Raw genomic sequence first — 170,794 nt, 5'->3', positions numbered from 1 at the left:
TACTTCACCCCACCCCGGGCTTCTCCCCGTCTATTCGGCCCCAAACCCCAGTCAACACCCCTACTTTAGGGGCTAATTTCATTCGTGGGTGGGGTACGCCCCCCGCCCCCTGCCGCTTGGGCCCGCCCGCGATTCGGAAGTGGTTCTCGCGGTGCGTGATCAGCGGAGGGCTGCGGCCTTTCGGGCTAGACGCTTCGTGGCGGATTTCGCTGCGGCTTGCGCTTCGGTCGGCTTGTCGGCTACCGGCTTGGTGGCCTTCTTCGCCGGAGCCTTCTTGGCAGGAGCCTTGGTAGCGGATGCCTTCTTCGCAGGTGACTTCTTCGCGGCCGCAGGGGCGCCCGCTTGTTCCAGCGCATCCCGGAGGAACTGCCCGGTGTAGCTTTCGGCTACGGCGACAACGTCTTCCGGAGTGCCCTGGGCTACGACCATGCCGCCGCCGGAGCCACCTTCGGGGCCCATGTCGATGACCCAGTCGGCGGTTTTGATGACGTCGAGGTTGTGTTCGATGACGATAACCGTGTTGCCCTTGTCGACGAGGCCGTTGATGACCTTGAGGAGCTTGCGGATGTCTTCGAAGTGCAGGCCGGTGGTCGGTTCGTCGAGGATGTAGACGGTGCGGCCGGTGGAGCGTTTCTGGAGTTCGGCGGAGAGTTTGACGCGCTGGGCTTCACCGCCGGACAACGTGGGTGCGCTCTGACCGAGCCGCACGTACCCGAGCCCGACGTCCACCAGCGTCTTCAGGTAGCGGTGGATCGAGCTGATCGGCTCGAAGAACTCGGCGCCCTCCTCGATGGACATGTCGAGGACCTCGGCGATGGTTTTGCCCTTGTAGTGCACCTCGAGGGTTTCCCGGTTGTAGCGGGCACCGTGGCAGACCTCGCACGGGACGTACACGTCCGGCAGGAAGTTCATTTCGATCTTGAGCGTGCCGTCACCGGAGCACGCCTCGCAGCGACCGCCCTTGACGTTGAACGAGAATCGGCCCGGCTGATAGCCGCGCACCTTCGCCTCGGTGGTCGACGCGAACAGGGTGCGAATCTTGTCGAACACACCGGTGTAGGTGGCCGGGTTCGAGCGCGGAGTGCGGCCGATCGGCGACTGATCCACCTGAACGAGCTTGTCCAGGTCGTCGAGCCCCTTGATCCTGGTGTGCCTGCCCGGCACCTGCCGCGCGCCGTTGAGCTTGTTCGCCAGCACGGTCGCCAGGATGTCGTTGACCAGCGTCGACTTGCCGGAGCCGGAGACGCCGGTGACCGCGGTGAGCACGCCGAGCGGGAAGTCGACGTCGATGCCGCGCAGGTTGTGCTCGGTCGCGCCGACCACGGTGAGCAGCCGCTTCTTGTTGATCGGACGCCGAACCAGCGGCAGCTCGATCCGCTCCCGGCCGGAAAGGTAAGCGCCGGTGAGTGATTCGGGCTCGGTGAGCAGCTCCTGGTACGGACCGCTGTGCACCACCCGGCCACCGTGCTCGCCGGCCAGCGGGCCGATGTCCACCACCCAGTCCGAGGCGCGGATGGTGTCCTCGTCGTGTTCGACGACGATCAGCGTGTTGCCGAGATTGCGCAGCCGGGTGAGCGTTTCGATGAGCCGCCGGTTGTCCCGCTGATGCAGGCCGATGGACGGTTCGTCGAGCACATACAGCACACCGACCAGCCCGGAACCGATCTGGGTGGCGAGCCGAATACGCTGCGCCTCACCGCCGGACAGCGTCGCGGCGGCCCGCCCGAGCGACAGGTATTCCAGGCCGACGTCGAGCAGGAACCCGAGCCGCGCCTGCACCTCCTTGAGCACCTGCCCGGCGATCGCCGCCTCGCGCTCCCCCAGCGTCAACGAGTTCAGGAACTTCGAGCACTCCCCGATGGACAGATCGCTGACCTCGGCGATGGACTTGTTGTCGCCGCCGGCGCTGATGGTGACCGCGAGGATCTCCGGACGCAGCCGGGCGCCGTTGCAGACCGGGCACGGCACGTCGCGCATGTACCCGTCGTAGTGCTCCTTCATCTGCTCGGACTCGGTGCTCTCCATGCGCCGCTGCAGGAACGGCATCACGCCCTCGAAATCGGCGTAGTACGAACGCTTCCGGCCGTACCGGTTGGTGTAGGAGACGTGCACCTGGTCGGAACTGCCCTCGAGCACGGCCTTGCGCGCCTTGAGCGGCAGGTCTTCCCACGGGGTCTTCATCGAGAAGCCGACGGCCTCGGCGAGCCCGGACAGCAGCCTGGTGAAGTACTCCGCGGTCTGCCCGCGCGACCACGGCGCGATGGCGCCGTCGTTCAGGCTGAGCGCCGGGTCGGGCACCACCAGGTCCGGATCGACCTCCTTGCGAATGCCGAGACCGGAGCAGTCCGGGCAGGCGCCGTAGGGCGAGTTGAACGAGAACGACCGGGGTTCCAGGTCTTCGATGTCGAGCGGGTGCCCGTTCGGGCAGGCCAACCGCTCGGAGAAGCGGCGCTCCCGATCGTGCGCGTGCTCGTCGCGGTCGACGAAGTCGAGCACCACGATGCCGTCGGCCAACCGCAGCGCGGTCTCGATCGAATCGGTGAGGCGCTGTTTGGAATTCGTTTTGACGGCCAGGCGGTCGACGACCACCTCGACGTCGTGCTTCTCCTGCTTCTTCAGCTTCGGCGGGTCGGTCAGCGGATACACCACGCCGTCGACCCGGACCCGGGAGTAGCCCTGGCTGTGCAATTGGTCGAAGAGATCGACGAATTCGCCCTTGCGGGTGCGCACCACCGGCGCGAGCACCTGGAACTTGATGCCCTCCTCCATGGCGAGCACCTGGTCGACGATCTGCTGCGGGGTCTGCTTCTCGATCAGCTCGCCACATACCGGGCAGTGCGGCGTGCCGGCCCGCGCGTACAGCAGGCGCAGGTAGTCGTACACCTCGGTGATGGTGCCGACGGTCGAGCGCGGGTTGCGGTTGGTCGACTTCTGGTCGATCGACACCGCGGGCGAGAGCCCCTCGATGAAGTCGACGTCGGGCTTGTCCATCTGCCCGAGGAACTGCCGCGCGTACGCCGACAGCGACTCCACGTATCGCCGCTGTCCCTCGGCGAAGATCGTGTCGAACGCCAGACTCGACTTGCCGGAGCCCGACAGTCCGGTGAACACGATGAGACTGTCGCGGGGCAGGTCGAGGTCGACCCCCTTCAGGTTGTGCTCCCGAGCTCCGCGCACAGTGAGGCGTTCCGCCACCAGGTGAGTCCCTTCTCGATCGTGTTCGGATGAACCGACAAACGGGTCCAGACGTATCCGGCCGTCATGCTAAACACACCCACCGACAAGTTTGGCTCGTCCGGGGCGTACCAGCTACAACAGCGCTCGCATCGGCGATATTGCGGTGCGTTCGACGCTAGGTCCGCCGCAGATCACCGGACAGACCGCGGACCTGCCAGCCCGCCGCGTCCACCGTGACCGACAGCACGTCCGAGCCGACGCGCAACCCGCCGACCCGCAACGGCAGGTAGCGAGCGGGGACCACCGGCGCGACCGACAGCACCCCCTCCGGAACACTCGGTTCCAGTCTCAACAGCGTACGCAAAAACAGCAACGGCGCGGCAGCGGCCCACGCCTGCGGCGAACAGGACGTCGGATAGGGCACCGGGATGTCGAATTCGGCGCGATCGAAACCGCAGAAGAGTTCGGGCAACCGGTAGCCGAAGCGGGTCGAGGCGTCAAGCACGGCCGCGACCACCTGATTCGCATGCTCGGTGAACCCGTAGCGCATCAGGCCCGCGGCGCAGATCGCGTTGTCGTGCGGCCAGACCGAGCCGTTGTGATAACTGACCGGGTTGTATGCGCCCATTGACGTGGCCAGCGTGCGGATCCCCCAGCCGCTGAACATCTCCGGCGAGAGCAAGTGGCCGGCGACCCGCTCGGCCTTGTCGTCATCGACGATCCCGGTCCACAGGCAGTGCCCGATATTCGAGGTGAGCGCGTCGATCGGGCGCTTGTCCCGGTCCAGGCCGATCGCGAACCAGCCCCGATCCGGCAGCCAGAATGCCTCGTTGAAGGCGGTTTTCAACTGCGCGGCCTTGGCGCGCCAGCGTTCGGCGGCCGCGTGATCGCCGGTGCCCGCGGCGAGTGTGGCGCGTGCGACATACGCCGCGTACGTGTAGCCCTGCACTTCGGCCAGGGCGATCGGCGCTTCGGGCAGCGTGCCGTCGGCGAAGTTGACCCCGTCCCAGGAGTCCTTCCAGCCCTGATTCGCCAGGCCGTGCTCGGCTGCGCACTGATATTCGACGAAACCGTCGCCGTCCAGATCGCCGTAGCGTTCGATCCACTCCAGCGCGCGATCCGCATGCGGCAGCAGCTCGTCGCGGATCCGCGCATCCAATCCCCAGCGATACAACTCGCCGAGCAACATCACGAACAACGGAGTCGCGTCGGCGGTGCCGTAATACGCGGTGCCGCCGCCGAGCAACAGTGTCGCCGCACGCCCGAACCGCACCTCGTGCGGAATCCGCCCCGGCTGTTCTTCGGTCGCCGCATGCACTTTCGTCCCCTGCAGATCGGCCAGACTCTGCAACGTGCCGACCGCCAACCTGCGGTCCAGCGGCAACACCATCCACGAGGTGAGCAGCGAGTCGCGGCCGAACAGCGCCATGAACCAGGGCGCACCCGCGGCCACCACGGCACGCTCCGGATGGTCTGGATCGAAGATGCGCAACGCACCGAGATCGGTGAGCGTGCGTTGCAACACCGACGCGAGGGTTTCGTCCTCGGTGTGCACGGTCGGCGAGTTCGCATACCACTCGCGCAGTCGTTGCGCGGGCGCGCTGCGGTTCACCGGTACGCCACAGGGATAGCGCGGCGGCGCGGGATCGGCGTCGAGCGCGGGCAGGTACTCGATGCACGCGGACCATTCACCACGTCCGGGAAGTGTTACCTCCCAGCACAATTCGCGATCGGTCGCGCTGGCCCCGCTACCGCTGACGGTCACCGCGACACCGAGCTCGGCACGGCTGATCTGAATGGCACCATCGATCGCACGCGCCGCAGTGATCACCTCGTGGTCATGACCGATGCGCCCCTCTTTGACCTCGAAGAGATCAGCGAAATCGGCGTCGAGTTCCAACCGGATCGCACACTCCAACGGCGCACCGGAAAGGTTGCGCACCACCAGATCCTCGCGCATGCCGTCCCCGACGTGCCTGCCGATGATCACCAGCGCGGTGCTGTCCGCAGTGCCCGCCCGCGGCACGGTCCGGGCCAGCAACGTCGCACTGTACGGTTCGTCGTAGCGCACAGTGAGCGGCTCCGGCTCCTTGCCGTCGACGGTCAATCGCCAATGCGACAACACCCTGGTATCGCGAACGAACAAGCCCGCCGCGCGATTCGGACTGATCGCACCGCTGACCTCGCTGATGCAGAAGGTCGAGCCCTCGACCAAGGTGACCCCGGCATTGATCGCCGTCGGCGCCTCCGTGTCCGAGCCGTCGCCCCATGGATGGGTCACCACGCAGCCCCGAGGGCGCTCGGCAAACTCACGCCACCGTGGTGGGCGCCATGACCCGGGTCGTCCGGTCGGCGAGAATGCGGCGATACAGCCGCTCGTGATCGCGCGCCATCCGCAGCCTGCCGAACCGCTGCTCCGCCGCCGCACGGCAATCGCGTCGATCGATGGTGTGCACCTGATCGAGCGCATCCACCATCTCGTCGACGTCGCGGCACAGGAATCCGGTCTTGCCGTGCTCGACGATCTCCGGTGCCGCGCCGTTGGGGAACGCGAGAACCGGTGTGCCGCAAGCCAATGCCTCGGCCATCACGAGCCCGAACGGTTCCGGCCACTCGATCGGATTGATCAACGCGTCGGCGTGGCGCACCAGCTCGACCCGGCGCGCGGTGGCTTCCTCACGCGGCTCGGGATCGTCGGGGCCCATCAGTGGACGCACCCGCTCAGTGTAGTAGCGCTGTTCCTCCGGTTCGCGCATCTTGGTGATCATGAGCAGCTTGCGCCGGGCCAGCCTGGCGATCTGCACCGCGCGGTGCACGCCCTTCGTCTCGTTCATCCGGCCGACGAATATCAGGTAACCGCCGCTGCCAGGGCCGAATCGGTGCGCGTCGAGGTCGATGCCGTGAGGGATCACCTCGGCGATCGGCACGCTGCCCGCCATCCGGCGTTGCGCCTCGGAGATCGCGACGATGCTGGCGTGGCGCGCCATCGAACGGAAGAGTTCCTGACGCATCTCGGTGAACGGCCCGTGATTGGTGACGACGACCGGTGGCCCGTCCTGGATGGCGCCGACGAACGGGCCGAGCGAGGTGTGGTCGTGAATGATGTCGACGTCGGCCAGCGTCTCGTACGCCGCGAGCACGTGCATCAGCTCGGCCTCACCGACGCCGATCTGCACGGTCGGATGCTCGTACAGCGAATACCGGCGCACCGGGCAGGTGGACTCGCCCACCGTGAACAGGTGCACGTCGTGGCCGAGCAGGTCGAGACCGACGGAGAGATTGCCGACCACCGCTTCGGTGCCGCCGTAGGCGGGCGGTGGGACCGGGACCCATGGCGGAACGATCTGCCCGATTCTCATGGACGCCTACGTTCTTCGCCGTCACGCCCTTCCGCCGCAGGCCCCCAGTCTGCGCCGCAGCCGCCGCAGCGCAACAGGACATCGGGTAGTTCGTCGAAGAGGTCGGATCCGCAGCCCGGACAGGCGCGCGGCGATCCGAAGATCGCGCTGAAATCTAGTGTCGCTGAATATGTCATCGCTCGAGTTCCCATATACATATGAGCCTTATGGCTCCGCTGCCCAGGGCCCCTCTGGTTGACTTCATTGCGAGCTTACCCGGAACCTCGTTATCTAATCGTGGCTTTCGGGAGCAGCTTTCGTCCGGTAGACGACGACAGGGAGGCCGACGTGCTCGAGGTATTTCTGGTCGACGATCACGAAATTGTCCGGCGCGGTCTGATCGATCTGCTGGAGGGTGATCCTGAGCTGACCGTGATCGGCGAGGCGGGTGACGTGGCGCAGGCGATGGCCCGAATTCCCATCCTGCGCCCCGATGTCGCGGTGCTCGACGTCCGGCTGCCCGACGGCAACGGCATCGAGCTGTGCCGCGACCTGCTCGCCGAGGTGGAGGGGTTGCGCTGCCTGATCCTCACCTCCTACACCGACGAGCAGGCGATGCTCGACGCCATCCTGGCCGGGGCGAGCGGATACGTCGTGAAGAACATCAAGGGCATGGAGCTGGCCGCCGCGATCAAGGCGGTCGGCGCGGGCCGTTCGCTGCTGGACAACCGGGCGGCCGCCGCGTTGCGGGCCCGGCTGCGCGACGGCGCGCCCGACGACGACGGCCCGCTGGCCGGGCTCACCGAGCAGGAGCGCAAGCTGCTCGCGCTGCTCGGCGAGGGACTCACCAACCGGCAGATCGCGGCGCGAATGTTCTTGGCGGAGAAGACGGTGAAGAACTACGTGTCGAGGCTGCTTGCCAAGCTCGGCATGGAGCGGCGCACCCAGGCGGCGGTGCTGGCCAGCAAGCTCGGCGAGCGCTGACGCGCGACATGACCGACGCCGTGCCGCACACCTTGTTCGACACGTTGCGTGCCGTAGTCGACACCGCGACCCGCATCGCCGTCGACAACGCGCGACTCTATGAATGGGCCCGCACTAGTCAGGCGTGGATCGCGGCGAACCGGGATATCGCCACCGAGTTCCTGGCGGGCACCGAGCCGGATCGGGTGCTCGCGCAGGTGGTCGAGCACGCGCGCGGTTTGACCCGGTCGGAGCAGGCGATCCTGGCGGTGGTCGAGCCCGGCATTCCACCCGAGGAGGCCACGGAACTCGTTGTGGCGCAATGGTCGAGGTCGGCCGCGCCGGCCGAGGGACAGCACGTGCGACTCGTCGACACCGTCGCGGGCAAGGCCTTCGCCGAGCGCGCGACCGTGCATCTGGCCGACGCGCGAGGCGTCGATCTCGGCGCCCCGCTCGAGTCGGCGGGACCCGCGCTGATCCTGCCGTTGCAGACGGCGGGGATCGTGCTCGGCGTGCTGATCGTGGTGCGCGCGCCCGACGCCGAGCCGTACTCCGACGAACTCGGCGCGCTGGCCGCGGCGTTCACCGATCAGGCCGCACTGGCCATGCAGCTGGCCGAGGCGCAGCGCCGGGCACGCGAACTCGATGTGCTCGCCGATCGCGACCGGATCGCGCGCGACCTGCACGACCACGTCATCCAGCGGGTCTTCGCGGTCGGCCTCGGCCTGCAGGGCATGGCCGCGCGGGTGGACGATCCGCAAGTCCAGCAACGACTTTCGGACGAGATCGATCGACTGCAGGAGATCGTGCACGAGATCAGGACGACGATCTTCGATCTGCACGGCGGCGCGGGCGCCTCGCTGCGCCGACGCCTGGAGGACGCGGTCCAGCAGCAGACCGCGGCGACCCCGATCCGGGCGCGGCTGCGCGTCGACGGGCCGCTGTCGGTGGTCGGGCCCGCGCTGGCCGATCACGCGGAAGCCGTTGTGCGCGAATCGGTCAGCAATGCGGTGCGGCATTCCGGCGGGGACGCGGTGACGATCGAGATCACCGTGGCCGACGAGTTGACCATCGTGGTGCAGGACAACGGGTCAGGCGTGCCGGACGACGTAATCGCCAGCGGCCTGGCCAATCTCGCGCAGCGGGCGGCCGAATCGGAGGGCCGATGCGGCATCGAGCGCGCCGCGTCCGGTGGGACGCGGGTGCACTGGTCGGTCCCGCTGAGCTGAGGTCGGTTACGCCGGTTCGACCATGCTGAGATCACCGTCGTAGCGGCGGTACAGCAGCCGGCCGCGGCCACCGGCCGGGTCGGTGAAGAACAGGAACGGCAGGCCGTCCCGGCACAGCACGTGCGCGGCCTGTTCCTCATCGAGGACGGGCGCCGGTGCCGAATCCACTGTCAGTGGAAGCAAATTCACCGTCGGCGGGCAGCTCACCGCCGCGTCCTGACGGAACAGCCGGACGCCGAGCGGATCACCCCAGGCGACCACGGCCTCGGTGCCGGACTCGCCGTCGGTGAACAGGTACGCGTCGTAGTCCATCGCGTCCATCACCGCCGTCGCCTCGGCCGGCGTACCGGTGAGCAGCTCGCATTTCTTGCGCCGCACGATCGGGCGCGGCTCGGTGACCTGGGCCAGCGGCGGTCGGGCCGGATCGGGCCAGTCCCGGGACCGGGTCGTTTGGAGCCGGGCCAGCTGCCGGTCGAGCCGTTCGGCGGCGAAGGTCACCGCGAACCCGCCCGGCCCGGTCACCTGCACCCGGGTGGCGATCTCGCGACACCGAATGTTGGCCTGTACCACCGTCGCTTCGCCCGCATCGGTGGGCGCGGTGACGCGCACCCTGGTCGCCGCGTCGAGGTGGTGGCGGCGGAGCACCCGGCCGATCGCCCGGACCGCCCTCGTCACGTCCACATCCGGCACCGCACCGAAGGTGGTGACGGCTAGATCGAGATCACTTGCGGTGAGCCAGTGTTGTGGTGACGAAGAATGCAACAGCCCCGACGACTTCATGTGACACGCCCTGCCTTCGATATTCAGATCCCGTAGCCCCATGTCACCATCGCAATGCGGTGGCGAACAGGGCCGAAAGTCCCCGAAGGTCGAACTAGACTGGGACAAGGCGCAGTTCGCGCGCCCACCACAAGGGGAAGCCGATATGACCGACGATCACGGCAACGACCCCTATTCCGTGCGCGACACCCTGTCGCAACTGCGCCTGCGCGAATTGCTCAGCGAGGTCAAGGAACGCGTCGAGCTCATTCTCGATTCCCGGGACCGAATGGACGGTTTGGTCGAGGCGATGCTGGCCGTCACCTCCGGCCTCGACCTGGACGACACCCTGCGCACCATCGTGCGCACCGCGATCAACCTGGTCGACGCCCGCTACGGCGCGCTCGCCGTGCGCGGCCACGACCAGCAGGTGGTGCAGTTCATCGACGAGGGCTTCGATGACGAAACCCGCACTGCCATCGGACGATTACCCGAGGGCCACGGCGTGCTCGGCGTGGTGTTCCACCAGTCGAAACCGCTCCGGCTCGACGAACTCACCAATCACCCTGCCTCCGTTGGACTTCCACCACATCACCCGCCGATGCACACCTTCCTCGGGGTGCCGGTGCGGATCCGCGGCGAGGTGTTCGGCAGCCTCTACCTGACCGAAAAGGCGGGCGGGCAACCGTTCACCGACGATGACGACGTACTGGTGCAGGCGCTCGCCGCCGCGGCGGGCATCGCGGTGGACAACGCCAGACTCTACGAATCGGCGCGCACCAGGCAGGCGTGGATCGCGGCGACCCGCGACATCGCCACCGAACTGCTGGCGGGCAACCAGTCCGCCAGCGTGCTCGCGCACGTGGTCGAGCACGCGCGCACGCTGACCGGCTCGCACCAGTCGTTTCTGACCGGGCCCGACGAAGACGGCGAGCCGACCGCGCTCGCGGTCACCACCTGGTGTGGGCCCGGCGAAGGCTACGAGGGCAAGGCGGTGCACACCGAGGGGACGGCGCTCGGCGAGGCGTTCACCCGCCGCACCCCGCTGCGCTTCGACGACGCGGGCGCGGTCAACCTCGGCCTCGCGCTCCCCGACGCGGGACCGCTGCTGATCCTGCCGCTGTGCACGCCGGACACCACGCTCGGCGTGCTGACCACGGTGCGCGAGGTCGGCGCGGCGCCGTATTCCGACGAGCTGGTCGAGCTGACCGCCGCGTTCACCGACCAGGCGGCGCTGGCCATGCAGCTGGCCGACGCGCAGCAGCGGATGCGCGACATCGACATCATCGCCGATCGCGATCGGATCGCCAGGGACCTGCACGACCACGTCATCCAGCGGTTGTTCGCCGTCGGCATCACGCTGCAGGGCGCGGTCGCCAAGGCCACCGTTCCCGAAGTGCGGCAACGCCTTTCCACGGTGGTCAACGACCTGCAGGAGGTGGTGCAGGAGATCAGGACCTCGATCTTCGACCTGCACGGCGGCAACGGTAATCCGCTGCAGCAGCGGATCGAGCACGCGATCCGCCAGCAGACCGCCGAATCCGCACTGCGGTCGACCTTTTCGGTGTCAGGTCCACTGTCGGTGCTGGAGGCCGAGCTGGCCGATCACGCGGAAGCCGTTGTGCGCGAAGCGGTCAGCAATGCGGTCCGGCATTCCGGGGCGGACACCGTCGCGGTGCAGATCAGCGTCGACGACGATCTGACGATCGTGGTGACCGACAACGGCTGGGGCATCCCGAATCACGTGGTGCGCAGCGGACTACGCAATCTGGAGCAGCGCGCGGAGAAGGCGGACGGGCACTTCGTCATCGGGACGGCCGGGAACACGACCGAAGCGGGCGAAGCGATGCCGGGCACCCGGTTGTGCTGGTCGGTGCCGCTGCCGTGAGGACGGATGCGGCGAACCTCCTGGCCCGAGCGGCGACGTCGAGTGGTTCGCTCGCTGCCACCGCAGCGGTCGACTTCCTGCCGAACAGGCCAGGTCACCGTGCGTGGGTGGCCACGATGACGGCACCGATCCCGGCCAACGTCATATGATCTTGATAATGCCGCTTGTCCGGGTCGGCTCCGCGCTCCTGCACAACGCTTCACCAGAACCGTGGTCAGCGAGACAATTCCTGGACACCGGTTCTGTAATGATCACCAGACACTGTCCGATCAAGCACCTGAACTGTGATCGAGGCAATAGCGTCGAGACTGTAGTCGCGTGCACGTCGATACGAGAATAATCCCATGCTCCACTGGCCGGAATCGGGTCGATGATCGGGGGTTAGAGGTGAGCGAGGACAAGGCAGCCGCCGCGATCGAAGCGGCCGAGCAGCTAGCTGAGCGCTACCGTTCTCTGGTCGAGCACACGTCCGACGCCATCTGCGTGCACGAGCGCGGCATCGTCGTCTACGTCAACCCCGCCACCGTCCGGCTGCTGGCCGCCGACAGCGTCGACGACGTGGTCGGCAAACCACTCACCCAGTTCGTCCATCCGAACTCCGTGCCCGCGATGCTGGCCGGGATCAGCGTGCTGACCACCAACGGGGCCGCCACCGAGCCGACCGAGATCACACTGGTCCGGGCCAACGGCGTACAGATGCCCGCGGAGATCGTGTCGGTACTCACCCCCTGGCACGACCACCTCGCCTACCAGGTCGTCATCCACGATCTCACCGCCCAGCGGCAGGCCGAGGCCGCGCAGCAGCGGGCCGAACAGCACTTCACCACGGTTGTCTCGCAGTTGGAGGAGGGCGTGGTGGTAATCGATCCGGAGGGCCGCATCGAGTCGGCCAATCCGGCGGCCATGCACATCTTCGGCAGCGACGACGAGCTCATCGGCAAAACGATCCAGTCGCTGCCGGTCACGCTGCTAGACGCGAACGCGCAGCCACTCGCACCCACGCGCCACCCGATCGCCCGCACACTGGCCACCGGCGAGACCATCACCGGCTATGTCTTCGGCGTCGACCGGGCCGACGGGCAGCGGCGCTGGCTGTCCGGCAGCAGCAGGTTGCTCAATCCCGGCGATCGGCGCTCGTCCGCGGTGTCCTCGTTCGCCGACATCACCGAGTTCCGGGCCAGCAGGCGGCAATTGGAGTACCAGGCCACGCACGACTCGCTGACCGGGCTGGCGAATCGCTCGCTGATCCTGTCCCAGCTGGCCGGCGCGCTGGCCACCAGCGAGAACCTGCCGGTGTCGACGGTGCTGTTCATCGACCTGGACGGGTTCAAGGCGATCAACGACACGCTCGGGCACGCCATCGGCGACACGGTGCTGCAGATCGTCGCGCAGCGCTTGCAGCGCGCGCTGCGCAGCGACGATCTCGTCGGCAGGCTCGGCGGCGACGAATTCCTGGTGCTGCTGTCCGGCGGCACCCGGCGGGTGGACATCGACGCGCTGGTGGCCCGGCTGCGCTCGACGATGGCCGAGCCGATCATCGCGCGCGGGCACCGGATCGAGGTGAACGCCTCGATCGGCGTCACCCCGCTCAACGTCAACGACCGCCGCACCCCCGAGGCCGTGTTGCACGACGCTGACCTGGCGATGTACCGGGCCAAGCCGTCCGGGCACCGCGAGAGTGCGGCTGGCTTAGGACGCAGACCGAACAGCACACACGCGTCCTGACGGGTCTCCGATCGATGATTCTCGAAGAACTTCGCGGGTCGGCGGAATACCCGCGGTGCCCGAAGCTGTTACACCACTTCTATGACATGTCCCCGGTCGCCGGGTCGGCAACCGTCGCGCACAACGCCGCGTGGTTGACGACGCGACACCGGATACACCTGCGGTTACGGCGACCCCGCCGCAATCGCAGTAGACTCGACAACCTTGTTTTCCGAACGTTCGCGTGCGTATTGCCATGCGTGTGTACCGTTCGCTCGGCTCATCGCGGTGAAGGAGTTCAGTTTGCCCGACCTCACTCAGGACCGTGCCGCTCGTGACGGCGCGCCCGAGCTGACCCGCGAGACCGAACAGGAACAGAAGTACCTGTCGGTGCTGTACGACCGGCTCGACGAGATGCGCGACTACGCCCGCAACCGCTTGCGCACCGTGCTGCTGGAATCCGGTGGCACGCCGCAGGCTCGCAGCGAACGCGAGTCGTTCAGCCAGCTCTATAACGAGGACCTCGCCAAATACGATGCGGCAGAACACGGTCTATGTTTCGGCCGGATCGATCTGGCCGACGAATACCGCTACATCGGCAGGCTCGGCATCCTCGACGAGAAGGACGATTACGAGACGCTGCTGCTGGACTGGCGCGCGCCGATGGCCCGCCCGTTCTACCTCGCCACCACCGCGGCACCGGACGGCGTGACCCGGCGCAGGCACATCCGCTCGCGCAACCGCAATGTCACCGCCATCAACGACGAATACCTCGATCTGGATGCCGCACGCCAGGCCGGCGCGACCGACGACGACGGCGGGGTGGGTGCCGAGAGCGCGCTGCTGGCCGCGTTGAACGCCGCACGCACCGGCCACATGAACGACATCGTCGAGACCATCCAGCACGAGCAGGACGCGATCATCCGCTCGGAGCACAAGAGCGTGCTGGTGGTGCAGGGCGGGCCGGGCACCGGCAAGACGGCCGTCGCGCTGCATCGCGCCGCCTACCTGCTTTACACCTTCCGCCAGCAGCTGGCGAAGAGTGGCGTGCTGATCATCGGGCCGAACGCCACCTTCCTCGACTACATCGGCCAGGTGCTCCCCTCGCTCGGCGAGACCGGCGTGCTGCTGTCCACCATCGGCGACCTGTATCCGGGTGTGAAGGCGACCCGCGAGGACTCGTTGCGGGCGGGCGAGATCAAGGGCTCGCTCGACATCCTCGAGGTGCTCAAGCAGGCGGTGCGGGACCGGCAGGAGGTGCCCGCCGAACCGGTCCGGCTCAGCTTCGACGGCTATCAGGTGACCCTGGATCGCAAGATCGCCACCCGGGCGCGTGGCCGGGCCCGTTCCTCGCGGCGCCCGCACAACTTGGCCAAGCCGATCTTCACCAGCGCGGTCATCGACGCGCTCACCGAGCAGCTCGCCGAGACGATGGGCTCGGATCTATCCGGCGGCCCAAGCTTGCTCAGCCGCACCGATATTGCCGAGATCCGCGACGAGATGCGGGCGGACCAGGAGATCCAGCAGGCCATCGGCAAGCTGTGGCCGCTGCTGTCCCCGCAGGACGTGCTCGCCGATCTGCTCGCCGACCCCAAGCGGCTCGACCGCGTCGCAGGCACCCTGTCGGCCGCGGATCGCGCGGAACTGGTGCGGCCGGACAACGGCGAGTTCAGCGCCGCCGACGCCCCGCTGCTCGATGAGCTGGCCGAACTGCTCGGCGTGGACGACACCGAGGAACGCGAACGCTCCCGGCGCCGCTGGCGGGCCCAGCTGGCCGAGGCGCAGGACGCGCTGGACATCCTGACCGGTTCCGCCCCACAGGATCTCGAAGACGAGCTCGACCCGGAAATCCTGATGGCCTACGACCTGATCGACGCGAGCCAGCTCGCCGAACGCCAGAACGTGCGCACCAGCCAGACCACCGCCGAGCGCGCCGCGGGCGACCGCACCTGGACCTACGGGCACGTCATCGTGGACGAGGCGCAGGAACTGTCGGAGATGGCGTGGCGAATGGTGATGCGGCGCATCCCGAATCGCTGGATCACCGTGGTCGGCGATGTCGCGCAGACCGGCGACCCGGCGGGCGCGTCGTCCTGGCAGCGCGTGCTGGAACCGTATGTGGCCAAACGGTGGAAGCTCACCGAGCTGACCGTGAACTACCGCACCCCGGCCGAGATCATGGACGTGGCCGCGGATGTACTCGCCGCGATCGATCCGTCCGCGTCCGCACCACGCTCGGTGCGCGACAGCGGCAACCCGCCGCGCGGATATCGGGTCACCGCAAGCGAAATCCGCGACCAGGTGGCGAAACTGGTCGCCGAGGAAACCGGGCCGGGCACCACCGCGGTGATCGCGCCACACACGCTGGTCGAGGAGTTGGCCGAACTGGCCGACGAATCGGTGCGCGTACTGACCGTGCACGACGTGAAGGGCCTGGAGTTCGACGCCGTGTATCTGGTCGAACCCCAAGCGATCCTGAACGAATCGCCCCGCGGCCTCAACGACCTGTATGTCGCCCTGACCCGCGCGACCCAGCGCCTAGGCGTAGTCCACAGCGACGACCTGCCCGACGTACTGACCGCACTGGCCTAACCGAAGGCCCCCTTCAGTCGGCTACACAGACCAAAGGCACCCTTCGGTCGAGACGTTCACTCGACTGAAGGGCGCCTTTGGTCTGTCTGGCGTGCCGAAGGGGGCCTTCGGTTGGTGGGATGGCTAGCGGACGGTGTGCACGATCAGGACGTCCGAGCGGGACTTGCGGGCGACGTCCGAGGGGACGGAGCCGAGCAGGCGGCCGGTGAGGGTGTTGAGCCCGCGGTTGCCGACGACGAGCAGGTCGGCGTCGACGTCCTTGGTTAGTGTGAGCAGCGACTCGACCGGTTCGCCGACTACGGCGCGTTCGACGATGTTCTTCGCGCCCGCGGCGACGGCCTTGTCCCGCGCGGTGCGCAGGATCTCGTTGGTGGGGGCGGACCCGCGCACCTGGTAGGCCTCTTCCTTGAGCACGTCCGCGGCGGCGGCCACGTCGCGATCGTCGGTCGGGTAGTAAGCACACGCGATGACCAGGGTCGCGTCGGACACTCCAGCCAGCGCGGCGGCCTTCTCGACGGCGACGTACGACGAGTCCGAGCCATCAGTACCGACAACAATGGTCCGGTAGGCGGTCATTCTCTCCTCCAACTGTGCGGGTGTCAGGGTGCCTACGTCCGGGCGCATACCAAGACGTGCCCCGGCGCAGCGACTTGGGTCGACCCTAGCGGCAAACAGACCGGAAATATCAGAAATCGCAGCACATCACATTGCCGGTGTCCTGGCATTGGCGCCACATGTTCGCCAGGAAATGCGGGAAGGGCATGAGCAACCTGGGCAGACACAATTGCCGCGCCGTCAAACTGTGATCAAGCACAATGATGATGAACGGTCTTGTCCCCCTGGGATATTCGTCACATACCAGCAGGGATCGAACAGACATCGGCCCGCCGCGGCGCGCAAATCACGCACCGGGACGGGCCGCTGGAGCCTGGGACTACCGTGCCACTACGGCCACTGTTGGTAGTTCGCCCAGAATAAGCCGAGAATCGCTCCGATGATGTCCATGCCTTCCTCTCCCTGCAGTAAAAAGGACGCGCAATATTAGCGCGGCACGCGGGGTCAGAGGTCGAAAAGCGGTCCGGTGATGGTCAATCCGAGGTCGTCGACGTGAGCGAAGAACGCGAACAGCATCAACGCGGCGCCGGCCAGCGCCAGGTTCTTGTTGAAGTTGACCATTTCGCCCTGTTTGGCCTGCGCATCCGTTTCCTTCCAGAACGGGTGCATCAGTAGAGCGGTCACCACCAGCAGGGCCGCGAGCAGCACCGACCCGAGATCGGCCCACACCCCGAGCAACACGCTCAGCCCGCCGAGACCGAACAGGGCTCCCGAACCGAGCACCGACAGCTTCGCCATCGGCACACCCTTGCTCGCCGTATAGCCCGTCATCGCTTCGGTCTGCATGAAGTGCCCGAGCGCGGAGCTCAGGAACAACACCGAGAACAACACCCGTCCGATCAACACCACGACATCCATGTCCAGCTCCTTTTTTGGCTGACAGTAGGTAGTGCAACATTCAACTAAGCAACCCGGGAGCTATCTCCCCGGCCGTGGTCGAATGGTCGAATACGGTCGGCCCAGCAACTACATCCTGGTCGATATGACCTTTGCGGTGACCTCGTTGCGCGAGCGTAGCGAATTCTTGGCGTATTCCAGTGGAGCCATTCCGACTTCCGCAGTGAACTCGCGCGAGAAGTGCGCCTGATCGAAGTATCCCAGTTCCGCGGCCAATGTGGCGAGATCTTCGGTGCGACCGCGGGCGAGTAGTTCGGCGCCGTCCTGCAGGCGGTACCGGCGCAGCACCCATTTCGGTCCCGCGCCGACGTAACGGCGGAACATGCGCTGCAAGGTGCGGGTGGGAATATCGAATCGGTCGGTGATCTGGTCGACCCTGGTCAGGTCCTGGTCCGTGGCCATCGCGCCGATGATGCGCAGCACCAGGTCATAGGTCGGATCGTCGGCGACGGGGCGGGCGGTGAGGAAGTCCTCGACGATGGCGCGGCGTTGCTCGTCGGTGGGGGCGGAGAGGACACGGTCGGCCAGGCCGTGGGCGTCGGGCATGACGTCGGTCAGTTCGACGACGGTGTCGCGGAAGGAGCCGACATCCAGTCCGGTGAAGGCGCCGAAGCCGCCCGCGCGGAAACGCAGGCCGAATACTTCACCCTGGTCGCTGAGTTCGCGGATGAACTTGGTGGTGCACACGCCGGTGACGAAACCGCCTGTGCGGCTTGCGGATCGCTCGAAGGTGACGTTCACGCTCGGGTACGAGAGCACCTCGGCCTGGTACGGCGGTCTGCCGCGCAGGTCCCAGCGCACCGACCAGTACCACTCGACGAACCGGTCTACCGCCGGACCCGCGGGCAGCCGGGCCAGCGTGCGGTACTTGGCCTGTTCGTCGGGATGCAGGATGCCGGTGGTGTCCGCGGGGGCCACCGGATTCCGTGGCGGCGGTGCGGAATCAGTGCTGCCGGACATGGTTTCGCTCCCGCCGGGCACCGTGTCGCGTTCTTACAAGACCAACAGCACGCGTCCGACCAGGATTGATGTCATGACCAACACCGTGAATCCCATTGCCGAGGGCTACCACTCCATCACCTGTTTCCTCGCGGTCAGCGACGGCAACAAGGCCATCGACTTCTACTCCGCCGTCTTCGGCGCCGAGGTGATCGCCCGCAACGACCTGCCCGATGGCCAGCCCGCACATGCCGAGCTGAAGATCGGCGACTCCACCTTGCAGCTGGGCATGCCGATCCCGGACAACAACGTGCTCGCGCCGAACGGCGAGTGGGTGCACACCTCGATCGTGCACTACTGCCCCGACGTCGACGACGTCATCAAGCGCGCCGTCGAAAACGGTGCCCGCAGCGCCGAAGAACCCCAAACCTTCGTCACCGGCGACCGTTTCGCCGTGATCATCGATCCCTTCGGCCACCGCTGGGCCGTGATGACCAAGGTCGAGGACGTCTCCCGCGAGGAAGCCGAACGCCGCGTAAACGAATGGATGGCCACCCAGAGCTGACGCCCGAAAACCCCGAACAGCCGCACCCCTTGCCGCGCCAAACACGTTGTGTCGCACGGCAAGTCGGGGTGCGGAACCCAAGAGATGGCGCAGAAGCACAACACTCATCCGGCTAGCACTCCCACCCGTTCCGCCCCGCCGCCGACGAGCCCCAGAAGCCGCGCACGAACGCGCGCCCGCGACTCGCACCACCGGCGAGCACCCGAGGCTCACTCCCGCACCCTCTACTGCACAGGACACGGCGTGTCCCACAGCAAGTCTGGGTGCAGATCCCGAGAGAAGGTGCGCGGATCCAGCAGACATACAACTAGAGCCCACACCTGCCCCGGCCCGGCCACTGGCAGGAGCCCCGAAGCCGCACGCAACCACAGATCCGCGCCTCGCATCACCACCCGACCCGCACCCCGGGCCCACACCCGCACCCTCTACCGCACCGGACACGGCGTGTCCCACAGCAAGTCTGAGTGCAGATCCCGAGACAGAGTGCGCGGATCCAGCAGACATACAACTAGAGCCCACACCTGCCCCGGCCCAGCCGCCGACGGGAACCCAGAAGCCGCACGCAAACACAAGTCCGCGCCTCGCACCACCACCCGGCCCGACTCCCGCACCCTCTATCGCACCGGACACGGCGTGTCCCACGGCAAGTCTGGGTGCAGATCCCGAGACAGAGTGCGCGGATCCAGTAGACATACAGCTACAGCTCGCACCTGTCCCAGCCCGGCCACTGACAAGAATCCAGAAGCCGCGCGCAAACACAGATCCGCGCCCCGCACCACCACCCGACCCGCACACCGAGCCCACACCCGCACCCCCTACTACACCGGACACGGCGTGTCCCACAGCGAGTCTGGGTGCAGATCCCGAGAGAAGGTGCGGCAGCACAACAGGCATACGGCTAGTGCTCCCGCCCGTTCCGAACGGCCGCTGATGGCGGCTAATGCTCAACACGCCACTGCTCCCGCACACCGATTTGCCTCAGACATGGTGTCTCACAAGGCAAGTCAGTGTGCGGGAACGTAACGATGGTGCGGGAGTACAAGATCTACACGGTCCGTTCCCTCGCCCAGCTCCCGCGAACAGTCCGTCCCCTCCGGGCGCCGGAGCGGCCGCACCTGCTCCGCTCAACTTAATCCGGCGGCGTCCATGCCGCGCAGTTCCTTCTTGAGATCGGCGATCTCGTCGCGCAGTCGGCCTGCGAGCTCGAACTGGAGCTCGCGGGCCGCGTTCATCATCTGCGCGGTGAGTTCCTTGACCAGGTCGGCGAGTTCGGCGCGCGGCATCGACTTGATGTCGCGGCCCTCGTAGACGCCCGCGCTCACCGCGCGGCCCGGCTCGCCCTGGGCGCGGCGGCCGCGGCTGGAGTTACGGCCGGAGCCGCCGACCGCGACCTCGGTGTCGTCGGCTTCCAGATACACCTGGTCGAGGATGTCGGCGATCTTCTTGCGCAACGGTTGTGGGTCGATGCCCTTCTCCGTGTTGTAGGCGACCTGCTTGGCCCGGCGGCGATCGGTCTCGTCGATGGCGTGCCGCATCGAGTCGGTGATCTTGTCGGCGTACATGTGCACCTCGCCGGACACGTTGCGCGCCGCGCGGCCGATGGTCTGGATCAGGCTGGTGCTGCTGCGCAGGAAGCCTTCCTTGTCCGCGTCGAGGATCGCGACCAGCGACACCTCGGGCAGGTCGAGACCCTCGCGCAGCAGGTTGATGCCGACCAGCACGTCGTACTCGCCGAGTCGCAACTGCCGCAACAGTTCCACGCGACGCAGCGTGTCGATCTCCGAGTGCAGATACCGCACCCGCACACCAAGCCCGAGCAGATAGTCGGTGAGATCCTCCGACATCTTCTTGGTCAGCGTGGTGACCAGCACCCGCTCGTCCTTCTCGGTGCGCTGCCGGATCTCGTGCACCAGATCGTCGATCTGGCCCTTGGTCGGCTTGACCACCACCTTCGGATCGACCAGGCCGGTCGGGCGAATGACCTGCTCGACCACCTCGCCGCCGACCTGTCCCAGTTCGTAGGGACCCGGCGTGGCCGACAGATACACCGCCTGACCGATCCGGTCGGCGAACTCCTCCCAGGTGAGCGGCCGGTTGTCCACCGCGGACGGCAGCCGGAACCCGAATTCGACCAGGTTGCGCTTGCGCGACATGTCGCCCTCGTACATGCCGCCGATCTGCGGCACCGTCACGTGCGACTCGTCGATGACGAGCAGGAAGTCGTCGGGGAAGTAGTCGAGCAGCGTCGCGGGCGCCGACCCGGCCGGGCGGCCGTCGATGTGCCGCGAGTAGTTCTCGATGCCGGAGCAGAACCCGACCTGGCGGATCATCTCCAGGTCGTACTGGGTCCGCATGCGCAGCCGCTGCGCCTCGAGCAGCTTGCCCTGTCGTTCCAGTTCCGCCAGCCGCACTTCCAGTTCGGCCTCGATGTCGCGCACCGCGCGCTCCATCCGGTCCGGGCCCGCCACATAGTGGGTGGCCGGGAAGATGCGCAGCATGTCCACCTGGCGAACCACATCGCCGGTGAGCGGGTGCAGGTAATACAGCGCCTCGATCTCGTCGCCGAAGAACTCGATGCGGATCGCGAGTTCCTCGTAGGACGGGATGATCTCGACGGTGTCGCCGCGCACCCGGAACGAGCCACGGGTGAACGCCATGTCGTTGCGGGTGTACTGCACGTCGACCAGCAGCCGCAGCAGCGCGTCGCGGTCGACCTCGCCGCCGACCTCGAGCTGCACCGACCGATCGAGGTAGGACTGCGGGGTGCCGAGGCCGTAGATGCACGACACCGACGCGACCACCACCACATCGCGCCGGGACAGCAGGCTCGACGTGGCCGAGTGCCGCAGCCGCTCGACGTCGTCGTTGATCGAGCTGTCCTTCTCGATGTAGGTGTCGGTCTGCGCGATGTACGCCTCGGGTTGGTAGTAGTCGTAGTACGAGACGAAGTATTCGACGGCGTTGTTCGGCAGCATCTCGCGCAGCTCGTTGGCCAGCTGCGCGGCGAGGGTCTTGTTCGGCGCCATCACCAGCGTGGGGCGCTGCAGCCGCTCGATGAGCCAGGCGGTGGTGGCCGACTTGCCGGTGCCGGTGGCGCCGAGCAGCACCACGTCGCGCTCCCCCGCCTTGATCCGGCGTTCCAGCTCCTCGATGGCGGCCGGCTGGTCACCGGCGGGCACGTGCTCGCTGACCACCTGGAAGCGCGCGTCACTGCGCTCGATCGCGCCGACGGGCCGATGCTCGGAGTGCGCCAGCGGGGTCTCGCCCGCGACCCTCTCCTCGTAGCCTTCCGTCGGAATCTCGGTTGCGAATGCCATGCTCACCAGCCTAAGCCCAGCCACCGACAGATTTCAGCGGTCGCACGGGCGGTGGCTGCCGCGGACCCCGGGACGTGGGCCTCGGCCGGGTGTCGCCCGCCGGGCCCCGGTGATAAAACCGCCGTCGGCCCTCCCCCATTCCCGGGACGGATAAACCTGTGACGAGTAAGTTTTACCGGAGCAATACCAGGCTTTACCGGGACAATACCGTTTCACTCTCAGGCACCGTTATGTGTCCGAAATGTCCCATGCGCCAACACATTTCGTAGCCAAAAACATATCGCGTCAATCCGCCCGATCACCATTTCCCGGGTGTACTCTGGCTTGGTTGTTCGGACAACAAAGTTCGGATGTGGCGAAGGACTAGAGCCATGAGAGGTCTGATTCCATTGCTCAATACCGTGCCGACCACCGGCTTCACTGGAAGTATCGCCCGACACATCCGTGCGGCGGTACCAGGCCTCAACAACAACGCCGCCGCCCCGCCGAACACCGCGTTACCGCCCGGCCATCCCCCGCACCGGCCGCACGTCGAGTTCTTCAACCTCGCCGAGCACACCAGCACCGACAGCAAGGGCTTCGTCCGCCAGGTCGAGCGCTACCACCACGAACCGTGGGGCGTATATATGGCACGCATCGTGCCCGTCCCGCACCATCACTACCTGGAGTCCTGGCTGCTGCCCGAGCTCTCGCTGCGGGTCACGTGCGCCCGCCGGAACCCGGCGCACCACGTGGACCACGACTTCCACTTGGATATCGGCGAGTTCACCCAGGTCGCGCCGAAACGCTGGAAGGCCGTCGACCACTACCTCGACATCGAGGTACACCGCGGCCATCACGTCGAACTGCTCGGCGTCGACGACCTACTGGCCGCCCACGCGGCCGGATTGGTGGACACCGCGCAGGCGCATCGGGCGTTCGAGTGCGCGACCGCGGCCCTGGACGGACTCGCCGCCAACGACCACTGTGTCGAGGACTGGCTCGCCACCCAGGGCATCACGCTCACCTGGATGTAACCGCGAGGCCACTCGACTCCGACGTCGTGGCGGTAGATTCTGAATGCATGACCCAGGCACCATCCGTCGACGTGCATCGGCCCAAGGTCGAGTACTTCGACCTCGCGGACCTGACGAACACGGATCCGAAAGGATTCGTGCGGCCGGTCGAGCAGTACCACGTGGAGCCGTGGGGCCTGTACATGGCGCGAACCTCCGACCATGAACAGTTCCACTACATCGAATCGTGGCTACTGCCCGACTTGGCGCTGCGCGCCTCCGTCTTCCACTACCACCCCGAGCACCAGCGGGACCAGGACTTCTACCTCGACCTCGGCGAGTTCGGTCAGGTAGCGCCCGAACGGTGGAAGTCGGTGGACCACTACCTGGACATCATCGTGCGCACCGGGCGCGGCACCGACCTGCTCGACGTCGACGAGTTGCTCGCCGCGCACGCGGCCGGCCTGCTCACCGCCGTTCAGGCCCAGGCCGCCATCGAGACCGCGACCAGCACTATTGACGGCATCGCCGCCAACGACTACCGCCTCGAAAGCTGGCTCGAAAAGCGCGGCATCACGCTCACCTGGAAGTAGCGGACGGCTGGGCAGGGCAAAGCTGTTGCGCTGCTAGCGATCCCGCCAAGCGAGCATGCGGGGATAGGCGGCAGTGAACCAAGGTTCCTTGACATCCAGGTACGCGACCGTAGCCTCCGCGCCGGTCAACCCGGTCGCCTTCGCCTCCGCCGCGCGCTTCACCTCGAGATATTCGGCACGTGCACCGGCGTCGGCGCGCAGCCAGTCACGGAACAGCAGCGCGTACTCCTGCCCCGGCGAACCCGCCACGCGCACATGGACATTGGCGAGTCGGCCGGGGTCGGCGTTCTGGTGGTAGCGCTTGGTCCACAGCGCGACGTCCGTGCCCGCCGGATCCTGTGGTGTCGGTCGCGGGCAGTCCTCGGTGACCTCCGGCCGAACCGGAAAACCCGCTGCGCCCAACGCATCTCGCAGTCCGTCGGCGACGGCCAGGTCGGCGACGGTGATCTGCAGATCGAGCACATCCTTGGCCGGAAGATCCGGCACCGCAGTCGATCCGATGTGATCGATCCGCGATGCGGACGCGCCGCACGCCACCCACAGCCGGGCGATGAGCCGCTGCGCTTGCACGGCCCATTCCGGGTTCGCGGGTACTACCCGTATCTCCTTCCGGCGCGCGGGCGTCCCGGTGCGCAGGTTGTGCTCGAACGGCACCAGCCGCTCCTGCCACAACTGCCGCACCACACCCTCGATTGCTCCAGGCTCCCCACTGTTGTCTAGCAACACATCGGCAACCGCGCGCCGCTGCTCGTCGGTGGCCTGCGCGGCAATTCGGGCCCGCGCATCGGCTTCGGCAACGCCACGGAATTCGACAAGCCGGCGCAGCCGAATTTCCGCATCGACATCGACGACAATTACCAAGTTCATCAATGGCGCGAGACCATTCTCGACCAGCAATGGAATATCTTGCACGACAATGGCATCGCCCGGCGCCGCGGCAATGAGTTCGGCGGTGCGTTTACCGACCAACGGGTGCGTAATGGAATTCAAGGTCGCCCGGGATTCGTCATCGGCAAAGGCCTTGGCCGCCAAGGCCGGTCGATCCAGACTGCCGTCGGCCGCCAGGATCTCGGTGCCGAACGCCGCGACGAGCGCCGCGAGGCCCTCGGTACCTGGCGCGACGACCTCCCTGGCGATCACGTCGGAATCGACGATCACCGCACCGAGGTCGGCGAGGATCCGCGCGACGGTGGACTTGCCCGCTCCCATGCCTCCGGTGAGGCCGATCCGCAACATTCGACCAGTCTCGCATCCCGCGCCCAACGGCGGGCTCGCCGCCCACCGCCCCATGGACGGGTGCTGCAAGGACCGACGTTCGACTACGGCGGCACAATCAGCCCGATTACCCATCCGGGCCGCGGTTTCCACCTGCCGCCGCCGTAATTGCCCGATCCGTGACGAGCCCGAGACCAATTCGCAACAATTCCGGCCGGACCGGGTAGATCGGCGACAACTTTCCGACACGCCGGGGCAATTACTTGCGCAAAATACTCTGCGTGGCACTTTCGTTCCGCTAATCTTCGCCCTGGCGATCGGAGCGCCAGCACCAGCAAGCAAAGGAACACCATTGGGCACCAGAATGAACCAGACGGCTCGCCACCGCCTGGGCATGGCGGGCGGCGTGCATTGCATCCACATCCCCGCTGTCGCGGCCGCATTGGCCGAACACCGTCGTACATGGTTCACCGCACTGCTCAGCCCGGCCCGACATAGCTTCGCGGCCATGCGAAAACGCTCCGTCGTCCCGTCCGTCCGGTGGGTGCCCGCCACCGCGAGCTGACCGCAGACTTCGCGAACTGGTTCGAGAAGTGGCCCAGCCCCCGCCAGGGCTGGGCCACTCTCATGCCCGAATCAACCCGCTCGGCTTGCGCCGGGTTCCGGGTTGTTGTGTCGGCATCGAGTTCGGCGGCACCGGATAGGGAATCCCGGTTGTCGCCGTACCCAACGCGATATTCGGGCCGCATTGGGCGACCGCGGCGTCCATTTTCGGTTTCGGATCGGGCAGCACCGGTTTCGCGATATTCGGTGCCGAGCCGAAATCGAAGGTGGAGGTCATATCGCCGGTGACGCCGCGTCGCCACGCGGTCACATTCGGCACCTCCACTCCGAACCTGGTTTCCAGCAGTCGCAGCTGTGAGGTGTGGTCGAAGGTCTCCGAGGCGACGAGCCCGCCCCGGGTGTACGGCGAAATCACCAGTGCCGGAACGCGATAGCCCAAACCGATCGGACCGGCGATGCCCTTCGCGGCGGACACGCGGTCCAGCGGCACGGTGAGAAACTCGCCCGGCGTACCCGGCGGCGGGGTCGGCGGGGTGACGTGGTCGAAGAAGCCGCCGTTCTCGTCGTAGCTGATGATCAGCGCGGTTTTCTCCCACACCTTCGGATTCGAGGTGAGGATGTCGAGCAACTGCACGATGCCGAACGCGCCGAATGCCGCTGGCAGCGCGGGATGTTCGCAGTTCAGCAGCGACGGGATCACCCAGGAGACGGCGGGCAGCGTGTCATTGGCGACGTCGGCTTGAAAGTCGTTGGGGTACACCGGCGCCAGGCCGCGGCGCGCCAATTCCGAGTTCGGGTCCGATGATTGGGTGAAGCAGCCGAGCATGCCGTCGAGGATCACCGAGGACAGCGGGCCGACGTCGCGGTTGTTGTACACCTTCCAGCTGACGCCTGCCTCGGACAGGTTCTCCGGGTACGTGCGCCAGCTGTACACGTGCTGCGGAATCAGTTTGGGGGTCTCCACCAGCGGACCGCCCGCGAGTCCGTCCGGGTCGATGGTTCCGCTGATCCAGTACAGCCGGTTCGGGTCAGTCGGGCCGAGCACCGAGCAGTGGTAGTTGTCGCACAGCGTGAAGGCGTCGGCGAGCGCGGTGTGGATCGGAATGTCTTCGGGCAGGTAGTAACCCATCGCCGCGGGCGCGTTGGCCGGGCCGACGCTGGCGATCGACATCGGCATCCACTGGTCGTTGCGGCCGCCGTTCCATGAGCGGTGCATGCCTTCCCAGGAGTGGTCCGGGTCGTTGATGCATTCGCCGTCGAGCGAGGCGCCGCGGGTGGTGTCGAGGCGGAACGGATTCACAAAGCCGTCCGGGCCGGGGCCCGCACCGGGAGTCCAGCCGTACTGCCGCCACGCCGTCGACGGGTCATCGAACCCGCGGACGCCGGACAGGGTGCCGAAATAGTGGTCGAAGGAGCGGTTTTCCTGCATCAGCAACACGAAGTGCTCGATATCGCCGAGTCCGCCCATCCCGGCGGGGTCGGCGGCGTAGGCCCGTTCGATGATCGGGTTGGCCCACGAGGCCAACGCGCCCACCGCACCGGCCGCAGCCGCCTTCGCTAGGAATTGTCTGCGATTGAGCCCACTGAATGGCCCCGCTGCGCACATATCTTCGGCCGACCTTTCCGCCAGGGCTGTCGAGCAGAGTTTCGCGATCCGCGCCGACCATACCCGACGTGCTGCGACGCCGCAGAGAAAGATCGTTTAGGCGAGCCGGGAAGTGAGCAGAACCACGGTGCGGGTTGGCGATTCCTGGATGATAGCTCGGTAGCTGCCCGAAACATCATACCGTTCTGAGTGTTTCACCCGTTTTGCCCGCTTTCACCCGATCGATGACACGGATTCCCGCGTGGGCGTGGCGAAGTCGGCGGCACCGCGCCGAAACCTGCGCCACACCAGCAATGCGGTGGCACCGAAACCGAGGCACAGCCCGAGCCAGATGCCCGGCGCGCGCCAGCCGAGGCCGAAACCGAAGAGCGCCATGGCCGGTATACCGATCGCGAAATAGCCGATCAGCGTGCTCTGCAGCCCGGCCTTGGTATTTCCGATGCCGCGCAGCAGTCCGATGGACAGGTTTTGCGAGCCCTTGCAGTACTGCTGGACGATCGCGAACCACAGCAGGGTCGAGGCAGCGGCGACGACGGCGGTGTCGTCCTGGTGTGCGCCGAGGAACGGCGTGAGAACGACACCGGGGAACAGCACGTAGCCGAGGCCGACCACGGTCATGAAGGCGAACCCGATGACGAAGGTGCGGCGGGCGATGTCCGCCACCGCATTCCGGTCGCCCTGCCCGATCGTGCGGCTCACCAGGATCGAAGAGCCTTGGGACAGACCGATATTGACCTGGTAGACGATGTAGGCCAGCTGGTTGACGATATTGCTCGCAGCCAGTGCGACCGGACCGAAGCTGCCCATCAGCACTGCGGCGACGGACGTGATCGCCGCTTCCGCACCGTAGGTCAACGAGATCGGGACGCCCATCCGGACGATTCGCGTGATGGTTGCCCGGTCCGCCTGCCACGCCCGCAGCGACAGCAGATCGCCGAGGAGCGGGTCGCGGGTGACGGTGCGCAGATAGAGACCGAACGTCCACAGTTGAACGAGGGAGGTGGACAGGCCGATTCCGGCCAGGCCGAGTTTCGGGATGCCGAGCCAGCCGAAGACGAACAGCGCGTTCAGGAGCGCGTTGACACCGATCGACAGCAGCGTCACGCGTAACAGTGAGCCCGCCCGGCGGAGGCCGACGGCGAACTGCCGCAACACGTTCAACCACAGCATCGGAATCAGGCCGGGCGCGAGCGTCCAGATGATCGGGCGAGCCAGGTCGAGCACAGCGGGGTCCTGGCCGAGCCAACGCAGTGCGTAGCCGAGGCCGATCAGGATCAGCGCGCCCGCTGCGGAGGTCACCGTGGCGACGAATGCCGCCGCCCGGACCAATCCACGGATCTCGGCGCGGGCCTGCCCATCGATATCGGCACGGCCGGTGCGTTTTTCGCTGCTCCCCACCGCCTCGGCGATCATGTTCCCGACCCCGGTGATCATGCCGACGCACATGGTGCGCAGCTGGTTGTACAGCAGCAGCGCGAGGCCGCCCGCCGCGACGGACGCGACGCCGAGCAGTCCCATCATCGCCAGATCGACGGTGGTCAGTGCTACTTGGGCGAGCTGCAGGCCGGCGATCGGGGCGGCCAGTGCGACGATGGCTCGATACGGTCGAAAGTTCACCGGACCTACGCTCCCGCCCGCTCGACGCCGTATGCCGCCAGCCGTACCGATTCGTCGTAAGCGCGGCAGAGCCTGATGATTCGCTGCCGCGCGGCACGGTCGTAGAGGCCGCGTTCGTGTAGCCAGTCGTCGTCGTACACAGTGTCGAGGTACTTCTCCCCCGCGTCGCACACCAGCACGATCACCGTGCTGCCCGCGGGCAGATGCACGAGGCGGCGCAGTGCCACGTGTATTGCGGCGCCGCCGGTTCCGCCGACCAGGATGCCGGTGCGGCGGGCGACCACTCGCGCGGTGGCGAACGCGTCGACGTCGCGGACTCGGCAGTTCTCGTCGATGGCGTCGTATTTCACGTTGCCGCCCACCGGGAATCCGGCGGGGCTGCCCGCGCCGGTCTGCCAGTAGCCGCCGCCCGCGCCGCCGAAGATGATGGAGCCGGTGGGCTCGACACCGAGCGCGTAGACCCGGGAGCCCAGCCTGCGCAGCTCTTCGACTGTGCCGCAGAGGGATCCGCCGGTACCGACGGCGCCGACGAGGTAGTCGATATCGGTGTTGAGGTCGGCGAGGAGTTCGCGGGCGAGGTCGCGGTAGCCCGCGTTGTTGTGCGGGTTGTTGTGCTGGTCGGGGCGATAGGCGCCGGTCTGTGCGGCGATCTCGGCGGCGATGCGCCTGCGTTCGACGGTGCTCGGTCCGCCGCTGGTGCCGCTGTCTACCGAAACCAGTTGGGCGCCCATTGCTTTCATGGCGCGGAGCTTGTCTTTCGCGGCGTGGTCGTCGACCACTGCGGTGAATGTGTAGCCGCGTTCCAGGGCCATCAGTGCGAGTCCGGTGCCGGTGTTGCCGGAGGTGGGTTCGACGATGTGGCCGCCGGGGCGCAGTTCGCCGCTGCGTTCGGCCTGCAGCACCATCTCGCGTGCCATCCGGACTTTCGCGGAGCCGGTCGGGTTGAACTGCTCCAGCTTCAACAGCAAGCGGGTGCCGGTGCCGGTGCGGATGAGTTCGAGAAGCGGAGTGGAGCCGATGAGTTCGGAGGCCGAGCGGACGACGTTTTCGCTGCGCAGAGGCAGCTGAGTGGTGGCCGGTAATGGCAGCACGGCATGCGCGTTCATTTGTCCAAGCGCCACTGGAACCGGCCCTCCTGCGGTGTGATGACTACCTTCGGCGGCAGCGGGAGTTGGTGGAATTCGCTTTCGTTCTTGTCCATCTGATAGCCCGCCGTATTCGGATACAGCAGCAGGTCGCCGTGGCGGGGGCGTTGCGGCAGCGGCACTTTGCGCCAGGTGAGCACGTCGTATTCCATGCAGCTGGCACCGCCGACGCAGGTGGCGATCGGTTCCGCCGCCGGATCGGGGTTGCGGGGCAGCAGGATCGGGTCCGGTAGGAATTCGCTGCCCTTCCATTGTTCGGACACGCTCATGCTCAGTCCGTGCACGGTGGTGATGCCGTAGTCGGCGTTCTGCTTATAGCCGAGGACCGGGAACACTGTGCAGCCCGCATCGATCAGGAGTGCGCGACCGGGCTCGATGAAAAGCTGAATGTCGTTGTCACGGAGGTGCTTTGCCAGCGTGTGCCCCTCGAATACGGTCGTGAGGATGGCGTCCAGCATGTCGGCACCGGTCGGGTCCTGTGCGTACGGATAGAACCTCTCGAACCGTTTTCCGGCGTGGAACCATTCGTCGCGCCGGTGCGTGATGAAGGCGTTCCAGTCGTCGTCGCCGAGGTAACGGCAAGCGAAACCGCCACCTATCGAGAGTGTGGTGAGCGGCAGACCTTGCGCTTTCGCCCTGGCGCACAACCGGATCAGGTCGAAGGCGAGCTCAGCCCGCGGTGCGACCGCGTAGCCATCCAGGTGGAACGAGAACCCGATCAACTCGACGTGGGGGCGCAGTCGCGCGCACAACGCGATGGCGGTGTCGAGATCTGTTGCCGACAAGCCGAATCGGCTGTGTGGCGCGTTCGGCGGCAACGTCCGCAACAGGATGCGCACCGGCCCGGCAGTTCGTGCGATCTCCGCGATCCGATCCAGTTCATCGAGCGCGTCGATGGCGACCACACAACCGTGCCTGGCGGCAAGCCGCAGCAGCCCATCGGTTTTCGCCGCACCGGTCACCCCGATATCGCGGCCGCGGATGCCGTGCGCCAGCGCATGCACCAGTTCGGGTTCACTCGCGACATCCACGGCACCATCGAGATCGGCGATCATCGGCAGCCAGCAGCCTGCCTTGTTGGCCTTCTTGCCGTAGTAGACCTGGCCGCGCACGCCGTGTCCGGCAAGGGTTTGCTGGAAGGAGCGCAGGTTGTCGGCGAACTGCTCCGGGTAGAGGACGTGGAACGGGCCGCCGACCGCGTGGTGAATGTCGAAGAGCAACTGCCGATCCGCGCGCAGGCGCCGCTGCCAGTCCTGTTCCACCGCGGGCAGCGCGGGCAGATCGACCAGCGAGGCGTTCAGGACCACAGTTCCACCCGCTGTCCGCGTCCCGCCGCCACCGCGCGGGTGGCCAGCGCGTGGGCGACCGGGATGTCGGTGATGATCATGCCGCTGGCGAACGCGAACACCCGATCGGTGTCGCTGGACCGTCCTATCGCCTTTCCGGCCACGATGTCCGGCAGTTCCGCGTCGATGACCAGCCCGTCCGGTCCCGCCAGCCGGCTGCCCGTGACGCCGAGTTGCCCGGCGCTGGTAGCGATCGCGTAGTCGGCCGCGCGCAGGGCACCGCTCTCGACCCCCTTGCTGGCCACCGAGATCAGCAGTCCGCCCAGCGGTAGCCATTCGGTGCGCACCTTGGGATGCGCGGCCCGTCCGGAGGCGACGACAACGACGTCGGACTCGGCGACCGCCGACGGCACATCGTCGACGAGCTCGATGTCCCGCTCCGGAAACCAGCGGCGCATGGCGGCAAGGCTTTCGGCGATGCCGTCGGGATGTGTCCCGAACAGCCGCAGCTTCTCCAGACCCGGCAGGGCGGTCAGCAAGTACGGCAACGTGTTTCGGCCCTGGATGCCCGTGCCGATCATGAGCGCTGTGGTAGCCCCCTCGCGGGCACAGTGTTTCGCGATGATGGCGGTGGTCGCCGGCGTGCGGGCGGCGCCGACCCGCTGGCAGTCCATGAACGCGAACGGGAGACCGGTGGTGTCGTCGTACAGGCTGATCGTCGTGTAGTACTTGTCCGCGCTCGCGCTGCCCTGCCGATAGGACGTCTTGAAACCGAGGTGCTCCAGCGAACTGTCGTAGCCGAGCATCGAATACGACACCGCGTCGCGCTCGGTCTTCGGGATCGGCATCATCAGCTTCACCGGGCAGCGGGAATCGCCGCGCGCGAACGCCAGATATCCGTCCTCGACCAGATCGATCACCTCGGCGGGCGGCAGGTCGATATCGGCCAGGTCGGTGCGAGTGAGAATGTGCAGTGGGTTACTCATAGGACTCCGATGTGCGAATCGAGAGGACGCCCGGCCGGTGGTGCCGCGGCGGGAGAAGGGTTGCCGCCCAGGTGCACAACGCGATCCGTGCACACGGCGAGCAGAGCGAGGTCGTGACTGATGAACAGCACTCCGACACCGGTGGCGGCCAGGCCGGTCACCGTGCGTGCCACGGTCGCGGTGGTGGCCGGGTCGAGCATCGAAGTCATCTCGTCACACAGCAGGTAGTCGGGCTTGGACGCGAGGACGCGGGCGACCGCCGCCCGCTGTAATTGGCCGTCGGAGACCTGCGCCGGGTATCGATCGAGCAGATCCGCTGTCATGCCGACGGATTCGACGACGGTGTCCCAGTCCACCGGCCCGCGGGCCAGTTCGGCGATGGATTGACGCAGCGGCAGGCGCGGATCGCACGAGCGGCGAGGCGACTGGAACAGCATCGCGATCCGGCCGGTCCGCCGCCGTGGTAACGGCGCACCGTCGCAGGTGACGCGACCGCTGTCCGGCCGCCGCAGGCCCGAGAGGACATGCGCGAGAGTGGTTTTACCGGTGCCGGAGGGTCCCGCCAGCCCGACCACCTCACCGTGCCCGATCTCGATGGACACGTCGGTGAGTACCCGACGCCCACCCAATAGGGCGGAGACATTGTGTGCAGCAAGCGATCGTTGAGTCATGGTGTGCCATATCGGAAGTCGTCGGGCAGGTTGACCAGCTCCGGTGTACGGAAGGGCAGGGGCGACAACCCGTTCTCCGGCAATGCCGCGAGCAGATCCTTGGTGTACCGCTCCTCCGGATTGTCGAGAACTGTTTCAGCGCTGCCCGACTCGACGATCCGGGACGCGTACATCACCGAGACATCGGTGCATATCGCGGACTCCCGCAATGCGGTGAGATCGTGCGTGACCAGCAGGACATGGCCGCCACCGGCGGCGAAGTCGCCGAGCAACCCCAGGATCGCCGCCGCCCGCTCGGCGTCGAGGGCCGAGGTCGGTTCGTCGGCGATGATGAGCGCGGGATCCCCCGCCAGCGCGAAGGCCATGGCCGCGCGCTGCGCCATACCGCCGGAGAGCTCATGCGGATACTGTTGCAGCACAGCGGCTTCCAGTCCGACGCGAGTGACCAGGTCGACCGGATCGTGTGCGGTGCCGAGATACCGGATCGTCTCGGTCAACTGCGACCCGATCCGCCGCACCGGCGTGAAGTACGTCATCGCCGACGGCGGCACCCATGCCACGGTATGGCCGCGTGACCGCCAGATTTCCTGGGTGGTCAGGATCCGATCGTCGAGCTCCAGCGCTACCGCACCGGTCATGCGCGCTCGCTTCGGTAGCAGCCCGGTGATCGTCGCGGCCAACATCGACTTGCCGGAACCGGATTCGCCGATCAATCCATGCACCGTCCCGCGCCGCACCACCAGGTCCGCGGCGGTTACCGCATGCACTGAACGGCCAGGCGCCAGCGGAATACGCACCGTGACCTGACGGAGAGTTAGCGTCATAGCGAAACCTCCTGTCGGACTGCCGATTCAGCGGCCGGGGCGCGGCTGTACGCGTTCATGCGGCAACCTCCTGCGGCACTTGGACTTTCTGCTGCCAGTGCCTGCCGAGCAGCGACACCGCAAGCGTGACGAGCACCAGCACTCCGGCCGGGAAGATCAGCAACCACCAGTCCCCCAACAGGATCGACGCCTGCGCGTCGGACAGCAGCGTGCCCAGCGACGCACGCTGCGGCGGCAGCCCGACACCGAGGAACGACAACGTCGACTCGTGCCAGATCGCGTGCGGGATCAGCAGCACCACGCCGATCAGCGCCTGCCCCATCGCGACCGGAACGAAATGCCGCCGGACGATCCGCCATCGCGGCAGGCCACGCAGCTGGGCCGCCTGCACGAATTCGGCGTGCCGCAGCGCGAGTACCTCGCTGCGCACTACACGGGCGATGGAGGTCCAGTGGGTGAGCACCAGCGAGAGCACGATGACGAGCACCGACCCGCGATACATGGCCACGATCAGCAGCGTGAGCAGCAGGCTCGGCAGCGAATTCACCGCATCGACCAGCCGCATCGCGATCCGGTCCCACCAGCCGCCGAACGCTCCGGCGCTCACGCCGACCAGCACGCCGAGAATCGCCGAACCCACCGCTGTGGTCGCCGCGATCAACAACGAGATCCGCATGCCCTGCGCCACCCGCACGAACACATCGCGCCCGGCATTGTCGGTGCCGAACGGGAATTCGAGGCTCGGCGGCCGCCTGCTGATCGAGAAGTCCACCAGCACGTCGTCCACCGGCCGCAGCAGCGGCACCAGCCCGGCATACAGCACTGCGACCACCAGTACGCCGACCGCGAACACCAGCACCGGCCGCGCCCTACCCATCGGCGTCGATCTGCGGATCGATCAGCACGGCGGCAGCGTCGGCGGTCAGATTACCGAGCAGCACCACGGCGGTGATCAGCACCGTGAGGATGGCCAGCAGCGGAAAGTCCACGCCGCGTGCGGCGGTCACCGTCGCCGACCCCAATCCCGGCCAGCTGAAGATGGTTTCGACCACGGTGGCACCGACCACGAGTTCCGGCAGCCTGGCACCGCACAGCGCCAGGAACGGCACGATCGCGACCGGCAGCACGTGCCGAAAAGCGATGACCCGCCACGGCAATCCGCGCACCCTGGCGCCTTTGACCGCGTCGCTGTCGAGAGTGCGGGCCACCGTCTCGCGCAGGCCGAGCACGAGCCACGGCAACTGCGTGACGCCGAGCAGCACGGCGGGCAACACGAGGTGCCTGGCCGTCGAACCGGCGGTGACGCCGCCGCCCGGATCGGTCAATCCCGCAGCGGGGAACCAACGCAGCGTCAACGCGAAGAGCAGTACCGCGCCGAGCGCCAGCACGAACGGTGGAATCGCCTGCAGCACAACCGCGGCCGCGCTGATCGTCCGATCGATGAGCCCGCCGCGCCGCAGCCCGGCCCACGCGCCGAGTATCGCCGCGAGCACCAAGGCCACCACACCGCCGAGCACGCCGAGCAGCAAGCTCCACGGCAGCCGCTCGGCCAGCACCTGCGCGACCGGCTGGCGGTACGACCGTGATTCACCCAGCTCACCGCGCGCCAGATCACCGGCCCACGACCACCAGGCCTCGAACCAGTTGCGCTCCAACCCGAGTCGCTCCCGCAGCGCCGCCCGCTGCACCTCGGTGAATCCGTCACCGTGCGCACCCAGGTACTCGTCGAGCGGGTCGAACGGGCTGGCTGCGGCGAGCGCGAACACCGCGAGCGAGACCAGTCCGGCGAGCGGGACGGCCACGGCGAGGCGCCGGGCGATCAGCCTGCTTGCTCTGCCACCCATCAGCGGGTCCAGCGGGCGAGCCCGTACCACGGCCCCCACGCGACGCCGTGCGAGTGCGGTTCGAGCGCGGTCGGGGTGATCCGCCAGCCGTTGTCGCGCAACACATAGACGTGGTTCGTGGTGACCAGCGCCAGCATCGCGGGGTCACGGTGATATTCGGCCTGGACTTGGCGGTACAGCTCGGTCCGCCGCTGCGGATTCGCTTCCCCGCGTGCGGCATCCAGCAGTTGGTCGATCTTCGGGTTCACGTAATCCGAGGCGTTGTCCCACTTGGATCCGACGCCGGGTGCGGCATAGCGGGAGTGGAGTTTGGTGTAGAGCTGGCTGTCCACGGTGTACGGCTGGCCGCCACCGCCGAGCAGGAACGCCGTGTGCGCCAGATAGTCCGGCGTCATCCGCTGCTTGTCCACGGCCACCGGGGTGATCTCGATGCCCACCTTCTTCGCATCGGAGACCACCGCCATCGTCAGGTCGCGGCGCAGTACTTCCGTTGGGTAGTAGGCGATCTCGAAGGTTGCCCGGTGCCCGTCGCGCTCGCGGATACCGTCCGCGCCGATGCGCCAGCCCGCGCTGTCGAGCACTCGCGCGGCCTCAGCCCGGTCATAGCCGAAATCCTGTGCCGGATCGTAGGTCTCGCCGTACACCTGACCGACCAGGGTGGACATGGGGGCACCGTGACCGCCCAGAATATGGTCGACCATCCCTTGCCGGTCGACAGCGAAGTTCAACGCCTTACGGACCGCCGGGTCGCCCGCCACCGGGTTGCCGGACGGCAAAGTGATTGCGCGCCAGTCATTCGCCACCGCGGGGACGACCCGGTAACCGTCCTTGGCCGCCGCCTGCGCCAACTCCGGCGGCAGCACCGTCCCGTCGGCACCGTCACGCAGCTGACTCGCTCTCGCGTTGTCGTCGTCGGCGCGGCGAATGACGAACTTGCGCACTCGCGCTCGTTCACCCCAGTAGTCGTCACGCGCGGTGAGCACCACCTGATCCGGCCGGGATTCGGTGAGGACATACGGCCCGGTCCCGATCGGATGCCGATTGAGCTCGGCCCGGTCGGCCGGCCCCGGTCGCGCGAACGCCTCCGCCGGGGCGATCGCCAGGAACAATCGATGATCGAAATCGGCGTACGCGCCGGTCAATTCGAACTCGACGGTGTTCGGCCCCGTCTGCCTGGTAGTACGCAAGAAGTCGTAATCCGCGGCGATCGGAGCGGCGAAGGCCGGATCGATCAGCGAGTTATAGGTCGCCACAACATCTTCCGGGCCGAACGTCGTTCCGTCCGAAAAGGTCACGCCGGTCCGGGTATTCACCCGCCACCGCGACAGATCCCCGTCCACCGGCTCGGGCGGCCCTGCCGCGAGCACCGGAACGGCGGCCGGTATCCGCTCAGTTACTCCCTCTTCCACCCGATAGAGGCTCTCGAAGATCTTCGACTCCCCGTTCTTCCCCGGCCCGAGCAGCGGGCTGAAGTCGCCGAGTTCCTCGGTATCGATCACCACGAACTGCTCGGAATCCCCTGAGGTCTGCCCCGGCGCCGAACACGCCGTCAACCCGACGACGAATGCCGTTGCCGCAGCGCACATCCCGATCCGAAATAAAGCCATGCCAGCATCGTAGACTACTGGTAATGATTTTCATTAGCATTATCAGTGAAATCGGACACATGCACCGAGCCGGGCACGACATACCCGCCGACGAGGCGGATGCCGAGCCAATGGCTAACCTCGAGCTAATCTCCTGGCTGTGCCGATCAAGGAACGCTTGGTGCCGAAGTGGAAGCCGCTGCTGTGGCTCACCGCCATCGCCGTGTCGCTGCTGCTCGCCGCGGGCACCGTGTACTCCTGGACGCACGCGGGCAGCAGGCACGCTCCGGTCGCGGAGGTCGGCGCCACGGTGTCCAACTACGCCGAGGCGGAAGCGATTGTGACGCCGCATCTTCCGCAAGATCAGGTGGTCCCCCGGTTGTCCACCGGGGTGCTGATGAACTCGCTGCAGTTCGTCAACGCGCACAACATCAAAGCCACCGGGCATATCTGGCAACACATACCCGCCGACTTTCCGGCGGATATCGAGCTCGGCGTCCAGCTACTCGAGGCGGAGGACCCGCACTGCCCGAAGAAAGTCTTCGAGTATCCGCTCGGCGCATGGCGCGTGGTCGTCTGGTCGTTCTCGACGGTCATCCGGCAACAGTTCAACTACGAGGACTATCCGCTGGACCACCAGGACATCTGGCTGCGGATGCGCCCGGTCGACATGATCCACCAGGTCCAGCTGGTGCCCTCGTTCGAATCGTTTCCGCCGTGGGACGCGCACGCGCTCAACGGCCTGGATCCCGGGCTGGTGTTCGGCGACTGGGAGCCCGATTACACGGTGTGGAGCCTGAATCACCAGGCGTACAGCATGCTGGCCCATCCCGGTCTGGCCAATACCGACGAGCTGTATTTCAATGTCGGCGTCAGCCGCGGACTACTCGGACCACTGCTAGGGCGGATCGTTCCGGTGCTACTGCTCGCCGTGCTGATGTTCCTGTCGCTGTTCGTGATCACCACCGATCCCGACCGGCGACCGATTTCCGGCTTCACCGCCTTCGCGATCATCACCTTTTCGGTATCCACCGTGCTCGTGGTCGCGGTCAACGACAATGCGGCGAGGTCGGAGATCGGCGCCTCGGGCATCTCCTATATCGAGTACTGGTATTTCACGCTGTATGTGATGACACTGCTCGTCGCGCTCAACGCCACGATGCTGTTGCACGGCGCCTTCAGCAAGGTCGTCACCTGGCGAGACAACCTGGGGCCGAAGATCCTGTTCTGGCCGTTGTTCACCGGCATCATGTTCGCGGCGACCGTGGGCTATCTCGGGCTGTGAGCTAGGACCGGACGACCAGCAACCACACAGGCAACAGCAGTAGCGCCACCAGCGAGGTCTTGGCGACGACCGACGCGGCGAGGTCCACGTCGGTGTCGTAGCGCTGGGCGAAGATGAACAGGTTCTGCGGCGCGGGCATGGCGGCGATCAGCACCAGATAGGTCAGCCAGGTGCCGTGAATACCGAAGAGGTACTTGCAGATCAGCAGCGCGAGCAGTGGGAAAGCCAGGCATTTGAAGGCGATCAGCGCGTATTCGTCGCGCAGCGCGCCGCGCAACCGCAGGCCCGTTCCGCCGAGGTGCAGGCCGAGGGCGAACAGCGCAACGGGTGCGGCGGCGTTGCCTGCGAACGACAGCGCGTCCAGCAGCCAGCGCGGCACCGGCACCTCGGCGGCGTTCGCGGCGATCCCGAGATAGCAGGCCACGACGATCGGCGTCGCCAGTGCCGCGAGCACCCCGCGCAGTACGGCCCGGCGCCTTGGCTTGTCCGTATCATCTTGTGCGGCACCGAATTCCATCACCGCGATGACCACGACGGTGAGCACACAGACCTGCAGCAGAATGACCGGGAAGATCGGCGCGACATCACCGAACAGCAGCACGAACACTGGAATCGCGAAGTAGGTCGTATTGACCTGCACGCCGGCCATGATCCGCAGCGCGACGCCTCGTGCGTCGGCCCCGGTCACCCGCCGCGACCAGAACCCGACGGCCACCATGCCGAGCAGCGCGGTCACCAGATATGCGGCGATGGCCCGCGGATCGAACAGCCGCCCCAGATCGCTCGAGTAGAGCGAGCCGACCAGATAGCACGGGATCGCGAACAGAAAGGCGAACTCGGAGAACGCCTTCGACACCTCGGCTCCGATGATCTTGCGCCGCGCGAAGACCACTCCCGCACCGAACACCAGCGCCACCGGAGCCAGCTTCCCGGCGGTCGCAACTAGATCACTCACTGACTACAACCCGAGCGAACGGACCAGGTCCAGCATCTCGGTGTGGAAAAGCTTTGCCGGGTCGCGGGATTGGGGTACCAGGTGGCCGTACACCTCGAGCGCGATCAGGCCGTGCATGCGGCCCCACATGCGCAACGCGAGGCCGAGGGCGGCGGGTGACAGGTCGGGAAAATCCGCTCGGACGTGCTCGACAAGACCTGGGTCGAATTCGGACCATGTTGTGTCACTGATGGTTTGGCGCTCTTCCGCGTGCGGCCACGCAGCGGCGGTCAAGCCGACGAGGCCGGTGCAGGCGCGCAATTCGGCGGCCATGGCGGGACCGCCCGGCGGTGGTTGGTAGCCGGGTACCGGGTCGCCGTAGATGAGCCGGAACTCGGCGGGGTGGGCGATTGCCCAGTCGCGCACGGCCTCACCCCAGGCCACGATCCGCCCGGCCGGGTCCTCGGCGGGCACCGCGTCGCGCGCCGCCTCGACCCGGTCGACCAGGGCGGTGTAGACGTCGGAGATCAATGTGGTGATCAGGTCGTCGCGGGTGGCGTAGTAGCCGTAGATGGCGCCTGCGGTCATGCCCATGTCGCGGGCGATGGCGCGCAAGGAGATCGCATCGGGACCGCCCTCGGCCAGCAACCGCAGCGCAATGGCTTTGATTTCACCGGATGCCTGCTCGCGCATGCGCTCTCTGCGACTCTTCACGACCTCCACCACGGTTGACACTCTACAGCGTTTGGCTACTATCTACCGTGCTGTTACTGAACGGCGTGTAGTAAATGAACAGTGCATAGGGAGTGGATCGTGGATATCGGGATTTTCGGCGCAACGGGCGTCATCGGCAGTCGTGCGGTCGCCGAGGCAATACAGCGTGGACATCGGGTGACCGCGTTCACCCGTGATGCGGCTCGGTTCCCCGCTGAGCAGGGGAAGGTGGCCTGGCGGGTCGCCGATTGGCTCGATGCCGACAGCATCGCGGCCGCGATCGCCGGTCTCGATGTGGTGATCAGCGCGGTCAATGCCGGGCACGGTATCGCCGACACCATCGCCAACGCAGGCGATTTCGTTGTCGGGGCAGAGGCGATGGTCGGTGCGCTCGAGCAGCAGCCGCGGGTTCGGGTGATCACTGTCGGCGGCGCGGGCAGTCTGGAGATCGCGCCCGGGCGGCAACTGGTCGATACCGGTGCGGCGTTCATCCGCACACTGACCGAGGATCTCGAGGTGCCTGCCGAGTACATCGAAGTGGTGCGGGCGCTGCGGTCGGCCTTGAATGTCTATCGGCTGTCCAACCGCAAGTGGACCTACCTCAGTCCATCGTCGGGCCGGGTCAACCCCGGTGCGCGCACAGGCTGCTTCCGCGTGGGCGGCGATCAGCTGCTCCTCGGTGGGGACGATATCTCCGCCGAAGATCTCGCCGTCGCCTTGCTCGACGAGGTGGAGCAGCCGCGCTTCATCCAGCGCCGCTTCACCGTCGGCTACTGAAACCTGTCGTACCCCTCTGCCACAATAGATACCAGGTCGGACGTCGATCGAGTTGTTGCCCAACGTAATTGGCAACTCGACCGAGGAGGCGCAATGCCTGACGTTCCAGCTTCGATGCCCGGCCCGCGTGACCCGATGTGCATCGACGTCGACCAGTTGGTTGAGCTGGCGGCTGAGATCGAACGGCATCGGCACCTGCTGCGATCCGCCGCCGAGGGATACCGGTGGCGGGTCGCCCAGCGGGTGGAATACCTCGACCCGCCGGACCGAGACATGCGCCTCGCGCATGCGGAACGGCTGATCGAGGCCTTGATGATCGACCCGGTCCGGCACAACACCCTGGATCTCGACGCCTACCGCGCAGTCCGCGACGGTGCACCGATCGAGTTCGATACCGAACGCAGAACCTTCGTCCTGCGCATGCCGGGCCGAGACCCGCTACCGATCCGCCCCGGCCTGCCCGAACATCGCCTCGGCGTAATCGCCCGCCTCGCCGGCCTCGGCCTTCGCCTGGAACAAATCCAGGTCGTCGCCCTCACCACAACCCAAGGCACAGCCCCACCCAAGCCCCCAACAACCACCCCCCAGGTAAACCTCGGAACAACCAAGCCCTCCCGCCGCCTCGGCCAATCCGCCATCAGAATCGGAACCGCCACCCCGAGACCCGACTTCGGCGCTTACTACTAGCACCGCGTCCGATCTGCACCGCCCCCGTCGCCTTGACGGTTGTCAAGCTCGCGCCGAGGTAGACGGAAAGCTCAGCGGGGCAATCGATCCCGCCCCAGCTGCACACCTTCCGACATCCACTAGCGCGTCGGCTCGGCAAGTCCCGGTGCAGGTAGCAGAAGACGCGCAGCCAACACCACGCCCAGCAATCCGTGCAGAGCACTAACCCCGCAACTGAGGCGAATACATCATGGGCACGGGCGGGGATCCTTCCATCCAGTGATGAGGAATCCTCGTAACCCGGCGGACTAAAACCCGGGACGGCCCAAAGCGGCCAGAAAGCCGGGGCGGTTCAGGTAGCCCAACCGCAGCCACACGCCTACCAACACCCGCACGCATGTCACCACGGCAAGCCACGGTGCGGAAGATCAGAAGCACCGCGGCCCACCCAACTGGCGCACACCCCCAGCCCGCCACGCCACGCACGGCCACGCCGCACGGAACGAGGCGAGTCATATGGACGCTAAACGATCTTGAGAAGCAACCATATGACTCGCCTCGATGCGCAATCCCCAGGCTGCGGCACGCATCGTTACCCCTGGCTGTTGCGTGCCGCAAGCACCCGGCGGCAAGCCTTGACTTGCCGCACCTGGAATGGGCGTGTCAGCGCGGCAAGTTCACGGTGCTGGTCTATCAGAAGGGGCCGAACACCTTGCGGCAGTAACCCTCCGCCACAACCGCACGCCTTCTGACATACGCACGCGTGTCAGCGCAGCAAGTCGGAGTGCGCGAAATCAGAAGGCGTGCGACTCGGCGTGGCGATATTGTGCGCTGACCGCTGGCGGCTTCAGCCAGATACCTTGCTTCAGTAGCCCCACTGCCGCAGACCCACACCTTTGACATCCGCACGCACGTCTGACATCCGCACACCGGTCGGTCCGGCAAGTCGGAGTGCGCGAAATCAGAAGGCGTGCAGCCGATACCGCCGCCAGCGATCCCGAGCACACTAGCTCCGCAGCCGCACGCCTACCCCCTCGCACCCTGGCCAACACCTTGCGACGACGCAGCCCACAGCCGCCGCCGCAAGACCTACCGACACCCCCGCGCGTGTCGGCACGGCAGGTCGCGGTGGGGAGATCAGGAGTTGCGTGACCTACCCAACGGAAACACACCCGCAACCACCGCAGCCCGCCACCCCCGCACGGCCACACCGCACGGATCGACGCGAGTCATATGGTCGCCAACCGATCTCGTACAGCAACCATATGACTCACTTGATCTCGAAAACCACTGCGGCACCGTCCAATCAGCGGCCTACGCTGAACCCCTCCCCCTTTGTCTGACCCGACCACCCGGTATAGGAGGTGAGCGGGCTACACAAGCGGTGAGCGGCCTCCAACGCGCCACGCGGGCAGCAGAATCCGCACCTTAACTCGGGATCGGCACTGGGTATAGGGCCCTATTTCGAGTGCCGATCCCGAGACAGAGTGCAGATCTTGGGCATGCCAGGGTCGGGGTGCACCTGGCGGGGTTGATTGCGCCTGAAACCGGCGCCGGCCGACCCGCCCTTGTCCAAAGCGCTTGTTACGCAACCACAAGCAGATGACCACCTCCAGAACGCGACATCACGCACCTGACGCACAGCTAAAGTCGGGTACCCCACCTGACGCGCCCAGCACTACTCACAAGAAGACATGGGATCAGGTCTTCAGCTCACTGCCCGGCCGCATGCGTTGGTTGCCGCACCTGGAATTGCGAGGGGGTGAGGCGGCGAGTCAGTGTGGTCTATCGGAAGGTGTGCGGCTGATGGGGCGGCCATCGGTGCTGACCGCTAGCGACCCTCGGCGCAGCAGCACACTGCCGCAGGCGCGTGCTTTTGACATTCGCACGCGTGTCGGTTCGGGGAGTCGGGGTGCGGGAAATCAGAAGGTGTGCGGGTTAGGTGGATATCTGACAGTCCCTTGCTAACTTTCCCTCTGTATTCGTATGCTGGGCGGCAGCGACTGATAGTGACTGTCAGGTAGCGAACCTTGGAGGGGCCATGGCGCGATCCATCATTCTCGAGCGGCCGGGGCCGCCTCACCGTGACGTGCGCTGGGGCGCGGCTGGGCGGTGGGGGGTGGCGATGGCCAGGCATCGCAAGGTTGTGCTGGGGGTTTGGCTGCTGTTGGTCGTGATGGGTGGGGCGGCGTATCCGGCGTTGCATGCGCGACTTGGGACGCCGGATTATTCCGTGCCCGGCTCCGATTCTGTTGCGGTGGATCACCTTGTCGCGGAGCACTTTTCACAGTTCGGCATCGAACAGGATCTGATCGTCTTTCACTCGGGCAGTGGCACTGTCGATACGCCGGCGTATCGCGCGACGATCGATCGGACCATCGGCATTGCCAAGCAGACTGCGGGTATCGCCGGGGCGATCGGGCCGTTCGACGGCAATGCCGCTCAGATATCCGCCGATCGGCACACCGCGTTCGGCATCGTCGGCGTGGACGGTGATATTTCGGAACGAGTGCGGGTCGTGCAGGGATTGCGGACGGCCATCGAGACCGGGGGCGGTGGCGATACGCAAGTGATGCTGACCGGGTATGCGCCGATCCAGGCCGAGATGATGCAGATCGAGACGAGCGATCTGCAGCGCGCCGAAACGCTCGGTATCCCGGTGGCGACGGTGCTGCTGGTGTTGGCGCTCGGTGCGGTGACCGCCGCGCTGCTGCCGATCACCGTGACCGCGGCGGGCATTGCGATAGCGGTCGGCGCGCTGTTCGGCCTGACCACCTTCCTCGCCTTCGACTCCCTGGTGCTTTCGGTGGCGACGATGATCGCCACGGGTACCGCGATCGACTACGCGATGTTCATCGTCAGCCGGTTCAACGAGGAGTTGACCCGCCGTGGCGTCCGAAACCGCCGGGACAGCAACGCTATTCAGCAGGCCGTCGGCGCGGCGATGGACACGACCGGACGGACGGTCCTCGCGTCCGGGCTCATCGTGATGATCTCGCTGTGCTCGCTGGCCGTTGTCGGGTTGCCGATGTTGAACGGGATCGCGATCGGCGTGGTGACCGCGGTGATCGCGACGATGACCGGCGCGTTCACCCTGCTACCCGCGCTGCTCGCAACGCTAGGCCCGGCGGTGAATCGCGGCGCCCTGCCCGCCCGGATGCGGCCCGCGGAGGTTCGATCGACGACGGGCTCGAGCGCGTGGGCGCGGTGGGCACACACGGTGATGGCGCGGCCCGTGCTGTTCGGCGTGGTCGGCGTCGCGCTCCTGCTCGTAGCGGCGGCCCCGCTGACGGGCCTGCGTTACGGCGTCGATGTCGGGACCGAAGCCCTCACCGACCGCCCGTCCGGGCAGGCGATCGCCCTGGTCGAACGGAACTTCACCCCCGGCCTGCTCGCCCCGATCGAGGTGGTCGCGACCGGCGCGGACGGGTCGCCGTTGACCAGTGACGCACGCGCGGAGGCCGACCGGTTCCTCGGCCAACTCTCGCACGACGACCGGATCGCGACCGTGCTGCCGCAGTACGCGGACGGCCGGATGTTCGCGGCTGTCGTCCCCCGCGCGGCCTTCGGCTCGACCGCCGGCACCGACCTGGTCACCGATCTGCGTTCCCGCGCAGCAGCACTCGGCAACGCGGAGGTCAAGATCGGCGGCACGACGGCGCTGTTCGTCGATGTGTCCCAACGGATTACCGGCCGATTCCCGTGGGTGATCGCCTTGGTACTGGCGGTCTCGCTCGCCTTCCTGATTGTCGCGTTCCGCAGTATCGTGCTGGCGCTCAAGGCAATTCTGCTGAACCTGCTGGCCACCGGTGCGGCACTGGGCATTACGGTCGCGGTGTTCCAGCACGGCCTCGGCGAATCCGCGCTCGGGTTCCACAGCACCGGATTTCTCCAGATCTATCTGCCGATGCTGGTTTTCGCAGTACTGTTCGGGCTTTCGATGGATTACGAGGTGTTCCTCATCCGCCGAATGAAGGAGCACTGGGACACCCACCACGACAACGCCGCAGCGGTCGCCGACGGACTTCAGCGCACAGCCAGGCCGATCACCGCGGCGGCCGCGATCATGGTCGCCGTTTTCGCCAGCTTCGTGACCGCGAATGTGTTGGAGCTCAAGCAGATCGGCTTCGCGCTGGCCGTCGCGATCGCGATCGACGCGGTGCTGGTCCGGCTAGTGCTGGTGCCCGCGTTCATGCGGCTGTTCGGCCGCTGGAACTGGTGGCTACCGAAGCTGCGGGCAAACCGCGTGACTAGCGGAACATGATCTCGATCTGATCGATGATCGATCCGATGGCCTCGGTGTAGACATCTTTCAGCCGTCCAGCGAAATCCCGTCCGGCCCAATGGTCCAGCGCTGCCACGCAACCCCAGACCGCAGTGGCCGCCGCCATCCGTACCCGTAAATCGTTGGCGTCGAAGCCGGTTCGCGCGGCGAACAGCGTCCGGAACTGGTCCTCCAGGTCACGCATCTGCTTGGTCTGGCCGACCTTGATCTCCGGGACCGCTGCCGTGTACTGCAGCCGCTGGCGGATCCGGTGCTCGGACTCCTCTGTCAGCAGCGATTCGGTCAACAGCGGCAGCAGCATTCGCGCGACGGCGATCAGGTCCGCGGGTTCGACGGTGGCTTCCCCACCCGCGGTGCGGATCGCGTCGAGGATCTTCGGGTCCGCCTCGTCGTAGAGGACGAGCATCTCCTTGGTGCCGAAGTACCGATAGACCGAGCTCGGCGAAACTCCGGCCTCGGCGGCGACCCGTTCGATCGTCACGTTGCGGTACCCGTGCGTGTCGAAGAGATCCAGCGCGACCCGCTGAATCCGGCTCATCGCCTCGATCTTCCTGCGCTCCCAGGAAGTGGACGGAAGCTCTACCGCGGCATCGGACATCACCGTTCAGAATACCGGGAGCCCACTCCGGTATCGGCCAACTCGGCCCCGAAATGGGCGAAGGCCCCGGTCCAGTGGACCGGGGCCTTCATCACACGTACCTATCAGGCGTTGCCGGAGAGCTTCTCCCGCAGAGCCGCCAGCTGCGCGTCGCTGGCCAGCGAACCGCCGGCCGACTCGGACGAGCTGGAGGACGAGGAAGAGGACGCTGCCTGCGAACCACTCTCGGAGGAGTAGTTCGACGAGCCGCCACCGTTCGCGGCCTCGGCCGCGGCGTCGGCCGCCATCTTCTCCATCTGAGCGGTGTGCATCTTGTGGCGACGCTCGGCCTCGGCGTACCGGCCTTCCCACTCTTCGCGCTGCTTGTCGAAGCCCTCGAGCCACTCGTTGGTGTCGGGATCGAAGCCCTCGGGGAAGATGTAGTTGCCCTGGTCGTCGTAGCTGTCGGCCATGCCGTACTTCGACGGGTCGAACTCGGCGTGGTAGTCCTCGTTCGCCTGCTTCAGCGACAGCGAGATCCGGCGACGCTCGAGGTCGATGTCGATGACCTTGACCATCGCGTCGTCGCCGACGGCGACAACCTGGTCCGGGACCTCCACGTGGCGCTCGGCCAGCTCGGAGATGTGCACGAGGCCCTCGATGCCCTCTTCGACGCGCACGAACGCACCGAACGGAACCAGCTTGGTGACCTTGCCGGGCACGATCTGGCCGATCGCGTGGGTCCGGGCGAACTGACGCCACGGGTCTTCCTGAGTCGCCTTGAGCGACAGCGAAACCCGCTCGCGATCCAGGTCGACGTCGAGCACCTCGACGGTGACCTCGGTGCCGACCTCGACAACCTCGGACGGGTGGTCGATGTGCTTCCAGGACAGCTCGGAGACGTGCACCAGGCCGTCGACGCCACCAAGGTCCACGAAGGCACCGAAGTTGACGATCGAGGAGACCACACCCTTGCGGACCTGGCCCTTCTGCAGCTGGTGCAGGAACTCGCTGCGGACCTCGGACTGGGTCTGCTCGAGCCAGGCGCGGCGGGACAGGACCACGTTGTTGCGGTTCTTGTCCAGCTCGATGATCTTGGCCTCGATCTCCTTGCCGACGTACGGCTGGAGGTCGCGGACACGACGCATCTCGACGAGCGAGGCAGGCAGGAAGCCGCGGAGACCGATGTCGAGGATCAGGCCGCCCTTGACGACCTCGATGACGGTGCCCTTGACGGCCTCGTCCTTCTCCTTGAGCTCCTCGATCGTGCCCCACGCGCGCTCGTACTGAGCCCGCTTCTTCGACAGGATCAGGCGGCCTTCCTTGTCCTCCTTGGTGAGAACAAGAGCCTCGACCTCATCACCCACGGAAACGACCTCATTCGGGTCGACATCGTGCTTGATGGAGAGTTCGCGGGAAGGGATGACGCCTTCGGTCTTGTAACCGATGTCGAGCAGGACCTCGTCGCGGTCGACCTTGACGATGGTTCCTTCGACGATGTCGCCGTCATTGAAGTACTTGATCGTGGCGTCGATGGCGGCGAGGAAATCCTCGGCGGAGCCGATGTCATTGACGGCTACCTGCGGCGAGGTGACGGTGGTGGGCATATGTCGGTTTGCTCCGGACGGATTGTGGTCGGTTGCGGACATTGGAACTTTCGGTACGCTGGCGAATTCACCGCGGTGGTGTGAAGACGGACACTAGGAACGTACCGCACGTAACGCACGTGAAACTCAGCACGGGTGGTTGACTCCGGTACGGCTGTACCTAAGGCACTCGCGCGTTCAGCGTACGCGACCTTGGTCCAGCCGGGCAAACCGGTCCGGCCGCCACGCCGGGATACGCTGGCGGCGTGTCGGAAGATCGCCATGCAGAGGCAAACACACTGCTCGGAACCGCGGGTACCGCGCGCACCCGGATCGGCTCCGCCGCTAGTCAGCAAGCCAGCCGCCGCTGGTGGGATGCCGACGCGGGCCAGTACCACGAGACGCACGCCGATTTCCTCGGCGTCGATTCCCCAGACGGCGAATTCGTCTGGTGCCCGGAGGGGCTGCACGAGGGCGATATGCGATTCCTCGGCGAGGTCGCCGGTAAGCGAATCCTGGAGATCGGCTGCGGATCGGCGCCGTGCGCGCGCTGGCTGGCCGGGCAGGGCGCGCATCCGGTCGGGCTCGATCTGTCGATGGGGATGCTGGAACGTGGCCGGGCCGCGATGGAACGCGGCGGGCCGCAGGTGCCGCTGATCCAAGCGGGCGCGGAGACCCTGCCCTTCGTCGGCGAATCGTTCGACCTGGCCTGCTCGGCGTTCGGCGCGATCCCGTTCGTCGCCGATTCCGAACAGGTGATGCGCGAGGTCGCCCGCGTGCTGCGGCCCGGTGGGCGCTGGGTGTTCTCGGTGAACCATCCGATGCGCTGGATCTTTCCCGACGATCCCGGTCCGGCTGGGCTCACTGCCGCTATCCCTTACTTCGACCGCACTCCGTATGTAGAGGTCGACGCTGATGGTGAGCCGACTTACGTCGAGCATCACCGCACGATCGGCGACCGGGTACGCGAGATCGTCGCGGCCGGGCTGCTGGTGGTAGACATCGTGGAACCCGACTGGCCGGAATGGCTCGACCGCGAATGGGGCCAGTGGAGCCCGTTACGCGGCGAAATCTTCCCCGGTACTGCCATCTTCGTCACCGAGAAACCGGCTTAGACGGCCCCGCGCACTGTCTCGCCCGCCGCGCACGAAACAGCCGACAATTCCATACGCAGCAGGACAACTCGTGCGCGGCGGACTGCGGCCAGGCGGTACGGGTGCGAGCGATCGTTGGTCAGGCCCGCAGCGGGCCCGCGAACGGGGGCAGGGCGGCGAAGCCGGGGGCCAGCTGGGCTGTGGGGACGGTGCGGGCGACCCAGCGGCGGGCTCGGGTGAGCGGGTGGTCGGGGAATTGCTCGTCCCAGCGCATGTCGTCGGCGGTGTTGTAGGGCAGGCGGCCACCGAGGCCCGGCGCGTAGGGGTGCGGCGGGAACATGTTTTCGTAGCCGATCTGCGACATCAGGACGGCTTCGCGGACGCCGGTGGTGCCGGTCTCCGGGCAGAGGATCTGGAATACCGCACTGCAGCGATCCTTCGGCACGATGATCGAGGCGACGAAGGCCAGGCCGCTCGGCTGGTTCGGCAGCGGAAACTTCTCCATCCGCAGCAGTGCGGGCTCCCGGTCGACCCAGATGACGAAAGCCTCGATCAGGCAACCGGATTCGGCGGACCGCTCCGCCAGCCCACGCCGCAGCACGTCCACCTCTGTCAGCGGCGCGGGCAAGTCCGGAACCAGGTCGAAGTACGTCATCGTGACAATGTCCCCAGTACTCGGATCACGCCACGAGTTGCTGTCGATCGCCTGAAGCCCACTGGTATCGAACGAAATTGGCACGCCCCCACGGTAGCCGCCCACCCATCGGCATGGTCCGCACCGTCGAACAACGACCGAAGGCGACCTCCAGCCCGTCTGAACGGATGAAGGTCGCCTTCGGTCGGTTATTTCGGTTTGCGGCCCGCCTGTTCGAGGGCGAGGCGGAGGGCGTATTCGATTTGGGCGTTGATGCTGCGCAGGTCGTCGGCCGCCCACTTGGCGATGGCCTCGTGGACGGCCGGGTCGAGCCGTAGCAGCAGCTTCTTGCGCTCGGCCATGGCGTCGGCGCTCAGTTGTAGAGGGAGCCGGTGTTCACGACGGGCTGGATGGCTCGGTCGCCGCAGAGGACAACCAGCAGGTTCGACACCATGGTGGCGCGGCGCTCCTCGTCCAGCTCCACCACGCCCTGCTCGGTGAGCTTGTCGAGCGCGAGGCCGACCATGCCGACCGCGCCCTCGACGATCTGGGTGCGGGCGGCGACCACCTGGGCGGCCTGCTGGCGGACCAGCATGGCCTGGGCGATCTCCGGCGCGTAGGCGAGGTGGGTGATGCGGGCTTCGAGCACCTCGATGCCCGCGAGCAGGGTGCGGTCGCGCAGCTCGACGGTGAGTTCCTCGGCTACCTCGGCGCCGTCGCGCAGGCTGGTGCGGCTGTCGTCGTGCGAATCGTAGGGGTGCGTGGTGGCGAGGTGGCGGACCGCGGCCTCGGACTGGGTCTGCACGTACTCCTCGTAGTCGTCGACGGCGAACGCGGCCTTGAAGCTGTCGACCACTTTGTAGACCACCACGGCGGCGATCTCGACCGGGTTGCCGTCGGCGTCGTTGACCTTCAGCTTCTGCGTCTCGAAGTTACGCACGCGCAACGAGATTCGCTTGCGGTCGGTCAACGGCAGCACCGAGAAGAAGCCGGGCTCGCTCACCGAACCGACGTAGCGGCCGAAGAACTGGACGACCTGCGCCTCGTTCGGGTTCACCACGATGAGGCCGGTCGCCGCGAGCAGCAGCACGAACACGAGGAAGCTCGCGACGATCGCGCCGATCAGCGCGGGCACGTTGTGGTGCTGGGCCATCGCGACGTACCCGAGCGCGGCGGCCCCGCCGAAGACGAGGGTGAGCACCAGCCACGCCACCAGCACCAAGAAGCCGTTGACGTGTAATGCGGGCCGAAGCTTCATGACATCCTCCAGGTATCAAAGTGATATCACGAAGATAGCAGACGACTGGCGTCGGTGGCACTAGCGAAAACCCCGGGAATCTCACACGGAGGTTCCCGGGGTGGCGAATCAGTTGGCGGGGCGGATGTTGCGGTTGAAGCGGAACATGTTGTGCGGGTCGTACTTCGCCTTCAGGTCCGCGAGGCGCTGGTAGGTGTAGCCGGAGTAGCCCGCCTGGGTTTGGGCCTCGTCCGCGTCGGCACCGGCGCCGTAGAGGAAGTTGAGGCTGTGGCCGACGGTCCACGGCGCAAGTGCGGTGCGGATCTTTTCCTTGGCCGCGGTCTCGTCGTCGGGGTCGGTGATGATGCGGACGATGTAGGCGGCGTCGCGATGGTTGACGACGGTCTCACTCGGGTTGCTCAGCGCGCCCCCGAGATGACGGATGTCGATGACCGCCCCGGCACCGGAGTCCGGGCCCGCGGCGGACAGCAAGGCGGACAACGCATCTCCGTTGAGCTCGCGGAGCAGCGCGTTGGTGGCGGCGTAGGCGTGCGGGTGGTCGGGGTCGCTGTGGATGGTGTGCGATTCGGTGTAGGGCATGGTGCGCAGGTCGTCCTTCAGCCGCTCGCCCACCGCGCGCAGCGGGGCGACCAGCCGCTCCCCCTCCTCGGCGGGACCGTTGAAGGCGATGCGGAACGAGGCGACGTAGCGGCCGCGCAGCGGGGCGGGGACCTGCGGGATGTCGGGGAAGGCCAGCATGGCGACGGTAGAGGTCAGTTCGTCGGGAACCGTTGCGGTCCACTGCTTCCAGACGTCGAGGGCCTGCTCGACCAGCGGGGTGTCGAACATGAGCTGGCCGCCGTAGACCTCGGTGACAGGCAGCAGGCCCAGCTCGATCGCGGTGACCACGCCGAAGTTGCCGCCGCTGCCGAGGACCGCACCGAACAGTTCGTCGCCGGGGACCAGCCTGCGCACCCGGCCGTCCGCGGTGACCAGTTCGATGGCGCGGACATGGTCCGCGGCGTAGCCGAATTCCCTTGCCAGCAGACCAATTCCGCCGCCGAGCAGGTAGCCCACCACGCCGACCGACGGTGACGAACCGTTCAGTGGCGCGAGTCCGTGCGCCGCGGCCGCCTCGACCAGTGCACCGGCGCGCACTCCCGCGCCGATCCGTGCGGAGCGATTCGCCGGGTCGATCTCGAGGGTGGTCATCCGGCGGGTGCTGATCAGCACTCCCCCGTCGGCCGCGACCGACAGCCCGTGGCCGGTCGCCTGCACCGCGACGGGAAGACCGTGCCGCGCAGCGTATTCCACCGCGGCGCGGACATCCTCGGCGTGCACGGCGCCGACGACGAGCGCGGGCCGGTGGGTGTAGGCGGTTTGGAAGCCGGCGATCTCCTCGTCGTATCCGGCGTCACCCGGGCGGAAGACCGGGCCGGTGAAGGTGTCTGCCATGTGCTCTGCGTTGTTTCCCATGCGTTCGACGATGCCCGCCGCCGAATGATAAGTACAACAGATAGATCATATAGAAGCTAGAATTATCAGTTATGGAACTGCGTCAGCTCCGCTACTTCGTCACTGTGGTGGAGGAAGCGAATTTCACCCGCGCCGCGGCCCGCCTGCACCTGGCTCAGCCCGGGCTCAGCGCGCAGATCCGCCAGCTGGAACGCGAACTCGGCCAGCAACTCCTCGACCGTGGTCGCACGGTGACACCGACCGAGATCGGGACGGCGGTGCTGAAGCACGCCCGCGCCGCGCTCGCCGCAACCGAACGCATCAACGAGACGGTGGACGAATTCGCCGGTCTGCTGCGCGGTCACGTACGCGTCGGCCTGATCTCCGGCGCCGCGACCGAGGAACTCAACGTCGCCGCCGTCCTGGCCGACTTCCACGACGACCACCCCGAGGTCGGCATCAGCCTCACCGAGGACACCTCGGAACGCATGCTCGCCGCGCTCGGCCGGGGCGAGCTGGATGTCGCGCTGATCGGAATGACCGGCGCGTCAATGGATTCCACCATCGGGGTGGATGTGGTGCTGGAAACCTCGATCGTCGCCGCGGTAGCCGCCGACGATCGGACACACGGCGAGGACATCCCACTCAACGACCTACGCGATCACCCACTGATCTGCCTGCCGCGCGGCACCGGCATCCGCGGCGTCTTCGAACGCTCCTGCGCGGCAGCGGGATTCGAGCCGAACGTCGCCTTCGAGGCCGCCGCTCCCCCGCTGCTGCTGCAACTGGCCGCCCGCGGGCTCGGCATCGCGGTCGTACCGGGGCTAACCCCCGCGGAGGCAACAGCTTTCGGCGTCCGCACCATCCGCATCACCGAACCCGAACTACGTGGCCGACTGGCCCTGGTGTGGCGCACCGACCGCCCAGCAGGCCCCGCTGCCAAAGTGCTACTGGGCCAACTACGTATCGCGCTCGGCGGCAAAGGGACGCGAACCACCGCGCGCCACCGGGCGTGAACCCGCCAGGCGGCTCGACCGAGTGGTCGGCCGCGCCCCGATCCACACGTCCGGGGATAGGTCCATTGCGCGTCCACGACGGCGGCCGAGGCCAAGAGCGGCCGCTGCAATCGGCACCATTCGCGGCCGCCTCGGAAACCATCCGCAGAAGAGCCCGGATCCGGAACAGCCCCAGCCAGTCTCGGAACGCTGAGTGAGACGCACAGAGCGCCCATACGCCTCACAAGGGGCTGAACACCCTGTGAACCGTATGGACGCTCTGTGAGACGTATAGAACCCCGGAAGGGGGCGTCTAGAGGAGGCGGGACAGGAACGCTTGGGTGCGTTCGTGTTTGGGGTTGGCCAAGAGCTCGCGGGGGGCGCCCGCTTCGACGATGACGCCGCCGTCCATGAAGACCAGTTTGTCGGCCACCTCGCGGGCGAAACCCATTTCGTGCGTGACCACGACCATGGTCATGCCGGACTGGGCCAGTTCGCGCATGACCTGGAGCACCTCGCCGACCAGTTCCGGGTCCAGCGCGGAGGTCGGCTCGTCGAACAGCATCAGCTTCGGGTCCATGGCGAGCGCACGGGCGATGGCCACCCGCTGCTGCTGGCCGCCGGACAGCTGCGCCGGATAGGCATTCGCCTTCTCCGCCAAGCCGACTCGGTCGAGCAGTTCCTTCGCCTTGGCCAGCGCTTCGGCCTTGGGCACCTTCTTGACCTGGGTCGGCGCCTCGATCACGTTCTCCAGCACCGTGCGATGCGGGAACAGATTGAAATGCTGGAACACCATGCCGATTTCGCGGCGCTGCCGGGCGGCTTCCCGCGGATGCAGCTCGTAGAGTTTGCCGTTCTTCTCCTCGTAGCCGACGAGTTCGCCGTCCACGTAGAGCCGACCCGCGTTCACCTCTTCGAGATGGTTGATGCAGCGCAGGAAGGTGGATTTGCCCGAGCCGGAGGGCCCGATCACACACAACACCTCGCCGCGGCCGATCTCCAGCGAGACGCCCTTGAGCACCTGCAGCGCGCCGAAGTTCTTGCATACTCGGTCGGCGAGAATCATCGGCCGGGCGTCTTTGACTGTGTCCGTACTCATTTCGCCCTCACGATCGTCTGGGCGTCGGCAAGATCCTGCAGCTGCTTGCCGGTCAACTGCCGGGACAGGCCGCGTGAGTAGTAGCGCTCCAGGTAGAACTGCCCGACCATCAGCACGCTGGTGACGATGAGGTACCAGGTCGCCGCGACCAGCAGCAGCGGGACCGGCTGGAAGTTGACGCCGTAGATATCGCGGGCCCGGCCGAAGAGGTCGGTGCTCAGCGGCAGCGCGGTGACCAGCGAGGTGGTCTTCAGCATGCCGATGAGCTCGTTGCCGGTCGGCGGGATGATCACCCGCATCGCCTGGGGCAGCACCGTCCGGCGCATGGTCATGCTCCAGGACATGCCGAGCGCGGTCGACGCCTCGCGCTGACCTTCACCGACGGAATTGATTCCGGCACGGACGATTTCGGCCATGTACGCGGCCTCGTTCAGGCCGAGACCGATCACCGCGAACAGGAACGCCGCCTGCAGGCTCTGCACATCCAGATCGATGAAATGCGGTCCCCACGGGATGCCGAGCACGATGTGCTTGTACAGCGACGGGAACAAGCCCCAGAACACCAACTGCACGAAAACCGGTGTGCCACGGAAGATCCAGAGATACACCCAGGACGCGGCGCGCAGCACCGGGTTCGGCGACAACCGCATGACCGCGAGCAACGTGCCGAGCGAGACGGCGATCGCCATGGCGAGCACGGTCAGTTCGAGCGTGACCACCACACCGTTGAGGATCCTGGTGTCGAACAGGTACTTACCGTAGGTGTTCCACTTGTAGGCCTCGTTCGTCGCCGCGCCGTAGACGAAGAGTCCGACGAGCACCAGGATGACCGCGGCGGCGATCCACCGGCCGGGCCTGCGCAGCGGCACCGCTTTGATCGGTTCCGGCTCCTGGGATGGGTCTGCCGCACCGGGCCCGGGGTCGCCGGGCGCCGGCATGGTTTCGTTCGACGTCATCGATCAGCTCGCGGCGCCGTTGATGACCGACTTGGTGATCGCGCCTTCCTCGACGCCCCAGGCCTTCGCGATTTCCAGGTACTTACCGTTGTCGATCAGGCTCTGCACGGCCTTCTGCAGCACCGCCGCCAGCGGCGAGCTCTTCGGCACGGCCCAGCCGTACGGCGCGGAATCGAAAGCGGCACCGGCCTTTTCGATCTTGCCGTCGCTCTGCTTGATCGCGTACGCGGTCACCGGGGAGTCGGCCGACATCGCGTCGACCTGGCCGAGCACCAGGGCGTTGGTCGCGGCGCTCTGCTCATCGAAGGCCTTGATGTCGATGGCGGGCTTGCCTTCGGCGACGCACTTCGCGCTCTTGGCGGGCACCTCGTCGGTGTGCTCCACGGTGGTGGCCTGCACGGCGACCTTCTTGCCGCAGGCGTTGTCCGGGTCGACCGGCTTGCCCTTCTGCTGCGCCCACTGGATACCGGCGCTGAAGTAGGTGGTGAAGTCGACCTGCTGCTCGCGTTCCTTGGAGTCGGTGATCGAGGACATACCGACGTCGTAGGTGCCGGCCTGGATGGTCGGGATGATCTTCTCGAACGCGGACTCGAGGTACTCGGCCTTGACGCCGAGGGTGGCGGCGACGGCATCCATCAGGTCGACGTCGAAGCCGACGATCTTGCCGCTCGGATCCTTGTACTCGTTGGGCTGGTAGGGGATGTTCACGCCGACGATCAGCTTGCCGGACTGCTTGATCTTGTCGGGGAGCTGCGCGGCGATGGAATCGACCTTCTCGATTCCCCCCACCTTCTGCACCGCTGGTCCGGAGTCTTCGGAATTACTACAGCCCGCCAGGGCAAGTGCGCCTACGGCGAGTACGCACACCGCCTGCAGGGCGCGCCTGCCAAGAACCGATCGAACAGACACAGCAGCCCTCCACATTTCGGATTCAAGAAACCCGGGTGTCACCACCCGTTGGCAATCTAAGCGACCGAGACGCTTCGTGCTGGACAGTAACGGAAGTTTCATCCGTTCCTTGCTGAACACTCCGGGCTACCACACTCTGACTACCGGCGGTGGACCCTAGCACAAACTTGTTCGGTGAACTCGCTGGTCGACGCCAGTCCGCCCAGGTCCGCAGTGGCGATGCCCGCTTCGAACGTGGCCGCGACGGCCCGTTCGACCCGCTCAGCGGCGTGCCGCAGTGTGCTTTCGCTATCGCGAGTCCCCAACCAACGCAACAGCATTGCCGCGGACAGTTGCAGCGCGGCGGGGTTGGCGCGGTTGTGCCCGGCGATCGTCGGCGCCGCGCCGTGCACGGCCTGTGCCATGGCGTGGGTGGCCGAGCAGTTGAGCGAGGCGGCCAGACCGAGCGAGCCGCTCAGCTCGCCGGCGAGATCGGAGAGGATGTCGCCGAAGAGGTTCTCGGTCACCAGGACGTCGTAGTCGGCGGCGGCGCGGACGAGGTGCGCGGCCGTCGCGTCGACGTGTTCGTCGGTGACCTCGACGCCGGGATACGCGTGGGCAATTTCATAGCAGACGTCGCGGAACAGGCCCATCGTCATCGGCAGCACGTTGGCCTTGTGCACGATGGTCAGCCGCTTGCGCCGGGACGAGGCGAGCCGGAAGGCCTCGTGCGCGATCCGCTCGCAGGCCTGCCTGGTCACCACGCCGACCATCATGGCGACGTCCTCGGTCGGCCGGAACTCCCCCGACCCGGCGAACATGTTGCGGTCGGCATAGAAGCCTTCACTGTTCTCCCGGACGATCACCAGGTCGATCTCGGGTGCCATCGCCCGGACACCGGCGAACGCACGAGCCGGGCGGATGTTGGCGTACAGGCCGAACCGCTTGCGAATGGCACCGCCCGGCGCGACCGCGGTGCGGTGTTCGGCCGGGTAGGAGGCGTTGTCGTGCGGGCCGAGGATCCAGGCGTCGACGCTGTCCAGCGCGGTCAGGGTCTGTTCGGGCAGCGGGTCGCCGTGTTCCTCGATGGCGCGATGGCCCATGAGCAGCGGCACCCATTCGATCGGCGCGGCACCCGCAGCCGAGACCGCCTCGTCGACGACCTGCCGGGTGGCACGCACCACTTCCGGGCCGATGCCGTCGCCGTCGATCAGCCCGAGGCGCAGCGCCGGTCCGGTCGCCGCGCTCACGACAGTTCTCCGGTCGCTGTTCCTATGGGTCGTTCGCCACGCTCGGTCACGGCATCATCCTCGCGCCGAGCTCGGCCTGACGGCGAACCGACCCACCGTCGGCTCGGCAACCGCTATTTTCTGGAGATCGCGCGGTTGGTCGAATTTCGGGTGTCAGGCGGCCGCTGCCGGGGAAGAACCCTACTGAGGACAACTCAGCGGAAGCGACAACAACCGAGCCGGTCGACTGCCGCGGGTAAGCAGCATCCGTGCGCCGCCCATTTTGTCCGTGGAAGATATAGGCAACTGTCGGCGTTGTAGCTGGCACACCGAATACGAGAGGACGTCATGGCCACCCAGACGCTGACCCAGCAGAATTTTGATGAGGTAGTCACCGGAAACGACGTGGTACTCGTCGATTTCTGGGCTGAGTGGTGCGGCCCGTGCAAGAGCTTCGCGCCGACCTTCGAGGCCTCTTCGGAGAAGCACGCCGATGTCGTGCACGCCAAGGTCGACACCGAATCCGAGCAGGGGCTCGCGGCCGCCGCCAACATCCGCTCCATCCCGACCATCATGGCCTTCCGCGAGGGTGTGCTGGTGTTCGCGCAGCCGGGCGCGCTGCCGCCCGCCGCGCTGGAGGACCTGGTCACCCAGGTGAAGGAGCTGGACATGGACGAGGTGCGCAAGCAGCTCGCCGAGCAGCAGGCCGGCGCCGAGCAGTAAGCACGCCGAACCACAAAGGGCCGTCCCCCTCAGCTGAGCGGGACGGCCCTCTTGCGTGGGTCAGCCACCGAGCTTGTTGACTCCGGCAATCATCGCGCGAACCGTCGATTCGGCGCTGTCGTCGGCCAGTGCGGCACCCCAGCCGCGCCTGCCGTTGCATTCACACTGCACGAAGGTCGCGGTACCTTCGCCGGTGCGGCGCTGGTGGAACTGCAGGATCTCGACGTGATAGCCCTCCTCATAGAGGGCCGAGGTCATTGCCGCGACGAGGCTGCCGGAGGCGACCACCGTGCGCAGATGGTCGGTGAACTCCAGCGTGACCGCGAAATCCGCGCTGCGGCTACCTGCGGGCGACCATTCGCCGAGCTTGATCGGCCCGGTGTGCTCGCAGTAGCGGTGGTGGAATTGCGCCGGGGTGAGGTCGGCGCTTTCGTGGCGCAGGCCCTTGGGCGCGGCGGCATGGAACGTGTGGGTATCGAGCGTGAGGATTGTCATTTGAAAGTAGGTCTTCCCGAGGAATGTCGTGGCTCAGTTGACAGAGGGGACCAGCACTAACAAGTCGTTCAGCCCGCAGCGAGGGGGCCGGTCCGAATCAGACCCCGCTACGGCGGGTTACTACGAGGAGAATTCGCCGGGGCGCCACCATCGCGGTAAGCGGAATTAGCGCGGCGCTGTCGCGGTCTGCGACTGTGAGCGCTGCGCTGTGGCGGTCGGCGGGATTCGGCACGCGCTTGAGGATAGGGACATCTCGGCGCAATAGCAACCATATTTGATGCCCGATTTGTCTACTGGCCGGTAGCGTTCGCGCAGCTCAGGGGCGCTGGGCGGCGGTTCGGCCGATCACGGCGGTGCCGTGCGGCACATGTTCAGCCGCGTGTCATGCAGCAGACATGTCGGGAGCACGTGTCGGGGCGGCGTGTCGATCGGAGGGCTGCGGTGAAATGCCGAGATCCGGGCCCGTGGACCCGGATCTCGTGGCGTGTTCGGCGGATCAGTCGGCGAGGACCTCGTTCAGCTTGCCGGTGGCAACATCGAAGATGAACCCGCGAATCGAGTCCTTGTGCGGCACGAACGGGCTGGCGACGATGCGGGCAATCGATTGGCGCACATCGGTTTCCAGATCGGAGAACGCTTCGGCGGCCCATTCCGGCTTGATGCCGACGTCCTGCTGGATCGCGGCCTTGAAGTCGTCGTCGGTGAAAGTGAGCATGCCGCAATCGGTGTGGTGGATCAGGATGATCTCGCGGGTCCCGAGCAGCCGCTGACTGATCGCGAGCGACCGGATCTCGTCGGCCGTGATCACACCGCCCGCATTGCGGATGACGTGCGACTCCCCCTCGCTGATGCCAAGCGCGCCATAGACATTCAGCCGGGCATCCATGCACGCGACCACCGCGACATGCTTGGCCGGCGGCAACGGCAGCGGCCCGGTGAAGGTGCTCGCGTAGGTAGCGTTGTTCTGCAGGTACTCATCGGTCACAGTCATTGGGTGGTCCCCTGCGGTCGGTATGCGTGGATACGTATGCGCTTATGTGTGGCGTGGCTCACCATAGGCTCGCCTGGCCGCACCCGAACCGGTCCTACTCACCGTGATTCGTTTACTGGCGTGGTGAGAGCGACACATGCTCACCTCACATAGCAACGCGCGGCTCCGTCGGTACGCTCCAGCCGTGCAAGAACATTCGGGGCGGCAGCGCCGGGGCCGCGACCATGCGGTTCGGATCATGCTGGGGCTCTTCGGCATTGGCATGGCAATCGGGGCCTACTTTCCGATCAGCGAGGGCACCGGAACCGCTGCTCGTGCGCTTGGCCTATCGGGATATCCAGGCACATTCGTCGTCGAAAGTTGCCAGCCGAGTAGGGATCGCAACGGCCGCCAACCGGCTCTGTGCGACGGGATATTCATTCCCGCTGACGAACGACACGCCTCGATCACGCTGTCGCGACAAGGCGGACCGCACGCGCCCGGTACCCGAATCGCGGTCAGCGGGAACTCCGACGCCATCAATGCCGTTGGGCTCGGAACCGCCTTTTCGGGTTTGGCACTCGCCACCATCTTCGGTGGATTCGGGGTGTTCATGGCGAGCGGTTGCCTTCTCGTACTGATGGGCCTGCTCCCCGACCGGGTGACCAGCCGGGCAGCGCGTGCACTGATATATGTCGGCTGCGGTCTCGTAGCTGTGGGGCTCGCCTTCGTCATCCTCGCGATCTGCTTGCCGTGATCGCACCCGCGACACCCGAGATATGTTGCTGGACAAGTGATCACGAGGAAATGGTGTCGTTGGCCTCTCGACCGATGCCTGCATCAGTTCCCCATGATCGCTTGTCCAGCGGCCGGGTGCTGGACCAGCGGACGGTGTAGCTGGTTTCGATCGGCCTGATCAGTCGACGCGGATGACGATGGCGGTGGCGTTGTCGTTGCCGCCCGCTCGGTCGCAGGTGGTCAGCAGGTTGGTGACGACCGATTGCGGGGGCTCGTCGCGAAGGAGGAGGGTGCGGAGGTCGTCGTAGCTGACCTGCTCGGATACTCCATCGGAGCACAGTAGGTAGCGGTCGCCTGGGCGCATCGTCACGCTGAGTACGTCGGGTTCGACTGCGCCGAGGCCGATGTATCGGGTCAGGTGATAGCGCGCCGACGCGGCCTGCGCGGAATCGAAGGGGTACCAACCGTTTACGGCTCCGAGCCAGGCCATCGTGTGGTCCGTCGTCAGCAGTTCGAGCAGTCCGCCGCGCAACCGGTACACGCGCGAGTCACCGATCTGAACGAGCCAGTAGCCCTGCGGCGTCGCCAGCATGGCGGTCAGCGTGCATCCGGCCAAACTCCGCGATTCCCGGCCGATTTGACCTACTCGGGTGTCCGCCGCGGCCACTGCGGCACGGAAGGTGTCCGGTCCAGGTGCGGAGTCTCGCGTGAGGTAGCCGACGAAGATATCGACCGCGGTGCGTCCGGCGGCGGCGCTGCCCGGGCCATCGCCCATACCGTCGGCCACCACCGCCAGCAGGGGTTGTTCGCGTAGGTAGGTGACATCGAAATTCGCCGAATAGCGTCTGCCGATGTCACTACCCACAGCGGCCTCGATTGCGGGGCTTCGCACCCGCGAATTCTGACATACCTGGCCCGCGCCGGCCTTTTTCGGAGAACAGCCGAACGCGGGCACCGGTGGCTACGACCCGTTCGCAGTTACGGCATCAAGGCTTTGCTGCCCGGTGGCCGAGTTCAGCGTCGGCAGGTAGCCGCGGGCGTAACCGTCCGCGTCGGGGTGATAGGACTCGACCGGGTCGGCGATGTTCAGTTGGTTGATCCACGGATCGCCGCCACAGATTCCGTGTCCGGCGAAGCGGGGGGTCGGGTTCGCGAAGGTGAATCCGGCGGACTGAGCGCGGGTTCCGGTGACTCGGTTGAGTTCGTCGGCGCCGTGGTTGAGGGAGTCGCGTTTGTGCAGGCTGAAGCTGAACGGACAGGTGTCACGTTCGAAGAGCCGCGGATAACCGAGGACGACGACCTTGGCCTTGGGCGCCTTGGCCTTGATCTCTTGGTAGAGACCGTCGAGACGGCCGGGCAAGGTGCGGTTGGCGAAAGTGATGCCCTTGTTTACTGCTGCGTCGCAAGCGGCGTCACTGGCCGGGAATACGCAGGAGCGCAGGATGTCGGAAAAACCGGCGTCGTTGCCGCCGGCGGAGATCGTGACCAGGCCGGTCCGGTCGTTCAGCGTATTCAGTTGGCTGGAACGCACGTCCTGGGTGGTGGCGCCGCTGCAGGCTTTGAAGGAGAAGACGCCCACGGCATGGGATTTCGCCCATAGTGCGGGGTAGCCGGCGTCGCTGCGGAGGCAGTCGCCACTGTCGGACCGGTAGTCGCCGGTGCCGACGCCCGAGGAATAGGAGTCGCCGAGCGCGACATAGTCGATGGGCGCTGGGGTGGGTGCGGCAAGGGCGGCGGTGGCGGGCAGCAAAGCGGTCACGAGTGCGGCGAAGGTCGCCTGCAATGCACGGGCGCGGATCATTTTTTGCTCCAGGGAGAGGGAACAGCAGCGGCGCGAAGGTGTGGAAAACACTGCCGTTTACCAGAAATGGCTACGTGCAGTGGCGAGAAGCATCAGGGGGCAAGGCAACGATACGAACTGTTCGACTGCACAACCAAAGCCGTTGTTCCCCAACGTTTGACATGCGGCAATAGGCAACTGGGGAGTTGTCTGGTCAGCCCAGCGACGCGCTCGCCGCCCGCAGCTCGTCCAGGGCCGCCAGGGCATACCCGGCGAGCTCGTCGTCGGCGTCTCCTTCGGACCATTCGGCGTATCCCCGTTTGAAGGCGAGCAGGCCCAGTTCGCTCGCCAACGCCGCGGTCGGATCGGGCACGCCGCGCGCGATGAGAGCGGAGGTCATGGCGGCCGCGAGGCTGACGCTCTTGAGGGCGTCACGCTCCTGAAGCTCGACGCTGGAGGCGATCGCCGCCTTCAAGCGCGGGGCGAGCTCGCGACTCGTCGGTCCCATCGCGCTCGCGGCGCGTTCGAGACCGGCAGCGACCGCCTCGAGCGGGGTGGCATCAGCGGGGGCCTCGGCGATTCCCTCGGCCAGCAGCTGACTCAATGTCACCTGCCCGGCGACCAGCAGCTCGCGCTTATCCGGAAAGTGCCGGAAGAAGGTGCTTTTGGTGACTCCGGCGCGTTCGGCGATCTGCGCGACCGTGGTGGCGTCGTAGCCCTGCTCGGTGAACAGATCGACAGCAGCCACGACGAGGCGTTCACGCGCCCCTGGTTCCCATCGAGCCATGCGCCCATCATATGTGACGGGACTTTTATCCCGTCACCCTGTTACAGTGATGGGACAAGAGTCGCATCACTTGAGGGAGAGTTCCATGCGTGTTTTTGTCACCGGTGGCACCGGACTGATCGGATCCGCCGTCGTCGCCGAGCTGCTCGGCAACGGACACACCGTTCTTACGCTCGCCCGCTCCGACACCTCGGCGCTGGCCGCCGAAGCCGCCGGCGCCGAGCCACTCCGCGGCGCGCTCGCCGACCTGGACGTTCTTCGCGCGGGCGTTGCGCAGGCGGACGGGGTGATCCACTTGGCCTTCACCAACGACTTCAGCAGTCCCGAGGCGCTGGCGCATGCGGTCGCCGAGGAAACTGCCGCGCTCACGACCCTCGGTGCGGAACTCGTCGGCAGCGACCGCCCCTTCGTCACCGTCTCGGGCACACCGTGGGTGCCGGGCCGCACCTCCACCGAGGCCGACCCGCCATCGACCGACGGGCCGGTCGGTGGTCGCAGTCGCGCAGTGCTGGCGATGCTCGACCTGGCCTCGCGCGGAGTCCGCAGCACGGCCGTACGCCTGCCGCGCACCGTACACAACGAGGGCGCAGGCGGATTCGCCGGTTTGCTGACCAACATCGCACGCCAGACCGGAGTCTCCGGCTACCCGGGCGACGGCACACAGCGCTGGCCCGCCGTGCACGCACTCGATGCGGCCGTTCTCTTCCGACTTGCCTTGGAACAGGCCGAAGCCGGCACGTCCTGGCACGCCGTTGCCGACGAGGGCGACCCGGTACGTGACATCGCCGCGGTCATCGGCCGACGGCTGAACCTGCCGGTCGAGCCGGTGCCGACGGAAACCTACGGCCCCATCGGCCCGATCTTCGCCACCGACCAGCCCGCCTCCAGCACCCACACCCGGCAGGCGCTCGGCTGGGAACCGAAGCACCCCAGCCTCCTCGAGGACCTGGAGAACATCCAGCCCTGACTGATTCGGACCGCTGAGATAAGGAAGCCCGGACCGCGTTCCTCAAGGTGGATAAGCGCCGATCTCGGCGGTCCAATCGTTCGCTGCGGTCGACACGGATTCGGTACGTTCGAACGACGTTGGCGGCCAACCGATCAGCGGAGGGCCGCTCGGTCAGGTTTTCAGGGCGCGCTCCAGGCCGGCGGCGACGTGGTCCAACGGGTCGACGGTGCCTTCGGTCCGGCACAGTATGAGCGCGCCCTCTAGGCCGGCGATCAACAGGGTTGCCAGATTTGTGGCGTCGGGTTCGTGGATTCCGTTGCGTCGCAGGCATTCCTGGAAAGGGTGTTGCCATCGGCGGAATACGTCACGTGCGGCGGTGAGTAGGGCAGGGTCTTCCGGTCCCGCGCCGAGGGCGATGGCGGCGATCGGGCAGCCGGGCGGGTAGCCGCCCCCGGTCATGACCATCTTCGCGCCGGCCATGATCGCGCGCATCGCCGAGACCGGGTCCAGGTCCGCGCACACCGCTTCGATGGCCGGGCCGACGGCGGCGTCGGTGAGGGCGAGGACTTCCTCGCCGAGTTCGGTCTTGCCGCGCGGGAAGTGGTGATAAATGACGCCGCGATGGGTCCCGGCCTTCTCGACGATCTCGCGGAAGCCCGTCGCGGCGTAGCCCTGACCGCGGAACAGCAGCGCGGCCTGTCGGATCATCCGCATTCGCGTATCGCGTGCCATCGCACCTCCCCGGGCTCGTCCTTGACTAAGACAGTAGTCCTAGAACATACTCACATCCACTTCTAGGACACCTGACCTAGACATGCGGGGCGTCCACCGCCCGTACCCGACCTACAGGAGGTCCCGCGCCATGCTCTTCGACGCCTTTCGCTCCCTGGCCCTGCGTTACGTCACCGCAGTCCTCGAAACACCATTGCAGTTCTTCGTTTTCCTGGCCGGAGCTTGGTTCACCGCCAACGGAGTGATCGCCTTCGGCATCTACCCCGATATGGCCTTCGGCGGCGATATGCACTCGTGCACCATCCAGTTCCTGGGATTCATCCCCGTCACCGTGAACGGCTGGCACGCCCTCTTTCACCTGCTCACCGGGCTGGCCGGGCTCGTCCTCGCGCCCGTATACGCCCGCGCGATCGCCTATGCCTGGGCCTGCGGACCGTTCTATTTGCTCATCGCGGCGCTCGGATTCACCGGCGGCGACCACGTCCTGCACCTGATGGCGGTCGACACCTTCGGCAATATCGTGCACACCGTCGAAGGCACCATCCTGCTCACCGCCGCGGGACTGGCCGCGTTCACCGCACGCGCCACCACTCCCGCTGCCGCCCAACATAATTGAACGACACACGTTTGGGTCCGCCGAATTGTCGTGTGACCGGCTAGAAATCCGGTTGCGACAGCGCGCATGGCCGCATGACACTGAGGCCATGGATGAGGCGAAGGTGACGGTCCCGGTTCGACCGCGCCCCGATGGTGGCAGCGGTAGTAGTGACCCGGCCATCGATCGTCTCTTTCGCGATGGCCGGTTGGTGTCGATGCCCTCGGTGAAGTCCCGGCGTCGTGCGTTGCGGGAGATGCTGCTCAGCCACATTGCCCGCACTCGTTTCGAGCCGGCTGTTTTCTACACCGAGGGACAGGTCAACGAGCGTCTCGCGGAAATCTTCGATGATTACGTCGCATTACGCCGCTATCTGGTCGTGTCCGGCCGCCTCGATCGCACCCGCGATGGTGCCCGCTATTGGCTACCCGGTGCCGAGCAGCCATAGGTCGTGCGTCAGCTGAGTGCTGAATCAGCAAGGCGCCATGGTGGATTGCGTCGGTTGTCCCCGCCATGGAACAGGCACAGTCGATGCCCGTCGGGATCGCGAAGCCGCGCCTCCCGCCACAACCATGACTGGTCGCTGGGCGCGCTGTCGAACGCGATGCCCGCGTCCATCAACCGCGTGCATTGATCGTCGAGGTCATCCGTCTCGAAGTACACGGTCACTTGCTCGTCGTCCGAGACCGACCGGACCAGATCGACCGAGAACGTACTGCCACCGTCTGGGCATTCGAACCGCAGGTAGTGGTCGGTCTTGACGATCAGTCTCAGTCCCAGTAGCAGATAGAACCGCTCGGACCGAGCGAGGTCGGTGCTACCCACGGTCACCTGATTAAGCCGCATCCACTCACTATGCAACCTCGAGCGCGGTCGAGGTCAATCCTGCTACCTGCCCGTGCTGCTCCGGTCCTATCGCCCGAGGCGAATCGGCCAGTGCGGCAAGCCATTCGTGGGCGAGCACCGGCAAGCAGGTCAGCGCGGCTTCCGCCACGGCGGGATCGACACGTAGGTCGCGGCGCGCAACGCCCACTCCACCGGCCCGTACTGATAGCGCCGCAGCCACCAGCTGCTCAGCCATAGTTGCGCGGCGAAAGTCAGCAGTGCGAGCGCCGCCATCGTCGTCGGCGGTACCTGGTCGGCCAGGCCGAGACCGTAACCGGAGTAGAGAGCCATCAGCACCACCGACTGCGCGATGTAGTTCGTCGCCGCCATTCGTCCTGCGGGAGCGAGCCATTCGAGGTAGCGCCGCAGATGCGGCGCGTGGGCAGCCAGCAGCATGATGGCGGCGACGTAGGCGAACGTCAGCAGCGGGTTGATCAGCGCCTGGAGTTCCGGCCAGATCTCGGGCGCGGCAATCCATCGCATGGTGTCGGCGAAGGTGACCGCTGAAATCGGCAGGCCGACAACCAGACCGATCCGCAGTGTTCGAGGCGCCCACTTGTATAGCGTGTCGGGCCGGTGCAGCAATCCGCGCTTTCCCGCGGCCATGCCGATCAGGAGCAACCCGAGGCTCGGCAGGCCCTGCCCGAGCCAGGTCAACAGCATGAACTTCGGCCCCACCGTCACCTGGGCGTGCAGGGTGTCGGTGAAGTTGTGGGTGAAATCCTCGTGCAGGCTCTGGAAATCGAGAAAGTCCCAGACTTGATCGAAGGCGGTATCCATGCCGGGCATCAGCACTGATGCCGCATAGAGCACAGTGCCGGTGATCAGAGCGGTGCGCGGGCGCAGGTTCCGGCACCCGATCAGGATCAGGCCGAGGACCGCGTACAGCGTGAGAATGTCACCGAGCCAGAGCAGCGACACGTGCGCGAACCCGATCACCAGCAAGGCCGCGCACCGTCGCAACAGCCGGCCGCGCGCCGAGACCCCGGCCTGTTGTGCCGCCGCGATCTGCAGGGTGAACGAGTACCCGAAAAGAAACGCGAACAGCAGGTAGAACCGCCCGGAGAACAGGGCGTCGAGCATCGCGGGTACCCAATGACCGCTGTCGCGCGAGAACTCCACGTAGTCGCGGGCGTTACCGAATTCCCAGAGCTGGGTCGCGACGAAAACATTGACGAGCAGAATGCCGAACAATGCGAATCCGCGCAGGATATCGACCTCGGCGATGCGTGTCGCCGGGGCTGCCGCGATAGGCGGCACGGAATCGGGTGAAACGGGCATCCGGAGACCGTATGTCAAGGTACGGCGTTCCGACGAACTCGACCTCCGTGATCATCTCGGCAGCAGGAGGCGATGCTGGTGCGCCGTGCAGCGAGGTTTCCGAACCGACTGTGCGCTCGTTCAGGCGGTGTCAACGGTCCGAGCGCGGGCGGGTGAGGGTGAACTTGTCGATCACCGTGAGCTCACTCGTGGGGCCGGTCAGGGCATAGTAGGTTCCGTTGATCTTGGTCTGGCCGCCGGGTTCGCCGGGGTCGACGTCGAAGGAACAGAAGCCGTATGGATGCTGCGCATCCTTGACCGCCGACCACGGCGCGTCCTCGGTGACGTAGACCGGCGTCTTCTTACCGGTCGCCGGATCGACAGCGCCGACGGCGGTGATCACCCGGCATTGCGTTCCCGGGAAGAACAGCCCGTTCGACGGCACCGAGGTGCCACCACCGCCGATCACCACATGGACGGTGCCCTTGGTGGTGTCGATGACATCGGTGCGAGTATCCGCGGGCTTCGGGGTCAGCGTGTCGGTGCCGAGCACACCGCGCACGGGATGCGAACGCTCGTAATGGTGTTCGTGCCCGCACAGCACCAGATCGACCTGGTACTTGTCGAACAATGGCAGCCAATCCTCGCGGATGGCGCGGTCGGCGCCGTTGAACTTGTCGGCGGAGGAGATCGCGGTCTGATGCATGAAGACGATCACCCAGTCGATGCCGCGATCGGCGCGCGCCTTGGCCAATTCGGCCTCCAGCCACTGCTTCTGGGCGCCGCCGGAGTATCCGCGGACGTAACTGTTGCCCGCATCCTGATAGCAGATGTCATCGTTGGCGACCGCGATGATCCGGACGCCGCCGACGGTGAACGAGTACCAGAGGCCGCGCGCGAGTTGTTCGGCGCCCGCGTCCGGCACCGTGAAATAGGTCTGAAACGCCGCATAGCCGATCGGTCCGTTGCCGAGTTCGTTCTCGTGGTTGCCGGGTGCGGGCATCCACGGCCGATACCGCGCGGACCGACTGTTGTTGGCCCACCAGTCATTCCAGGTACGGACCCGGTCGGTCGCGAGATTCGCATAGCAGAGGTCGCCGTTGACGAGGTTGAACAACGGCGCGACCCGCTCGATACCGGAGGTCACATCGCCGGCGAACGGTGAGCCGAGGTTGTCGTTGACATACTTACCACCATCGAGTTTGCCGAGCGTCGGGGTGCCTTGATCGCCGAAGCTGGTGAACCGGAACGCGGCTCGACCCGAAGGCGCGGTGCGAATGGTGCCGAGTTCCGGGGGCGCGCCGTCGTGGCCCGCCGCGTAGACGTAGTCGGTGTCCGGGGCGAGGCCGCTCAGTCGCGCGTGGTGCGCCTGAATTTCGGTGCCGGACTTGGCATCCCGGTAGGTTCTGGTCTCCGCGTCGACGACCTTGCCGAAACCGCTTGCGGCCGTACCGTATCGAACCACCGGCTTGGCCACCGACGCGCTGGTGTGCCAGGTGACGACCACTTCCCGGGCCGCGTCGGCGCCGAATTGCAGATGCAGGCCCGCGACATTCGGGGCAGCCAGCTTATCCGCGGTCTCTAGCAATTCGGCCGTGCGCGGCCACAGTGCCGCCGCGCTGTCGGAGTCCGAGCTAGCGCGCAGGGCAGCGGTCCCCCCGGCGCCCACCGCGATTCCGGCGACGGCCGCGCCCGCGGATGCCCCGAACAACCATCGCCTGCTCACGCCACCCGGTGCTGGTGTCGCGGTGCTGTCCGGACCTGCGTCCTCGGTGCCTTCGTGGTTGGCCATGAGTACTGGCTTACCGGACATTTGATCCTGAATTGCCACCGACAGGCTAATTCGAGATGAACGCCGCCACCGGATGAACCACCCTGTGGTGAAAAGGGATTGAGGCCCCCGCTCCGCCAGCACCCCGTCAGCGCTGGAATGACCGTCGGTAGAGCATCGGAGTGGTGCCGACCGCACGGGTGAAATGGTGCCGGAGGTTGCCCGCGGTGCCCATGCCGCAGAGTTGACTGATGCGGTCTACCGGCAGATCCGTGGTTTCGAGGAGTTGGCGGGCGCGGGCGAGGCGTTCGGTGTGCAGCCAGCGCAGCGGCGTCGTGCCGGTGGCTTCGGCGAAGCGGCGGGCCAAGGTGCGGGTACTGAGCCCGGCGGTGCGGGCCAGTTGCGCGACGGTGAGTTGTTGATCGAGATTCTTGCTGGCCCATTGCAATACCGGTCCGAGTCCATCGGCGTCGGATCGGGGCATCGGCTTCTCGATGTATTGCGCCTGACCGCCTGCGCGGTGGGCTTGGACCACCATCCGGCGCGCCACCTGATTGGCGACGTCCGCGCCGAGATCGGTGCGGATGAGATGCAAGCACAGGTCGATACCGGCGCTGACGCCCGCGCTGGTCAGCACGTCGCCTTCGTCGACATAGAGCACCGCCGGATCGAGCCGGACGTTCGGATACCGGGTCTCCATGAGTTCGGCATAGCGCCAATGGGTGGTAGCCCGCCGCCCGTTCAGCAGCCCCGCCGCGGCCAAGGCGAACGCGCCGGTGCACAACGAGACGATCCGGGCGCCACGCGCGTGCGCGGCCAAGATGGCGGCTGTCAATCGCGGATCCACGGTGTCTGCGGATACGTCCTCGGGGTCGAGCCCGGGCACGATCACGGTGTCCGCGCCGTCGAGCGCGTGCAGGTCGTGCGGGGTGTCCAGGACGAAGCCGTGGGCGATCCGCGTCTTGCCGGGATCGGCGGCGCACATTCGCAGCTCGTACCACGGATCGGCGATATCGCGCCGATCGATGCCGAATACCTGTGTGGCAATGGCCAGCTCGAACATCGGCATGCCGTCGATGACGGCGACTGCGACGACTCCCGGGGTATCCATGACCCCCAGCCTACTGGCAGAATTTTCGTCAAGTTAGTCATTTCTGCCACTCGTCGGCGACCGTTCTCCCGACGAGGCTGAATCTTGTGACTACGACTGATGTTTCGCGTCTGCCCCGGCTGCGCCACGAAACGGCGTTCGGCCTGGCCGCGGCGGTGATCGGGTTGTGCCTGGCGGCCTCCGCCATGCCCTCGCCGCTCTACAAGCTCTACGCGGCGACCTGGCAGCTGGACACCTCGACAGTGACGCTGATCTACGCCACCTATTGCTTCGGCGTCTTGACGACCCTGCTGGTGGTCGGCCGCATCTCCGACAGTGTCGGCCGTCGCCCCGTCATCGCGGCCGGGCTGGCCGGCCTGCTCGCGTCGATGGTGTTGTACGGCTGCGCGTCCGACGTGATCTGGCTCTTCCTCGCCCGCGCTGTACAAGGGTTGTCGACCGGGGTCGCCATCAGCGCGGCCGGCGCGGCGTTGCTGGAGTTGTATCGAGGCGACAATCCTGCCAAAACCGGTCTGTACAACGTCGTCGCGAGCGCGCTCGGGGTCGGATCAGGTGGCATGGCCGGGTCACTGCTGGTGCAATACGTGCCCCATCCGCTGGTAACGCCTTATGTTCTGTTGGCGGTGTTGGTGACGCTCCTGCTGCTCGGTACCGCACTGATGCCGGAAACAGTGGTGTCGCGCACCGGATTCCGGATCACCGCGCCCGGTGTGCCGCGTACGATCCTCGCACCGTTCGTGCTGGCGGGTCTGGCGATCGCGTGCGCGTGGTCGATCGTCGGCCTGTTCCTCGGCCTGGTCGGGGCGATCGTCCCGGCCCTGCTGCATACCAGCAGTTACCTGCCCGCCGGTGGTTCCATCATGGCGATGGGGTGCGCCGGCGCGCTGGCCTCGGTGTTCACCCAGAAGACGGCACCAACGACGCAGATCGCCCGTGGTATGGCGATCCTGTCGGCAGGCATCCTCGGGCTGGCTGGGTCGGTGACCGGCGACGGGACCGCCGTGGGATTCCTGGTCGCCAGCGTCGTCATCGGATTCGGCATGGGCAGTGGGATGTTCGGTTCCTTGCGCACGATCGGCGCCGCGGCCCCGCCGGACAAACGAGCCCAGGTGATGTCGGCGTTCTACCTCATCGCCTACGCGGCCATCTCCCTTCCGGCCATCGGTGCCGGTTACACGGCTCGCCGCCTCGGCGCAGCGCCCACCATTCAGATCTTCGGCGCGGGCATCATCGTCGTCTCGCTGGCGACCATGACCCTGGCCCGCACCCGGCACCGCGCAGCGGGAAGCTCCACCGCCACAGCACAATTGGTTTCCTCGCGGACATAGATCACGACTGGCCGAGCGGTCATTCCGCACCGCGCCGCAGGCGGCCAGTGCTGCCGCTATGGGCAGTCCGCCTCCAGCACGGATAACCCGAGTGAGTCGCTGTTCGCATTCTGCGAGGACGCGCCATCTCCAGTCATCCAGCAAACCTTGTTGCTTCAGCCAGATGGAGACACAACCGACTGGGTCCGCATCAAGCATCACCATGTCGGATGTCGGGGTGGCAGAGGCGCCGACGATTGGTGACGACACCTAGGCGTGACTCATTGCCTGCTTGCTGCTTTGTCGACCGTGAAGTCGCGGACCAGCAGCAAGAACGGAATCGCGGTGGCGATACCGACGGAAAAGGTCAGCACGAACGAGATGGCCCACCAACGCATGATGCCGAGCCGTCGCGCCTCGGAGAAGGCCCATACGTGGAAGCCGAGCACCACGAAGGCGAGGTCGACCATAGCGAATCGGCCCGGCACCGTTTTGTAGATGTCGCCGACGAAGAAATCCAGCGCCGACTTCGGCCCGTTGCGCCGTACGTACGGCAGCGCGATCGAGTTCTGCGTGATGAACGCGGCTACGAGCGTCGCGATGAGCGTGGGCCGTCGCCAGGATGAATCCGCGATGCCTTCGGACATGGGCAGTCTCCTAAGGTCGTGACGTGAGGTCGGCGGGTCGCCTTGGAGACGGGCCCGGCAACCGAAGTCTCAGGGGTAACCGAGACTTATCGTTACACACAATTGGTTGCGTTCAGGACAACCACATTGATGCGATACCGAATGAGCGGCATCGGTCCGAACTCGCGGGTCGCGGCATTGCCCACGTTCGTGAGCAGGCACGAAGCAGGCATCGCCGACGACGGTGAACGAGGCTTAAGGAAGTCCGCATATACCTGCGGACTCCCTTCGGACTCGGCCTGACTCGAACATGCGGCTACCCTCTCCGAACTACGGGCGCATTCATCCGGTGGCCAGTGCGCCTTAGGCGAGGACAGCGGAGAACTTAACTCCCGAATCGAGCCGCGTGCAACGACATATCCTCGCTGACCACTCCGCTTGTTTGCCGGCCGGTTCACTCGGCGCCGTTGCGCCACGAGCCGAAGCGGGCAACGGTCGCAAATCCGATCCTGTCGACGCGCGCGTGGGAAGGCATTCGGGCGACGGGACGTGAACCGAAAGCCTCGCGCCGACCGAAAACCCCACCCCTGCAACGGAAGTCCCGCTCATGACCCGCTACTACGGCTGCTCCCGTTGGCGGGCCTGTGGGTGGGTTTGTGGCGATGCGGGTGGTCACGGATGAGGAGTTGGCGCGGCACCGATGAGTTCTGTCGACACGGCCGGTCATATCCAGCAACGAACTACGGAAGGGCGATCCAATGAGCGAACTGAACGCAGCACACGCGCGGCGAGCGATCGTCGAACACACCCGAGGCCTAGCGGAATCGGCCGCCGCGGCCGGGGCGGACACCGCCGTGCCGACGGCCCCGAAGTGGACCATCACCGACCTGGTCCAGCATGTGGGCCAGACTCAGCACTGGGTCGCGGAGATCATCGAGCGGCGCATTACCGACCCTGCACAGCTGCCGATGGAGATGGCCGAACCCCCTGCCGGCCCCAGCGAGTGGCAGGCGTGGCTGGCGGAGTCGGCGCAGCGGGTTTCGAATGCGTGTTCCGATGACGCGCTGGACGCGCCGGTGTTCAACCCCGCCGGGGACGCGTGGTCCGGGGCGCGATTCTGGATTGCCAGCCTGCTGAACGAGGCGGTCGTCCATGGCTTCGATGCTGCCGCTGCGGCGAACCGACCTGTCGAGATCGACGCCGATATCGCGGCCGCGCTCATCAGTAACCACTTCGCGATGCTCACCTCCCCCAACTGGGCGATGCAACGATCCGAATCCGCCGATGCCATTCGAGGCACCGGACAGACCCTGCAGTGGCGAGCCACCGACCTCGCCGGCGACACGGGCGCTTGGTTCATCGAACGGCGCCCTGACGGGCCGGCGTGGCAGCGCGGAACCCAGCCCGCCGATGTAACGGTGAGCGGCCCGGCACAATCACTGCTGCTGGCCTTGACCCGGCGTATCCCGCTCACCGACGGCAACGCCACCGACATCAGCGTCGACGGCGACACCCGCCTCGCTCAGCACTGGCTCGACAACACCGCCCATGTCAGCGGCTGACCCGTTGCCCTGAGGTTCACGCTCGGCCGGGGTCGCTGCCGACGAGACCGACGTTCGGCCCGGCCACTCCGCCGTCGACACGCTAATCGGCAGCACCAGATGGTTCAGAGTCGTTGGTAGCCAACCGATCTCGGCATTCTCGCCAGCATCCGCCGACCGGTCCGACCGCCGGTACCGCTCACTGCGAATCGGTCACTGTCGACTGATTACGCTGCGCGCCGACCGAGCCAGCGCGCAGCATCCTCGAAGTTAGTGGGCGGCGTTGTCCCAGCTGCGGCCGGTGCCGACGGAGACGTCCAAGGGGACGGACAGGTGGATGGCGGCGGCCATTTGTTCCTTGGCGAGGGCCTCGAGGGTGTCCTTCTCGCCCTCCGCCACCTCGAACAGCAATTCGTCGTGGATTTGCAGGAGCATCCGGGAGCGCAGGCCTGCTTCTTGGATTGCCTTGTGCACGTTGATCATTGCCACCTTGATGATGTCGGCGGCGGTGCCCTGGATGGGGGCGTTCAGGGCCATGCGTTCGGCGGCTTCGCGGCGTTGGCGGTTGCTGGAGTCGAGGTCGGGGAGGTAGCGGCGGCGGCCGAAGAGGGTGGAGGTGTAGCCGACCTTGCGGGCCTCTTCGACTACCTCGTAGAGGTAGTCGCGGATGCCGCCGAAGCGGTCGAAGTAGACGTCCATTTGTTCTTTGGCTTCGGTGGTGCTGATCTTCAGCTGTGCGGCAAGACCATACGAGCTGAGACCGTAGGCGAGGCCATAGGACATGGCCTTGATGCGGCGGCGCAGTTCGGGGGTCACCTCGGCGATCGGGATGTCGAAGGCCTTGGACGCCACGAAGGTGTGCAGGTCTTCGCCGGAGTTGAAGGCCTCGATCAGGGCTTCGTCCTCGGAAAGGTGCGCCATGATGCGCATTTCGATCTGGCTGTAGTCGGCGGTCATCAGCGACTGGTAGCCGGCGCCGACGACGAAGGTGTCGCGGATCTGCCTGCCGGTGTCGGTGCGGATCGGGATGTTCTGCAGGTTCGGCTCGGTGGACGAGAGGCGGCCGGTGGCGGCGATGGTCTGGTTGAACGTGGTGTGGATGCGACCGTCGTCGGCGACGCACTTCAGCAGGCCGTCGACGGTGACCTTGAGCCGGGTCGCGTCGCGGTGCTCGAGCAGATGCTGCAGGAACGGGTGCTCGGTCTTCTCGAACAGTGACTCGAGCGCGTCGGCGTCGGTGGTGTAGCCGGTCTTGGTGCGCTTGGTCTTCGGCATGTCGAGCTCGTCGAACAGCACCACCTGCAGCTGCTTGGGCGAGCCGAGGTTGATCTGCTTGCCGATCACCTCGTAGGCGGCGTTGGCGGCCTCGGACACCTTGTCGGCGAACTGACGCTGCAGCGTCTCCAATTGGTCGGTGTCGACCGCGATGCCCGCGTCCTCCAGGTTGGCGAGCACGCTGAGCAGCGGCAGCTCCATGTCCTCCAGCAGCGGCACGGATTCGATCTGCTGGAGTTCGGTGTCGAGCGCGTCGGCGAGGTCGGCGACGGCCCTGGCGCGCAGCATTTCGGTCTGCGCGAGCTCGGCGTCGACGGTGTCCTCGTCGTCGAGCAGCGACAGCTGCGTGGTCTCGTCGGTCTCGGCGCGCAGCTCGCGGCGCAGGTAGCGCAGCGAGAGGTCGTCGAGGTTGAAACTGCGCTGGCCGGGGCGGACCAGGTACGCGGCCAGTGCGGTGTCGCTGGTGAGACCGCCGAGGGTCCAGCCGCGGCCGCGCAGCGCGTGCATGGCGGCCTTCGCCTCGTGCAGCGCCTTCGGCACGGCCGGGTCGGCGAGCCAAGCGCCAAGGGCCGCTTCGTCTTCCGGAGTCAGGATGGCGACGTCGATGTAGCCGCTCTCGCCGTCGGCGGCCGCGATGGCGAGCGCGCGCACGTCACCGTTGCCGGGGGTTCCGGCGCCGACAACCGAGACACCCTGCCGGACACCGGCTTTCGCGTGCTCGGCGAGCCAGTCGGCGACCGCGCCGACCTCGAGCGCGCCGCCGCTGATCTCGAAGCCCGCCTCGGCCTCGGGCTCCTTCGGGGCCAGCGTCTCGAACAGCCGGTCGCGCAGCACGCGGAATTCCAGGTCGTCGAAGAGCTGATGGATCTTGTTGCGGTCCCACGGCGCCTGCGCCAGCTGGTCGGGTGTGTAGGGCAGCGGCACGTCGCGGATCATCTCGGTGAGCTGACGGTTGAGCACCACACTGCTCAGGTTGGCGCGCAGTGCGTCGCCGACCTTGCCCTTCACCTCGTCCACCTTGTCGACGAGGCTGTTCAGGTCGCCGTATTCGCGGATCCACTTGGCCGCGGTCTTCTCCCCCACGCCGGGGATGCCGGGCAGGTTGTCGCTCGGGTCGCCGCGCAGCGCCGCGTAATCCGGGTACTGGGCCGGGGTGAGGCCGTACTTGGCGAACACCTCGTCGGGGGTGAACCTGGTGAGGTCAGAGACGCCCTTCTTCGGGTACAGCAGCGTCACGTTCTCGTCGACCAACTGAATGGCGTCGCGGTCGCCGGAGACGATCAGCACCCGGAAGCCCTGCGCCTCGGCCTGCGTGGTCAAGGTGGCGATGAGGTCGTCGGCCTCGAAGCCGTCGATCGCCATCACCGGGATGCCCATCGCGCCGAGCACGTCCTTGGTGAGTTCGACCTGCCCGCGGAACTCGTCCGGCGTCTGCGAACGGTTCGCCTTGTACTCCGGGTACGCCTCGGTGCGGAAGGTCTTCCTCGACACGTCGAACGCGGTCGCGATGTGCGTCGGCTTCTCGTCGCGCAGCAGGTTGATCAGCATCGCGGTGAATCCGTACACCGCGTTGGTGGTCTGCCCCGTCACCGTCTTGAAGTTCTCCGCCGGTAGCGCGAAGAACGCGCGATAGGCAATCGAATGCCCGTCCAACAACAGCAGAGTCGGCCGGTCACCCGACGCGGTATCGCCGGAGCCGGACGCGGTAGCAGGACGCTGAGCAGTCGTGGGTGAACTCACGCCCCAGAGTCTAGGGACCAGCACCGACAAGGTGATACGCCGACACCCGTGCGCAGTGCATCGAGTCCCGTCCACCTCGCCGAGTGACCCAGGTAACACCCACCCCGGACGGACCCGGCTGCCAGCGACCCCGAGGTACTGGCCCCGGCCTGAAAAATGATGCGAGGCAGCACCATACCCGCTGACATAATCGAAGGATGTCGACCAACCGTCGTCGGCGCCTCATTGTCGCTGCTCCCGAGAACACGGGTGCGGACTACGAGAGTCCACGACCCCACCTCGAACGTTTCTGGACCGACGCGAGTGGGGTGACTTGGCGTCGACGAGGGGAGGGCCAGCTCCCCATGGCCCGGGCACGTCGCCTGCTGCGCAGGTCCGAGACGATCGTCTACCACGTGTACATCGGACCGGCACACAAGGTTGTCGGCAAAGACCGAGACGACCTCGTGCAGCAGCTCGAGGAATTCTGGGCAGGCCGGGCCCAACCCATGGCCGACTTCTTCCTCAACGAGTTCCGCGACTCCGACCACCGCGTCCTCATCATGATCGTGGAGCACTGCTGAACCGAATCCCCTTGTCCGACAACCCCGCCGCTCGCTGCCCGCCCCTGCCCGACGCACCGGCGACCGACAACAAATCAGACCCGATGGTCTTCTTCCACCTGTGGAACCGCCGCGACGAGTACACCGACCCGATCCTCCTCGCGATCCGCCATGGCGCAGACCCGTTCGCGGCGTCCTTCGCTTTCACCCCCGAGGGCATCCGACGCCGCCCGACCGAGGACGAATCCTGAGGCGGGCGGCTGACCGGATCACAGCAAAGAGGCGACGAGTTCGCGGAGGACGGGGAGGCTGACCGAGCCGGAGCCGAGGACGGTGTCGTGGAAGGGTTTGATGTCGAAGGCGGTGCCGAGGCGTTCGGTGGCGGTGAGGCGTTGGCGGCGGATTTCGAGTTGGCCGATTTTGTAGGCGACGGCTTGGCCGGGCATGCCGATGTAGCGGTCTACCTCGGTGGTGATTTCGGCGATGCCTGCGGGGGCGTTGGCGACCATGAAGTCGATGGCCTGTTGCCTGGTCCAGCCTTTCGCGTGCAGGCCGGTGTCGACGACCAGGCGGCAGGAACGCAGCGAATCGCCGGCGAGCATGCCGAGACGGCCCAAATCGTCCTCGTACAAGCCCATTTCGTCGGCGAGCCGCTCGGTGTAGAGCGCCCAGCCCTCGACGAACGCGGTGTTCGCGTAGGACTGGCGCTGGAAGCGGGGCAGGTGGTCGAGCTCGTTGGCGATGGTGAGCTGCAGGTGGTGACCGGGGACGGCTTCGTGGAAGGCCACCGCGGCCGTCTCGAACCGGCCGCGACCGGTGGGATGGTAGGTGTTGACGAAGTAGGTGCCGGGCCGGGAACCGTCCGCGGCGGGCGGAAAGTAGTACGCCGCAGGCGCATCCGCGGCGAGGAAGTCCGGCATCGGGACGATGTCGCACGCTTCCTTGGGCAGCCTGCCGAACCAGTTGCCCATCTCGGCGTTCGCCGAGGTGAGTGCGTGGCGCGCGTCGAACATGATCTGCTCGCCGTCGACGTAACACAGCGCCGGATCGTCGCGCAGCCTGGCGAAGATCTCGCCGAGCTCGGCGGTGCCGAACAGCCGCTCGCCGATCGTCGCGTACTCCTCGCGCAGCGCCGCCAGCTCGGTCAGCCCGAGCTCGTGGATCTCGTCGGCACCGAGGTCGGGCAGGGTGGTGTGGTAGCGCAGCTGGCGGCGGTAGATGTCCTCGCCGTCCGCGCCGAGCCAGCACAGGCCGGGTTTGTCGTCGGGGCGGCTCGCGGGCAGCAGTTCGTCGAACAGCACCTCGCGATAGCTCTGGAACGCCGGGCGGATGATATCCCTTGCCACGTCGGTCAATTCGGCCCGCCAGTTGGTTTCGCCGTCCCAGTCCGGCGGACCGGCGATGGTGACGAACGGGTCCGCCGACAGCTCCGAGGCCAGGTATCCGTCGAGCTGGTTCAGCGATCGTTCCAGGGTAATCCGTGCGGGCGCGCGGCCAGCGGCGAGCCCGTCTCGGAACCGCACGACAGCCTGCCCGAGCATGTCACCGAACTGCCGATACCGCAGCACCAGCGCCCGCGCGTTCCCCGGCGTCGGCGCGTTGGTCTGCGGTGCCATCGTCAGCGCGTAGGCGTGCACGCCCTCCATCTGGTCGGAGGCCATTTCCAGCGGCCGCCACTCCAGCCGGTCGATCGCGCCGGACAATTCGATGCGCAGCAGGCTGCGGGTGACTCGATCGGTCGAGTCGAGCCCGGCGGCGTCGAGCGCGTCGACCTGACGCAACAGGTCACGCCAGGTCGACAGCAAACGCTCCTCGGCCGCGACGGACAGGTCCTCGATGCGGTCATCGAACCGGCGGTCGCCGAGCAAGGTCGCGTCGCTCGGTTTCGCCTCCAGGAAGGTGTCCCAGTACCGCTCGGCCAGACCTGTCAGCTCATCATGACCATTCATGGTCACGATCATGCCTCGAGGACCGCCTTGCGGCACTGGGGTTTACCCCGTGACTATCCGACGCCGAGGTACGCCGACTTCACCGACGGATCGGTGAGCAGTTCCCGGCCGGAGCCGGTCTTGGTGACCTCGCCGGTCTCCATGATGTAGGCGCGATCGCTGCGCGAGAGCGCCTGCTGCGCGTTCTGCTCGACGAGCAGCACCGTGGTGCCCTGCTGGTTGATCTCCGAGATGATCCGGAAGATCTGCTGAATGATCATGGGCGCCAAGCCCATCGACGGCTCATCCAGCAACAGCAGGCGCGGCCGCGCCATCAGTGCCCGGCCGATGGCGAGCATCTGCTGCTCGCCGCCGGACAGCGTGCCGCCAACCTGCTTGCGCCGCTCCGACATTCGCGGGAACAACTCGAACACCCAGTCGAGCGTCTTGCTGTATTCCGCCTTCTGCTTGAACGGCCTTCCGTAGCAACCCATGTCGAGGTTTTCCTGCACCGTCATGCCGGGGAAGACACCTCGGCCTTCCGGTGCCTGGATCAGGCCCTCACCCACTCGCTCGTGTGCCTTCATGTGGGTGATGTCGCGGCCCTCGAACATGATTCGACCGCGGGTCAGCGGCAGCAGGCCCGACAACGCCCGCATGGTGGTGGTCTTGCCCGCGCCGTTCGCGCCGAGCAGTGTCACCAGCTCGCCCGCCGCCACCTGCAGCGAAATCCCGTGCAGTGCTTGGATTCTGCCGTAGTTGACGACCATGTCGGTCACCTCGAGCAGCGCGTCGGAACTGCCCTTGGTCACCTCGGCGGTCCGCTGTTCCGGTTCTCTGTGCGATGCCATCGCTGCTCCTACCCGTCCGTCCCGTGCGCGCTTGCCGTCCCCGACTCGGTGCCGTCATCGGGCACACCGAGATAGGCGGCGATCACCGCGGGGTCCTCCCGGATGTCGGCGGGCAGCCCGTCCGCGATCTTGCGGCCGAACTCCAGCACCACGATCCGGTCGGTCACACCCATCACCAGGCGCATGTCGTGCTCGATCAGCAGCACGGTGAACCCGTCGTCGCGGATCTTGCGGATCAGATCCATCAGCGCCGACTTCTCGCTCGGATTGAACCCGGCGGCGGGCTCGTCCAGGCAGAGCAGTTTCGGCTCGGTGGCCAGCGCCCTGGCGATCTCCAGCCTGCGCTGATCGCCGTAGGACAGGTTGCGCGCCTTCTCCACCGCTTTCGGTGCGATACCGACGAATTCGAGCAACGCCATGCCCCGCTCGATCGCGTCGTGTTCCTCGCGCCGGTGCCGGGTGGTGCGGAAGATGGCGCCCGGCACCGAGGTCTTGTGCCTGGCGTCGGTGCCGACCACCACGTTCTCCAGCGCCGTCATCTCGCCGAAAAGCCGGATGTTCTGGAAGGTGCGCGCGATGCCGAGCCTGGTGATGGCATTGCGCTTGGTCTTCGTCAGCGGTGCGCCGTCGAAGTACACCGTGCCCGACGAGGGTCGGTAGACGCCGGTGATCGCGTTGAAGCAGGTGGTTTTTCCGGCACCGTTGGGTCCGATGAGGCCGAGGATCTCGCCGCGGCGGATCTCGAAACTCACCGCGTCCAACGCGGTCAGGCCGCCGAATTTCACGGTCAGGTCCTCGGTGCGCAACAGGGGCGCACCGACGGCCGTTTCGATCTCCCGGCTGGAGGCGACGACCTCCGCCACCGTCTCCGCGTTGGCCAGGTCCGGAATAACCGCGGTCAGGTCGACCACGCCGGCACTGGGCACCGCTTCTGGTTCGGCCGCGTACCCCGCGGACATGTCCTCGTTGTCGAACAGCGCGCCACCGGCGCCCGGCCCGGTCATCGGGTCGCCCCGATCGCGCCGTCGCCGAACGGTTTACGCACCGCTTGGTACACCTGACGCCCGTAGGCGAGCAGCTTCTGCCGGACCGGGAACAGGCCCTGCGGTTTGAAGATCATGACCACCATCAGCGTGATACCGAAGAACAGATACTTGTAGTCGCCGAGCGATTGCGCGCCGGGTTCGTGGAACTTCAGCACATTGCCGAGCAGGATGAACAGGACCACGATCGCCACGATCGACCCGGCCAGATAACCCAGCCGGATCGGCCGCTCCTGATCACGAGCCCACCTGCGCCACACCACGATCAACGCGACGATGACGGCGATGGAGACGACGATCAGCACCCAGCCGACCGCGGTCTGCCCGACCGCCTGCACCGAGAGCAACCGGTTCGGCAGGTACACGATGATGAACGCGCCGACGATCACGCCGAGCTTGTTGCCCTGCCCGCCGATGACCACCGCGCACAGGAACAGCATCGAGTTGATGATGTTGAACCCGGTCGGGTTGATGAACTGCACCTGCCCCGCGTACAGCGCGCCGGAGAGCCCGCCGACCGCGGCGCCGATCATGAACGCCCACAGCTTGAACTTGAACGTCGGCACGCCCATGATCTCGGCCGCGTCCTCGTCCTCGCGGATGGCGACCCAGGCCCGGCCGACCCGGCTGCGCTCCAGGTTGCCGACGATCAGCAGGACGATGATCACCAGGATCATGCCGACCCAGAACCACCAGGTGCCCGCGTTGGCCTTGTCGAAGATGTTGGAGGTCTCCGAGTTTCCGACGTTGCCGGAGGAGAACACGCCGTTCTGCTTGTGCTCGGACTCGCCGAGGTGCGGGTAGGCGATGCCGGACAGGCCGAGGCTGCCGTTGGTCACGTCGCCGAGGTTGTCGGCAAGCAGCCGGACGATCTCACCGAAGCCGAGCGTCACGATGGCCAGGTAGTCGCCGCGCAACCGCAGCGTCGGGGTACCGAGGATCAGACCGGAGACCGCGGTGACCGCCGCCGCCAAGGGCAGGCAGGCCAGCCAGGCCCAGTCCTCGCTCAGCCAGCCGCCGGCCGTCTGATTCCACGGACTGTTCGGACTGGTGAGCAGGCCGACAGTGTACGCACCGACGGCATAGAAGCCGACGTAGCCGAGGTCGAGCAGACCCGCCTGTCCGACAACGACATTCAGGCCGACCGCGAGCAGCGCGTACATGGCGAACTGCGCCATCACACCGCCGAAGCTGGTGCCTGGCGTGTCGAGGAACGGCGGCGGGAACAACGGAAGCAACGCCAGCACGATGATGGCCGGCACGCCGACGGCCCACTGGGCCGGGCGGGACAGCCCGCCCCACCAAGAGCGCAGACTGTCACCGACGCCGTGCATCGGCCGCTCCGGCTTGGTCGGCGGGGTAACGGTTTTCGTGTCACTCATGCTCGTGCCTTCCCGAGGCTCTCACCGAGAATGCCGGTCGGGCGGATCATCAGGACCAGCACCAGCACCACGAACGCGACCACGTCACGCCATTCGGTGCCGAACAGGATCTGGCCGTAGTTCTCCGCCAGCCCGAGCAGCAGGCCGCCGAGCAACGCGCCACGCAGGTTACCGATGCCGCCGAGCACCGCGGCGCTGAACGCCTTGATGCCGAGGATGAACCCGCCCGAGTAGATGATCCCGTTCGGGATCTTGAGCGCGTACAGCAGCGCGGCCGCACCGGCGAGCACGCCGCCGATGAGGAAGGTGAGCATGATGATCCGCTCCCGCGAGACACCCATCAGCGTCGCGGTATCGGGATCCTGCGCGACGGCCCGGATGCCGCGGCCGAACTTGGTCTGGTTGATCACCAACTCGGTGGCGATCGCGAGAATGACTGCGGCGCCGATGATCACGAGCGTCACGTTGGTGATGTCCGCGCCGCCGAAGCTGAACTGCTTGGTCGGTTCCACCAGCATGATCGGCTTCTGGGCGTTGGTGCCGCCCAGGCTCGGCCAGATCTTCGGCAGCACGAAGTGCACTACCTCCTGGATCACGAACGAGGCGCCGATCGCGGTGATGAGAAAGATCAAGGGTTTGGCGCCGCGTCTGCGCAGCGGCCGATAGGCCACGCGCTCCAATCCGACCGCGGCGGCGCCGGACACCGCCATGCCGAAGATCATCGCCAACGCCAGATAGGTAATGGTGAGCACGATGCCCTGGGAGTAGACATCACCGCTGGGCGAGAACCCGAGCAACATCAGCCCGACATACTGGCCGAACAAGCCGAGCATGAAGATTTCCGAATGGGCAAAATTGATCAGCCGCAAAACGCCGTAGACCAGTGTGTAGCCCACAGCAACCAGCGCGTAGATCGCACCGTAGGACAATCCGTCGACGGTCAGTCGCCAGAAATCGTGGATCACACCTTCATAGTTGAAGTCGATTGATCCGCCGGCGAGTTGTACAGCGCCGGTTAATGCCGTTGAAGTCATTTCGCTAATTCGCCCTCATCGATTCGCCCTCATAGATTCGCCCGAACGACACAGCAGCACGTACTGGGATTCGCGCGAACCCCGGTACGTGCTGCGCGATCTCGTCGTGTGAGTTACTTGACCGTGTAGATCCAGATCAACGCGTTGCTCAGCTCGCCGTTCGGGTTCCACTTGTACTGACGCGCCAGGCCGGCACCGTCGTAGGACTTCACGAACTCGAGCAGGTCCGGACGGGTGACCTTGCCGCCGTCGATGCCCTTGGACAGGATCGTGGCCAGGTCGTAGGCCTCCACCGAGTACACGCCGGACGCCTGGCCGTTGAAGGCCTGGTAGTCCTTGGCGAACTTCTCCGGGGCGGGACCACAGGGGCAGGTCAGCATCGCACCCTTGGCCGCGCTGCCCGCCTGGGACAGGAACTGCGGGTCGTTGACGCCGTCGGGGCCGATGAAGACACCCTTGAAGCCACCGGACTTCAGCTGCTGCGCCAGCGGCGCGCCCTCGGCGTAGTAGCCGGCGTAGAAGACGGCGTCGGCGTTGGCCGAGGCGATCTTGGTGACCGTCGCGGAGAAGTCCTTGTCACCGGTCTTGATGCTGGACGAGCAGGCGGCGTCGGCCGCGGCGCCGAGACCCTCGGTGATGCTCTTGGCCAAGCCGGTGCCGTAGTCGCTGTTGTCCTGGACAACGCAGACCTTCTTGTAGCCCGAGGTGCCGGTCAGGTACTTCGCGACCGACGGACCCTGCACATCATCGTTGGCGAGACCGCGGAAGAAGGTGGTCCAGCCGTTCTGGGTGAGCGTGGCGTTGGTGGCCGAAGAGGTCACCGAGACCAGGCCCGCGTCGCTGAGGATCTTGCCGGTCGCCTTGGTCTCACCGGAGAACGCCGGGCCGACCAGGCCGATGATCGACTTGTCGTTGACGACCTGCGGGATGACCTGGGTGGCCTTCTGCGGGTCGCCCTCGGTGTCGAACGACTTCAGTTCGATCTTGCAGCCCGCGTTGGCCTTGTTGTGCTGGTCGAGCGCGAGCTTGACACCCATCTGGATGTTGATCCCGAGCGCGGCGTTCGGGCCCGTCAACGCGCCGGCGAAGGCGATCGCGGTACCGGCCGGGCAGGTCCCCTTGCCGTCACCGGCGGGATCGGCGGCCTTGGCCGGGTCGGTCTTCGAGACCTCTTTGCCGTTGATGTCTACCTGCGCCACCGGGACGATGGCCAGCCCGGCCGCGCCGCTGGTACCGGACGAGTCCGTACCGGTGCTGGTCGATTTGTCGCTACATCCGGTCAGCACCAGCGCGGCGGCAGCGCCGATAGCCAAAACACCTCGCGTCGTACGACTGTGCCATGTCGAACTAAGCACGTTTCACCTCTAAGTCCTGTGCTCCCCCGGGTCACCGAGGAGGCCGACCACGTCAGCCCGGTCAGAACTTAGCGTTCATACGTTAGTTCCGCATCACATTCGGATCATGAACGCGACATCGTGTCGAATTTTTGCTCACGATTGCGTTTCGCGCGCGTAAAATCCACGTCTAATGAGCCCAGACGGACGCAGACCTTCATCGCGCCGTGCCCCGCCACCGCGAAGGTTGCGGTCCGCTCAGCGGACCCCGCCCCTCACTTGGGAGCCAAGTTCTCCAACACGACCTCGGCGACCGCCTTCATCGTAGTCCGGCGGTCCATCGCGGTCCGCTGAATCCACTTGAAAGCCTGCGGCTCGGAAAGCCCCTGCGTCTGCATCAGCACGCCCTTGGCCCGCTCCACCAGCTTGCGCGTCTCCAGCCGGTCGGACAGGTTCGCGACCTCGCCCTCCAGCGCCGTGATCTCATGGAAACGGCTGGCCGCCAGCTCGATCGCGGGCACCAGATCCGACTTGGTGAACGGCTTCACCAGATACGCCATCGCACCGGCATCACGCGCCCGCTCGACCAGGTCACGCTGGCTGAACGCGGTCAAAATCACCACCGGCGCAACACGTTTCGACGCGATCTCGGCCGCCGCATCGATACCGTCCCGGCGCGGCATCTTCACATCCATGATGACCAGATCCGGGCGATGCTCCACCGCCAGATCCACCGCCTGCTGGCCGTCACCGGCCTCACCGACCACCAGATAACCCTCTTCGGTCAGCATCTCGACCAGGTCCATGCGGATGAGCGCCTCATCCTCCGCGACGACAACCCGCTTCGCCCCCGCGTCGCGCTTAGTGCTTGCGCCCCCTGCTGCTGTACTCATAGGTAGACCCCTCTGGTTCAGATGCCTGTCCCGACACGCGGCAGTGTGGACGTTGGTCCAACAAGCCGACCATCGACCTCACCACCGCGCTATCGAGTGATGTAAAGAGTACCTTTCACTTCGGCATAGAACGCATATACCCAGGGCAAACCGTCCGCGCGCGGGTCGCCGACCAACCGGTTAGGTACCAGCCCCACCCACCCGCTATCATTTCCTCCCGGTGCGCCGGGTTGGCGGAACTGGCAGACGCGACGGTCTCAAAAACCGTTGTCCGAAAGGACGTGTGGGTTCGAGTCCCACACTCGGCACTCGACGATGGGCGATCCCTGTTCGCGGAAGGCGCGAACTGGGGTCGTCTCGTCATTTCATCTGGGGGTGCAACCCCCAGACCCCGCTCGGCGGGGCTTCGCCCCCCGAACCCCCCTTGTTGTGGTTGCGTGCGTTGGTGGGTCATGGTCAATCGCATGCCCAGGTCGTCGTTGCTCGAGGGGGACGACCATTCCGGGCGGCTCGGGGTGTTCGTGTTGGGGCGCGAACGTTGTATTGGTAAGGGCACTCTCTCTATATCGAGAGTGTGCGGTTGGCTTGAGGGGTGTGCGCTTCCTTCGTGTCCGAGTGTTCGGGTGGGCAGTCGACTTGCTTGTGTCGCTGGGCATCTCGTGGACACAGCTCGTGGACGCAGATCGTCTCTTGATCCCATGACAACTTTGTTTTTCGCTCGAATCACGTCTTCTCGTGCCGAATCGAGTAATATCGAGTCGTCACGTAAGTGACGCTGGGCGGTGGGACGCCGCTTGTGACGACGCCCCACCTGGTGGGTAGAGCTAGCCTCTCAACCAGCGGACCAGCAGGAGCGCCCCGGCGACTACAGCAGCTGTTGCAAGCAAAATGCCGTAGTCGACCGGGGCTTTGCTCTTTGCCCGGCGATGTTTCGCCATTCCCCACCACCTCCCTCCTGGGCGCGGTGTCTGGACCTTGTCCACCGCCCCTCGGTTGGAGGTGTCAATACCTTATGTCAGAGGACCGACGGGAACTGTTGGAACACAGTCGATTTCGAAAAATAGGGCCATTGCCGATTGGAACGTTCAAACAGGATGTATCCCATTGGTGAGTATCTCGTGGTCTCGGATCGTCGCTCGATCCTGTGACGAAGCTCGATTTGATTCGAATCAAGTCTTCCCGCGCGAAATCGAGTATTATCGAGTCGTCACGCAAGTGATGCTGGGCGGTGGGACGCCGTTGTCGCGACGCCCCACCTGGTGGGTCTCCTAGCCCCTCAACCAGCGGACTAGCACGAGCACCCCGGCGACTACAGCAGCTGTAGCAAGCAAGATGCCGTAGTCGACCGGGGCTTTGCCCTTTGCCTGGCGATGTTTCGCCATTCCCCACCACCTCCTTCCTGGGCGCGATGTGTGGACTAGGTCCATCGCCCCTCGGCTGGAGGTGTCAATACCTTATGTCAGACCACCGACGAAAACTTTTGGAATTCAGTCGATTACGAAAAAACGGCCATTGTCTATTGGAACGTTCCAAAACAGCTTCTATCCCCGCACTACCGCGTACTAAGTGCGCACCCCGGCCATAAGCCGAACACCTCGTATAGAGGGCGTGCAGGTGACACAAACGGTGCTCACACCCCTTGTGCCGAGCAAAGAACCATCGCCGCCTACCACGCGCGGCTCGGCGAGCCCCTCCTTCCGCACCCAATTCGTCACCCCGCGCACTTCTTGTGCTGGTGCGCACGAAATTGCTGACGATTTTGTGCGCGGCACGAGAACCAGTGCGCGGCGGGACACACCTGCCGCCTTGATCGCAACGGACGACCTCAACTTCGCACAGCCGCTTGATACTTCGCACAGCTCGTCGGTTCTCCGCATACCTGTCAGTGACTCGACAGGTATGCGGAGGAAGAACTGGTGCGTGAACGCAAACGACGAACAGCTCCACCACTAACCAATCTCGAGACGCATCCACAACCCGATGACCACCTCGGGAACGCGACACCACGCACCTGTCATGCGCCTAAAGCCGAGTACCCCACACGACGCGCCCAGCACCACCACACCGTCACCCGGACGGCGTACCCGTACTGAGCCAGCTCGACTTCGGATCGACGTGCCGGCGAACGGCACGCACCACCAGGGAAACCCATCGAACTGTTCGGCCACCGGCCTCGTATTCACGCGTAGGGTGAGCAGATAGAACGCCCAAATCAGCGGAGGTTGCGATGCGGGTGAGTAGGACCACGGTGGATCTGGACGGGTATCCGGATCTTGTCGTCATCTATCTCGGGATGCGGGTGCGTAAGCCGCGCGGCATGCTGCGGCTGCTCGGGCTGGGACCGAAACTGTATAGCTCACATCAGGATCGGCCGGATGGGCTGCTGTCGCACGAGGATGTGATCTGGTCGCTGTTTCCGCCGCACTGGGGGGCTCGGCAGTACTGGCGGGATCTGGACAGCCTGGAGGCGTGGACTCGGTCGGCGCCGCATCGGGACTGGTGGCAGAAGTTCCTGCAGGACTCGGGCGGGACGGGGTTCTGGCATGAGGCGTACTTCCTGCGGGGTGGCATCGACGCGATGTACGACGACATGGACGCCTCGACGGGGATGGCGCGGTTCGCGCCGGTGATCGCCTCGCGCGGGCGGATGTTCTCCACCAGGGGCCGGGTGCAGGACCAGCCGTCGAAGGTTGCGCCGGTGGTGGACGAAAAGACTTACTACAGTGGCGAACTCGACTAGGTACCCAATCATCCTATGATCTGCTGTACGGTCCTATCACAACGCAATCACAACATTGCGTTTCGATGATCCCGGTGCAGGGTAAGTGCAGAGGGACACAGTCGAACATGATCAACCACCAATGCGACGCACGCCTCATGTGCGCCGCTATTCGTGTACGGCACCTGACCTGTAGATGAAATATTGGTCTAGACCGTGGGTTTCGGAGGTTTTCGGACATCGGCAGCGTTATCGAACGTTTACCGTATTCCTATGCACGTCCTGTTCGTCTGCAACGGCAATGTTTGCCGTTCGGTGATTGCCGAGCGCCTCACCCGCGCGCTCGCGATCGAACACGGCCTGCCTAACCTCACCGCGGAGAGCGCTGGCACCCGTGCCCTGGTCGGCTTTCCGGCCGAACCGCTGGCCGCGCAGGCCATCGAAGGCCTGGGCGCGGACGCGAGCGGATTCAAGGCGCGGCGGCTCAAGGACGAGATGGTCGACAACGCCGATCTGGTGCTGACCATGACCCAGCAGCTCCGCGACACGGTGAGCGAGATGGGCTTCGGCGTCGCGGCCCGCACCTTCACCCTGCTGGAAGCGCACCGGATCGCGCATGTGACCGGCGCCCGCTCGATCGCCGAACTGCACCGGGCCCGCAACGACCTGTCGATCGTCGGCCGGGAGAACATCACCGACCCGGTCGGGCTGTCCGAGCAGGCGTACTGCGAGGTGGGCGACCGGATCGCCGAGGCGTTGGTGCCGCTGCTGCTCGCGCTGGCCCCGCACGAGCAGAGCAGACCGGTCGCGGACGAGCGCCCCGGCCTGGTTATCGAGCCCGGCGAGGCGGCTCCGCCGCTGGCTTCTTTCCTCGCGGCGCACCGCATCAGGTAGTCTTCCGACTCACCGAATATCACTCTCCCGACACAGCAATGCAAAGCTGCTATGTCCATTTCCCGGCCGGACGTATTACACTCCCGCGGACACCAACTTCCACCGTTGCTGGTTCGACACACGACAGGAATCGACATGCCGAAACGCATTTCGGATGTTTCGCTCCATGTGTATGTGACACCGGAAACCCTCGAGCGAGTCGTCGAGACCGTACGCGAGGTTGTGGACGATTACCTGCAGGACCGCGAGGTGTTCGCCTGGCGCTTCACGCTACCGGTGGACACCGACGAGCCGACCCACGTGACGCTCGAAACCCAGTGGCGGATGGAGCATCCGGGCGACGAGCCGGGTGAGCGCGGCACCTACGAGATCGCGCTGAGCCTGGTCGGCGCGCCCGCCGAACTGACCGACGCCGACATGGCCGGGCTGGAACAGCAACTGCTGCACGGGATCTACGGTGCCGCGAGCACCGAACCCGGCCAGCACATTCCGTTCTCGATCCGCGCCAAGCAGCGCGCCGACCTGGATCTCGACATCGAGCGCGAACGGATCTGACGCCGGAAACGACTGCGCCGCACCGGCTTCCCAGCGGATCGGGAAGCGGATGCGGCGAAGTTCAGCGGATGACTAGACCTCCTGCGCGGGCGACTTGCCCCGCGCCGGGAAGTGCCGGATCAGCCCCTCCTGCACGGTGGTGGCCAGCAGCTCGCCCGCGCGGGAGAAGAAACGACCGGTGGCCAGGCCACGCGAGCCCGATGCCACCGGGGATTCGGTGGCGTAGAGCGCCCACTCGTCGAACCGGAACGGCCGGTGGAACCAGATCGAATGATTCACCGTCGCCGCCACGATCCGGTCGAGCCCCCAGGACAACCCGTGCGTGGTGATGATCGAATCCAGCACCGTGGTGTCGGACGAATAACCCAGCGTCGCGACATGCAGCAGCGGATCGTCGGGCAGCCGCCCGTCCGTGCGCATCCACACCCGATTGTGGTTGAGCCGCTCCCCCGTCGCCTTCATGATCCAGGCCGGGTCGTTGGTGTAGCGCATGTCGATCGGGTGCGGCGCCTTGATGAACATCGCCAGCTTGTCTTCCAAGCCGACGAAGCTCTCCTCGATGCGCGGCAGCGTGTCCGGGTCGGGCACGTCGGGCAGCGGGTGCCCGTGCTCGAGCCCCTTGTTCCAGTCCTGGAACGCCGCGAGCATCACGAACAGCTCTTGATCGTCCTGGAGGGCGGTGACGGTGCGGTTGGCGAACGCTCTGCCGTCGCGATGCCGGTCTACCCGGTACTCGATCGGCTTCTTCGTATCGCCGCCGCGCACGAAATGCGCGTTGATCGCGTGCACCGGACGGTCACCGACCGTGCGGCCCGCCGCGATGATCGCCTGCGCGACGAGCTGGCCGCCGAATGTGCGGCTCCACACCTTCTCCGGATGCTGACCGACGAACACATCCTCGTCCATCTGCTCCAGATCGAGCAGACCGAGTAAAACGTCCAGATCAGACTTCCCGGCCGCCGACGAATCGACGACCGACCCTCCAAGGGAGCTGTTCACTATTAATGATCCTCCTCACCGATGCGATGCACGTGGATCAGGTTGGTGGAACCGACCGTACCCGGCGGGGAGCCGGCCACGATTACCACGAGGTCACCCTTTTGGTATCGCTCCATGGACAGCAGTGCTACATCGACCTGGTGGATCATAGCGTCGGTGGTGTCCACCATCGGCACGATGAACGTCTCGGTACCCCAGGTCAGCGCGAGCTGGCTGCGCACCTCCGGCAGCGGGGTGAACGCCAGCAGCGGCAGCGGGGTGTGCAGCCGGGCCAGGCGACGCACCGTGTCACCGGACTGGGTGAACGCGACCAGTGCCTTCGCGTTGAGCCGCTCGCCGATGTCGCGGGCGGCGTAGGAGATGACGCCGCGCTTGGTGCGCGGCACGTGGGTCAGCGGGGGCACCCTGGTGGATTCGGTCTCCACCGCGTGCACGATGCGCGCCATGGTGCGCACCGTCTCGATCGGCCACGCGCCGACCGAGGTCTCGCCGGAGAGCATCACCGCGTCGGCGCCGTCGAGCACCGCGTTCGCGACGTCGGAGGCCTCGGCCCTGGTGGGGCGCGAGTTCTCGATCATCGACTCCAGCATCTGGGTCGCCACGATCACCGGCTTGGCGTTCTCGCGCGCCATCTGGATGGCCCGCTTCTGCACGAGCGGCACCTGCTCCAGCGGCAGCTCGACGCCGAGGTCGCCGCGGGCCACCATGACCGCGTCGAACGCGAGCACGATGGCTTCCAGGTTGTCGATCGCCTCCGGCTTCTCCAGCTTGGCGATCACCGGCACCCGGCGGCCGACCCGGTCCATGATGTCGTGCACCAGCTCCACATCGGCCGGGGACCGCACGAACGACAGCGCGATGAAGTCGACACCGAGCTTCAGCGCGAATTCCAGGTCCTCGATGTCCTTTTCGGACAGCGCGGGCACCGAGACATCCATGCCCGGCAGCGAAACACCCTTGTTGTTGGAGACCGGTCCACCCTCGGTGACCCGGCAGACGACGTCGTTGCCGTCTACCCGGATCACGGTGAGCCCGACCTTGCCGTCATCGACGAGCAGTCGATCGCCCGCCTTCGCGTCCTGCGCGAGTTCCTTGTATGTGGTCGAAACACGGTCGTGGGTTCCGTCGACCTCGTCGACGGTGATCCTGACTTCTTCACCCGTCGCCCAGACGGTCTTGCCCTCGATGAATCGGCCGAGCCTGATCTTCGGTCCCTGGAGGTCGGCGAGAATGCCGACCGCTCTGCCGAGGTGATCGGAGGCCGCCCGTACCTTCTTGTAATTATCAGCGTGATCCGCGTGTTCGCCGTGACTGAAGTTCAGTCGAGCCACGTCCATGCCGCTCTCGACGAGTTCGCGGATACGGTCCTCGGAGGCAGTAGCCGGGCCGAGCGTGCACACAATCTTCGTCCGTCGCATCACGGGTAGAGCCTAGTCCCGACCAGTGCCCGGGGCCGCCTGTGCCCCAGGTGAAAGCTGAGTGAAAAAAACGTTCGCGACTTGGTGAAACCTACAAGCGTTACGGATGGCGCAACATCCCAGGCCAACGCGATGTATTTGAAACATGACCCGGAAATGTTACTCGCTGGTAGAAATTCGCGAGGCCGAATCGATGGAATTGGACGGGTCGGCGCAGGGTTGCTGGGTCACGAATCGAGGGTGATTTCGCGGTAGCTGTAGCCGCGGTCGGGGAGGGTGCCGGTGCGGGTGTAGTGGACGAGGAGGAGGTCGACTTCGGCCGGTGTGAAGACCTCGTTCGGGTGGACGTGTTGGAGGTGGCCGTCGAAGGTGATCGGGATGTCTTCGGTCGATGGGTGGTGCGGCGAGGCATCCGCGGGGTCGGGCGCGAGGGGTTCATCGATCGGACCGGGTTGTAGGACAGCGCTGTTCGCCGAGTCGTGAGCGGTGGGCGGTGCCAGCGACGGTTCCGAGTAAAAGATCGGGGCCACCTCGGTCATCGGTGGCGGCGCGATCGTGGGCTCCGATTGCCTGATCTCGGCCGCCTCGGTAATCGGGAGAGGCGCGGTCGTGGGTTCCGGATGCCCGCGTGCGATCGTCGGGTCCGAATGCCTGATCTCGGCGGCTTCGGTCACGGGGAGAGGCGCGGTTGTGGGCTCCGGATACTCGAGGGCGGTCGTCGGCTCCGAGTAAACGATCTCGGCGGACTTGATCTCCGGGAAATCCGCGACACTCGCCAACTCGACCGCCTGGACGTTGATCGAGTCCACCGTCCGGTCCATAGAAACCCGCAGTGCCCGAATCTCCTCCCCCAGCACACCGAGTCGCCGCATCGACTCGGTCAGACTCTCCGCCGGCGACGTAGCGTGACGACCGATGACGAACACTCGGTAATCGTCGCCATCCCATTTTCGCCATTCGACCAGGTATCGCCCGCCCGAACCGGCGGCCTGCACGAATTCCTCGGTCCCGGTGGCCTCGTCGCCTGCCAGCTCGGCCCACGTCCGCCCCGGCGGCAGCGGCGACAGGACGAGCACGGCGAAACCCGCGTCGACGTCGAACTCCTGCAACACCTTTGCGAACTCGCCGTCGGCGACCGTCGCCAGCACCGGCCGCAGCTGGTCGTACTCGACGGTCAGCACGTGCGTCTGCGCGCCGAAATCGGTGAGCACATCCGGCGAATCGAGTTCCCGCAGTACATATTCCACACTCGGGACGGTTCCGGTGCGGTAGTAGGCACAGAACAACTCGGCGGCCGCGTCCACATCGAACACCTCGTCGGCGCGAGCCGTCACCGCATGACCGAGCCCGAACCGCACGGTGCGCGACGACGAGTCGGGCGCGACTCGACGCGCGATCCGATACCGATGCGGCACCCCATCGACGGTGTGCCGCAACTCGACAACCACCTCGTCCAGCGGTCCCACCGCGAGCAGGCATTCGCCACGCGCGGCAACCCGATCGACCTCCCACAGACTTTCCGGCGGACGCGCCGTCCACCAGAGCCGCAGGAACCACTGCCCGAACAACGCGCGATAACTCAACCACCCGCGGAAGTAGTCCGCGGCGAGCGACTCGCCGGCCGCGACAGCCACCGGTAGCGCGTTGTCCCGCACCGGCATTCGACAGCGATGTGGCGCACTGGCTTCGAGCACATACCAGCCGTCCACCGCAGCCCCTTCCGATCCGGACAACCTAGCGCCGGGTCGAGCGGCCGCCAAGCCGGGAAAAGGAGGGGCGCGTCAGGTGGCCACGTGCCGCGCGAGCCGCGTCTCCAGCCTGGTCTGGCCGAAGCCGAGGATCAGGCAGATGACCCAGTAGTAGATCGCCGCGACGCCGTACAGCGCGAAGAAATCGAAAGTCGGCGCGGCCGCCAGCTGAGCGACCCGCAGCAGTTCGGTCACCAGGATGGTGGAGGCCAGCGACGTGTCCTTCACCAACGAGATCAACGTGTTCGACAACGGCGGCACCGCGATGCGCGACGCCTGCGGCAGGATGATCAGCCGCATCATCTGCGGATACGTCAGACCCAACGCCTGCGAGGCCTCCCACTGCCCCTTCGCGACGCTGAGAATGGACGCGCGCACGATCTCCGCGGCGTAGCCACCGACATTGAGGCTGAACGCGATCACCGCCGCCGGGAACGGATCGATCACCAACCCGAACTGCGGCAGCGCGTAGAACACGATGAACAGCTGCACCAGCAGCGGCGTGCCGCGGATGATCGAGATGTAGAACCGGGCGGCCGCCGACAGCGGCCACACCGGTGACATCCTGGCCAGCGCGACGAACAACGCGATCGCCAGGCCGATGACGAAGCTGACCGCGGTGAGCGGGATGGTCATCTTGAGGGTGGCCTGCAGCATCGGCCACAGGTTGTGCCAGATCAGTTCCCTGGTAGCGGGGTCCATGGAGGGCGTCGGCTACTTGCTGACGTCGGTGCCGAAGTATTTGTCCGAGATCTTGGCCAGCGTGCCGTCGGCGCGCAGTTCGGTGAGCGCCTTGTCCACGTCCTTGATCAGCGCGTCGTCCTTGCGGGCGGCGAAGGCCTGCTGGCTGGTCTCGCCGGTCTTGCCGGAGACCTTCACGCCCGTGTCGCCGGTCTTCTTGGTGTACTCGGCGACGGCGAGGGTGTCGTTGACGGTGGCGTCGACGCGGCCGTTCTTCAACAGCTGGATGGCCTGCACGAAGCCTTCCACCGCCTCGACCTTCGCGCCCGCATTGGTGGCGACCTTGCCCCAGTTGCTGGTGGCGGACTGGGCGCAAGTCTTGCCCTTCAGGTCGGCCAGGGTGCTGATGCCGTTGTTGTCGGCGCGGGTGACGATCACGCCGTCGGAGGTGGTGTACGGGGCGGACAGCGCGTACTTGCCCTTGCGCTCGTCGTTGATGGTCACCTGGTTGGCCACCAGGTCGAAGCGCTTGGACTCGAGTCCGGCGAAGATGGCGTCCCACGGGGTCTGCACGAATTCGACCTTCTTGCCGAGCTTGTCGCCGATCGCCTGGATCACCTCGACGTCGTAGCCGGTGATCTTGCCGTCGGCGCCCTGGAAGCTGAACGGGGAGTAGGTGCCTTCGGTGCCGACCTTCAACACATTCGGATCGCTGCTGCTACCGCAGGCAGTGAGCCCGGTGGCGGCGACGATGGCGAGCATGGCGGCGGCGAACAGCTTGCGACGCACGGGTTCCCTCTCTTCGGTACGCGGACATCCCACGCACAACACGCAAATCCGGCTCATGCTACGCCGGGACTCATCCGAAGGACCCTATATCGATCATGGTGCGCGCAAGGGTTGCACTCGCCGAATCCGACGACGAGTCGCGAGCCGCTGCCCCATTTCTCGGGCCCCTGACCTGCCGCGACCGCGCCGGGCAGGCACCGCCGGATCGTCGATGCCGTCCCTCTTCGACCGTGGTTCGGTCACGCTGCCCGCTGCCACCTCCGCCACGGGGTCACTCGATATCGCCGAGCGTCCGGCGCACGTCGCGGTGGCAGCGATGCCAAGTCATATAGCCGGCACTGTCAAGAATCTGAAATGGACGGAACCGATCCGGAGATCGATGCGTCAATAACCAGCGACAGACAAATCCGGCAACTCATGAGGTTATTTCGACATGCCACGAAAGGAGCTCAGCTGACTGATTAGAGATATGCCGACCAGAAAATCCGAGTCGGGGAGCTGTCACTCCCCGACCCGAGATCTGCGCATGCACGCAATAAGTCACATACCAACCAACGATTGGATTTCTCGATGATCATCAGTAGGTCCGTAGCGACCAGCGCAATCATACTCACCGCCTTGGCCGGCGCGAGCACCACCGCACCGGCGTTCGCGGCCGCACCACCGACTTCGGCCGCGGCGATTCGAACCGTCACCGATTCGATCGAATCCGGCTCCGTCAAGGTCAATGCCGACCTCTCGGCTCTCGACTTCACCCGGATGACGCAGACTGCGGCAAACGGTGAACTCCGCGTCACGATCCCGGTGGCGACCGGCGGCACGCCGTTCAGCAACCTGCAGCTCGTGGTGAACCGCGACAACGAGGTCACCGACTACAGCGAGGTTCATGTCACCGAGTACACGCCCGACGCCGGACACGTTACGACGTGGTCGAAGGATCAGGTCGTACTCGACCAGGACTTCACCGCCGCGACGGATCGGGCGATCAAACGCGGCATCGGCGATGCGGTCCGGGAGCTGAACTCATGCCTTTCCGGCGCCGGAATTCCCGCATGGCTGCTCACCGCGGTAATGACGGCCTGCAGATTCGCTATCGGCCCGGGTCTGGCCGCCTGCCTCATCGGGGGTGGCATCGGCGAAGCTACCGCCGCTTACTGCCAAGGTCGCGCACTCTCCAAGCTCTGACCTTCCCCCATCCCTAACAGATAAAAGCACGATAGAAAGATAGTCAACAATGAGCGTAATTCGCAAAACCATCTCCATTGCCATCCCGGTTGCCGCCGCTGCCATGCTCTTCGCCCCGGCGGCGAATGCGGAAACACAGCCCAGTGAAACTCGGGTCAATCACCAGATCACTCGAGTATCCGCGTATACCGCCGGGCTTCCCATGGCTCCGCTCAAAAAGGGAAGAGTAGATGATGCCATCCGCTGCCTGGAACAGAACGGAGTCCCGAAAGCAATCGCCTCGGCGGCGGCGGGCGCCTGCCTTGTCTACCCCTTGCCCGCGAAGGTGATCCCTTGCTTCATCGCATTCGGCATTGCCAGCGGAATGGCTGACCGCTGCGGCGGATAGTGCCGGTCTGACGGCTCCGGTCCCACCGGGCCGGACATAACGCCGGCCCCGCTTGCCAACAAGCGGGGCCGGTCAGGTGTTGTCGCTCGGCTACACCGTCAATCGCGCAGGGGGCGGCCGTCGCTGTCGGGGACCTTGCCGGTCAGCATCAAGATGCCGTCGATCACGCCCCAGATCCAGCCGAGGGTGAAGCAGGTTACCGCGCTGACGATGAGCTGTGCGACGCCCAGGCCGGTGTGGCCGGTGTAGAAGCGGCCGACGCCGAAGCTGCCGAGGAAGATCTGCAGCAGGCCCGCCACGAGCTTCTGCTTGTCGGAGAACGGGGCACCGAACTGGTCACGGCCCCACGGCGCTTCCGGATCGTTCGGGTTGTAGCCCTGCGGGCCGAACCCACCGGCCGGTGGGTAGCCGCCCGGCTGCTGGCCGTACGGGTTGGGCTGGCCGTACTGCGGCTGGGCGTACGGGTCGGCGGGCGGCTGCTGGGCGTAGGGCTGCGAGTCGTACTGCGGCAGCGCCGAGGTGTCCTGCGGCTTGTTCAGATCCGGCCCCGTACCGGGCGGACCGTACTGCGGTCCGCCGAATCCTGGGTTGTTCTGCTGGTAGGGGTCGGTCACCAATGTCCTCCTCATTCGTGCTGGGCACCCTCTGCCCGGCATTGATCGATCTGCCGAGCGGGGAAGATGCTCGCGACGATCACGAGTCATTGTGGTCGGACCAGTGTGATTTGTCGCCCCGTAATGCTCGGCTCTCCCCCGGGTTATCGCAGGCGATACGCCATCGTTATCGGCGAGGGGAAATTCGGAGCAAACCGGTGGGCGTACGGCGGTGCCGCCGCGTAATGGGCGGCGGCACCGTCGTATTCAGGACTTGTCGGAATCCGTGGCTTTCTTCGCTGCGGTCTTCACCGTGGCGGTGTCCTCGGCGGTGGCGGTGTCGGCGTCCGTGCTGGTTGCCGGTTCCTCGGCAGTCGCCTCGATTACTTCGGTCGACTCGTCTGTCTCGAGTTTGTCCGTAGCTGTCGCGCCGTCGGTCTCGTCGGCCGAATCCTTTTCCAGCGCAACCTTGTCCGAGGCCAGCGCCGCCTCGGACGCGGCGGCCGCCGCACGCAACTTGCCGAACTGCCACGGCCACGGCCGACGTTCCGTCGACGGTTGCAACTGTTCGGCGGTTTCCCTGCCCTTGGTCGCGAACACGAAATAGGCGATGGCCGCGAGGAATACGACCGCCGAGGTGAACGAGTTGATCCGAATGCCCGCGATCTTGGTCGCCTCGTCGTCACGCATCAACTCGACGAAGAACCGGCCGAAGCTGTAACCCGCGACGTAGAGCGCGAACAGGCGCCCGTGCCCGATCTGGTAGCGCTTGTCCAGCTGCACGAGCAGCACCACGATCAGCACGTTCCAGATCAGCTCGTACAGGAACGTCGGGTGCACGACCTTGTCGACGACGCCATTGGAGACGCCGTTCATCGCGTCCGGCTTCAGGTTGTCGTTGTAGCGGAAGTAGATCTCCAGGCCCCAGGGAAGGTCGGTCTTGCGGCCGTACAGCTCCTGGTTGAAGTAGTTGCCGAGGCGGCCGATGGCCTGGGCCAGCAGGATCGGCGGGGCGATCGCATCACCCAATGCGGGCAACGGGATTCGATACACCCGGCAGCCGATCCAGGCGCCGACGCCACCGAGCGCCACCGCGCCCCAGATGCCGAGGCCGCCGTTCCAGATCTCCAGCGCGGCCTTGGGGTCGCCGTCGGGGCCGAAGTACTTCTGCCAGTCGGTGGCGACGTGATAGAGCCGGCCACCGACCAGACCGAACGGCACCGCGAACATCGCGACGTCCAGGATCGCGCCCTGCTGTCCGCCGCGGTCGCGCCAGCGCCGTTCGCCCCACCAGATGGCGACGACGATGCCGATGATGATGCACAGCGCGTAGGCCCGCAGCGGGAATGGGCCGATGTGCCACACGCCCTGCGGGGGGCTGGGTATGTACGCCAGGACTCGTAAGGTCACGGGGCCACCGTAGCGGAGAAGCTCAGCGACACTGGAACCACCGCACCGGCACAGTCGTCCCCAGACCCGGGGAGCGGTCGAGCGGGCTAGGAGGCGACGGTCGCCGAACGCACACCCTCGGCCAGTTCGGCGGTCAGCGCGCGGACCGCGTCGAGGCTCTCACCGGCGGCGCTCACCAGCGCCGAACCCACGATGACTCCGTCTGCGTAGGAAGCGATTTCGGCCGCCTGCGCGCCCGAGCGAACGCCGAGACCGACGCCGATCGGGATGTCGGAATGCGCCCGGATCCGCGCGCACAATGCGGGCGCCGCGGAGGACACCACATCGCGGGCGCCGGTGACGCCCATGGTCGAGGCCGCGTACACGAAGCCGCGCGACGCCTCCAGGGTCTTCACCAGACGCTCCTCGGTGGAGGACGGCGCGACCAGGAAGATGCGGTCCAGGTTGTGCGTGGACGAGGCGACGAACCAGTCGTCGGCCTCTTCCGGAATGAGGTTCGGCGTGATGATGCCCGCGCCACCGGCGCCGGCCAGGTCACGCGCGAAACGGTCGACGCCGTACGCCAGCACCGGGTTCCAGTAGCTCATCACCACGGCCTGTCCACCCGCCGAGGTGATCGCCTCGACGACGGAGAACACGTCGCGGACCCGCACGCCGCCGCGCAACGCCTGATCGGCGGCGGCCTGGATGGTCGGGCCGTCCATCACCGGATCGGAGTAGGCGACGCCGACTTCGATGATGTCGCAACCGGATTCGACCATGGCGCGGACGACCTCGATGGAACCGGCCAGATCCGGGTAGCCCGCGGGCAGGTAGCCGATGAGCGCCGCACGGCCTTCACCGCGCGTCGCGGCAAAGGTATTGGCAAGACGAGACTGTTGACTCACGACTGCGCCTCGCTGACGCTCGGCTCCGTCGACGCCATAGACGCTGTATCCATGGTTCGCTCGCTGCGCTCCCTCACGACTGCACCGCCCCCTCATCGAACAGCCCGAACCAGCGCGCCGCCGTATCCATGTCCTTGTCGCCGCGGCCGGACAGATTCACCAGGATGACCGCGCCGGGCCCGAGTTCCTTGCCCAATTGCAGCGCGCCAGCGACCGCGTGCGCGGACTCGATCGCGGGGATGATGCCCTCGCGACGGCTGAGCAACAGCAGCGCGTCCATCGCCTCGGTGTCGGTGATCGGCAGGTACTCCGCGCGACCGATGTCCTTGAGCAGCGCGTGCTCCGGGCCGACGCCCGGGTAGTCCAGACCGGCCGAGATGGAGTGCGACTCGATGGTCTGGCCGTCCTCGTCCTGCAGCAGGTACGAGTAGGCGCCCTGGAACGCACCCGGCGTGCCACCGGTGAAAGTGGCCGCGTGCCTGCCGGTTTCGACGCCGTCGCCGGCCGCCTCGTAGCCGATCAGGCGGACGTCGGGATCGTCGAGGAAGGCGTGGAAGATGCCGATGGCGTTGGAGCCGCCGCCCACGCAGGCGACGACCGCGTCGGGCAGCTTGCCGGTGGATTCCTGTACCTGCACGCGGGCTTCCAGCCCGATGACGCGCTGGAAGTCGCGCACCAGCATGGGGAACGGGTGCGGGCCCGCGGCGGTGCCGAAGCAGTAGTAGGTGTCGTCGGCGTTGCTGACCCAGTCGCGCAGGGCCTCGTTGATCGCGTCCTTGAGCGTCTGCGAGCCGGTGGTCACCGAGATGACCTCGGCGCCGAGCAGCCGCATCCTGGCCACGTTCAAGGCCTGCCGCGCGGTGTCGACGGCGCCCATGTAGATGACGCAGTCGAGGCCGAGCAGCGCGCAGGCGGTCGCGGTGGCGACGCCGTGCTGGCCCGCGCCGGTCTCCGCGATGATGCGGGTCTTGCCCATCCGCTTGGCGAGCAGGGCCTGGCCGAGCACATTGTTGATCTTGTGAGAACCGGTGTGGTTCAGGTCTTCTCGCTTGAGCAGGATGCGCGCGCCGCCCGCATGCTCGGCGAGCCGCGTGCATTCGAACACCGGCGACGGGCGCCCGGTGTAGTCGCGCTGCAGCCGGTCGAGCTCGTTGAGGAAGTCCGGGTCGAGCCGGGCCTTCTCGTAGACCGCGGTGACGTCTTCGATGACCGCCATCAGCGCCTCGGGCACGTGCCTGCCGCCGTAGACGCCGAAGTGGCCGCCGGTGTCGGGCTCGTGCTTGCTGCGGTGCGCGACGCCGTCGCTGGCCTTGGGTAGTTCGGTCACTCCGGTCACCGGCCCCGCCGCGCCGGCTTCGGGCAGGACGGGTGGGTGCCCGCGGTCACCAGCTCGGACACGGCGGCGCGCGGATCACCGCTGGTCACCAGGCCCTCGCCGACGAGGACGGCGTCCGCCCCGGCACCGGCGTAGGCCAGCAGGTCGGCAGTGCCGCGGATGCCGGATTCGGCGATCCGGATGACCTCGGTGGGCAGGCCGGGCGCGATCCGGGCGAACACGTCCCGGTCCACTTCCAGGGTCTTGAGGTTGCGGGCGTTCACGCCGATCACCGAGGCGCCTGCCTCGAGCGCGCGGTCGGCCTCCTCCTCGGTGTGCACCTCGACGAGCGCGGTCATGCCGAGCGATTCGGTGCGGTCGATGAGCGAGGACAGCACGTCCTGCTCCAGCGCCGCGACGATCAGCAGGATCACGTCGGCGCCGTGCGCGCGGGCCTCGTGGATCTGATACGGCCCGACGACGAAGTCCTTGCGCAGGATCGGGATGCTCACGGTGGCGCGGACCGCGTCCAGGTCTTCCAACGACCCGTGGAAGCGGCGGCCTTCGGTCAGCACGCTGATGATGCGCGCGCCGCCATCCTCGTACGACTTGGCCAGGCTGGCCGGGTCGGGGATGTCGGCGAGTTCGCCCTTGGAGGGACTGGCCCGCTTCACCTCGGCGATCACGCCGATGCCGTCTTCGAGGAGGGCCGCGCGTGCGTCGAGCGGGCTGTTGGCCGCCGCGGCGGCCGCTTTGATCGCCTGGAAATCGAGGAGGGCTTCCCGCGCGGCGACATCCGCGCGGACCCCGTCGAGAATCGAGTCGAGTACCGTCATCTGGCTCGAATCCTTTCTGGGGAGACGGACTTGCTGCCTGAGAATCTCCCCAGGCGCTGTCTCACCGATGCTGACAAAGAATAAATGGGCGTACCGGGCGCGTTTGCGCCGGGGCATGTTGTGGACCAGGCAACCAGTCCGTGCGCAAGGTGGGTACCGCCACAGTCGCCGTGCGCGAATCGCTCAGCGGACAGGTCCGCCCGGCCGGCCTGCGTCCGGATCGTCGGGTCGCCCACCGGAGTTCACCGCGTCCTCGGTGGGGTCGGTGCCCGCGTCCAGCGCGTCCCACAGCACGCGTTCGGACAGCTGGGTGCTGCCCGGTTCGGCGGCGTCGTCGCGCTGCTTGGTCACCTGCTCGGTGGCGGCGGCGCGGCGGACCACCGGGTTGTCGTATTTGCCGGACAGTCGCGCGGTGTCCTGTGGCATCCGGGCGAGCAATCCGCCCGCCGCGAACGCCGCCAGCGCGCCGAGCAGGGCGAGTACGGCTGGGAGTACCGAGGTGGTCGCCTCGCCGACCTGCGCCCGGGCGGGGAGCTCGGCCAGCTTTGCGGCGCGTTCGGCGATCTTGCCGGAGTTGGTGAGCAAGGCGAAGGCCGGTACCGCGGCTACGGCGGCGACCAGGGCGAGGACCACGCCGAGGACGCGGCGTAGCCAGCCCCTGGTGGCCAGCACGGCCGCGATCGAGGCGAGCAGCACCAGGGCCAGCGGGGTGAGCGCGCCGAACCAGACGCCGCCGTTGAGGTGGTCGGTGCGTGGTTCGGTGAGGCCGTCGGTGGAGGTGACCGTCACCCAGGTCATCCGCGAGGAGCCCCACAGCGCGGCGGCCGCGACGGCGAGCAGGACGAGCGCGCCGATCGGGGATTTGCGCCGCGCGGGTTCGACCGTCTCGGCACCCGCGGTTTCCGGGGTGACGAGGTCGGGATCGGGTGTCGCCCCGGCACTTTCACCGCTGGCGTGGTCGTCGCGGTGAACGCTGGAATCGAGGGCCGACGTTTCGGTCGGCCGTCCCGAATCGGCCCCTGGGATGGCGGGGTCGCCGTCGCTGGGCCCCGCCGTCATGCGTCGCCGCCGTTCGTCGCGCCGTACGCGCGCACCGTCTTCGCCGCCGCGATCGCCTTGAGCACCGCCATCGCCTTGTTGCGGGCCTCGACGTCCTCGTATTCGGCGACCGAATCGGCGACGATGCCCGCGCCCGCCTGGACGTAGGCGGTGCCCTCTTTCAGAAGCGCGGTGCGGATCGCGATCGCGGTGTCCGCGTCACCGGCGAAGTCGAGGTAACCGACGACGCCGCCGTAGACGCCGCGGCGGGTCGGCTCGAGCTCTTCGATGAGTTCCATCGCGCGCACCTTCGGCGCACCGGACAGCGTGCCCGCCGGGAAGCAGGCGCGCACCGCGTCGAACGCGATCTTGCCTTCCGCGAGGCGGCCCGACACCGTGGAGACCAGGTGCATCACGTGGCTGTAGCGCTCGATGTGCCGGTACTCGGTGACCCGGACGGTGCCCGGCTGGCAGACCCGGCCGAGGTCGTTGCGGCCGAGGTCGACGAGCATCAGGTGCTCGGCGTTTTCCTTCTCGTCGGCGAGCAGGCCCTTCTCCAGCAGCAGGTCGTCCTCCTCGGTGGCGCCGCGCCAGCGGGTGCCCGCGATCGGATGTGTCGTCGCGACACCGTCTTTCACGGTGACCAGCGCTTCCGGGCTGGAGCCGACGATGGAGAACGCGGTGCCGCCGTCGCCGTCCGGGATGTGCAGCAGGTACATGTACGGGCTCGGGTTCGACGCGCGCAACATCCGGTACAGGTCCAGCGGCGCGCCGTCGTAGTCCATTTCGAAACGCTGCGAGAGCACCACCTGGAACGCCTCGCCCGCCTCGATCTCCTTGACCAGGCGGCGCACGCCGACTCCGAATTCCTCGGTAGTGCGGCGGCGGCGGAATTCCGGCTCGGGCCGATCGAAAACCGACACCGTGGACGGTGCGGGGGCGGCCAGCGCCTCGGTCATCCGGTCCAGCCGGGCGACCGCGTCGTCATAGGCCTCGTCGACCCGGTCGGCGGTGCCGTTCCAGTTGACGGCGTTGGCGATCAGCGTGATCGCGCCCTCGTGATGGTCGAACGCGGCGAGATCGGTGGCCAGCAGCAGCACCATCTCGGGCAGTCGCAGATCGTCGAGTGCCAGGTTCGGCAGCCGTTCGATCCGGCGCACCGCGTCGTAGCCGAGGTAGCCGACCATGCCGCTGGTGAGCGGCGGCAGGCCGGGCAGTCGCTCGGTCTGCAGCAGTTCGAGGGTTTCGCGCAGCGCCTGCAGCGGATCGCCGCCGGAGGGCGCGTCGACCGGGATGTTGCCGAGCCACGCCGCCTCGCCGTCGACCACGGTCAACGCCGACGGGCTGCCCGCGCCGATGAACGACCAGCGCGACCACGATCGTCCGTTCTCCGCCGACTCGAACAGGAACGTTCCCGCTCGGTCGTCGGCCAGCTTGCGGTACGCGGAGAGCGGAGTTTCGGAGTCCGCCAACACCTTTCGGGTCACCGGGACAACTCGATGTTCCGCGGCCAGCTGGTGGAACTGTGCACGGGTCGTGGTGGTGGGAGTCGACGCGCCTTGCATGAGCCCATCCTCCCAGGTCCGTCCGACACCTTCCCGGGCGCACCCCGAAGGGATCCGCGGGGTCGATGACGCACCCCCTCCAATTCACACCAGTCACAAACACGACCGCCCGGTTCTCATCCCCCAGGAAGCGCTGTGACGGGCGTCTCTATGCTCGCTCCGTTCCATCTCGCACGCGGTATCCATGATCGAGAGGAGACAACTGATGTACCCCTCGCAACCGGAGGGCAGGCATGCCGCCCCGGGCGGTGCGCCGAGCCAGCCCCCACGGATGGTCGGTCTGCAGTCGAAGCCAGGCCAACAGGGTGCCCCGAACGCACTAGCCACCTTCGTCACCTACGCGAAGGCCCTCGAATCCCTGGACAAGAACCACTTCCCGGACGAATACGCCACGCACGCCGACCGGATCAAGGAACTCAAGCCGTTCCTGCGCGCGCACGGCATTCTCGACGTCATGCAGATCAAGAACCCCGAAGTCGCGGCACTGATCGGCATATAGGACGTAGCCGCGTCGCCGGCAGGCAGGCCGCAGACGGCCGGCAGGCAGGCGGTTGGCCATTGAGCCCGAACGGACCGGTACCGGGTGCGACATGTGCCCGGTACTGTCCCTTTCTATGCAGACAGGACAGCTCGCCCCCCAGTTCGAGCTCCCCGATCAAACCGGCACGCCCCGTTCGCTCGACGCGTTGCTCGCGGACGGTCCACTGGTCCTCTTCTTCTATCCCGCCGCCAACACCCCGGTGTGCACCGCGGAGGCCTGCCATTTCCGTGACGTGGCAGGCGACTTCGCCGCGCTCGGCGCCTCGTGCGCCGGCATCAGCGCCGACGGCGTCGACACCCAGGCCGGTTTCGCCGACAAGCAGGGGCTCGGTTATCCGCTGCTGTCCGACCCCGATGGCACGGTCGCCGCGCAGTTCGGCGTCAAGCGCGGGCTGCTCGGCAAGCTGGCGCCGGTCAAGCGGCAGACCTTCGTCATCGATCAGGACCGCACCGTCCGCAAGATCATCACCGGCGAGTTGCGCGCCAACGTGCACGCTGACGAGGCGCTGAAGTTCCTGCGCGAGCGCGCGCAGTAGTTCCCGGCGCGTCCCGGGCGACACTCGGGACGGTCGTACCGGAAACGCCGGAGCGATCACCACGTTTCCGCCGCTCACCCGGCTTACGCTGGGCTCATGACTGCGACCGACGGACAGCTGGAGCAGAAATCGACCGGGATCGCCTGGAAGACCTGGGTGATCGGCGGGCTCGCGGTGCTCGCCGTGCTGTTCATCGCCTACTTCATCCTGTCCGCGTTCATCCCACGCTGGTGGGCGCAGCGAATCGCGGAGATGGTCAACGGCAGCTTCGCCAAGGGCATCGGCTGGGGTCTGGTCTTCGGCGGCGTGTGCACGGTGATCCCGCTGTTCCTGCTGTTGTTTGCGCTGCGGGTGTGGCGGCGCCGGGGCGGCCGGTTCATGGCGGGCGCGGCCGTGGTGATCGCCGTGCTCGTCGCGATCCCCAATCTGATGACGCTGACCATCGTGCTCGGCGGCAGCAACGCCGCCCATGCGGGACAACGGATTCTCGATGTCGACGCGCCCGCCTTCCGCGGCGCCACGATGGCCGGTGCGATCGCCGCCGCCGCGATCTGGCTCGCGGCGCTGGCGTTGATCATCGCGCGCTGGTGGCGGCGCAGGCATCCGAAGCGGCAAACCACCCAGCCGACCACCGCCGATCCGGCCATGACCCGCCCGGACGGTTTGTGAGTGAACTCACGCTACTCAGCATCTGCATGACGGGCGAGCGAAGTCGTGGCAAACTCAAAGCCACGGGTGACTGTGAACATGCTTTTCAATAATCGGTAGGCTTCCTAACAAAACCACGTCACTTGGCTTGAAAGAAGGCACACAGTGACGAAGTGGCTCGACCCCGTAGAACAACGAGCTTGGCGCGCGATTGTCGCGTTGATGACCCGCCTACCAGGCGCTTTGGATACCCAGCTACAGCGCGAATCCGGAGTCACCCATTTCGAGTATTGGGTTTTAACCTTGCTTTCCGAGGAACCGGGCCATCGACTGCAGATGAGTGACCTCGCCCACAAGGCAAATGCATCGCTATCACGACTTTCGCACGTCGTGTCGAAGCTGGAGCGGATGGGCTGGGCCGAGCGCTCGGCTACCGCCGGGCGCCGCGGCGTGCAGGCGGTACTGACAGACGACGGCTACCACAAGGTGATCGAGGCGGCGCCCGGTTATCTGGATGCGGTGCGTCGCTTGGTATTCGACGGTTTGGAGCCGGAGCAGACGGCGCAACTGGCCGAGCTGAGCGAGCTGCTCGCCGACCATCTCACCGATGCGCTGAGCCGAGCCGGTGGGACAGATCAGGAAGATCGGCCCGCGAACTCCTAGCTCAGGCCGGATCGGCCAGCAGCACATCGGCGTCGAAACAGGTGTGCGTCCCCGTGTGGCACGCCGCGCCCTCTTGATCGACCACCAGCAGGATGGTGTCGCCGTCACAGTCGAGCCGGACCTCGTGCACGTACTGGGTGTGGCCGGAGGTCTCCCCCTTCACCCAATACTGCTGACGCGAACGCGAAAAGTAGGTCGCCTTGCGCGTTTCCAACGTGCGGGCCAGCGCCTCGTCGTCCATCCACGCGACCATCAGCACGTCGCCGGTGCCGCGTTCCTGCGCGACGGCGGCGACCAGACCGGCGTCGTTGCGCTTGAGCCTGGTGGCGATGGCGGGATCGAGAGTCATAGCACCGTTATAACAGTCAGACATGGGCGCGACGCAGGGCGGCCACGGTGTCGTCGTCGGATTCGTCGAGCGCGACGGTGAGCGTGTCGCGGTAGGTGTCGCCGGCCGCGCGGTGCCGTTCGCGACCCTTGTCGGTGATCACCGTGTAGACGCCGCGCCGATCATCGGGACACAGGTCGCGGTAGGCCAGTCCGGCGGCGTCGAGCCGGCCGACCAGCCTGGTCACCGAGCTCTGGTTCAGACCGAGTCGCGCGGACAGATCCTGCATCCGCAGCTCGCCGTCCGGCGCCTCGGCCAGGAAGCCCAGCGCCCGGAATTCCGAGAGCCCGAGGCCGTACCCGCGCTGTACCGCCGCCGCCAATTTGCCCTCTACCTGGGCGTGCAGGGCGATCAACCGGTTCCACATCTGCTCGTCGTGCTCGCTGTTTGACACCACTTATTTGTACATGCATACTTCTCATCACGCAAGGTAGTTGCATATACATACAACTAAAGGAGCTGTTCCTCATGGCCTGGATCTACCTGATGATCGCGGCGGTTTTCGAAGTGGTCTTCGCGCTCGCGACCAATGCCACGCACGGATTCACCGTGCTCGGCCCGTCCCTGCTCACCGCCGCGGCCGCGGCGGGCGGCATCTTCTTCCTCAGCCTGGCGCTACGCACCCTCGACGTCGGGGTGGGCTACACGGTCTGGACCGGCATCGGCTCGGTCGGCACCGTCACCCTCGGCACGGTGATCTTCCACGAGACGCTCAACGTCTGGAAGGTGCTCGCGTTCGTGCTGATCATCGGCGGCGTGCTCGGACTCAAGCTCGCCGACACCCTCGCGACCCGCGCGGCCACGCCGGTTGCCGCCTGATCCCCCACTTCACCACCCGTACAGGAGTTTTCGTCATGGCCTGGTTCTTCCTCGGCATCGCCATCGTCTTCGAGATCGCGTTCGCACTCGGCACCAACGCGACCAACGGCTTCACCAAACTCTGGCCGTCGGTCTTCACCCTGCTCGCCGCGGCGGGCGGCATCTTCACCCTGAGCCTGGCCCTGCGCACGCTGGATGTCGGTGTCGGATACACCATTTGGACCGGTGTCGGCGCCATCGGCACCGTCATCCTCGGCGCCCTCGTCTACCACGAGAAGATCACCCTGCCCAAGGTCGCGTCCTTCGCCGCGATCATCGCGGGCGCGGTACTACTGAAGGTGGCCTCGGGAGCCTGAAACGCCCTCGCTCCAGCGCACTTTCACGCGCGAACGACCCGCTCGGCAGACTGGCCGAACGGGTCGTTCGCGTATTGCTATGCGGTGCGGTTCAGTTCGCCGAGCAGTTGCCAGGTGCGCTGTTCGTCGGCAGGGGTGGTCAGGTCGGTCAGGGCGAAGACGACGTCGGTGGCGCCTGCCTCGAAGTACTCGGCAACGCGGTCGGCGATGGTCTGCTCGTCGCCGATGACGACGAGGTCGGCAGCACGAGATGCGCCGGACAGCTCGATGATTCGCTGATAGGACGGAATGTCGTTGTAGAACGCGGTCGACTCCTCGGCCGCCGCACGAGCCCGCTCGACATCGGCGGTGACGACCCCGGGAACCATGGCGACGATGCGCGGCACAGGTCGGCCCGCTCGCTCAGCGGCCTTGGTGATCGGTGCGACGACCTGCTCGGCCAGCGCCTTCGGGCCCACCAGGAAAGGCAGTGTGCCGTCGGCGAATTCGCCGGTGACCCGCAGCGCCTGCGGTCCCATCGCGGCGACCAGCACCGGCACGGCCGGCTTCGCACCCGCCACCGCGGCGGGGAGCGGCGCTACCGCGGTGAGCGTCTCGCCATGGAAATCGACTGTGCCGGTGTCGAGTACGGTGCGCAGCGCGGTCAAGAACTCGCGCAGCCGGGCGATCGGCCGGTCGAAGGTGACGCCGAACACCGGCTCGGTGAACGCCTGCGTGCCGAGAGCAAGACCGAGCGTGAACCTGCCGTGCGTCGCCGCCTGCGCAGTCTGCGCCTGACTGGCGATCAGCAGCGGATGTCGCGCCGAGATCGGCACCGCCGAGGTACCCACCTCCAACTCGGGCACCTCCCGCCCGACCAGCGCGGACAACACGATGCTGTCATGGCTGAAGGTATGACCGAACCACAGCGAACTAAGCCCCGCCGCCGCGACTTGCTTACCAGCGGCGACAGCGGCATCCACCGCATTGTCGGTCACGTCGAGCGTGAACGGGGACAGCGCAACACCGATGCTCATCCCCAAACCAACACGACCCCACGCAAACAAGATTCCCCCACGGCGGATTCCCGCTGCCCACCAACCACCCCGCCCCACCACGCCGCGCACATCCCCACCCGCCGCGCACGAAATCGTCGGCAAACCCATGCGCAGCGCGCAAACCCATGCGCAGCGCGCAAAACCACGCGCAGCACGCAAAACTGCGCGCGGTAGACCACGAAGAACGCAGCGTGACGATCCCCGCGCACCGCCAGCGCCGCGCACACAATCTCGCGCCGCGCACGAAATCGTTGGCAAACTCGTACGCAGCGGGCGAAGTTGGGCGCGGCGAGCGAAAATGTACGCGGCGGGGCACGAGGTGCGCAGCGCGGCGAGGCTGCGTACCTTCCGAGGCCGCGCGCGTATTCTCGCGCTGCGTGGGAAATCGTCGGCGAAGTTGGGCGCGGCGGGCGAAGTTGGGCGCGGCGCGTAGGGGTGGTGGGGTTAGCGGACGATGATGTGTTCGGCGCGCATGGAGTTTTTTACCTGGCCGATGGTGAGGTCGCCGAAGTGGAAGACGCTGGCGGCCAGGACTGCGTCGGCGCCTGCTTGGACGGCGGGGGCGAAGTGTTCGACGCGGCCCGCGCCGCCGCTGGCGATGACGGGGACGGAGACCGCGGCACGGACGGCGCGAATCATCGGGAGGTCGAAGCCTGCCTTGGTGCCGTCGGCGTCCATCGAGTTGAGCAGGATCTCGCCGACGCCCAATTCGGCTCCGCGCGTTGCCCATTCGATGGCGTCGAGGCCGGTGCCGCGTTTGCCGCCGTGGGTGGTGACCTCCCAGCCGGAGGGGGTGGCGGGCTGTCCGGCGGGCACCGTGCGCGCGTCGACGGACAGCACGATGCACTGTGAGCCGAACCGCTCCGACATCTCGCGCAGCACCTCGGGCCGGGCGATGGCGGCGGTGTTGACCGAGACCTTGTCGGCGCCGGCCCGCAGCAGCCGGTCGACGTCCTCGACGGTGCGTACGCCGCCGCCGACGGTGAGCGGAATGAAGATCTGCTCGGCGGTGCGGGTGACCACGTCGATCATGGTGCCGCGGTCGCCGGTGGAGGCGGTGACGTCGAGGAAGGTCAGCTCGTCGGCGCCCTGCGCGTCGTAGGTCGCGGCCAGCTCGACGGGATCGCCTGCGTCACGCAGGTTTTCGAAGTTCACGCCCTTGACCACCCGGCCCGCGTCGACGTCCAGACACGGAATCACGCGTACCGCCAACGTCATTGCCTCACCCTTCATCGGCCACCGTGCAGATCATTTCGAGCAGCTCCTCGTGCACGCCGGGCGCGGCGGCCAGCACCGAGCCCGAGGTGATGGTCCACGGCGCGCCGGCCAGGTCGGTGACCACGCCACCCGCGGCGCGGATCAGGGCGACGCCCGCGGCGTTGTCCCACGGATGATGGCCGAACACGATGGCCCCGCCGAGCACGCCGGACGCGGTGAACGCCAGGTCGATGCCGGTGGAGCCGTGCATCCGCACCCGGGAGGAGAGCCGACTGAGCGGTCCGAGTAGATCGAAGCGGAACTGCCCCGGGATCCGCCCTCGCGCATCGACATTGAACGCGCCGAACCCGATCATCGCCTCGGCCAGCTTCCCGTGCGGCAACGGTGGCAGCGGTTGGCCGTTCAACAGGACCGGGCCGCCTTCGATCGCGGCGTAGCGCTGCCCGAGCAGCGGCAGCCAGGTCAGTCCGAGCACCGGCTCACCGTCGTGCACCAGCGCGAGCAGCATGCCCGAAAGTGCGTGTCCGGACGAGTAATTGAAGGTGCCGTCGATCGGATCGAGCACCCACGCGGTGCCGGAGACGAGCTGCGGTCCGCCGAATTCCTCGCCGTGCACCTTGATTCCGGTGCGCCGCTCCAGCTGGGCGGAGATGGTGCGTTCCAGCTCCAGGTCGAGTTCGGTGGCGAAGTCGTTGCGGCCCTTGGTGACCGCGCTCGGGGCGCCGACCCCCTCGATGAAGCGTGAGGTGACCGAGTCCAGGATCTCGCGGGCGACAGCGAGCAGTGCCGATAGGTCCGGGCTCATCTCACCGCGGCCAGCGCCTCGGGCAGCGTGAACCGGCCCGCGTAGAGCGCCTTGCCGACGATCGAACCCTCGACACCGTCGGGTACCAGTTCGGCGATCGCGACCAGGTCGGCGATGGTGGAGACGCCACCCGAGGCGATGACCGGCGCGTCGGTGGCGTTGCTCACCTCGCGGAGCAGGTCCAGGTTCGGGCCGGTCAGCGTGCCGTCCTTGGTGACGTCGGTGACCACGTAGCGGGAGCAGCCGTCGCGTTCCAGGCGCTCCAGGACCTCCCAGAGGTCGCCGCCGTCGCTGACCCAGCCGCGACCGCGCAGCCGGTATTCGCCGTCGATGATCCGCACGTCCAGGCCGACCGCGACCCGCTCGCCGTACTTGGCGATGGCCTTGGCGCACCACACCGGATCCTCCAGCGCGGCGGTGCCGAGGTTCACCCGGGCGCAACCGGTGGCCAGTGCGGCCGCCAGGGTGTCGTCGTCGCGGATGCCGCCGGACAGCTCCACCTTGACGTCGAGTTCGCCGACAACCCCGGCCAGCAGTTCACGATTCGAGCCGCGCCCGAACGCCGCGTCGAGATCGACCAGATGCACCCACTCCGCACCCGCGCGCTGCCATTCCAGGGCGGCGTCGCGCGGCGAGCCGTAGTTGGTTTCGCTACCGGCCTCCCCTTGCACGAGGCGCACAGCCTCTCCATTGGCAACGTCGACGGCGGGTAGCAGCACAAGACTCACGCAACCACCCTAATAGTTCCGTATCGCCGCCCAGTCTCCGGCCTGCGCATATAGGAGCTGCATCACCGATCGAGTATGCGGGTCAGCAGTCGGACGAGCTCAGCGCGTTCCGCAGGATTGAGACCGGCGAGCAGTTCGTCCTGCGCACCGGCCAGCCGCTCGTCGAGTTCGGCGAGATGCGCCGTGCCCGCGTCGGTGATGGTGACGATTTTGCGCCTGCGATCGCCTTCGTCCGGGCTGCGTTCGACGAAGCCTCGGTCGGCCAGCTCGTTGACAGTGGCGACGATGTCGCTGCGGTCGATGCGCGTTCGTCTACCCAGGTCGGCCTGGCTGATCGAGCCGAACTCGCCGAGTGCGGCGAGCAGCGCGTAGTGGTAGCGCCGGGAACCGGTGGCGTTCAGCGCGCGCTCGGTGGCCCGGTTGGCGACGAGGGCAACTTGATTGACCAGCCGGGTGGGCAGCGCCCGCAGCCTGGCGGGAGCACCCTCGTGCGAGATCTCCATGGCAGCAATCTAACTCTTGTTGGTCGCACCCACAATATGTTAACGTTGGTGTCACCAACGTTGGACTAGCCAACATTTAAAATGAAAAGGCAACACCATGAGCGCACTGCCCCTGACCCTGACCGCAGACAGCACCCAACGGCAGCTGCGAGAGTTGTTGGACCGCAACGAGATCACCGCATTGGTCGACCGACTCGGCCGCGCCCTGGACGAAGGCCGCTTCGACGACCTCCAGGCCCTCTACACGCCCGACGCGACCGCGAAAACCCCCGGCGGCAAGGCCGAGGGACGCGCCGCACTGACCGCCCAGGCGCGCCGGAATCACTCCGCCGACAAGCGAATTCAGCACTTCATCGGCAACGTGATGATCGACCTGGACAACGACAAGGCCGAGGTCAGAGCGAACCTGATCGCCACTTTCGCCCCGGCCACCGGAACCATTTCCGAACCGCAATACACCCTCGGCGAGATCTACCGATTCGACGCGGTCCGCACGCAGGCGGGCTGGCAACTGTCCCGCGTCGAGACCACCCCGCTCTGGTCCACCGGCACCCGCCCCTGACGTTCAGGGCAGCGTGGCAAGCACTCGGCGGCGGTAGCAGACCAGCGCGGTCAGCGCCGCCGCCACGATCCGGACCCCTCCCCGATCTGGAATTCCATTGCGGCGCGCTCGATCTCGGCGAAGGCGTGCTTGTCACGATCGTCGAACAGGTCCCCCGGGCGCCCCCCGCTCCCGGGGAATCGCCGGTAGTGTCTCGCCTCGGCGACCACTCCGTTCGCCGCTTCCGTACTCTCCCTAGGGATCTCGTATGTCGCGCTCGACCCTCGCTGCCGTGCTCCTGCTTTCGGCCGCCACCTGCACCGCGGTGCTCGCCACCGCGCAGACCGCCGCGGCTGCCCCGCCCGAGGAGGCGCGGCTGGCCGGATGCGATTTCGGCACCATCGCGGGGACCTACGATTACGCGAATTTCGGCGAGCACGCGGGCAAGATGCTCGACATCACCACCGGCGCGTTCCGGGCGGAGTTCGAGGACGCCCGGCCGGCCATTCAGGCGAACGCCGCCGCGAGTCACGTCCACGCGACGGTCGATTCGGTGGATTGCCGGATCGTTTCCGGTGACGAGGCGCGCGCGGACGTGACCGTCGACGTGGTGCGCACGACGACCAGCGACGAGACCGGCGGCATGCCGAAGACCATCAAGATGTCGCTGCTGTGCACCGTCGAGAACGTGAACGGCCGCTGGCTGGTCAACCGGGCCGAAACCAAGTAGGCCCGTTCGGGTTACAGCGCCTGCACCCAGTTGAGCAGTAGCTGAGCCCCGGCGTCGCCGGACTTCTCCGGGTGGAACTGGGTGGCCGACAGCGCCCCGTTCTCCACCGCGGCGAGGAACGGCACGCCGTGCTCGGCCCAGGTCAGCTTTGGGGTCGCGAAATGCTCACCGGGCGGAAGATCCCACGTCTGGGCGGCATAGGAGTGCACGAAATAGAAGCGGGTGTCCTTGTCCATGCCCGCGAACAGCACGCTGTCACTCGGCGCGGACACGGTGTTCCACCCCATGTGCGGCAGCACCGGCGCGGACAAACGTTCCACCACGCCAGGCCATTCCGCGCAGCCGTCGGTCTCCACGCCGAATTCCACACCGCGCTCGAACAGGATCTGCATGCCGACGCAGATGCCGAGCACCGGACGGCCACCGGCCAGCCGCTGGCCGATCATCCGCTCGCCCCGCACCTTTCGCAGTCCGGCCATGCAGGCGGCGTAGGCGCCGACACCGGGCACCACGAGGCCGTCGGCGGCCAGCGCGATCGCCGGATCGGCGGTCACCTCGACCTTCGCGCCCGCCCGCACCAGCGCGCGCTCGGCCGAATGCAGATTGCCCGAGCCGTAATCGAGCAGGGCAACAGATTTCAGAGTCACAAGGTCCCCTTCGTAGAGGGAACACCCTGCACCCGCGGATCCAGCTCGACCGCGGCACGCAAAGCCCGTGCCACCGCCTTGAATTCGGCCTCGGTGACGTGGTGCTGGTCGCGGCCGTACAGCACGCGCACGTGCAGCGCGATGCGGGCGTTCAACGCGATCGACTCGAAGACGTGCCGGTTCAGCACCGTGGAATACGGTGCGCCGGGGCCGGAGCCGGGAATCACGGCGTGCAGCAGGTGTTCCGGTTCGCCGGTGTGCACACAGTAGGGCCGCCCGGACACGTCGACCGCGGCGTGCGCCAAGGTCTCGTCCATCGGAATGTAGGCGTCGCCGAACCGGCGGATACCCACCTTGTCGCCCAACGCCTTTCCCAGCGCCTGGCCGAACACGATCGCGGTGTCCTCCACCGTGTGGTGCGCCTCGATCTCAGTGTCGCCCTCGGCCCGCACGGTCAGGTCGAAGCTGGCGTGCGCGCCGAGCGCGGTCAGCATGTGGTCGTAAAACGGGACGCCCGTGGCGATCTCGGTCTTGCCGGTGCCGTCCAGGTCCAGCTCCACCACGATGCTGGACTCTTTGGTGACGCGCTCCACCCGCGCAGTTCGGTTCATGATTGCTTCCTCCACAGGCGGATTCATCGGGGCGTCAGGTCTGTGTCGACCAGGACTCGGCTGACCTTCAGGAATTCGTCGTTCTCCGCGGCCAGACCGATGGTGGTGCGCAGGTAGCCGGGGATGCCGACGTCGCGGATCAGCACACCGTGGTCCAGGTAACGCTGCCAGCTCGCGGCGGCGTCGGTGAATCGGCCGAACAGCAGGAAGTTCGCGTCGCTGGGGATCACGTCGAAGCCGAGCTCGGCCAGCGCCGCCGCCACTCGATCGCGTTGCGCGGCGAGTTGTGCGACGCTGCCGAGGGTTTCGTCGGCATGCCGTAGCGCCGCCCGCGCGGCCGCCTGGGTGACCACCGACAGGTGGTACGGCAACCGCACCAGCAGCATCGCGTCGATCACCGCGGGCGCGGCGATCAGGTAGCCGAGTCGGCCACCAGCGAAGGCGAACGCCTTACTCATGGTCCTGGTCACCACCAGCTTGGCCGGGAAACGGTCGATCAAGGCGATGGCACTCGGCTGCGCAGAGAACTCGCCGTAGGCCTCGTCGACCACCACGATGCCCGGCGCGGCTTCCAGGATCCGCGCCAGGTCATCCTGCGGAATGCTATGTCCGGTCGGGTTATTGGGGCTGGTCACGAACACCACGTTCGGCGAACGCTCCGCGATGGCGGCCACCGCGTAGTCGACGTCGAGGGAGAAGTCCGCGTTGCGCTTGGCCTCGATCCATTCGGTGTCGATGCCCTCCGAGATGATCGGGTGCATCGAGTACGACGGCACGAAACCCAGTGCACTGCGGCCGGGTCCGCCGAAGGCCTGCAGTAGCTGCTGCAGGATCTCGTTGGAACCGTTCGCCGCCCAGACATTGCCGGTGTCCACCGCGACACCCGTTTGCCCGCTGAGGTATTCGGCCAGGTCGCTGCGCAGCGCGACCGCGTCCCGGTCCGGGTAGCGGTGCAGGTCGGCGGCGGCGATCCGAATGGATTCGGCGACGTCGTCGATCAGCGCCTTGCTCGGCGGGTGCGGGTTCTCGTTGGTGTTCAGCTGCACGGGCACCGTCAATTGCGGTGCGCCGTAAGGCTTCTTGCCGCGCAGATTCTCCCGCAACGGTAGGTCGTCCAGGCTGATATCCGCGCCCGGGACGGTGGCCTGCCTGCTCATGACAGCGCCTCGAAACGCGCCTGCACGGCCTGACCGTGCGCGGGCAGGTCCTCGGCATTGGCCAGCGCGACAACGTGACCGGCGACATCCTTCAGCGCCGCCTCGGTGTAGTCGACCACGTGAATGCCGCGCAGGAAAGTCTGCACGCTCAAACCCGAGGAGTGCCTGGCACATCCGGCGGTCGGCAGCACGTGATTGGAGCCCGCGCAGTAGTCGCCGAGGCTCACCGGTGCGTACGCGCCGACGAAAATCGCTCCGGCACTGCGCACTCGGGCGGCCACGGCGGCCGCGTCGACGGTCTGGATCTCCAGGTGCTCGGCCGCGTAGGCGTTCACCACGCGCAGGCCCTGCGCGATGTCGTCGACGAGCACCGTGCCGGACTGCTTGCCGCGCAACGCTTCCGTCACCCGGTCGGCGTGCTTGACCACGACCATCTGCCGGGTGAGCGCCGCGTCCACGGCGTCGGCCAGCTCGGCGCTGTCGGTGACCAGCACGCTGGCCGCGAGCACATCGTGCTCGGCCTGGCTGATCAGATCCGCCGCCACGTGCACCGGGTCGGCGGTCGCGTCGGCCAGGATCGCGATCTCGGTCGGCCCCGCCTCCGCGTCGATGCCGACCAGGCCGCGGCACAGGCGCTTGGCAGCGGTCACGTAGATATTGCCGGGCCCGGTGATCAGATCGACCGGCTCCAACTGCGCACCGTCAGTGTCCACGCCACCGTAGGACAGCAGCGCCACGCCCTGCGCACCGCCGACCGCCCACACCTCATCCACGCCGAGCAACTGCGCGGCGGCCAGGATCGTCGGGTGCGGCAGGCCACCGAACTGCGCCTGCGGCGGCGAGGCCACCACCAGCGAGCCGACGCCCGCGGTCTGCGCGGGCACCACGTTCATGACCACGCTGGACGGGTAAACGGCGTTGCCGCCGGGCACGTACAGTCCGACCCGCTCAACGGGCACCCAGCGCTCGGTCACCGTGCCGCCGGGCACCACCTCGGTGGTCTTGTCGGTGCGTCGCTGATCGGCGTGCACCTTCCGTGCTCTGGCGATGGATTCCTCGAGCGCCGCACGCACGGCAGGATCCAGCTCGGTCAGCGCCTTTTCCAGCTCGGCCGCAGGCACGCGCACCGTCGCCGGGCTCACCCCGTCGAACTGCTCGCTGTACTCCTGCGCCGCCGCGACGCCGCGATCCCGGATCGCCTCGACCACCGGTCGCACATGATGCAGCACCGAGTCCACGTCGACTCCCCCGCGCGGCAGCGCGGCGCGCAGCTCGGCAACGGAGGGAGTGCGACCGCGCAGATCAACGCGGGCGAGCTCGATGCGGGTAGTCATGTGGTGTCGATCCTTGTCCTCAGCCGAATCCGCAACAGGAAAGTTGCAGCTACCAGCCTAGTAGGCCGACGCCAGCCGTTATCCGCACGGTGTCCAACCAGACATCAGCGGCTCGCGCTGCGATGCGTCGAGCCCGTTCAGGAAAGGTTGGGGAAGCGGGTATCGCTGTCGAGGAGCAGCTTTCCACCGGAGCTGATCACTCGCAGGGTGACCGGCTGGTCCTGGCCGTCGACGATGAGGCTGGCCAGCTTGATATCGAGCGAGCCGTCCGGGTTGTTGGGGCCTGCCGCCCGGATACTGGTGAAGTTTTCGACGGTGTGCAGATCCCAGTACTGCCGGAACGCCGTCTCCGTGCCGTAGATCTTCTGTGCGGCCGGCGACAGGATGGACCACGATCCGCTTGCGTCGTCGTAGAACTTCTTCACGAGCGCACCCGCGGGTTGCTCGGTGACCTTGCTGCCATCGCTGGTGGTCTTGCCCGGCGTGCCGGACGGTGCGGCAGCACTCGGGCCACCGGTCGCCGAGCTCGTCGACGGCGGACCCGCCTGTACCGTCGGCGAATTCGAGTCCTTCTGACTCAACGCGCCGATGAGAATCGCGGCCACCGCCACGACCGCGCCGATCGCGGCGCCGATCATGATGGCCTTGCTCTTGCCACCGGACTTACGCGGCACCGGTCGCGGCTGGGCCTGGGTGCGCGGGTGGGTCGCGGTGTTCGACTGCGCGGGCCGTCGCGGCGCGTGCTGCGGGCGGGGGGCCTGCTTCTGCGGACGCGGCTGACGCTCGGTCGGCTGATGCACCGGTGCGGACACCGCCGACGGACGCAGTGCGCGTGTCGCGGATTCGGGCGCCCCGTTCCGGCGGCGCACGAAAGCCTCACTGGCGGGCACGAATCCGGCGGCCACCGGGGCGGGGCCGGAGTCGGCGAACGCGGCCAGGTGGTCCAGGGCCGCGCGCATGGTCGGCCGGTCCTGCGGTTCCGGGCTCAGCAGGTCGAGCAGGAAATCCGTTGCGGGACCGGCGTTTCGCGGCTCGCTGACCTGGCCGTTGGCGGCGGCGTAGAGCACCGCGAGCGGGTTGGCGTTCGCGCCGTACGGCGGCTCGCCCTCCAGTGCGTGGAAAAGCGTTGCCCCCAAGGCGAATACGTCCGAGGCGGGGGTCGGGTCGGCGCCGCGCGCCATCTCCGGCGCGAGATAGGCGGCGGTGCCGCAGATCAGGCCGGTTTCGGTGAGCGTGACATCGCCTGCGGCACGGGAGATACCGAAGTCGGTGATCTTCACGGTGCCGTGGTCGTCGAGCAAGATGTTGCCCGGCTTCACATCCCGGTGCACGATGCCCGCGTCGTGCGCGGCGATCAGCGCCGAGGCGACCTGCTCGCCGATCCGCGCGACCTGCGTCAACGGCAGCGGGCCCTGCGCGGACAGCACGCCGGCCAGGCTGTTGGACTTCAGGTACTCCATCACCAGGCAGGGATCACCCTGATGCTCGGTGATGTCGAACACGACGATGGCGTTCGGATGCTGGAATCGGGCGGCATTGCGCGCCTCCCGAATGGCGCGCTGGCGCACCACGTCACGCTCGGCCTCGGGGAGGCTCGGCTTGATGTGGATCTGCTTGACGGCCACCGAGCGTTGCAGACGCTCGTCGATGGCACGCCAAACTACACCTGTGCCGCCGCTACCAATCCGCTCGACCAGGCGGTAATGCTCCGCGATCAACTGACCGGTATCGATGGCGCCTACTCCGAACCTTCTCGAAATCGTGACATCCCGCTTATTGCTTACAGACGCGGTCCGGGGACGAGTGTAGCTGGCCGCGCGACTTCGGTCCGCGCCAGCACGGGCATATTCTCCGCCCAGATCGGCGCGGCGGAACTAGCGCGCCGCTCGCAGCATCCGTCCGGCCGCGTCGACCGCGGGTCCTGAGCTGTTCGCATCGTTGATGAACACGGCAAATGCCAGGTCATCGGCGATGCCGACGAACCAGCCGTGCGCGTGCGTGTCGTCGATGAATTCGGCGGTGCCGGTCTTGCCGAGCAGGCCGGGGATATCGCGCAACTGGGTGGCGGTTCCGGCGGTGACTGTCTCCCGCATCATGGCCTTGACCTGGTCGGCGACGCTCGCAGGCAGCGAAGCCGGAGTTTTGTCCGGTGTGCCGGGCCGGCCCTTGACGATGGTGGGCGCGGGCACCGAGCCGTGTGCGATGGACGCGGCGACCAGTGCCATGCCGAACGGTGTCGCGGTCACCTGGCCCTGACCGATGGCGGATTCGACCCGCAGGGCGGGAGTGTCAGCGGACGGCACCTTGCCGGTGACGGTGGTCAGGCCGGGTGTGACGTAGTCGATGCCGAGCCCCAGTTGTGCGGCTGCGTTCGTCAACGCGTCGGCGGGCAATTTCACGCCGAGCTCGCCCATGGTGGTGTTGCACGAACGCGCGAACGCGGTGTGCAACGGGACCTGGCCGAGGTCGAAATTGTTGTCGTTGGGGATCTTGCGGCCCTCGATGTTCGCGACGCCGGGGCACGGCAGCACCGTGTCGGGGGTGGCGATGCCCGCCTGCAGCGCGGCCGAGACGGTGACCGTCTTGAAGGTCGAACCCGGCGGGTACAGGCCGGTGAGCGCGATCGGGCCCTGCGCGTCGGCGGCGTTGTTCTGCGCGACCGCGACGACATTGCCGGTGGACGGCTGCAGCGCGACGATCGCCGCAGGCTGGGTGATCGGTGCCAGCGCTGCCTCGGCCGCCTGCTGGATGTCGATGTTCAGCGTGGACGCGATGTCCGCGGTCGGCTTGGGGTCCTGGCCGCCGACGCGCTGCGTGCCGTCGCCGGTCTGTGCGCGCACCGCCCAGCCCGCGTTGTCGTCGGCGTTCTTCTGCCACAGTTCGGCCAGGCCGGACAGGGTGGGCGAGGCGAGGGACTTGTCGGTGGTGAGCAGCCGGGTCTGCGGCGCGAGCGTCACGCCGGAGATGCCGGACAACTGCGCTTGGATCGGCGCGATGTCGGCGTCGCGCAGGCTGATCGCGGTGATCGGTTTACCCTGCGCCCCAGCGAGATCGGTCTGCAGCGACTGCGCGGTGATGCCGGGCGAGATCGGGCCCAGCAGCCCGGCGAGCGCGGCGAGGTCCGCGCCGGGACTCACGTTCACCAGCGTGACCACCTGCTGGGCCATCAACTCACCGCCGGTGGAATCGAGGACGCGGGCGGGCTGCGGGTAGACCGGGCTGTAGCTCAGCGGGCCCGTGGCCAGGCCCGGTGCGACCGTGTCTGGGTTCCACTTGACCTTCCAGTCGCCGCCGCCCTCATCCGCGGTGCCGGTGGTGGTGTAGGTCCACTCGGATTTACCGTCCTTGCCCAGCTTCCAGGTGGCGGCCAGCGTGAAGGTGTTCTTGTCCGTCGAGCGGACGTCGAAGCGCACCTCCTTGCCGAGGCCGTCGTAGAGCTTGCCGAGGGTGTCGGCAGCCTTCGTCGGGTCGTCGGTGAGCTTGGCCGCGGCGGCGACATCGTCGCGGTTCAGCGCGTCGGCGAACTGGCCTGCGACGGTGTCGGGCTGGTTCGGGCCGGACGAGCAGGCGGCGAGCACGAGGGCGGGTGCGGCGAACAGGACGAGGTAATTCCGGCGGGTACGCACCCCGCCGACTGTATCTGCCGCCACCGGCTCGGTGGGCGAGGCGGTGCCGGGGTCGCCTGGGTCAGGTCGTCCGCCAGGAGCCTCTGACCAGCGCACCGGCGTCGGCGTCGGTGAGGTCGATGTCGAACTCTTCGGACAGGATCTTCGGCAGTTCGGTCGCCTCGATCAGGCGGGTTTCGCTGGTTCCGTCCGGGCGTTCGGTGATCAGGCTGGTGCCGTCGACGGTCAGGTGGACGTCGGGGCCGAATCGCTGCGCGTAGGGGCGGGTGGTGAACGGGGAGCGCGGCGAGGTCGAGACGAAGTGGTTGCCGACCGCGAAGTCGATCCGGTACTGCGGGGTCGTCGGGAAGGTATAGCGACTGATCCAGCCTTCCTTGCCGAACTGGTGCAGCACCCACAGATCGGTGTCCAGCTCGCCGCGAGTGAGTTCCAGCCGGAACTGCCAGTCGCCCGCCGCGAATTCGCCTGTTTCGGTGGACAATTCGAACGGCTCGAGCGGACCGGAGCCGAATCCGACGTCGCACAACCACACTCGGTCGTCGTCGCTGGTCGTCACCCGCAACAGGGCGTGCGTCGAAGGGCGCAGCCCCTCGTCCACCCCCATGGTGACCCGCGCACTCAACGCGGTGACGCCGAAGCCGAGCCGCTCCAGTGCCGCCGCGAACAACCCGACCTGCTCATAGCAGTAACCACCGCGACGACGCCGAACCAGCTTGTCCTGCAACGACTCCAGATCGAGCACGATCGGCCGCCCGAGGATGATCTCCAGGTTCTCGAACGGAATCGAGGTGGTATGCCCGTAAACCAGCTTCCGCAGCGTCGCCACCGTAGGCGCCCGCTCACCGTCGAACCCGATGCGCGCCAGATACCCGTCAAGGTCCAGCTCCGCCCCATCCCAGTGATACGCCGGATCCGTCGGCTTACCCATCTCACCCTCACTTCGTCATCGCGGTCATCAACGTCAACCGCAGCTGGTCACGATCCTGTTCCCGCCAGCGCAACCGGCTCATATGGACTTTGCCATGCCAGCACCGACCGGCAACAAGTCAATCCTTCGTCGTCACGACGCCACCGGCCAGCGTGCTGTCACGCGGCGCACTTGGCGCTCGGTGGAGCGGCAGGTCCGGTGGCGATGCCGTGCGCGATGTCCACCAGGTAGTCGCGATCCCGTCCGTTCTGTGCCGAGGAGCAGGCGCTCGACTACGCAGCCGCCCTCGAAGAAGGCCGGGCCGACGCTGTGGTCGCCCGGAGTACACCCACAGACCCTCGGAAAGGTGGACAAGAGCGGGGCGGTCGGCGAAGGTCTCGGTGCTCGATCAGGCTTGCGGGATGCTCCCCGGACCCCGGTATGCCCAGGATCTGCACTCCCTCTCGGGATCAGCACTCGGAATAGGGCCCTAAAGCCAGTGCAGATCCCAAGAGAGAGTGCGGATTGTGCTGCCCGCGTGGCGAGTTGGAGGTCGCCCACCCCTTTGTGTCAGCCTCACACCGCCTGTACTGGGGGTGGGGCTGACACAGCGGGTGTACGGATGGGTTCTCGCGTGGTGATCTGGCCGTGGTGGCGCTGTGAGAGCCTCGGTGTGGTGAAACTTGGTTGCGGGACGGGGTTTCACAGGCGCCTACCGGCCGGGCAGGCGTCGATCTGCACCGCCCGATGCGGATTGCAGGCCGCATCGCCCCGGATCTGCACTCTCTCTCGGGATCAGCACCCGGAATAGGGCCCTAAAGTCAGTGCAGGTCCCGAGAGAGAGTGCGGATTCGGAGAGTGCCGGTGTGGCGGCGGTGAACGCTGGCCGAGAGGCCTGGGACGAGGTACGGGCTGAGGTCGTTACTCGGTCCGGGTGGATACGGCACCAGCTTGGAACGCCACGATGACGCCGCCCACGATCGCTGCTGCGCTCACTGTGATCGCGAAGGTTGTTGCGCCGGCGGTCAGACCGATTGTGTCGCTGAGGAATCCGGCGGTCAGTGGGAGTATGGCGGCGGGGAGGTAGCCGCCTACGTTCTGGGCGGCGTTGGCTTCGGCAAGGCGGTCGGTGGGGACGTTGGCGCTGATTGCGGTCAGGCCGCCGAATTGGCCTAAGCCCTGGCCGATTCCGGCGAGTATGGCGGCGGCTCCGAACAACGCGAGCGAGGAGAGGTGCAGCGATAGGATCAGGGTCAGCATGCTTGCTGTCGTTGCGGCCGCGCCGCCGAGCAGGATCGTACGGACCCGCAGGCGACGGACCGCGAATTGAATGCCGGTGGCGCCCAGGAACATTACGAAGGCCAGGCCGCCTGCGATCACGCGGTTGGTGGCGCCGAGCAGGTGTGCGAGCAGGGATGGGCCCAGTGACAGCACGAACGAGGTCGACGTGATGCCCGGCGCGAACACCGCGATACCGAGGAGCACGGCCGTGCGTCCGCCCGGCGCCACTGCGGGAATCCGAATCCATGGGCCGCGACCGCCGGCGCCCGTTGGCAGGTTCAGCCGGGCGACCACCACGAAAGCCGTGGCAAGCAGGGCGATTTCGAGAATGAAAATGGTCACCGTCGGGCCGGGCACGGTCTCCGACAGCACACCGGACAGCAGTGGTCCGAGCCCTGCCCCCAACACCATCGCCGACGAAGCGGCCAGCGCGGCAAGCCGTTTGCGCCCTGGCCCGCCCACATCGGTCACCGCCGCCATGCCCGCGGACACCGCCGCGCCCACCGCGATTCCGGTGAGCAGCCGCGCAACGGCAAGCACCGCAACCGAACTCGCGGTGGCGAACAACACACAGGCCACCATTGCCAGCGCTATCGCGGGCAGCAGCACCGGCTTGCGGCCGACCCGATCCGACACCACACCCGCGACCAGCAGCGCGCCGAGCAGCCCGACGATGTAGCTGGCGAAGATCGCGGTCAGCGTGCCGGACGAGAATCCGAGCTCGCGCTGCCACACCACGTACAGCGGCGTCGCCGCGTTCGACAGCACGAATACCGCCATGACCGGCCACGCCGCCAGCCACACGATGCCGCTCGTCGCCGGTGCCACCGATTCCCGGTGCTCAGTCACCGTTGCCATCACGACCTCCATTAGTTCGACTTTTCTCGTACTGATACGAACTGAGTCGAACTTAGCATCTAGTACGATAAAACACGTACAAGGCACCCACCGCCCGAGGAGACCCGCGATGCCATCGGTCACCGATGTCCCCGACACCCGACTCCCCGAGCCGGACCGCGCCGACCTACGCCTCGATCACGTGCTCGCCGCACTCAGCGATCCACTGCGGCTCACCATGATTCAGAAGCTGCTGATCGAATCCCCGCACACCGACCGCTCCTGCGGCTGGTTCGACATCGACCGGCCGAAATCGACCCTCACCCACCACTTCCGTGTGCTGCGCGAGGCCGGCGTGACCAGGCAGCAGCGCTACGGACTCGAGCGCCGAAGCAAGATCCGCATCGACGATCTCGACGCCCGCTTCCCCGGCCTGCTCAACCTGGTCCGCGACTGGCAACCCGAACACTGACGACCGAATCGCCTGCGGCCGAGGCCGAATCGTTTGCCGCCAAGGCCGAATCGTTTGCGGCCGGGACCGATCGGCGAAGGTCTGCTACGGTCCCGATATTCAATCCGAGTTCGGGCGCCGCACGGGTTTGCCGGCCCGAACCTTTGCACCGGGGAGTCGGTCATGGCCTTCTTGAGCCGCCTGATGTCCAACGCGACCTTGATCAGCAAGCTGATGGACAACGCGCCGAAATGGCAGGCCCAGTTGCTTGCCAAGAAGAACGACCTGCGCGGCGGGTCCTTCCGCGACGCGAGCATGGGCATCTGCGCCCTGGTCGCGGCGGCCGACGGCACCATCGACCCGGCCGAGCGGATGAAGGTCGCCAACCTCATCGCCGCCGATCAGGTGCTGCAGAACTTCCCGATCGACGACCTGCGCGCCCTGTTCGAGGACAACTGCAACCGCCTGACCAGCGATCCCGCCTTCGGCCGCGCGCACGTGCTGCAGCAGATCGGCAAGGCGGCGGGCAAGCCGACCGAGGCCGACGCGGTGATCCGGATCGGCATCATGATCGGCAACGCGGACGGCAACTTCGACCAGTCCGAGATCGCCGCCGTCCGCGAGGCCTGCCAAACCCTGCGCCTGAACCCGCAGGACTTCGGCATCTGAGCCGACCGTCGAACGTTAAGCTTCGCCTATGCGTTCGATTGATGTGGCGGAGCGGCGGGCTCGGCTCGCGGTGCGGCACCGGCTCGCGCCGTCGGCCCGCACCGATCGGGTCACCGAGATCGCCCGGTCGCTGGTGGTGTTGCACGCGACCGATCCGGCGACCGTGTACCTGTCCGTCGGGGCACGCAGCAACACCGTCACCCCGGCCGACGTGGAGCGGGCGCTCTACGACGACCGGACGCTGCTGCGCATGCTGGCGATGCGGCGGACCATGTACGTCGCGCCGACCGAGCTGGTCCCGGTGTTGCAGGCGTCGTGCGCGGATGCGTTGGCGCACAAGCAACGTCGCACCTACGGCAGGTACATCGAGCAGTCCGGAGCGGTCGAGGGCAACGTGCAGAGTTGGCTCGCCGAGGTCGAAGCGGAAACCCACCAGGCGCTGCTCACCAAGGGCGCGGCCACCGGCAGCCAGCTGAGCAAGGCCGTGCCCCGGCTGCGCACGCAGGTGGATGCCGCGCCGGGGAAGTCGTATTCGAAGCCGACCAACATCACCACCTGGGTGCTGGTGACCCTCGGCTGCGAAGGCCGGATCGTCCGCGGCCGCCCGAACGGCAGCTGGACCAGCAGCCAATACACCTGGGAGCCCATCGAATCCTGGCTGCCCCAAGGCGTTCCGACGATGCCCGCCGAACGAGCCCGCGCCGAACTGCTCCGGCAGTACCTGCACGCCTTCGGCCCCGCACCGATCACCGACCTCAAGTGGTGGACCGGCTGGGGCCTCGGCGAAGTCCGCAAAACGCTCGCAGATCTCGACGTGGTCGAGGTCGACCTGGCCGGCAGCACCGGACTTCTGCTCGCCGATGACGTGGAACCCGTTGCGGCACCGGAACCTTGGACCGCGCTGCTGCCCGCCCTCGATCCCACCCCGATGGGCTGGCAGTCCCGCGACTGGTACCTCGGCCCGCACGCACCGGCCCTGTTCGACACCTACGGCAATGTCGGACCGACCATTTGGTGCGACGGCCGCATCGTCGGCGGTTGGGCACAGCGCTCCGATGGTGAAATCGTCTGTCGCCTACTGGAAGACGTCGGCGCCGACGCCGTGGCGATGATCGAAGCCGAAGCCGCACGCACCACCGAGTGGTTCGGTGACGTACGCGCTATCCCCCGCTTCCGTACTCCACTCCAACGCGAACTGACTGCCTGAGCTCACGCGGTGCAGGGGCCGCCCGGCGGTGGCGGTGGCGCGGTGTCGACGCCGGCGAGCACGTTGGTGACGTAGTCGCGGGCCGCGCCGTCCACCGGCTCCACCCCTTCAGTTACCCGTTCGACCACACAGATGCCCTGGTCCCAGGTCTGACCGACGTCGTGCACGCCGGGTTGGATGCTGCCGTCCGGGCCACGATCGGTGACCACCGTGTACATTGAGTACGGCTTGCCCGCCGCCGCCAACGCGTTCTTCAGATCGACCGAATGCTGGTACGGCACATCCACATCGAAGAGTCCGTGGATCAGGAAGGTGCGCTCGACATTCACCTTCGGCGCGATGGCGACCAGCGAGCGGTCGGCGTACGCCTGCGGGCACGTCTGGGGTGTGCAGCCACCCGCGTCGCGCTCGATCTGCCCCTTCTGCACCGGGAAGAACACGCTGGAGAGATTCCAGTAGTCGACGATATTCGTCGGAGCGAACGCGTCCACCCAGTAGTCGAACAGCCCGGCGGGTCCATACGCCACCGCCAGCCCTGCGGTCAGCCCGCCCTGGCTCCACCCCCACAGCACGGTCTTGCCGATCGATGGATGCTCGGACTTGTACTGCTGGGTGAAGGCCACCGTGTCGTGCCAACCCGCCCACGGATTGAACTCACCGGGTTTCCACACGCTGCCCTCGGCCCGCTGATCCAACGTCAGCACCGCCGCACCCGTCCGGCGGGCGATCCCCGACATGACATCGGGATAGGACGCCGCCGTCTCGCTGTAGCCATGCACCGCGACGATGAGGCTGTTCGGCGCAAGATCACCGAGACCGCAGCGGTACGGCTCATAGACCCGCCCGGTCGCCTGCTCCCCATCGACCACCGCAGCGACCGTCCGCTCGGCTACACCCCCGGCACAATCCGGCTCAGCGGACGCCACCGGCGCGGCGAGCCACGACACGGCCAGCAGCGTCACGATCGACAACAACCACGCGAGTGAACGACGGCCACCAATCATCGCCGCATAGTACCCAACCAGGGCAAATACTCGGCTAACAATCAGGATCACGTCCGTCCGACCAGAGTCAGGCCCGTCACTTCGTTCCGCTACATGTCCAAGCCCAGGTCGAGCACTCGGACCGAGTGGGTGAGGGCGCCGACGGCGAAGTAGTCGACGCCGGTGCCCGCGTACTCGGCGGCTACCTCGAGGCCGAGTCCGCCGGAGGATTCCAGTTTCGTGTTCGGCGCTGCCGCGTTGCGGCGTTGCACGGCGGCCTGGGTCTGCCACAGCGGGAAGTTGTCCAGCAGCACGAGTTCCACGTTCTCGGCGAGGACGGCATCGAGTTGTTCGAGGCTGTCCACCTCCACCTCGCAGGCGATGTCGGGGGCCAGCGCGCGGACGGCGCGCAGCGCCTCGACCACCGAGCCCGCCGCGACGACATGGTTGTCCTTGATGAGCGCGGCGTCGCCGAGACCCATCCGGTGGTTCACGCCGCCGCCGACCCGGACCGCGTACTTCTGCAGCGCGCGCAGCCCGGGCAGGGTCTTGCGGCTGTCCCGGATCTTGCAGTTCGTGCCCGCGACCGCATCGACCCAGGCCGCGGTCGCGGTGGCGATGCCGGAGAGGTGGCAGACCAGGTTGAGCATGGTGCGTTCGGCGGTGAGCAGGCCGCGGGTGGGCGCGACCACGGTGAGCACGGATTGTCCTGGGACGACCCGGGTTCCGTCGGCGACGCGACCGGTGACCTCGTAGTTTCCCGCGCCGATCACCTCGTCGAGCACCAGCAATCCGACGTCGAGACCGGCAACCGTCCCGGACTGCCGGGGCACCACCGACGCCTTCACGACCGCGTCGGCGGGCACCGTCGCCGCGGTCGTGATGTCCGGGCCGTAACGCAGGTCCTCGTCGAGCGCCGTCCGAATGAGGGCAACAACCTCATCCCGATCCAACCCACTATCCAGAGCCATGAAACCACTCCTCTATCTATTCGTCTCGTACGTACCGGGATCGAGTGCACACCAGGGCTTCTCGCTGTTTGCCACTCGCCGACACCGGTCGGGTTATTGGTCGAACCGAGGTTGACCACCCTCGTCCAGCACTACCGGCATGCTGTGGCGGAGGCGGTCGTCGGGCTCGGGGTGGTCGGAACGGGTGTGGCAGCCGCGACTTTCGGTGCGGGCGGAGGCCGCGAGCAGCAAGGTGCGCGCCGCGAGGGTCAGTGCGGCGTCCTCGATTCCCGCGATGTGCGTGGCGATCGACGGTGCCACCTGCGAGACCGGCCGCACGCCAGCTGGTTCCGTGACACGTTCGCCGATCCGACGCGAATCGTCCCCATCGCCGGACGATCCCGTGTCATGGTGCGTGACAGTGTCTTTCATGCGCTTGATCGCCTCGTCCAGACCTGCGCGGTCACGCACGACCGAGGCATGCTCGGTCATCAGTTGTTGCAGCACACCGCGATCCACACGTTCGATGACCCTGGTCGGTACGTCCGTGATTCGGACGTGCGCGCCGAGTCGTTCGACGGCCGCCGCGCCCACACGTTCACCGACGACGAGTCCTTCGAGCAAGCTGTTGGACGCCAGTCGATTCGCGCCGTGCAGGCCGGTACGCGCGACCTCGCCCGCGGCGTAGAGACCAGCGACCGCGGTACGGCCATGCGGATCGGTCACCACTCCGCCACATTGATAATGCGCAGCGGGCGCAACCGGGATCAGGTCGGTACGCGGATCGATGCCCGCGGCGCGACAGGAGGCAGTGATCGTCGGAAACCGTTGCGGGAAGCCATCGATGGCACGCGCGTCGAGATACACGTGGTCGGTGCCGAGTGCCCGCATCCTGGCCGCGATGGCCCGCGACACCACATCGCGCGGAGCCAGATCACCGCGCGGATGCACTCCGGCGGTCACCGAATCCCCTTCGGAATCCACCAGAATGCCGCCCTCGCCGCGCACAGCCTCGCTGATCAGCGGGCGCCGTCCAACCCCGCCCGGCGTATACAGCACGGTGGGATGGAACTGGAGGAACTCGAGATCGGCTACCGCGGCACCCGCCCACAATGCGAGTGCGATGCCATCGGCGGTCGCACCGGGCGGATTAGTGCTGAGCGCGTAGAGCTGGCCGAGACCGCCGGTCGCCAGCAGCACCGCAGGTGCGTGGATCACGCCGAATCCCTTGTCCGACACCGCGAGAACGCCCTGCACACCGCCGGGGCCGGTAAGGACCTCGCAGGCCGCCGCGCCGAACAGTACCGGCAGCCCGGCCGCGTTCAGCGCGCGCTGCACTTCCGCGCCGGTGGCGTCACCACCCGCGTGGATGATCCGCCGCGTGCTGTGCCCGCCCTCGCGGGTCCGCGAAATCTGTCCGTCCCGCCCCAGATCGAACACCGCGCCGAGGTCGGTCAGCGCCGCAACCGCCGCCTGCCCACCCTCGACTATCGATCGCACGGCGTCGACGTCGCACAGCCCGGCACCGGCCTCGACCGTGTCCTGCACGTGCGATTGCACCGAATCCCCGTGTGGCGCAACAACAGCGATCCCGCCCTGCGCGTACTGCGTAGAGGTGTCGGTGGCGCCGCCCTTGCTGAGCGTGAGCACCCGCAGCCCGCGCAGCGACGCGGTGCGCGCCGCCGTGAGTCCCGCGACGCCGCCACCGATCACCACCAGATCGGCCTCGGTCTCCCAATCGATCGACACTGGAGTCATTCGCCCGTGCCTCTCTGTGCTTTTCGCGGATCACCCGCGCCGAGAATGCGGGTCCGGCCGACCGTCCCGGCTTTCGCCGGGACGACCGTGCTGTGCCGAACCTGCTGGAACCGCCGTCCGACCACTACCCACCGGGCAGCGGTCGGCGTCATTCACCACCGCCCGGCGTGCCGATCTCGATCATCCGCTGCACCGAATTGCGTCCGCGCGCAGCGGTTTCCAGATCGACATGGACCTCGTCGCGGCCTTCGACCAGGCAGCGCAGCAGCGCCGCCGGGGTGATCATCTTCATGTACTTGCACGAGGCCCGGTCGTTCACGGCCTGGAAGTCGATGCCGGGCGCGGCCTTTCGCAGCTGGTGCAGCATGCCGATCTCGGTAGCGACCAGCACCTGGGTCGACAGACCGCGCTGCTGCTGTACCTGCTTGGCCGCGTCGATCATGCCGCCGGTGGACAGGATGTGCACCCGCTCGGCCGGGAACGCGCCCTCGCCCGCCAGGTACAACGCCGAAGTGGCGCAACCACATTCGGGATGCACGAACAGGTCCGCGTCCGGGTGGGTGCGCGCCTGCTCGGTCAGTTCGTCGCCGTTGATGCCCGCGTGCACGTGGCATTCGCCGGCCCAGATGTGCATGTTCTCCCGGCCGGTGACCCGCTTGACGTGCGCGCCGAGGAACTGATCCGGCAGGAAGAGCACCTCGCGGTCCGGGTCGATCGAGGCGACCACGTCGACCGCGTTGGACGAGGTGCAGCAGATGTCGGTGAGCGCCTTCACTTCCGCGGTGGTGTTCACGTACGACACCACCACCGCGTTCGGGAATTCGGCCTTCCAGGAACGCAAGTCGTCCGCGGTGATGGAATCCGCGAGCGAACAGCCTGCCCGCTGATCGGGAATCAGGACGGTCTTGGCGGGGCTGAGGATCTTCGCGGTCTCGGCCATGAAGTGCACGCCACAGAACACGATCGTGTCCTCCGGCGCCTCCGCGGCGATGCGGGACAATGCCAGCGAGTCGCCGACGTGATCGGCCACGTCCTGGATCTCCGGCAACTGATAGTTATGCGCGAGGATCGTCGCGTTTCGTTCGCGGGCCAGTCGCTTGATCTCCTGCGCCCACTCGGGGGTTGCTTCGACACCAGTGAACCCCGACGGCCCGTCGAACACCTGCCCCATCAGCGGAGGCGCCAGTTTCGCACCCATCGTCGCCATGATGGCTCCCTTCGTCGTGCGAGTGGCTACTCCGCCGATTCGCACCAAACCAGGTTTTCGACTTATAATCGAAAACGTGGCCCATAGTAGCACTATCCACGAATCGCTCACCGCGGTGTTCCAGGTTCGCCGCTTTCCCGCGAACATCGCCGCAGGTCCCAGCTCTGCCGACGCCGGAAACGAGGTAATCGGTCGCTGCCCACCCGGGCAGCGGACCGAATTGGCGGTGCTGCTCTGGGAGCGCGCCCTCGACCCGCAGAAGGGCACCTGGTCGCTGCCCGGCGGCCGGTTGCGCGACGACGAGGACCTCGACACCTCGGCCCGTCGCCAGCTCGCGGAGAAGGTCGATGTGCGCGAACTGGCCCATCTCGAGCAGCTGTCGGTCTTCAGCGCCCCCGACCGGGTGCCCGCCCCGCGCCGCATCGCCTCGGCCTATCTCGGCCTGGTCCCGCTCACAGCAGACCCGCAGCTACCCGACGACACCGCCTGGCATCCGCTCTCCGCGCTGCCACTCATGTCCTTCGACCACGGCACCGTCGTCGACCATGCCCGCACTCGTCTGGCCGCGAAGCTCTCCTACACGAATATCGCGTTCGCGCTCGCCCCCGCCGATTTCACAATGTCCACCCTGCGCGAAATCTACTGTGCTGCACTAGGTTACGACGTGGATACGACCAACCTGCAGCGAGTCCTGTCCCGCCGCAAGGTCATCACCCCCACCGGCAAGACCCGAGCCCCCGGCCGCGCGGGCGGCCGTCCGGCCGCCGTCTACCGCTACACCGACTCCGGCATCCGCGTCACCGACGAATTCGCGGCCCTGCGCCCACCGACCTGAGCCGCCGCGGACTCACGAATCGACGTTCGCCTTCCGATGCTTACTCCCCCGCCGATACCGCCGCTTGTTCGCCACCGGCTGCGCGGCACTGCTGCGCCGCAACGCATCCCGCCGTCGCCAAGCCACCAGATCGGCTCGCTCCCGTACCTGCTCGACCGGCAGATCCGCCGCCGTCCTGTTCTCGTTCACCGCCGGACCTCCCTTCCACCAGCCGTCCGCATCAGCCCACCGAAACTACCCCCACTCCCAACGTCGCCTCCACTCAATTATTCCGCGCGGATCAGCCGGGTTGCGCTGCGCGCTCCGGCAGGTTGGCTAGGGCGCGAGCCTGCTGCCAGTGCGCGGCGAGGGCGGTGAGTTCAGCGGTTTCGGCGCTGACGTCGCCCGCCGTGGAGGCAAGGGCGAGTACCTCGGTCGAGGCCGGTGCGCCCGCGGACTTGGCGGCGCAGGCGTGCGCGAGCTGGATTGCGTAGGCCTCGACGGCGGGCGCGTCACCGGTGTGGGAGGCGGTTCCCGAGCCATATCGGGAGAGGATGCGGAGGCAATCGCGGATCTCTATCACGGTGCGGTGCAGCAGGAATCGGCTGCCGAGATCGGGCATCGAATCGCGGTAGACGATTTCGGGACAGACGGCGGTCAGATCAGACCACAACGGCAGCAATCGTTTTCGGCTGCGGGACGCCCTGTCCAAGCCCAGCCGTTCCACGAACCGCAGCACCATCGGGATGGTCATGCTGACCGCGAAGGACGCGGTCCGATACAGCAGGATCTCGCGGTCGGCGATGGTCAGCAGGGCGGTGAAACCATTGTGCTCTCCGTGTATCAGGAACACCGCCGCGACCGGCGCCGTGCCGAAACCGATCAGGTGCATCAGCGGAACCAGCGCGAGCGCCGAGTACACCAGCGTCTCACGGCGATCGAACCGCTTCCGCAATTCGGTGACACCCAGCCGGACGATCAGGTAGTCGAGCCAGGCCATCACCGGTAACAGCGAAAGCCAGAAACCCAGTGGAGCCCAGCCGGTTTCGTTCTCGATCGGGACGCCGTGGTGGCGTGCCCCGGTGCCGAAGATCAGCGCCGCCAACGCGGCGGCAACGGCGATACTGTGGACGACAACGGGTCGATACATCCGCCCGGCGGCGGCGCCGATCGTCAAGATGTTGAACCCCACGGCCGCGCCCATGAGAACCATCCCGTACTGAAACAGCTCGGCGCCGGTGACATGTCCCGCCGACAGCTCGACCAGCCACCGCTGCGACGTCGGTTCCCGCATCGTCGACGCGGCGGCCATCACTATGAGCGCCAAGTTCACCCGCCGGTTCAACAGCGATGTGTGAAAACCGATGAACCGCACCACGACCAGGATCCAGGTATAGAGAACCAGCGGCAGCGACAGCGCGGTCGGCCAAGACGAAGTCACCATCGGTCAGAGTTCAATCCAGGAACATGAGCCGGCGGAACGGCGAACCCACGGAGTCCGTCCGGGATTCGGACATGACCAGCGAGGCGAACAGTTCGGCCTGCCGTTCGGCGAGGTCGTCGTAGTCGCTGCGGTGCAGCACCCGCAGCACGCTGTCCGGATCCACGCTGGGGAACAGGATTTCGACGATCGACCGGGCGGCTCCGCACTCGGCGCCGCCCGCGTGGTCGAGCAGCAGATGCCCGATCTCGTGCAGCACAATGTGATCGGCGTGATAGCCGGAACTGTGTGCGTCGTAGGCGATCACGATGTCGGTGGCGCGTTCGAGCACCAAACCGCACGGCAGCTCCTCAGCCGTGCCTGTCGGCAACGGCACGAGCCGAATCTCCTTGCCCAGCAACGCCGCGACTTGTTCCAGGAAGGCGGCCAGATCCCACGGCTGCGGCACGCGCAGCGTCGATATCAGTCGGCGCACCTGCACGACCAGCGTGTCACGGTTGCGGCGGCCCTTCACCACGGACACCGCCAGGCAGGCAGCGAGATCCGCGCAGCACTGAACCGGCGAACTACGTCTGGCCCCCGCGTGAACACGCCGGAAACGCTACCTCGAGACCAGCTCAGGCGGTTTTCATTTGGGGTTGTGGCGGCGGGGTGGCAGTGTCGGTGAACAGCCGGTTGATTCCCCAGAAGACCAGTTCTATCAACCAGAACAGCACCAGGAAGACCTGCACGACGACCGCCGGGATCGCCAGGAAGACAACGGAGGGTACGGCGATCAGTATCCAGGTGGCCACGTCGCCGAAGCTCGCGCCGGTCAGGCCGCTGGCCAAACGTACTGCCGCCCACATCATCCAGCGGCGCGGCACCGCGACGCCGAGTTCGCGCAGGCAGCGCCGGAAGATCCCGTCCGCGTCCGCGATGCTCACCGCGTGCGTGCTGCGCAGGTAGTCGTGCAGGATGGCGGCGCGGGTGTAGGCGCCGTAGCGGGGCACGAGCCAGACCAGCGCGCGCGGCACCGAGGCGAAGTCGGTGCGGAACCCGGCGGGAATCACGAATTCCTCGGAAGCACCTTGATAGACGAGCGGATCGACCACTCGCCAGAACATCGCGTCGAGTTCCTCGACGATGGGCCCGCTACCGACGAACGCCACGACTCGTTCCTCTCTGAACGCACAGCGTGTCCCACAATTCTAGGCTCGTTTGGTACGCATGTGCCGTCCCGCGGGCAACGGTTCGGACAACGCGTCAGCGGTGGGGACGAGTCTCCGGTATCGAACCGGAACCGGCCTCGCCGACCGGTTCGTAACTACCGTAAGGGAGCGGGCCGCTGCCCGCTGGGTACGCCGCACCGTACGGTCCGAACGTGCCTGCCGGATCATCCGATCCGGCCTCGACGGCAGCGCCCGTGCCCAGATCCTCGGACGAATTCAACGCGGCGAAGAACAGGACGAGCAGCGACGCGAGCAGCGGCTGCACGACCAGCGCGACCCAGGTGCCGACCTCCGTCGGCAACTCGACGATCTGCCCGACCGGCGGATTGTGCGGCCGCGGGTGGTACCACTCGGCGACCTGCTCGCCGAGTCGCGCCATCACCAGCGCGCCGATCAGCGAGCCGACGAGCAACCCGATCTGCAACAGCGGCCCGCGCACGCCGCGCCACCGCCAGGCCGCGACCGCGGTGAGCACGCCGACCACCGCGGCGAAACACACGAACATCGCCACCGCGTCGAACTGATGCCCGCTCTCCCCGGTCAACACCGCGCCCCGGCCCGGCTCGGCCACGAACAGCTGCTCGGTCGGCGCGAGCAGACCCCAGCCGGCACCGGCCAGCGCGCTCACCACGATGACGGCCACCGCGATCACCACCGCGGCGCCCACTTCGCGCCGCACCCCACTCCGCGACGCCTGCACTAGCGCAGTTCCAGACTGGCCGCGTCGATCACGCCGTGCCTGGAACACTTGGCCCACCAGCCGTCGGGGCTCACCTGCACGATCATCCGGCGACCGCAGTGCTCGCAGAAGCGCGGCGGCTCCAAGCCGAGCGCGGCGGCCGCGGGCACGGCGTCGTCGAGGCCGGGCACGATCCGTTTGCCGGTGAACGGGTTGTAGCGCTCGTCCATGCCCATGACATTACTCATGGGTCTCCCTAAAGGGTTTCGTTGAGCGCCTTGATCGGCATCTTCAATTCGCCGAGCAGATCGAGATCCGCCTCGGCGGGCCGACCGAGGGTGGTCAGGTAGTTGCCGACGATGACGGCGTTGATGCCGCCGAGGATGCCCTGCTTGGCGCCGAGGTCGCCGAGGGTGATCTCGCGACCGCCGGCGAAGCGAAGGATGGTGCGCGGCAACGCGAGCCGGAACGCGGCGACCGCGCGCAGGGCGTCGGCGGCGGGCAGCACCTCGAGGTCGCCGAAGGGGGTGCCCGGGCGCGGGTTGAGGAAGTTCAGCGGCACCTCGTCGGGCTCGAGCTCGGCCAGGTTGGCCGCGAATTCCGCACGCTGCTCCAGGGTTTCGCCCATGCCGAGGATGCCGCCGCAGCAGACCTCCATGCCCGCCTCGCGGACCATCCGCAGAGTGTCCCAGCGCTCTTCCCACGAGTGCGTGGTGACCACGTTCGGGAAGTGCGAGCGCGAGGTCTCCAGGTTGTGGTTGTAGCGGTGCACGCCCATGGCGGCGAGCTGATCGACCTGGTCCTGGGTGAGCATGCCGAGCGAGCACGCGACCTGGATGTCGACCTCGTTGCGAATGGCCTCGACGCCGGCCGCGACCTGCGCCATCAGCCGCTCGTCCGGGCCGCGCACCGCGGCGACGATGCAGAACTCGGTGGCACCGGTCTTGGCGGTCTGCTTGGCTGCCTCGACGAGGCTGGGGATGTCGAGCCAGGCCGCGCGCACCGGCGACTGGAACAGGCCGGACTGGGAGCAGAAGTGGCAGTCCTCGGGGCAGCCGCCGGTCTTGAGGCTGATGATGCCCTCGACCTCGACCTCGGGGCCGCACCACTTCATCCGCACGTCGTGCGCCAAGGCCAGCAGTTCTTCCAGGTGGTCGTCGCCGAGGCGGAGCACCTCGAGGGTCTGCTCCTGGGTCAGTCCTTCGCCGCGCTCGAGCACTTGCTCGCGGGCGATCTCGAGAATCCCGGCGGTGGTGGGTGAATAGGTGTCGACGGAAGCCTGGGTCACTGCGCGAATCCCTTCGGTCGGCCGAGGTGGCCGGGCAACTTGAACGGTGTTCAGGCTAGGGTAGACGAGACAGTGAGTCAAAACACTGCGAGCCGGGTACGCCACCGCGAAGGGGGCGCGCCGGGCCGCCGACGGTAACCTGCGTAACCACGACGGCGGCCGCGAGGCCACCATCGGACAGGGAAGGAATTCGGGTGCAACTGCACAGAGCGGACGTGGTCGACGGCGCCGTCGCGATCCTCGACCAGTACGGCCTCGCCGACCTGACCATGCGCAGGCTGGCGGGCTCGCTCCAGGTGCAGCCCGGCGCGCTGTACTGGCACTTCCCCAACAAGCAGGCGCTGCTCGGCGCGGTCGCCGACAAGATCCTGCAGCCGATGGACGATCCGATCGCCGCCACCGAATGGTCCGGCCAGGTCAGCGAATTGGCGCACCGGCTGCGCGACTGCCTGCTCGCCTACCGCGACGGCGCCGAATTGGTCTCGGCCACTTACGCATCCAGGCTCACCACCAGCAAGGGCCGGGAACGCATGGCCAGCGCGGCCATTCGCGCGGGCATGCCCCGCCCCGAAGCCGAACTCACCTCGTTCACGCTGCTGTACTACGTCCTCGGCCAGACCGTCGACGAACAGTCCAGGATGCAAATGGATTCCGCGGGCGCCCTTCCCGACGACAACACCCCCCTCGACGAAACCCCCGACCCCACCGCCCGTTTCGACTTCGGCCTGCAACTGTTCATCGCGGGCGTCCGCCACCTCCTCGGCACCAAGGTCCGCTGAGCGCCCCTCCCACCACTTACCCCCTTCCCCCACCGCCTCCCGCTCCCGGGAACCAGCGGTAGGTGGCGACCGCGCCGACGGCAGCCGCGGCGGCCAGGGCGAGCGCCGAAACGCTCAGCAGGGCAACGGCGCTGATTGCGCCGGCGAGGATAGGGCCCGCGAACATGCCGATGTCGTGGGTCAACCGCCAGGCGCCCAGGAATTCGGCGCGGCGGCCTTCCGGTGCCGCGTCCGCGCCTACGGTCATGATCACACCATTGCTGACACCGTTGGCGAGGCCGAGTACGACGGCGACCGCGCCCATGCCGAGCATCGATGAGGTGAGTGGCAGTGCACCGAATCCGATGGCGAACAACACCATTGCCGGGACGCCGGTGGCGCGACTGCCGCGCCGGTCGAGCCAGAGACCCGCCGGATAGGACATCAGTACGTCCACCGCGCCCGCGATGCCGAACACCACGCTGGTTGCCGACGCACTCAGCCCGATGTGCGCCGCCCACAACGGAAGCACCGCGATCCTGGCCGCCCGCACCGCGCCCATGAGCAGCGCCGCCGACCCCAAAGTCCCGAGCACTCCGAGGTTTTCGACGACTACCGAACGCAACGTGTGTCCGCCCACGTCCGAATCGGCGCCCTCGGGCGACGGTATCGCGACCATCGCCAGGCCGGACAGCACCGTGGTGCCGAGCTGCAACCACAACGCGCCACTCGGCCCCATGGCGTGCACCAGCGCGGCACCGAGGAACGGGCCGCAGAAGTACCCGAGCCGATTAGCTCCGGCCAGCGTCGACATCGCCCGGCCCCGTTCCGCGGCGGGCACGACCGCCACGATGTAGGACTGGCGAGCCAGCCCCCACACCGCACCGGCCGCGCCATTGAGCAGCATCCCCACCGCGAGCACGCCGACATTCGGCGCGACAATCGCGCAGACCACACCGAGCACGCCGAGCACCGAGCCGACGGCGATCGCACCCCGCTCACCGATCCGGGCCACGATCCGCCCCGCGGGCAGATCAGCCAGCACCATGCCGAGCCCGCTCAGCGACACCAGCACCCCGGCCAGTCCGATCGATGCCCCGAGATCCAACGCACGCAGCGCGTACATCGGCGCCGCGGCGCCGGCTCCGATGCCGTACAACGCCATCGGGACGAACACCGTCCAGATGAGCGAACGTAGCCGAACAGGCTCGGCAGTGGCGGTATCGACCGGTACGCTCACCGCGCCGACGCCGCGGTGGAACCTACGATCGACGCAGCGAGACGGTGTGACTCAGCGTTGACCGTGAGTCGAATTACGTTGCGACACAATTCACCTGCGCGGTACTCCGTGCCGTGGATGGTCCGGCGGGTTCGTAGACAGTCCGCCTCGCTCACTGGGCCAAGGCCGGGTGGCGCGCTGTCCGGCCCGCCGGACGCGGCAGGCCGAAGTGGTCACGCAGCGTCGTGCCGGTGTACTCGGTGCGGAACAGGCCGCGCTCCTGCAGGATCGGCACGACAGTCTCGGCGAACACCTCGAGTCCACCCGGATAGTACGGCGGCATCACATTGAAACCGTCTGCCGCACCATTACGGAACCACTCCTCGATGGTGTCGGCGACCTGCTCGGGGGTGCCCGCGAACACTCGGTGCCCTCGCGCACCGGCCAGCTTGTGCAGCAACCCGCGCACGGTCGGCCGCTCGCGCTGCACGATGCCCGCGACGACCTGCAGGCGGCTGCGGCCGTTGTCAGTGACATCCCCCGCGTCGTCGAACAGATCCACCGGGACCGCCTCGTCGAGCGGCAGGTGGCGCAGGCTCTTGCCGACGATGTTCTCCAGTTGCGTCAGACCGTATTCCGGCACGGTGAGCTCGTTGAACTCACGCTCCAGCCGCTTGGCCGCCGCCTCGGTGTCGCCGATGAACGGGCTGATGCCGGGCAGGATCTTGACGTGGTCGGGGTTGCGGCCGAAACCCTGTGCCTGCGCTTTGATGTCGGCGTAGAACTGCTGCGCGTCCTCGAGTCGCTGATGCGCGGTGAAGATCGCCTCGGCGTATTTGCCTGCGAACGAACGGCCTTCGTTGGACGCGCCAGCCTGCACGAGCACCGGATAGCCCTGCGGCGTGCGCGGTGCGTTGAAAGGTCCACGCACCCTCAGGTGTTCGCCGACGAAGTCGATCGGGTGGATCTTGTCCGGGTCGGCGTATACCCCGCCCGCCTGGTCCAGCAGGATGGCGTCGTCCTCCCAGCTGTCCCACAGCGCGACCACGGCGTCCACGAATTCCCGTGCCCGCGCATAACGTTCGGCATGGTCGGGGTGCTTGTCGAGGCCGAAGTTGGCGGCGGCCAGGTCGGTTCCGGTGGTGACGATGTTCCAGCCCGCTCGGCCGCGGGAGATGTGGTCCAGCGTGGAGAACAGCCGCGCCAGGTTGTAGGGCTCGTAGTAGGTGGTCGAGGCGGTCGCGATCAGCCCGAGATGCGTTGTCGCCGTGGCGATGGCGGTGAGCAGGGTGATCGGCTCCAGGCCGGAACCCGCGTTGTGCTTGACGTTGGTGCGCAGCGCGGGCCCGTCGGCGAAGAACACCGCGTCGAGTTTCGCGGCCTCGGCGGTGCGGCCGATCTCCTGGTAGTAGTCGACGTCATAGATCCGGCCGGGCTGGCTGTCGGGATGCCGCCAGGCGGCCTCGTGGTGACCGGACGGGTAGATGAACGCGTTGAGACTGAGCTGACGGGGACTACTCATGAGGCTTGCTTCTCTTCTTCGTGGTGACCCGGCAGGTCGGTGGTACCGACGCCGAGACTGGCGAGCAGCAGCGACCGGTGGCGGATGAAGGCCGGATCGCTGTGCGTGCGTGGACGTTCCAGGTCGATGCGCTGATCGACGGCGATGCGGCCCTCGTCGAGCACCAGGACGCGGTCGGCGAGCAGCAGCGCCTCGTCGACGTCATGGGTGACCAACAGGACGGCAGGCCGGTGCTTGGCGCACAGGTCCTGCAACAGCGCGTGCATCTTGATCCGGGTGAGCGCGTCCAGCGCGCCGAACGGTTCGTCGGCCAGCAGCAGTTCCGGCTCCCGCACCAGCGAACGAGCCAGCGCGACGCGTTGCTGCTCACCGCCGGAAAGCTGCCTGGGCCAGGCCTTTTCGCGACCGGCCAAGCCGACCTCGGCGAGGGCGGCCCGACCGCGCTCGGCGGCACCGTGTCCGCTCAAGCCGAGCGTCACGTTGTCGAGCACGCGAATCCAGGGCAGCAGCCGCGAATCCTGGAACACCACCGCACGTTCAGCGGGCACCGTCAGTTCACCCGAGCCGGGTACGTCGTAGTCCAGTTCCGCCAGCGCGCGCAGCAGCGTGCTCTTGCCCGAACCGCTACGCCCGAGCAGGGCAACGAATTCCCCGCGCGCGATATCGAGATCGACGTCGCGCAACACGACCCGTTCGCCGAACCCGCGCCGCAGTTCGCGCGTGCGGACGACGCTCAGTCCCCCAATGTCTGTCGCCATGACAGCGCCTTCCTTTCCACCGCGCGCACGGCGAGATCGCCGAAAAGTCCGAGCAGGCCGTAGATCACGAGCCCGACCACGATCACGTCGATCTGCCCGTAGGTGCGGGCCTGGGTCATCAGGTAGCCGATGCCGCTGGTGGCATTGACCTGTTCCACCACGACCAAGGCCAGCCAGGCGATGGTGACCGCGAGCCGCAGTCCGGTGAAGAAGCCGGGCAGCGAGCCGGGCAGCGCGATCCGCCGGATGAACCCCCAGCGCGAAAGACCCACCGTCTGTGCGAGTTCCACGTACCTGGAGTCGACGCTGCGCAGATACGCGTGGGTGCTCAGATAGATCGGGATCGCCACGCTCGTCGTGATGACGACCAGCTTCATCTCCTCGCCGATGCCGAACCACACGATGAACAGCGGGATCAACGCGAGCGTCGGAATCGCGCGCTTGATCTGAATCGGCCCGTCCACCAGCGCTTCACCGATGCGGCTCAATCCCGCGACCAGCGCGAGCACCAGCCCGATGAGGACACCGATGGCCAGTCCGATACCGGCGCGCTGCACGGAGGTGAGCAGATTGGATTGCAGCCTGCCGTCCGAGATCAGGTCACCGGCGGTCGCGGCGACCGTCCACGGGGCGGGCAGCGTCTCCGAATCCAGTGTGCCGGAGGCGGATCCGAGCACCCAGGCGAGGATCAGCAGCGTCGGCCCGATGGCCGCGCCGAACGGAATCGGGCGTCCCGGTCCGAGCCGCGGCCGGGCGGGCTTGCGCTTGGCCAGTTGCCGCGCCGGTGCGGCGGTACGTCCGAGCCGGTGCCATACCCCGGCGTCCACCGTGGCCATCAACGGGCCTTCGGTTCGAACGCGGCGCCGCTCGCGGTGACCGCCTCGGTGATCGCGGCGTTGTAGCGCAGGTCGAAGCCCTTCGCCGCCTGCACCTTCTTCGGCAGCTCACCGGCCTTGTCGATGGCGTCGATGGTGGCCTGCTGCCGGTCGACGAGCTGTTGATCCAGGTGCGGGAAAACGAAGGTGCCCAGCGAATCCACGATGCGCTTGGCATCCTCAGGACTGACCTTCTGATTCTCCACGTAGTACTTGCGCGCCCACTCGTCCTGATGGGTATTGGACCACTGGAAGGAACGCACGAAGGCACCGACGAGGGCTCGGACCGCGGCAGCCTTGGCCGGATCCTGGGTAACCGCGCGACGGGCATACAGGTAGCCGAGCCCGCCGTAGATGCCATCGGTCTGCGAGTCCGGGATCAGCGAGGCGCCCGGAGTCCGCAGCAGTCGAGTGACATTCGGCTCGATCAACGGCGCGACATCGACCTGACCGGTACGCACGGCGTCCAGGAACTCCGCGAGCTGCAACCGGATCAGCTGCACGTCACCGGGTTTCAGTCCCGCCTTGTCCAACGCGCGCAACACCGCCGCCTGCTGCGCGGTGCCTTCCGCGTAGGCGATCTTCTTGCCCTTGAGATCGGCGAGCGTGGCGATGGATTTCCCCGGTGCCACCGCGAGTTTCAGTGCGGTGGTGCTGGTTTGATAGGCGGCTACGATCGGCACGTCCTGCCCGGCGATCAGCGCGTGGATCGGCGGTACGTCGCCGACCGGCGCGATGTCGGCGGCTTCCGCGCGGAATGCTTCGAGAATGGCCGGGCCGCCGGTGAAGTTGGCGAACTCGACCTTGAACGGCAGCTTGTCCAGCTCGCCGGACGCCCGAAGGACCTGCTGCAGGCGCTCGGACTGGTCGGCGACAACGAGTTTGGTTCCAGCTGGAACTTCAACGGGCAGTGGCGTGTCCACGGCGACGGGACCGACCGGCTTGTCGTTGTTCGCGCAGCCGGTGAGTCCGAGGGTCGCAACGGTTGCCACGGCGAGCAATGCGGCGGTGGTGCGGCCTTGGCGGCCGAACAAAAACGTGCGGGGTCGGTACATACACGGATTCAAACAAGACAAATCTGGCCCGAACACCGTTTGTCTCAGGCTGGTTCGAACTGCTCAGCGCGGCGCCGCCGCGAGCGGAGCGTCCCGGACCTGCGCCTGGAAGCGCTGGATGAACGGCACTATCTGCTGTTCGATGAACGTGTTGTATTCGGTCGGCCGCTGCATCGGGTTGGCGTGCCCGGTGTTTCGCGCGAGCACCACCGACAGCGTGCCGTCCACGCCGCCGGACTGCTCGATCAGCACCCGGTGCGAGTACTCGACATCGACCACCTGGTCCGCGTCCGGATCGCGCGGGCGGATGAAAACGATGGCGGGACGCGGCTTTCCGTCCGCAGGCTCGGCCAACGCTCGCAGATCACCCGTCGCGCCGCCGGCCACGATCGCGGTGAACTGTGCCTCGATGAGACCGTTGCTCGCCGCGTTGCGGGAGAAGATCTTCTCCCGCAACACCTCGTGCAGCACCTCGCCGAGCTTGCCGAAACGGACCCCGGGCGGCACCCCACCGCCGCCGTCGTACATGAAACGGTCTCGGCGCGCGTAGGTTTCCACCGCGAGCCGCAACAGCCTGCTCTCGCGCGCACCGGGCAGCCAGCGCATCCAGCGCACCATGTCCTCGCCCGCGCCGCGGCTCGCCGGGCGGACCGCGTTCAGGTCCACCGGGGTGCAGTCCAGGATCACGCCGACCAGGCGGCGGTCACTGTCGAGATGGACGTGTTTCGCGACCTCCAGCGCGATCACACCGCCCATCGAGTGCCCGACCAGCACGATATTCTTCAGCCCGGATAGTTCGGCGGCGCGCACGATCAGGTCGGCGATCACCTTGGTGTCGATACCTTCGTTGTCGTAGCGGATGGCCCACACCACGCCCATGCCGCGCAGCGAGGGCAGGGCGGCGGCGGTCGCGCTGGCGTCCAGGCCGCCGAGGCCGACCATGTCCACCACGACGGTGTCCCAGTTCTTGGGATCGGTGGGCGGGGCGACGGGCAGGATCGCGGGCTCGGTGCGGGCGAGGCGGGCTTGTTCCGGTTCGACATCGAAGGTCAGGTACTGGGCGAAGACGACCAGTACCGCGGCGAGCAGTACGAGCACTCGCAGGACTGCCGACCTGGTCCGGCGCAACGTCTTCCACTCGTGCCACAGGTTGGTGTCCCGCAGCCGGGCTTTGCGTCGCGCGTCGTCCCAGTCCGAAACAGTGGACGGGTGCCGGTCATCGAACGGCGACATCTATCCCACCGTACGTAAGGGTGTGGACGGCTGCCATTCCACTCGTGACCCGGCGGCGGGTGTTAACCCGACCGACCGGTAGAGTTCTGCCGTCATCCCTGGCAGGTGCGAGAATCCGGTGCAATCCCGGAACGGTCGCGCCACTGTGATCGCCACCACGGCGAAAGTCAGACCTCCCCTGCCGGACAACTCTGGAGAGGCCGCGACTTGCCTGTGGAGCACTACCGCCGCGCGCGCGTAGCGAGCGAATCATGTACCAGCGCGCCTCGGCGCATGCTGGAACCGAGCGCCAGCATGAGCCGTGTCCGCGCGGCGGTCATCTTCCCCGTCCTCGGGGCGCTATTGATCTGCGCGATGATTCTCGCGACCGGGTTCGGCGCGGAAACGCTGCCGGTCTCCTCGGTGTTGGAAGTGCTGCGGCACCGCGTCACCGGGCAGACGCCCACCGACTTCGGCTTGGACACCATCGTCTGGCAGTTACGGGTACCGCGCACGGTGCTCGCCGCGATCGTCGGGGCCGGACTGGCGTTGGCCGGGGCGGCCATGCAGACGCTGGTACGTAATCCGCTCGCCGATCCGTATCTGCTCGGGGTGTCGTCGGGTGCGGGTGTCGGTGCGGCGGCGGTGATCACCTCCGGGCTGTTCGCCGGTGCCGGGGTGTGGGCGTTGTCCGGCGGGGCACTGGCCGGGGCGTTCGTCGCGGCGGGGCTGGTGTTCCTGATCGCGGTCGCGCAGGGTGGGCTGACGCCGTTGCGGCTGGTGCTCACCGGCACCGTGCTCGGCTCTGCGTTCGCCGCGTTGAGCAGTTATCTCATCTTCCGCCGACCGGATCCCGGTGCGGCCCAATCGGTGTTGTTCTGGTTACTCGGCAGCCTCGCGGGGGCCGATTGGACGCGAATCGCGTTGCCGCTGAGCGTGGTTGCGCTCGCCGGTCTCGCGTTGCTCCTCGCGAGCGGTTGGCTGGATGCGCTGACCGTCGGCGCCGATACCGCTGCTTCCCTCGGTGTTCCCGTGAAGGAACTGCGCGTCGCTCTGTTCTTGTTGCTCGCGGTGCTGGTCGGGGTGCTCGTCGCGGTGTCGGGCGGCATTGGCTTCGTCGGCCTGGTCGTCCCGCACGCCGCCCGCCTGCTGGTCGGCCCGCGCCACCGCAGCCTGCTACCCGCCTGCGCTCTCTGCGGCGCACTGTTCCTCGTCGTCGCCGACGCCGCCACCCGAATCTTGGTCCGCCCCACCGAAATTCCGGTCGGCGTGCTGACCGGCCTGATCGGTGCCCCGGCGTTCCTGATCCTGATGGGGCGTCGACGCTATCGGTTCGGTGAATCATGAACGGACCCAACCGTCATCGGTCGGACAGTGGGTCCGCTAATAGACCCGAACTCGGTCACGACGCGGAAACCGTCGAGCGTGCCACGGACCAGCCGCTTGCGGCCGGGCCGAATGAGCGTGAGCGCGACGGGGCCGTCAGACCGAACGAACGCGAGCGCGCGGCGGGCGGTTCGGTCGAAAACCGAAGCAACGCTGGGACATTGGAGGTGCGCAGGCTCGCGTGTGCCGCCGGGCGGAAGACCGTGGTCGCCGACGTGGCCTTCGCGATCCAGGCCGGAGAGACGGTCGGGATCGTCGGACCGAACGGCACGGGTAAGTCGACGCTGCTGCGGACGCTGGCCGGAGTGCGGCGGCCGGTGCGCGGGCAGGTGCTGGTGGACGGCCAAGTGCTGCACGAACTGTCGTCACGACGGCGGGCGCGCACGGTGGCCATGGTGGCGCAGGACGAGCGTCCACCCGCCGACCTGCGCGCGGGCGAGGTGGTGGCACTCGGGCTGACACCGTATCTGCCGCCGTGGGGTGCCGGTTCACCGCAGGAACAGCACGCCGTCCAGGACGCGTTGGCCACGGTGGACCTCGCCGGATTCGCCGATCGCCCGGTCCATCGCCTCTCCGGCGGCGAACGCCAACGCGTGCTGCTTGCCCGCGCCCTCGTGCAGAACACCCCGGTGCTGCTGCTCGACGAGCCGACCAATCACCTGGACATCACCCATCGCCTCGAACTCCTCGCCCTGGCCCGCACACTGAACCGGACCGTCGTCATGGCATTGCACGATCTGGCCCTGGCCGACCGCTACTGCGACCGAATCCTGGTGTTACACAACGGCACCGCCCACCCCCTCGCCCCACCCGGCACCGCCCTCGCTCCCGAGGTGGTCGACGAGGTCTTCGGTGTCCGCGCCCTCCGCGTCCCCCACCCCGAAACCGGCGACCCCCACCTGCTGATCACTCCCCGCGAGCTCGCACCATGACCCTGGTCGCCGAGAACGTCGCCGACATCCGACCGCGATACCACGGAGCACGCGTCAGTCGCGTCCCACTGCCTCGAGCGGCACCGTGCGCCTCCCGCGATTCGCCGTCACCGTGACCCGTTGGCCCGTGCCGGCGCCTGCGAACGAGACTGCGCGGCGGCCGTTCTCGTGATTCAGCGCTGCCCTGTCCCCGTTGGCAGATGACTACTCGAAACTGTTGGTTACCTTGAAAGGCGAATTCATGAAGCACACCTTGCGCGTGTTGGTCGCGGTTGCGCTGGCCGCGGCGGTGGCCGGATGTAGCGCGCAGCAGACCACCGCCGGGGATCTCACGATCCGCAATTGTGATGTGGACGTGCGGTTTCCGGCTCCGGCGAAGCGGTTGTTCGTCAATGACGGGAACCTGATCTCGATGGCGCTGGCGCTCGGGGCGCAGGACCAGGTGGCCGCCGTGTCGAGCGTGCAACGGGACGCGGGCACGTTGCGCAGGCACTACGGGCCGGTGGTCGATCAGTTGAAGTCTGTTGCGCCGGAATATCCGTCGCGGGAGACCGTGCTGGCGCAGGGGCCGGACGTGATGGTCGCGGGGTGGAGCTACGGGTACGACGAGGCCAAGAACCTGACGCCGGATTCGTTGAACAAGGCGGGAATCGCGGCCTACACGCTCACCGAGAGCTGCCGCCAGCACAATGGCGAACGCCCGCGCGGCATCGTCGAACCGTGGACAGCGCTGCGCACCGACCTCACCAACCTCGGCGCCATCACCGGCCGCGCCGACCGCGCCACCGCGGTCACCGCCGACCTCGACCAGCGGCTCGCGGCGCTGACCAGCGCACCGCAGGCCGAGCGCAAGCCGACCATCTTCCTGTTCGACAGCGCCACCGACTCCCTGATGTCCAGCGGCAGTTTCGGTGCGCCGCAAGCGATCCTGGATGCCGCGGGCGGCCGCAACGCACTCAGCGACGTGGCCGACACCTGGACCAGGGTGTCCTGGGAGCGCCTGGCCGCCGCCGACCCCGACGCCATCATGTTCGTCGACTACCCGCCGCAAACCTTCGCCCAGAAGGTCGAGGCGCTGCGCGCCAAGCCCGGCATCAACCAGCTCCGCGCCGTCACCGAGGGCCGCTTCCTCAACCTCCCCTACGCCATGTGGACCAGCGGCCCCCTCAACATCGACGCCGCCGAACAAATCCGCAAACAACTCGAACGCTGGAACCTCGTCCCCGCCTCCCCCATCCAGCCCCGCGCCGACGACACCATCCGCTGACGCAGCGCACCAGTTCGCTTCCCGCGCACGAATTTGCCAGCAAACTCATGCGCGGGAAGCGAAACAATGCGCGGCCCAGTGGCGAATCGGCACGCGGCCCCGTGCGCACAGCTCGGCCGATCCGCAGACCACCACAACGCACGTTGCTGACGCCGCGCACCGATCCACCCGCCGCGCACTGATTCGCGAGCAAACTCGTGCGCGGCGTGCGAAACGATGCGCAGCGCATGCCTCGTTGACGCACCGCCTCCGCGCGACCCGCGACCCGCGACCCGCGACCCGCGACCCGCGACACATACAACGCGGCCCGGCGGACAGTCCGCGCAACCTAGGACACGCCGCGCGGCGATTCGCTCGACGCGCACGAATTTGCCGGCAGATTCGTGCGCGAAACGATGCGCAATACAGGATCCGGCTAGGCAAGCAATCCGCACACAACCAGGCGCCCGCCCCGCGCGGCGATTCGCTCGACGCGCACGAATTTGCCGGCAGATTCGTGCGCGCGGGGCGAAACCGCGCGCGGGGTGCAACGTGGGTCAGCCGAAGGGGGACCAGGTGGGGGTGAACCAGGTGGGGGCTGCGGCGGTGAAGCTGTTGCGGGGCCAGGAGCCGGTGCCTGCGGGGATGGTGCCGACTAGGTCGATGCCGGTTACGCGGGGTAGGTCGACTCGGTTGCAGTTGGCGGCGAGGTCGGGGGTGGTGGGCCAGGAGCCGATTACCAGGCCTGCGCATCGGACGCCCGCTGATTGCAGTGCGCGGGTGGTCAGTTCGGTGTGGTTGAGGGTGCCGAGGCCAGCGGCGGTTACCAAAAGTACGGGGGCGTCAAGTTTTTGGGCGAGGTCGAGGAGGGTGAAATCGCCGAGCCGGACCAGCAGGCCGCCCGCACCTTCCACCAGGGTGAGATCGGCGTCGCCGAGTGCGTCTATCCCGGCAACGGTTTCGGCCAGCGTCAGCTCAGGCAGCCCCGCACGGCGGGCGGCGGTGTCGGGTGCCAGTGGGTCCGGGTAGCGCGCGAGTTCGAGGGTTCGAGTGACACCGGTGAGGCGCTCGATTTCGGCGAGATCACCGGGTTCGCCTGGAGCAACACCGGTTTGACCCGGTTTACACACCGCCACCGACTTTCCGTCGGCCAACGCCATAGCGGCAACGGCCGCGGTAACCACGGTCTTGCCGACATCTGTGGACGTTCCGGTGATCAACAGCAGGCTCATGCGGCCACCGCCAGCACGAAAGCCGCAGCGATCAGGGACAGGCCACCGGAACCGATCAGCGCGACAACGCCCGCCGCCTTCCACGACCGATGTACTCGAGCGATCGTACGGTCTTCGATCCTCACGCGCGCACCACATCCAGCCCACGGGCCTGGATCAGCACTTCACCGAGAACCGTTGCGATGGTGTCGAGTTCGGCCGGAGTGAGGTTGGCGCGGGCGGTCAGTCGCAGCCGCGATGTGCCCTCCGGCACCGACGGTGGGCGGAAGCAGCCGACGTCGAGACCGCGCGCCCGGCACGCCTGCGCCGCGTCGAAGGCGACCTGCGCTTTGCCGAGTACGACCGACACCACCGCCGAATCCGGCGCGGGCACAGCGGCAATCCGCGCGATGTCGGCGGCACGCTCCAACACCCGGCCCGCCAGCTCGGGTTCGCGACGCAGCACCCGCAGTGCCGCACGCGCCGCACCGACGGCGGCGGGAGCGAGACCGGTATCGAAGATGAAGGTGCGCGCGGCGTCGATCAGGTGGGCGCGCACCCGTTCGCTGGCCAGCACCACTCCACCCTGCGCGGCAAGGGATTTCGACAAGGTCGCGGTGATCACCAGGTCCGGCGCTCCGGCCAGGCCGACTTCGTGCACCAGCCCGCGCCCGCCCTCGCCGCGCACCCCGAGCCCGTGCGCCTCGTCCACGATCAACACCGCGCCGCGTGCCCTGGTGACCCGATGCAGCTCGATAAGCGGCGCGAGGTCACCGTCGGCACTGAACACCGAATCGGTGAGCACCAGCGCCCGCTCCTCGGTCCGCGCGGCAAGCAGCCGGTCGACCGCGTCGACGTCTCCGTGCGCGGCGACCTCGATCCGGGCCCGCGACAGCCTGCACGCGTCGACGAGCGACGCGTGACTCCCCGCGTCCGAAACAACCAGCGCCCCACGCCCGGCCAGCGCGGTGACCACGCCAAGGTTGGCCGCATACCCGGAGGCGAAGACGAGTCCTGTTTCAGCGCCGACGAATTCGGCGAGTTCGGTCTCCAGCAGCTCGTGTTCGACGGTAGTGCCGGTGACGAGCCGCGACCCGGTCGACCCGGCGCCCCAGCGCCGCACCGCCTCGATCGCTCCGTCGATCACCTCGGGATGACGAACCAACCCGAGGTAGTCGTTCGAGGCCAGGTCGATCGACGGCGACAGCGCCGCCCGGGGCCGTAGCTCACGGCGCAGCCCCGCGGCCACCCGCGCGGACGCGCGCTCATCCAACCAACGCAACGGATCGGTAGTCACAGCTCCGGAGCATACTTGAACGCCGTTCAAGGTGCATAGTCCCGAGCCATCACCTCAGCCCATGAACCAGTTCGGCGTATCGAATCGGAACACCTCACCCGGCGTGACGGTACGCAGATCCTGTTCGAGCTGCGCCAGCCGGCCCGCCCCCAACTGGCGCGCCCACCGATCATGAATCCGGTCGAAGATCCGCGCGGACCGGTCCAGCACGTCGACGGCACGGTCGGTCAACGTATAAACCTTGCGCCGCGCATCGGTCGGATCATGACCGCGCCGCAGATAACCCAGGCGCTCGAGCGCCTCGATGTGTTTGCCCGCCGCCTGTTTCGAGATCCCGAGGGCACGGCCGAGGTCGGCGGCAGCGCACCCGTACATCCCACCGACCCGACCGACGGCCTGGAACACGAACCCGTGCATCGGCCGCAACTCGGCGTGCCCATGCTCGGCCAACTCGGCATGCACCTCGTCGATGACGGCGCGAAACCCGAGCAGCATCCGCAACGGCAGCTCGTAACCACCGGAGTCACTTGACATATTGGACAACCTCGTTGACTATATGGACAACTTCATTGTCTATCTTACGGAGCGACCGAGCATGACCGTCATCCAACACACCGAAACCCGCCGCACCGAAACCCCGGCCGGCGTCATGACCACCCTCGCCTCGCCGACCCAGGGCGGCAGTTCGCTCGCGCTCTGGCGGGTCGAGGTGCCCGCCGACACGTCGGGACCGGTCCACTTCATCGACACCGAACAGATCTGGACCATCGTCTCGGGCCGGGCGACCATCGACCTGGGCGGCGTGAAACTCACTGCGGCCGAGGGCGATACGGTGATCATGCCCGCCGATGTGCTTCGTCAGGTGAGCACCGTCGAAGGCTTTACCGCCATCGTCACCGCGCAGGCGAGCGCCAAGGCAGGCGTGCCGGGCAGCGACACCATGGTCGTGCCACCCTGGATCGCGTGAACTAACCGGGCACGCCCGTCGAGCTACTTGTGCCCGCAGAAGTAAGCCAGCAACCCGGGCCCGTCACCGGTGTCCGGCAGTTTCTTGCAGTGCTGCGTTATCCAAGTGATCCGATCGTCGTCGGCAGGCGAGATCAGCACCAAGCCGACTTGGTTACCTTCGATCATGCGGGCGACGTCGGCGGTGGTCGGGACCGGTGATCGGCCGGTGAATCCGCCGATGGACGGGATCTCCGTGCCGGTGGCCAGGATGAACGGTGACGCGAGCACGGAGGTATACGTCATCAGCGGATAGCGTTCGCCCCCAGGCGATTTCCGCAGCTGGTCCATCAACCCCGCAGCCTGATCCACGGACCCGGCCAGGAAACCCTGGGTGACCTGGCGGGCCTGCGCCGATTCGAACGGCGTGTCCAGCGGCCCGTAGTCGTCGGCGACCACCGAGGCCGAGGCGACCGCAGGCGCGGCGAGCACCGCGACGAGCAACACCGGCAGCACTCGCGCCCGGCGCACGAATACCGCTGCTACACAACAGGTCAGCGCCACACCAACGGTCACCCAGCGCAGCTCACTCGACGCCGCGCCCAGCAACCACCCGCCATAGGCGACGGTCGCCACGGCAGCACCGATGCCGACCACCCGCACACCGGGGACGTGCACCGATCGCACGAAAGCGACCACCCCCATCCCGATCAGCGCCGCGATCGCCGGCGTCAGCACCGCGAGGTAGTACGGATTGACCGTGCCGGCGATCAGGAACGCGGCCAGATGAATGACCAGCCACCCACCCCACAAGAACACCGCGCCGGTGCCGGGATCGACCCGAGGCCGACGCAACGCGAGCACGGCGAGCACGAGCAGACCGAGCAGCGCCAACGGCACCAGCCAGCCGATCTCGCGCCCACCGCCGCCACCGAAGACGTGGTCGAACCGATTCTCGGGCCCGAGCACCAGCTCGGCGCGATAGCCTGCCTGAGACTTCCCGGTGGAGAAGTTCGCCGCGCCGACGGTGAACGAATCATTGGCGCGACTCGCGGCGTTGTAGACGAAAACCTGCTCGAACAGCGAATTATCTTGGCTGCCATCGGCATACGGCCGATCCCGGTCGGGAACCAGGCTGACCACCGACATCCACGCCAGCGAAATCGTCAGTGCGACAACACCGAACAGCACGGTGGCGGTGATCCGTTGGCGCAGCTGCGCCCTCGGCGCACACACCAGCACCGCGATCGCGATGACCGGCACGACGATCCACGCCTGCACCATCTTGGCCTGGAACGCCAGTCCGACAAACACGCCCGCGTACACCATGTTTCGAGTCCGCCCCGACTCGATCGCGACCGCGACCTGATCGGCCGCCAGCACCAGTAACAGCACGAGCAACGTATCGGCGACATTGCCGCGATTCAGCGCGACCGTCGCGGGCACCAGCGCCGCGACCACCACCGCCACGATCGCCGCTACCGGACTCGACAGCCTGCGTACCGCGCGATAGAGCACCAGAATCGTCAGCACACCTTCGATCACCTGCGGCAGCAGATACGCCCACAGGTGCGGCCCGAAGATCCGCACCGACAGCGTCTGCACCCAGAACGCGCCGGGAAGTTTATCGATGCCGATGGTCGCGTCCGGATCGAAGGCGGCGAAGAAGAAGTTGTGCCAGCTCATCGACATCGAACGCACAGCAGCCGCGTAATACAGGTGCGGCGCTTCCGATCCGATGCCCCACCCGTACAGCACCGTGGTCACCGCGGCGACCACGAGCAGCGCCGGGCGCGCCCACGCGGGCTGCCCCTGCGGTGATCGCCAAAACCGCCACCGGCTCTCGGCCGGACGCACTGACGTATCCGCAGTCACCCCACCAATATCGAGAGACCCGAAGGCAGTGTCAACCGAGTTTCGCCGCGCTGGACTGGGCTTCGACGGCAGCGCGCATCCCCACCGTGATCGCCGCGACGTCCTCATCAGTGCTGATGAACGGCGGCATGGTGTAGATGAGATTCCGGAACGGCCGCAGCCACACCCCCGCGTCGACGGCGGCGGCGGTCGCGCTGCGCATATCCACCGGGTGGTCGAGTTCGATCACCCCGATCGCGCCGAGCACCCGCACCTCGACCACGCCGGGCCTGCCCCGCAACGGCGCGAGTCCCGCTTCGAGTCCGGTTTCGATCCGCGCCACCTCCCCGCGCCAATCCCCACCCGTCAGCAGTTCGAGCGAGGCCACCGCGACCGCGCAGGCCAGCGGATTACCCATGAAGGTCGGCCCGTGCATCAACCCACCGTGCTCCGCGCTGATCGTCTCGGCGATCACGGCGGTGCACAGCGTCGCGGCGAGGGTGAGATATCCCCCCGTCAACGCCTTACCGACACACATGACATCCGGACTGACACCCACCTGATCGGCCGCGAAAAACGTTCCGGTGCGGCCGAATCCGGTCGCGATCTCATCGAAAACCAGCAGTACCCCGTGCGCGTCACACAACTTGCGCAGATCGGTCAGATAGCGCGGATGATGCCAGCGCATCCCACCCGCGCCCTGCACCACAGGTTCCACGATGACCGCCGCCAGCTCGTCGGCATGGGCGCTGATCATCCGCTCCAGCTCCGCCACATACTCGGCCCGATAGTCGGCCGGCGGCATCGGCGCGAAGACCTGATCCACCAAGACGTCGGTCCACAGCGAGTGCATGCCGCCCGTCGGATCGCACACGCTCATCGGAGTGAACGTGTCGCCGTGATACCCCCCGCGCCAGGTGAGCAGCCGCCGCTTCCCCGGCCGGCCGAGCGCGCGCCAGTACTGCAGGCACATCTTCACCGCGACCTCGACCGATACCGAGCCGGAGTCACACAGGAACACCTTGTCCAGGCCGCCCGGCGTGAGCTCGACCAGCAGTTCGGCCAGCCGCGCGGCCGGTTCGTGGGTGAGCCCGCCGAACATCACGTGGCTCATCCGCTGCGACTGCGCCACCAGTGCGGCGTCCAGCACCGGGTGCCGGTAGCCGTGGATGGCGGCCCACCAGGAGCTCATCCCGTCGATGACCTGGCGACCGTCGGCCAGCGTCAGCCGTGTACCGGAGGCCTCCGAGACGACCAGTGGTTCGGTTGTCGCGGGGAATCCGCCGTATGGATGCCAGACGTGCTTGGCATCGATGGCGGTGATCTCGTCAAGGGTCAGTGCCACAGGAATCCTTGCGGTCGGCCCGAAGGGGCGGGCTTGAACGCCGTTCAAGTTACCACTGGAGCTGGGCGCGAGACTAATTCCTGTCGCCGAGCGGCCGCTCAGGGTTATTCTTTGACTGAGTCAACGATCACCGCACGAAGGGAGCCGTCGTGACCACCGTCGCCGCCACGGATATCGCCGCGGTCCGCGAATTCAACCGCCGCTACACCCGGGTCATCGGCGTGCTCCGCGAAGGCCTGCTGGACAGCGAGTATTCGCTCACCGAGGCCCGAATCCTGTTCGAACTGGCCAACTCCGGGACCGCCGAGGTGGTAACCCTGCGCCAGACCCTCGATCTCGACGCCGGATACCTGAGCCGCATCCTGGCCAGCTTCGAGCACGCCGGCCTGGTCCAGCGCAACCGCTCCGAGAGCGACGCCCGCCGCCAGGAAGTGCGACTCACCAAGCGGGGCAAGGAAATAGCCGCGGTCCTCGACCAGCGCTCCAGCGCCGAAATCGGCTACCTGCTCAACGCCAAACCACCCGCCGCGCGGGCCCGCCTGGTCACCGCGATGCAGACCATCCAGCAGATCCTGGACCACCCCGCCAACGCGGCAGCCGCGCCCCCTTTCGTGATAAGGGAGCCGAAGGCGGGCGACTACGGGTGGGTCATCGAGCGGCACGCCCGCCTCTACAGCGACGAATACGGTTGGGACGGAACATATGAGGAGCTGATCGTGCGCATCGTCGCCGACTACCTCGCCGCGCACGACGAACAGCGCGAACGCGCCTGGATCGCCGAATCCGGCGGCGAACCGGTGGGCAGCATCTTCTGCGTCGCCGAGAACGACACGACCGCACGGCTGCGCCTGCTGCTGGTCGAGCCCACTGCCCGCGGCCTCGGCGTCGGTGCCGCACTGGTCGACGAATGCCTGCGCTTCGCCACCGCAGCGGGTTACCGCGAGATCGTGCTGTGGACCAATGACGTCCTCACCGCGGCCCGGCACATCTACCAGCGCGCCGGTTTCGAACTGGCCGAGGAGAGTCCGCACCACAGCTGGGGCGCCGACCTGATCGGTCAGACCTGGCGACGATCACTCGGCTCGCCCGAATAAGCTCCGCCCCTGACATTGCTGAGGGGTTACCAGGACGGCCATCCGGCCGGGACCGCCTGCTGGGCGCAGCGCGTCGTACTGGGCGGAAGGGCCCGATCGGCCGTTCTGCCGAACCACCCGCAGCGCTGGCTGGACGGCTGCCCAGATCCCCGCCGAGACTGCCAGTCGTCACCACCCGCGCCGAGTGATATGCCGCTGCCGCTAATGTCGTTGCTATGGCTCAGCCCGACTCCGCGTCCGGTGACGCGACACCACTCGGTGTGTGGCCCGGTACCGCATACCCGCTGGGCGCGACCTACGACGGTGCGGGCACCAACTTCTCGGTGTTCTCCGAGGTTGCCGACGCCGTCGAGTTATGCCTGATCGACCGGGACGGCACCGAGTCCAGGGTGCCCCTGGACGAGGTCGACGGGTACGTCTGGCATGCCTACCTGCCCGCGGTCGGACCGGGCCAGCGCTACGGCTTCCGGGTGCACGGCCCCTACGATCCGGACCACGGATTACGTTGCGACCCGAGCAAACTACTGCTCGACCCGTACGGCAAGGCGTTCGACGGCGAGTTCGACAACGACCCGTCGCTGTACACGCACGGCCTCGACTCGCTCGGCCACACCATGGCGGGCGTGGTGATCAACCCGTACTTCGACTGGGGCACCGACCGCGCGCCGAACCGGCCGTATCACGAGACGGTGATCTACGAGGCGCACGTCAAGGGCATGACCGCCACCCACCCCGACGTGCCGGAAGAGTTGCGCGGCACCTACTCCGGCATCGCGCATCCGGCGATCATCGAGCACCTGAAAGGCTTGGGCGTCACCGCGATCGAGCTGATGCCGGTGCACCAGTTCCTGCACGACAGCGTGCTGCTCGACCAGGGGCTGCGAAACTACTGGGGCTACAACAGCTTCGGCTACCTCGCGCCGCACAACGAGTACGCCGCCATCAAACGCGCCGACTCGGCGGTCACCGAGTTCAAGGCGATGGTGCGCGCGCTGCACGCCGAGGACATCGAGGTGATCCTCGACGTGGTCTACAACCACACCGCCGAGGGCAACCATCTCGGGCCGACCATCGGCTTCCGCGGCATCGACAACGCCGCCTACTACCGCGTCCTCGACGACGACCCTTCGCACTACATGGATTACACGGGCACCGGCAACAGCCTGAACGTGCGGCACCCGCACACACTGCAGCTGATCATGGACTCGCTGCGCTACTGGGTGCTCGACATGCACGTCGACGGCTTCCGCTTCGACCTGGCCGCCACGCTGGCCCGCGAGCTGCACGACGTCGACCGGCTGTCCACGTTTTTCGATCTGGTGCAACAGGATCCGGTGGTCAGTCAGGTGAAGCTGATCGCCGAGCCGTGGGACGTCGGCGAGGGCGGCTACCAGGTCGGCAACTTCCCCGGCCTGTGGACCGAGTGGAACGGCAAGTTCCGCGACACCGTGCGCGACTACTGGCGCGGCGAGCCTGCCACGCTGGGCGAGTTCGCTTCCCGGCTCACCGGCTCCTCCGACCTGTACGAGGCCACCGGCCGCAGGCCCAGCGCGAGCATCAACTTCATCACCGCGCACGACGGGTTCACCCTGCGGGACCTGGTGTCCTACAACGAGAAACACAACGAGGCGAACGGCGAGGACAACCGCGACGGGGAGAGCTGGAATCGGTCGTGGAACTGCGGTGTCGAGGGCGACACCGACGACCCGCACATTCTCGCGTTGCGCGCCAGGCAGAGTCGCAACCTGCTGGCCACGCTGGTGCTCAGCCAGGGTGTGCCGATGCTCGCGCACGGCGACGAGATGGGCCGCACCCAGCACGGCAACAACAACGTCTACTGCCAGGATTCCCCGCTGGCCTGGATGGATTGGTCACTGATGCAGCAGAATTCGGACCTGCTCGAATTCACCCGCAACGTGATCGCGTTGCGCACCGAGCACCCCGTCTTCCGGCGCCGCCGCTTCCTGGACGGCAGGCCGGTGCGGTCGAAGGATCGCGCGCGCGACATCGCCTGGCTCACCCCGGAGGGCGCGGAGATGACCACCGCGGACTGGGACAGCGGCTTCGGCAAGTCCCTGACCGTATTCCTCAACGGCAAGGGCATCCACGAACCCGACCCGCGCGGCGAACGAATCACCGACGACTCGTTCCTGCTGTGCTTCAACGCCCACGACGAGGCCATGGACTTCACCCTCCCGAACTCCGACTACGGCACGCACTGGGCCGTCGCCCTGGACTGCTCGACGCCGACCGGCCGGTCCGACGCCACCTACCCCGCGGCGGCGACCCTACCGGTCGAATCCCGTTGTCTGCTGGTTCTGCGTCACGACGGATGACCGGAACACCCATGACCACACCGGAGTCCACCGAGACGCACGTGACCGATCCACTCTCGCTGCGCCGCACCCCGGCTCGGCCGACCACCATCCGCAGCACCTACCGGCTGCAGCTGCGGCCGGACGCGCTGACCTTCAGCGATGCCAGGACGATCGCGGAATACCTGCAGCAGCTGGGCATTTCGCACCTGTACCTGTCGCCGATCCTCACCGCGGCACACGGTTCGACGCACGGCTACGACGTCACCGACCCCACCACGGTCTCGGCCGCGCTCGGCGGGCCCGCCGGGCTCAAGGCACTGTCCGACGAAGTGCGCAGCCGCGGCATGGGTTTGGTCGTCGACATGGTGCCCAACCACGTCGGCGTCGCCGATCCGCGACAGAACAAGTGGTGGTGGGACGTGCTGCGCAACGGCCGCGAATCCGCCTTCGCGCACTACTTCGACATCGACTGGAGCGCCGCCAACGGCGCGGGCGGCCGCCTGGCCCTGCCCGTGTTACAGAGCGAGAACGACCCGGCGGCACTCACCGTCGATCGCTCCGGCTCCGAACCGATGCTGGCCCTGCATGATCTGCGCTTCCCCATCGCGCAGGGCACCGACGGCGACAACGCGCTGCGCATCCACGACAAGCAGCACTACCGCCTGGTGAGCTGGAAGGCGGGCGTGTGCACCTACCGCCGGTTCTTCGCGGTCAGCAGCCTCGCCGCGGTCCGCCAGGAGGACAAGGAGGTCTTCGAGGTCACCCATCGCGAGCTGGCCGCCTGGTGCGAACACGACCTCATCGACGGCGTGCGGATCGACCACCCGGACGGATTGTCCTATCCCGCCGCCTATCTCGCGCGGGTGCGCAGGCTGATCGGCCCGAACCGCCTACTGCTGATCGAGAAGATCCTGGCCAACCGCGAGCCGCTCGACTCGACCCTGCCGGTCGACGGCACCACCGGCTACGACGCGCTCGCCGACCTCGGCGGCGTGCTCATCGACCCGGACGGCGAGCAGGCGCTCACCGAGCTGTCCAAGAAGGTGGCCGGGCACGGCAGCGACCGCGCCTGGATCGGCGAGACCGAGCACCGGATCAAGCGGGCGGTCGCGGAAAGCATTCTGGCGCCGGAGGTTCGGCGCCTGGTCGCGGCGATCAAGCGGGACGCGGGCGCGGACAGTTTCGACACCATGGCGATGACCAACGCCACCATCGAGGTGCTCGCCTTCATGCCGGTGTACCGGGCCGACTACGCGCCGCTGGCCGGCATGATCGGCGCCGTCATCGCCGAGGTGGAGAAGCGCAACAGCGAACTCACCGCGCCGCTCGCGGTGCTGGTCGCCGCGCTGGCCTCGGATGGTGAGGCGGCGGTGCGGTTCAGCCAGGTCTGCGGCGCGGTCACCGCGAAGGCGGTGGAGGACACCATGTTCTATCAGGCCGCCCGGCTGGTCTCGCTGCAGGAGGTCGGCGGCAATCCGGCGCGATTCGCCCACTCGCTCAACGAGTTCCACCTGTCCAACAGCGAACGCGCGCAGCGCTGGCCCGCCACCATGACGACGCTGTCCACGCACGACACCAAGCGCGGCGAGGATGTGCGCGCCCGCATCGGCGTGCTCTCCCAGGCCGCCGACACCTGGGCGGAGAACGTCGAGTCCTGGGAGGAGACGACGCCGGGACCGGACGGCGCGACCACGTTGTTCTTGTTGCAGAACATGTTCGGGGTCTGGCCCGCCGACGGCCGTCCCGCCGCCTCGGTCCCGGGTTTGCGGGACCGGCTGCACCAGTTCGCCGAGAAGTCGATTCGCGAGGCAGGCACCAAATCCTCCTGGGAGGAACCGGATGCCGAGTTCGAGACCGCGGTGCACACCTGGATCGACGCGGTGATCGACGGCCCCGTCGGCTCCGAGCTCGGCGACCTGGTGCACGAGCTGGCGCCGCATGCCTGGTCGGATGCGTTGTCGCAGAAGCTGCTTCAGCTCTGCGGCCCCGGCATCCCGGACATCTATCAGGGCTGCGAGCTGTGGGAGGACTCGCTCGTCGACCCGGACAACCGGCGCCCGGTGGACTTCGCGGTCCGCACCGGCATGCTGCAATCACTCACCGGCACACCGGCGCTGGACACCACCGGCGCGGCGAAGATGTGGATCGTCGCGTACGCGCTGTGGCTGCGCCGGGAGCGCCCCGACTGCTTCGTCGGCGGCTCCTACCTGCCGCTGTTCGCCATCGGCGAGCAGGCGAGCAGGCTGGTGTCCTTCGCCAGGGGCCGGGTCGGCGCGGCACCGGAGGTGATCGTCGCGACCACCAGGCACAGCGTCGATCTCGCCGAAACCGGCTGGGGCGACACGACTCTCGACCTCCCGCAGGGAAACTGGACGGACCGGCTAACCGGCCACACATTCCAGGGGCGGGCCCGGCTGGAGAAGCTCTTCGGCAGGCTCCCAGTCGCCCTCCTGGTGCGCTGAGACCGGGCTGACCTTCTCCAGCAGCTCCTCGGGGAACATGCCACCGAACCGCGCGCGCCACCGGCGCAGGTTCGGCGGGCGGTACTCGTCGTCCTCGTTGACCAGCGAGGCCAGCCGGACGCCCTGCTCGTGGCCGTTGGCCAGCTGGCGCCATGAGTCCAGATAGAACCGCGTGCTGCGCGGATGACGCAGGGTACGGACCACATTCAGGATCCGGTAGCCGAGGCCGAGCGACGAATGCGGCTGCATGTGCGCCACGGCGTCGGCGGCACGGCAGGTGTTGGACAGCTCGTCCAGCCGGTCCCGATCGAAGGCCAGTCCGACAGATTCGGCCTCGCGCACCATCCAGCGCAGCGTGATGTCGGACAGCCCGCATTGGGCGTAGCCGCCGCCGATGTCGCTGTGCACGCCCTCGAACCACACCTGCTTCACCCGCTGGAATCCCCTGCGGTACTTCACATTCGGCTCGACCGGCACCTCCCAGAGGCACGGCTCGAAGTTGCGCCGCCGCTCGTCGATGGCCAGCGCCTGCCTGGCGCAGTGCACGCTCGGGGCGAGTTTGACGTCGTGGAACTTGTACCGCAGCGAGGTGAGTCCGGGCACGCCGAGCGCGCCGACGGTGTCGAAGACGCCGAGGAAGTTGACCTTGGGCGCGACCTTGTGGCAGTTGTCCCTGCGGAAATCCAGCCATTCCTGCGGAATCGTGCCGTCTTTCGGCGCGACCTGATGATGAATCTGCAGCGCCTCCGGATATTTCCCGTTGATCATCGCCGCCGGTGTCAGGATCCCGATGCGGTCGATCAGGCCGGACAGGCTGCGCGCGGTGAACGCACCGCGACTGAACCCGAAGATGTAGATCTCGTCGCCCGGCTGCCAGTTCAACGCCAGGTGCCAGTACGCGGACGACAGGTTCGCCTCCAGGCCGAGCCCGAACGCACCACCCATCAGCCGATCGGACAGGAAGCCGCGGGCACCCGGCCCCGACACGTAGGTGACCCACTGCTGGATCGTCTCCCCCAGCGGGCCGGGCGCGTCGTACCGGATCGTCTGGGCGATTTTGATGATGTTGGATACCGTCGTGCTCGACTCCGCTTTCCAGGTGCCGTCACAACATACGACCAGGCGTTTCATGAACCAGATCCTCCCGCCGGGCCCCTACCGGAACCCGCGTACTCGACTACTCGAATAATCGAGCACCCGGTGAACAGTGTTAATGAACAACACCTGTTTCAACCAGGTAGCGAGCGGGACTCAGTGCCTCAGAGCCAGGTGGGATCGCCGAACACGGCGCCGGAATCGTCGACCTCGGGGGATTTGTAATCCACGTAGGCGTATTGCCGGAGGGTGACCGGGCCGGTGCACGAATTCACCTTGATGTGAAAATCGCGGAAGCTGAGCTGAATCAGCTTGCCGGGGATCATGTCCTTCTCCGCGATCGCGACCTCGCCGACCTCACCCGGCGCGAGATTCAGTGTGGCGACCGGATTCGGATTGAAGCTCGGCTGCTGCCCGATGACGAGGTCGGGCGTCGCGCCGAGGGTGCCCGCGCCGATGGTCACCGCACAGCCGACGTGATAACCGATGCGGAGCTTGCCCGCCGTCGCCCCCTCGATCTGGCCGTAGCCGATCGACGTGACCAGGGCCTCCCGGGTGGTGCCCATGAAGTTCAACGGCGGGATCCGATAGATGTACTCCTCCCGGCTGCCGACGGTGAACTTCTTCCCGCCGTCACCCGGTGGAATGAACGACTTCTCGTGCGGGGGCATGCTGATCACCTCGGCGGTCGCCGCGGGCGCTAGGGCGGCAACGGACGCGCAGGTCACGGCGACGCCCGCCAAGGCCTGCACAGTCCTTTTCACATTCGACCCCATAGCTTCGAACCTTAGTAGCCGTTCGCTATATCGTCGGCGTGCGACACGGCAGAATCGTGCGCCGACCTCGACTCGGGCCGACACTGATCGCTTGTCCAGCAGAGCGCTACGGTGTGCAGATGCTCCAGGGAAGACAAGCCGAACAGGCACGTATCGATCGGCTTCTCGCGGCGGCACGGGACGGCCGGAGCAGCGCGCTGGTGGTGCGCGGCGAACCCGGGATCGGCAAAACCGCGCTGCTGGATTACGCGGCGGCCCAAGGTCTTCCGACGGTGCGCAGCGCGGGCATCGAATCCGAGGCCGAATTGCCTTTCGCCGGACTGCATCTGCTGGTGCGGCCGGGCATCGCACTACTGGACACCCTGCCCGACCGGCAGCGCGACGCGTTGCGCGGCGCTTTCGGTCTGGCACAGCAGGATCCAGGTGATCGGCTATTGATCGGGCTCGCCGTGCTGTCGCTGCTGGCCGAGGAGGCGACCGACGGGCCGTTGCTCTGCCTGATCGATGACGCGCACTGGCTCGATCACGCGACCGCGGAGGCGCTGCTGTTCGCGGCGCGCAGGCTCGACACGGAGGGCGTGGTGATGATCTTCGCGACCCGCCAGGGCGCGGACGTCTTCCCCGCGCCCGACCTGCCCGAGCTGATCGTGACCGGGTTGCCACCGGAGGCCGCGGCCGCCCTGGTGGACAGCCGCGATCCCGATCTGTCGCCGGTACTGCGCTATCGGCTGCTCGGCGAGGCCGGTGGCAATCCGCTGGCGTTGCGTGAACTGCCCGCCGTGCTCGCGGCGGAATCGCCTGGGGCGGGCCCGAATCCGCTGCCGTTGACGCAGCGACTGCAGGTCGCCTTTCACGGTCAGGTGAGCAGGCTGCCCCCGCGCACGCGAGTGCTGCTGCTGGTCGCGGCCGCTGCGGGCAACGCCGCACTCGCCACCGTCTTGCGCGCGGGCGCCGCCCTCGATGCGCAGCTCGCCGATCTCGCGCCCGCCGAAGACGCCGGGCTGGTGCACAGCGACGGACGGACGCTGACCTTCCGGCATCCGCTGCTGCGCTCGGCGGTCTATCAGGGCGCGCCGCTGGCCCAGCGTCTCACCGCGCATCGTGCACTCGCCGAGGCACTCACCTCGGCCGAGGACGCCGATCTACGGGCCTGGCACCTGGCCTCGGCGGCGACCGGTCCGGATGAAACCACCGCTGCCGCACTAGAACTCACTGCGGATCGGGCGCGCGAGCGTAGTGGGTATCACGGCGCTGTCGCGGCCTACGAGCGCGCGGCCGGACTCAGTACCGTCCCAGCGGATCGACTGCGCAGGTTGGTGCTCGCCGCCGAGACCGCCGGCGAGACGGGCCTGCCCGATCTGGCCGGGCAGCTTGCCGAGCGCGCGGCGGCGCAGACGACCGATCCGCTGATACTCGCGCGGCTCGATCTCGTCCGCGGTGTCGCGGAATTCGGTGCGGGCAAGCCACTTTCGGCGCATCGGTTATTGCTCGGCGCGGCCGCGGCGGTGCGCGAGTCCGAACCACCGCGGGCGGCGCGCATTCTCGCGCAGGCGTTGCACACGGCCTGGTATCTCGGTGCGCCGGAGCTGGCGGAGGTCGTCGATGCCCTGACGACGCTCGCGCTGCCGGACAGCGCACCGCTGGCGCCCATCGCGCGGTACACGGTCGCGGCGATCAACGGTCGGTTCACTGTCGATCTGCGCGCAGCGGCGGTCGCGGCCAGGCAAGCGGGCGCGGACAGTCCACGGGATCTGGTGCAGATGTGCGGGATAGGCCTGGTGGTCGGCCAGGACGATCACGTCACCGAATTGGCGGGCGAGCTCATCGCCGAATGCCGCGAGCAGGGCCGGATCGCGTTGCTGCCGACGCTGCTGTTCTTCCGCGCCGAGGGCGAGGCTTTTCTCGGCAGGCCGGGTGAGGGCCGTGTTGCCGCGACCGAAGGATTGCGGATCGCGACCGACCTCGGGTACGGGCAGTGGATCAGCCAGCTGTCGGCGTATTTGGCGTATCTGGCCGCGTTGGAAGGCCGGGCGGAGGAATGCCGGGAGTTGGTGGACCGGGCGCTCGCCGAGGAGTTCGGCGGCGGTGCCGCGCCCGGTGCGCCCTGGACGCACCTCGCACTCGGCCTGCTGGAACTCGGGCTCGGCAAGGTCGACGGTGCGTTGGCCAGGTTGACGTTGCTGACCAGCGAGCCCGCACGTCATCACGTGTCCGGGCGACGTGCCCTGCCCGATTTGATCGAGGCGGCGGTCCGGCTCGGTAACCCGGCTCGCGCAGGCGACGCACTGGACCGGCTGACCGAGTGGGCGACAGTCTCGCGGCAGGACTGGATCGAAGCGCTGGCGCATCGCTGCCGTGCCCTGGTCGATGAGGCGAATGCCGAGCAGCACTACCTCGCGGCGTTGCGGCTCGGCGGCCGACCGTTCGAACAGGCCAGAACCCAACTGCTGTATGGCGAATGGTTGCGCCGCACGCGACGGAAAGCCGATGCGCGGACACAGCTGCAGCCCGCGCTGGAGACCTTCGAGCGACTCGACGCCGTGCCGTGGGCAGAGCGAACGCGGACCGAACTCGGGGCGCTCGGCGTCGGAACCTCGACCCGGCCCGCACACGGTGTACTGGCCGCGCTGACGCCGCAGGAACTACAGATCGTGCGATTGGCGGCGCAGGGCATGTCCAACCGGGACATCGCCGCGCAGTTGTTCCTCAGCCCGCGCACGGTCGGCCATCACCTGTACAAGGCTTATCCGAAGCTGGGCGTGGTCTCGCGAGGTGAACTGGCGGATCTCCCGCTCGACGCGAACTAGCCGGTTCGGTCGGCCGAGCGACGCGCGACGGCGAGCCCGACCAGCCAGCGGCCCGCACCGACCGCGGCGGCGATCAGCACCGCGACCTGCGGAGAACCGAGGATCAGCGCAAGGATCAGACAGGTCACCAGCGCGGCGGCCAGCGCCTCGAGCTTGTATACCGGCCACGCGCTCCCCGCGATCTCAACTGTCGCGGAGCGGGCCGACGGGTGAACAACTGCCATCTAGTAAGGATAGACGGACTGCGATGTTCGGTCTACCGAACTTTGTGTTGCCGGGAACACAGTCGAACCCGGATTCGTTCCCTCAGGCATGCCATTGACAGGAGAATACGAACCGAGCCCGTACGCCATGGCCCGCGATCAGGTCGAGACCTATGAGAACTCGGGCGGTACCGAGGGCACCACGCACGAGGGCAAGCCGGTCATCCTGCTCACCACCAAGGGTGCGAAGTCCGGCAAGCTACGCAAGATCCCGCTGATGCGGGTGGAGCACGACGGCGAATACGCGGTGGTCGCCTCGTTGGGCGGCGCTCCGAAGAACCCGGTCTGGTACTACAACATGAAGGCCGAGCCGCACGTCGAACTGCGTGACGGCACCGTGAACAAGGACTACACCGCGCGCGAGGTCTTCGATGACGAGCGTCAGGTGTGGTGGGACCGGGCCACCGAGGTCTGGCCGGACTACATCGAATACACGAAGAAGACGGATCGGACGATCCCACTGTTTGTGCTGACCCCCCGGGACTGAGCCCAGCACGTCGGATCATCCGACGTGACGGCAGCTAATTCCGCGCAGCACCGCCACCCGCCGCAGCAGCCCGACGCGGCGGGTGGCAGCATATTTCGGGTGTCCAATCCGCTTGATGTCATCGACGCACTGTCCGCTTCTCGTCCCGCGCTGAGCGCGGACGAGATCGACGCTGCCGCCAAGCGAATTGCCGACATTATCGAGCCGACTCCGCTGCAGCGCAGCGAGCGGCTCTCGCGGCTCACCGGAGCGGACGTCTACCTCAAGCGCGAGGATCTGTCCGCGGTCCGCTCCTATAAGCTGCGCGGCGCCTACAACCTGGTGATGCAGCTGACCGAGAGCGAACGCGCCGCCGGTGTCGTCGCGGCCAGCGCGGGCAACCACGCGCAGGGCGTGGCGTTCGCCTGCCACGCGATGGGCATCAAGTGCCGCATCTACGTGCCGACCACTACCCCCAAGCAGAAGCGCGATCGGATCCGGGTGCACGGCGGTGAATTCGTGCAGCTGATCGCGGTCGGCGAAACCTACGACGCCGCCGCCTCCGCCGCGGCCGACGATGTCGAGCGCACCGGCGCCACCATGGTGCCGCCGTTCGACGACGTGCGCACCGCGGCCGGGCAGGGCACCATCGCGCCGGAAATCCTGGAGCAACTCGGCACCTCGCCCGATCTGGTCGTGGTGCCGGTCGGCGGCGGTGGCTGCCTGGCCGGCGTCGGCACCTACCTGCGGGACCGCTCGCCGCACACCTCGATCCTCGGCGTGGAACCGGCGGGCGCGGCCTCGATGACCGCGGCGCTGGTCGCGGGCGGACCGGTGACGCTGCCGGAGATCGACCCGTTCGTGGATGGTGCCGCGGTGCGCCGGATCGGCGCCGTGCCGTTCGCGGCGGTCGCCGGATTCGGCGGCCGGGTGGTCTCGCATGCCTCGCTGCCGTTACTGACCACCACCGAATCGCCCAGCGGCACAAGCTCTTTCCGGATGATGCAGGTCGACGAGGGCGCGATCTGCACGACCATGCTCGACCTCTATCAGAACGAAGGCATCATCGCCGAACCCGCTGGCGCGCTGGCGGTTACCGCACTGTCCGAGCTCGCGGTAGAGCCGGGATCGACGGTGGTGTGCCTGGTCTCCGGCGGCAACAACGACGTGTCACGCTACGGCGAGATCATCGAACGCTCGCTGGTGCACCGCGGCCTGAAACACTATTTCCTGGTGGACTTTCCGCAGGAGCCGGGCGCGCTGCGGCGCTTCCTGGACGAGGTGCTCGGGCCGGACGACGACATCACCATGTTCGAGTACGTCAAGCGGAACAACCGCGAAACCGGTTCGGCGCTGGTCGGTATCGAGCTCGGTGCCCCAGATGGGTTGGGCGCGTTGCTGGACCGGATGGCCGAATCGCCGATCCAGTGCGAGCGGCTGGAGCCGGGCTCGCCCGCCTACCGCTATCTGACCTGACCTAAGCCGCCGCCTCGCGTGTCTCCGCCATGGGGATGCGCCGGGTGGCGCGCAGGCAGTTCAGCAGCATCGGCAGCATCCAGAACGCCGCCGACATGTCGTAGGACATTTGGCCCACCGACAGCCGGTTGTGCACGAAGCCGACCGAAAGGCCGAGGCGCGGTTCGGCCCAGCCGAAGGAACCGCCGAGACCGATGTGGCCGAATCCGGAGCGGGCGCCCGGCATCGGCAGTGAGTGGTAGCCGAGCCGCCAGAGCATGGGCGTATAGAAGAGGGCGTGGTCGAGCCGGTACGTCTGAATCCGCCTGATCGCCTTGATGGTTCGCGGGCTCAGATACTGACGGCCGTCCGCCACACCGTCGTTGGCGAGCGCGCCGTACATGGTGGCGAGCGCGGGCGCGGTGCACACGCCGTTGCCCGCGCCGAGCTCGGTGTTCAGGATCGGCGGCTGCTCGCCGGCCAGGATGGATTCCAGGCCGGGCAGGAACAGGCAGCGGGTGGCCGCGCCCAACGCACCGGGGATCCGATGGCTGCGGCCCAATATCATTGCGCTGACCGGTTTTCCGATCAGGCTCAGCTGGGATCCGGCCAGCGGCGCGTAGCTGGTCGGCGCGTCCGGCGGCGGCGCGCCGAGGTGGATACCGTCGACGCCCAGCGGGTCGGCGACCTCGGAGCGGAACAGTTCCGCCATGGGACGGCCGGTGATCGCGCGGGCCAAGCCCGCCATCAGCCAGCCGAAGGTGAGCGCGTGATACGCCGGAACACCCAGCAGGTGATCGGGTTTCGCGGCGGCCAGGCGCTGTTCCATCAGTTCGTGATCGAGCACGTCATCGAGGCCGGTGGCGATCGGGGCCAAGGCGGACAGGCCCGCGCTGTGCGTCATCGCTTGGCGCACGGTGATTTTGCTCTTGCCGTTGGCGCCGAACTCCGGCCAGTATTCGGCCATCGGCGCGGCATAGTCGAGCAGTCCCCGGTCGGCGAGCCGGTGGATGACGGTGGCGGTGACGCCCTTCGTCGCGGAGAAGATGATCGACCCGGTGTCCTGCGTCCACGGGCCGGTGCCGCCGGATCCGGTCCAGATGTCGAGCAGTGGCTCGCCGTGCAGGTGCACCGCCAGTGCGCCGCCCGCGCCGCGGCGATGGCCGAAGGTCCTGGCGAAAGCGCGCACCAGTGGGGCGAATTCGGCGGTGGCGCTGCCACCCATCCCGGTCGGGATCGGCGCTAGATCCCCGGAAGCGTCGTTGCTCATCTATCTACGGTAATGGCGGCGGTCACACCCGGCAATGAATCTGTCTCGGACAGTTTCTATCGTGACTTTCCCGCAACCGGAGTTCGGCTACCGGTCCGCGAGGATCGCGAACGAGTGCGCGGGAATCGTTGTCGCCGACGGGCCTTCGGTCGGCGGCTCCCACGACAGCAGCGAGAACCCGGTGACCGGCACCGTGACCTGGTCTTCGGACAGGTTGCACACCAGCTTCAGCGCGCCGCGATGCACGATGATCCAGCGGGCGTTCTCGTCGTGGTCGACCGAGAGGTGGGTCAGCCACGGGTCGGTGAGTTCCGGTCGTTCCCGGCGCAGGGCGAGCAGCTTTCGGTAGCAGGAATGTAGCCGGATGTGCCGGGCTTCTTCGAGTTCGGCCCAGTTCAGCTTCGAGCGCTGGAACGTCGACGGGTCCTGCGGGTTCGGCACCTCGTCGGTGCTCCAGCCGTGCTCGGCGAATTCGGCCTTGCGGCCGTCGGCGGTGGCGGCCGCGATCACCGGGTCGGTGTGCGAAGTGAAGAACAGGAACGGGGTGTTCGCGCCCCACTCCTCGCCCATGAACAGCATCGGCGTGTACGGCGAGCACAGCACCAGTGCGGCCTTGATCGCCAGTTGCCCGTCGGTCAGATAGGCGCTGGGCCGGTCGCCGATGGCGCGGTTGCCGATCTGATCGTGGTTGCAGGTGTAGGCGAGCAGCGCGCTGCCCGGGATCATCGCGGTGTCGATCGGGCGGCCGTGGGTGCGGCCGCGGAAGCTGGAAAACGTTGCGGCGTGGAAGAATCCGTGCGTCAGCGTGTGCACCAGGCAGCGCAGTGAGCCGAAATCGGCGTAGTAGCCCTGTCGTTCACCCGAGACCGCGGTGTGGATCGCGTGGTGCAGGTCGTCGTTCCACTGCCCGGTCAAGCCGTAACCGCCCGCGGCGCGCGGCGTGATCAGTTTCGGGTCGTTGAGGTCGCTCTCCGCGATCAGGTTGAGCGGCCGGCGCACGTGGGCCGCGAGACGTGTTGTCTCGGTGGCGAGTTCGGCGAGCACATGGTTCGCGGTCCGATCGACCAGCGCGTGTACCGCGTCGAGTCGTAGCGCGTCGATGTGGAAGTCGCGCAGCCAGCGCAACGCGTTGCCGATGATGTGCCGACGCACCTCGTCCGAGTCGGGACCGTCCAGGTTCAGACTCTGCCCCCACGTGTTGCGCCCTTCGGTGAGGTAGGGCGCGAAGCGCGGCAGATAGTTCCCGGAGGGACCGAGATGGTTGTAGACGACGTCCAGCGCGACCGCCAATCCCCGCGCATGGCAAGCATCCACAAACCGCTGCAACCCATCCGGCCCGCCATACGGTTCGTGCACCGCGTACCAGAGCACCCCGTCGTAACCCCAGTTGTGCGTCCCGTCGAACGCGTTCACCGGCATCAACTCGACCACGGTCACCCCGAGATCGACCAGATAGTCGAGCCGCTCGACCGCCGAATCGAACGTGCCGTCCGGGGTGAAGGTGCCGACGTGCATCTCGTAGAACACCGCACCGGCCAATGACCGCCCGGTCCACCCCGCATCCGTCCACACCGACCGATCGAGGCTGTGCACCGCCGACCGCCCGTGCACGCCGTCCGGTTGCCGAGCCGACCGCGGATCCGGCAGCACCGCCGGATCATCGTCGAGCAGAAACCCGTACCGAGCCCCCTCGGCAGCAGCCACCTCGGCCTGCCACCACCCACCCCCGGACCGCCCCATCGGATGGACGACACCATCCACGTCTACCCGCACCTGCTCCACCCGCGGCGCCCACACCTCGAACAAGGTCACCCCGCCAGCATTCCACGCCCCCACCACCCGCGCCCGTGTTGATCTAGTTGTGGCGAGGGGGAGTGTCCGGGAAACGGTGGATTTGATCTTGGTCTGACACGCCGAGCGTTGCTTGGCGGGAAGGATCGATGATGAGCGAAACACTGGATCCTA

The 170,794-nt window shown here is 67.0% G+C and carries 157 protein-coding genes, 1 tRNA gene and 1 riboswitch; of the genes, 53 read left to right on the top strand and 105 right to left on the bottom strand.

Going from position 1 to position 170,794, the window contains the following annotated elements; translation table 11 throughout:
- Window positions 1–159 precede the first annotated feature (159 nt).
- From uvrA to ACFWF1_RS17490, 3 genes are all read right to left on the bottom strand, one after another.
- On the bottom strand, window positions 160–3,195 hold the full coding sequence (uvrA, locus tag ACFWF1_RS17500) for an excinuclease ABC subunit UvrA (protein ID WP_379289504.1): 3,036 nt from the start codon (window positions 3,193–3,195) through the stop codon (window positions 160–162).
- A gap of 157 nt (window positions 3,196–3,352) precedes the next feature.
- Window positions 3,353–5,458, bottom strand: coding sequence for a glycogen debranching N-terminal domain-containing protein (locus tag ACFWF1_RS17495; protein WP_379289503.1), 2,106 nt, complete (start codon window positions 5,456–5,458; stop codon window positions 3,353–3,355).
- A gap of 28 nt (window positions 5,459–5,486) precedes the next feature.
- Window positions 5,487–6,536 carry a glycosyltransferase family 4 protein gene (locus ACFWF1_RS17490; RefSeq protein WP_379289501.1) on the bottom strand — a complete coding sequence of 350 codons (1,050 nt, stop codon included), beginning with the start codon at window positions 6,534–6,536 and terminating at the stop codon, window positions 5,487–5,489.
- A 327-nt stretch (window positions 6,537–6,863) separates the two neighbouring features.
- Between ACFWF1_RS17490 and ACFWF1_RS17485 the strand changes: the two genes are divergently transcribed.
- Together ACFWF1_RS17485 and ACFWF1_RS17480 are read left to right on the top strand one after the other, a co-directional pair.
- Window positions 6,864–7,499, top strand: coding sequence for a response regulator (locus ACFWF1_RS17485; protein ID WP_379289500.1), 636 nt, complete (start codon window positions 6,864–6,866; stop codon window positions 7,497–7,499).
- 8 nt (window positions 7,500–7,507) lie between these two features.
- Complete coding sequence (locus ACFWF1_RS17480; RefSeq protein WP_379289498.1) at window positions 7,508–8,707, top strand: GAF domain-containing sensor histidine kinase; 1,200 nt, start codon at window positions 7,508–7,510, stop codon at window positions 8,705–8,707.
- Window positions 8,708–8,713: 6 nt separating this feature from the next.
- Here ACFWF1_RS17480 and ACFWF1_RS17475 read toward each other — a convergent pair whose 3' ends face one another.
- A complete protein-coding gene (locus ACFWF1_RS17475) occupies window positions 8,714–9,487 on the bottom strand; it encodes a sigma 54 modulation/S30EA ribosomal C-terminal domain-containing protein (RefSeq protein ID WP_379289496.1) in 774 nt (257 codons plus the stop codon).
- Window positions 9,488–9,632: 145 nt separating this feature from the next.
- Here ACFWF1_RS17475 and ACFWF1_RS17470 point away from each other — a divergent pair, with 145 nt between their 5' ends.
- The 3 genes from ACFWF1_RS17470 to ACFWF1_RS17460 all read left to right on the top strand — a co-directional run bounded on the left by ACFWF1_RS17470 (window position 9,633) and on the right by ACFWF1_RS17460 (window position 15,650).
- Entirely contained in the window at window positions 9,633–11,354 is a 1,722-nt protein-coding gene (locus ACFWF1_RS17470) for a GAF domain-containing sensor histidine kinase (protein ID WP_379289518.1), read from the top strand.
- A gap of 387 nt (window positions 11,355–11,741) precedes the next feature.
- A complete protein-coding gene (locus ACFWF1_RS17465) occupies window positions 11,742–13,079 on the top strand; it encodes a diguanylate cyclase domain-containing protein (RefSeq protein ID WP_379289495.1) in 1,338 nt (445 codons plus the stop codon).
- Window positions 13,080–13,361: 282 nt separating this feature from the next.
- On the top strand, window positions 13,362–15,650 hold the full coding sequence (locus tag ACFWF1_RS17460) for a HelD family protein (RefSeq protein ID WP_379289493.1): 2,289 nt from the start codon (window positions 13,362–13,364) through the stop codon (window positions 15,648–15,650).
- Between the two features lie 123 nt (window positions 15,651–15,773).
- On the opposite strand, the gene ACFWF1_RS17455 is transcribed toward ACFWF1_RS17460, so the two are convergent.
- The 3 genes from ACFWF1_RS17455 to ACFWF1_RS17445 all read right to left on the bottom strand — a co-directional run bounded on the left by ACFWF1_RS17455 (window position 15,774) and on the right by ACFWF1_RS17445 (window position 18,122).
- Window positions 15,774–16,226 (bottom strand): universal stress protein, encoded by a 453-nt coding sequence (locus ACFWF1_RS17455; RefSeq protein ID WP_357391405.1) that lies wholly within the window; start codon window positions 16,224–16,226, stop codon window positions 15,774–15,776.
- A 483-nt stretch (window positions 16,227–16,709) separates the two neighbouring features.
- A complete protein-coding gene (locus ACFWF1_RS17450; RefSeq protein ID WP_379289491.1) occupies window positions 16,710–17,123 on the bottom strand; it encodes a DoxX family protein in 414 nt (137 codons plus the stop codon).
- A gap of 108 nt (window positions 17,124–17,231) precedes the next feature.
- Window positions 17,232–18,122, bottom strand: coding sequence for a DUF6597 domain-containing transcriptional factor (locus tag ACFWF1_RS17445; protein WP_379289490.1), 891 nt, complete (start codon window positions 18,120–18,122; stop codon window positions 17,232–17,234).
- A gap of 73 nt (window positions 18,123–18,195) precedes the next feature.
- Between ACFWF1_RS17445 and ACFWF1_RS17440 the strand changes: the two genes are divergently transcribed.
- Window positions 18,196–18,666 carry a VOC family protein gene (locus ACFWF1_RS17440; RefSeq protein WP_379289488.1) on the top strand — a complete coding sequence of 157 codons (471 nt, stop codon included), beginning with the start codon at window positions 18,196–18,198 and terminating at the stop codon, window positions 18,664–18,666.
- A gap of 1,124 nt (window positions 18,667–19,790) precedes the next feature.
- On the opposite strand, the gene uvrB is transcribed toward ACFWF1_RS17440, so the two are convergent.
- Window positions 19,791–21,983 (bottom strand): excinuclease ABC subunit UvrB, encoded by a 2,193-nt coding sequence (uvrB, locus tag ACFWF1_RS17435; RefSeq protein WP_379289486.1) that lies wholly within the window; start codon window positions 21,981–21,983, stop codon window positions 19,791–19,793.
- A gap of 371 nt (window positions 21,984–22,354) precedes the next feature.
- On the opposite strand from uvrB, the gene ACFWF1_RS17430 reads away from it, so the two are divergent.
- Together ACFWF1_RS17430 and ACFWF1_RS17425 are read left to right on the top strand one after the other, a co-directional pair.
- Window positions 22,355–22,999: a DUF402 domain-containing protein gene (locus ACFWF1_RS17430; protein ID WP_379289485.1), complete on the top strand. Its 645-nt coding sequence runs from the start codon at window positions 22,355–22,357 to the stop codon at window positions 22,997–22,999.
- A gap of 47 nt (window positions 23,000–23,046) precedes the next feature.
- Window positions 23,047–23,571 carry a DUF402 domain-containing protein gene (locus ACFWF1_RS17425; protein WP_379289483.1) on the top strand — a complete coding sequence of 175 codons (525 nt, stop codon included), beginning with the start codon at window positions 23,047–23,049 and terminating at the stop codon, window positions 23,569–23,571.
- 33 nt (window positions 23,572–23,604) lie between these two features.
- On the opposite strand, the gene coaE is transcribed toward ACFWF1_RS17425, so the two are convergent.
- Complete coding sequence (coaE, locus tag ACFWF1_RS17420; protein ID WP_379289481.1) at window positions 23,605–24,807, bottom strand: dephospho-CoA kinase; 1,203 nt, start codon at window positions 24,805–24,807, stop codon at window positions 23,605–23,607.
- A 331-nt stretch (window positions 24,808–25,138) separates the two neighbouring features.
- Here coaE and ACFWF1_RS17415 point away from each other — a divergent pair, with 331 nt between their 5' ends.
- Window positions 25,139–25,351 (top strand): hypothetical protein, encoded by a 213-nt coding sequence (locus ACFWF1_RS17415; protein ID WP_357391528.1) that lies wholly within the window; start codon window positions 25,139–25,141, stop codon window positions 25,349–25,351.
- A gap of 60 nt (window positions 25,352–25,411) precedes the next feature.
- Here ACFWF1_RS17415 and ACFWF1_RS17410 read toward each other — a convergent pair whose 3' ends face one another.
- The 10 genes from ACFWF1_RS17410 to ACFWF1_RS17365 all read right to left on the bottom strand — a co-directional run bounded on the left by ACFWF1_RS17410 (window position 25,412) and on the right by ACFWF1_RS17365 (window position 36,936).
- The gene (locus ACFWF1_RS17410) at window positions 25,412–26,956 is read right to left on the bottom strand and encodes a phospholipase C (RefSeq protein ID WP_379289479.1); all 1,545 of its coding nucleotides are present in this window, start codon (window positions 26,954–26,956) and stop codon (window positions 25,412–25,414) included.
- A 213-nt stretch (window positions 26,957–27,169) separates the two neighbouring features.
- A complete protein-coding gene (locus ACFWF1_RS17405; RefSeq protein ID WP_379289478.1) occupies window positions 27,170–28,573 on the bottom strand; it encodes an MATE family efflux transporter in 1,404 nt (467 codons plus the stop codon).
- A gap of 5 nt (window positions 28,574–28,578) precedes the next feature.
- Complete coding sequence (locus ACFWF1_RS17400) at window positions 28,579–29,679, bottom strand: PLP-dependent cysteine synthase family protein (protein ID WP_379322193.1); 1,101 nt, start codon at window positions 29,677–29,679, stop codon at window positions 28,579–28,581.
- Window positions 29,676–31,025, bottom strand: a complete 1,350-nt coding sequence (locus ACFWF1_RS17395) for an alanine racemase (RefSeq protein WP_379289474.1) — start codon at window positions 31,023–31,025, stop codon at window positions 29,676–29,678. The genes ACFWF1_RS17400 and ACFWF1_RS17395 overlap by 4 nt, the downstream gene beginning before the upstream one ends.
- The gene (locus ACFWF1_RS17390; RefSeq protein WP_379289472.1) at window positions 31,016–31,990 is read right to left on the bottom strand and encodes an ornithine cyclodeaminase; all 975 of its coding nucleotides are present in this window, start codon (window positions 31,988–31,990) and stop codon (window positions 31,016–31,018) included. Before ACFWF1_RS17390 ends, ACFWF1_RS17395 begins: the two co-directional genes overlap by 10 nt.
- A complete protein-coding gene (locus ACFWF1_RS17385; RefSeq protein WP_379289470.1) occupies window positions 31,987–32,661 on the bottom strand; it encodes an ABC transporter ATP-binding protein in 675 nt (224 codons plus the stop codon). Before ACFWF1_RS17385 ends, ACFWF1_RS17390 begins: the two co-directional genes overlap by 4 nt.
- Window positions 32,658–33,485: an ATP-binding cassette domain-containing protein gene (locus ACFWF1_RS17380; protein ID WP_379289468.1), complete on the bottom strand. Its 828-nt coding sequence runs from the start codon at window positions 33,483–33,485 to the stop codon at window positions 32,658–32,660. Before ACFWF1_RS17380 ends, ACFWF1_RS17385 begins: the two co-directional genes overlap by 4 nt.
- 55 nt (window positions 33,486–33,540) lie before the next feature.
- Window positions 33,541–34,362: an ABC transporter permease gene (locus ACFWF1_RS17375; RefSeq protein WP_379289466.1), complete on the bottom strand. Its 822-nt coding sequence runs from the start codon at window positions 34,360–34,362 to the stop codon at window positions 33,541–33,543.
- Window positions 34,355–35,329, bottom strand: coding sequence for an ABC transporter permease (locus ACFWF1_RS17370; RefSeq protein ID WP_379289464.1), 975 nt, complete (start codon window positions 35,327–35,329; stop codon window positions 34,355–34,357). The genes ACFWF1_RS17375 and ACFWF1_RS17370 overlap by 8 nt, the downstream gene beginning before the upstream one ends.
- The gene (locus ACFWF1_RS17365; protein WP_379289462.1) at window positions 35,329–36,936 is read right to left on the bottom strand and encodes an ABC transporter substrate-binding protein; all 1,608 of its coding nucleotides are present in this window, start codon (window positions 36,934–36,936) and stop codon (window positions 35,329–35,331) included. The genes ACFWF1_RS17370 and ACFWF1_RS17365 overlap by 1 nt, the downstream gene beginning before the upstream one ends.
- Window positions 36,937–37,075: 139 nt before the next feature.
- Between ACFWF1_RS17365 and ACFWF1_RS17360 the strand changes: the two genes are divergently transcribed.
- Complete coding sequence (locus ACFWF1_RS17360) at window positions 37,076–38,200, top strand: hypothetical protein (RefSeq protein WP_379289460.1); 1,125 nt, start codon at window positions 37,076–37,078, stop codon at window positions 38,198–38,200.
- Between the two features lies 1 nt (window position 38,201).
- On the opposite strand, the gene ACFWF1_RS17355 is transcribed toward ACFWF1_RS17360, so the two are convergent.
- Together ACFWF1_RS17355 and ACFWF1_RS17350 are read right to left on the bottom strand one after the other, a co-directional pair.
- Complete coding sequence (locus ACFWF1_RS17355) at window positions 38,202–39,155, bottom strand: AEC family transporter (protein WP_379289458.1); 954 nt, start codon at window positions 39,153–39,155, stop codon at window positions 38,202–38,204.
- Window positions 39,156–39,158: 3 nt separating this feature from the next.
- Window positions 39,159–39,848 (bottom strand): TetR/AcrR family transcriptional regulator, encoded by a 690-nt coding sequence (locus ACFWF1_RS17350; protein ID WP_379289456.1) that lies wholly within the window; start codon window positions 39,846–39,848, stop codon window positions 39,159–39,161.
- Window positions 39,849–39,947: 99 nt separating this feature from the next.
- Here ACFWF1_RS17350 and ACFWF1_RS17345 point away from each other — a divergent pair, with 99 nt between their 5' ends.
- From ACFWF1_RS17345 to ACFWF1_RS17335, 3 genes are all read left to right on the top strand, one after another.
- On the top strand, window positions 39,948–40,625 hold the full coding sequence (locus tag ACFWF1_RS17345) for an NAD(P)-dependent oxidoreductase (protein ID WP_379289454.1): 678 nt from the start codon (window positions 39,948–39,950) through the stop codon (window positions 40,623–40,625).
- Between the two features lie 93 nt (window positions 40,626–40,718).
- The gene (locus ACFWF1_RS17340; protein WP_379289452.1) at window positions 40,719–41,312 is read left to right on the top strand and encodes a hypothetical protein; all 594 of its coding nucleotides are present in this window, start codon (window positions 40,719–40,721) and stop codon (window positions 41,310–41,312) included.
- A gap of 2,020 nt (window positions 41,313–43,332) precedes the next feature.
- Window positions 43,333–45,555 carry an MMPL family transporter gene (locus ACFWF1_RS17335; protein WP_379289450.1) on the top strand — a complete coding sequence of 741 codons (2,223 nt, stop codon included), beginning with the start codon at window positions 43,333–43,335 and terminating at the stop codon, window positions 45,553–45,555.
- Here ACFWF1_RS17335 and ACFWF1_RS17330 read toward each other — a convergent pair.
- Complete coding sequence (locus ACFWF1_RS17330; protein WP_379289448.1) at window positions 45,542–46,174, bottom strand: TetR/AcrR family transcriptional regulator; 633 nt, start codon at window positions 46,172–46,174, stop codon at window positions 45,542–45,544. The two genes, ACFWF1_RS17335 and ACFWF1_RS17330, sit on opposite strands and share 14 nt — an antisense overlap.
- 104 nt (window positions 46,175–46,278) lie before the next feature.
- A complete protein-coding gene (rpsA, locus tag ACFWF1_RS17325; protein ID WP_379289446.1) occupies window positions 46,279–47,760 on the bottom strand; it encodes a 30S ribosomal protein S1 in 1,482 nt (493 codons plus the stop codon).
- Window positions 47,761–48,005: 245 nt separating this feature from the next.
- On the opposite strand from rpsA, the gene ACFWF1_RS17320 reads away from it, so the two are divergent.
- Window positions 48,006–48,854: a class I SAM-dependent methyltransferase gene (locus ACFWF1_RS17320; protein WP_379289445.1), complete on the top strand. Its 849-nt coding sequence runs from the start codon at window positions 48,006–48,008 to the stop codon at window positions 48,852–48,854.
- A gap of 118 nt (window positions 48,855–48,972) precedes the next feature.
- On the opposite strand, the gene ACFWF1_RS17315 is transcribed toward ACFWF1_RS17320, so the two are convergent.
- The 4 genes from ACFWF1_RS17315 to ACFWF1_RS17300 form a co-directional block, all read right to left on the bottom strand.
- Window positions 48,973–49,488: a hypothetical protein gene (locus ACFWF1_RS17315; RefSeq protein ID WP_379289443.1), complete on the bottom strand. Its 516-nt coding sequence runs from the start codon at window positions 49,486–49,488 to the stop codon at window positions 48,973–48,975.
- 188 nt (window positions 49,489–49,676) lie between these two features.
- A complete protein-coding gene (locus tag ACFWF1_RS17310; protein WP_110293694.1) occupies window positions 49,677–49,829 on the bottom strand; it encodes a toxin-antitoxin system HicB family antitoxin in 153 nt (50 codons plus the stop codon).
- 11 nt (window positions 49,830–49,840) lie between these two features.
- Window positions 49,841–50,725 carry an SPFH domain-containing protein gene (locus ACFWF1_RS17305; RefSeq protein ID WP_379289441.1) on the bottom strand — a complete coding sequence of 295 codons (885 nt, stop codon included), beginning with the start codon at window positions 50,723–50,725 and terminating at the stop codon, window positions 49,841–49,843.
- A gap of 108 nt (window positions 50,726–50,833) precedes the next feature.
- Window positions 50,834–52,180, bottom strand: coding sequence for an FAD-binding oxidoreductase (locus ACFWF1_RS17300; protein WP_379289439.1), 1,347 nt, complete (start codon window positions 52,178–52,180; stop codon window positions 50,834–50,836).
- 71 nt (window positions 52,181–52,251) lie between these two features.
- Between ACFWF1_RS17300 and ACFWF1_RS17295 the strand changes: the two genes are divergently transcribed.
- Window positions 52,252–53,175: a LysR family transcriptional regulator gene (locus tag ACFWF1_RS17295; protein WP_379289437.1), complete on the top strand. Its 924-nt coding sequence runs from the start codon at window positions 52,252–52,254 to the stop codon at window positions 53,173–53,175.
- A gap of 292 nt (window positions 53,176–53,467) precedes the next feature.
- On the opposite strand, the gene ACFWF1_RS17290 is transcribed toward ACFWF1_RS17295, so the two are convergent.
- The 4 genes from ACFWF1_RS17290 to ACFWF1_RS17275 all read right to left on the bottom strand — a co-directional run bounded on the left by ACFWF1_RS17290 (window position 53,468) and on the right by ACFWF1_RS17275 (window position 57,347).
- Window positions 53,468–54,220, bottom strand: coding sequence for an amino acid ABC transporter ATP-binding protein (locus tag ACFWF1_RS17290; protein WP_379289516.1), 753 nt, complete (start codon window positions 54,218–54,220; stop codon window positions 53,468–53,470).
- Between the two features lie 29 nt (window positions 54,221–54,249).
- Window positions 54,250–55,191, bottom strand: a complete 942-nt coding sequence (locus ACFWF1_RS17285) for an amino acid ABC transporter permease (protein WP_379289514.1) — start codon at window positions 55,189–55,191, stop codon at window positions 54,250–54,252.
- 21 nt (window positions 55,192–55,212) lie between these two features.
- Complete coding sequence (locus tag ACFWF1_RS17280) at window positions 55,213–56,133, bottom strand: ABC transporter substrate-binding protein (protein ID WP_379289435.1); 921 nt, start codon at window positions 56,131–56,133, stop codon at window positions 55,213–55,215.
- A 125-nt stretch (window positions 56,134–56,258) separates the two neighbouring features.
- On the bottom strand, window positions 56,259–57,347 hold the full coding sequence (locus tag ACFWF1_RS17275; RefSeq protein ID WP_379289433.1) for an isocitrate/isopropylmalate dehydrogenase family protein: 1,089 nt from the start codon (window positions 57,345–57,347) through the stop codon (window positions 56,259–56,261).
- Window positions 57,348–57,674: 327 nt separating this feature from the next.
- Here ACFWF1_RS17275 and trxA point away from each other — a divergent pair, with 327 nt between their 5' ends.
- On the top strand, window positions 57,675–58,049 hold the full coding sequence (gene trxA, locus ACFWF1_RS17270; protein ID WP_357391371.1) for a thioredoxin: 375 nt from the start codon (window positions 57,675–57,677) through the stop codon (window positions 58,047–58,049).
- Window positions 58,050–58,109: 60 nt separating this feature from the next.
- On the opposite strand, the gene ACFWF1_RS17265 is transcribed toward trxA, so the two are convergent.
- Window positions 58,110–58,544 carry a 2-keto-3-deoxygluconate kinase gene (locus tag ACFWF1_RS17265; protein ID WP_379289431.1) on the bottom strand — a complete coding sequence of 145 codons (435 nt, stop codon included), beginning with the start codon at window positions 58,542–58,544 and terminating at the stop codon, window positions 58,110–58,112.
- 496 nt (window positions 58,545–59,040) lie between these two features.
- Window positions 59,041–59,535, bottom strand: a complete 495-nt coding sequence (locus ACFWF1_RS17260; RefSeq protein ID WP_379289429.1) for a beta-class carbonic anhydrase — start codon at window positions 59,533–59,535, stop codon at window positions 59,041–59,043.
- A 184-nt stretch (window positions 59,536–59,719) separates the two neighbouring features.
- Here ACFWF1_RS17260 and ACFWF1_RS17255 point away from each other — a divergent pair, with 184 nt between their 5' ends.
- On the top strand, window positions 59,720–60,271 hold the full coding sequence (locus ACFWF1_RS17255; RefSeq protein ID WP_379289427.1) for a hypothetical protein: 552 nt from the start codon (window positions 59,720–59,722) through the stop codon (window positions 60,269–60,271).
- 159 nt (window positions 60,272–60,430) lie between these two features.
- Here ACFWF1_RS17255 and ACFWF1_RS17250 read toward each other — a convergent pair whose 3' ends face one another.
- The 3 genes from ACFWF1_RS17250 to ACFWF1_RS17240 form a co-directional block, all read right to left on the bottom strand.
- Window positions 60,431–61,144, bottom strand: a complete 714-nt coding sequence (locus tag ACFWF1_RS17250) for a PP2C family protein-serine/threonine phosphatase (RefSeq protein ID WP_379289425.1) — start codon at window positions 61,142–61,144, stop codon at window positions 60,431–60,433.
- Between the two features lie 69 nt (window positions 61,145–61,213).
- Window positions 61,214–62,053, bottom strand: coding sequence for an SGNH/GDSL hydrolase family protein (locus ACFWF1_RS17245; protein ID WP_379289424.1), 840 nt, complete (start codon window positions 62,051–62,053; stop codon window positions 61,214–61,216).
- A 193-nt stretch (window positions 62,054–62,246) separates the two neighbouring features.
- Window positions 62,247–62,819 carry a TetR/AcrR family transcriptional regulator gene (locus ACFWF1_RS17240; protein WP_379289422.1) on the bottom strand — a complete coding sequence of 191 codons (573 nt, stop codon included), beginning with the start codon at window positions 62,817–62,819 and terminating at the stop codon, window positions 62,247–62,249.
- Between the two features lie 85 nt (window positions 62,820–62,904).
- Here ACFWF1_RS17240 and ACFWF1_RS17235 point away from each other — a divergent pair, with 85 nt between their 5' ends.
- The gene (locus tag ACFWF1_RS17235; protein ID WP_379289420.1) at window positions 62,905–63,786 is read left to right on the top strand and encodes an SDR family oxidoreductase; all 882 of its coding nucleotides are present in this window, start codon (window positions 62,905–62,907) and stop codon (window positions 63,784–63,786) included.
- Between the two features lie 153 nt (window positions 63,787–63,939).
- On the opposite strand, the gene ACFWF1_RS17230 is transcribed toward ACFWF1_RS17235, so the two are convergent.
- Complete coding sequence (locus tag ACFWF1_RS17230) at window positions 63,940–64,500, bottom strand: TetR/AcrR family transcriptional regulator (RefSeq protein ID WP_379289418.1); 561 nt, start codon at window positions 64,498–64,500, stop codon at window positions 63,940–63,942.
- A gap of 130 nt (window positions 64,501–64,630) precedes the next feature.
- Between ACFWF1_RS17230 and ACFWF1_RS17225 the strand changes: the two genes are divergently transcribed.
- Window positions 64,631–65,116 (top strand): DUF4383 domain-containing protein, encoded by a 486-nt coding sequence (locus ACFWF1_RS17225; RefSeq protein WP_379289417.1) that lies wholly within the window; start codon window positions 64,631–64,633, stop codon window positions 65,114–65,116.
- A gap of 88 nt (window positions 65,117–65,204) precedes the next feature.
- A complete protein-coding gene (locus ACFWF1_RS17220; protein WP_379289416.1) occupies window positions 65,205–65,543 on the top strand; it encodes a DUF2087 domain-containing protein in 339 nt (112 codons plus the stop codon).
- Window positions 65,544–65,551: 8 nt separating this feature from the next.
- Here ACFWF1_RS17220 and ACFWF1_RS17215 read toward each other — a convergent pair whose 3' ends face one another.
- From ACFWF1_RS17215 to ACFWF1_RS17200, 4 genes are all read right to left on the bottom strand, one after another.
- Window positions 65,552–65,941: a VOC family protein gene (locus tag ACFWF1_RS17215; protein WP_379289414.1), complete on the bottom strand. Its 390-nt coding sequence runs from the start codon at window positions 65,939–65,941 to the stop codon at window positions 65,552–65,554.
- 129 nt (window positions 65,942–66,070) lie between these two features.
- Entirely contained in the window at window positions 66,071–67,261 is a 1,191-nt protein-coding gene (locus tag ACFWF1_RS17210) for a DUF418 domain-containing protein (RefSeq protein ID WP_379289412.1), read from the bottom strand.
- 130 nt (window positions 67,262–67,391) lie between these two features.
- Window positions 67,392–69,032, bottom strand: a complete 1,641-nt coding sequence (locus tag ACFWF1_RS17205; protein WP_379289410.1) for a purple acid phosphatase family protein — start codon at window positions 69,030–69,032, stop codon at window positions 67,392–67,394.
- Window positions 69,033–69,159: 127 nt separating this feature from the next.
- Window positions 69,160–70,122: a helix-turn-helix domain-containing protein gene (locus ACFWF1_RS17200; protein ID WP_379289408.1), complete on the bottom strand. Its 963-nt coding sequence runs from the start codon at window positions 70,120–70,122 to the stop codon at window positions 69,160–69,162.
- An 86-nt stretch (window positions 70,123–70,208) separates the two neighbouring features.
- Between ACFWF1_RS17200 and ACFWF1_RS17195 the strand changes: the two genes are divergently transcribed.
- Window positions 70,209–71,450 (top strand): MFS transporter, encoded by a 1,242-nt coding sequence (locus ACFWF1_RS17195; protein ID WP_379289406.1) that lies wholly within the window; start codon window positions 70,209–70,211, stop codon window positions 71,448–71,450.
- Window positions 71,451–71,710: 260 nt separating this feature from the next.
- Here the strand turns inward: ACFWF1_RS17195 and ACFWF1_RS17190 are convergent, their stop codons facing one another.
- Window positions 71,711–72,076 carry a DUF2834 domain-containing protein gene (locus ACFWF1_RS17190; RefSeq protein WP_379289404.1) on the bottom strand — a complete coding sequence of 122 codons (366 nt, stop codon included), beginning with the start codon at window positions 72,074–72,076 and terminating at the stop codon, window positions 71,711–71,713.
- A 737-nt stretch (window positions 72,077–72,813) separates the two neighbouring features.
- On the opposite strand from ACFWF1_RS17190, the gene ACFWF1_RS17185 reads away from it, so the two are divergent.
- A complete protein-coding gene (locus tag ACFWF1_RS17185) occupies window positions 72,814–73,617 on the top strand; it encodes a maleylpyruvate isomerase family mycothiol-dependent enzyme (protein WP_379289403.1) in 804 nt (267 codons plus the stop codon).
- A 249-nt stretch (window positions 73,618–73,866) separates the two neighbouring features.
- Here the strand turns inward: ACFWF1_RS17185 and polA are convergent, their stop codons facing one another.
- A complete protein-coding gene (gene polA, locus ACFWF1_RS17180) occupies window positions 73,867–76,611 on the bottom strand; it encodes a DNA polymerase I (protein ID WP_379289401.1) in 2,745 nt (914 codons plus the stop codon).
- 344 nt (window positions 76,612–76,955) lie between these two features.
- On the opposite strand from polA, the gene ACFWF1_RS17175 reads away from it, so the two are divergent.
- Window positions 76,956–77,174 (top strand): hypothetical protein, encoded by a 219-nt coding sequence (locus ACFWF1_RS17175; RefSeq protein WP_379289399.1) that lies wholly within the window; start codon window positions 76,956–76,958, stop codon window positions 77,172–77,174.
- A gap of 11 nt (window positions 77,175–77,185) precedes the next feature.
- Window positions 77,186–77,404 (top strand): hypothetical protein, encoded by a 219-nt coding sequence (locus tag ACFWF1_RS17170; RefSeq protein ID WP_379289397.1) that lies wholly within the window; start codon window positions 77,186–77,188, stop codon window positions 77,402–77,404.
- Between the two features lie 18 nt (window positions 77,405–77,422).
- Here ACFWF1_RS17170 and ACFWF1_RS17165 read toward each other — a convergent pair whose 3' ends face one another.
- The 7 genes from ACFWF1_RS17165 to ACFWF1_RS17135 all read right to left on the bottom strand — a co-directional run bounded on the left by ACFWF1_RS17165 (window position 77,423) and on the right by ACFWF1_RS17135 (window position 85,618).
- Complete coding sequence (locus ACFWF1_RS17165; RefSeq protein ID WP_379289396.1) at window positions 77,423–79,102, bottom strand: DUF885 domain-containing protein; 1,680 nt, start codon at window positions 79,100–79,102, stop codon at window positions 77,423–77,425.
- Window positions 79,103–79,155: 53 nt separating this feature from the next.
- On the bottom strand, window positions 79,156–79,851 hold the full coding sequence (locus ACFWF1_RS17160; RefSeq protein ID WP_379289512.1) for an ABC transporter ATP-binding protein: 696 nt from the start codon (window positions 79,849–79,851) through the stop codon (window positions 79,156–79,158).
- A gap of 89 nt (window positions 79,852–79,940) precedes the next feature.
- On the bottom strand, window positions 79,941–80,936 hold the full coding sequence (locus tag ACFWF1_RS17155) for an ABC transporter ATP-binding protein (RefSeq protein ID WP_379289394.1): 996 nt from the start codon (window positions 80,934–80,936) through the stop codon (window positions 79,941–79,943).
- Window positions 80,933–82,357 carry a branched-chain amino acid ABC transporter permease gene (locus ACFWF1_RS17150; protein WP_379289392.1) on the bottom strand — a complete coding sequence of 475 codons (1,425 nt, stop codon included), beginning with the start codon at window positions 82,355–82,357 and terminating at the stop codon, window positions 80,933–80,935. Before ACFWF1_RS17150 ends, ACFWF1_RS17155 begins: the two co-directional genes overlap by 4 nt.
- Complete coding sequence (locus tag ACFWF1_RS17145; protein ID WP_379289390.1) at window positions 82,354–83,391, bottom strand: branched-chain amino acid ABC transporter permease; 1,038 nt, start codon at window positions 83,389–83,391, stop codon at window positions 82,354–82,356. Before ACFWF1_RS17145 ends, ACFWF1_RS17150 begins: the two co-directional genes overlap by 4 nt.
- A gap of 113 nt (window positions 83,392–83,504) precedes the next feature.
- The gene (locus ACFWF1_RS17140; RefSeq protein ID WP_379289389.1) at window positions 83,505–84,704 is read right to left on the bottom strand and encodes a branched-chain amino acid ABC transporter substrate-binding protein; all 1,200 of its coding nucleotides are present in this window, start codon (window positions 84,702–84,704) and stop codon (window positions 83,505–83,507) included.
- A gap of 296 nt (window positions 84,705–85,000) precedes the next feature.
- Window positions 85,001–85,618 carry an ANTAR domain-containing response regulator gene (locus ACFWF1_RS17135; protein WP_150406672.1) on the bottom strand — a complete coding sequence of 206 codons (618 nt, stop codon included), beginning with the start codon at window positions 85,616–85,618 and terminating at the stop codon, window positions 85,001–85,003.
- A gap of 224 nt (window positions 85,619–85,842) precedes the next feature.
- Between ACFWF1_RS17135 and ACFWF1_RS17130 the strand changes: the two genes are divergently transcribed.
- The 4 genes from ACFWF1_RS17130 (at window position 85,843) to ACFWF1_RS17115 (ending at window position 89,786) form a co-directional block, all read left to right on the top strand.
- Window positions 85,843–85,926 (top strand) — tRNA-Leu (locus tag ACFWF1_RS17130).
- A gap of 1,919 nt (window positions 85,927–87,845) precedes the next feature.
- Entirely contained in the window at window positions 87,846–88,358 is a 513-nt protein-coding gene (locus ACFWF1_RS17125; protein WP_379289387.1) for a monooxygenase family protein, read from the top strand.
- 252 nt (window positions 88,359–88,610) lie between these two features.
- Window positions 88,611–89,231 carry a low molecular weight phosphatase family protein gene (locus ACFWF1_RS17120; protein ID WP_379289386.1) on the top strand — a complete coding sequence of 207 codons (621 nt, stop codon included), beginning with the start codon at window positions 88,611–88,613 and terminating at the stop codon, window positions 89,229–89,231.
- Between the two features lie 135 nt (window positions 89,232–89,366).
- Window positions 89,367–89,786 carry a hypothetical protein gene (locus ACFWF1_RS17115; protein ID WP_379289385.1) on the top strand — a complete coding sequence of 140 codons (420 nt, stop codon included), beginning with the start codon at window positions 89,367–89,369 and terminating at the stop codon, window positions 89,784–89,786.
- Between the two features lie 72 nt (window positions 89,787–89,858).
- On the opposite strand, the gene ACFWF1_RS17110 is transcribed toward ACFWF1_RS17115, so the two are convergent.
- The 5 genes from ACFWF1_RS17110 to ACFWF1_RS17090 all read right to left on the bottom strand — a co-directional run bounded on the left by ACFWF1_RS17110 (window position 89,859) and on the right by ACFWF1_RS17090 (window position 95,394).
- A complete protein-coding gene (locus tag ACFWF1_RS17110; RefSeq protein ID WP_379289511.1) occupies window positions 89,859–90,692 on the bottom strand; it encodes an acyl-CoA thioesterase in 834 nt (277 codons plus the stop codon).
- A gap of 95 nt (window positions 90,693–90,787) precedes the next feature.
- A complete protein-coding gene (pyk, locus tag ACFWF1_RS17105; protein ID WP_379289384.1) occupies window positions 90,788–92,206 on the bottom strand; it encodes a pyruvate kinase in 1,419 nt (472 codons plus the stop codon).
- A gap of 224 nt (window positions 92,207–92,430) precedes the next feature.
- Entirely contained in the window at window positions 92,431–93,912 is a 1,482-nt protein-coding gene (locus ACFWF1_RS17100) for a hypothetical protein (RefSeq protein WP_379289382.1), read from the bottom strand.
- A gap of 72 nt (window positions 93,913–93,984) precedes the next feature.
- A complete protein-coding gene (locus ACFWF1_RS17095) occupies window positions 93,985–94,653 on the bottom strand; it encodes an amino acid ABC transporter permease (protein WP_379289380.1) in 669 nt (222 codons plus the stop codon).
- Between the two features lie 12 nt (window positions 94,654–94,665).
- Entirely contained in the window at window positions 94,666–95,394 is a 729-nt protein-coding gene (locus tag ACFWF1_RS17090) for an amino acid ABC transporter substrate-binding protein (protein ID WP_379289509.1), read from the bottom strand.
- Window positions 95,395–95,991: 597 nt separating this feature from the next.
- Between ACFWF1_RS17090 and ACFWF1_RS17085 the strand changes: the two genes are divergently transcribed.
- Together ACFWF1_RS17085 and ACFWF1_RS17080 are read left to right on the top strand one after the other, a co-directional pair.
- The gene (locus ACFWF1_RS17085; protein ID WP_379289378.1) at window positions 95,992–96,606 is read left to right on the top strand and encodes a hypothetical protein; all 615 of its coding nucleotides are present in this window, start codon (window positions 95,992–95,994) and stop codon (window positions 96,604–96,606) included.
- Between the two features lie 49 nt (window positions 96,607–96,655).
- Complete coding sequence (locus ACFWF1_RS17080; RefSeq protein WP_379289376.1) at window positions 96,656–96,994, top strand: hypothetical protein; 339 nt, start codon at window positions 96,656–96,658, stop codon at window positions 96,992–96,994.
- Window positions 96,995–97,092: 98 nt separating this feature from the next.
- Here ACFWF1_RS17080 and ACFWF1_RS17075 read toward each other — a convergent pair whose 3' ends face one another.
- The 7 genes from ACFWF1_RS17075 to ACFWF1_RS17045 all read right to left on the bottom strand — a co-directional run bounded on the left by ACFWF1_RS17075 (window position 97,093) and on the right by ACFWF1_RS17045 (window position 104,638).
- Window positions 97,093–97,608 carry an NINE protein gene (locus ACFWF1_RS17075; protein ID WP_379289374.1) on the bottom strand — a complete coding sequence of 172 codons (516 nt, stop codon included), beginning with the start codon at window positions 97,606–97,608 and terminating at the stop codon, window positions 97,093–97,095.
- Between the two features lie 246 nt (window positions 97,609–97,854).
- A complete protein-coding gene (lgt, locus tag ACFWF1_RS17070; protein ID WP_379289372.1) occupies window positions 97,855–98,997 on the bottom strand; it encodes a prolipoprotein diacylglyceryl transferase in 1,143 nt (380 codons plus the stop codon).
- A gap of 86 nt (window positions 98,998–99,083) precedes the next feature.
- Complete coding sequence (trpA, locus tag ACFWF1_RS17065) at window positions 99,084–99,884, bottom strand: tryptophan synthase subunit alpha (RefSeq protein WP_379289371.1); 801 nt, start codon at window positions 99,882–99,884, stop codon at window positions 99,084–99,086.
- Between the two features lie 73 nt (window positions 99,885–99,957).
- Window positions 99,958–101,220, bottom strand: coding sequence for a tryptophan synthase subunit beta (gene trpB, locus ACFWF1_RS17060; RefSeq protein ID WP_379289369.1), 1,263 nt, complete (start codon window positions 101,218–101,220; stop codon window positions 99,958–99,960).
- A complete protein-coding gene (gene trpC, locus ACFWF1_RS17055; protein WP_357391335.1) occupies window positions 101,217–102,035 on the bottom strand; it encodes an indole-3-glycerol phosphate synthase TrpC in 819 nt (272 codons plus the stop codon). Before trpC ends, trpB begins: the two co-directional genes overlap by 4 nt.
- A 183-nt stretch (window positions 102,036–102,218) precedes the next feature.
- Window positions 102,219–103,094, bottom strand: coding sequence for a TIGR02234 family membrane protein (locus ACFWF1_RS17050; RefSeq protein ID WP_379289367.1), 876 nt, complete (start codon window positions 103,092–103,094; stop codon window positions 102,219–102,221).
- Window positions 103,091–104,638 (bottom strand): anthranilate synthase component I, encoded by a 1,548-nt coding sequence (locus ACFWF1_RS17045; protein ID WP_379289366.1) that lies wholly within the window; start codon window positions 104,636–104,638, stop codon window positions 103,091–103,093. Before ACFWF1_RS17045 ends, ACFWF1_RS17050 begins: the two co-directional genes overlap by 4 nt.
- Window positions 104,639–104,843: 205 nt before the next feature.
- Here ACFWF1_RS17045 and ACFWF1_RS17040 point away from each other — a divergent pair, with 205 nt between their 5' ends.
- The 4 genes from ACFWF1_RS17040 (at window position 104,844) to ACFWF1_RS17025 (ending at window position 107,025) form a co-directional block, all read left to right on the top strand.
- The gene (locus tag ACFWF1_RS17040; protein WP_379289365.1) at window positions 104,844–105,137 is read left to right on the top strand and encodes a hypothetical protein; all 294 of its coding nucleotides are present in this window, start codon (window positions 104,844–104,846) and stop codon (window positions 105,135–105,137) included.
- Window positions 105,138–105,252: 115 nt separating this feature from the next.
- Window positions 105,253–105,714, top strand: coding sequence for a peroxiredoxin (locus ACFWF1_RS17035; RefSeq protein WP_379289364.1), 462 nt, complete (start codon window positions 105,253–105,255; stop codon window positions 105,712–105,714).
- A gap of 96 nt (window positions 105,715–105,810) precedes the next feature.
- Window positions 105,811–106,383 carry a permease gene (locus ACFWF1_RS17030; RefSeq protein ID WP_379289362.1) on the top strand — a complete coding sequence of 191 codons (573 nt, stop codon included), beginning with the start codon at window positions 105,811–105,813 and terminating at the stop codon, window positions 106,381–106,383.
- 201 nt (window positions 106,384–106,584) lie between these two features.
- Complete coding sequence (locus ACFWF1_RS17025; protein WP_357391329.1) at window positions 106,585–107,025, top strand: MarR family transcriptional regulator; 441 nt, start codon at window positions 106,585–106,587, stop codon at window positions 107,023–107,025.
- 1 nt (window position 107,026) lies between these two features.
- Here the strand turns inward: ACFWF1_RS17025 and hisI are convergent, their stop codons facing one another.
- Together hisI and ACFWF1_RS17015 are read right to left on the bottom strand one after the other, a co-directional pair.
- Complete coding sequence (hisI, locus tag ACFWF1_RS17020; protein ID WP_357391328.1) at window positions 107,027–107,374, bottom strand: phosphoribosyl-AMP cyclohydrolase; 348 nt, start codon at window positions 107,372–107,374, stop codon at window positions 107,027–107,029.
- A gap of 16 nt (window positions 107,375–107,390) precedes the next feature.
- Complete coding sequence (locus tag ACFWF1_RS17015) at window positions 107,391–107,807, bottom strand: MarR family winged helix-turn-helix transcriptional regulator (RefSeq protein ID WP_379289361.1); 417 nt, start codon at window positions 107,805–107,807, stop codon at window positions 107,391–107,393.
- A gap of 74 nt (window positions 107,808–107,881) precedes the next feature.
- Between ACFWF1_RS17015 and ACFWF1_RS17010 the strand changes: the two genes are divergently transcribed.
- Both ACFWF1_RS17010 and ACFWF1_RS17005 read left to right on the top strand, forming a co-directional pair.
- Window positions 107,882–108,232, top strand: a complete 351-nt coding sequence (locus ACFWF1_RS17010) for a DMT family transporter (RefSeq protein WP_379289359.1) — start codon at window positions 107,882–107,884, stop codon at window positions 108,230–108,232.
- A gap of 35 nt (window positions 108,233–108,267) precedes the next feature.
- Window positions 108,268–108,588, top strand: coding sequence for a DMT family transporter (locus ACFWF1_RS17005; RefSeq protein ID WP_379289358.1), 321 nt, complete (start codon window positions 108,268–108,270; stop codon window positions 108,586–108,588).
- A 77-nt stretch (window positions 108,589–108,665) separates the two neighbouring features.
- Here the strand turns inward: ACFWF1_RS17005 and ACFWF1_RS17000 are convergent, their stop codons facing one another.
- From ACFWF1_RS17000 to ACFWF1_RS16980, 5 genes are all read right to left on the bottom strand, one after another.
- The gene (locus ACFWF1_RS17000) at window positions 108,666–109,604 is read right to left on the bottom strand and encodes a TIGR03564 family F420-dependent LLM class oxidoreductase (RefSeq protein WP_379289357.1); all 939 of its coding nucleotides are present in this window, start codon (window positions 109,602–109,604) and stop codon (window positions 108,666–108,668) included.
- Window positions 109,605–110,069: 465 nt separating this feature from the next.
- Window positions 110,070–110,843, bottom strand: a complete 774-nt coding sequence (gene hisF / locus ACFWF1_RS16995) for an imidazole glycerol phosphate synthase subunit HisF (protein WP_379289356.1) — start codon at window positions 110,841–110,843, stop codon at window positions 110,070–110,072.
- A gap of 4 nt (window positions 110,844–110,847) precedes the next feature.
- Window positions 110,848–111,648 carry an inositol monophosphatase family protein gene (locus ACFWF1_RS16990; protein WP_379289354.1) on the bottom strand — a complete coding sequence of 267 codons (801 nt, stop codon included), beginning with the start codon at window positions 111,646–111,648 and terminating at the stop codon, window positions 110,848–110,850.
- Window positions 111,645–112,376 (bottom strand): bifunctional 1-(5-phosphoribosyl)-5-((5-phosphoribosylamino)methylideneamino)imidazole-4-carboxamide isomerase/phosphoribosylanthranilate isomerase PriA, encoded by a 732-nt coding sequence (priA, locus tag ACFWF1_RS16985; RefSeq protein WP_379289353.1) that lies wholly within the window; start codon window positions 112,374–112,376, stop codon window positions 111,645–111,647. Before priA ends, ACFWF1_RS16990 begins: the two co-directional genes overlap by 4 nt.
- Before the next feature lie 62 nt (window positions 112,377–112,438).
- The gene (locus ACFWF1_RS16980; protein ID WP_357391322.1) at window positions 112,439–112,879 is read right to left on the bottom strand and encodes a MarR family transcriptional regulator; all 441 of its coding nucleotides are present in this window, start codon (window positions 112,877–112,879) and stop codon (window positions 112,439–112,441) included.
- A 97-nt stretch (window positions 112,880–112,976) separates the two neighbouring features.
- On the opposite strand from ACFWF1_RS16980, the gene ACFWF1_RS16975 reads away from it, so the two are divergent.
- On the top strand, window positions 112,977–113,441 hold the full coding sequence (locus ACFWF1_RS16975) for a nuclear transport factor 2 family protein (protein WP_379289351.1): 465 nt from the start codon (window positions 112,977–112,979) through the stop codon (window positions 113,439–113,441).
- Window positions 113,442–113,688: 247 nt separating this feature from the next.
- The gene (locus tag ACFWF1_RS16970) at window positions 113,689–114,150 is read left to right on the top strand and encodes a hypothetical protein (RefSeq protein WP_379289350.1); all 462 of its coding nucleotides are present in this window, start codon (window positions 113,689–113,691) and stop codon (window positions 114,148–114,150) included.
- Window positions 114,151–114,161: 11 nt separating this feature from the next.
- Here ACFWF1_RS16970 and hisH read toward each other — a convergent pair whose 3' ends face one another.
- From hisH to ACFWF1_RS16930, 8 genes are all read right to left on the bottom strand, one after another.
- A complete protein-coding gene (gene hisH, locus ACFWF1_RS16965) occupies window positions 114,162–114,797 on the bottom strand; it encodes an imidazole glycerol phosphate synthase subunit HisH (RefSeq protein ID WP_379289348.1) in 636 nt (211 codons plus the stop codon).
- A complete protein-coding gene (gene hisB, locus ACFWF1_RS16960; protein ID WP_379289507.1) occupies window positions 114,794–115,411 on the bottom strand; it encodes an imidazoleglycerol-phosphate dehydratase HisB in 618 nt (205 codons plus the stop codon). The genes hisH and hisB overlap by 4 nt, the downstream gene beginning before the upstream one ends.
- A 20-nt stretch (window positions 115,412–115,431) precedes the next feature.
- Window positions 115,432–116,565 carry a histidinol-phosphate transaminase gene (locus ACFWF1_RS16955; protein ID WP_379289346.1) on the bottom strand — a complete coding sequence of 378 codons (1,134 nt, stop codon included), beginning with the start codon at window positions 116,563–116,565 and terminating at the stop codon, window positions 115,432–115,434.
- Window positions 116,562–117,899 carry a histidinol dehydrogenase gene (gene hisD / locus ACFWF1_RS16950; RefSeq protein WP_379289344.1) on the bottom strand — a complete coding sequence of 446 codons (1,338 nt, stop codon included), beginning with the start codon at window positions 117,897–117,899 and terminating at the stop codon, window positions 116,562–116,564. Before hisD ends, ACFWF1_RS16955 begins: the two co-directional genes overlap by 4 nt.
- A 137-nt stretch (window positions 117,900–118,036) precedes the next feature.
- Window positions 118,037–119,617: a protein kinase gene (locus ACFWF1_RS16945; RefSeq protein ID WP_379289342.1), complete on the bottom strand. Its 1,581-nt coding sequence runs from the start codon at window positions 119,615–119,617 to the stop codon at window positions 118,037–118,039.
- A 156-nt stretch (window positions 119,618–119,773) separates the two neighbouring features.
- A complete protein-coding gene (locus tag ACFWF1_RS16940; RefSeq protein WP_379289340.1) occupies window positions 119,774–121,525 on the bottom strand; it encodes a penicillin-binding transpeptidase domain-containing protein in 1,752 nt (583 codons plus the stop codon).
- Window positions 121,526–121,586: 61 nt separating this feature from the next.
- A complete protein-coding gene (locus tag ACFWF1_RS16935; RefSeq protein WP_379289339.1) occupies window positions 121,587–122,453 on the bottom strand; it encodes an arylamine N-acetyltransferase in 867 nt (288 codons plus the stop codon).
- Between the two features lie 900 nt (window positions 122,454–123,353).
- On the bottom strand, window positions 123,354–124,571 hold the full coding sequence (locus ACFWF1_RS16930; RefSeq protein WP_379289338.1) for an MFS transporter: 1,218 nt from the start codon (window positions 124,569–124,571) through the stop codon (window positions 123,354–123,356).
- Between the two features lie 109 nt (window positions 124,572–124,680).
- On the opposite strand from ACFWF1_RS16930, the gene ACFWF1_RS16925 reads away from it, so the two are divergent.
- The 3 genes from ACFWF1_RS16925 (at window position 124,681) to ACFWF1_RS16915 (ending at window position 126,877) form a co-directional block, all read left to right on the top strand.
- Entirely contained in the window at window positions 124,681–125,022 is a 342-nt protein-coding gene (locus ACFWF1_RS16925) for an ArsR/SmtB family transcription factor (protein WP_379289336.1), read from the top strand.
- A 213-nt stretch (window positions 125,023–125,235) separates the two neighbouring features.
- Complete coding sequence (locus tag ACFWF1_RS16920) at window positions 125,236–125,670, top strand: tellurite resistance TerB family protein (protein ID WP_379289506.1); 435 nt, start codon at window positions 125,236–125,238, stop codon at window positions 125,668–125,670.
- Window positions 125,671–125,698: 28 nt separating this feature from the next.
- Window positions 125,699–126,877, top strand: coding sequence for a winged helix DNA-binding domain-containing protein (locus ACFWF1_RS16915; protein ID WP_379289334.1), 1,179 nt, complete (start codon window positions 125,699–125,701; stop codon window positions 126,875–126,877).
- Between the two features lie 2 nt (window positions 126,878–126,879).
- On the opposite strand, the gene ACFWF1_RS16910 is transcribed toward ACFWF1_RS16915, so the two are convergent.
- From ACFWF1_RS16910 to nadA, 4 genes are all read right to left on the bottom strand, one after another.
- On the bottom strand, window positions 126,880–127,881 hold the full coding sequence (locus ACFWF1_RS16910) for an alpha/beta hydrolase family protein (protein WP_379289333.1): 1,002 nt from the start codon (window positions 127,879–127,881) through the stop codon (window positions 126,880–126,882).
- 89 nt (window positions 127,882–127,970) lie between these two features.
- Window positions 127,971–128,831 carry a carboxylating nicotinate-nucleotide diphosphorylase gene (gene nadC / locus ACFWF1_RS16905; RefSeq protein ID WP_379289331.1) on the bottom strand — a complete coding sequence of 287 codons (861 nt, stop codon included), beginning with the start codon at window positions 128,829–128,831 and terminating at the stop codon, window positions 127,971–127,973.
- A gap of 93 nt (window positions 128,832–128,924) precedes the next feature.
- Window positions 128,925–130,568: an L-aspartate oxidase gene (locus tag ACFWF1_RS16900; protein ID WP_379289329.1), complete on the bottom strand. Its 1,644-nt coding sequence runs from the start codon at window positions 130,566–130,568 to the stop codon at window positions 128,925–128,927.
- 148 nt (window positions 130,569–130,716) lie between these two features.
- Entirely contained in the window at window positions 130,717–131,775 is a 1,059-nt protein-coding gene (nadA, locus tag ACFWF1_RS16895; protein WP_379289328.1) for a quinolinate synthase NadA, read from the bottom strand.
- Window positions 131,776–131,851: 76 nt separating this feature from the next.
- Between nadA and ACFWF1_RS16890 the strand changes: the two genes are divergently transcribed.
- On the top strand, window positions 131,852–132,610 hold the full coding sequence (locus ACFWF1_RS16890) for an NUDIX domain-containing protein (protein WP_379289326.1): 759 nt from the start codon (window positions 131,852–131,854) through the stop codon (window positions 132,608–132,610).
- 12 nt (window positions 132,611–132,622) lie between these two features.
- Here ACFWF1_RS16890 and ACFWF1_RS16885 read toward each other — a convergent pair whose 3' ends face one another.
- The 7 genes from ACFWF1_RS16885 to bioB form a co-directional block, all read right to left on the bottom strand.
- Entirely contained in the window at window positions 132,623–132,799 is a 177-nt protein-coding gene (locus ACFWF1_RS16885; RefSeq protein WP_379289324.1) for a hypothetical protein, read from the bottom strand.
- 91 nt (window positions 132,800–132,890) lie between these two features.
- Window positions 132,891–134,033 carry an MAB_1171c family putative transporter gene (locus ACFWF1_RS16880; protein WP_379289322.1) on the bottom strand — a complete coding sequence of 381 codons (1,143 nt, stop codon included), beginning with the start codon at window positions 134,031–134,033 and terminating at the stop codon, window positions 132,891–132,893.
- A 3-nt stretch (window positions 134,034–134,036) separates the two neighbouring features.
- On the bottom strand, window positions 134,037–134,291 hold the full coding sequence (locus tag ACFWF1_RS16875) for a pyridoxamine 5'-phosphate oxidase family protein (RefSeq protein WP_379289320.1): 255 nt from the start codon (window positions 134,289–134,291) through the stop codon (window positions 134,037–134,039).
- A 356-nt stretch (window positions 134,292–134,647) separates the two neighbouring features.
- The gene (locus ACFWF1_RS16870) at window positions 134,648–135,181 is read right to left on the bottom strand and encodes a DUF1353 domain-containing protein (protein ID WP_379289319.1); all 534 of its coding nucleotides are present in this window, start codon (window positions 135,179–135,181) and stop codon (window positions 134,648–134,650) included.
- Window positions 135,182–135,275: 94 nt separating this feature from the next.
- On the bottom strand, window positions 135,276–135,920 hold the full coding sequence (locus ACFWF1_RS16865) for a DUF2567 domain-containing protein (protein WP_379289317.1): 645 nt from the start codon (window positions 135,918–135,920) through the stop codon (window positions 135,276–135,278).
- Between the two features lie 20 nt (window positions 135,921–135,940).
- Entirely contained in the window at window positions 135,941–136,168 is a 228-nt protein-coding gene (locus tag ACFWF1_RS16860; protein WP_357391300.1) for a hypothetical protein, read from the bottom strand.
- 8 nt (window positions 136,169–136,176) lie between these two features.
- Window positions 136,177–137,208 carry a biotin synthase BioB gene (bioB, locus tag ACFWF1_RS16855; protein WP_379289315.1) on the bottom strand — a complete coding sequence of 344 codons (1,032 nt, stop codon included), beginning with the start codon at window positions 137,206–137,208 and terminating at the stop codon, window positions 136,177–136,179.
- A 194-nt stretch (window positions 137,209–137,402) separates the two neighbouring features.
- Here bioB and ACFWF1_RS16850 point away from each other — a divergent pair, with 194 nt between their 5' ends.
- Entirely contained in the window at window positions 137,403–137,987 is a 585-nt protein-coding gene (locus ACFWF1_RS16850) for a TetR/AcrR family transcriptional regulator C-terminal domain-containing protein (protein WP_379289313.1), read from the top strand.
- A 16-nt stretch (window positions 137,988–138,003) separates the two neighbouring features.
- Here the strand turns inward: ACFWF1_RS16850 and ACFWF1_RS16845 are convergent, their stop codons facing one another.
- From ACFWF1_RS16845 to ACFWF1_RS16820, 6 genes are all read right to left on the bottom strand, one after another.
- On the bottom strand, window positions 138,004–139,206 hold the full coding sequence (locus tag ACFWF1_RS16845) for an MFS transporter (RefSeq protein WP_379289311.1): 1,203 nt from the start codon (window positions 139,204–139,206) through the stop codon (window positions 138,004–138,006).
- A gap of 151 nt (window positions 139,207–139,357) precedes the next feature.
- On the bottom strand, window positions 139,358–140,707 hold the full coding sequence (locus tag ACFWF1_RS16840) for an LLM class flavin-dependent oxidoreductase (protein ID WP_379289310.1): 1,350 nt from the start codon (window positions 140,705–140,707) through the stop codon (window positions 139,358–139,360).
- A complete protein-coding gene (locus tag ACFWF1_RS16835) occupies window positions 140,704–141,465 on the bottom strand; it encodes an ABC transporter ATP-binding protein (protein ID WP_379289308.1) in 762 nt (253 codons plus the stop codon). The genes ACFWF1_RS16840 and ACFWF1_RS16835 overlap by 4 nt, the downstream gene beginning before the upstream one ends.
- Complete coding sequence (locus tag ACFWF1_RS16830; RefSeq protein WP_379289307.1) at window positions 141,441–142,301, bottom strand: ABC transporter permease; 861 nt, start codon at window positions 142,299–142,301, stop codon at window positions 141,441–141,443. Before ACFWF1_RS16830 ends, ACFWF1_RS16835 begins: the two co-directional genes overlap by 25 nt.
- On the bottom strand, window positions 142,301–143,395 hold the full coding sequence (locus tag ACFWF1_RS16825; protein WP_379289305.1) for an ABC transporter substrate-binding protein: 1,095 nt from the start codon (window positions 143,393–143,395) through the stop codon (window positions 142,301–142,303). The genes ACFWF1_RS16830 and ACFWF1_RS16825 overlap by 1 nt, the downstream gene beginning before the upstream one ends.
- A gap of 63 nt (window positions 143,396–143,458) precedes the next feature.
- Window positions 143,459–144,628, bottom strand: coding sequence for an alpha/beta fold hydrolase (locus ACFWF1_RS16820; RefSeq protein WP_379289303.1), 1,170 nt, complete (start codon window positions 144,626–144,628; stop codon window positions 143,459–143,461).
- 114 nt (window positions 144,629–144,742) lie between these two features.
- Window positions 144,743–144,800, top strand: a riboswitch (cobalamin riboswitch).
- A 122-nt stretch (window positions 144,801–144,922) separates the two neighbouring features.
- On the opposite strand from ACFWF1_RS16820, the gene ACFWF1_RS16815 reads away from it, so the two are divergent.
- From ACFWF1_RS16815 to ACFWF1_RS16805, 3 genes are all read left to right on the top strand, one after another.
- Entirely contained in the window at window positions 144,923–145,954 is a 1,032-nt protein-coding gene (locus tag ACFWF1_RS16815; protein ID WP_379289301.1) for a FecCD family ABC transporter permease, read from the top strand.
- Window positions 145,951–146,925 (top strand): ABC transporter ATP-binding protein, encoded by a 975-nt coding sequence (locus tag ACFWF1_RS16810; protein WP_379289299.1) that lies wholly within the window; start codon window positions 145,951–145,953, stop codon window positions 146,923–146,925. Before ACFWF1_RS16815 ends, ACFWF1_RS16810 begins: the two co-directional genes overlap by 4 nt.
- Window positions 146,926–147,166: 241 nt before the next feature.
- Window positions 147,167–148,192, top strand: coding sequence for an ABC transporter substrate-binding protein (locus tag ACFWF1_RS16805; protein ID WP_379289298.1), 1,026 nt, complete (start codon window positions 147,167–147,169; stop codon window positions 148,190–148,192).
- Between the two features lie 536 nt (window positions 148,193–148,728).
- Here ACFWF1_RS16805 and bioD read toward each other — a convergent pair.
- From bioD to ACFWF1_RS16785, 4 genes are read right to left on the bottom strand one after another with little or no spacing between them, the layout of a single operon-like run.
- Window positions 148,729–149,403 carry a dethiobiotin synthase gene (bioD, locus tag ACFWF1_RS16800; RefSeq protein WP_379289296.1) on the bottom strand — a complete coding sequence of 225 codons (675 nt, stop codon included), beginning with the start codon at window positions 149,401–149,403 and terminating at the stop codon, window positions 148,729–148,731.
- On the bottom strand, window positions 149,400–149,528 hold the full coding sequence (locus tag ACFWF1_RS16795) for a hypothetical protein (RefSeq protein WP_379289294.1): 129 nt from the start codon (window positions 149,526–149,528) through the stop codon (window positions 149,400–149,402). Before ACFWF1_RS16795 ends, bioD begins: the two co-directional genes overlap by 4 nt.
- Window positions 149,525–150,679: an 8-amino-7-oxononanoate synthase gene (locus tag ACFWF1_RS16790; RefSeq protein ID WP_379289292.1), complete on the bottom strand. Its 1,155-nt coding sequence runs from the start codon at window positions 150,677–150,679 to the stop codon at window positions 149,525–149,527. Before ACFWF1_RS16790 ends, ACFWF1_RS16795 begins: the two co-directional genes overlap by 4 nt.
- A gap of 54 nt (window positions 150,680–150,733) precedes the next feature.
- Window positions 150,734–151,213, bottom strand: coding sequence for a MarR family winged helix-turn-helix transcriptional regulator (locus ACFWF1_RS16785; RefSeq protein ID WP_379289290.1), 480 nt, complete (start codon window positions 151,211–151,213; stop codon window positions 150,734–150,736).
- Window positions 151,214–151,274: 61 nt separating this feature from the next.
- Here ACFWF1_RS16785 and ACFWF1_RS16780 point away from each other — a divergent pair, with 61 nt between their 5' ends.
- Window positions 151,275–151,646 (top strand): cupin domain-containing protein, encoded by a 372-nt coding sequence (locus tag ACFWF1_RS16780; protein WP_379289288.1) that lies wholly within the window; start codon window positions 151,275–151,277, stop codon window positions 151,644–151,646.
- Between the two features lie 23 nt (window positions 151,647–151,669).
- Here the strand turns inward: ACFWF1_RS16780 and ACFWF1_RS16775 are convergent, their stop codons facing one another.
- Together ACFWF1_RS16775 and ACFWF1_RS16770 are read right to left on the bottom strand one after the other, a co-directional pair.
- Window positions 151,670–153,499 carry an ArnT family glycosyltransferase gene (locus tag ACFWF1_RS16775; RefSeq protein ID WP_379322192.1) on the bottom strand — a complete coding sequence of 610 codons (1,830 nt, stop codon included), beginning with the start codon at window positions 153,497–153,499 and terminating at the stop codon, window positions 151,670–151,672.
- Window positions 153,500–153,530: 31 nt separating this feature from the next.
- Complete coding sequence (locus ACFWF1_RS16770) at window positions 153,531–154,823, bottom strand: adenosylmethionine--8-amino-7-oxononanoate transaminase (protein WP_379292135.1); 1,293 nt, start codon at window positions 154,821–154,823, stop codon at window positions 153,531–153,533.
- 149 nt (window positions 154,824–154,972) lie between these two features.
- On the opposite strand from ACFWF1_RS16770, the gene ACFWF1_RS16765 reads away from it, so the two are divergent.
- From ACFWF1_RS16765 to treY, 3 genes are all read left to right on the top strand, one after another.
- Window positions 154,973–155,917 carry a GNAT family N-acetyltransferase gene (locus ACFWF1_RS16765; protein ID WP_379292136.1) on the top strand — a complete coding sequence of 315 codons (945 nt, stop codon included), beginning with the start codon at window positions 154,973–154,975 and terminating at the stop codon, window positions 155,915–155,917.
- A gap of 215 nt (window positions 155,918–156,132) precedes the next feature.
- Window positions 156,133–158,253 (top strand): glycogen debranching protein GlgX, encoded by a 2,121-nt coding sequence (gene glgX, locus ACFWF1_RS16760; RefSeq protein ID WP_379292137.1) that lies wholly within the window; start codon window positions 156,133–156,135, stop codon window positions 158,251–158,253.
- Between the two features lie 11 nt (window positions 158,254–158,264).
- Window positions 158,265–160,697: a malto-oligosyltrehalose synthase gene (gene treY, locus ACFWF1_RS16755; protein WP_379292138.1), complete on the top strand. Its 2,433-nt coding sequence runs from the start codon at window positions 158,265–158,267 to the stop codon at window positions 160,695–160,697.
- Here treY and ACFWF1_RS16750 read toward each other — a convergent pair.
- Together ACFWF1_RS16750 and ACFWF1_RS16745 are read right to left on the bottom strand one after the other, a co-directional pair.
- Window positions 160,617–161,828 (bottom strand): DUF2235 domain-containing protein, encoded by a 1,212-nt coding sequence (locus ACFWF1_RS16750; RefSeq protein WP_379292139.1) that lies wholly within the window; start codon window positions 161,826–161,828, stop codon window positions 160,617–160,619. The two genes, treY and ACFWF1_RS16750, sit on opposite strands and share 81 nt — an antisense overlap.
- A 128-nt stretch (window positions 161,829–161,956) precedes the next feature.
- The gene (locus tag ACFWF1_RS16745; protein ID WP_379292140.1) at window positions 161,957–162,568 is read right to left on the bottom strand and encodes an MspA family porin; all 612 of its coding nucleotides are present in this window, start codon (window positions 162,566–162,568) and stop codon (window positions 161,957–161,959) included.
- A 119-nt stretch (window positions 162,569–162,687) separates the two neighbouring features.
- On the opposite strand from ACFWF1_RS16745, the gene ACFWF1_RS16740 reads away from it, so the two are divergent.
- Entirely contained in the window at window positions 162,688–165,375 is a 2,688-nt protein-coding gene (locus tag ACFWF1_RS16740; protein WP_379292141.1) for an ATP-binding protein, read from the top strand.
- Here the strand turns inward: ACFWF1_RS16740 and ACFWF1_RS16735 are convergent.
- Complete coding sequence (locus ACFWF1_RS16735) at window positions 165,372–165,599, bottom strand: hypothetical protein (RefSeq protein WP_379292142.1); 228 nt, start codon at window positions 165,597–165,599, stop codon at window positions 165,372–165,374. The two genes, ACFWF1_RS16740 and ACFWF1_RS16735, sit on opposite strands and share 4 nt — an antisense overlap.
- Before the next feature lie 88 nt (window positions 165,600–165,687).
- Between ACFWF1_RS16735 and ACFWF1_RS16730 the strand changes: the two genes are divergently transcribed.
- A complete protein-coding gene (locus tag ACFWF1_RS16730) occupies window positions 165,688–166,125 on the top strand; it encodes a nitroreductase family deazaflavin-dependent oxidoreductase (RefSeq protein ID WP_379292143.1) in 438 nt (145 codons plus the stop codon).
- A gap of 99 nt (window positions 166,126–166,224) precedes the next feature.
- On the top strand, window positions 166,225–167,580 hold the full coding sequence (ilvA, locus tag ACFWF1_RS16725; RefSeq protein WP_379292144.1) for a threonine ammonia-lyase IlvA: 1,356 nt from the start codon (window positions 166,225–166,227) through the stop codon (window positions 167,578–167,580).
- Between the two features lies 1 nt (window position 167,581).
- On the opposite strand, the gene ACFWF1_RS16720 is transcribed toward ilvA, so the two are convergent.
- Together ACFWF1_RS16720 and treZ are read right to left on the bottom strand one after the other, a co-directional pair.
- Window positions 167,582–168,829: a serine hydrolase domain-containing protein gene (locus ACFWF1_RS16720; protein ID WP_379292145.1), complete on the bottom strand. Its 1,248-nt coding sequence runs from the start codon at window positions 168,827–168,829 to the stop codon at window positions 167,582–167,584.
- Between the two features lie 87 nt (window positions 168,830–168,916).
- Complete coding sequence (treZ, locus tag ACFWF1_RS16715) at window positions 168,917–170,641, bottom strand: malto-oligosyltrehalose trehalohydrolase (protein WP_379292146.1); 1,725 nt, start codon at window positions 170,639–170,641, stop codon at window positions 168,917–168,919.
- Window positions 170,642–170,794: the final 153 nt, after the last annotated feature.

The organism is Nocardia sp. NPDC060255 (assembly GCF_042727395.1).
In the GTDB taxonomy this organism is placed as follows: Bacteria; Actinomycetota; Actinomycetes; order Mycobacteriales; family Mycobacteriaceae; genus Nocardia.
The sequence above is the reverse complement of the archived record's forward strand: the minus strand, read 5'-3'. Positions and strand labels throughout refer to the sequence as shown.

Bases quoted from the DNA above. Each gene is read 5' to 3' on its own strand.
- ACFWF1_RS17490 (WP_379289501.1), bottom strand. From the start codon at position 6,536: ATGAGAATCGGGCAGATCGTTCCGCCATGGGTCCCGGTCCCACCGCCC.
- ACFWF1_RS17480 (WP_379289498.1), top strand. From the start codon at position 7,508: ATGACCGACGCCGTGCCGCACACCTTGTTCGACACGTTGCGTGCCGTA.
- ACFWF1_RS17475 (WP_379289496.1), bottom strand. From the start codon at position 9,487: ATGAAGTCGTCGGGGCTGTTGCATTCTTCGTCACCACAACACTGGCTC.
- ACFWF1_RS17470 (WP_379289518.1), top strand. From the start codon at position 9,633: ATGACCGACGATCACGGCAACGACCCCTATTCCGTGCGCGACACCCTG.
- ACFWF1_RS17455 (WP_357391405.1), bottom strand. From the start codon at position 16,226: ATGACCGCCTACCGGACCATTGTTGTCGGTACTGATGGCTCGGACTCG.
- ACFWF1_RS17450 (WP_379289491.1), bottom strand. From the start codon at position 17,123: ATGGATGTCGTGGTGTTGATCGGACGGGTGTTGTTCTCGGTGTTGTTC.
- ACFWF1_RS17445 (WP_379289490.1), bottom strand. From the start codon at position 18,122: ATGTCCGGCAGCACTGATTCCGCACCGCCGCCACGGAATCCGGTGGCC.
- ACFWF1_RS17440 (WP_379289488.1), top strand. From the start codon at position 18,196: ATGACCAACACCGTGAATCCCATTGCCGAGGGCTACCACTCCATCACC.
- uvrB (WP_379289486.1), bottom strand. From the start codon at position 21,983: ATGGCATTCGCAACCGAGATTCCGACGGAAGGCTACGAGGAGAGGGTC.
- ACFWF1_RS17430 (WP_379289485.1), top strand. From the start codon at position 22,355: ATGAGAGGTCTGATTCCATTGCTCAATACCGTGCCGACCACCGGCTTC.
- ACFWF1_RS17425 (WP_379289483.1), top strand. From the start codon at position 23,047: ATGACCCAGGCACCATCCGTCGACGTGCATCGGCCCAAGGTCGAGTAC.
- coaE (WP_379289481.1), bottom strand. From the start codon at position 24,807: ATGTTGCGGATCGGCCTCACCGGAGGCATGGGAGCGGGCAAGTCCACC.
- ACFWF1_RS17410 (WP_379289479.1), bottom strand. From the start codon at position 26,956: ATGTGCGCAGCGGGGCCATTCAGTGGGCTCAATCGCAGACAATTCCTA.
- ACFWF1_RS17400 (WP_379322193.1), bottom strand. From the start codon at position 29,679: ATGAACGCGCATGCCGTGCTGCCATTACCGGCCACCACTCAGCTGCCT.
- ACFWF1_RS17390 (WP_379289472.1), bottom strand. From the start codon at position 31,990: ATGAGTAACCCACTGCACATTCTCACTCGCACCGACCTGGCCGATATC.
- ACFWF1_RS17385 (WP_379289470.1), bottom strand. From the start codon at position 32,661: ATGACTCAACGATCGCTTGCTGCACACAATGTCTCCGCCCTATTGGGT.
- ACFWF1_RS17380 (WP_379289468.1), bottom strand. From the start codon at position 33,485: ATGACGCTAACTCTCCGTCAGGTCACGGTGCGTATTCCGCTGGCGCCT.
- ACFWF1_RS17375 (WP_379289466.1), bottom strand. From the start codon at position 34,362: ATGGGTAGGGCGCGGCCGGTGCTGGTGTTCGCGGTCGGCGTACTGGTG.
- ACFWF1_RS17370 (WP_379289464.1), bottom strand. From the start codon at position 35,329: ATGGGTGGCAGAGCAAGCAGGCTGATCGCCCGGCGCCTCGCCGTGGCC.
- ACFWF1_RS17365 (WP_379289462.1), bottom strand. From the start codon at position 36,936: ATGGCTTTATTTCGGATCGGGATGTGCGCTGCGGCAACGGCATTCGTC.
- ACFWF1_RS17340 (WP_379289452.1), top strand. From the start codon at position 40,719: ATGCCTGACGTTCCAGCTTCGATGCCCGGCCCGCGTGACCCGATGTGC.
- ACFWF1_RS17335 (WP_379289450.1), top strand. From the start codon at position 43,333: ATGGCGCGATCCATCATTCTCGAGCGGCCGGGGCCGCCTCACCGTGAC.
- ACFWF1_RS17330 (WP_379289448.1), bottom strand. From the start codon at position 46,174: ATGTCCGATGCCGCGGTAGAGCTTCCGTCCACTTCCTGGGAGCGCAGG.
- rpsA (WP_379289446.1), bottom strand. From the start codon at position 47,760: ATGCCCACCACCGTCACCTCGCCGCAGGTAGCCGTCAATGACATCGGC.
- ACFWF1_RS17315 (WP_379289443.1), bottom strand. From the start codon at position 49,488: ATGACGTACTTCGACCTGGTTCCGGACTTGCCCGCGCCGCTGACAGAG.
- ACFWF1_RS17310 (WP_110293694.1), bottom strand. From the start codon at position 49,829: ATGGCCGAGCGCAAGAAGCTGCTGCTACGGCTCGACCCGGCCGTCCAC.
- ACFWF1_RS17305 (WP_379289441.1), bottom strand. From the start codon at position 50,725: ATGAAGCTTCGGCCCGCATTACACGTCAACGGCTTCTTGGTGCTGGTG.
- ACFWF1_RS17300 (WP_379289439.1), bottom strand. From the start codon at position 52,180: ATGGGAAACAACGCAGAGCACATGGCAGACACCTTCACCGGCCCGGTC.
- ACFWF1_RS17295 (WP_379289437.1), top strand. From the start codon at position 52,252: ATGGAACTGCGTCAGCTCCGCTACTTCGTCACTGTGGTGGAGGAAGCG.
- ACFWF1_RS17290 (WP_379289516.1), bottom strand. From the start codon at position 54,220: ATGATTCTCGCCGACCGAGTATGCAAGAACTTCGGCGCGCTGCAGGTG.
- ACFWF1_RS17285 (WP_379289514.1), bottom strand. From the start codon at position 55,191: ATGCCGGCGCCCGGCGACCCCGGGCCCGGTGCGGCAGACCCATCCCAG.
- ACFWF1_RS17280 (WP_379289435.1), bottom strand. From the start codon at position 56,133: ATGTGGAGGGCTGCTGTGTCTGTTCGATCGGTTCTTGGCAGGCGCGCC.
- trxA (WP_357391371.1), top strand. From the start codon at position 57,675: ATGGCCACCCAGACGCTGACCCAGCAGAATTTTGATGAGGTAGTCACC.
- ACFWF1_RS17265 (WP_379289431.1), bottom strand. From the start codon at position 58,544: ATGACAATCCTCACGCTCGATACCCACACGTTCCATGCCGCCGCGCCC.
- ACFWF1_RS17260 (WP_379289429.1), bottom strand. From the start codon at position 59,535: ATGACTGTGACCGATGAGTACCTGCAGAACAACGCTACCTACGCGAGC.
- ACFWF1_RS17245 (WP_379289424.1), bottom strand. From the start codon at position 62,053: ATGATCCGCGCCCGTGCATTGCAGGCGACCTTCGCCGCACTCGTGACC.
- ACFWF1_RS17240 (WP_379289422.1), bottom strand. From the start codon at position 62,819: ATGGCTCGATGGGAACCAGGGGCGCGTGAACGCCTCGTCGTGGCTGCT.
- ACFWF1_RS17235 (WP_379289420.1), top strand. From the start codon at position 62,905: ATGCGTGTTTTTGTCACCGGTGGCACCGGACTGATCGGATCCGCCGTC.
- ACFWF1_RS17230 (WP_379289418.1), bottom strand. From the start codon at position 64,500: ATGGCACGCGATACGCGAATGCGGATGATCCGACAGGCCGCGCTGCTG.
- ACFWF1_RS17225 (WP_379289417.1), top strand. From the start codon at position 64,631: ATGCTCTTCGACGCCTTTCGCTCCCTGGCCCTGCGTTACGTCACCGCA.
- ACFWF1_RS17220 (WP_379289416.1), top strand. From the start codon at position 65,205: ATGGATGAGGCGAAGGTGACGGTCCCGGTTCGACCGCGCCCCGATGGT.
- ACFWF1_RS17215 (WP_379289414.1), bottom strand. From the start codon at position 65,941: ATGCGGCTTAATCAGGTGACCGTGGGTAGCACCGACCTCGCTCGGTCC.
- ACFWF1_RS17210 (WP_379289412.1), bottom strand. From the start codon at position 67,261: ATGCCCGTTTCACCCGATTCCGTGCCGCCTATCGCGGCAGCCCCGGCG.
- ACFWF1_RS17205 (WP_379289410.1), bottom strand. From the start codon at position 69,032: ATGGCCAACCACGAAGGCACCGAGGACGCAGGTCCGGACAGCACCGCG.
- ACFWF1_RS17200 (WP_379289408.1), bottom strand. From the start codon at position 70,122: ATGGATACCCCGGGAGTCGTCGCAGTCGCCGTCATCGACGGCATGCCG.
- ACFWF1_RS17190 (WP_379289404.1), bottom strand. From the start codon at position 72,076: ATGTCCGAAGGCATCGCGGATTCATCCTGGCGACGGCCCACGCTCATC.
- ACFWF1_RS17185 (WP_379289403.1), top strand. From the start codon at position 72,814: ATGAGCGAACTGAACGCAGCACACGCGCGGCGAGCGATCGTCGAACAC.
- ACFWF1_RS17175 (WP_379289399.1), top strand. From the start codon at position 76,956: ATGGCCCGGGCACGTCGCCTGCTGCGCAGGTCCGAGACGATCGTCTAC.
- ACFWF1_RS17165 (WP_379289396.1), bottom strand. From the start codon at position 79,102: ATGAATGGTCATGATGAGCTGACAGGTCTGGCCGAGCGGTACTGGGAC.
- ACFWF1_RS17160 (WP_379289512.1), bottom strand. From the start codon at position 79,851: ATGGTCGTCAACTACGGCAGAATCCAAGCACTGCACGGGATTTCGCTG.
- ACFWF1_RS17155 (WP_379289394.1), bottom strand. From the start codon at position 80,936: ATGACCGGGCCGGGCGCCGGTGGCGCGCTGTTCGACAACGAGGACATG.
- ACFWF1_RS17150 (WP_379289392.1), bottom strand. From the start codon at position 82,357: ATGAGTGACACGAAAACCGTTACCCCGCCGACCAAGCCGGAGCGGCCG.
- ACFWF1_RS17145 (WP_379289390.1), bottom strand. From the start codon at position 83,391: ATGACTTCAACGGCATTAACCGGCGCTGTACAACTCGCCGGCGGATCA.
- ACFWF1_RS17135 (WP_150406672.1), bottom strand. From the start codon at position 85,618: ATGAGTACAGCAGCAGGGGGCGCAAGCACTAAGCGCGACGCGGGGGCG.
- ACFWF1_RS17125 (WP_379289387.1), top strand. From the start codon at position 87,846: ATGCGGGTGAGTAGGACCACGGTGGATCTGGACGGGTATCCGGATCTT.
- ACFWF1_RS17120 (WP_379289386.1), top strand. From the start codon at position 88,611: ATGCACGTCCTGTTCGTCTGCAACGGCAATGTTTGCCGTTCGGTGATT.
- ACFWF1_RS17115 (WP_379289385.1), top strand. From the start codon at position 89,367: ATGCCGAAACGCATTTCGGATGTTTCGCTCCATGTGTATGTGACACCG.
- ACFWF1_RS17110 (WP_379289511.1), bottom strand. From the start codon at position 90,692: ATGGACGAGGATGTGTTCGTCGGTCAGCATCCGGAGAAGGTGTGGAGC.
- ACFWF1_RS17095 (WP_379289380.1), bottom strand. From the start codon at position 94,653: ATGGACCCCGCTACCAGGGAACTGATCTGGCACAACCTGTGGCCGATG.
- ACFWF1_RS17090 (WP_379289509.1), bottom strand. From the start codon at position 95,394: ATGCTCGCCATCGTCGCCGCCACCGGGCTCACTGCCTGCGGTAGCAGC.
- ACFWF1_RS17085 (WP_379289378.1), top strand. From the start codon at position 95,992: ATGATCATCAGTAGGTCCGTAGCGACCAGCGCAATCATACTCACCGCC.
- ACFWF1_RS17080 (WP_379289376.1), top strand. From the start codon at position 96,656: ATGAGCGTAATTCGCAAAACCATCTCCATTGCCATCCCGGTTGCCGCC.
- trpC (WP_357391335.1), bottom strand. From the start codon at position 102,035: ATGACGGTACTCGACTCGATTCTCGACGGGGTCCGCGCGGATGTCGCC.
- ACFWF1_RS17050 (WP_379289367.1), bottom strand. From the start codon at position 103,094: ATGACGGCGGGGCCCAGCGACGGCGACCCCGCCATCCCAGGGGCCGAT.
- ACFWF1_RS17045 (WP_379289366.1), bottom strand. From the start codon at position 104,638: ATGCAAGGCGCGTCGACTCCCACCACCACGACCCGTGCACAGTTCCAC.
- ACFWF1_RS17040 (WP_379289365.1), top strand. From the start codon at position 104,844: ATGTACCCCTCGCAACCGGAGGGCAGGCATGCCGCCCCGGGCGGTGCG.
- ACFWF1_RS17035 (WP_379289364.1), top strand. From the start codon at position 105,253: ATGCAGACAGGACAGCTCGCCCCCCAGTTCGAGCTCCCCGATCAAACC.
- ACFWF1_RS17030 (WP_379289362.1), top strand. From the start codon at position 105,811: ATGACTGCGACCGACGGACAGCTGGAGCAGAAATCGACCGGGATCGCC.
- ACFWF1_RS17025 (WP_357391329.1), top strand. From the start codon at position 106,585: ATGACCCGCCTACCAGGCGCTTTGGATACCCAGCTACAGCGCGAATCC.
- hisI (WP_357391328.1), bottom strand. From the start codon at position 107,374: ATGACTCTCGATCCCGCCATCGCCACCAGGCTCAAGCGCAACGACGCC.
- ACFWF1_RS17010 (WP_379289359.1), top strand. From the start codon at position 107,882: ATGGCCTGGATCTACCTGATGATCGCGGCGGTTTTCGAAGTGGTCTTC.
- ACFWF1_RS17005 (WP_379289358.1), top strand. From the start codon at position 108,268: ATGGCCTGGTTCTTCCTCGGCATCGCCATCGTCTTCGAGATCGCGTTC.
- ACFWF1_RS17000 (WP_379289357.1), bottom strand. From the start codon at position 109,604: ATGAGCATCGGTGTTGCGCTGTCCCCGTTCACGCTCGACGTGACCGAC.
- hisF (WP_379289356.1), bottom strand. From the start codon at position 110,843: ATGACGTTGGCGGTACGCGTGATTCCGTGTCTGGACGTCGACGCGGGC.
- ACFWF1_RS16990 (WP_379289354.1), bottom strand. From the start codon at position 111,648: ATGAGCCCGGACCTATCGGCACTGCTCGCTGTCGCCCGCGAGATCCTG.
- ACFWF1_RS16980 (WP_357391322.1), bottom strand. From the start codon at position 112,879: ATGGAGATCTCGCACGAGGGTGCTCCCGCCAGGCTGCGGGCGCTGCCC.
- ACFWF1_RS16975 (WP_379289351.1), top strand. From the start codon at position 112,977: ATGAGCGCACTGCCCCTGACCCTGACCGCAGACAGCACCCAACGGCAG.
- ACFWF1_RS16970 (WP_379289350.1), top strand. From the start codon at position 113,689: ATGTCGCGCTCGACCCTCGCTGCCGTGCTCCTGCTTTCGGCCGCCACC.
- ACFWF1_RS16955 (WP_379289346.1), bottom strand. From the start codon at position 116,565: ATGAGCAGGCAGGCCACCGTCCCGGGCGCGGATATCAGCCTGGACGAC.
- hisD (WP_379289344.1), bottom strand. From the start codon at position 117,899: ATGACTACCCGCATCGAGCTCGCCCGCGTTGATCTGCGCGGTCGCACT.
- ACFWF1_RS16935 (WP_379289339.1), bottom strand. From the start codon at position 122,453: ATGGGTAAGCCGACGGATCCGGCGTATCACTGGGATGGGGCGGAGCTG.
- ACFWF1_RS16930 (WP_379289338.1), bottom strand. From the start codon at position 124,571: ATGGCAACGGTGACTGAGCACCGGGAATCGGTGGCACCGGCGACGAGC.
- ACFWF1_RS16925 (WP_379289336.1), top strand. From the start codon at position 124,681: ATGCCATCGGTCACCGATGTCCCCGACACCCGACTCCCCGAGCCGGAC.
- ACFWF1_RS16920 (WP_379289506.1), top strand. From the start codon at position 125,236: ATGGACAACGCGCCGAAATGGCAGGCCCAGTTGCTTGCCAAGAAGAAC.
- ACFWF1_RS16915 (WP_379289334.1), top strand. From the start codon at position 125,699: ATGCGTTCGATTGATGTGGCGGAGCGGCGGGCTCGGCTCGCGGTGCGG.
- ACFWF1_RS16910 (WP_379289333.1), bottom strand. From the start codon at position 127,881: ATGATTGGTGGCCGTCGTTCACTCGCGTGGTTGTTGTCGATCGTGACG.
- nadC (WP_379289331.1), bottom strand. From the start codon at position 128,831: ATGGCTCTGGATAGTGGGTTGGATCGGGATGAGGTTGTTGCCCTCATT.
- ACFWF1_RS16900 (WP_379289329.1), bottom strand. From the start codon at position 130,568: ATGACTCCAGTGTCGATCGATTGGGAGACCGAGGCCGATCTGGTGGTG.
- nadA (WP_379289328.1), bottom strand. From the start codon at position 131,775: ATGGCGACGATGGGTGCGAAACTGGCGCCTCCGCTGATGGGGCAGGTG.
- ACFWF1_RS16880 (WP_379289322.1), bottom strand. From the start codon at position 134,033: ATGGTGACTTCGTCTTGGCCGACCGCGCTGTCGCTGCCGCTGGTTCTC.
- ACFWF1_RS16860 (WP_357391300.1), bottom strand. From the start codon at position 136,168: ATGAGTAATGTCATGGGCATGGACGAGCGCTACAACCCGTTCACCGGC.
- ACFWF1_RS16840 (WP_379289310.1), bottom strand. From the start codon at position 140,707: ATGAGTAGTCCCCGTCAGCTCAGTCTCAACGCGTTCATCTACCCGTCC.
- ACFWF1_RS16835 (WP_379289308.1), bottom strand. From the start codon at position 141,465: ATGGCGACAGACATTGGGGGACTGAGCGTCGTCCGCACGCGCGAACTG.
- ACFWF1_RS16830 (WP_379289307.1), bottom strand. From the start codon at position 142,301: ATGGCCACGGTGGACGCCGGGGTATGGCACCGGCTCGGACGTACCGCC.
- ACFWF1_RS16825 (WP_379289305.1), bottom strand. From the start codon at position 143,395: ATGTACCGACCCCGCACGTTTTTGTTCGGCCGCCAAGGCCGCACCACC.
- ACFWF1_RS16820 (WP_379289303.1), bottom strand. From the start codon at position 144,628: ATGTCGCCGTTCGATGACCGGCACCCGTCCACTGTTTCGGACTGGGAC.
- ACFWF1_RS16815 (WP_379289301.1), top strand. From the start codon at position 144,923: ATGAGCCGTGTCCGCGCGGCGGTCATCTTCCCCGTCCTCGGGGCGCTA.
- ACFWF1_RS16810 (WP_379289299.1), top strand. From the start codon at position 145,951: ATGAACGGACCCAACCGTCATCGGTCGGACAGTGGGTCCGCTAATAGA.
- ACFWF1_RS16805 (WP_379289298.1), top strand. From the start codon at position 147,167: ATGAAGCACACCTTGCGCGTGTTGGTCGCGGTTGCGCTGGCCGCGGCG.
- bioD (WP_379289296.1), bottom strand. From the start codon at position 149,403: ATGAGCCTGCTGTTGATCACCGGAACGTCCACAGATGTCGGCAAGACC.
- ACFWF1_RS16785 (WP_379289290.1), bottom strand. From the start codon at position 151,213: ATGTCAAGTGACTCCGGTGGTTACGAGCTGCCGTTGCGGATGCTGCTC.
- ACFWF1_RS16780 (WP_379289288.1), top strand. From the start codon at position 151,275: ATGACCGTCATCCAACACACCGAAACCCGCCGCACCGAAACCCCGGCC.
- glgX (WP_379292137.1), top strand. From the start codon at position 156,133: ATGGCTCAGCCCGACTCCGCGTCCGGTGACGCGACACCACTCGGTGTG.
- treY (WP_379292138.1), top strand. From the start codon at position 158,265: ATGACCACACCGGAGTCCACCGAGACGCACGTGACCGATCCACTCTCG.
- ACFWF1_RS16750 (WP_379292139.1), bottom strand. From the start codon at position 161,828: ATGAAACGCCTGGTCGTATGTTGTGACGGCACCTGGAAAGCGGAGTCG.
- ACFWF1_RS16745 (WP_379292140.1), bottom strand. From the start codon at position 162,568: ATGGGGTCGAATGTGAAAAGGACTGTGCAGGCCTTGGCGGGCGTCGCC.
- ACFWF1_RS16740 (WP_379292141.1), top strand. From the start codon at position 162,688: ATGCTCCAGGGAAGACAAGCCGAACAGGCACGTATCGATCGGCTTCTC.
- ACFWF1_RS16735 (WP_379292142.1), bottom strand. From the start codon at position 165,599: ATGGCAGTTGTTCACCCGTCGGCCCGCTCCGCGACAGTTGAGATCGCG.
- ACFWF1_RS16730 (WP_379292143.1), top strand. From the start codon at position 165,688: ATGCCATTGACAGGAGAATACGAACCGAGCCCGTACGCCATGGCCCGC.
- ACFWF1_RS16720 (WP_379292145.1), bottom strand. From the start codon at position 168,829: ATGAGCAACGACGCTTCCGGGGATCTAGCGCCGATCCCGACCGGGATG.